At 59.9% G+C, this 227,657-nt stretch carries 208 protein-coding genes, 10 tRNA genes and 5 pseudogenes; 127 read left to right on the top strand and 96 right to left on the bottom strand.

The genetic code is table 11. From position 1 onward, the window contains the following. Positions 1-86 precede the first annotated feature (86 nt). Positions 87-1,460: a nucleotide 5'-monophosphate nucleosidase PpnN gene (gene ppnN / locus HBR93_RS10290; protein WP_169960249.1), complete on the bottom strand. Its 1,374-nt coding sequence runs from the start codon at positions 1,458-1,460 to the stop codon at positions 87-89. Between the two features lie 328 nt (positions 1,461-1,788). Between ppnN and fabV the strand changes: the two genes are divergently transcribed. Together fabV and HBR93_RS10280 are read left to right on the top strand one after the other, a co-directional pair. Continuing rightward, entirely contained in the window at positions 1,789-2,982 is a 1,194-nt protein-coding gene (gene fabV / locus HBR93_RS10285; RefSeq protein ID WP_169960248.1) for an enoyl-ACP reductase FabV, read from the top strand. 186 nt (positions 2,983-3,168) lie between these two features. Further along, entirely contained in the window at positions 3,169-3,792 is a 624-nt protein-coding gene (locus tag HBR93_RS10280; RefSeq protein ID WP_169960247.1) for an HAD family phosphatase, read from the top strand. Here HBR93_RS10280 and HBR93_RS10275 read toward each other — a convergent pair. Beyond that, a complete protein-coding gene (locus tag HBR93_RS10275) occupies positions 3,789-4,694 on the bottom strand; it encodes a LysR family transcriptional regulator (protein WP_057438556.1) in 906 nt (301 codons plus the stop codon). The genes HBR93_RS10280 and HBR93_RS10275 overlap by 4 nt on opposite strands. 98 nt (positions 4,695-4,792) lie before the next feature. On the opposite strand from HBR93_RS10275, the gene HBR93_RS10270 reads away from it, so the two are divergent. Beyond that, entirely contained in the window at positions 4,793-5,959 is a 1,167-nt protein-coding gene (locus HBR93_RS10270) for an aspartate aminotransferase family protein (protein ID WP_128592933.1), read from the top strand. Here the strand turns inward: HBR93_RS10270 and punR are convergent. Then, a complete protein-coding gene (gene punR, locus HBR93_RS10265; RefSeq protein WP_057438557.1) occupies positions 5,951-6,868 on the bottom strand; it encodes a DNA-binding transcriptional activator PunR in 918 nt (305 codons plus the stop codon). The two genes, HBR93_RS10270 and punR, sit on opposite strands and share 9 nt — an antisense overlap. A 122-nt stretch (positions 6,869-6,990) precedes the next feature. Between punR and punC the strand changes: the two genes are divergently transcribed. After that, entirely contained in the window at positions 6,991-8,175 is a 1,185-nt protein-coding gene (punC, locus tag HBR93_RS10260) for a purine nucleoside transporter PunC (protein ID WP_115128661.1), read from the top strand. A 1-nt stretch (position 8,176) separates the two neighbouring features. Here the strand turns inward: punC and HBR93_RS10255 are convergent, their stop codons facing one another. Beyond that, complete coding sequence (locus tag HBR93_RS10255; RefSeq protein ID WP_057438559.1) at positions 8,177-9,010, bottom strand: nucleoside-binding protein; 834 nt, start codon at positions 9,008-9,010, stop codon at positions 8,177-8,179. A 143-nt stretch (positions 9,011-9,153) separates the two neighbouring features. Further along, positions 9,154-10,104: a LysR family transcriptional regulator gene (locus HBR93_RS10250; protein WP_169960246.1), complete on the bottom strand. Its 951-nt coding sequence runs from the start codon at positions 10,102-10,104 to the stop codon at positions 9,154-9,156. Positions 10,105-10,276: 172 nt separating this feature from the next. Here HBR93_RS10250 and HBR93_RS10245 point away from each other — a divergent pair, with 172 nt between their 5' ends. Continuing rightward, positions 10,277-11,788: a nucleobase:cation symporter-2 family protein gene (locus HBR93_RS10245; protein WP_057438561.1), complete on the top strand. Its 1,512-nt coding sequence runs from the start codon at positions 10,277-10,279 to the stop codon at positions 11,786-11,788. Positions 11,789-11,922: 134 nt separating this feature from the next. Here the strand turns inward: HBR93_RS10245 and HBR93_RS10240 are convergent, their stop codons facing one another. The 6 genes and pseudogenes from HBR93_RS10240 to HBR93_RS26940 all read right to left on the bottom strand — a co-directional run. Beyond that, positions 11,923-12,675, bottom strand: a complete 753-nt coding sequence (locus HBR93_RS10240) for an alpha/beta fold hydrolase (RefSeq protein WP_169960245.1) — start codon at positions 12,673-12,675, stop codon at positions 11,923-11,925. A gap of 141 nt (positions 12,676-12,816) precedes the next feature. Then, positions 12,817-13,440: a hypothetical protein gene (locus tag HBR93_RS10235; protein ID WP_057438563.1), complete on the bottom strand. Its 624-nt coding sequence runs from the start codon at positions 13,438-13,440 to the stop codon at positions 12,817-12,819. A gap of 209 nt (positions 13,441-13,649) precedes the next feature. Next, the gene (locus HBR93_RS10230; RefSeq protein ID WP_262377279.1) at positions 13,650-15,986 is read right to left on the bottom strand and encodes a TonB-dependent receptor; all 2,337 of its coding nucleotides are present in this window, start codon (positions 15,984-15,986) and stop codon (positions 13,650-13,652) included. Between the two features lie 145 nt (positions 15,987-16,131). Then, on the bottom strand, positions 16,132-17,067 hold the full coding sequence (locus HBR93_RS10225; RefSeq protein ID WP_169960243.1) for a FecR family protein: 936 nt from the start codon (positions 17,065-17,067) through the stop codon (positions 16,132-16,134). 5 nt (positions 17,068-17,072) lie between these two features. Continuing rightward, the gene (locus HBR93_RS10220) at positions 17,073-17,570 is read right to left on the bottom strand and encodes an RNA polymerase sigma factor (RefSeq protein WP_225923810.1); all 498 of its coding nucleotides are present in this window, start codon (positions 17,568-17,570) and stop codon (positions 17,073-17,075) included. An 886-nt stretch (positions 17,571-18,456) separates the two neighbouring features. Continuing rightward, positions 18,457-18,830, bottom strand: a pseudogene (locus tag HBR93_RS26940) (IS5/IS1182 family transposase); the annotation flags it as partial. A gap of 280 nt (positions 18,831-19,110) precedes the next feature. Here HBR93_RS26940 and fimA point away from each other — a divergent pair. The 7 genes and pseudogenes from fimA to HBR93_RS10185 all read left to right on the top strand — a co-directional run bounded on the left by fimA (position 19,111) and on the right by HBR93_RS10185 (position 27,036). Continuing rightward, positions 19,111-19,671, top strand: a complete 561-nt coding sequence (gene fimA / locus HBR93_RS10215) for a type 1 fimbrial major subunit FimA (protein WP_169960242.1) — start codon at positions 19,111-19,113, stop codon at positions 19,669-19,671. Positions 19,672-20,095: 424 nt separating this feature from the next. Then, on the top strand, positions 20,096-20,872 hold the full coding sequence (locus HBR93_RS10210) for a fimbria/pilus periplasmic chaperone (RefSeq protein WP_262377278.1): 777 nt from the start codon (positions 20,096-20,098) through the stop codon (positions 20,870-20,872). A 123-nt stretch (positions 20,873-20,995) separates the two neighbouring features. Next, positions 20,996-23,626: a fimbrial biogenesis usher protein gene (locus HBR93_RS10205; protein ID WP_169960241.1), complete on the top strand. Its 2,631-nt coding sequence runs from the start codon at positions 20,996-20,998 to the stop codon at positions 23,624-23,626. Positions 23,627-23,649: 23 nt separating this feature from the next. Beyond that, complete coding sequence (locus tag HBR93_RS10200; RefSeq protein ID WP_169960240.1) at positions 23,650-24,624, top strand: fimbrial protein; 975 nt, start codon at positions 23,650-23,652, stop codon at positions 24,622-24,624. A 12-nt stretch (positions 24,625-24,636) separates the two neighbouring features. After that, on the top strand, positions 24,637-25,170 hold the full coding sequence (locus HBR93_RS10195) for a fimbrial protein (RefSeq protein ID WP_169960239.1): 534 nt from the start codon (positions 24,637-24,639) through the stop codon (positions 25,168-25,170). A 256-nt stretch (positions 25,171-25,426) separates the two neighbouring features. Continuing rightward, positions 25,427-25,629: pseudogene (locus HBR93_RS10190) on the top strand (IS630 family transposase); the annotation flags it as partial. 780 nt (positions 25,630-26,409) lie between these two features. After that, entirely contained in the window at positions 26,410-27,036 is a 627-nt protein-coding gene (locus tag HBR93_RS10185) for a response regulator transcription factor (protein WP_169960238.1), read from the top strand. Positions 27,037-27,207: 171 nt separating this feature from the next. Here the strand turns inward: HBR93_RS10185 and HBR93_RS10180 are convergent, their stop codons facing one another. Both HBR93_RS10180 and HBR93_RS10175 read right to left on the bottom strand, forming a co-directional pair. After that, positions 27,208-28,134: a carbohydrate kinase gene (locus tag HBR93_RS10180; protein WP_169960279.1), complete on the bottom strand. Its 927-nt coding sequence runs from the start codon at positions 28,132-28,134 to the stop codon at positions 27,208-27,210. Positions 28,135-28,190: 56 nt separating this feature from the next. Beyond that, positions 28,191-29,141 carry an AraC family transcriptional regulator gene (locus tag HBR93_RS10175; protein WP_169960237.1) on the bottom strand — a complete coding sequence of 317 codons (951 nt, stop codon included), beginning with the start codon at positions 29,139-29,141 and terminating at the stop codon, positions 28,191-28,193. 291 nt (positions 29,142-29,432) lie between these two features. On the opposite strand from HBR93_RS10175, the gene HBR93_RS10170 reads away from it, so the two are divergent. The 5 genes from HBR93_RS10170 to HBR93_RS10150 are packed head-to-tail and all read left to right on the top strand — an operon-like array spanning position 29,433 to position 34,558. Continuing rightward, positions 29,433-30,746, top strand: a complete 1,314-nt coding sequence (locus tag HBR93_RS10170) for a sugar ABC transporter substrate-binding protein (protein WP_169960236.1) — start codon at positions 29,433-29,435, stop codon at positions 30,744-30,746. A 55-nt stretch (positions 30,747-30,801) separates the two neighbouring features. After that, positions 30,802-31,728, top strand: a complete 927-nt coding sequence (locus tag HBR93_RS10165) for a sugar ABC transporter permease (RefSeq protein ID WP_169960235.1) — start codon at positions 30,802-30,804, stop codon at positions 31,726-31,728. 10 nt (positions 31,729-31,738) lie between these two features. Beyond that, complete coding sequence (locus HBR93_RS10160) at positions 31,739-32,572, top strand: carbohydrate ABC transporter permease (RefSeq protein ID WP_169960234.1); 834 nt, start codon at positions 31,739-31,741, stop codon at positions 32,570-32,572. A 57-nt stretch (positions 32,573-32,629) separates the two neighbouring features. After that, positions 32,630-33,727 carry a sn-glycerol-3-phosphate ABC transporter ATP-binding protein UgpC gene (gene ugpC, locus HBR93_RS10155; protein WP_169960233.1) on the top strand — a complete coding sequence of 366 codons (1,098 nt, stop codon included), beginning with the start codon at positions 32,630-32,632 and terminating at the stop codon, positions 33,725-33,727. A gap of 57 nt (positions 33,728-33,784) precedes the next feature. After that, positions 33,785-34,558 carry an L-iditol 2-dehydrogenase gene (locus HBR93_RS10150; protein ID WP_169960232.1) on the top strand — a complete coding sequence of 258 codons (774 nt, stop codon included), beginning with the start codon at positions 33,785-33,787 and terminating at the stop codon, positions 34,556-34,558. Positions 34,559-34,861: 303 nt separating this feature from the next. Here HBR93_RS10150 and HBR93_RS10145 read toward each other — a convergent pair whose 3' ends face one another. Further along, a complete protein-coding gene (locus HBR93_RS10145) occupies positions 34,862-35,773 on the bottom strand; it encodes a LysR family transcriptional regulator (protein ID WP_169960231.1) in 912 nt (303 codons plus the stop codon). Between the two features lie 127 nt (positions 35,774-35,900). Between HBR93_RS10145 and HBR93_RS10140 the strand changes: the two genes are divergently transcribed. The 3 genes and pseudogenes from HBR93_RS10140 to HBR93_RS10130 form a co-directional block, all read left to right on the top strand. Beyond that, on the top strand, positions 35,901-37,208 hold the full coding sequence (locus tag HBR93_RS10140; RefSeq protein ID WP_169960230.1) for an MFS transporter: 1,308 nt from the start codon (positions 35,901-35,903) through the stop codon (positions 37,206-37,208). 26 nt (positions 37,209-37,234) lie between these two features. After that, positions 37,235-38,740, top strand: coding sequence for a M81 family metallopeptidase (locus HBR93_RS10135; protein ID WP_169960229.1), 1,506 nt, complete (start codon positions 37,235-37,237; stop codon positions 38,738-38,740). A gap of 227 nt (positions 38,741-38,967) precedes the next feature. Beyond that, positions 38,968-39,299: pseudogene (locus HBR93_RS10130) on the top strand (OprD family outer membrane porin); the annotation flags it as partial. Positions 39,300-39,417: 118 nt separating this feature from the next. Here the strand turns inward: HBR93_RS10130 and HBR93_RS27140 are convergent. Both HBR93_RS27140 and HBR93_RS10120 read right to left on the bottom strand, forming a co-directional pair. Further along, positions 39,418-39,525, bottom strand: a pseudogene (locus HBR93_RS27140) (ParA family protein); the annotation flags it as partial. A gap of 87 nt (positions 39,526-39,612) precedes the next feature. Further along, positions 39,613-39,688, bottom strand: a tRNA-Asn gene (locus tag HBR93_RS10120). A gap of 133 nt (positions 39,689-39,821) precedes the next feature. Here HBR93_RS10120 and HBR93_RS10115 point away from each other — a divergent pair. Further along, positions 39,822-40,316: a hypothetical protein gene (locus tag HBR93_RS10115; RefSeq protein WP_169960227.1), complete on the top strand. Its 495-nt coding sequence runs from the start codon at positions 39,822-39,824 to the stop codon at positions 40,314-40,316. On the opposite strand, the gene mug is transcribed toward HBR93_RS10115, so the two are convergent. Both mug and HBR93_RS10105 read right to left on the bottom strand, forming a co-directional pair. Then, on the bottom strand, positions 40,232-40,804 hold the full coding sequence (mug, locus tag HBR93_RS10110; protein ID WP_169960226.1) for a G/U mismatch-specific DNA glycosylase: 573 nt from the start codon (positions 40,802-40,804) through the stop codon (positions 40,232-40,234). The two genes, HBR93_RS10115 and mug, sit on opposite strands and share 85 nt — an antisense overlap. Then, positions 40,797-41,669, bottom strand: coding sequence for a LysR substrate-binding domain-containing protein (locus HBR93_RS10105; RefSeq protein WP_057438570.1), 873 nt, complete (start codon positions 41,667-41,669; stop codon positions 40,797-40,799). The genes mug and HBR93_RS10105 overlap by 8 nt, the downstream gene beginning before the upstream one ends. Positions 41,670-41,804: 135 nt before the next feature. On the opposite strand from HBR93_RS10105, the gene HBR93_RS10100 reads away from it, so the two are divergent. From HBR93_RS10100 to HBR93_RS10085, 4 genes are read left to right on the top strand one after another with little or no spacing between them, the layout of a single operon-like run. Continuing rightward, the gene (locus HBR93_RS10100) at positions 41,805-42,857 is read left to right on the top strand and encodes an agmatine deiminase family protein (RefSeq protein ID WP_057438571.1); all 1,053 of its coding nucleotides are present in this window, start codon (positions 41,805-41,807) and stop codon (positions 42,855-42,857) included. A gap of 4 nt (positions 42,858-42,861) precedes the next feature. Then, entirely contained in the window at positions 42,862-43,770 is a 909-nt protein-coding gene (gene aguB / locus HBR93_RS10095; protein ID WP_057960256.1) for an N-carbamoylputrescine amidase, read from the top strand. 1 nt (position 43,771) lies between these two features. After that, positions 43,772-44,857, top strand: coding sequence for an extracellular solute-binding protein (locus HBR93_RS10090; RefSeq protein ID WP_169960225.1), 1,086 nt, complete (start codon positions 43,772-43,774; stop codon positions 44,855-44,857). Positions 44,858-44,877: 20 nt separating this feature from the next. After that, positions 44,878-45,984 carry an agmatine deiminase family protein gene (locus HBR93_RS10085; RefSeq protein ID WP_169960224.1) on the top strand — a complete coding sequence of 369 codons (1,107 nt, stop codon included), beginning with the start codon at positions 44,878-44,880 and terminating at the stop codon, positions 45,982-45,984. 9 nt (positions 45,985-45,993) lie between these two features. Here the strand turns inward: HBR93_RS10085 and HBR93_RS10080 are convergent, their stop codons facing one another. From HBR93_RS10080 to HBR93_RS10060, 5 genes are all read right to left on the bottom strand, one after another. After that, positions 45,994-47,853, bottom strand: coding sequence for a DUF3857 and transglutaminase domain-containing protein (locus tag HBR93_RS10080; protein WP_115128653.1), 1,860 nt, complete (start codon positions 47,851-47,853; stop codon positions 45,994-45,996). Between the two features lie 112 nt (positions 47,854-47,965). Next, entirely contained in the window at positions 47,966-48,859 is an 894-nt protein-coding gene (locus tag HBR93_RS10075; protein ID WP_057960253.1) for a bestrophin family ion channel, read from the bottom strand. A 74-nt stretch (positions 48,860-48,933) separates the two neighbouring features. Beyond that, complete coding sequence (locus HBR93_RS10070) at positions 48,934-50,232, bottom strand: MFS transporter (protein WP_169960223.1); 1,299 nt, start codon at positions 50,230-50,232, stop codon at positions 48,934-48,936. A gap of 760 nt (positions 50,233-50,992) precedes the next feature. Then, positions 50,993-51,487, bottom strand: coding sequence for a redox-sensitive transcriptional activator SoxR (soxR, locus tag HBR93_RS10065; protein ID WP_057438576.1), 495 nt, complete (start codon positions 51,485-51,487; stop codon positions 50,993-50,995). Positions 51,488-51,503: 16 nt separating this feature from the next. Beyond that, complete coding sequence (locus HBR93_RS10060) at positions 51,504-51,746, bottom strand: hypothetical protein (RefSeq protein ID WP_157717227.1); 243 nt, start codon at positions 51,744-51,746, stop codon at positions 51,504-51,506. Between HBR93_RS10060 and HBR93_RS10055 the strand changes: the two genes are divergently transcribed. Both HBR93_RS10055 and HBR93_RS10050 read left to right on the top strand, forming a co-directional pair. Beyond that, on the top strand, positions 51,738-52,448 hold the full coding sequence (locus HBR93_RS10055) for a tRNA (adenine(22)-N(1))-methyltransferase TrmK (protein WP_057438577.1): 711 nt from the start codon (positions 51,738-51,740) through the stop codon (positions 52,446-52,448). The genes HBR93_RS10060 and HBR93_RS10055 overlap by 9 nt on opposite strands. Positions 52,449-52,505: 57 nt before the next feature. Further along, positions 52,506-52,805 carry a DUF3144 domain-containing protein gene (locus tag HBR93_RS10050; protein WP_057438578.1) on the top strand — a complete coding sequence of 100 codons (300 nt, stop codon included), beginning with the start codon at positions 52,506-52,508 and terminating at the stop codon, positions 52,803-52,805. Positions 52,806-52,851: 46 nt separating this feature from the next. Here HBR93_RS10050 and HBR93_RS10045 read toward each other — a convergent pair whose 3' ends face one another. From HBR93_RS10045 to HBR93_RS09995, 11 genes are all read right to left on the bottom strand, one after another. Continuing rightward, on the bottom strand, positions 52,852-53,472 hold the full coding sequence (locus HBR93_RS10045; protein ID WP_169960222.1) for a LysE family translocator: 621 nt from the start codon (positions 53,470-53,472) through the stop codon (positions 52,852-52,854). Positions 53,473-53,509: 37 nt separating this feature from the next. Continuing rightward, a complete protein-coding gene (locus tag HBR93_RS10040) occupies positions 53,510-54,040 on the bottom strand; it encodes an AAA family ATPase (RefSeq protein WP_169960221.1) in 531 nt (176 codons plus the stop codon). A 65-nt stretch (positions 54,041-54,105) separates the two neighbouring features. Next, positions 54,106-54,732, bottom strand: coding sequence for a glutathione S-transferase (locus tag HBR93_RS10035; protein ID WP_057438581.1), 627 nt, complete (start codon positions 54,730-54,732; stop codon positions 54,106-54,108). 68 nt (positions 54,733-54,800) lie between these two features. Next, positions 54,801-54,968, bottom strand: a complete 168-nt coding sequence (locus HBR93_RS10030; RefSeq protein ID WP_169960220.1) for a DUF2986 domain-containing protein — start codon at positions 54,966-54,968, stop codon at positions 54,801-54,803. Between the two features lie 92 nt (positions 54,969-55,060). Continuing rightward, positions 55,061-56,428: an ATP-binding protein gene (locus tag HBR93_RS10025; RefSeq protein WP_169960219.1), complete on the bottom strand. Its 1,368-nt coding sequence runs from the start codon at positions 56,426-56,428 to the stop codon at positions 55,061-55,063. Further along, positions 56,425-57,087, bottom strand: coding sequence for a response regulator (locus HBR93_RS10020; protein ID WP_057438583.1), 663 nt, complete (start codon positions 57,085-57,087; stop codon positions 56,425-56,427). Before HBR93_RS10020 ends, HBR93_RS10025 begins: the two co-directional genes overlap by 4 nt. Before the next feature lie 11 nt (positions 57,088-57,098). After that, complete coding sequence (locus tag HBR93_RS10015; protein ID WP_169960218.1) at positions 57,099-57,743, bottom strand: tetratricopeptide repeat protein; 645 nt, start codon at positions 57,741-57,743, stop codon at positions 57,099-57,101. Beyond that, positions 57,740-58,549, bottom strand: coding sequence for an SDR family oxidoreductase (locus HBR93_RS10010; protein ID WP_169960217.1), 810 nt, complete (start codon positions 58,547-58,549; stop codon positions 57,740-57,742). Before HBR93_RS10010 ends, HBR93_RS10015 begins: the two co-directional genes overlap by 4 nt. Further along, positions 58,536-59,210 (bottom strand): iron-containing redox enzyme family protein, encoded by a 675-nt coding sequence (locus HBR93_RS10005; RefSeq protein WP_169960216.1) that lies wholly within the window; start codon positions 59,208-59,210, stop codon positions 58,536-58,538. Before HBR93_RS10005 ends, HBR93_RS10010 begins: the two co-directional genes overlap by 14 nt. Beyond that, positions 59,207-60,688, bottom strand: coding sequence for an AMP-binding protein (locus HBR93_RS10000; RefSeq protein WP_169960215.1), 1,482 nt, complete (start codon positions 60,686-60,688; stop codon positions 59,207-59,209). The genes HBR93_RS10005 and HBR93_RS10000 overlap by 4 nt, the downstream gene beginning before the upstream one ends. After that, on the bottom strand, positions 60,678-61,355 hold the full coding sequence (locus tag HBR93_RS09995) for a thermostable hemolysin (protein WP_169960214.1): 678 nt from the start codon (positions 61,353-61,355) through the stop codon (positions 60,678-60,680). Before HBR93_RS09995 ends, HBR93_RS10000 begins: the two co-directional genes overlap by 11 nt. 200 nt (positions 61,356-61,555) lie before the next feature. Here HBR93_RS09995 and HBR93_RS09990 point away from each other — a divergent pair, with 200 nt between their 5' ends. Beyond that, the gene (locus HBR93_RS09990; protein ID WP_057960193.1) at positions 61,556-62,101 is read left to right on the top strand and encodes a cytochrome b; all 546 of its coding nucleotides are present in this window, start codon (positions 61,556-61,558) and stop codon (positions 62,099-62,101) included. A 245-nt stretch (positions 62,102-62,346) separates the two neighbouring features. Further along, positions 62,347-62,580: a hypothetical protein gene (locus HBR93_RS09985; protein ID WP_057438590.1), complete on the top strand. Its 234-nt coding sequence runs from the start codon at positions 62,347-62,349 to the stop codon at positions 62,578-62,580. A gap of 46 nt (positions 62,581-62,626) precedes the next feature. Here HBR93_RS09985 and chrA read toward each other — a convergent pair whose 3' ends face one another. Then, positions 62,627-63,835 carry a chromate efflux transporter gene (gene chrA / locus HBR93_RS09980; protein WP_169960213.1) on the bottom strand — a complete coding sequence of 403 codons (1,209 nt, stop codon included), beginning with the start codon at positions 63,833-63,835 and terminating at the stop codon, positions 62,627-62,629. Between the two features lie 196 nt (positions 63,836-64,031). On the opposite strand from chrA, the gene HBR93_RS09975 reads away from it, so the two are divergent. Then, complete coding sequence (locus HBR93_RS09975; RefSeq protein WP_057438591.1) at positions 64,032-64,472, top strand: TspO/MBR family protein; 441 nt, start codon at positions 64,032-64,034, stop codon at positions 64,470-64,472. A gap of 54 nt (positions 64,473-64,526) precedes the next feature. Here HBR93_RS09975 and HBR93_RS27125 read toward each other — a convergent pair whose 3' ends face one another. Continuing rightward, a complete protein-coding gene (locus HBR93_RS27125) occupies positions 64,527-65,405 on the bottom strand; it encodes a sensor domain-containing diguanylate cyclase (RefSeq protein WP_115128644.1) in 879 nt (292 codons plus the stop codon). A gap of 82 nt (positions 65,406-65,487) precedes the next feature. After that, the gene (locus HBR93_RS09965) at positions 65,488-66,879 is read right to left on the bottom strand and encodes an aldehyde dehydrogenase family protein (RefSeq protein WP_169960212.1); all 1,392 of its coding nucleotides are present in this window, start codon (positions 66,877-66,879) and stop codon (positions 65,488-65,490) included. Between the two features lie 104 nt (positions 66,880-66,983). Here HBR93_RS09965 and HBR93_RS09960 point away from each other — a divergent pair, with 104 nt between their 5' ends. Beyond that, on the top strand, positions 66,984-67,850 hold the full coding sequence (locus tag HBR93_RS09960) for a LysR family transcriptional regulator (RefSeq protein WP_169960211.1): 867 nt from the start codon (positions 66,984-66,986) through the stop codon (positions 67,848-67,850). A gap of 11 nt (positions 67,851-67,861) precedes the next feature. Here HBR93_RS09960 and HBR93_RS09955 read toward each other — a convergent pair whose 3' ends face one another. Together HBR93_RS09955 and HBR93_RS09950 are read right to left on the bottom strand one after the other, a co-directional pair. Beyond that, entirely contained in the window at positions 67,862-68,071 is a 210-nt protein-coding gene (locus HBR93_RS09955; protein ID WP_057438594.1) for a hypothetical protein, read from the bottom strand. Positions 68,072-68,331: 260 nt separating this feature from the next. Next, positions 68,332-69,528, bottom strand: coding sequence for an amino acid aminotransferase (locus HBR93_RS09950; RefSeq protein ID WP_057960189.1), 1,197 nt, complete (start codon positions 69,526-69,528; stop codon positions 68,332-68,334). Between the two features lie 343 nt (positions 69,529-69,871). Between HBR93_RS09950 and uvrB the strand changes: the two genes are divergently transcribed. The 14 genes from uvrB (at position 69,872) to HBR93_RS09880 (ending at position 82,361) form a co-directional block, all read left to right on the top strand. Beyond that, positions 69,872-71,887, top strand: a complete 2,016-nt coding sequence (uvrB, locus tag HBR93_RS09945) for an excinuclease ABC subunit UvrB (protein WP_057960188.1) — start codon at positions 69,872-69,874, stop codon at positions 71,885-71,887. Between the two features lie 289 nt (positions 71,888-72,176). Beyond that, positions 72,177-73,658, top strand: a complete 1,482-nt coding sequence (gene gltX / locus HBR93_RS09940) for a glutamate--tRNA ligase (protein ID WP_169960210.1) — start codon at positions 72,177-72,179, stop codon at positions 73,656-73,658. Between the two features lie 147 nt (positions 73,659-73,805). Then, a tRNA-Ala gene (locus tag HBR93_RS09935) sits at positions 73,806-73,881 on the top strand. A 77-nt stretch (positions 73,882-73,958) separates the two neighbouring features. Next, positions 73,959-74,034 (top strand) — tRNA-Glu (locus tag HBR93_RS09930). Between the two features lie 50 nt (positions 74,035-74,084). After that, positions 74,085-74,160: transfer RNA gene (locus HBR93_RS09925), tRNA-Ala, on the top strand. 78 nt (positions 74,161-74,238) lie between these two features. Continuing rightward, positions 74,239-74,314, top strand: a tRNA-Glu gene (locus HBR93_RS09920). 181 nt (positions 74,315-74,495) lie between these two features. Continuing rightward, positions 74,496-75,035: a TetR/AcrR family transcriptional regulator gene (locus HBR93_RS09915; RefSeq protein ID WP_057438596.1), complete on the top strand. Its 540-nt coding sequence runs from the start codon at positions 74,496-74,498 to the stop codon at positions 75,033-75,035. Positions 75,036-75,065: 30 nt separating this feature from the next. Further along, positions 75,066-75,899 carry an alpha/beta fold hydrolase gene (locus tag HBR93_RS09910; protein WP_115128640.1) on the top strand — a complete coding sequence of 278 codons (834 nt, stop codon included), beginning with the start codon at positions 75,066-75,068 and terminating at the stop codon, positions 75,897-75,899. A 55-nt stretch (positions 75,900-75,954) separates the two neighbouring features. Next, positions 75,955-76,386, top strand: a complete 432-nt coding sequence (locus HBR93_RS09905) for a thioesterase family protein (RefSeq protein WP_057438598.1) — start codon at positions 75,955-75,957, stop codon at positions 76,384-76,386. Between the two features lie 67 nt (positions 76,387-76,453). Next, positions 76,454-77,413 carry a tRNA-dihydrouridine synthase gene (locus HBR93_RS09900; RefSeq protein WP_057438599.1) on the top strand — a complete coding sequence of 320 codons (960 nt, stop codon included), beginning with the start codon at positions 76,454-76,456 and terminating at the stop codon, positions 77,411-77,413. Between the two features lie 118 nt (positions 77,414-77,531). Beyond that, entirely contained in the window at positions 77,532-77,981 is a 450-nt protein-coding gene (locus HBR93_RS09895) for an Hsp20 family protein (RefSeq protein WP_057438600.1), read from the top strand. 570 nt (positions 77,982-78,551) lie between these two features. Next, the gene (locus HBR93_RS09890) at positions 78,552-79,826 is read left to right on the top strand and encodes a hypothetical protein (protein WP_169960209.1); all 1,275 of its coding nucleotides are present in this window, start codon (positions 78,552-78,554) and stop codon (positions 79,824-79,826) included. Between the two features lie 91 nt (positions 79,827-79,917). Further along, on the top strand, positions 79,918-80,871 hold the full coding sequence (locus tag HBR93_RS09885) for a hypothetical protein (RefSeq protein WP_233092153.1): 954 nt from the start codon (positions 79,918-79,920) through the stop codon (positions 80,869-80,871). A gap of 182 nt (positions 80,872-81,053) precedes the next feature. Next, positions 81,054-82,361 (top strand): hypothetical protein, encoded by a 1,308-nt coding sequence (locus HBR93_RS09880; protein WP_262377277.1) that lies wholly within the window; start codon positions 81,054-81,056, stop codon positions 82,359-82,361. Between the two features lie 41 nt (positions 82,362-82,402). Here the strand turns inward: HBR93_RS09880 and HBR93_RS09875 are convergent, their stop codons facing one another. Together HBR93_RS09875 and HBR93_RS09870 are read right to left on the bottom strand one after the other, a co-directional pair. After that, entirely contained in the window at positions 82,403-85,681 is a 3,279-nt protein-coding gene (locus HBR93_RS09875) for an EAL domain-containing protein (RefSeq protein ID WP_057960181.1), read from the bottom strand. 63 nt (positions 85,682-85,744) lie between these two features. Beyond that, the gene (locus tag HBR93_RS09870) at positions 85,745-86,635 is read right to left on the bottom strand and encodes a LysR family transcriptional regulator (protein WP_057438603.1); all 891 of its coding nucleotides are present in this window, start codon (positions 86,633-86,635) and stop codon (positions 85,745-85,747) included. 146 nt (positions 86,636-86,781) lie between these two features. On the opposite strand from HBR93_RS09870, the gene leuC reads away from it, so the two are divergent. From leuC to HBR93_RS09775, 19 genes are all read left to right on the top strand, one after another. Beyond that, on the top strand, positions 86,782-88,200 hold the full coding sequence (gene leuC / locus HBR93_RS09865; RefSeq protein WP_169960207.1) for a 3-isopropylmalate dehydratase large subunit: 1,419 nt from the start codon (positions 86,782-86,784) through the stop codon (positions 88,198-88,200). A 10-nt stretch (positions 88,201-88,210) separates the two neighbouring features. Beyond that, positions 88,211-88,855: a 3-isopropylmalate dehydratase small subunit gene (gene leuD / locus HBR93_RS09860; protein ID WP_057438605.1), complete on the top strand. Its 645-nt coding sequence runs from the start codon at positions 88,211-88,213 to the stop codon at positions 88,853-88,855. 146 nt (positions 88,856-89,001) lie between these two features. After that, positions 89,002-89,766, top strand: coding sequence for a class I SAM-dependent methyltransferase (locus HBR93_RS09855; protein WP_057960179.1), 765 nt, complete (start codon positions 89,002-89,004; stop codon positions 89,764-89,766). 53 nt (positions 89,767-89,819) lie between these two features. Further along, the gene (gene leuB / locus HBR93_RS09850) at positions 89,820-90,902 is read left to right on the top strand and encodes a 3-isopropylmalate dehydrogenase (RefSeq protein WP_057438607.1); all 1,083 of its coding nucleotides are present in this window, start codon (positions 89,820-89,822) and stop codon (positions 90,900-90,902) included. Between the two features lie 64 nt (positions 90,903-90,966). Continuing rightward, positions 90,967-92,079 carry an aspartate-semialdehyde dehydrogenase gene (gene asd / locus HBR93_RS09845; protein ID WP_057444111.1) on the top strand — a complete coding sequence of 371 codons (1,113 nt, stop codon included), beginning with the start codon at positions 90,967-90,969 and terminating at the stop codon, positions 92,077-92,079. 235 nt (positions 92,080-92,314) lie between these two features. Continuing rightward, entirely contained in the window at positions 92,315-93,325 is a 1,011-nt protein-coding gene (locus HBR93_RS09840; RefSeq protein WP_057960178.1) for an aspartate-semialdehyde dehydrogenase, read from the top strand. 162 nt (positions 93,326-93,487) lie between these two features. Beyond that, positions 93,488-96,040 (top strand): FimV family protein, encoded by a 2,553-nt coding sequence (locus HBR93_RS09835; protein WP_169960206.1) that lies wholly within the window; start codon positions 93,488-93,490, stop codon positions 96,038-96,040. Between the two features lie 238 nt (positions 96,041-96,278). Further along, a complete protein-coding gene (gene truA, locus HBR93_RS09830) occupies positions 96,279-97,103 on the top strand; it encodes a tRNA pseudouridine(38-40) synthase TruA (protein ID WP_057438609.1) in 825 nt (274 codons plus the stop codon). A gap of 64 nt (positions 97,104-97,167) precedes the next feature. Then, positions 97,168-97,800: a phosphoribosylanthranilate isomerase gene (locus tag HBR93_RS09825; protein WP_057438610.1), complete on the top strand. Its 633-nt coding sequence runs from the start codon at positions 97,168-97,170 to the stop codon at positions 97,798-97,800. Positions 97,801-98,044: 244 nt separating this feature from the next. Further along, complete coding sequence (accD, locus tag HBR93_RS09820) at positions 98,045-98,965, top strand: acetyl-CoA carboxylase, carboxyltransferase subunit beta (protein WP_038442050.1); 921 nt, start codon at positions 98,045-98,047, stop codon at positions 98,963-98,965. Then, on the top strand, positions 98,962-100,269 hold the full coding sequence (folC, locus tag HBR93_RS09815; protein WP_057438611.1) for a bifunctional tetrahydrofolate synthase/dihydrofolate synthase: 1,308 nt from the start codon (positions 98,962-98,964) through the stop codon (positions 100,267-100,269). The genes accD and folC overlap by 4 nt, the downstream gene beginning before the upstream one ends. Continuing rightward, positions 100,253-100,918, top strand: coding sequence for an SPOR domain-containing protein (locus HBR93_RS09810; protein WP_057438612.1), 666 nt, complete (start codon positions 100,253-100,255; stop codon positions 100,916-100,918). Before folC ends, HBR93_RS09810 begins: the two co-directional genes overlap by 17 nt. A gap of 249 nt (positions 100,919-101,167) precedes the next feature. Beyond that, positions 101,168-101,725, top strand: coding sequence for a CvpA family protein (locus tag HBR93_RS09805; RefSeq protein WP_057438613.1), 558 nt, complete (start codon positions 101,168-101,170; stop codon positions 101,723-101,725). Between the two features lie 41 nt (positions 101,726-101,766). Then, positions 101,767-103,272 (top strand): amidophosphoribosyltransferase, encoded by a 1,506-nt coding sequence (gene purF, locus HBR93_RS09800; RefSeq protein ID WP_057438614.1) that lies wholly within the window; start codon positions 101,767-101,769, stop codon positions 103,270-103,272. A gap of 67 nt (positions 103,273-103,339) precedes the next feature. Continuing rightward, complete coding sequence (locus tag HBR93_RS09795) at positions 103,340-104,551, top strand: O-succinylhomoserine sulfhydrylase (RefSeq protein ID WP_120733620.1); 1,212 nt, start codon at positions 103,340-103,342, stop codon at positions 104,549-104,551. An 11-nt stretch (positions 104,552-104,562) separates the two neighbouring features. Further along, positions 104,563-105,327: an SDR family oxidoreductase gene (locus HBR93_RS09790; protein WP_169960277.1), complete on the top strand. Its 765-nt coding sequence runs from the start codon at positions 104,563-104,565 to the stop codon at positions 105,325-105,327. Positions 105,328-105,434: 107 nt separating this feature from the next. Further along, a tRNA-Val gene (locus HBR93_RS09785) sits at positions 105,435-105,510 on the top strand. A gap of 55 nt (positions 105,511-105,565) precedes the next feature. Continuing rightward, positions 105,566-105,642: transfer RNA gene (locus tag HBR93_RS09780), tRNA-Asp, on the top strand. 105 nt (positions 105,643-105,747) lie between these two features. Beyond that, positions 105,748-105,824, top strand: a tRNA-Asp gene (locus HBR93_RS09775). A gap of 164 nt (positions 105,825-105,988) precedes the next feature. On the opposite strand, the gene HBR93_RS09770 is transcribed toward HBR93_RS09775, so the two are convergent. Then, positions 105,989-107,272 (bottom strand): FAD-binding oxidoreductase, encoded by a 1,284-nt coding sequence (locus HBR93_RS09770; RefSeq protein WP_057438616.1) that lies wholly within the window; start codon positions 107,270-107,272, stop codon positions 105,989-105,991. 183 nt (positions 107,273-107,455) lie between these two features. Between HBR93_RS09770 and HBR93_RS09765 the strand changes: the two genes are divergently transcribed. From HBR93_RS09765 to HBR93_RS09745, 5 genes are all read left to right on the top strand, one after another. Continuing rightward, positions 107,456-107,532: transfer RNA gene (locus HBR93_RS09765), tRNA-Val, on the top strand. Positions 107,533-108,059: 527 nt separating this feature from the next. Beyond that, positions 108,060-108,785: a DUF969 domain-containing protein gene (locus HBR93_RS09760; protein WP_169960205.1), complete on the top strand. Its 726-nt coding sequence runs from the start codon at positions 108,060-108,062 to the stop codon at positions 108,783-108,785. Then, positions 108,782-109,732 (top strand): DUF979 domain-containing protein, encoded by a 951-nt coding sequence (locus HBR93_RS09755; RefSeq protein WP_057438618.1) that lies wholly within the window; start codon positions 108,782-108,784, stop codon positions 109,730-109,732. The genes HBR93_RS09760 and HBR93_RS09755 overlap by 4 nt, the downstream gene beginning before the upstream one ends. A gap of 7 nt (positions 109,733-109,739) precedes the next feature. After that, positions 109,740-110,378, top strand: a complete 639-nt coding sequence (gene pcp, locus HBR93_RS09750) for a pyroglutamyl-peptidase I (protein ID WP_120733619.1) — start codon at positions 109,740-109,742, stop codon at positions 110,376-110,378. Positions 110,379-110,476: 98 nt separating this feature from the next. After that, positions 110,477-111,157 carry an HAD-IA family hydrolase gene (locus tag HBR93_RS09745; protein ID WP_057960172.1) on the top strand — a complete coding sequence of 227 codons (681 nt, stop codon included), beginning with the start codon at positions 110,477-110,479 and terminating at the stop codon, positions 111,155-111,157. Here HBR93_RS09745 and HBR93_RS09740 read toward each other — a convergent pair. From HBR93_RS09740 to csrA, 3 genes are all read right to left on the bottom strand, one after another. Beyond that, the gene (locus tag HBR93_RS09740) at positions 111,144-111,359 is read right to left on the bottom strand and encodes a hypothetical protein (protein ID WP_162947747.1); all 216 of its coding nucleotides are present in this window, start codon (positions 111,357-111,359) and stop codon (positions 111,144-111,146) included. The genes HBR93_RS09745 and HBR93_RS09740 overlap by 14 nt on opposite strands. A 126-nt stretch (positions 111,360-111,485) precedes the next feature. Next, on the bottom strand, positions 111,486-111,752 hold the full coding sequence (locus HBR93_RS09735; protein ID WP_057438621.1) for a hypothetical protein: 267 nt from the start codon (positions 111,750-111,752) through the stop codon (positions 111,486-111,488). 211 nt (positions 111,753-111,963) lie between these two features. Next, entirely contained in the window at positions 111,964-112,158 is a 195-nt protein-coding gene (gene csrA / locus HBR93_RS09730; protein WP_057960171.1) for a carbon storage regulator CsrA, read from the bottom strand. Positions 112,159-112,406: 248 nt separating this feature from the next. Between csrA and HBR93_RS09725 the strand changes: the two genes are divergently transcribed. Next, positions 112,407-112,781, top strand: coding sequence for an SPOR domain-containing protein (locus tag HBR93_RS09725; protein ID WP_115128626.1), 375 nt, complete (start codon positions 112,407-112,409; stop codon positions 112,779-112,781). 37 nt (positions 112,782-112,818) lie between these two features. On the opposite strand, the gene HBR93_RS09720 is transcribed toward HBR93_RS09725, so the two are convergent. The 3 genes from HBR93_RS09720 to HBR93_RS09710 form a co-directional block, all read right to left on the bottom strand. Further along, positions 112,819-113,508 carry an endonuclease I family protein gene (locus HBR93_RS09720; protein WP_057438623.1) on the bottom strand — a complete coding sequence of 230 codons (690 nt, stop codon included), beginning with the start codon at positions 113,506-113,508 and terminating at the stop codon, positions 112,819-112,821. 4 nt (positions 113,509-113,512) lie between these two features. Beyond that, on the bottom strand, positions 113,513-113,764 hold the full coding sequence (locus HBR93_RS09715; RefSeq protein ID WP_057438624.1) for a DUF1654 domain-containing protein: 252 nt from the start codon (positions 113,762-113,764) through the stop codon (positions 113,513-113,515). Between the two features lie 193 nt (positions 113,765-113,957). After that, on the bottom strand, positions 113,958-115,046 hold the full coding sequence (locus HBR93_RS09710) for an asparaginase (RefSeq protein WP_057438625.1): 1,089 nt from the start codon (positions 115,044-115,046) through the stop codon (positions 113,958-113,960). 517 nt (positions 115,047-115,563) lie between these two features. Here HBR93_RS09710 and HBR93_RS09705 point away from each other — a divergent pair. The 7 genes from HBR93_RS09705 to HBR93_RS09675 are packed head-to-tail and all read left to right on the top strand — an operon-like array spanning position 115,564 to position 122,530. After that, positions 115,564-116,523 carry a sugar ABC transporter substrate-binding protein gene (locus HBR93_RS09705; protein WP_169960204.1) on the top strand — a complete coding sequence of 320 codons (960 nt, stop codon included), beginning with the start codon at positions 115,564-115,566 and terminating at the stop codon, positions 116,521-116,523. Between the two features lie 58 nt (positions 116,524-116,581). Beyond that, positions 116,582-118,135 carry a sugar ABC transporter ATP-binding protein gene (locus HBR93_RS09700; RefSeq protein ID WP_169960203.1) on the top strand — a complete coding sequence of 518 codons (1,554 nt, stop codon included), beginning with the start codon at positions 116,582-116,584 and terminating at the stop codon, positions 118,133-118,135. After that, entirely contained in the window at positions 118,132-119,109 is a 978-nt protein-coding gene (locus tag HBR93_RS09695; protein WP_057960168.1) for an ABC transporter permease, read from the top strand. Before HBR93_RS09700 ends, HBR93_RS09695 begins: the two co-directional genes overlap by 4 nt. 3 nt (positions 119,110-119,112) lie before the next feature. Further along, positions 119,113-120,135 (top strand): LacI family DNA-binding transcriptional regulator, encoded by a 1,023-nt coding sequence (locus HBR93_RS09690; protein ID WP_057960167.1) that lies wholly within the window; start codon positions 119,113-119,115, stop codon positions 120,133-120,135. A 22-nt stretch (positions 120,136-120,157) separates the two neighbouring features. Next, positions 120,158-121,075, top strand: coding sequence for a ribokinase (gene rbsK, locus HBR93_RS09685; RefSeq protein ID WP_169960202.1), 918 nt, complete (start codon positions 120,158-120,160; stop codon positions 121,073-121,075). Then, the gene (gene rbsD, locus HBR93_RS09680; RefSeq protein ID WP_057438630.1) at positions 121,072-121,473 is read left to right on the top strand and encodes a D-ribose pyranase; all 402 of its coding nucleotides are present in this window, start codon (positions 121,072-121,074) and stop codon (positions 121,471-121,473) included. Before rbsK ends, rbsD begins: the two co-directional genes overlap by 4 nt. A 28-nt stretch (positions 121,474-121,501) precedes the next feature. Then, the gene (locus HBR93_RS09675; protein ID WP_057438631.1) at positions 121,502-122,530 is read left to right on the top strand and encodes a nucleoside hydrolase; all 1,029 of its coding nucleotides are present in this window, start codon (positions 121,502-121,504) and stop codon (positions 122,528-122,530) included. Positions 122,531-122,563: 33 nt separating this feature from the next. On the opposite strand, the gene HBR93_RS09670 is transcribed toward HBR93_RS09675, so the two are convergent. Further along, complete coding sequence (locus HBR93_RS09670) at positions 122,564-122,776, bottom strand: hypothetical protein (RefSeq protein ID WP_029294233.1); 213 nt, start codon at positions 122,774-122,776, stop codon at positions 122,564-122,566. 135 nt (positions 122,777-122,911) lie between these two features. Here HBR93_RS09670 and HBR93_RS09665 point away from each other — a divergent pair, with 135 nt between their 5' ends. Together HBR93_RS09665 and HBR93_RS09660 are read left to right on the top strand one after the other, a co-directional pair. Beyond that, complete coding sequence (locus HBR93_RS09665; protein ID WP_057438632.1) at positions 122,912-123,217, top strand: hypothetical protein; 306 nt, start codon at positions 122,912-122,914, stop codon at positions 123,215-123,217. Positions 123,218-123,364: 147 nt separating this feature from the next. Beyond that, positions 123,365-123,685, top strand: coding sequence for an I78 family peptidase inhibitor (locus tag HBR93_RS09660; RefSeq protein ID WP_057438633.1), 321 nt, complete (start codon positions 123,365-123,367; stop codon positions 123,683-123,685). Positions 123,686-123,757: 72 nt separating this feature from the next. Here HBR93_RS09660 and HBR93_RS09655 read toward each other — a convergent pair whose 3' ends face one another. Further along, entirely contained in the window at positions 123,758-123,970 is a 213-nt protein-coding gene (locus HBR93_RS09655; protein WP_007905882.1) for a cold-shock protein, read from the bottom strand. A 289-nt stretch (positions 123,971-124,259) separates the two neighbouring features. Then, entirely contained in the window at positions 124,260-124,571 is a 312-nt protein-coding gene (locus HBR93_RS09650) for a hypothetical protein (protein ID WP_029294244.1), read from the bottom strand. Positions 124,572-124,920: 349 nt separating this feature from the next. On the opposite strand from HBR93_RS09650, the gene thrS reads away from it, so the two are divergent. The 9 genes from thrS to HBR93_RS09605 all read left to right on the top strand — a co-directional run bounded on the left by thrS (position 124,921) and on the right by HBR93_RS09605 (position 132,375). After that, positions 124,921-126,843: a threonine--tRNA ligase gene (thrS, locus tag HBR93_RS09645; protein WP_057960165.1), complete on the top strand. Its 1,923-nt coding sequence runs from the start codon at positions 124,921-124,923 to the stop codon at positions 126,841-126,843. Next, positions 126,843-127,394: a translation initiation factor IF-3 gene (gene infC / locus HBR93_RS09640; RefSeq protein WP_169960276.1), complete on the top strand. Its 552-nt coding sequence runs from the start codon at positions 126,843-126,845 to the stop codon at positions 127,392-127,394. The genes thrS and infC overlap by 1 nt, the downstream gene beginning before the upstream one ends. Before the next feature lie 60 nt (positions 127,395-127,454). Continuing rightward, complete coding sequence (gene rpmI, locus HBR93_RS09635) at positions 127,455-127,649, top strand: 50S ribosomal protein L35 (protein WP_002553160.1); 195 nt, start codon at positions 127,455-127,457, stop codon at positions 127,647-127,649. Between the two features lie 29 nt (positions 127,650-127,678). Continuing rightward, on the top strand, positions 127,679-128,035 hold the full coding sequence (gene rplT / locus HBR93_RS09630; protein ID WP_003174975.1) for a 50S ribosomal protein L20: 357 nt from the start codon (positions 127,679-127,681) through the stop codon (positions 128,033-128,035). 108 nt (positions 128,036-128,143) lie between these two features. Next, positions 128,144-129,160, top strand: a complete 1,017-nt coding sequence (pheS, locus tag HBR93_RS09625) for a phenylalanine--tRNA ligase subunit alpha (protein WP_057438636.1) — start codon at positions 128,144-128,146, stop codon at positions 129,158-129,160. Positions 129,161-129,186: 26 nt separating this feature from the next. Further along, positions 129,187-131,565: a phenylalanine--tRNA ligase subunit beta gene (pheT, locus tag HBR93_RS09620; RefSeq protein WP_169960201.1), complete on the top strand. Its 2,379-nt coding sequence runs from the start codon at positions 129,187-129,189 to the stop codon at positions 131,563-131,565. A gap of 3 nt (positions 131,566-131,568) precedes the next feature. Beyond that, positions 131,569-131,871, top strand: coding sequence for an integration host factor subunit alpha (ihfA, locus tag HBR93_RS09615; protein ID WP_002553164.1), 303 nt, complete (start codon positions 131,569-131,571; stop codon positions 131,869-131,871). After that, on the top strand, positions 131,852-132,208 hold the full coding sequence (locus HBR93_RS09610; protein ID WP_003174972.1) for a MerR family transcriptional regulator: 357 nt from the start codon (positions 131,852-131,854) through the stop codon (positions 132,206-132,208). Before ihfA ends, HBR93_RS09610 begins: the two co-directional genes overlap by 20 nt. 90 nt (positions 132,209-132,298) lie before the next feature. Further along, a tRNA-Pro gene (locus tag HBR93_RS09605) sits at positions 132,299-132,375 on the top strand. A gap of 742 nt (positions 132,376-133,117) precedes the next feature. Here the strand turns inward: HBR93_RS09605 and HBR93_RS26920 are convergent. The 3 genes and pseudogenes from HBR93_RS26920 to HBR93_RS09595 form a co-directional block, all read right to left on the bottom strand. Further along, positions 133,118-133,201, bottom strand: a pseudogene (locus tag HBR93_RS26920) (phosphate ABC transporter ATP-binding protein); the annotation flags it as partial. A 71-nt stretch (positions 133,202-133,272) separates the two neighbouring features. Beyond that, positions 133,273-138,225, bottom strand: coding sequence for a hemagglutinin repeat-containing protein (locus HBR93_RS09600; RefSeq protein WP_169960200.1), 4,953 nt, complete (start codon positions 138,223-138,225; stop codon positions 133,273-133,275). A gap of 104 nt (positions 138,226-138,329) precedes the next feature. Next, positions 138,330-139,988, bottom strand: a complete 1,659-nt coding sequence (locus HBR93_RS09595; RefSeq protein WP_232545192.1) for a ShlB/FhaC/HecB family hemolysin secretion/activation protein — start codon at positions 139,986-139,988, stop codon at positions 138,330-138,332. A gap of 677 nt (positions 139,989-140,665) precedes the next feature. On the opposite strand from HBR93_RS09595, the gene HBR93_RS09590 reads away from it, so the two are divergent. Next, complete coding sequence (locus HBR93_RS09590; RefSeq protein ID WP_169960199.1) at positions 140,666-141,235, top strand: DJ-1/PfpI family protein; 570 nt, start codon at positions 140,666-140,668, stop codon at positions 141,233-141,235. A 157-nt stretch (positions 141,236-141,392) separates the two neighbouring features. On the opposite strand, the gene HBR93_RS09585 is transcribed toward HBR93_RS09590, so the two are convergent. From HBR93_RS09585 to HBR93_RS09570, 4 genes are all read right to left on the bottom strand, one after another. Continuing rightward, on the bottom strand, positions 141,393-142,148 hold the full coding sequence (locus HBR93_RS09585; protein WP_169960198.1) for a hypothetical protein: 756 nt from the start codon (positions 142,146-142,148) through the stop codon (positions 141,393-141,395). 325 nt (positions 142,149-142,473) lie between these two features. After that, the gene (locus tag HBR93_RS09580; RefSeq protein WP_057441715.1) at positions 142,474-143,133 is read right to left on the bottom strand and encodes a DUF1266 domain-containing protein; all 660 of its coding nucleotides are present in this window, start codon (positions 143,131-143,133) and stop codon (positions 142,474-142,476) included. Positions 143,134-143,143: 10 nt separating this feature from the next. Then, positions 143,144-144,355: a hypothetical protein gene (locus HBR93_RS09575; RefSeq protein ID WP_169960197.1), complete on the bottom strand. Its 1,212-nt coding sequence runs from the start codon at positions 144,353-144,355 to the stop codon at positions 143,144-143,146. Next, on the bottom strand, positions 144,346-146,670 hold the full coding sequence (locus HBR93_RS09570) for a hypothetical protein (protein ID WP_169960196.1): 2,325 nt from the start codon (positions 146,668-146,670) through the stop codon (positions 144,346-144,348). Before HBR93_RS09570 ends, HBR93_RS09575 begins: the two co-directional genes overlap by 10 nt. Before the next feature lie 586 nt (positions 146,671-147,256). Between HBR93_RS09570 and HBR93_RS09565 the strand changes: the two genes are divergently transcribed. The 3 genes from HBR93_RS09565 to HBR93_RS09555 all read left to right on the top strand — a co-directional run bounded on the left by HBR93_RS09565 (position 147,257) and on the right by HBR93_RS09555 (position 150,336). Continuing rightward, entirely contained in the window at positions 147,257-148,240 is a 984-nt protein-coding gene (locus HBR93_RS09565; RefSeq protein ID WP_262377275.1) for a DUF3644 domain-containing protein, read from the top strand. Positions 148,241-148,497: 257 nt separating this feature from the next. Beyond that, positions 148,498-149,268 (top strand): hypothetical protein, encoded by a 771-nt coding sequence (locus tag HBR93_RS09560; RefSeq protein WP_169960194.1) that lies wholly within the window; start codon positions 148,498-148,500, stop codon positions 149,266-149,268. 498 nt (positions 149,269-149,766) lie between these two features. Continuing rightward, positions 149,767-150,336 (top strand): MepB family protein, encoded by a 570-nt coding sequence (locus HBR93_RS09555; protein ID WP_169960193.1) that lies wholly within the window; start codon positions 149,767-149,769, stop codon positions 150,334-150,336. A 12-nt stretch (positions 150,337-150,348) separates the two neighbouring features. On the opposite strand, the gene HBR93_RS26915 is transcribed toward HBR93_RS09555, so the two are convergent. After that, positions 150,349-150,618 carry a hypothetical protein gene (locus HBR93_RS26915; protein ID WP_233096796.1) on the bottom strand — a complete coding sequence of 90 codons (270 nt, stop codon included), beginning with the start codon at positions 150,616-150,618 and terminating at the stop codon, positions 150,349-150,351. Positions 150,619-151,152: 534 nt separating this feature from the next. Between HBR93_RS26915 and HBR93_RS09545 the strand changes: the two genes are divergently transcribed. The 13 genes from HBR93_RS09545 (at position 151,153) to HBR93_RS09485 (ending at position 166,062) form a co-directional block, all read left to right on the top strand. Next, the gene (locus tag HBR93_RS09545; RefSeq protein WP_057441699.1) at positions 151,153-151,647 is read left to right on the top strand and encodes a DUF1543 domain-containing protein; all 495 of its coding nucleotides are present in this window, start codon (positions 151,153-151,155) and stop codon (positions 151,645-151,647) included. 402 nt (positions 151,648-152,049) lie between these two features. After that, positions 152,050-153,216 (top strand): efflux RND transporter periplasmic adaptor subunit, encoded by a 1,167-nt coding sequence (locus HBR93_RS09540; RefSeq protein WP_169960191.1) that lies wholly within the window; start codon positions 152,050-152,052, stop codon positions 153,214-153,216. Then, positions 153,213-156,389: an efflux RND transporter permease subunit gene (locus HBR93_RS09535; protein ID WP_169960190.1), complete on the top strand. Its 3,177-nt coding sequence runs from the start codon at positions 153,213-153,215 to the stop codon at positions 156,387-156,389. Before HBR93_RS09540 ends, HBR93_RS09535 begins: the two co-directional genes overlap by 4 nt. Beyond that, a complete protein-coding gene (locus HBR93_RS09530) occupies positions 156,386-157,837 on the top strand; it encodes an efflux transporter outer membrane subunit (protein WP_057444278.1) in 1,452 nt (483 codons plus the stop codon). The genes HBR93_RS09535 and HBR93_RS09530 overlap by 4 nt, the downstream gene beginning before the upstream one ends. 107 nt (positions 157,838-157,944) lie before the next feature. Further along, positions 157,945-158,784, top strand: a complete 840-nt coding sequence (locus HBR93_RS09525) for a hypothetical protein (RefSeq protein WP_169960189.1) — start codon at positions 157,945-157,947, stop codon at positions 158,782-158,784. A gap of 189 nt (positions 158,785-158,973) precedes the next feature. Then, a complete protein-coding gene (locus HBR93_RS09520; RefSeq protein ID WP_169960188.1) occupies positions 158,974-159,969 on the top strand; it encodes an HOASN domain-containing protein in 996 nt (331 codons plus the stop codon). Between the two features lie 39 nt (positions 159,970-160,008). Continuing rightward, on the top strand, positions 160,009-160,995 hold the full coding sequence (locus tag HBR93_RS09515) for an HOASN domain-containing protein (protein ID WP_169960187.1): 987 nt from the start codon (positions 160,009-160,011) through the stop codon (positions 160,993-160,995). Positions 160,996-161,024: 29 nt separating this feature from the next. Continuing rightward, a complete protein-coding gene (gene purB / locus HBR93_RS09510; protein ID WP_057441691.1) occupies positions 161,025-162,458 on the top strand; it encodes an adenylosuccinate lyase in 1,434 nt (477 codons plus the stop codon). Continuing rightward, positions 162,458-163,906, top strand: coding sequence for an adenylosuccinate lyase family protein (locus HBR93_RS09505; RefSeq protein ID WP_169960186.1), 1,449 nt, complete (start codon positions 162,458-162,460; stop codon positions 163,904-163,906). Before purB ends, HBR93_RS09505 begins: the two co-directional genes overlap by 1 nt. 45 nt (positions 163,907-163,951) lie before the next feature. After that, complete coding sequence (locus HBR93_RS09500) at positions 163,952-165,025, top strand: methyltransferase domain-containing protein (RefSeq protein WP_057444279.1); 1,074 nt, start codon at positions 163,952-163,954, stop codon at positions 165,023-165,025. Positions 165,026-165,143: 118 nt separating this feature from the next. Next, the gene (locus HBR93_RS09495) at positions 165,144-165,482 is read left to right on the top strand and encodes a DUF2388 domain-containing protein (protein WP_115128609.1); all 339 of its coding nucleotides are present in this window, start codon (positions 165,144-165,146) and stop codon (positions 165,480-165,482) included. Between the two features lie 95 nt (positions 165,483-165,577). Then, positions 165,578-165,739 carry a hypothetical protein gene (locus HBR93_RS09490; protein ID WP_162947739.1) on the top strand — a complete coding sequence of 54 codons (162 nt, stop codon included), beginning with the start codon at positions 165,578-165,580 and terminating at the stop codon, positions 165,737-165,739. A gap of 5 nt (positions 165,740-165,744) precedes the next feature. After that, entirely contained in the window at positions 165,745-166,062 is a 318-nt protein-coding gene (locus HBR93_RS09485) for a hypothetical protein (RefSeq protein ID WP_057441684.1), read from the top strand. Positions 166,063-166,242: 180 nt separating this feature from the next. On the opposite strand, the gene HBR93_RS09480 is transcribed toward HBR93_RS09485, so the two are convergent. Next, the gene (locus HBR93_RS09480; RefSeq protein ID WP_169960185.1) at positions 166,243-167,316 is read right to left on the bottom strand and encodes an L-dopachrome tautomerase-related protein; all 1,074 of its coding nucleotides are present in this window, start codon (positions 167,314-167,316) and stop codon (positions 166,243-166,245) included. 302 nt (positions 167,317-167,618) lie between these two features. On the opposite strand from HBR93_RS09480, the gene HBR93_RS09475 reads away from it, so the two are divergent. Further along, the gene (locus tag HBR93_RS09475; RefSeq protein ID WP_164844833.1) at positions 167,619-167,759 is read left to right on the top strand and encodes a hypothetical protein; all 141 of its coding nucleotides are present in this window, start codon (positions 167,619-167,621) and stop codon (positions 167,757-167,759) included. On the opposite strand, the gene HBR93_RS09470 is transcribed toward HBR93_RS09475, so the two are convergent. Then, a complete protein-coding gene (locus HBR93_RS09470; RefSeq protein WP_169960184.1) occupies positions 167,756-168,991 on the bottom strand; it encodes a DUF1835 domain-containing protein in 1,236 nt (411 codons plus the stop codon). The two genes, HBR93_RS09475 and HBR93_RS09470, sit on opposite strands and share 4 nt — an antisense overlap. Positions 168,992-169,235: 244 nt before the next feature. Here HBR93_RS09470 and HBR93_RS09465 point away from each other — a divergent pair, with 244 nt between their 5' ends. Further along, positions 169,236-169,637: a Rid family hydrolase gene (locus HBR93_RS09465; protein ID WP_057441680.1), complete on the top strand. Its 402-nt coding sequence runs from the start codon at positions 169,236-169,238 to the stop codon at positions 169,635-169,637. Here HBR93_RS09465 and HBR93_RS09460 read toward each other — a convergent pair whose 3' ends face one another. Beyond that, complete coding sequence (locus HBR93_RS09460) at positions 169,638-171,125, bottom strand: aldehyde dehydrogenase family protein (RefSeq protein WP_169960183.1); 1,488 nt, start codon at positions 171,123-171,125, stop codon at positions 169,638-169,640. Positions 171,126-171,351: 226 nt separating this feature from the next. Beyond that, positions 171,352-172,680 carry a hypothetical protein gene (locus tag HBR93_RS09455; protein WP_169960182.1) on the bottom strand — a complete coding sequence of 443 codons (1,329 nt, stop codon included), beginning with the start codon at positions 172,678-172,680 and terminating at the stop codon, positions 171,352-171,354. 216 nt (positions 172,681-172,896) lie between these two features. On the opposite strand from HBR93_RS09455, the gene HBR93_RS09450 reads away from it, so the two are divergent. From HBR93_RS09450 to feaR, 3 genes are all read left to right on the top strand, one after another. Next, the gene (locus HBR93_RS09450; protein ID WP_057441676.1) at positions 172,897-174,396 is read left to right on the top strand and encodes an APC family permease; all 1,500 of its coding nucleotides are present in this window, start codon (positions 172,897-172,899) and stop codon (positions 174,394-174,396) included. Then, on the top strand, positions 174,341-174,961 hold the full coding sequence (locus HBR93_RS09445) for a DUF3156 family protein (RefSeq protein WP_169960181.1): 621 nt from the start codon (positions 174,341-174,343) through the stop codon (positions 174,959-174,961). The genes HBR93_RS09450 and HBR93_RS09445 overlap by 56 nt, the downstream gene beginning before the upstream one ends. Positions 174,962-175,069: 108 nt before the next feature. After that, entirely contained in the window at positions 175,070-176,023 is a 954-nt protein-coding gene (feaR, locus tag HBR93_RS09440) for a transcriptional regulator FeaR (protein WP_120733582.1), read from the top strand. Between the two features lie 147 nt (positions 176,024-176,170). On the opposite strand, the gene HBR93_RS09435 is transcribed toward feaR, so the two are convergent. Next, on the bottom strand, positions 176,171-176,536 hold the full coding sequence (locus tag HBR93_RS09435; protein WP_057441665.1) for a cupin domain-containing protein: 366 nt from the start codon (positions 176,534-176,536) through the stop codon (positions 176,171-176,173). Positions 176,537-176,565: 29 nt separating this feature from the next. Next, complete coding sequence (locus tag HBR93_RS09430) at positions 176,566-177,864, bottom strand: FAD-binding oxidoreductase (protein ID WP_057441663.1); 1,299 nt, start codon at positions 177,862-177,864, stop codon at positions 176,566-176,568. Between the two features lie 206 nt (positions 177,865-178,070). Here HBR93_RS09430 and hpaR (HBR93_RS09425) point away from each other — a divergent pair, with 206 nt between their 5' ends. Then, complete coding sequence (gene hpaR, locus HBR93_RS09425) at positions 178,071-178,493, top strand: homoprotocatechuate degradation operon regulator HpaR (protein ID WP_057960125.1); 423 nt, start codon at positions 178,071-178,073, stop codon at positions 178,491-178,493. A 148-nt stretch (positions 178,494-178,641) separates the two neighbouring features. Here hpaR (HBR93_RS09425) and hpaI read toward each other — a convergent pair whose 3' ends face one another. From hpaI to HBR93_RS09385, 8 genes are all read right to left on the bottom strand, one after another. Continuing rightward, entirely contained in the window at positions 178,642-179,442 is an 801-nt protein-coding gene (gene hpaI / locus HBR93_RS09420) for a 4-hydroxy-2-oxoheptanedioate aldolase (RefSeq protein ID WP_057960124.1), read from the bottom strand. 18 nt (positions 179,443-179,460) lie between these two features. Further along, entirely contained in the window at positions 179,461-180,264 is an 804-nt protein-coding gene (hpaH, locus tag HBR93_RS09415) for a 2-oxo-hept-4-ene-1,7-dioate hydratase (RefSeq protein WP_057441657.1), read from the bottom strand. A gap of 12 nt (positions 180,265-180,276) precedes the next feature. After that, complete coding sequence (locus HBR93_RS09410; protein ID WP_057441655.1) at positions 180,277-181,581, bottom strand: MFS transporter; 1,305 nt, start codon at positions 181,579-181,581, stop codon at positions 180,277-180,279. Between the two features lie 45 nt (positions 181,582-181,626). Continuing rightward, entirely contained in the window at positions 181,627-182,019 is a 393-nt protein-coding gene (locus tag HBR93_RS09405) for a 5-carboxymethyl-2-hydroxymuconate Delta-isomerase (protein ID WP_057441653.1), read from the bottom strand. Positions 182,020-182,100: 81 nt separating this feature from the next. Beyond that, positions 182,101-182,958 carry a 3,4-dihydroxyphenylacetate 2,3-dioxygenase gene (gene hpaD, locus HBR93_RS09400; RefSeq protein ID WP_057441719.1) on the bottom strand — a complete coding sequence of 286 codons (858 nt, stop codon included), beginning with the start codon at positions 182,956-182,958 and terminating at the stop codon, positions 182,101-182,103. Positions 182,959-183,026: 68 nt separating this feature from the next. Then, complete coding sequence (hpaE, locus tag HBR93_RS09395; RefSeq protein WP_169960180.1) at positions 183,027-184,487, bottom strand: 5-carboxymethyl-2-hydroxymuconate semialdehyde dehydrogenase; 1,461 nt, start codon at positions 184,485-184,487, stop codon at positions 183,027-183,029. Positions 184,488-184,492: 5 nt separating this feature from the next. Further along, positions 184,493-185,263, bottom strand: coding sequence for a fumarylacetoacetate hydrolase family protein (locus HBR93_RS09390; RefSeq protein WP_057441649.1), 771 nt, complete (start codon positions 185,261-185,263; stop codon positions 184,493-184,495). Next, a complete protein-coding gene (locus HBR93_RS09385) occupies positions 185,260-185,925 on the bottom strand; it encodes a fumarylacetoacetate hydrolase family protein (RefSeq protein ID WP_169960179.1) in 666 nt (221 codons plus the stop codon). The genes HBR93_RS09390 and HBR93_RS09385 overlap by 4 nt, the downstream gene beginning before the upstream one ends. A 127-nt stretch (positions 185,926-186,052) precedes the next feature. On the opposite strand from HBR93_RS09385, the gene hpaA reads away from it, so the two are divergent. Beyond that, positions 186,053-186,946 carry a 4-hydroxyphenylacetate catabolism regulatory protein HpaA gene (gene hpaA, locus HBR93_RS09380; RefSeq protein ID WP_057441645.1) on the top strand — a complete coding sequence of 298 codons (894 nt, stop codon included), beginning with the start codon at positions 186,053-186,055 and terminating at the stop codon, positions 186,944-186,946. Here hpaA and HBR93_RS09375 read toward each other — a convergent pair whose 3' ends face one another. Further along, positions 186,947-188,203, bottom strand: coding sequence for an OprD family porin (locus HBR93_RS09375; RefSeq protein WP_120734452.1), 1,257 nt, complete (start codon positions 188,201-188,203; stop codon positions 186,947-186,949). A 213-nt stretch (positions 188,204-188,416) separates the two neighbouring features. On the opposite strand from HBR93_RS09375, the gene hpaR (HBR93_RS09370) reads away from it, so the two are divergent. Together hpaR (HBR93_RS09370) and HBR93_RS09365 are read left to right on the top strand one after the other, a co-directional pair. After that, a complete protein-coding gene (hpaR, locus tag HBR93_RS09370) occupies positions 188,417-188,839 on the top strand; it encodes a homoprotocatechuate degradation operon regulator HpaR (protein WP_057441641.1) in 423 nt (140 codons plus the stop codon). Positions 188,840-188,891: 52 nt separating this feature from the next. Further along, complete coding sequence (locus HBR93_RS09365) at positions 188,892-189,902, top strand: GlxA family transcriptional regulator (protein ID WP_169960178.1); 1,011 nt, start codon at positions 188,892-188,894, stop codon at positions 189,900-189,902. An 11-nt stretch (positions 189,903-189,913) separates the two neighbouring features. Here HBR93_RS09365 and HBR93_RS09360 read toward each other — a convergent pair whose 3' ends face one another. Beyond that, positions 189,914-191,152 carry a methionine gamma-lyase gene (locus HBR93_RS09360; protein ID WP_115128595.1) on the bottom strand — a complete coding sequence of 413 codons (1,239 nt, stop codon included), beginning with the start codon at positions 191,150-191,152 and terminating at the stop codon, positions 189,914-189,916. A gap of 123 nt (positions 191,153-191,275) precedes the next feature. Here HBR93_RS09360 and HBR93_RS09355 point away from each other — a divergent pair, with 123 nt between their 5' ends. Continuing rightward, on the top strand, positions 191,276-191,746 hold the full coding sequence (locus HBR93_RS09355; protein WP_032863716.1) for an Lrp/AsnC family transcriptional regulator: 471 nt from the start codon (positions 191,276-191,278) through the stop codon (positions 191,744-191,746). On the opposite strand, the gene HBR93_RS09350 is transcribed toward HBR93_RS09355, so the two are convergent. Next, positions 191,712-192,251: a hypothetical protein gene (locus HBR93_RS09350; protein ID WP_169960177.1), complete on the bottom strand. Its 540-nt coding sequence runs from the start codon at positions 192,249-192,251 to the stop codon at positions 191,712-191,714. The two genes, HBR93_RS09355 and HBR93_RS09350, sit on opposite strands and share 35 nt — an antisense overlap. Between HBR93_RS09350 and HBR93_RS09345 the strand changes: the two genes are divergently transcribed. After that, positions 192,231-192,749 (top strand): M10 family metallopeptidase C-terminal domain-containing protein, encoded by a 519-nt coding sequence (locus tag HBR93_RS09345; RefSeq protein WP_169960275.1) that lies wholly within the window; start codon positions 192,231-192,233, stop codon positions 192,747-192,749. The genes HBR93_RS09350 and HBR93_RS09345 overlap by 21 nt on opposite strands. 3 nt (positions 192,750-192,752) lie before the next feature. On the opposite strand, the gene HBR93_RS09340 is transcribed toward HBR93_RS09345, so the two are convergent. Next, positions 192,753-193,412, bottom strand: coding sequence for a histidine phosphatase family protein (locus HBR93_RS09340; protein WP_222932492.1), 660 nt, complete (start codon positions 193,410-193,412; stop codon positions 192,753-192,755). A gap of 283 nt (positions 193,413-193,695) precedes the next feature. Between HBR93_RS09340 and HBR93_RS09335 the strand changes: the two genes are divergently transcribed. Then, positions 193,696-195,159, top strand: coding sequence for a hypothetical protein (locus HBR93_RS09335; protein ID WP_169960175.1), 1,464 nt, complete (start codon positions 193,696-193,698; stop codon positions 195,157-195,159). A 39-nt stretch (positions 195,160-195,198) separates the two neighbouring features. Here HBR93_RS09335 and HBR93_RS09330 read toward each other — a convergent pair whose 3' ends face one another. Continuing rightward, entirely contained in the window at positions 195,199-196,281 is a 1,083-nt protein-coding gene (locus HBR93_RS09330) for an SMP-30/gluconolactonase/LRE family protein (RefSeq protein WP_115128593.1), read from the bottom strand. Continuing rightward, positions 196,278-196,964, bottom strand: coding sequence for a sterol desaturase family protein (locus HBR93_RS09325; protein ID WP_169960174.1), 687 nt, complete (start codon positions 196,962-196,964; stop codon positions 196,278-196,280). Before HBR93_RS09325 ends, HBR93_RS09330 begins: the two co-directional genes overlap by 4 nt. A gap of 286 nt (positions 196,965-197,250) precedes the next feature. Here HBR93_RS09325 and HBR93_RS09320 point away from each other — a divergent pair, with 286 nt between their 5' ends. The 6 genes from HBR93_RS09320 (at position 197,251) to HBR93_RS09295 (ending at position 204,185) form a co-directional block, all read left to right on the top strand. Further along, complete coding sequence (locus HBR93_RS09320) at positions 197,251-198,165, top strand: substrate-binding domain-containing protein (RefSeq protein WP_057444288.1); 915 nt, start codon at positions 197,251-197,253, stop codon at positions 198,163-198,165. A gap of 63 nt (positions 198,166-198,228) precedes the next feature. Then, positions 198,229-199,737, top strand: a complete 1,509-nt coding sequence (locus HBR93_RS09315) for a sugar ABC transporter ATP-binding protein (protein WP_057960112.1) — start codon at positions 198,229-198,231, stop codon at positions 199,735-199,737. After that, positions 199,703-200,695, top strand: a complete 993-nt coding sequence (locus tag HBR93_RS09310) for a ribose ABC transporter permease (RefSeq protein WP_169960173.1) — start codon at positions 199,703-199,705, stop codon at positions 200,693-200,695. Before HBR93_RS09315 ends, HBR93_RS09310 begins: the two co-directional genes overlap by 35 nt. A gap of 72 nt (positions 200,696-200,767) precedes the next feature. Next, complete coding sequence (locus HBR93_RS09305) at positions 200,768-201,847, top strand: alcohol dehydrogenase catalytic domain-containing protein (RefSeq protein ID WP_057441625.1); 1,080 nt, start codon at positions 200,768-200,770, stop codon at positions 201,845-201,847. Between the two features lie 2 nt (positions 201,848-201,849). Further along, positions 201,850-203,382: an FGGY-family carbohydrate kinase gene (locus HBR93_RS09300; RefSeq protein WP_169960172.1), complete on the top strand. Its 1,533-nt coding sequence runs from the start codon at positions 201,850-201,852 to the stop codon at positions 203,380-203,382. Between the two features lie 77 nt (positions 203,383-203,459). Further along, complete coding sequence (locus HBR93_RS09295) at positions 203,460-204,185, top strand: SDR family oxidoreductase (protein ID WP_169960171.1); 726 nt, start codon at positions 203,460-203,462, stop codon at positions 204,183-204,185. On the opposite strand, the gene HBR93_RS09290 is transcribed toward HBR93_RS09295, so the two are convergent. Beyond that, positions 204,182-205,186 carry a LacI family DNA-binding transcriptional regulator gene (locus HBR93_RS09290; protein WP_057441621.1) on the bottom strand — a complete coding sequence of 335 codons (1,005 nt, stop codon included), beginning with the start codon at positions 205,184-205,186 and terminating at the stop codon, positions 204,182-204,184. The two genes, HBR93_RS09295 and HBR93_RS09290, sit on opposite strands and share 4 nt — an antisense overlap. A 50-nt stretch (positions 205,187-205,236) precedes the next feature. Continuing rightward, entirely contained in the window at positions 205,237-206,100 is an 864-nt protein-coding gene (locus tag HBR93_RS09285; protein WP_057441615.1) for a LysR family transcriptional regulator, read from the bottom strand. Between the two features lie 232 nt (positions 206,101-206,332). Here HBR93_RS09285 and HBR93_RS09280 point away from each other — a divergent pair, with 232 nt between their 5' ends. Next, complete coding sequence (locus HBR93_RS09280) at positions 206,333-207,841, top strand: M10 family metallopeptidase C-terminal domain-containing protein (RefSeq protein WP_169960170.1); 1,509 nt, start codon at positions 206,333-206,335, stop codon at positions 207,839-207,841. Positions 207,842-207,897: 56 nt separating this feature from the next. Here HBR93_RS09280 and HBR93_RS09275 read toward each other — a convergent pair whose 3' ends face one another. From HBR93_RS09275 to HBR93_RS09240, 8 genes are all read right to left on the bottom strand, one after another. Further along, entirely contained in the window at positions 207,898-209,301 is a 1,404-nt protein-coding gene (locus HBR93_RS09275) for an amidase (RefSeq protein WP_169960169.1), read from the bottom strand. Beyond that, positions 209,298-210,572 carry a Zn-dependent hydrolase gene (locus HBR93_RS09270; protein WP_057960106.1) on the bottom strand — a complete coding sequence of 425 codons (1,275 nt, stop codon included), beginning with the start codon at positions 210,570-210,572 and terminating at the stop codon, positions 209,298-209,300. Before HBR93_RS09270 ends, HBR93_RS09275 begins: the two co-directional genes overlap by 4 nt. A gap of 13 nt (positions 210,573-210,585) precedes the next feature. Then, positions 210,586-211,281: an ABC transporter ATP-binding protein gene (locus HBR93_RS09265; RefSeq protein ID WP_120733574.1), complete on the bottom strand. Its 696-nt coding sequence runs from the start codon at positions 211,279-211,281 to the stop codon at positions 210,586-210,588. Beyond that, positions 211,281-212,030 (bottom strand): ABC transporter ATP-binding protein, encoded by a 750-nt coding sequence (locus tag HBR93_RS09260; protein WP_169960168.1) that lies wholly within the window; start codon positions 212,028-212,030, stop codon positions 211,281-211,283. The genes HBR93_RS09265 and HBR93_RS09260 overlap by 1 nt, the downstream gene beginning before the upstream one ends. Beyond that, positions 212,027-213,037 carry a branched-chain amino acid ABC transporter permease gene (locus HBR93_RS09255; protein WP_115128584.1) on the bottom strand — a complete coding sequence of 337 codons (1,011 nt, stop codon included), beginning with the start codon at positions 213,035-213,037 and terminating at the stop codon, positions 212,027-212,029. The genes HBR93_RS09260 and HBR93_RS09255 overlap by 4 nt, the downstream gene beginning before the upstream one ends. 1 nt (position 213,038) lies before the next feature. Further along, positions 213,039-213,899, bottom strand: coding sequence for a branched-chain amino acid ABC transporter permease (locus tag HBR93_RS09250; RefSeq protein ID WP_057960104.1), 861 nt, complete (start codon positions 213,897-213,899; stop codon positions 213,039-213,041). A gap of 68 nt (positions 213,900-213,967) precedes the next feature. Then, the gene (locus tag HBR93_RS09245) at positions 213,968-215,170 is read right to left on the bottom strand and encodes an ABC transporter substrate-binding protein (RefSeq protein ID WP_169960167.1); all 1,203 of its coding nucleotides are present in this window, start codon (positions 215,168-215,170) and stop codon (positions 213,968-213,970) included. Between the two features lie 149 nt (positions 215,171-215,319). Next, positions 215,320-216,087: an FCD domain-containing protein gene (locus HBR93_RS09240; RefSeq protein ID WP_057441603.1), complete on the bottom strand. Its 768-nt coding sequence runs from the start codon at positions 216,085-216,087 to the stop codon at positions 215,320-215,322. Between the two features lie 294 nt (positions 216,088-216,381). Between HBR93_RS09240 and HBR93_RS09235 the strand changes: the two genes are divergently transcribed. Beyond that, positions 216,382-217,287, top strand: a complete 906-nt coding sequence (locus HBR93_RS09235) for a LysR family transcriptional regulator (RefSeq protein WP_057960102.1) — start codon at positions 216,382-216,384, stop codon at positions 217,285-217,287. 4 nt (positions 217,288-217,291) lie between these two features. Here HBR93_RS09235 and HBR93_RS09230 read toward each other — a convergent pair whose 3' ends face one another. The 5 genes from HBR93_RS09230 to HBR93_RS09210 form a co-directional block, all read right to left on the bottom strand. Further along, positions 217,292-217,999: an alpha/beta hydrolase gene (locus tag HBR93_RS09230; RefSeq protein ID WP_262377274.1), complete on the bottom strand. Its 708-nt coding sequence runs from the start codon at positions 217,997-217,999 to the stop codon at positions 217,292-217,294. Positions 218,000-218,186: 187 nt separating this feature from the next. Continuing rightward, a complete protein-coding gene (locus HBR93_RS09225; protein WP_120733571.1) occupies positions 218,187-219,533 on the bottom strand; it encodes an OprD family outer membrane porin in 1,347 nt (448 codons plus the stop codon). 92 nt (positions 219,534-219,625) lie between these two features. Continuing rightward, positions 219,626-220,978, bottom strand: a complete 1,353-nt coding sequence (locus HBR93_RS09220; protein WP_057960099.1) for a citrate-proton symporter — start codon at positions 220,976-220,978, stop codon at positions 219,626-219,628. A 95-nt stretch (positions 220,979-221,073) separates the two neighbouring features. Next, positions 221,074-222,462 (bottom strand): amidase, encoded by a 1,389-nt coding sequence (locus HBR93_RS09215; RefSeq protein ID WP_169960165.1) that lies wholly within the window; start codon positions 222,460-222,462, stop codon positions 221,074-221,076. A gap of 281 nt (positions 222,463-222,743) precedes the next feature. Beyond that, on the bottom strand, positions 222,744-224,138 hold the full coding sequence (locus HBR93_RS09210; protein WP_169960274.1) for a PLP-dependent aminotransferase family protein: 1,395 nt from the start codon (positions 224,136-224,138) through the stop codon (positions 222,744-222,746). 131 nt (positions 224,139-224,269) lie between these two features. Between HBR93_RS09210 and HBR93_RS09205 the strand changes: the two genes are divergently transcribed. Together HBR93_RS09205 and HBR93_RS09200 are read left to right on the top strand one after the other, a co-directional pair. Continuing rightward, a complete protein-coding gene (locus HBR93_RS09205; RefSeq protein WP_057960097.1) occupies positions 224,270-224,905 on the top strand; it encodes a LysE family translocator in 636 nt (211 codons plus the stop codon). Positions 224,906-225,023: 118 nt separating this feature from the next. Beyond that, on the top strand, positions 225,024-226,082 hold the full coding sequence (locus HBR93_RS09200) for a diguanylate cyclase (protein ID WP_057441593.1): 1,059 nt from the start codon (positions 225,024-225,026) through the stop codon (positions 226,080-226,082). Positions 226,083-226,278: 196 nt separating this feature from the next. On the opposite strand, the gene HBR93_RS09195 is transcribed toward HBR93_RS09200, so the two are convergent. Both HBR93_RS09195 and HBR93_RS09190 read right to left on the bottom strand, forming a co-directional pair. Beyond that, positions 226,279-226,662: a hypothetical protein gene (locus tag HBR93_RS09195; RefSeq protein ID WP_128593325.1), complete on the bottom strand. Its 384-nt coding sequence runs from the start codon at positions 226,660-226,662 to the stop codon at positions 226,279-226,281. A gap of 3 nt (positions 226,663-226,665) precedes the next feature. After that, positions 226,666-227,657 (bottom strand): RHS repeat-associated core domain-containing protein (locus HBR93_RS09190; RefSeq protein ID WP_178112088.1); only part of this gene is annotated, 992 nt, incomplete at its 5' end.

Raw genomic sequence — 227,657 nt, 5'->3', positions numbered from 1 at the left:
ATAGATAAAACCCTAGTCCGCTTTCGCTCCCTCGACACCCCTCAGATGGCTCTAAAGCAATACAACCTATGACCTGGCAATCTGCCTTATTGCACCACGCGATAGCACGGCACATACGCCGCGCCGCCAGGCAGTTTCATCCGGTGCTGCTCCACAAACGCCTTCAACAGCTCATCCAGTGGTTTCATGATGGTCGGGTCGCCGTGGATCTCGTACGGGCCGTTCTGTTCGATCAGGCGGATACCCTTGTCCTTGACGTTACCCGCCACGATCCCCGAGAACGCCCGGCGCAGGTTGGCCGCCAGTTCATGGGGCGGCAGGGCATGGTTCAACTGCAGGCTGGCCATGTTGGCATGGGTCGGGTCGAACGGACGCTGGAAGCCTTCGTCGATCTTCAGCAGCCAGTTGAAGTGGAAGGCGTCGTTGCGCTCGCGGCGGAACTGTTTGACGTCCTTCAGGCCAGCGGTCATCTGCCGGGCGACTTCGGCGGGGTCATCAATGATGATCTGGTAGTGGGCCTGGGCCGCTTCACCCAGGGTCGCGCCGACAAACGCATGCAGCTGTTGCAGGTACGGCGCCGCCTGTTTGGGCCCGGTGAGGATGACCGGGAAGGGCACGTCACGGTTGTCCGGGTGCATCAGGATGCCCAGCAGGTACAGGAACTCTTCAGCCGTACCGGCGCCGCCGGGGAAGATGATGATGCCGTGCCCGACACGCACGAAGGCTTCCAGGCGTTTTTCGATATCCGGCAGGATCACCAGTTCGTTGACGATCGGGTTCGGCGCTTCGGCGGCGATGATGCCCGGCTCGGTGAGGCCCAGGTAGCGCCCGCCGGTGATGCGTTGCTTGGCGTGGGAAATGGTCGCGCCCTTCATCGGACCTTTCATCACGCCCGGGCCGCAACCGGTGCACACGTCGAGGCTGCGCAGACCCAGTTCGTGCCCGACTTTCTTGGTGTATTTGTATTCTTCGGTATTGATCGAGTGCCCGCCCCAGCACACCACGATCTTCGGCTCGACACCCGGGCGCAAGGTACGCGCGTTGCGCAACAGGTGGAACACGTAGTCGGTGATGCCCTGGGAGGTGCTCAGGTCGATGCGTTGGCTATCGAGTTCGTTTTCGGTGTAGACAATGTCGCGCAGGGCGCTGAACAGCATTTCCCGGGTGCTGGCGATCATTTCGCCATCTACGAACGCGTCGGCTGGCGCGTTCAACAGCTCCAGGCGCACGCCGCGATCCTGTTGATGGATGCGGACTTCGAAGTCCTTGTAGGCGTCGAGGATGGTCTTGGCGTTGTCGATATGGGCGCCGGTATTGAGGATGGCCAGGGCGCACTGGCGGAAAAGCGTATAGATGCTGCCGGAGCCGGCTTCGCTCAGTTGCTGGACTTCACGTTGTGACAGCGTTTCGAGACTGCCCTTGGGGCTGACGGAGGCATTGATGACTTGGCGTTGAGGCATTCTTATTCCCTGAAAGCGCAGCCACCGGGCGATGGACAGCCAGTGGCTTGAGGATGACGAGCGCCGAATACGGTCGCACAGGACGGGCATTTTCCCTGCCCTAAAGGCAGGACGCAAACTCTGTCCTGCCTCATCATGCCGCAGAACTTGCTGAATTCGCGCCCTTGTCGGAAAAATATAGTGCCTTTGGCCGGTGTGGATTGGATTTTGCGAACAGAAGAATTGCGACTATCGTGACGCTTCGGTTTTTCGGACGTCATAGACCAGTACGATTGACGCCGTAATGGCCACCATTGGCCATCGGCACCTTGGAAGAGGCAGAAATTTTATGATCATCAAACCGCGGGTTCGTGGCTTTATCTGTGTGACCGCCCACCCTGTTGGCTGCGAAGCGAACGTCAAAGAGCAGATCGACTATGTGACCGAACACGGTGCCATCGAAGGTGGCCCGAAGAAAGTCCTGGTGCTCGGTGCGTCCACCGGTTACGGCCTGGCTGCGCGTATCAGTGCCGCGTTTGGTTGTGGCGCCGACACCCTTGGCGTGTTTTTTGAAAAAGAAGGCGAAGAAGGCAAGCTCAGCTCTGCCGGCTGGTACAACAGCGCCGCTTTCCACAAGTTTGCCGCCGAAAAAGGCCTGTACGCCAAGAGCATCAATGGCGATGCGTTCTCTGACGAGATCAAGCGCCTGACCATCGAAACCATCAAGAAAGACCTGGGCAAGATCGACCTGGTGGTCTACAGCCTGGCCGCGCCGCGCCGTACTGACCCGCAGGGCGTGGTGCACAACTCCACCCTCAAGCCGATCGGCAAGGCTGTGACCCTGCGCGGGATCAACACCGACAAGGGCGTTGTGGTCGACACCACCCTGGAGCCGGCGACCCAGGAAGAAATCGACGGCACCGTCAAAGTGATGGGCGGCGAAGACTGGCAGCTGTGGATCGACGCCCTGCGTGACGCCGACGTGCTGGCCGAAGGCGCCAAGACCACCGCGTTCACCTACCTGGGCGAAAAACTGACCCAGGATATTTACTGGAACGGCTCCATCGGCGAGGCCAAGAAAGACCTCGACAAGAAAGTCCTGACCCTGCGCGACAACCTCGCCGCACTTAAGGGCGATGCCCGCGTCTCGGTGCTCAAGGCCGTGGTTACCCAGGCCAGTTCGGCGATCCCGATCATGCCGTTGTACCTGTCGCTGCTGTTCAAGGTGATGAAAGAGCAGGGCACCCACGAAGGCTGCATCGAGCAGGTCTACGGTCTGTTCAAGGACAGCCTGTACGGCAGCGAGCCGAAGCTTGACGCCGATGGCCGCCTGCGTGCCGACCTGGCGGAGCTGGAACCGAAAGTCCAGGACTCCGTGGCGGCGCTGTGGAACCAGGTGACCGATGACAACGTCAACGAAATCAGCGATTTTGCCGGCTACAAGGCAGAGTTCCTGCGCCTGTTCGGTTTCGAGATTGATGGCGTGGATTACGACGCGGACGTCAATCCGACCGTGAAGATTGAAGGTCTGGTTCAGGCTTAAGCTCTAACAAACGAAGCGAAACCCTTGTGGGAGCTGTCGAGCCCCGGCGAGGCTGCGATAGCGGTGGTTCAGGCAACATAATGTTGCAGTGCCGCCGCTATCGCAGCCTCGCCGGGGCTCGACAGCTCCCACATTTGCTTCATGCTGGGTGTTCCAGTGACCACACTCGGCTAACGGAGGATCTTCATGACGATTCGTGCAGTAGTTTTTGATTTCGGCGGTGTTCTGTTTGATTGGAGCCCGCAGCATCTGTACCGCAAACTGATTACCGGTGACGAGGAGCGCCAATGGTTCCTCGAGAACATCTGTACCCAGGCCTGGAACACCGAACAGGACGCTGGGCGCACCCTGGCTGAAGCCACCCACAGCCTGATCGCCGAACACCCGCAACATGAGGCCCTGATCCGGGCCTACTACGACCGCTGGCATGAAATGCTGCGCGGCCCGCTCGCCGACGGCGTAGCGATTCTTGAAGACCTGCATGAGGCTAAAGTGCCGCTGTTCGGCTTGACCAACTGGTCCGCTGAAACCTTCCCCTATGCTCGTGCCAACTACCCCTTCCTGAAGTACTTTCGCAATATCGTGGTGTCCGGCGAGGTAAAGCTGATCAAGCCCGACCCTGCGATCTACCGCGCCAGCCTTGACCAGGTGCGCGCCCATTTGCCGGATATCCGCCCCGAAGAACTGGTGTTTATCGACGATGTGGCTGAAAACGCCCACGCTGCCAGTGCTGTGGGCTGGCGGGGTATTCATCATGTATCACCCGAGCAGACCCGCGGTGAGCTGAAGGCCCTGGGGGTGAATTTCTAACGCGCCCATTGTTCGATCACGAAGTCGACGAAGGCCCGCAGCTTGGGCAGGCGGTAGCGGTCCTGTGCATATAGAAGGTGCATGGAGCGCGAAGGTGACTGATAACCTGGCAGTAGCGCCACCAGTCGGCCCGCCAGCAGGTCGGCGGCCACCAGGGCGTCGGGTAGCATCACGATGCCCATGCCTTCGACGGCCGCGCGCTGCAGGGCCTGGGAGCTGTTGATGGTCATGGGCCCGGACACGGCGACTTCGACTTCACCCTCGGCCCCCCGTAGGCGCCAGAGCTTGTCGGCGTTGCGCCAGTCATCGGTCGATGGGTAGGCGAACGCCAGGCAGTCGTGGTTCTGCAAGTCCATGGGTTGCTGGGGTGTACCCCGGCGCGCCAGATAATCCGGCGATGCGCACAGGGTCATGGTGTAGTCCTGCAAGGGCCGGGCGATCAGGCTCGAAGGTTGCAGCTCACCCAGGCGGATCGCGACGTCGAAGCCACTGTCGATCAGGTCCATCGTTTGATTGCTCAACACCACGTACAGCTGGATCAGCGGGTAGCGGCGGGAAAACTCACTGAGCGCCGGTGCCAGGCGCTCGGCCCCGAACGCGGGCGGTGCGGTGATGCGCAGCAACCCTTGGGGCGCTTCGCGGTGGACCTGTTCCGCCAATTGCTCGGAGTTGGCCACCAGCCCCAGGACTTCCAGGCAGCGCTGGTAATACAGGCCGCCGAACTCGGTCAGGCTTTGCTTGCGGGTCGTGCGCTTGAGCAGGCTGACGCCGAGGCGTTGTTCCAGGGCGCGCAGGTGGTTGCCGACCATGGTCGTAGACAGGCCGCAGACCTGGGCGGCTGCGGTCATGCTGCCGGTTTCTACCACTTTGACGTAGACGCTCATTGCCTGGAACAGGTCCATTATCAAGTCCTGATTTAAAGTCATTGCAGGTGTGCGCAGTTTATCCAGCTTGAGTGGCTAACGATACTAAGGCCATGACCTTGATGGAGCCCGATGCCATGACCGCCGCTTGCCTGATGACCACCTATCAACCTCTGGCCCTGAGCTTTGCCCGTGGCTTGGGCACCCGCCTGTGGGACCAGCAAGGCCGTGAATACCTTGACGCGGTGGCCGGGGTTGCCGTGACCAATGTCGGTCACTCCCACCCGCGGCTGGTGACGGCAATCAGCGAGCAAGCCGGGTTGCTGTTGCATACCTCCAACTTGTACGGCATCGACTGGCAGCAAAGGCTGGCCCAACGTTTGGCCCGGCTATCGGGCCTGGATCAGGCGTTTTTCAACAATTCTGGCGCCGAGGCCAATGAAACCGCGTTGAAACTGGCGCGCCTGCACGGTTGGAAAAAAGGCATCGAGCAGCCGCTGGTGGTGGTCATGGAGAACGCCTTCCACGGCCGCACCCTGGGCACCATGGCCGCCAGTGACGGGCCATCGGTGCGCCTGGGGTTCCAGCGTTTGCCGGGGGATTTCATCAAGGTCGGCTTTGGCGACCTGACGGCATTGGACGCAGTGACCCGTGAGTTTGGCGCCCGGATAGTCGCGGTATTGCTGGAGCCGATCCAGGGTGAAAGTGGCGTGCAACTGGCCCCGCCGGGCTATCTGAAAGCCTTGCGCGCCCACTGCAGCCAGCACGGTTGGTTATTGATGCTCGATGAGATCCAGACCGGCATTGGCCGTACCGGCACCTGGTTTGCCTTCCAGCAGGAGGGGATTGTCCCGGACGTCATGACCCTGGCCAAAGGCTTGGGCAACGGCATTCCGATTGGCGCCTGCCTGGCCCGTGCCTCGGTGGCCAAGCTCTTCACCCCAGGCAGCCATGGCAGCACCTTTGGCGGTAACCCGCTGGCGTGTCGCGTGGGCTGCACGGTGCTGGATATCATCGAGGAACAAGGCCTGCTGGAGAACGCCGCGCGCCAGGGCGAGCGGCTGCTGGCGCGGCTGCGAGTGGAGTTGAGTGAGCATCCGCAGGTGCTGGCGATCCGTGGTCGTGGCCTGATGATCGGCATTGAACTGGCCACGCCGCAGCGCGACCTGGCCGAACGGGCCGCACGGGAGCAGGGGTTGTTGCTCAACGTTACGCGGGGCAAGGTCATTCGCCTGCTGCCGCCCCTGACCCTGGACAGCAAGGAAGTGGAGATGATTGTGCGGGCCATCGCTCGGTTACTGTGAAGCGGGTCCGTTCAGCCACTCCTGGTTCAGCGTCTGGCTATCCCCCAGGTAGTCCAGGAGCCAGGCCATGGCGGGTGACAGTTTGTTCTGCGCCCAGGCCACGCAGGACGGGCTGGCCGGGAAGGGCCGGGACAGTTGCAGGGCCGCCAGCTCACCGCTGTCGATCAATGGCTGCACCAGGTGCGCCGGCACCATGCCGACGCACAACCCGTCCTGCAGGCAATCCATGGCCGATGCCCAGTTGGGGACCACCAGGCGCCGCTGGTTATCCAGGGTCCAGGTGTCGCGCTTGGGCAGGTTGCGCGAAGTGTCGGTCATGCACAGCGACGCAAAGGGTCGCAGTTGATCGTCACTGAGCAAACCGTCGAGCTGGGCCAACGGATGCCGGGCGCTGACCACGCACAGCCAGTTCAACAAGCCCATATCACGAAATGTGAAGTGGCTGGCCACCGGCACCGCGCTGGTGGCGCCGATCACGATATCGGTGCGCTCGTCCGCCAGGGCGTCCCACACCCCGTTGTACACCTCGTACTCCAGCAGCAACTCCACTTCCGGGAACTGGCGATAGAAGTCCAGCACCAGTTGCCGGCAACGCTGCTGTTTGACGATGGAGTCCACCGCCACCTTCAGCTGGCCGCTCCAGCCATTGGCCACCTGCTGGCACAGCCGGCGGGTGCCGAGCATGGTTTTCATCACGCCACGGGCTTCGTCGATAAACAGGCGGCCGGCGGGGGTCAGCTCTACATCGCGGTGGCGGCGGATAAACAGCGGCACTGCCAGCCATTCTTCGATTTGCCGCACGGTGTAGCTGATGGCCGAGGGTACGCGGTGCAGTTCCTGGGCAGCAGCGCTGAAGCTACCGTGACGGGCCACGGCATCCACCACATCCAGGGAGTATTCGGACCACATGAGGGGTGCCTTCAAAAATATTGATAAGAGCGTCCAATTATTATCGCTTCACAGAGCAACTGCCAGCTTCATAATAGGCGCCAGTCAGCAAATTGTTTGATGGCAGTACTTACAAGGCTTCAATGAAAAACTCTTTTGGTTTTACCTGGTACCTGGCGGGGCTGAGCATGCTCGGTTATTTGGCCATGGATATGTACTTGCCCGCGTTCGGCGCCATGGGCGAACACCTGCAGATTTCCCCCGGTGCGGTGGGGGCCAGTTTGAGTATCTTCCTCGCCGGTTTTGCCGTGGGGCAACTGCTCTGGGGGCCGCTGTCGGACCGCCTGGGGCGCAAGCCGATCCTGCTGGCCGGCCTGAGCCTGTTTGTGCTCGGCTGCCTGGGGATGTTCTGGGTCGAGACCGCGCCGCAACTGCTGGCGTTGCGTTTTGTACAGTCGATTGGGGTGTGCAGCGCCGCAGTCAGTTGGCAGGCGCTGGTGATTGACCGGTACCCGGCCGACAAGGCGCACCGAGTGTTTGCCAGTATCATGCCGCTGATGTCCCTGTCACCGGCGCTGGCACCGTTGTTGGGGGCGGTGGTGTTGAATCACTGGGGCTGGCAGGCGATCTTTGCCGTGTTGCTGGTCGTCTCGCTGTTACTGCTGTTGCCGACTCTGTTCCTCAAACCGATGCCCAAGCGCCTGGCCACTGATGGCGAACAGTCGCGGCTGGGTTACGGGCAATTGTTCAAGTCGCGGGTGTTTACCGGCAATGTGATGATCTTCGCCGCGTGCTCCGCCAGCTTCTTCGCCTGGCTCACCGCCTCGCCATTTATTCTCGGTGGCATGGGCTACAGCCCCAATGACATCGGCCTGAGTTATGTGCTGCCGACCCTGGCGTTTCTGGTGGGCGGCTACAGCTGCCGCAGTGCCCTGCAACGGTTCCAGGGCAAACTCCTGTTGCCGTGGTTGCTGGTGGCGTATTGCGTGAGCATGGTGGCGTTGTATCTGGTCGCGACCTTGACGGTGCCGACGTTGACCACCTTGCTGATTCCGTTCTGCCTGATGGCCCTGGTCAACGGCGCCAGCTATCCGATTGTGGTGGCGAATGCGCTGATGCCGTTTTCGGAAAACTCCGGCAAGGCCGCCGCCCTGCAAAACACCCTGCAACTGGGCTTGTGCTTTGTCGCCAGCCTGCTGGTGTCATCCTTGCTGGAGCAGCCGTTGCTGGTCACGGTGATCGTGATGCTGGCGACCGCGCCGCTGGCGGTGCTGGGTTACTGGCTGGCGCGGACCAAGGCGGATGAGTCGCAGATGGCGCCGGCCTAGCCTAGAAGGTCACTTCCATATTCAATGTCGGTGTCGAGGTGCGGCTGCCACGGCCGCCATCGACCCCGAACTTGTTATGCCAGTATTCGTAGCCTACCCCCAGGTACAGGTTGGGCTTGACGCTTTTGCCCGGCCGTACCGCGACCATCAGCGCGGTGCGCATCAGGGTTTCTGCGGCGGTGTCGCGACTGTTGTAGTCATGGCCTTTGTCACCGACATGGTTGATAAAGCCCTGGAACTTTGCGCCATGGTTGCCGAGTTCGAATGGGCGCATCCAGGTCAGGTTGAGCATGTAGGTGTCGTCGAAGGTGTGGTTCGGATCCTTCGCACCGGGGATGCCGGAATGGTTGTTTTCCTTGTAGTACATCAGGCTCAGGTCCAGCACCCCGACCGTATTGAACTTCACGGTCGGCCCGACCACCAGGGCGCGTTTTTTCGCGGATGCCAGGTTGTTGTTGCGGTTGGCATCGAACCCCAGGGTCAGCGCGTAATCCTTGATCAGCCCGGTGCCCAGCGGCCTGTCGAAGACCCGTGACGCATACAGCTGATGGCGGTAGACCGCATACACCTCGCTGCCGCCGTGATCGGTGCCCTTGCGCGGGTCACGGCTGTCGGACAGGAAGACGTCGAGGTTGAGGAAGTTGCTGCCGTACTGGTAACCACTGGCATGGGTGAAGCTGTAGATGCGCTTGCTGAATTCGTCGGGGTTGTTCGGATTGGTGAACTGTTGTCCGTAGCGAAATCCTACGCTGTTGTTCATCCATTCCACCGCGACAGCCTCCCCGCCGCCGAGGAGTGTGAGTAATACGGTTGCGCCGTGCAGTGCCTTTTTCATTGTTTTAGTTCCTTTGGCGTTTGGCTCGTGGCAGCCGTGCAGGGGCCGCCGGGCGCAGTATCGACACAACCGCCGTGATGCTCAAAGAACAGAATATCGACTGGGCTGCTGCCGAATCGGCAGCACTGAAGCTGGCCTGAAGGTCAGGAAATACGCGGTGTACAGGGCAATTCTTCGCGTTCACGCAAAGCAATTTCCTCGCTGATCAGGTGGGCCATCGACTCGACCGCCGTGGGCAAATCCCGGCCTTTGCGCGCATACAGCCCCAGGTCGCTGAACATCCCACCCTGGTCGCTCAAGGGAATGTGCAGCAACTCACCCCTGGCCAAATCGGCCTCGATCCCGATGCGCGTCTGGAACGCCACCCCCAACTGCTGGCGCGCCAACTGCCGCGCCAGTTCCATGGAATTGCTTTGCAGCAAGGGCTTGTGCGCGGCCGACGAGCGTTTGTGCAGCGGGGCGATCAGGTGATGGATCGACAGCTCGCTGTTGGCCTGGATCACCCCGTGCTCGGTGCACAGGGTGTAGCTGACGCTGGCATGGGAAGCCAGTGGATGCCCCGGCGCTACCAATGCCCCGAGGCGGAAATGGCCGACACACAGTTGCGTGGTTTCCGCGCTGCGCGGCAGGGCAAAGGCCAGCCCCAGGTCTGCCTGGCCATTGATCACCGCCGCCGGAATGGATTGTGAGCCCTGCACGGTCACACCGATGGTCACCGCCGGGTAGCGCTGGCGCATGCGTTTGAGCACGGCGGGCAGCAACTCCACTGTCGCGCCTTCCACCGTGGCGATCTCTACATGCCCGGTCTGTACCTGGTTCAGGCCTTCCAGTTCGCCGCGCACCCGCTCCACATCCTGCAGCACCAGGGTCACATGGCGGGTCAGGATTTCCCCGGCCGCAGTCAGGCGCAGCCCACCGGGCAGGCGCTCGAACAGGACCGCACCGACTTCGTCTTCGAGTTTGAGAATCTGCCGGTTCACTGCCGACGAGGCCACGTTTAGCCGGCGCGCGGCTTCGCGGATCGAATGGCAGCGGCGGACCATATCGAAGTAGCAAATGGCCGCAGAGTGGATGCGCAGCGTGCGGTTGAGCATTTTTTTCAGGTCCTTGTGGGCACGGCTTGAGGCCTTTGGGCAGGGTGGCTGAATGGATTTTTGTAACGTCGATAGCGGGCATCTTGTGGAAATGATTGTATACAACTCTATGGACATCCAATCTTTCTATTGCATACAGTGAGCGCACAACAAAAACAGAGAACCCCTCACCATGACTATCCCGAAGGCGTCACCGCAACGGCCAGAAGATGAGAATCTTGGCGTCGCTGCCAACATGGCTTACGGCCTGCAGCATGTACTGACCATGTATGGCGGCATCGTGGCCGTGCCGTTGATCGTCGGCCAGGCAGCCGGGTTATCCCCCGCCGATATTGGCCTGTTGATCGCCGCGTCGCTGTTTGCCGGTGGCCTGGCCACGCTGTTGCAAACCCTGGGCCTGCCGTTTTTTGGCTGTCAGTTGCCCTTGGTGCAAGGGGTGTCGTTTGCCGGTGTGGCGACCATGGTGGCGATTGTCGGCAGCGACGGCGCAGGCGGTGTGCCGGCGATCCTGGGCGCGGTGATGGCCGCGTCGCTGATCGGGTTGCTGATCACCCCGATATTCTCGCGAATTACCAAGTTCTTCCCGCCGTTGGTGACCGGAATCGTGATTACCACCATTGGCCTGACGCTGATGCCGGTCGCCGCCCGTTGGGCCATGGGCGGTAACAGTCGCGCCGCTGACTTTGGCAGCATGCCGAACATCGGCCTGGCGGCCATCACCCTGGTGCTGGTGCTGTTGCTGAGCAAGGTGGGCAGCGCCACCATCTCGCGCCTGTCGATCCTGCTGGCGATGGTGTTTGGCACATTGATCGCGGTGTTCCTCGGCATGGCGGACTTCTCCACCGTGACCCAGGGCCCGATGATCGGCTTCCCCACGCCGTTCCACTTCGGCATGCCGACCTTCCATGTAGCCGCGATCCTGTCCATGTGCATCGTGGTCATGGTGACCCTGGTGGAAACCTCGGCGGATATTCTGGCGGTGGGCGAGATCATCGACACCAAGGTTGACTCCAAGCGCCTGGGCAACGGCCTGCGTGCCGACATGCTGTCGAGCATGTTTGCGCCGATCTTCGGTTCGTTCACCCAAAGCGCCTTCGCACAGAACGTTGGCCTGGTGGCGGTGACCGGGGTCAAGAGCCGCTATGTGGTGGCCACGGGTGGTCTGTTCCTGGTGATCCTTGGCCTGCTGCCCTTTATGGGCCGGGTGATTGCGGCAGTGCCCACCTCGGTGCTGGGCGGCGCCGGGATCGTATTGTTCGGCACCGTGGCGGCCAGTGGGATCCGCACGCTGTCCAAGGTCGATTACCGTAACAACATGAACCTGATCATTGTTGCCACCTCCATCGGTTTCGGCATGATCCCCATCGCTGCGCCGAGCTTCTACGATCAGTTCCCCAGCTGGTTTGCGACCATCTTCCACTCGGGGATCAGCTCCTCGGCGATCATGGCGATCCTGTTGAACCTGGCGTTCAACCACTTCACAGCCGGCAACTCGGACCAGCAATCGGTGTTCGTCGCCGGCACCGAGCGCAGCCTGTGCTTCCAGGATGTGGCGGCACTGCGGGATGGGGACTACTTCAGCAAGGGCAAATTGTTTGATGCCGAGGGCAAGGAGATCCCGGTGGTGGATGCATCACCGCAGAAAGCGACGGTGGCGGGGCGGGCTGAAACCAGCGAGGTGTAACGCCACAAAAAACTGAATGTGGCGAGCTTGTGTGGGAGCGGGCTTGCCCGCGATAGCGGTGGGTCAGTTGATCACTATTTGACTGACACTCCGCCATCGTGGGCAAGCCCGCTCCCACATTGGATTTGTGGTGTTTAGAAGACCGTTGGCGAGCACACCTCATCCAAAAATTTCACCACTGTGCCCATGCACGGCTGGCGCTCCTCCACATGGGGCATATGGCTGGAGTCTTCAAACAGCGCTCCGCGCACATCGCCGATTTCATCGAGGAACGCTTTGAATTCCAAGGAAGCGGCCTGGTCGTGGCGCCCGGAAATCACCAGGGTCGGCACCTTGATCTGCGACAACCGGCCAATGTCGAGGGGGCCATGCAAGGCGTTGTACACCGTAGGGTCGGCCGCCATCTGCGCGAAGGTGCGTGCCACTTCTTCGGGCCACGGGTTGATCCGGCACAGGGGCTGGTCATCGAAGCCGGCCGCCAGGTTGGCAGCGATAAAGGCGCACAGGCCCAGGGGTTGGCGAATCGCGTGTTCACTGCCGAGTCTGCCGCCCCAGGCGTGCCCGAGAATCGCGTAATGGTTGTGGATGTGCAGATGGTCGAGCAGGTTGTCCAGCTCTTCGAGAAACAGCTCAAGCGTCCAGAAATCTGCGGGCTGGTGGGGCAGGTGGGTGGAGTGGCCATTGCCCAGTTGGTCATAGTGAATCACCGCATGCCCACTGGCTGCCACGTCCTTGAAGGCTTCCAGATAGTCATGGGTACCGCCGGGGCCTCCGTGGAGGATGACCAGTGGGGCCTTGCCGCTGTCGAGGTTGCCGGTCACGCGATACCACGTCTGGTAACCGCGAAAGGCTGCATAGCCTTGGCGGGTCTGTTCGATGAATTCCATTTCCGGCCCTGCCATCAAAAATTGGTCGGGTACACGATAGTTTGAACAAAACGTTTAAGTAACTGGCAAAACGGCTAGGTTTTCGTGGCGAGTCGGCAAGGCCCTGGCGGGTGTTCATGGACAGGCCCGCTAACAGAGCTGTCAGTCGGACAGCAGTTTGCTCAGGGCGCCTATATCCATCGCTTCATTGATCGTCACAGGGGCCGAAAAGGTAAAGCGCTCCTTATAGAGCGATTCATATTCCATATCGGCAAACACTTCATTCTCTTGCAGGAAAAGACTGAGTTGAAACAGGCAATAGCCCCCAAATAGTGTGCTCTTGGTCGGCGATAGGATGGCTATCTCATTGCCGGGCCTGACAGCCGCACCCTCGGTGGGCCAGCCTTTGGAGAAGCACTCGGGTTTTAGCCGGGCTTTTTTCAACACGGCTGGCCAACGGCTGTCACCCAGACCGTCGAATTGTTCGCCTCCCACCCGGATTTTGAATGAGGTGATGATGCCGGGCCCGATACCTTCGTTGGAAAGATACAGGCCTGCTTTTTCTGCGGTCAGGTGGGGGGTGACCATCAGATACGGCCTGACAGACAGCCGGTTGTGCTCACGCATCAAGTCCAACTGCCAGAAGGAAATCGACGCGGCGGCAATGGAAATCACCAAGGCCGCCAGCGAGAGGACTGTGCCGGAGGAGAACCGGGGCTTTTTTGGTGTCAGGGCAGTGGTGGGGCGACGGGGTTTGAAAAGGGGATGGTCATGCTTCTTTTTCACGGGGCGACGTCCTGTCGGGAGGGTTGCAAGATAAATCTCGGGCAAGAAAACCTACATGTCTGCAGGTTGCTGCTGGCGTGGGGCTCACGACCTGAACTCGAATATACAGACAGGGCATTGATGCCCCCCCGGAGGATGAGGTCACAAGCGTTTTTATACCGGCCGGGCCATGGCCGGATCCTTCCCTGGATCTGGCGACAAACGGCTGTTTAGAAGCTGTAGCGGGCGGTCAGTTTCACATTACGGGGGTCGCCGTAGATGTCGTACGGGGTATAGCCGCCATTGGCTACGCTGCTGTAGTAGGTGCGGTCAAACAGGTTGTTGAGGTTGAGTTGCAGGTCCAGTTGCTCGCTGGCCTTGTACCCTGCCACCAGGCCGACCACCGTGTACGAGCCCTGCTGGTTTTTCCAGGCAGCGGCGCCGGTACCGCCCGAGGTGCGGATGCGGCTCTGCTGGTAGACATCACCGCCAACGCGCCAGCGCTGCAGCTCACCGGGCAGGCTGTAGATCGTCGACAGCTTGAACAGTTGGCGCGGTTTAGCGCGGTCGAAGTCCTCGCCCTCGCGGGCGGCGTTGGCGTCGTTGACGTATTTCGTCTGGGTGTAGGTGTAACCGGCGGACAGTTGCAAGTCGTCGGTCAGGGCGCCCTGGATTTCCAGGTCAATGCCCTTGCTGCGCACCAGGCCGGCAGCCTCAGAGCATTCACTGGCGGGGCCCGAACCGCAGCCTTTGAAATCGGGCAGGTCCTGGGCGCGATTCTTCTGATCGACCTGGAAAACCGCCATGCTGGCGTTCAGCGCGCCATCAAAATATTCGCCCTTGATGCCCACTTCGTAGTTCTCGCCCACTATCGGCGCGATCACTTTTCGGTCGAGGCCTTTGTTGCTCTGGGGCTTGAAGATATCGGTGTAGCTGACATAGACCGAGTGATTGGCGTCCAGATCGTAGACCAGGCCGGCGTAGCGGGTCAGATTACGCGTAACCTTGTAATTGCCTTCACTGTTGGCGCTGTCTTCGAACGCGTACCAGTCCAGGCGGCTGCCGAGAATCAGCGACAGTGGCTCGGTCAAACGCAGGCGGGTGCTGGCATAGAAACTGTCTTGAGTGGTGGTCTCTGGCAGGCCGTTGTCGCCCCTGACGTAATCGGGTTTGGCGTGACCCCGAGGGTCCCACTCGAAGGGATTGCTGCCCTTGTCGATGAACGCGCTCCAGGCCTTACCGGAACGATAATCCAGCTCGCGCCGACTGAGGCCGACCGTCAGGTCATGCTCTTGGCCGAGCATCTGGAAGGGGCCGCTGAGTGCCAGGTCGTAGCCGGTCTCCTTCTGCTCCATGGCTTCTGTCCATAGATAGTGGCGATTGTAATCCCACACCGAAGAGGCCAGCACGTCAGTGTCGGTCTTGGACTGCATGGCTGCCAGGCGCAGCTTCCAATCGTTGGCCAAGCCTTGCTCCAGGGTCGCGAAATAGCCAGTGGTGCGATTGTCCGAGTATTCCCAGTCATGCCCCAGGAAGGTGTCGCGCGGCAGCCCCAGATGACCGCCACCACGTGCCATGGGCAATCCGCCCCAAATGTAGTTGGTGTGGTTCTTCTGCCGGTAGGCCCCGAGTGTCAGGGTGGAGTCATCGCTCAGGTCGGCGTCGACCACCCCATAGAACAGATCGGCATCACTCTCCACCGAGTCTCGGAAGCTTTTGGCGTCTTGCCGCGAGACCACGGTACGGGCGCGCAGTGTGCCGTTTTCATTGAGTGGGCCGCCGACATCCAGGGTGCCGGAGTAATCATCCCAACTGCCGGCACTGCCGGTGAGCGTGGCCTGGAATTTATGGGTCGGGCGCTTGCGCACCAGGTTGATGGCGCCAGCAGGGTTGCCCGCACCCTGGGCCAGTCCGCTGGCGCCACGAACGATCTCGACCCGGTCATACATGGCCAGGTTGGCTTCTCCGCTGGGCAGGTAGGTCAGGAAGCTGGTGGGAAAACCGTCGTACATGATGTTGTCGATGTCGAAGCCGCGCGCACTGAACGTCGGCCGACCAGCCCCGCCGGAGTTATTGAGAAAAATCCCCGGCGCACTTTTGGCGACATCGCTGATGCTGGTCATGGCCTTGTCGTCCATGCGCTTGCGCGTGACCACGCTGACCGACTGCGGTGTTTCGCGCAAGGTCAAGGGCAGCTTGGTGGCAGTCTGCATGGCCCCGGTGGTGTAGGAACCGGTGTTCTCGGTCATTTCGCCCAGTTCCTGACCGACGATTGCCGTTGCCCCCAATTGCAGGGGGCCGCTCGATTCAGAGGCTTTCTCCAGCATCACGCTATTCCCACCGGTAGCCCGCCAGGTCAAGCCGCTGCCTTGCAGCAGTTCAGCCAATGCGGCCTCCGGTTCTTTGGAACCGACGACCCCGGGGCTGTGCTTGCCCAATACCAACGTGCCATCGAATATCACCTGTAAACCGCTTTGAGCGGCCAGGCGGTTCAGTGCGCCTGCCAGGGGTTGCGGTGCGATATCGAATGAGTGGGGGTCGGCAACCGCCAGGCTGGATATCAGCATGCACAGCATTGTCAGTGGGGTTACGGGCAAAGATTTGACTCGCAAACCTTTAGGTAACGGATGGTGCATCGGAGCTCTCCCTAATACGAATCATTATCGCTATAGGGAGGGAAGACGGGCGACACGCCCATAACCGTAAAAATAGTTAAGTTTTGGGTGAAACCACCAGCAGGTAGTTCGTGTAGCGCTCGATTTTGAGTGGGAAGACCTTCTCCAACGTGGCCAAGCCCTCGTCCAAATGATCGAGTTGAAAGGTGCCGCTGACCTTGAGCGCGCCCAGACGCGGGTCTCGTATTATGAAAATTCCCGGCCGATAGCGTTCGACCTGCTCCAACACCTGCGCCAGTGGTGTCAGCTCAAATACCAAGCGACCCTGCTCCCACGCCAGACTCTTGTCGACATCCACACGCTGCTTGGCGCCCAGGCCGTCGGCACGTCCGGCAACGGTCTCGCCAACGCCCAGCGTCAGCGTGTCAGGTCCGTCGGTGACGGCCACACGGCCGCGGCGCACCGTGATATCAACGTGTTCGCCCTCACGGCGCACTGCGTAGATCGTACCCAGGGCCGTTGCGTTGAAGGCACCAGCCTGCACACTGAAGGGGCGCTGCGGGTCCGGCGTTACATTGAACAGGGCCTCGCCCTTGCGCAGGGTAATGCGCCGCCCATCGCCCGTGAGATTCACATCGACAGCGCTGTTGGCATTCAGGGTGATGTGCGAACCATCAGCAAGGACGACCTGTCGACGCTCACCGGTGCCGGTGTAATAGTCCGCATCCAATGCCATGCGTTGCATCCACGCCACGCCAAGACCGAGCACCAACGACGCCGCGATGCCCATCGCCCACATTCGCCGCGAAGACGGCCGTACTGCAGCAGGAGGCTCGGCCAGATACGCACTTAAACACCACACCCGCCGCGCCTCGACAAAAGCCCGCTGATGCTCCGGTGCCTGTTCGCACCACGCCCGTGCCTCTGCCCGATCAGAGGGCAGCGCCGAACCTGAGGTGAGGCGAATCACCCATGCATGGGCAGTGCGCTGAACCTCGGTAACGGACGGGGTGGTGTCGGGTAGATCGTGCATACCGGCTATCGTTGTAGGCATTGGCTGAGAAAGCCGAGCGCAATGGCTAATTGTTTTTCAACCGTACTGGTCGAGACTTGCAGTTGCAAAGCCACTTCTTTGTGGGGCAGGTTTTGTAGCCGACACAACGTAAATATTTGCTGGCACTGGGCAGGTAAACGGTGCAGGGCGTGGGCCATTGCCGCGAGATCTTGTTGTGCAACCACGACATCGAACAGCGCCGGGCTTTCACCTGTCACTTCGTAAAGATAGCCCATGCCTTCGTCGAGGTGCTCTCGGGTTTGCCTGCTGCGTGCATGATCAATGGCCAAGTTTCGAGCAATTTTAAAGATAAAACCGCGAAGATTGAGCACCGGCTTGCGCGGCGGCTGACGGAGCAGGCGGAGGTAGGTTTCCTGAGTCAGATCGGCCGCAGCCTCAGGATTTCGCAACTGGCGATGAAGAAACGAACGCAACTCGCTGGCATGGGCCCGGAAGGCCAGCTCAAGCTCGTCGGTGGTCATGCTCGACATTGGCAGGGGTCACGCAGCGGAAAGTCATGCACTTTAATGATAACGTTTCGTATTAACAATGTTTTTTTGGGGCTGCCATTTGAGTGGCCGGCTACTGAGAGTGGTGGCTTGGGGATGCAGGTGAGGCAGATGATCGGGCTGCGTTGGCGATCAGCTCGTAAGCGCCGCCAGATGCCTCATGCGTTATGGCATAAAACGACGACTGAATCGTGCGGCTCTTAATTTTAGTCCCACTCCTATTTGTTTCTTTTTTTACCCTGATAAGATTTTTCCTGAGAGGGCCTTCGCAAGTTTTCAGCATGATCTTGAATGCCGCCGCGTTCAACGAGCTCAGGGCGTTACGTTTAATTACGTTGGCGTCCGATGCTGCGTGCGCGCATCGGCTTGCTTCCAGGGGGGGCGTGCCTTGGAGTCCCGTACCCGGCTGGCATGGACGGCAGGAGGGTGGCCAGCCATTCGTGATTGAATGCGCGGCGCCAGGACAGTTAGTGTAAATACTTTATTTTGGGGGCGTCGGCTGGGAAAGTTTCTGTATATTTTTTGATGGTTTAGCGGCGGCTTGATCATGTTAAAGATTTTTGTGAGCATTTTAATTAGAGGCCATCACGGCTCTCGTGTTTTGTTTGGTGTCTTTGTCAAAGAGGAAATATCTTCAGGGTTACGACCACTATCGGTACCACGCATCCAATCAGGTGCTGCTTTCTTGAGCAAATTTAATTTTTCTTGAGTTGGATTGGATTCTTTAACTGCGAATTAAGGCTTTAGGTCACCACCTTCTTATGGTGGGTCTTTGGAGATTGGATTTTGTAGGTTTGGAAAGCCAGTGGAGGGGTTAGAGATTGCGCGCTTCTTCCTCGTTATTGGCCAAGCTTGAAACATGAATGATAGTGGAATCGACGAGGATGTCCTGGCGCAGCGACAAGTCTTTTATTGCAAGTAACCGTTGGTGGCTACAAGGGTTGCAGGGGCGAGCCTATACTGCTTCAGCAAGTGCAGGGCGCTTATGATCATCGGTTTCGTAAAGAGCTTCTTCCATGGTTGGATCGCTCAGGAATAACCAGTTCTGTGACGGATGAATAAGATGCATGGTCTCAATTTTATGCCGCCGCCGGCCTTGGGCTAGAAAGTCTCGATCAGCCCCAATAGGTCTGCCTAGGGCGTAACTATATCCATCTCGGCGAGGAAGCATTCGCGCCGTGTTTACTTGAATTTATCGGTGTGCTCACAATCATAAAATCTTATCTGGCTCATGGCTAACTCGGATCAGTTAGTTGTGCGTGTTTCGGCACGTCCTCGAACTTGATCGGGTTTTTTTTAGGGGGGGCTGTCACACTATTAGTTGCGGGATGAAGGGGGGGTGAGTGTTTGCACTAGAATGAAATTTCGCTGTAAAAAAGATGAATTTTCTACATTTCTTTTTCTTAGTTGTTAGGTAATATTTTTGAACTTGCTCGGTTTATCTCGCAAGTGCAGATTCATTTTGATTTTCCAAGTGTTTAAGCACTAATAACTATCCAGGAGCTAAAAAAGCATGCGTATTAATTCTTCTGTACAGACTCTTGTGGCGGCCTCTTTGCTGATGTCCAGCATTGGTGTTATGGCTGCACCGGTTCTGTCGAACGGTGGGACCGTGCATTTTAAAGGTGAAATTGTTAATGCTGCCTGCTCGGTCAGTGCCGACTCAGCGGACCAGACAGTAACATTGGGGCAGTACCGATCTGCGAAGTTCAAAGCGGTAGGCGACAAAACTGGATTGGTTCCTTTCACTATCAAGTTGCAGGATTGTGACAGTACAGTTTCTTCCAAGGCTTCTGTGGCCTTCACTGGTACCGTTGATGCTGCTGACCCTAGCGTGCTTGCTGTCAGCAATATCGGTGGCGGTTCGTCCGGTGCAGCCAGCGGTGTGGGTATTGAAATATCCGATAGTCAGGGGGCGGTGTTAGTGCCCAATGGCGGGATGTTCTCTGCGCCTCACAAGCTGAAAGATGGCGACAACGTGCTGGCTCTCAATGCGCGTTATAAGTCAACGCTTGCGGCAGTGACGCCGGGTGCGGCAGACGCAGACGCAACCTTTACCATGCAGTACGAGTAATGCTTCTGTAGCACACCGATACTAAGGACGACAGTGCTGCCAGGGAAGGTGGCAGGGCTAATCGCATCTGGGGGTTGTTTTTGAGTGCTAAACACCGCTATGCGCGGCTCTGTTCTGTCGTTCTTTGACTGCTGTTGCTAGCAACAAATACAACGTACTGATTAACGGTGGGGTTGTTCATATCTGTGGTGCAATTACGGCGCAAGCCTGCGATGTTTCGGCCGAGCGCGTCGTGCAAATTTCAGTATAGAGAGTGGTAAAAACTCTGCTGCCAGCGTCGGGCTGGCTAATTTTTGTAATGCCGGAAACGGCGTTGTGCCTAACGCTGCATCCGAGTCACTGGTTCTTCTGCGTGAGGGTGCGATGTTGTTTCGTTTTACTGCTCGTGAGATGAACGGCGGTAACGCGAATACCTGTACCTGGTTTGCTGTTTCGTACCAATGATCGCTACTGGGCAGGCGGTGTACTTGTTAATTTAAAAGGGGTTTTTGTGTTGATAAAGTACGCTTTACGCTTTCGCAATGTAACAGCTGGCTTAATTGTTGTATTCAGCTCCTTTTACACCTTAACGGCACAGGCTGGTGGTGTTGCGCTGGGTGCAACGCGAGTTGTTTATCCGGCCGGCGCCAAACAAGTATCGCTGGCGGTGAACAACAGCGACAAAAAAAATCGTTTCCTGGTTCAATCGTGGGTTGATGACGTTGCTGAGAAGAAATCGTCAGACTTTGTGGTGACGCCACCATTGTTTGTCAGTAAACCCAAAAGTGAGAATACCTTGCGCATCATGTATGTCGGCGCTGATTTGCCGAAAGACCGCGAAAGTGTATTTTGGCTAAACAGCAAGGCCATTCCTGCTGTTGAGCGTGACGATGTACAGGATAAGAACGTACTGCAGATTGCTATCTTGTCGCGGGTCAAGTTGTTTGTGCGGCCTGCCAATTTGCCTTCAACTGCTGCTGACGCACCTGGGCAATTGAAGTTCTCGCGTCAGGGCGAAGTGCTGAAGATTGAGAACCCATCGCCCTATTATGTTTCGCTCGTCAGTCTGGCGATCGGTACGCGTAACTTGCCAAATACTATGGTTCCGCCGATGAGCAACAGTAGTGTGTCGATTCCAGACAGTGCTTCAGGAGCTGTCAGTTACCAAACAGTAAATGATTACGGCGCCATCACGCCTGTCACAACGGTGCCATTGAAGTAATAAGTTTGAATTACATTGCCGCTTAATATTTTCACATGCTCAAGTAAATGATTTTCCATCGCTGCATGGAAACGTTTGAAAAGCGTCATGTTGCGCCGTGCTTTCAGGTGCTGGTAGGGGCTTATGCTAACGATTAATCTTAATAAATCTAAGTCTGCTGGCAGTGTTTTTTTTACGGTCAGCTTTTGCATGGCTTGCGTTGTCAGTACCGCCACGAAGGCAGAGGAGTTCTTTAACCCGGCCTTTCTGTCTGGTGACCCAAATGCGGTCGCCGACCTTTCGCGTTTCGAAAAAGGTGAAGGGCAGGCTCCGGGCAACTACCGCGTTGAAATCTATTTGAATGATGAATATATGTCCACCCAGAACCTGTCGTTTGGAGCGCGCCATCGTGCATCAGAAGGCGAAGCGCAGTTGGATGACTCTGGGTTGAGTGCCTGCATTACCCGTGAGCATTTAGAGCGTGTGGGTGTAAAAGTTGAATCATTGACCTTGTTGCAAGGCGCTCTGCCGGATAAGTGCATCGATCTGGCGGCAGCCATACCCCAGGCTGGGGCGCGGTTCGACTTTGAAGGTCAGCGTCTGTACATCAGCATCCCACAGGCTGCTCTGAAAAGTAATGCACGGGGCTACGTTTCACCCGATGAGTGGGATCATGGCATTAACGCATTGTTGCTGAACTACAACTTTACCGGCAGCAACACCCGTAACATTATGGGGGGGGGCAGCGCCAACTACGGTTTTCTGGGGCTGGACAGCGGTGTTAACTTGGGTGCCTGGCGTTTCCGTAACACGTCCAGCTTGATCTACAGCAACGGCTATGGACGCGGCACTAACGAATGGCAGAACATCAGTACCTATGCGCAACGCACGATTGCACCCCTGAAGTCAGAACTGACGTTAGGTGATAGCTCTACCCCGAGTGATGTTTTCAACAGCTTGGGGTTTCGCGGCGCTCAATTGGCTTCAGATGACAACATGCTGGCGGACAGTTTGCGCGGGTTTGCACCTACCGTGAGAGGGATTGCCAACAGTAATGCCAAAATCACCATCAAACAAAATGGCTATGTCATTTATCAAACCTACGTCGCGCCAGGACCTTTTGAAATTAGTGATCTTTACCCTACCTCTAGCAGCGGGGACTTGAAAGTTACGGTGACCGAAGCTGATAGCTCGGAAAATACTTTCACTGTGGCCTACTCGGGAGTGCCAGTGCTGCAACGTGAAGGGCGGGTAAAGTATGCGCTGACGGTGGGGCAGTATCGCAGTAACACGATAGAACAGGGTAAACCAGGTTTTGGCCAAGGTACTGTTATCTGGGGCGGCCCGCATGGCATCACGCTTTATGGTGGCTCGCAACTCGCCAACAATTACACTGCCTTCGCCGTTGGGTCGGGGGTTAACCTGGGGACATGGGGTGCAGTGTCGGCAGATTTGACCCAGGCGAATAGCGTGCTCGCCGATGACAGTCGGCATCAGGGGCAATCGTTGCGCTTCTTGTATGCCAAGTCGCTAAACCAGTTGGGCACAAACTTTCAATTGCTGGGCTATCGCTTTTCAACCCAAGGTTTTTATACGCTGGATGATACCAGTTACCGCCAAATGAGCGGGTACAAGTTGGATGCTCAAGATGGGCCGGTGGAGGTAAAACCGACCTACCAGGATTACTTCAACCTCAATTACACCCGCAAAGGCCATACGCAAGTGAGCGTCACCCAGCAATTGGGGAATAATGGCTCGTTATTCCTGAGCGGCAGCCGTCAGTCCTACTGGAACAGCAACAAAACCGATGATCTATGGCAGTTGGGATATAGCGGTTTTTGGCGCGATATCAATTACAACGTGACGTATAGCTACAATAAAAGCGCGAACATGGGCGGTTCGGATAACCAGTTATCGTTGAACTTGTCTTTTCCGTTGGGTGACTGGCTGTCCAAGGGCGGCAAGAGCACCGACATTACCAGCTCCCGAAACACGATGTACGGCACCTATTCGGCTAATACCGATACGCACGGTCAGATGACCCAGCGTGCAGGTGTAAGTGGTACCGCAACGGCGGATAACAACCTGAATTACAGCGTACAACAAGGTTACGGTGACCAGGGGGGCGCAAGCGGAAGTGCGAATCTGCGCTATCAGGGCGGCTATGGCAACGGTTCTGCCGGTTACAGCTACAACCGAAACTACCAGCAAGTCACCGTTGGGTTGAGCGGCGGTTTAGTAGGCCACGCCAACGGCGTGACCTTCAGCCAGCCATTGGGGGATACCAACGTGTTGATCAAGGCGCCAGGCGCCACTGGAGTCAAGATTGAAAACGCGACCGGCGTCAGGACCGACTGGCGTGGCTACGCGGTGATGCCTTATGCAACCACCTATCACACCAATCGAATCGCACTGGATACCACCTCGCTCAAAGACAATGCCGATCTGGACGAACCCGTCATGAACGTAGTGCCTACCCGCGGTGCACTGGTAAGGGCCGAGTTCATCACGCGCGTCGGTGTAAGAGCACTGGTGACTCTGGTGCAAACCAACGGCCAACCTGTGCCGTTCGGTTCTACCGTTGAACGGCAGGACGGCAAAGGCGGCAGCATCGTCGGTGAAAACGGTCAGGTTTATCTGGCGGGCTTGCCGCTCACGGGAGACTTGTCTGTGAGCTGGGGGCCGGGAACACGTCAGGCGTGTCACGCCCGCTATCAGTTACCCAAAAGCAGCGAAGGCAACGTCGTCAGTTACGCCAAAGTAGAGTGCCAGTGATGGTGGGGAGTAGGGTGATAATCATGTTAAGCAGAGCGATTGGACTGTTGCTAATACTCAGTAGCGTCCCGGCAATGGCCGATTGCACTGGCTGCAATCAAACAATCAATTTGACGCTGACTGAAACATTGGACAGCCATGCCAACAAGCCAGGGCAAACGAAGATCTCGTCAACATTTACCGTAAATGCTTTTGATCCTGAGATGCCGAGTGGTAGTACTTCATTCACAAAACTCGATAGTACTAGGCCGGCTTACGGCACCGCCCCTAATGAGTGGGTTTATCAGCCCGTGGATGATTATCTCTCTGTTGCTGTTCGCCTCCGCCAGACTTGCGGATATATTTATGCCCCATTCAATCGGAAAGTTTGGCAATCCTCAACCTGTCAGCCTGGTCCAACACTCAGTAGGTGGGATCCCACAACTTGGGAAAGCTCAGTTAAAATTACGAAAAAAATGATAGGGGGCGTTTATCGGAAAAACCTGTTGTTAGGTACTTGGGGGGCCTGTAGTGGTATTAATTGTGATGCTCAAACTTTAGTTTATGCGAAAGTATATTTGAACTATAGCATTACCGTCCCTGAAAATTGCGTGCTCGATACGACTGACCTCGTGACAGTGGATTTTCCCAACAGCATCTCCACTGGAGCGTTCACAACGGCCGGTGCCAAGGCAGAGGGGGTTCGTCCCGAGGTTCGATCCATTGCCCTGCAGTGCAGCAATATCAAGCAGCAGGCCAGCCTGACGATGCGTGTTCAAGCTGATGACGTCAGTGGCGATGCCATTGTCTCGACTAATCCGGACGTCGGCTTCGTGGTCACCGACAAGAGCGAAAAGCACCTGAGACCGAACTCGTTCAACAGCTTAATTCCATTTAATCTGGACAACAACGGTAGCGCTAACGTCACCATCAAAGTCTTTCCGGTCAGTGTTACCGGGAAACCACCTGCGGAGGGGCCTGTTACCTCGCGGGCGTATCTTCGGGTTGACTATCAATAACAGGAGGCTGCTATGCGAACATTAAATCGGCAGCTGGGTTTGTGGCTTCTATTGTTGTCCGGCTTTTCGAGCGTGACACAAGCAGAGTTGGCCAGGATTAACTTACTTATAACCGCAAAGTTAGTGGCCGCGAGCTGTGAGGTGAGTGTCGGTTCAGACAATCAGTATGTATATATGGGCACTTGGGCTGTGCGGCAATCCACCAGTACATTGCCAACAATGCCTGCGGCACGCTTTGTGATTAACCTGGAAAATTGCAACGGTCTGAAGAAGGGTATCTCAGTCACCTTTAGTGGCGCCGCAAACCCGACTGACCCGAGGCTGCTGGCTCTCAGCGGGAACGGCTCGGCGAAAAATGTCGCGATTGCCCTTTTGGATCAGAACCGCACTCTCCTGCCACTCGGGCAAACCATCTTAGCGGCGGCTGCGCCTGTAAAGGGGAGCCGCACTGCCGCGCTGGTATTCTTCAGTCAGTATCGCGCAACCGGCCCGGTGACGCCGGGGAAGGGAGATGCCGACGCAACCTTTAAGTTGACTTATGAGTAGTCGCGGGCGCGTACTGGGGGGGTTGCCTGCGTCGCACTTCTTTTCACGCCTGACGGAGTATGGAATGCTGGAAGACCTGCTGTTTCAGCCGTTTCATGAACGTGCGGCTCCTGTAGGATCAGGGGTATTGCTTCAATCTTTCACTCAACATTCTTCCCGAGTAACTAGGCCACGAACCGCATAGTAGGGCCATTACTGTCTACACCCTGGCTATATGACGTGCGCGCCAGATAGGTCGACACGGTCGTTGCGCATCCTGATCGTCGACAACTACGCCACGCACAAATATCCATAAGTGAAGGCCAGGCTTGAGAAGCAGAAACGCTTTCACACGGATCTCCAGTTCGTGGATGAGCATGGTTGAACGCTTCTTTCGCTCGATATGTCTGGAACTCCAAAGAGGAAGATGTTTTGTGCGAGATACTGCGGGTTCGTGAGGCAATAGGGTTCCAAACATAAACAATGTTGTTTGTGAGTTCATTTAATTACTGCAGGTGGGCGTAATTGTGCGCTTTTGCTTTAAGTAGGTTGTAAGTTATTTGCATGACTTTATAGTTGATATGCATTTAATTTGTGGTGCTAGACGTTAAAGATGTGTGAGTTTTACTTTTCCATTTGCTATGGCGCAAACAGCTGAGGCATCTCGGGTGATCACGGTGTTGGAGCAAGTCAACGAAAAAATGGGGCCGTGGCACGCTGTATTCAGTCGGTGGGTCGGTGGAACCTAAGCAGGGTATGCGCCGTGAGAGAGTGAGTCGGAGCATCGCAGTGCGATTCATTTTTTCAGAGTGTTCCTATATGAAAATCGCGGCAACGACCAGATAATTATTGCTGAAAAAGACAAGAGCCCTCTTATTCGGAGTATTAAAAACTTCACAATTGCAACTGTTCGATGCCACCAATGACAACGTCATCTCGTTGCAGATTACCCAAATGACCATGGGCCGGCTTAGCCTGAGCGCTCTTGAACTGGTCAAGATTAGTGATGTTGTTGGCAGCGATGTGACTTCGGATAATTCTTTCCCAGCCTACGAGTAATTTGTTGTTCAGGCTGGAGCCCGCTATCCCTATCTTCGATCAACTTTTAGCGGCAGCATCCGTGTGGTATCGCGCACCTGCCAAACTCCGAATGTCGAGTCGGTACGGATGAGCCACGCCAATGGAATATCCACGAATGATGGGTTCTTATCCGTTTAAATCTTTCATACCTATATCGAATAAAATGTCGTAGGAGTACGGATGTATACAGCCTTGGTGGTAGATGAACACCCGTTTATACGCACGGCCGTGGTGATGCTGTTGTCGCAAGAACGGTTTGAGACGGTAGCCGAAACGAATAATGGTGCAGATGCCGTGCAACTGGCTCGCCAGCATCAACCGGATTTAATCGTGCTGGACATTGGCCTTCCAAAACTCGACGGCCTGGAAGTTATCCGCCGCATCAAAGCGTTGAAATTGGCCAGCAAAATCCTGGTACTCACTTCCCAACTGCCGACGTTTTATGCGTCGCGCTGCCGAAGCATGGGGGCCGACGGTTACATCTGTAAAGTGGATGAGCCACAAAAGTTCCGTGAAGCACTGACGACCGTCATGTCCGGCTATACGGTATTCCCCAGCCTGGAAACGGATTCGGTTCGTCGCGGTGACCAGGACGCCTCCGACCAGCACCTGATCAGTGCATTGTCAAACCGTGAGTTGGTGGTCCTGCAGCAACTGGCCAGAGGCATGAGCAATCTGCAAATCGGCGAGCTCATGCTGTTGAGCAACAAGAATATCAGCGCCTACAAAAAACGTTTGTTAAGCAAGCTCAAACTAACCTCGCAAGTAGGCTTGGCTGACTTCGCCAAACGAAATGCCCTTATCTGAATGAACGCATCTGTTCGTATGGGCATCCGTTCGGCTGTTTACTGATGGCCTGCCTTTGCTGGAGAACCCAGACCTGCAATAGCCCCCGGCTGCTTTCTTGCCGGGCCCGTTCCGAGCTGCGAGGCTGCCCAGTGCTTCCTGACCCCGGCCTCCCTGACGGGATGGCGGTACTCAATGCGAACTTCGGCGCTGAGGTTGTAGGTGGTTTGATAGCAGATCCTCCACCTCCTCACGACTAGGCGCGTAAGCCCCGGCATGTGAGCAAGACACCGACGCACAAGCAGCGGAGAACTCCAATCGTGCATGGGGCTCTTGGATGCCTAACAACTTCGAGGCGAGCCATCCGGCCATACTCGAATCGCCGGCACCCACCGTATCAGAGACCTCAACGGTGATCGCGGGCTGTTCAAACTTCAGGTCGCCGGCATACAGCACCATGCCTTTCGCTCCACGGGTGAAGAGAATCTGCGCACTAGCATTCATTGTCCGCAACGCTTGAAGCGCCTGTTCTTCGTTCAGTCCAGGGTATATCTGGCGAAGATCCTCATCCGAGAGCTTGATGATGTCTGCAAGCTCCACCATAGTCGGGAACGTCAGCTCGCGGTAGCGGGTGTCCATCAGGTTGCGCCAGTTCGGGTCATAGCTAATCAGCTTGTCTTCTTCCTTCACCCTTCTGGCCACCTCAACAAGTCTGTCCCCCAATGGCTGACGGGCAAGGCTGATACAGCTGAAGTGACAGAGTCGAGCCGCATCTAACCAACCTGCCGGGAGTTGGTCCACATCAAAAAGTAGATCGGCCTCGCCCGCAAAGAAATACCGAGGAGGGTGGCTTGAGGGCACGATCGCTACCAGAGGGTCAGCGTCAACTCTCTGGAGGAATCTCATGTCCAGGCCGGCAGCCTTCGATTGCTGTGCGAGCTCATCGCCCAATGAGTCGGTACTGATCGAGCCGGCAAATGCAGTGGGCACGCCGAGGCGGCTCATTGCGCGGGCCACGTTCCAGGGCGCGCCACCTGGATAGCCCTGCCACTGTCCGGGCGAGTGTTGAACCACGTCGGTCAGTGCTTCACCAAACACAATAACGCTCGGCAATTGCATATTCATCCTCTCTTGTATCGGGGACACTATCGTGCGTCACATCGATAGGCGCGGTCTCACCGCGCCTGTGTGATCGGTAGCGATGGGTGAAGACTTTCTCGGTTGAAGAGCGTCACGGCAGTAAGACGCCGGTACTCACTCGGGGTCTGATGCATTTCACGACGGAAGTGCCGATTGAAATTGGAGACGTTTTCGTAGCCAACCTCAAAGCAGATTTCGGCGACCGAGAGCTGTGTCTGGACGAGTAGCCGACATGCACGCTGGATGCGCAGCTTGCGCATCAGGTCTATGAATCCGTGGCCGGTGATTCGTTTGAAGAAGCGCGAAAAGCCTGCCTCGCTCATCCCAACGCGCTCGGCGATGACAGATAGTCTGACCTCGGATGTGAGCTCGTTGATCAGGTAGTCGAATGCCTGATTAATTCGCTCCGAGCTGCGTTCGTTCAATGAAGGTGAGTAGCAGGCGCTGGCCAATACCCGAATTTCGCGCTTTGGCGCCCTTGCCAGGGTGCCTAGCAGTTGCAGGAACATGATCAGGCGCTGTAGCCCCGTTACCTCGCCGATTTCCTCAAGCAGCAAAGCGGCCTCGACGGCCGTACCCCCAGTAAACTCGATTCCACGTTGTGCCAGCTCAAACAGTGTTTTCAACTCTAATAGTTCAGGCAGTGAACCTCGGAGGTCGAGCAGGGCGGCACCATCAAACTGCAGAACCACGTCGCGGCCTACGAGTTGTTCTCCCGGCGCGATATCTCCCATCCAATCATGGGGAAGACCAGGGCCAATCAGTGCGACATGTCCTGCGGTGAAGGGCCCGATGTAATCCCCAGCCAAAAGTTTGCCGCTTCCTTGTCGAATCAGGTGGATTTCATATTCCGGATGGTGGTTCCAACGGGCGAGGGAGTATGGATAGTCGTGCTCGTACCATCGAAAACTCTGATCGGGTTCAGGAAGGATGACCTCAAGATCGGCTGGTCGGTGCTCGAACAAAGCAGCGCGGTTATCAGGCATCTCGTGCCCCTTTTATAGTTGTTCTACGGATCGAATGCGCTAACCATACGCCGATCTCGCCTGAGACTGGTAGTCCATCTATTGCGGCATATTGATACTTTTTTGATTTCTGCTGGCTTCAAGTTTCTCGATCATAAAAGTATCAATTCGGCGTCCGGGATTCGTTTGAGAGCGGGTCGGGTAGGTGATTTAATCAAATCACCCACAACTGCAATGCGGTCTTGATCTGCTCACCAGTGGTGAACAACAACAATAATAGCTCCGGTCATCTGGCTTGGAGTGGAGAGCCCCATGAAGATTACGAATGCGCTAATTCTTTCTACTGGTCTGTCATTCGCCCTTGCTAGCCATGCCGCTGAGACGCTGACCATCGCGACGGTCAACAACGGTGACATGATTCGAATGCAGCGGCTATCCAAGGTCTTCGAGCAGCAGCATCCCGACATCAAACTGAACTGGGTCGTACTCGAAGAGAACGTTCTGCGTCAGCGCCTGACCACTGACATTGCCACTCAAGGTGGTCAGTTCGACGTGTTGACCATCGGCACCTACGAGACCCCAATGTGGGGTGCAAAGAACTGGCTGGAGCCGATGAAGAATCTCCCGGCCGACTACGACGTCGAGGATATCTTTCCTGCCGTACGCCAGGGTCTTTCCGTTAACGATACGCTCTACGCATTGCCGTTCTACGGCGAAAGCACCATCACGTACTACCGCACCGATCTGTTCAAGGCAGCAGGATTGACGATGCCAGCACAGCCGACCTGGTCGCAACTGGGCGAGTTCGCTGCCAAGCTCAATGATCCCTCGAAGGATCAGTACGGCATGTGCTTGCGTGGCAAAGCTGGCTGGGGCGAAAACATGGCCTTGCTTACCACGATGGCCAACGCCTTCGGGGCTCGCTGGTTCGATGAGAATTGGCAGCCTGAGTTCGATGGTCCTGAGTGGAAGGCAGCTGCGACGTTTTATGTTGATACCCTGAAGAAATACGGCCCTCCTGGAGTATCCAGTAACGGGTTCAACGAAACGCTGGCCCTTTTCAACAGTGGAAAATGCGCGATTTGGGTTGATGCAAGCGTGGCTGGATCTTTCACCACCGATAAGGAGCAGAGCCGGGTGGTGGACAGCGTAGGTTTCGCGCCAGCGCCTACCGAGGTTACCGACAAGGGGGCATCGTGGTTGTACGCCTGGTCATTGGCAATTCCTGCCACTTCCAAACACAAAGAGGCCGCCAAATCGTTTGTCACTTGGGCCACCTCCAAAGAGTACATCCAGCTAGTTACCGATAAGGATGGCATCACGAACGTACCGCCCGGTACACGCATCTCAACCTACAGTGACGCTTACCTCAAGGCCGCGCCATTTGCTCAGGTAACGTTGCAAATGATGAAGCACGCTGACCCGTCGCAGCCTTCAGCCAAACCTGTTCCGTACGTGGGCATCCAATATGTGGTGATCCCCGAGTTTCAGTCGATCGGCACATCTGTAGGCAAGCTTTTCTCCGCAGCATTGACAGGACAAATGTCGGTTGAGCAAGCGCTGGTTTCTGCCCATTCCACAACCAAGCGCGAGATGAAGCGTGCGGGCTATCCAAAAAATAAATAGCTCCTTACCTCCGCCGGCTTAGCGCCGGCGGCCACAGCCGCACAGGTAAATAATCATGAACACGTCCATTATTCGAGCCCGGCTTGCGGTCTCGGCCCCCTCACGCGCGCGCCGTTTGATCAATCCAGGATGGTTTCTGGTGTCGCCATCGGTTGCTCTTTTGTTGCTCTGGATGATCGTGCCGCTGGCCATGACCGTTTATTTTTCGGTGATTCGGTACAGCCTGCTCAATCCAGGCGAAAACGAGTTCGTTGGCCTGGAAAACTTTGCCTATTTCGTGACGGATTCGGGTTTTCTTCCAGGAGCGCTTAACACGTTGATATTGGTGGGCAGCGTGCTGCTGATCAGCGTGATTTTGGGTGTCTTGATTGCAGCCTTGCTTGAGGCAAGCGAGTTCTTTGGACGCGGCATCGTCAGGGTGCTGCTCATCTCGCCGTTTTTCATCATGCCGACCGTGGGTTCGCTGATCTTCAAGAACCTGATCTTCCACCCTGTCTCCGGGATACTCGCGGCCGTATGGAAGTTCTGCGGGGCACAGCCTGTCGATTGGCTAGCTCATTACCCACTCTTCTCGATCATTGTCATCGTTTCCTGGCAGTGGCTGCCTTTTGCGATCTTGTTGCTGATGACAGCCATGCAGTCGCTCGATCAAGAGCAGAAAGAGGCCGCCCGATTGGATGGGGCAGGTGCGCTGGCCATCTTCTGGCATTTGACTCTGCCACATTTGGCCAGGCCCATCGCGGTGGTGGTGATGATCGAGACGATTTTCCTGCTGTCGGTATTTGCAGAAATCTTCACCACGACAAATGGCGGACCTGGGTTCGCTTCAACCAACCTCGCCTATCTGATCTACAACCAGGCACTGGTGCAGTTCGATGTGGGCATGGCCTCGGCCGGTGGCCTGATTGCGGTGGTGATCGCCAACATCGCGGCGATTGTGCTGGTGCGCATGATTGGCAAGAACCTGACCGACAAAGCCTGAGGACAACGCCATGATGACGCTCAAACAATCCCGGTCCCTGCAAAGTGCACTGCTCGGCACCTTGGCCTGGGTCACTGCTTTGCTGTTGTTCTTTCCGATCTTTTGGATGGTGCTTACCAGTTTCAAGACTGAGATCGACGCCTTCGCGACGCCGCCACAGTTCATCTTCATACCTACGCTAGAGAATTACTTGCACATCCGGGAGCGCAGTGACTACTTCCACTTCGCGTTGAACTCGGTGCTGATTTCCTTCTCCGCTACAGCGTTGTGCATGCTGATCGCGGTGCCGGCGGCCTACTCGATGGCGTTCTATGAGACCAAGCGCACCAAGCAGACGCTGCTTTGGATGCTGTCGACCAAGATGCTTCCCCCAGTAGGGGTGCTCATGCCTATTTACCTTCTGGCGAAGGGGGCGGGGCTACTGGACACCCGGATCGCGCTGATCGTGATCTACACCCTGATCAACCTGCCCATCGTGGTGTGGATGATTTACACGTACTTCAAAGACATCCCCCGGGAGATTCTGGAGGCGGCCAGGCTGGACGGGGCGACCCTGGGGCAGGAGATGCTGCGCGTGCTGCTGCCCATCAGCAAGGGGGGGCTGGCGTCGACCATGCTGCTCTCGATGATTCTGTGCTGGAACGAGGCCTTCTGGTCGCTCAACCTGACGAGCTCCAGCGCGGCACCTCTGACCGCGCTGATCGCTTCCTACTCAAGCCCCGAGGGCCTGTTCTGGGCGAAGCTTTCTGCGGTCTCAACATTGGCCTGCGCACCTATCTTGATTTTCGGCTGGATCAGTCAGAAGCAATTGGTTCGTGGGTTGTCCTTCGGCGCCGTCAAATGACGACGTCGAAAATTCACTGATTTCGCGAAGGCTCCAATTTCATACAGGACTTTACGCATGGCCACTTTGAAAATAGAAAATCTCAAGAAAGGTTTCGAGGGACTGTCCATCATCAAGGGCATTGATCTCGAGGTTAAAGACAAGGAGTTTGTGGTGTTCGTAGGGCCGTCGGGGTGTGGCAAGTCGACCCTGTTGCGCCTGATTGCAGGTTTGGAAGACGTCACGAGCGGCACGATCGAGCTCGACGGCCGAGACATCACTGAGGTGACTCCTGCCAAACGAGACCTGGCCATGGTATTCCAAACCTATGCCCTGTATCCGCACATGACGGTACGCAAGAATTTGTCATTTGCCTTGGATCTGGCCGGTGAGAAGAGGCCGGATGTGGAAAGGAAAGTCGCCGAGGCCGCTAGGATTCTCGAACTTGGTTCGCTGCTCGACCGCAAGCCTAAGCAGTTGTCAGGTGGCCAGCGCCAACGAGTCGCTATTGGGCGTGCGATTGTCCGAAACCCCAAGATTTTTCTGTTCGATGAGCCGCTGTCCAACCTTGATGCTGCGCTGCGTGTACAGACGCGCTTGGAGCTATCCCGACTGCATAAGGAGCTGCAGGCGACCATGATCTACGTGACCCATGACCAGGTCGAAGCCATGACGCTCGCCACCAAGGTTGTTGTGCTTAACGCAGGGCGGATCGAGCAGATTGGTTCGCCGCTCGAGCTCTATCATCACCCTGCCAACCTGTTCGTTGCCGGCTTCCTCGGGACACCAAAAATGGGATTCTTGCAGGCGACTGTGCATGCCGTGCATGCATCGGGGGTAGAGGTTAGATTCGCCGCTGGAACCACTTTGCTCATTCCACGCAACAGCAGTGCGTTGTTGGTCGGTCAATCCGTGACGATCGGGATACGGCCGGAGCATTTGACCCTGGGCGTCGAAGGCCAGGTGCCGGTCACGACGGATGTCACCGAGCGCCTGGGTAGCGATACCTTCTGCCACGTAAATGTCGATTCGGGAGAAAGCCTGACGGTACGTGTCCAGGGGGATTGCGAAGTGCCGTACGCCGCCCGGCGTTATCTCACCCTCAATGTCGCTCATTGCCATCTGTTTGATGAGAGCGGTCTTTCGATAAGCCCTGCGGCATCACGCGTGGCCTGACTTTCATCAGGCGCGCTCTTTCGATGAAGCGCGCTACGAACCAAAAAGGTAGATTCAATGAAACGTCTCGAAGGTAAAAGCGCTTTGATCACTGGTTCCGCGCGCGGTATTGGACGCTCGTTTGCCCAGGCTTACATCGGTGAAGGCGCTACGGTCGCTATCGCCGACATCGATTTGGAAAGAGCTCAAGCGACGGCCTCCGAGCTGGGGCCGCAAGCTTACGCGGTGAAGATGGACGTCACCCGCCAGGCGTCCATTGATGCAGCAATCGCCGAGGTCGTTGCCCGCGCCGGAAAGCTGGACATCCTTGTGAACAATGCGGCGTTGTTCGATCTTGCACCGATCACCGAGATCACTCGGGAAAGCTACGACAAGCTTTTTGCAATCAATGTCAGCGGGACGCTGTTCACGCTTCAGGCAGCGGCGAAGCAGATGATCAGTCAGGGGCATGGTGGGAAGATCATCAACATGGCCAGCCAGGCGGGTCGCCGCGGTGAGGCGCTGGTAGGCGTCTACTGCGCCACCAAGGCGGCCGTCATCAGCCTTACGCAGTCTGCTGGACTCAACCTCATCAAGCACAAGATCAATGTCAATGCGATTGCCCCGGGGGTTGTCGATGGCGAACACTGGGACGGCGTCGACGCGCTCTTCGCCAAACACGAGAACCGACCTCTAGGTGAGAAGAAGCGGCTCGTCGGCCTTGAAGTTCCGTATGGGAGAATGGGGACGGCAGAGGATCTGGTAGGAATGGCAATTTTCCTGGCGGGCGCGGAGAGCGATTACATCGTCGCACAAACGTACAACGTTGATGGGGGGAACTGGATGAGCTGAGTGCTGGAGGATGTTCGGGTGACAGGAGGGCGGCACATGTTCTGATCACCCGGCGGTTCGATTCAGCTTCCTCGCGATTACACTGCCCGACTCTTGAGAGCCTGGCAGTGTGATCCACCGTCCGATTGTTGTGAATCGCCCCGGTCCGCCTTTTGTTGAGAGTAGTGCAGCGATTTTCATGGCGATGGTCTCTAAAGTGAAGAGTGAGAGACGACGCGTAGATCATGCTATGCCTGGATCACCAGCTTGGGTGATCCGATAGAGATATGGCTCCGCGACCTGGACTCCCACCAGGGACCCAATTTATTTATTGAATATAAATATCCGTTCTTTGATCCATTTTATAAGCTCTTCTGCACCCACAGATTGGGGCTTTCTTTTTTTAACTAGAAGACGAGCATAAATATTTTGGAATAGTGGGTGATCGATTGATCGAGTCACAAGATCTCCGCTGATCATATCGTTAAAGGCGGAAAATTCGCTCATCATCGTTACCGCATCTCCGCTCATCACATAACGTCGGAGGGCGGTGAGAGAGTTCGTTACCATGGCCGGTCGAATGGATAGATTTTCTGTATGGGTTACGAGCTGAATAACCTGGCCTAATCCGTATTGAAGCGGCATCACCGCTAGCGGGTAATGCAGTATCTCTTCGAGTTTCAGAGGTTCACTGAGATGCGTAAGCGGATGATCTGATCGCATGAGCAATCGAACAGGTTGCAGTGATGATGCGCGGTAAATGACTTCAGGATGCGCAGGTGGATTGTATGCGAGGCCAATATGGGCAGCGCTCTGAACTACTTCTTCCAGAACGCTCTTGACCGGAAGCACATCTAGACTGATGCGAATGCCAGGATAGGTGGCGGTAAAATCCCTCAAAACATTGTCTATCAGCAAGTCGATGAATCCCTCGCTGGTAACGATACGGACTTCACCCTCCCTTAACCCCTTCAATCCTCGCAAGCGGTCTTCAAGATGCTCTTGTTGTGCCTGGCAGCCACGCCAGAACTCCAGGAGAAGGTGGGCTGCTTCGGTAGGAACCACGCCACGTGCTTGCCTTTCGAACAATACAGTTTCCACTTCCTCTTCCAGAAGTTTGATTTGACGGGTAATAACTGAAGGTGCCGTGTTCAGGTTTTCGGCTGCCCCACGAATTGAACCGCTGGACAGAACCTCATAGAAATAGCGCATTCGGCGTTGATTCAGATCTCTCACAAAAAATCCTCCCCCCGCATGACCGTTGCTCTCAGAGCAACGATACCATCAAAAAGTTGCTATTGCTTGCCTTGCCATTCCGCCTGAATATCAATCACACAATAAAAACGCCTATAGCGGAGGCAGTATGCAAAGGTGCATTAATCCATCGGCCGAGCTATCGACCATCTATCGAAAAATAGATTGGCGGTTATTACCCTTTTTGCTCCTATGTTATGTGGTGGCGTATCTGGATCGGGTAAATGTGGGATTTGCCAAGCTTCAGATGCAAAGCGATCTAAGTTTGTCTGACGCTGCTTATGGACTGGGTGCCGGATTATTTTTCGTAGGCTATGCACTGTTCGAAACGCCTAGCAATTTGCTATTGCCGAAGATCGGAGCACGCAGGACGCTCAGCCGGGTAATGATTTTGTGGGGTATTACATCTGCATGCATGGTGTTCGTCGAAAGCGAGAGATCATTTTACGTGCTGCGTTTTCTCCTCGGAGTCTTTGAGGCGGGTTTCGCCCCTGGAATGATTTTTTACCTTACCTATTGGTATGGGCGTGAGCGGTTAGGCAGAGTGATGGCAATCGTTATGCTGGCGGGGCCACTGGGCGGCATATTTGGGGCTCCTTTGTCCGCGTGGATAATGACCGCCTTCGCAGGTTTCCACGGCTTGGCTGGATGGCAGTGGATGTTTTTTCTGGAGGCATTACCGGCTGTAGTGTTGGGTCTCATAGCGTTGAAAGTTCTTAGCGATAAACCCTCGGTCGCGCCGTGGCTGAGCGTGCGTGAAAAACAAGTGCTGAATGCGCATATCGGTGAAGGGCAGGGAGCCCACCATTCGTTTGTACAAGTGCTAAAAGACCCCCGTGTGTATCTAATGGCGGCTGGTTATTTCTGCTTGATTTGCGGAATTTACACAATGAGCTTTTGGCTGCCATCCATTCTGAAGGACGCAGGCGTTCAAGGTGTCATGCAGATCGGCCTGTACTCAGCGATTCCATATGTGGGGGCGATGGCAGGGATGTTGGTCTTCGGTCGTACATCAGATTACTTTTTTGAGCGGCGTTGGCATACCGCTGTACCGGCGTTAATTGCAGCCATCTGTTTAATGGGGTCTGTGATTTACAAGAATGAGTTTGTTTTTGCACTCACTTTCTTGACGCTTGCTACGACCATGATGTGGGTTGCTTATACAGTGTTCTGGGCAATTCCTTCGCAATACTTCAAAGGTGACACTGCTGCGGGGGGTATCGCAGTTATTAATACCATTGGGTTAACGGGCGGGTTTCTCAGTCCCACGGTGATCGGTTATACCAAGTCCATCACTGGCAACTCTGATTCAGGTCTTCTGGTCATGGCTGCAATTCTAATACTGGGTTCATTGATACTTGCCGCCAACAAGCCGCAACGTGTTCAGCAAAAAGTTTGCATTACACAGCCTGTCTAAAAATTTCAACGAGGCGTTTAATAGCCATGACATATCGAATTCTGATCGCTGGTTTTCAACACGAAACAAATACGTTCGCGCCCTCTAAAGCTGAATATGAGAATTTTGTCAGGGGTGAAGGTTTTCCTCAGATGGTAAGAGGCGTTGAGATGTTGGAGCTTCGGAATGTTAATATTCCGGCAGGCGGGTTTCTGATTGAAGCAGAGCGCTTGGGCTATGAAGTAGTCCCGGTGATCTGGGCTGGAGCCAGTCCATCCGCGCATGTTACTCAAGAGACCTACGACCGCATTACCGATGAAATCATAAAGGCCGCTGCAAACGAAGCAATCGACGGTATATATCTAGACTTGCATGGCGCAATGGTTGCCGAACATACGGACGACGGAGAAGGAACGCTCCTAGCTCGGCTGCGAGCTGTTGTCGGCCAGGATATTCCGATAGTCATATCTTTGGATTTACACGCTAATGTTACTGAGTTGATGCTCAACCACGCAGATGCAATGGTTGCATTTCGTACTTATCCCCACGTGGATATGGCTGATACTGGCGCACGAGCCGCCAAATTACTTGAATTGCGGCTCCGCTCGGGAAAACTGCATTGCGAGAGCCTGCGACTCCCTTTCCTGATCCCGATAAACGGGATGTGCACGCTCATGGATCCAGCACGAAGCCTTTACGAGCAATTAGAACACCTTGAGTCCGAAGGTCTTTCATTGTCATTTACTCCAGGCTTTCCGGCTGCTGATTTCGAGGAGTGTGGGCCGGTTATCTGGGGTTATGGAACAGACAGGCAAGCGATCAAGGCTGCTGTTGCTGTCCTTTATAAAAAGGTAGTGGGGGAGGAGGATCAGTGGGAAGTACCTTTCCTGCTCCCGGACGAAGCCGTTCTCCGAGCAATGACATTAGCAGAAACCGCCCAGCGTCCAATCGTCATTGCTGATACCCAAGACAACCCGGGAGCAGGCGGGGATTCGAACACAACAGGAATGCTTAAAGCACTCATTAAACACGGTGCTACTAATGCCGCCGTAGGATTGCTTTATGACCCGGCAGCAGTTCAGTCCGCCATTGCAGCCGGGGTAGGCAGTTTCATTGAAATAACGCTGGGAGGACAGTCAGGTGCACTGGGCGATAGCCCTTTGCAGGGTCGCTTTGAGGTAATGCATCTATCCGATGGCCGCTGTCGTTTTGCAGGCCCCATGATGAATGGTATGGAGGTTGATGTGGGGCCTGTCGCATGCTTGAAAATCGGGGGAGTGAAGGTTGCTGTCAGCTCTGGTAAATGTCAGATGCTGGACAGGAATTTGTATCGGATAGCAGGTATAGAACCCGAGCAAATGAGTGTACTGGTTAACAAAAGCTCTGTTCATTTTCGGGCCGATTTCGCGCCGATTGCCGACCAAATACTCGTTGCTAAAGCGCCTGGGCCCATGACTGCAGATCCTGCGGACATTCCGTGGAAAAGACTTCGTGAGGGAATCCGGCTAAAACCAAACGGGCCTTCATTTCATAGCCCTGAATACCGCGCTTAATGACCATGATGCAATTTTAGGTGTTGAACGAAATTAACGTAAACGGCGTAAGGGGGCGTTCGCCAGGATTAAAAATACTTCCTGACTCATCTGGAGCCAGAAAGATGGATTACACCAGCAGATAAGATGAAAGGTATTCCAGTTGTGCATATTAATTTGATGCGTTCGCGTGGAAGATTTACTTGTTGCTTCTGTTACTTAAGAATTATAAAAATGGAGCGTTATAAGTGAGCGCAAATAAAATATCTGCAGCTTTAATGTTTGGCGGTATTGCCAAGAGTAGCCAGACGTTTGCTGACTTTCTAAGTGATAGCAAAGCTACTTTAGGAATGAGAGACTTCTACTTCAATAAAGAAAACCGTGATAGCACCGCTGCCCCTTCGAAAACCGAAGAGTGGCCGCAGGGTCCCTGCTGGACGTCAAGTCGGGATATACCGATGGTACCGTTGGTTTTGGTGTCGATGCCTCGGGGTTGCTGGGTGTTGCCCTGGACACAGGCAAGGGACGTCACGTCGGCAGCTCTATGATTCCCTCTGACAGTGATAATCGAGCCGTCGATGTTTGCTCATTTGCGGTTCAATACCTTGAGTTTGGCCACGTCGTTAAATGGCGGACAAGTCTTTGGCAAAACGCTCGACTTGGCTCGGGAGGACCAACAGAGAAGCATTTATTTGCCAAATGAGCAGGGTGCGAAGACCGGAGTCGGCGCAGAACGCGCCTAGACTGGCTGTGACCGTGGTTTTCCCCGGTCCGCCTTTTGTTGAGAGTACTGCAGCGATTTTCATGGCAATGGTCTCTAAAGTGAAGAATCAGAGACGACGCGTAGATTATGCTATGCCTGGATCACCAGCTTGGGTGATCCGATTGAGATATGGCTCCACGACCTGGACTCGAACCAGGGACCCAATGATTAACAGTCATTTGCTCTACCAACTGAGCTATCGCGGAATGCGGCGTATCTTACTGATTGAAAAGGATAAGTCAAACGTTTTGTATGATTTTCAGCCTGTGTGTGACAGGGTGTGGAAACGTTTTACTCTTCGCCGAAATGCTATGGATATTGGGCGTTTAAGGAAAAACCATGAATATCAGTTGGTTGGATTTAGCCTTCGGCGCGGTGGTGGTTATCGGTCAGGGGCTGTCGTTTTGGTTCATGTACTGGCTGTTCAAGAAGCTGCGCAAACCCAAGTCGGTAGCTCCTGCCTATGCCCCCGGTACTGGCATTGATGGCAAGGCGATTCCGGTATTGGCCAGTTTTGTCGGGTTGCGCAGGGTGCCTTGGGTGGCGTTGGCCACCAACAGCCTCAACCCGGTATTTCGTCTTGATGGCCAGCAGATGATTTACCGGGTTTTACGTCAGAAGCAACGGCCGTTGTGCGATGTGTCGCGGGTGGATGTGCGCAGTGCTTATGGCACCTTTAATCTGGTGTTTGAGTTCAGCGACTCGCCGTTCACATTGATCGTGAACCTGGGGAGTGCGTCGCGCATGGCTTATGTGCTGTCGTTGCTGCCACCCAGCATGCCGCTATCTGAACGGGCGCAAGCAGCGCGGCTTCCAGGGAATGCTGCCAAATAGAGCTGCCCATACGCCTGCACCAATTGCTCCAACGTAAATGCCAGATTCCGCCCGCTGGGATTGGGCAGTACCCACACGGCAGCATCCCCCAGTGTCTGCGGTTGCAGCCCCCACGTCACCTCGCGCAGCCCCGACAGCGCGCAATAACCCGCCTTGCCCAGGAACGCCACATGGCGCGGTGCATAACGGCGGATCTTGTGTTCAAACCCGTCGGCCGCCGCCTTGAATTCATCCCGCGACAAATGATCGGCCCGCGCCGTTGGCCGTTCCACGACGGTCGTCAGCCCGCAGTGGTACTGCAGCAGCGTCCGGTCATCCTCAGGTAGCACTTGATGCGCAGTGAACCCGGCCAGGTGCAAGGTGCGCCAGAAGCGGTTGCCACGCCCGGCAAAGTGATGGCCCTGAGCGGCCGCCAGCAGGCCCGGATTGATCCCGCAAAAAATCACCGCCAGGCGCTCGGCCAGGATGTCCTCCAGTCCTTCACTCATGTGCGGCACCCTGTGCCAGGTTGTCCAGTAACCACTGGCTGAAGCTGCGCGCCAGTGGGTCGCTTTCGCTGTCGCGGTGGGTCAGCAAGGCCCAGTTGGGGCCGCGAATGGTGGCGTCGACCAAGGGGTGCAGCAGGCCATTTTCGCGTGCGTGCTGGCTCAGTAACTGGCTGACCAGTGCGATCCCCAGGCCACCGCAGGCCGCGTCCAGTAGCAGGCCGGGGTCGGAAAAATTCAGCCCCTGGTCCTGCTGGCCGACATCAATCCCGGCTTCCACCGCCCAATGGCTCCAATCCATTTCCCGCTCGCCATGCAGGGTGGTGCGTTGCTCGCGGGGCAGGGCCAGTACGCTGGGGTGGGCGGCGGGATACAGGCGGTCGGTATGCAGCACTTTGAAGCTGCACTCGGCCTGGGCGCTGATGTCATCGCGCACGGCGAGGTCGATGGTCTGGGTGGCCATGTCGGGTACTTCGTCGGTGCTGAACAGCCACAAATCCACGTCCGGGTGGTGCCGGCGGAAGTCGGCCAGGCGCGGCAGCAGCCAGTGGCGAGCAAAGGCTGGGGTGGTGTTGAGCACCAGTTGATTGGCCTTGCGGTACTGCCCCAGTCGGCGCACACCCACGGACAACTGCTGCAACAGGGCCTGGGTGGTGCTGAGGAAATCATGGCCGGCATCGGTCAGGGCAACGCTGCGCCCGTTGCGAAAGAACAGCGGCTGTTCCAGGTACGCTTCCAGGCTACGGATCTGCTGGCTGATGGCCGATTGGGTCAGGTGCAGTTCGTTGGCAGCCTTGTGAAAACTGCCCAGCCGCGCCGCCGCTTCAAAGCCGCGTAGTGCCCCCAGGGGCGGCCAGTGTTTAAGCATGCTGATAAGTTTTTCTAATCATTTATCTGCAAAATCCATCGTTTGTTTGGCGGTTTGGCCAAACGTAGCATGGATCCCCATAGCGTGTACGCCGTTTTTGGTGAACACAAGGGCTTAACTCAGAAGGGGGTTGTCATGCTGCAGAACGAGATGCCACACAGCGGCTGGAGGATGCCGGCGGAATGGGCCAGGCATGCTGCGACCTGGATGGTCTGGCCCCATAACCAGGCGCTCTGGGAGTCGGGATGGCGCGTAACGCTGGCCCAGGTGCAGGCGGATTTTGCCCGGGTCGCCAATGCCATCGCGCGGTTCGAGCCGGTGAAGCTGGTGGTTGACCCTTCTGCACTCGACACGGCCAAAGCCCTGTGCGGCCCCAACATTGAACTGATCACGCTGGCGGTCAACGACAGTTGGTGCCGCGACTCCGGCCCCAGCTTTATTGGCCACCCGCAATTGGGCCTGGCCGGTGTGAGCTGGCGTTTTAACGCGTGGGGCGGCAAGTCAGCCTATGACCTGGATGAAAGCCTCGCTCGGCGCACCCTCAACCACTTGGGCCTGCCGTGCTTTGGCACGCCGTTGAGCAATGAAGGCGGGGCGATTCATGTGGACGGTGAGGGCACGTTGATCACCACCGAGTCGGTGTTGCTCAACCCCAATCGCAACCCGGGCATGAGCAAGGCCGAAATGGAGGCGATCTTTGCGCGCTGGCTTGGGGTGACAAAAACCATCTGGTTGCCAGGCGACCCGCAGCATGTCACCGGGGATGTGACCGATGGCCATGTCGATGGCGTGTGCGCCTTTGCCCGCCCCGGCGTGCTGCTGGTAGATGCCACGCACGACCAGGGTTCGGTGTACGCCGAGGTCGCACGGGAAAACCGCCGCGCCCTGGAATTGGCCACCGATGCCAAGGGCCGCCGGTTCGAGTTGATCGAACTCTTTGAGGCCAGCGAGGCGGTGGATGCCGACGCCGAGGTGTTTTGCGCCTCCTACACCAACTTCTATATTGCCAACGGCGCGATCATCATGCCCGCCTATGGCATCGCGGCGGACCAGGTGGCTGCCGATGTGCTGGCCCAGGTATTTCCGGATCGTGTGGTGGTGCCGGTGCGCATCAACCACCTGGCCCATGGCGGCGGCGGTGTGCATTGCATCACCCAGCAGCAGCCAGCCTGGCCGGTAAAGGAGTGATGCCATGCGCCAGCTGACCATTGCCACCACCCAGATGCCCTGCACCTGGAACCTGCAACACAACCTTGATCAGGCCGAACAACGGGTGCGTGAAGCGGCGGCCCAGGGCGCGCAGGTCATCCTGCTGCAAGAGCTGTTCGCCACGCCGTATTTTTGCATCGAACAACAACACAAGCACCTGGCCTTGGCTGAAGAGTACCGCCACAGCGCGGTGCTCAAGCGCTTCGCCGCGCTGGCCAGGGAGTTGGGAGTAGTGCTGCCGCTGAGCTGGTTCGAAAAGGCCGGCAACGCCTACTTCAATTCACTGAGTGTGGCCGATGCCGACGGGCAACTGCTGGGGGTATATCGCAAGACCCATATCCCCAACGCTATTGGCTATCAAGAGAAGGAATACTTCAGCCCCGGCGACACCGGCTTCAAGGTCTGGGACACCGCGTTCGGCCGCCTCGGCGTGGGCATCTGCTGGGACCAGTGGTTCCCCGAGACCGCGCGTTGCCTGGCGTTGCTGGGCGCCGAGGTGTTGCTGTTTCCCACTGCCATCGGCTCCGAACCGGGTTGTGCCAGCCTGGACTCCCGTGATCACTGGCAGATGACCATGCGCGGGCATGCCGCCGCCAATCTGCTGCCGGTGGTGGCGGCCAATCGTGTCGGTCGGGAAGTGGCGAGCAGCGACTCAACCTTGCAGATGGAGTTCTACGGCTCGTCATTTATCTGCAACCACAAAGGCGCGCTGCTGGCCGAGGCCGACCGCGCCGGCAGCGGTGTGCTGCTCCAGTGCCTGGACCTGGCGGCCATGGCCGAAGAACGCCTGACCTGGGGCATCTACCGCGACCGCCGCCCTGACATGTATGGCGGTTTACTGACCCAGGACGGTCGCCACCTGCATCCACGCTGGCAGACCCAAGGGGTATGACATGAAGCTGATCCACTGCACCCTGGCCCTGAGCATCGTCATCCCGACGGTACAGGCCGATGAAAAGATCCTGCGCCTGTACAACTGGGCCGACTATTTTGCCGAGGACACCCTGGCGCGCTTTACTGCCGAAACCGGGATCCAGGTGATCTATGACGTGATGGATGGCAGCGAAACGCTGGAGGCCAAGCTGATGGCCGGTGGCAGTGGTTATGACCTGATCTTCCCGGGCGATACGGTGGGCGAGCGCTTGATGCGCGCCGGCAGCCTGCAGCCACTGGATCCGGCAAAACTTGAGGCGCTGGAGGATATCGAGCCGGGCCTGCAACAACTGCGCAGCCATTACCGCGCGTCCAATCAGGCCACAGTGCCCTATACCTGGGGCACGATTGGCCTGACCTATAACGCAGAGCAAATCCTACAGCGCATGCCGAATGCGCCGGTCAATAGCCTGGACCTGTTATTCAAGCCGGAACTGGCTCGCCAATTTGCCGATTGCGGCATCTCGCTGATCGACTCGCCCGACGAAGTACTGGCCGTGGTGCTGATCTACCTGGGGCGCGAACCGCGCAGTGCCAAGCCCGAGGACCTGGCTGCGGCCAGCGCCCTGTTGCTCAAACTGCGGCCGTATATCCGCAAGTTTCAGTCGCAACCGGTGACTGACCTGGTCAATGGCAACCTGTGCCTGTCCCTGGGCTACAGCGGCGACATGACCCAGGCGCAGCGGGCGGCGGATGCGGCGGGTAAAAAGGCGCGCTTCCAATACCACATCCCCCGCGAGGGCACGACGGTGTGGATGGACACCATGGCCATCCCCGTGGATGCACGGCATCCGGAATACGCCTACGCGTTTATCAACTTTGTCATGCGCCCAGAGAACATGGCGGCCATCAGCAATTTCACCGGCTACCCCACGGCCAATGCCAAGGCCCGCGCCAGCGTCGATCCGGCCATGGGCAACAACCCGGACATTTACCCGGACGACGCCACCTTCAAACGACTGGTGGCCGGGCAGGATATTCCCCAGGCCGATATGCGCGCACGCATGCGGGTTTGGACTAAGTTCAAGACGGCCATCGGTCAATGACGGTCAACCCAGAGGTGCACATGAGCACACGTCGCCAATTCATCCAACAGGCCGCGGTGGTGGCCGGCCTGGGCGCCGCCGCGTCCATGGGGCTGCCCGTCTACGCTGCGGTCCAAGGCCGCTGGTTCATGCCCGATGAGGGCGAGAAACACCAGCGCGCCTTTATCGCCTTTGGCGCCCAGGAGGCGATTCACCAGGACTTCACCCCCGCTGTGCAGGACGCCCTGGGCCGTATCGCCCGTACGATTGCCGAGTACGAACCGGTCACGGTGTTCTGCCGCGAAGATGAGCGTGAGCTGGCCGAAGAAAAATGCGGCACCCGTAACATCACCTTCGTACACGCCGAGCTGGATGACATCTGGATGCGTGACACCAGCGCCAACTTTGTCGTGGATGACAATGGCCAGTTGGGCGCAGTGGACTTCAACTTCAACGGCTGGGGTAACAAGCAGCAGCACGCCGACGATGCCGAGCTGGCGGCTCACGTTGCCGAGCTGGCAGGCGCAACTTACATCCGCAGCGAACTGGTGGGCGAGGGCGGTGCCATCGAAGTGGATGGCCATGGCACCGGGATCATGACCGAAAGTAGCTGGATCAATGCCAACCGCAACCCCGGCTGGAGCAAGGCCGACGTCGAGGCTGAGCTGAAGAGTCGACTGGGCTTGCGCAAGATCATCTGGTTGCCGGGTATCAAGGGCAAGGACATTACCGACGCCCATGTCGACTTTTACGCACGCTTTGTCTCGCCGGGCGTGGTCATCGCCAACCTGGACACTGACCCTGAATCCTACGACCTCCAGGTGACCTTGGCCCACTTGGACGTGCTCAAGCAGGCTAGCGATGCCGATGGCCGGCCGTTGCAAATACACACCGTCTCGCCACCGCTGAACCCGCGTCGCAACCGGTTCAGCCGGGACAATCCGGACTATGCCGCCGGCTACATCAACTACTTCGTGATCAACGGCGCGGTGATTGCGCCGCAGTTTGGCGACGAGGCCGCTGACCGCAAGGCCTTTGACTTACTGTCCCGGCTCTATCCGGGGCGCAAGGTGGTGCAACTGGATATCGACGCGATTGCAGCCGGCGGTGGTGGTATTCACTGCGTGACCAGTCACCAGCCGGCATGACCTGGGGAGTTACAGCGTCTGCACGATGATCTGGCTCTTCAGGTCGTTGACCATGCTTTCGATCACCGGCTTCATCGCCTTGAAGTCCTCGGGGCTGCACACGGTATTGGCATGGGCGAACTTGAAGTGGCGGGTGATCAGCACCGTGTTGCCTTCCTTGGCGTAGGTGGCCTGGTAGTCAAAGCCGGCCTGTTGTAGGGACTGTGGCTTGGGCACGGCGAGGACGGTGACTTCCTTGGGGAACTCGAAACGGGCCTGCTCCTGGGTTTCTCCCGAGAGGCAACCGAACTCTTGGGTGCGGTCTTTTTCCGAGGCGAAGGCAAACACGTTCTGCGCAATGCCGCCGACCAGGCTGCTGAGCGCCGGCACGCCGGTCGGGCCTGGCAGGTTGACCAGGTTGTCGGTGCGCCCTTCAAGGGTGTTCTTGAACGGGTTGACTTCATCCTGCAAGGAGTCGCTTTTGAACGTGCCCTGGCCCGTTTGCCCGTACCAGCCGAGGACGTTGCGGATCATCGAGTCGCGGTCAGCCGGTTTCATTGCATTGAGCAGGTAGCGATTGAACTCTGAGCCCCAGCCTTCCACGGTGGTGGCATGCACAAAGTCCGCCGCGCCGTTGCTGTCGACCTTGAACAGCAGGTCGTTGGTGACCTTGCCGGTTTGCGCGGCCGGGGTCTTGGCCATTTCGCCGGACTGCGTCAACAGTACTGGCTTGCCCAGCACCGGGATCGGCAGGTAGCCCGCGGCGATGGCTGTGGCGGTGGAGTCCAGATACAGATCCAGGGCCGGCACATAAGTGATCGCGTGGTTGAGCACACCCAGGGTGGGCACTTTGGCCAGGGTGTAGCTGTTACCCAGGTTGACCAGCACCGGCGAGCTCTCGATCGCTACCGCGCGCAGCATGGCTTCCAGCAGGGCCACATGGTCCTTGCAGTCGCCATAGCGGTTGTCCAGCACGGCCTGGGCCGGGTGCGGTACTACGCCGCCTGCGCCGACATACACCGCTACATAACGAATGTTCTTACGCACCCAGTCGCTCAGGGCCAGGGCTTTGCTGCGCGGGGTGCTCAGGTTGGCCGTAAGTTGCTTGGCCAAGGCGGCAATGGCCGGCGTCACTTCGACCTGGGCTCTGGCCTCATAGGCCTGGGCAAAGTCCTTGTAGCTGGCGAACGTCGAGACCGCGAGGAATTGGCCGTAATCGACGTAGGACACGGCGCCGGTTTCCATGCGCGCCTTTTCCTGTGGTACGTAGTCCCAACGGTACACCTTGCGCCCGGCAGCCGCGGCCGGGGTGCTGGCCTTGAAGCCCCGGGCATCGACGAACAGCGGCTTGTCGGCTGGCAAGTCGTAGCTCAGGCTCAACTGCTCGGCATCGTAGAAGTCCGGCACGTAGAAGTCTTCGAACTGCTGCGGGAACAGGGCAGTGGTGCGCTGGCGCTGGTAGCGCAGGACCAGCCGGTCACCGACCGCTACCTCTGGAAATATCACCACTTTGACCCGCGAGTCCTGGAACATCGGCGCCTCGGAAGAGGCGGTCTCCTGTTGTTCCTTGATCTGCTCGGCGCCCACCTTCACCTTGCGGCCGTCGGGCTTTTGGGTGAAGGCTTCAAGCACCTCGAGGTTTTCCAGGGAGCGGTTGTAGCTCAGCGAACGCTGTGCGTTGTCTTTGATCGCTCGCTCTTCATTGATCCGCGTGACCAACTCAACCATCTGGACAAAGCTGCCATCGGCATTGATCACGTACGACTGGTGGTTTTTTTCGAAGGTGGCCGAATGGTCGGTTTCATCGGTGGCGGCTTGGGCACTTAGCGTACAGGCAAGCAAAAAAAGTGCGCCCAGCAGGCGCATCGAGTGCAGGTAAAAGCTTTGCATAGAGATCCTTCTGATTAATGCGACGCTCACTCTGCGGGGAAGAGCGCACTGTGATAAACGAAATGTTTAATGCGACTCATTATTATCTATGCGCTCGAAAAATGCAGGCTTTTTAATGGCCCCTGCGAACATCCCCCAACGAATCCCGCTGCATCGACTGCAGGTTTTTCTCGATGGTTTCGCAGATGGCCTCTGTCTGGATCTGGTGCTCGCTGGAGCGAAACGGGCTTTGCAGGTCGGTGCCGATGCGTTCGATGGCCAGCAGCATAAAACCCACCACCGTCGATGCCAGTGGGGTGAACCAGCCCAGGGACTCCACCAGCCCCACTGGCACGATCAGGCAGAACAGCGAAATAAACAGCCGGGGGAAATACACATAGGGGTAGGGCAGTGGTGTGTTGGCGATGCGCTCCATGCCGCCCTGGCTGTTGGACAGATCGACCATGGTTGATTCCAGCCGCGCCAGGCGAATGCTGTCCAGGCGCCCGGCCTTGTATTCGCGGGCCAGCAGGGCCGCGGAGCCGGTGAGGATATCGTTGGCAAAGTTGTTGGTAGCGCCGTTGCGCGCGAACTCATCCCCAGGAATAAATGCCCGCACTTCCTCCGGGCACGGCTCGCCCCGCAGGTGCGACGCCAGGCAATTCACATAGGCCACGTGGCGGCGCAGCAAGGTCGACTTAATCGGATTGACCTCGTTGTCGGGGTCATCCAGCAACGTCAGCACCTGCCGCGCAAAGCTGCGTGAGTTATTGACCATCGCGCCCCACAGCGTGCGTGCCTCCCACCAGCGGTTATAGGCGCTGGTATTACGAAAGCTGATCAGCACCACCAGCGCCGAGCCGAGCAGCGTCAGGGGCATCAGCGGCAGGTTGATCTTGGCGTTGAGGAACAGCATGAAGTCCACGGTGACCGCAATATCCCACAGCAGCAGCCAGAACAGTGCCCAGCCGACATAGCCCATGGTCTTGATAATCAGGCGGTACTTTTTGACGATGGCAGCTTTCAAACACAAACCTCCGAGCGGGCGAAAAGCATCGATGCCCTAGCTCGGACGGTGTTTGCGCGAGAAAGGTTCGCGCCTTATGCGTCGTGCAGGGAAATGCGCGAGGTCTCCGGCAAGGCCAGGCCGCCGGCCAGCGCGAGCAAGGCCACGGCAATCAGGTAAAACGCCGGTGACAGGTTGCTACCGGTGGTGCTGATCAACCAGGTCGCCACCAGCGGCGCGGTGCCGCCGAAGATCGTGTAGGCCATGTTGTAGGTGATCGCCGAGGCGGTGTAGCGCGTGCGGGTCGGGAAGGTCTCCGAGAGCAGGGCGGCCGTGACCACGCCGCACAATACCGCGCCCACCGCCAGCAGCATCACGCCGATGATGGACGCGGCGAACGAGCCGGAACTGGCCATCAGGAACGAGGGGTATACCACCCCCATCAACAGCCCGCAGGCGGTCATTACTGTGACGCGCCGCCCGACCCGGTCGGAATACCAGCCGGCCAGCGGGCATATCGCCGCAGCGAAGATCAGCGCAATCAGCGACACCAGCAACGCCGTCGCCCGGCTCAAACCACCGGCCACCTGCAGGTACGTGGCAAAGTAGGTGGTGAACATATAAAACGACAGCGCCGTCAGCGACACAAAAGCGCCCAGGCAGCAGATTGCCGCGCCATGGTTGCGCAGGGTTTCCTTGAGCGGCGAGTGGGCCACCGCGTGTTCCTGCTTGACCGCCTGGAACGCCGGGGTTTCATCCAGCCGCCAGCGCAGGTACAGGCCCACCAGGCCCAGCGGTGCAGCGATCAGGAATGGCAGGCGCCAGCCCCAGCTGCCCATGGCTTCGGCCGACAGCGAAGCCTCCAATGCATAGGCCACCACCGCCGCTGAGGCAAAGGCGGCAAAGGTCGATACCGGGATAAAGCTGCCATACCACGCCCGTTTATCGCTGGGCGCGTGCTCCATCAGGTAGGCGCAGGCGCCGGCGTATTCACCGCCGGCGGAGAAGCCCTGGGCGCAACGGATCAGCGACAACAGGATCGGCGCCGTGACGCCAATCGCGGCATACGTGGGCAGCAGGCCGATCAGGGTCGTGGCCCCGGCCATCAGCAAAATCGTCATCGCCAGGGTGCGCTTGCGGCCGATGCGATCACCCAGCATGCCAAAGAAAATTCCGCCCAGAGGCCGAAAGGCAAAGGCCACGGCAAACACCGCGAAGGTCTTGAGCAACGCCGCACTGGCATCGCCACTGGGGAAAAACTGCTGGGCGATGGTGGTGGCGAGAAAGCCATACACGGCGAAGTCGAACCACTCGACAAAGTTGCCGATACCGGCGGCGACGATGACTTTTCTCAGGGTTTGCGGCGGGACCTGTTCGGTGGATGCACGCGTCATGGCGGGGCCTCGGCATTTCGTCAGTAATCGTTCGATTATCAGGAAAGTGCCCAGGGCGGCTTACTTCAAAAGTGTCATCGGCGTAGTCAGCACCGACCTGCCAAGGCAATGAAGATCCAATGTGGGGGGCTTGCCAGCGATAGCGGCGGGTCAGCCGACATCAATCCCAGCAATGCCGCCGCCATCGCAGCCTCGCTGGGGCTCGACAGCTCCCACCTCGATCTTCAGGGGGTGGAGGATTGCATTTCACTACCACCGCAGGATGCATCCGGTACTCAATGTACTGAGGAACCAAGGTGGGAGCTGGCTTGCCTGCGATAGCGGTGGGTCAGCCAACATCAATCCCAGCAATACCGTCGCCATCGCAGCCTCGCTGGGGCTCGACAGCTCCCACCTCGATCTTCAGGGGGTGGAGGATTGCATTTCAGCTGCCACCGCAGGATGCATACGATGCTCAATGTGCTGAAGATCCAAGATGGGAGCTGGCTTGCCTGCGATAGCGGTGGGTCAGCCAACATCAATCCCAGCAATACCGCCGCCATCGCAGCCTCGCCGGGGCTCGACAGCTCCCACCTCGATCTTCAGCGGGTGGAGGATTGCATTTCAGCTGTCATCGCAGGATGCATACGGTACTCAATGTGCTGAAGATCCAAGGTGGGAGCTGGCTTGCCTGCGATAGCGGTAGTTCAGCCAACATCAACCCCAGCAATACCGCCGCCATCGCAGCCTCGCCAAGGCTCGACAGTTTCCACCTTGATCTTCAGGGTTTGGAGGATTGCGTTTCAGATGCGGTAGCGGCGCGTTCGAGGATTCTCGGCCCCGGTCCTTCCTGGCTCAAGGTATCGCCGGGGTTGCGCAACGGGCAGTCGTTGAGCGACAGGCAGCCGCAGCCAATGCAGTTGTCCAGGCTGTCGCGCAGGGCTTCCAGGGTTCGGATGCGTTCGTTGAGGTTGTCGCGCCAGGCCGAGGACATTTCTCCCCATTGCGCGGCCGTCAATTTGCTGTTCGGCGGATAGCGGCCCATGGCGCGTTTGATCTCTTCCAGCGGAATGCCGGTGCGTTGCGCCACTTTGATAATCGCAATGCTGCGCAGCACCAGCGACGGGAAGCGCCGCTGGTTGCCGGCGTTGCGGGTGCTGGCGATCAAGCCCTTGGACTCGTAGAAGTGCAGGGTGGAGATGGGTACGCCACTGCGCCTGGCCACCTCGCCGATGGTGAGGGAGCGCACACCGTCCGGGTTCTTTTCTGCTGCCATGGGGGTTGCCCTCAAGTTAAGTTGAGGTTTTATAGTCCTGCCCGATCTTTGCTGCAACCGCTTTCTGCGCGAGCTGCTCAGCCTGCGCCAGGCCATTGCCCAGGCGCAGGCCGTGTCCTATGGCAATGCCGTGGGCCTGTACAAGGCGCTCGCCTGGCGGGCGCCGACGGCGGCGCTTTACCCTGCGGCGCGCACCGCGCATCATGCGCGCCCGCACTGAGGGCAAAAGTGCCGCGAAAAGGAACAGCAGTTGAACCACAACACATTGTCCAAGCGCCTGGAGCGCGTGGCGGCCCAGGTACCGGCCGGCGCGCGCCTGGCTGATATCGGCTCGGATCACGCCTACCTGCCGGTGGCGTTGATGAACCGTGGCGCGATTGTCGCGGCAGTGGCCGGCGAGGTGGCGTTGACGCCGTTCCGCGCCGCCCAGCGCACGGTGTGCGACAACAGCCACGAACTGCACATCCACGTGCGCCTGGCCGATGGCCTGGCGGCTATCGAACCGGCCGACCTGCTCGACGCGGTCAGTATCTGCGGCATGGGCGGCGAGACCATCCGCGATATCCTCGAGCGCGGCAAGGCGCATCTCAGTGGCCGGGAACGCCTGATCCTGCAACCCAACGGCGGCGAACAACCGCTGCGCCTGTGGCTGATGGACAACGGCTATCGCATCCTCTGCGAGGAACTGCTACGGGAAAACCGCTTCGACTACGAAATCATCGTCGCCGAGCGCAGCGGGCCGGTGAGCTACAGCGCCGAGCAGCTGTACTTCGGCCCCCTGCAGATGCAGGCCCGCAGCCCGGCGTTCCTGGCCAAATGGCAACGCCTGCTGCGCTACAAGCAACGCACCCTGGATCAGTTGGCCCAGGCCCGACAAGCGTTGCCCGAACAGAAAGTGCAGGAACTGGCGCAAGAGGTGCGCTGGATCACGCAGTTGCTGGAGGCGACGAACCCGGTCTAGGGTCTTGCCTGCCGCAAATGTTTCAATGACTCATTTATCCAACCCAGGTGTTCCACCATGCCAGACGCTACCGACCAAGCCTTCTACGACCGCGCCGACGCGCATATCGAATTGTCGAACGAGCAACTGAAAACCCTCGAGAACCTGGGCCAGGTCAGTGCCTCGATGATGTTCGGCACCACCCGTTTCAACGCCTGGGCCAGTGCGCGCAACTTCAAGTCCGGCGCGGAAATGGCCGAGGCGCGGGAAGCGATGTTGAAGTACTTCTGTGAGCAGTACCGGATGATGCTGGAAGACAATCTGGATGATCACATCAACAACTTCAGCCAGTACATGACGGCCCCGAAGCCGCAGTGATCCAGGGGCTCGACAGCGCCCACCTTGATCTTCGTCGAAGCCCTGACTAGCGTTTGCTCAATGCCAGGTGGGTCGCGAACAGCACAAAAAGCAGGCCGGTGCTGCGGTCCATCCAGGTGATCACCTTGCTCCGGCGCAGCACTGCGGCCAGTGGCTGGGTGGCGCCGATCAGGGTCAACGACCACGCCATGCCGAGCACCACATGGATGCTCACCAGGCCGAATGTCCAGGCGATCAACGAATGGCCCTGGGGAATGAACTGCGGCAGGAACGACACATAGAAAATCCCGATCTTGGGGTTGAGCACATTGCCCAGCATGCCTTTCAAGAACCAGCGGGTGCCGGGTTGGGCGTGAGCCTCACCGACCGTCAGGGAGGTGCGTGGGCGCAGCAGCATATTCAGGCCCAGCCAGGCCAGATAAGCGGCGCCGCAGTACTTCAAGAGGTTGAAGGCCACCTCCGACACCGCGATCAACGCACCCAAACCAAAGGCCACCGCCGCGCCCCATAAGAAACAGCCCGCATTGATACCCAATGCCGCGCGCAATGCCTGCTGCTTGCCTTCCACCGTCGCGGTACGCAACACCAGCGCGGTGTCGAGCCCGGGAGTGAGGGTCAGGAGGGCGGCGGCGAGGGTAAAGGCGAGCAGATTATCGGCGATGGACATGGGCAAGTGCCTGCACGGTGGGCCTGGGCGCACGTTATCACACGCCGATGGCAAGGCCGGGCAAGCGGTCGAGAAAATCTGCCACTTGCCGGTTACCGCGCAAATGCACTGTCGGAACATCCGGCCCCACTGCCAGGCGCATCGCCTCGATACCCGGCCGATAGCCGCGATCAAAATTCCATACAAAACTCAAAAAGGTCAGAAACTCCCGGTCGAGCTTGTCGGTACACCCCACGGGCCGATCCGCGCGAGGGCGTTTCATGGCGCTGCGTATCAGTACCCGGGTGAAACAGGTGAGTCGCGGTGTATCCAGCCAGATGATCAGGTCGGCACGGGGCAGGCGCAGGTCGAAGGTGCGCCGGGCGTAGTTGCCTTCACACACCCAGGTGTCCGACGCGACGGCTTCGCGTACTCGCGTGCGGAATTGTTCGGCGTCGGTCTCGACCCAGTTGGGTTCCCAGAACAGGGTGTCCAGGTGCACCACGGGCAGGCCGAGGCGCTGGCCAAGGGCGCGGGCGAGGGTGGATTTGCCGCTGCTGGCGTTGCCCAGAATTACAATCCGTTGCATGAAGACATCCCGAAAAAAGCCGGCAATTATGCCGGCTTTGGAAGGGCAGTCAAATGCCCGGTGATTTACTGGGCAAACGCGTATTCCCCACCCTGTTCCAGCGCCTTGCGATAGGCCGGCCGGGCCTGGAACCGCTGGACCCACGCCGCGAGGTTCGGGTACGCCGGCAGCTTGCCCTGGGCCTTGGCGATTTCGCCAATGAAGCTCATCTGGATATCCGCACCGCTCAGTTCCTCACCCAGCAGGTACGGTGACTGCGCCAGGGCGTCGTTCAGGTAACCCAGGTAGTTGGCCAGTTCCGACTCGATCCGCGGATGCAACGGCGCACCGGCATCACCCAGGCGGCCGACGTACAGGTTGAGCATCAGCGGCAGCATGGCCGAGCCTTCGGCAAAGTGCAGCCATTGCACGTAGGTGTCGTAGGCGGCCGTGGCCGGGTCGGGTTGCAGGCGACCCTGGCCATGGCGGCGGATCAGGTAGTCAACAATGGCGCCGGACTCGATCACCACGCGGCTGCCATCTTCAAGCACCGGCGATTTGCCCAGCGCGTTGATCGCCTTGAGCTCTGGTGGTGCGAGGTTGGTTTTTGGGTCGCGCTGGTAGCGCTTGAGCGCGTAGGGCAGGCCGAGTTCTTCGAGCAGCCAGAGAATGCGCTGCGAGCGTGAGTTGTTGAGGTGGTGAACAATCATCATGGGAAGCTCCGCCGGGCGAGTGTGGGTGTCTGATAGCAGACTGTTGCGCCGGCGTAGAGTGCCCTGAATCAGTTGGGCGTGTCAGGGGAAATGGTCGGGTCCTGAGGTGGCTGCGCTTCCAGCTTCAAGCGGTCGGCCTTGCTGATGTACTTGTCTTTGCTTTTGGGGGCCAGTTTGGCACTGGCCTTTTTGGCGTTGGCTTTTAATAACTGATTGATCTTTTTACGACGGTTCATGCGGTTTACTCGGCGCGTTGATCTTTCGATGATATCAGCTCAGCAGTCGGGCGAGTGGGCTTGGCCAAATGCTTTTACGGGCATGCACCGACCTAAAGCCGGGCAAACTCAAAGGTTGCCCGTAAACCACCCGATGGCCGGTTTTCCAAGCGGACCTGTCCACCCAGGCGATTTGCGATGGATTGCACGATGGTCAGGCCCAGGCCTGCGCCGTGGTCATTGCCACGGCTGTAGAAGCGCTCAAACAGTCGATCACGTTCTGCTTCATCAATGCCCGGCCCCTGGTCTTCGACACTCAACTCGTAGTGATCGTTGTGTTTGGCCAGCCCGACGGTGATGAGCCCTCCAGGCGGGGAAAAGTTTGCCGCATTGCTCACCAAATTGTTCAAGGCAATCTGGATGATCCCGGTGTCGACTTTGACCAGGCCGACTTCGTCGACAGGGTCGAACACCAGCTCAAGTTCCTTGCTCAAGAGCCAGGGTGTCATCTGCACCAGACTGTCCCGGACTGTCGCCACCAGATCTGTTTTTGGCGCCTCAAGGGCGGAGGTGCGGGGTTCAATACGGGCCATGGTCAGCAGTTGATTGACCAGTCGGGTGGTACGGTCGACACCTGCCATGAGGTGCTCAAGGGACGCGCGTCGATCATCCTCGCTAGCGGCGTCCTTCAGGTTTTCTGCGTGAACTTTAAGCACCGCCAACGGTGTGCGCATCTCATGGGCGGCGTCGGCGATAAAACGCCGCTCGCGCCCCATGACCTCCTGGATTTGTGCGAGCACGCGGTTAAGGGCGGCCTGCATGGGCTCCAGTTCAGTGGGCAATGGATTCAAGTGCAAGGGCTCAAGCGAGCCTGGATGCCGCGCACGCAGGGTTTGCGCCATGTTGACCAGAGGTTTCAAGCCCCAGCCAATCGCCAGCCAGATCACTGCGGCAAGCAGCACGCAGCCAATCAGATTGGGCAACACCGTATGGCGGACAATCCGATTCACCAGATCGTCACGCACGTCGTCACGCTCGCCCACCCAAATCTTCAAATTATATTGCGCATCCTCCAAGACAAACGCGCGCCATGCTCGGTTGTTGACGTCCGTGATGGCGCTGAAACCGGCCTTGCTCGGTGGTGAGGTAAACGCGGGTGCGCTGGCGGTGTGAACCAGCAACGTGCCGTCCGAGTTCCAGACCTGGAACGCGATCTTGCTTTCATACGGATGGCCATCGACCTTAGGCACGGCAAGCCCCAGCGCTTGATTGAACGCCTGGTACAGCTCTGCTTGCTCCTTACTGGCCATTGGCATGCGCATCACGCCTTGCAACAGACGCGCGTTTTGCGCCAGTTGGGCGTCGTAGACCTCATCAATTTCATGATTGCTGTCATGCAGGTTGACGGCGGTCATGATCAGTAGACCGAGGAACAGCAGGCCAAGAATCAAGGTGAGCGTGCGCTGGCGAATGGAGGTCATGGGCGTTCGTCCACCAGATAGCCGACACCACGGATGGTTCGGATCAACTGGCTGGAAAACTTCTTGCGCAGATGATGGATATGCACTTCCAGCGTGTTGCTTTCCGCCTCCTCGCTCCAGCCGTAGAGTATCTGCATCAGTTGATCGCGGGTCATGACCCGGCCAGGAGGGGAAAGCAGTTCATGGAGTAACTGATACTCCTTGGGGGTCAAGGCCACGGGCTCGCCCAGATAGCTGACTTGCTGGGTACCGGGGTTCAGGCTGATGCCCGCGTGTTCAATCACCATCTGGGCCCGGCCAGCGCTGCGTCGCAACAAGGCCCGTATCCGGGCTTTGAGTTCTGCGAGGGCGAACGGTTTTATCAGGTAGTCATCCGCTCCGGCATCCAGACCCGCGATACGGTCCTCGGTGGCGTCCCGGGCCGTGAGGATCAGGACCGGCAGGTTGGAGCCACTGTCACGCAGGCGACGCAGGACGTCGAGCCCGTCCATTCGTGGCAGACCGAGGTCGAGCACGGCCAGATCAAACGTTTCGCTGAGCAGTGCGTGCAAGCCGCTGCTGCCGTCCTGCAACCAGTCGACGGTGTAGCCCTCGCGCGTGAGGGCCTGATGAATACCTTCGCCCAGGCCCATGTCATCCTCGATCAGTAGTAAGCGCACACGGACTCCTGTCAGTCGAGTTTCTGGTTCACTTGCTGCAGTAACGCTTCGATTTCCGTGCGGCGCCCGGCGTCAGCGGTTTCACGGCCTGGCCTCGGGGCTGCCTGCAGGGCTTTTTGTAGCGCCTGTCTGGCTTGGGGGTAGCGTTTTTGACGGTAAAGGTGATCGCCCCAGAAGTACAGACTATCAATGCCGTCTGGGTTCAGTTGCAATGCTTGCTCGAGCAATTGTTGTGCTTTGTCCGAATCGCCGAAACCAATAGGCCAGCCCGGTACCCGATCATACAGCGCGGCGAGGCTGGTGTAGGCCGAGCCTTGCAAGGCTTTGGGGTCCAGGGAGAGGGCTTTTTCCAGGTCGATCTTCGCCTCCTTGACCTTGCTCAACGCGCCGAGCCCACCCTGGGCGCCAGCCCAACTGCTGGTGACGATACCGGACCAGATCCAGGCCTCGGCGACGGATTGGCGATCCTGGGTAAACGCGCTGGCTTGGGTGGCGAGTTGCTCGAACTTCGCCGCGCGCTGGTCGGCGGGTAATTCGTATTGAATATGCGCCCAGCGCTGCTGGATGTCGTTGAGGCGTTGCTGGTCAGCGGCGTCCAGGGCCCAGACGGTCGTGCTCAACGCGCCGAGTAATAGCAAGCAGAGGGTGTTTTTCATGGATTGAGGTCCTCGTTGTCAGTCTTTTGGCTCAGGCGACGGATCAGGGGTAGGTGCTTGCGCAAGCTTCGGTCAATCAGGTTGGGCAGCAGGCTGTTGAGGCGTACAAAAAACCGTTCCGGCCAGCCCAGGTACAACTCGCGATGGTCACCGGCAATGGCGCGGATCACGGCCGAGGCCACGGTTTGAGGGTCGTCGACATTCGCGTTGAGGGCGTCGTTGAGCGCCTGCGCGGCCGGACTGTTCATGGGGGTGCTGGTGGCGCGTGGCGCGACATACAACACACCCACGCGGGTGTCTGACAGCTCACGGCGCAAGGCTTCGGAAAATCCACGCAAGGCAAATTTGCTTGCGCAGTAGCTGGCGTAGCCGGGGTAGCCAATCGAACCATAGGTGGAGCCAACGTTGACGACCATCGCGCTGCTGGCTTGCTTGAGCAGTGGCAGGAGGATTTTCGTCAGGCAGATAGGCGCGCTGATGTTGACTGCCAGCATGGCGTTGATATCGCTGTCCTCGAGCTGCTCCAGCATGGCGAAGTGATTGACCCCGGCGGCGTTGATCAGCAGGTTGATACCGCCCATTGCCTGCGCAACGGTCAGCACCTTGCGACGGTCTGCCAGGAACGTCAGGTCGGCGCCAATCCAGAACACCTGCTGTGGATAGCGCTCGAGCAGCGGCGCCAACGACTCGCGGTGGCGGGCGACGGCCAGCACCTGGGCGCCGTTGGCGCACAGTGCGTCAGCAATCGCCGCGCCAATGCCGCCGCTGGCGCCGGTCAAGACCACGCGAGCCTCAGACAGGCGCATGCAGGCTCTCCCCGTCACGCGGCAAGCCACGGAACATGTCGGTGTAGAGTTTGTAGACCACTTTGGAGGCATGAATGACCGCCGCCTGATCACTCGGGTCCTGCAGTTTGTCCATCAGTCGGCGGTAAGTCTGCATGTGCCCGATATCCAGGGAACCGTGGGAGCTGAGGTAGCTGAAGGCGGTTTCCGGCAGCTCAAGGCGATCGCGAATGGTCCCGGCGGCGTGGGTGGCAAGGGCGATGCTGGTGCCTTCGAGGACGTTGACCATGCCAAACAGACCTACCGGGTTATCCCGGGCGATCAGGTCGTAGAGGAAACTGGTCATCAACTCGATGGGCAGGGACGGATGACCGTCGCGTACCGCCTCTTTGTCGCCGCCACAGGCCTGGATGTCGTTGAGCACCCATTTTTCATGGCCGTATTCTTCTTCGATGTACTCACAGACTGCTTCACGCAGCCATTCCAGGCGCGTCGGCAGGCGCGCGCCACAGGCCATCATCAACGGCACAGTGTGGCGTACGTGGTAGTACGCCTGGGTCAGAAACGCCCGATAGCTCTCCAGGCTGACCTTGCCCTCAAGGGCATCGCGGATGACCGGTAGGGTGAACAGCTCGTTGCGTTCTGCTTGAGTGGCGATTTGCAGGGTGTCGAAAAAACTCATGATGCGGATACCTCGGAAGGGGTCGATACAGTCAATTGCGCCTGGTAACGCTCAACAATGGCGTCGCGGCGCGGCCTGCCATTGGCGGTCAGCAGACCATTCGCGGGCGTGAACGGTTGAGGCAGCCGGGTCCAGTGATGGACCTGGGCGTATTGGGGCAGGGCCTCGTTGGCCTGGGCCACCGCGGCCGCCAGTTCGTCATCGGTGCAATCGGGGCGATGGGGCCACAGCAGCGCATGGTTGCTTGGCATGGCTTCGCCGTAGACGAAGGCCTGGGCGATATGCCGGCGTTGGGTCAGTTCGGCCTCGACCCATTCCGGATTCACGTTGCGCCCGAAGCTGGTGACAAATTGATGTTTTTTGCGCCCCTTGAGATAGAGGAAACCGTCGGCGTCAAATTCGCCCAGATCGCCGCTGGACCACCATTGGTCGACGCCAGCGGGCTCGCCCAAATAACCGAGCAAGGTAGAACCCTTGATCAGCACTTCGCCATCTTCAGCCAGACGTACCTCTACGTGAGGCAGGGGTTTGCCGACACTGCCGGGACGATGGGCCTCGGGGTGGTTGAGGCACACCACCGACGCACACTCCGACAGGCCGTAGCCTTCGTAGACACGCATGCCGAGGGTGTGCGCACGGTGCAGCAGTTCTTCTGAAACCCGCGCACCGCCCACGGCGGCAAAACGCAGGGTTTGAGGATTGAAGGCTTTTTGTTCGCCAGCGTTGACCAGCAGCAGGAGAAGCTGCGGCACCAGAATCAGGCTTTCGGGGGCGCGGGCGGCCAGGCAGCCGAGCAATTGCGGGACGTCGACGCCGCTGGCCCCTTGAATACCCAACACGCTCTGGCTTGGCAGGCTCAGGGTGACGCCGGCATAAAGGGCGGCATAACAACCGATATTTTCCAACAGGATTGCCAGGGGCAGCACCGCGAGGTGGTGCCGTGGATCGTTGGGTTGGCTGGCCTGATACAGCTCGCGGGCAACCCTCAAAATACTCTCGGCGCTCAGGCACACGCCTTTGGGGGTACCGGTGGTTCCCGAGGTAAACGTCAGTTTGGCGGTGTGTTCGGGTAAGCCGGACGCACCGTTGAGGTTTTTGCGCCAGAACTCGCCGGTTTTCTCGAAACCGGCGGTTTGCAGTTCTGCCTCCAGTTGCGGTTCGGCAATCACCAGCTCTGCCTGGCTTTGTTCCAGGCAATGCTTGCGTTGAGCCGGGGTGAAAAACGGCGGCAGCGTCAGGCACGTCAACCCTTCGAACAGCGTGGCCAGATCCCAGAGCATCGCTTCGACGCCATTGTCCAGCGCCAGCGCGACCACCTTGATGCCCTCATCGCGCAGTCGCTGCTGGCGATAGTTAAGCTCGGCGTACAGGGTGGCGTAGTCCAGCTTCAACTGATCGCCCCACAGGGCGGTGGTGTGTGGCGTGCATTCAGCGTGGCTGCGCAGGATCTCCTTGAAACGCTCCATTTCAGGCGACATAAGTGGCCTCCTCAAGCGATGTGGGCAACCCCAGGCGGTTGAACACGCCGATATTGCGCAGATGGACAAAGCCTGCGCGGATGTTGCCTACATGCACCCAGGGCTTGCTGTCGTAATAGCTGCCCCAACTGTGGCGGTCAGCGCCCAGCCGCTCGGGGTCGGCGGCGCAGAGCGTCAGCGGTTTTAATCCCAGGCGATGGAAGCTGTTGACCAGCCCGATATTGCCGGTAAAGGCCACCCATTCCAGGCCGCCCATGGCCAGCAGATAAGTGAGGGTAATGATGCTCAGACGTGCGCTGCCGTTGTCACTGGCCGCCAGATTGCCCACCTCGACGATGCCGGTACGCTCGACGGGGCGCTCGGCTGCCGTGCCGATCAGCGCTTCAATCGACGCGTCCAGATACCGCTCCAGAAACAAGGGTTCAGTCTTGGCCAGACGCACACCGGCGACGGCGCAAAGTTCGCCAGACGCGCTGCTTACGCCAAACAGTTCCGGCATGAAATAACGAATGTCAGCACCATGTGCCTGGCGAAAACGTTGTTGGACAAAGGTTTCGAACAACGCGCGCAGCGTGTCGCCGGGCAAGGCCCTGAGCAGATTCATCTGCGAGGACTCGGCTTGCCCGAAGTGAAGCGGTAAAGAGAGGTGCCAGTCGAAATGGGCCATTGGATAACGTCTCCCCAGTAGGTTTGGGCAGAGTATCGAGGGCATTTCTTAACGGAGTCTGAAGGTCGTAACAGACGGGCTGGCGCTTCTTCAGATTGTATTAAGGCTGGGCGGGCAGGGTGGCGTGGTTCGATCAGGCGTTAAACCGGATCGAGGTCGGGCGAATGACTCGCTCGCCAGAATGACTGCAGAGGCCCAGCATGACCCGAGACTCATCCACCCAACGTTATGGAAAACTGTCGATTGCATTGCACTGGCTGATGCTGGGGCTGTTTGTCGGTGTCTATGCCAGCATCGAAATCAAAGGCCTGCTACCCCGTGGGGGCACCATGAGAAGCCTATTCCTGGGACTGCACGGGCTTTTGGGGGCAAGCATTTTTCTTCTGGTCTGGGTGCGTCTGCTTGGGCGCCTGACCCCCCGGCCACCCATAACGCCTGCCTTGCCTGCGTGGCAGACCGGCGCTTCGCACCTGATGCATCTGGCATTGTATGGGCTGATGATTGCGACCCCGCTGCTGGCCTGGCTGATGTTGTCGGCGGCAGGCAAACCGATGCCTTACTTCGGGTTTTTTCTGCCGTCACTTGTGTCGGTCGATCCGGACTTGGCAAAGCAGTTCAAGCATTGGCACGAGTTGCTTGGCAGTAGCGGTTACTGGCTGATCGGTTTGCATGCGGCGGCAGGTTTGTTCCATCACTACTGGGTTCGGGACAACACCCTGGCGCGGATCCTGCCTAAACGCTTCTGAATGGAGTTTGAGAGTCGAACGAGCCGTCGAGCCCGGGTTCGGCGGCGCTCCCTCTTGTTCTCAGAGGTTGGGATGGCAAGTGCTGCAACGATGTGGTCGCGAAATCAGCCCTTTTTTGCCCATCCCGGTCTACCATGCCTCTCCGGCAGTGGTTCCTCGCGCTATCGGCCCCCAGCCATCAAGGTATCGCACATGACCTCGTTCACCCGCAACACACCGTCCCCAGCCTCATTCGAGGTGCCGCAATGAGCATTGACCAGATCAGCCTGCCCAAGGGCGTAGGCCCACATGCCATCAAGTTGCTGGAGGCGATCACCGGCGCCAGCACGCCTGAAGACCTGAATCGCGCAGGCGGCAAAGCCGAAGGTTTTGTCCTGGGCCTGGAGTCCACCAAAGCCATCAAAAGCCAAATCGCCGAGTCGTTGTATGTGGCTTACGACGACGCTGCCAGCCATCGTGCGGCTGAGTTGAAGGGCTAGTAGCTGCACGCCCCGGCTGTCGAGCAGGGCGTGGTGGCTGGGTTGTCTACACGATCAGACTCAATAACCAGCCCGCTGCGCCGCTGCCTGCAACCACGAGCCATGGCGGCAGTTTGCAGAACATCAGCGCCACCAGGGCGATCAGTGCCAGGCCGAAGTCTTGTGCGGTGAATATCGCGTTGGTCCACACCGGTTGGTACAGCGCTGCCAGTAATAAACCCACCACCGCGGCATTCACGCCGGCCAGTGCGGCCTGTGCGCGTGTGTTTTGGCGCAGGCTTTGCCAAAAGGGCAGGGCGGCGAAGATCAAGAGAAACGACGGCGTGAAGATAGCCAGCAGGCAGATCACGCCGCCGAGCCAGCCGGTGGGGGCTGGGTTCATTGCGGCGCCGAGGAACGCGGCGAAGGTAAACAAGGGCCCGGGCACGGCTTGGGCCGCGCCGTAGCCGGCGAGGAACACGTCGTTGCTCACCCATTGCGGCGGCACTACTTCGGCTTGCAGCAGGGGCAGTACCACGTGGCCGCCGCCGAACACCAGCGAGCCGCTGCGGTAGAACGCGTCTAGCAGCGCCAGGCTCTGGTTGGGCAGCGTCTGGGCGAGGAGCGGCAGGCCCACCAGCAGGATCAAGAACAGCGCCAACCACATCACTCCCGCGCGGCGGCGGATGGGGATGGCGAGTGCTTCGTGGGTGGCGTTGGGGACGGGGCTGAACAGCAGCAGGCCGACGACGCCTGCGCCGGCAATCACCGCGACCTGGCCCCAGGCCGACGGTATCAACAGGGTAATGACGGCGGCCATCAGCATCAGGAGCATGCGCCCCCCGCTATGGCACAGGTTGCGCGCCATGCCCCACACGGCTTGGGCGACGACCGCCACGGCGACGACTTTGAGGCCATGCAGTGCGCCGTTCGGTATGGCCGAGCTATGCTGGGTCAGGCCCAGGGCGAACAGGATCAAGAGCACGGCGGACGGCAAGGTAAACCCGGCCCAGGCCGCCAGTGCGCCGCTGTAGCCTGCCCGTGACAAACCCAGGGCGATGCCCACCTGGCTGCTGGCCGGGCCGGGGAGAAACTGGCAGAGCGCGACCAGGTCTGCATAGCTGCGCTCGCTCAGCCAGCGCCGCCGCGTGACGAATTCATCGCGAAAGTAGCCGAGGTGGGCGACAGGTCCGCCGAAGGAGGTCAGACCCAGGCGCAGGAAAATCAGGAAAACCGACCAGGGACTGCTGCGGTGATCAGCGGGGACGTTGGCCAAGCGCTCGATTCTCTAAGGAATGGGAAGAATCAACGCACCCTAAACCTTTTATATGACGTGAAAAAGGTGCGGGCTACGCGAAAATCGGTCAATCAAGCGGATTCGTTTCGGGGCCGATTGAATTTATGGCCGCAAGGTTGGGTCATTTGAGAAGTTACGGTGCCAACTGCGTGCGCCATCCATATAGGGACCGACCATGACGTTCTTCATCTTCCTGCTCGCCTGCGCCACCGCTGCCAGCACCGGCATCATGTTCAAGCCCGGCGCCTGGTATCAATCCCTGGTCAAACCGCGCTTCACCCCACCCAATTGGTTGTTTCCGGTGGCCTGGACGATCATCTATTTGCTACTCGCCTGGGCCGGTTACCGCCTGAGCCTGATCCCCGGCAGTCAGACGGTGCTGGCCCTGTGGGCGGCGCAGATTGCCTTGAATACGCTGTGGACCCCGGTGTTCTTCGGCGCGCATCGGATTCTTGCGGGGATGCTGATCATCACGCTGCTCTGGCTCACCGTGGCGGCGATGGTGGTGCTGGCGGTGCGCCTGGACCTGATCACCGGGTTGATCCTGTTCCCCTACCTGGCGTGGCTGAGTGTCGCGGCGGCGTTGAATTTCTCGATCCTGCGCAATAACCGTTGATGGCCTACACGCGTTGGCCTGCCAGTGAGCCCGAACCGGCACAACTGCGCCGCTTCAACAAATAGCTCGCTTGGCGGCCGCGCGGTGGATTTTCTTCAGCCGGTACATGTCACCATCGGCATGGCTGAGCAGCGTATCGGCATTGTCCCCGTCAGCCGGGTAACGGGCTACGCCGATGCTGCACGATGGCATTGTCACCGGGCCAAACTCAGGGCCCAGCGGTTCGGCCATGATGGCAAGGATCTGCTGTACCTTCTCGGCCACCGCCTCTTCTGAATGAAGATCGGTCAACAGCACGGTGAATTCATCCCCACCCATCCGCGCTACTGTGTCGGTGTCCCGCACACAGCCTTCCAGGCGTCGTGCAATGGCACATAGCACGCGGTCGCCGGCGGCATGTCCATGCACATCATTGATGCCCTTGAAATCATTGATATCCAGGAACAGCAGCGCCAGTGTGCTGTTCTGGCGGCGCGCGTTGCGCAACGCGGAGTCCAGCCGATCATTGAACAACGAGCGATTGGTCAGGGCGGTCAGTGGGTCGTGGTGGGCGAGAAAGCGCAGTTCCTCCTCGGCCTGGGTGAGGGCGGTGATGTCCCGCGCCACGCCGATCCGGGCGCCCACATCCTCGGACCAGAATGCCGCCCACAGGATATGCACGACACTGCCATCCTTGCGCAGATAGCGGTTGCGGAAATCGACGTGGGGCTGGCCGTTCATCACTCGGATGATCGAGGCTCGGGTGGTTGCCAGGTCTTCAGGGTGCATATAGTCGGTGATCAAGTTGCCGGTCAACTCGTCGGCACGGTAGCCGAGCAGCGTCTCGCAGGCATCGCTGACAAATGCGATCTGATTGTCCCTGTCGACCACGAAAACCGTATCCAGCATCAGATGGATCAGTTTGGGGTAGAGCGCTTGCAGGTCAACGGGCATAGGTCAGTGCAGTCCGGTTCAAATATCGGCCTGATCATATCCCGAACCTGCAGGCTGGCAATGAGCAATCTTGACTATCGGCCTACCGCCGATCTATCCATACCGTCTGCGCATTGCAGAATTCCCGCACGCCGAAATGTGACAGTTCGCGGCCAAACCCACTCTTTTTCACCCCGCCAAACGCCACCCGAGGATCGGACACGCTGTAGGCGTTGATAAAGACCCCGCCGGTTTCCAGCTGGTTGGCGATCTCGCGTGCCTTGGCTGGGTCGCGGGTGAAGAGGCTGGCAGTGAGGCCGAACTCGCTGTCGTTGGCCAGGGCCACGGCATGCTCGGCGTCGCGGGCGCTGATGATCGAGGCGACGGGGCCGAACAGTTCCTGTCTGAACGAGGTCATCTGGTCGGTGACGTTGGCCAGGACGGTGGGGGCGTAATAGTTGCCCGCGCCTTCAATAGGATGGCCGCCCAGCAGCAGGGTGGCGCCTTCGGCCAGGGTCGCCTGGACTTGTGCGTGCAGCTCGTCACGCAGGTCGAAGCGGGCCATGGGGCCAATGTAGGTGTCGCTCGACGTCGGGTCGCCCATCACCAGTTGGCGGCTGGCTTCAAGGAATCTGGCGGTGAACGCCTCGACCACGCCTTGCTCGATGATCAGGCGCTTGGCGGCGGCGCAGACCTGGCCGGAGTTCTGGAAGCGGCCGATCACCGCCGCTTGCACGGCGGCGTCGAGGTCGGCGTCGTTGAGCACGATAAAGGGGTCGGAGCCGCCCAGTTCCAGTACGCACTTTTTCAGCGCGGCGCCGGCTTGCGAGCCGATGGCGATGCCGGCGCGCACGCTGCCGGTCAGGGTCACGGCGGCGATGCGTGGGTCGGCGATGGCCTTGGACACGCCGTCGGGGGTGACGTTGATCACTTCGAACAGGCCATCGGCGAAGCCGGCTTTGTGGAAGGCCTGTTGCATCAGGTAGGCGCTGCCCATCACGTTGGGCGCGTGCTTGAGCACGTAGGTATTGCCGCTGAGCATGGTCGGCACGGCGCCGCGCAGCACTTGCCACACCGGGAAATTCCACGGCATTACCGCGAGGATCGGGCCCAAGGGGCGGTATTCGATCTGGGCGCTGCCGTTGTCCACCAGGGTCGGTTCCGGGGCGAGCATGGCCGGGCCATGGGCGGCGTACCACTCGGCCAGCAAGGCGCATTTCTCGATTTCGCCACGGGCCTGGGCGATGGGCTTGCCCATTTCCAGGGTGATCATTTGCGCCATTTCTTCGGCTTGTTCACGCAGGGCGCCGGCCAGGGCCAGGAGCATTTCGGCGCGCTGTGCCACTGGCGTATGGCGCCCCTTGCGAAAGGCGGTGCTGGCACGAGTGAGGGCGGCATCCAGTTGCGCGGCGGATTCATACGGGTAGCTGCCGACGGTTTCGCCATTGGCGGGGTTGATCGACAAGGCATGGGTCTGGTGAGTGATAGCGTTCATGGCACCGTCCTGCGCAGTGTTGGAGAAGGTGCCCAGCGTACGGGGCTGTATCTTTTCCGGGAACTGAATAATATTAAGCAATACGTTCACGATTGGAGAATGACTTGGATCTGGTGCAGTTGGAGATTTTCAAGGCCGTGGCTGAGCAAGGCAGCATCAGCGCCGCCGCACAGCTGATTCATCGGGTGCCATCGAACCTGACCACGCGTATCAAGCAATTGGAGCAGGACCTGGGTGTCGAGCTGTTTATCCGTGAGAAAAGTCGACTGCGCCTGTCGCCTGCCGGCTGGAATTTCCTCGGTTATGCACGGCGCATCCTTGATCTGGTGCAAGAGGCCCGCGCCACCGTGGCGGGTGAGGAGCCCCAGGGCCCCTTCGCCCTGGGCTCGCTGGAAAGCACCGCCGCCGTGCGAATCCCGGCATTGCTGGCGGCCTACAACCAGAAACACGCCAAGGTCGAACTGGACCTGACCACCGGGCCCTCGGGCACGATGATCGAAGGCGTGTTATCGGGGCGACTGGCGGCGGCGTTTGTCGATGGCCCGGTGTTGCACCCGACCCTGGAGGGAGTGGAGGTGTTTGAGGAGGAGATGGTGGTGATTGCGCCCTTGCATCACGCGCCGATCAGCCGCGGGCAGGATGTGAACGGTGAGAACATCTATACCTTTCGCTCCAACTGCTCATACCGGCACCACTTTGAGCGCTGGTTTTCCCAGGACGGCGCGATGCCGGGGAAGATTTTCGAGATGGAGTCGTACCACGGCATGCTCGCCTGTGTCAGCGCCGGCGCCGGGCTGGCGCTGATGCCGCGCAGCATGTTGGAGAGCATGCCGGGGTTTACCACGGTCAGTGTATGGCCGTTGGCCGACGAGTTCCGCCTGCTCAACACTTGGTTGATCTGGCGTCGGGGCACGGTGTCGCAGAGTTTGGACAGCTTTGTGCAACTGCTACAGGAACGCATTCCCCTGTAGGCGTCGGCAAGCTAGCCACCAAACTGCAGGGTGCCCATCGCCAGTTTCGCCATCAGCGCCGTGGCCCCCAGTTGCACCAGCCACAAGGCCAGGCCGCCGAGGAAGACGCCCAGGGCGACTTGCAGCACCAGGCTTTTTTGCCGCTTGGCTGGGGGCGTGCGCGGGGTGAAGTGATCCAGTTCGTCGCGGTCGGCACGCAGGTCCAGGTCGTCGTTTCTCATAAGGCTCTCGCAGCAAAGGGGCAGTCGGTGTTCAGTCTAGGGGTTGGGCGCCGCAAGTGGTGAACTTGTTGTGGCGAGCGAGCTTGCTCGCGTTGGGGCGCATAGCGGCCCCTTGTTCAGGCACCGTGGTGGTCCAGTAAGTTCAGGGTGGCAGGTATTGGGGCTGCTGCGCAGCCCAACGCGAGCAAGCTCGCTCGCCACGGGGGGCACAAATGGAAAGGGGAAGCCACTGGCTTCCCCTTCGTACCCCGCGATCAGGCTTACAGCACCTGCACAATCGCCTTGGTCACGGCAGCGATATTCGCCTGGTTCAACGCCGCCACGCAGATGCGACCGGTGTCGAGGGCGTAGATACCGAACTCGCTGCGCAGGCGGGTGACTTGCTCTACGGTCAGGCCGGAGTAGGAGAACATCCCGCGCTGGCGACCGACGAAGCTGAAGTCGTGGCCCGGAGCAGCCTTGGCCAGGTCGCTGACCATCTGCTCGCGCATGCCGCGGATGCGCAGACGCATTTCGGCCAGTTCTGCTTCCCACTGGGCGCGCAGCTCTGGGTTGTTGAGCACTGCCGCCACAATCGCCGCGCCGTGGGTCGGCGGGTTGGAGTAGTTGGTGCGGATCACGCGCTTGACCTGGGACAGGATGCGCGCGCTTTCTTCTTTCGATTCGCTGACGATGGACAGTGCGCCCACGCGCTCGCCGTACAGCGAGAACGATTTGGAGAACGAACTGGACACAAAGAAGGTCAGGCCCGACTCGGCGAACAGGCGCACGGCGGCGGCATCTTCGTCGATACCGTCGCCAAAGCCCTGGTAGGCCATGTCGAGGAACGGCACCAGGTTTTTGGCCTTGACCACTTCCAGCACGTCTTTCCAGTCGGCCGGGCTCAGGTCGACGCCGGTCGGGTTGTGGCAGCAGGCGTGCAGCACGACGATGGACTGGGCGGGCAGGGCGTTGAGGTCTTCCAGCAGGCCGGCGCGGTTCACATCGTGGGTGGCCGCGTCGTAATAACGATAGGTCTGTACCGGGAAGCCGGCTTTTTCGAACAGCGCCTGGTGGTTTTCCCAGCTTGGGTCGCTGATGGCAACCACGGCATTGGGCAGCAGTTGCTTGAGGAAGTCAGCGCCGATTTTCAGTGCGCCGGTGCCGCCAACGGCCTGGGCAGTGATCACCCGGCCAGCGCTCAACAGCGGTGACTCAGTGCCGAACAGCAGCTTTTGCACGGCCAGGTCGTAGGCGGCAATGCCATCAATCGGCAAGTAGCCACGGGCGGCGTGTTGCGCCACGCGAATGGCTTCCGCTTCGGCAACGGCACGCAGGAGTGGAATCTTCCCCTCCTCGTTGCAGTAAACGCCCACGCCAAGGTTGACCTTGTCAGTACGGGTATCGGCGTTGAATGCTTCGTTGAGGCCCAGGATAGGATCGCGTGGTGCCATTTCGACAGCGGAGAACAGGCTCATTTTTGCGGCAGCTCTATGGGGGAATGGAGGGACGTGTCGCGCTCCAGCCGAATGCACTAGAGCGGTGCACAAACGGGGAGCTAGTATAGAGGCCAACACCGCTCGCGGCGACAGCCGAAATGGCTTTTCGGCCAAGTTTTTCGGTTTATTTATCGACCGTTAGTCTTATTGCAACATTGATGGCCGCAGGCATGCAGGACGATTGCCTTGAAACCCGTCACATTCGCCTCCACTTCTACAGCTATCATGGTTTTTTCCTACGGCTCGCTCTGATATTTAGCAGGCTGTGGTCTTTTTCGTCCCCGACGGGTTTACAGTCTGGGGTGACTTCAAGAGGTACGTTATGTCGGATTTCCAACTAGTCACCCGCTTTGAACCTGCTGGCGACCAGCCCGAGGCCATCCGCCTGATGGTCGAAGGCATCGAGGCTGGCCTGTCCCACCAGACCTTGCTTGGGGTGACCGGCTCCGGCAAGACCTTCAGCATTGCCAACGTGATCGCGCAGATCAACCGCCCGACCCTGGTGCTGGCACCGAACAAGACCCTCGCCGCGCAGTTGTACGGTGAATTCAAGGCGTTCTTCCCGAACAACGCAGTGGAGTACTTCGTCTCCTACTACGACTACTACCAGCCCGAAGCCTATGTGCCGTCCTCCGATACCTTTATCGAGAAGGATGCGTCGATCAACGACCATATCGAGCAGATGCGGCTGTCGGCGACCAAGGCGCTGCTGGAACGCAAGGACGCGATCATCGTCACCACCGTTTCTTGCATCTACGGCCTGGGCAGCCCGGAAACCTATTTGAAGATGGTGCTGCACGTCGATCGCGGCGACAAACTCGACCAGCGCGCCTTGCTGCGGCGCCTGGCGGATTTGCAATACACCCGCAACGATATGGACTTTGCCCGCGCGACCTTCCGCGTGCGTGGCGACGTGATCGACATCTACCCGGCAGAGTCGGACCTGGAAGCGATCCGGATCGAGCTGTTCGACGATGAAGTCGAGAGTTTGTCGGCCTTCGATCCATTGACTGGCGAAGTGATCCGCAAACTGCCGCGTTTCACGTTCTATCCAAAAAGCCACTATGTGACACCCCGTGAAACCCTTTTGGATGCCATGGAGGGGATCAAGGCCGAGCTGGCCGAGCGCCTCGAATACCTGCGCGCCAACAATAAGCTGGTGGAAGCCCAGCGCCTGGAGCAGCGCACGCGTTTTGACCTGGAGATGATCCTCGAGCTGGGCTACTGCAACGGCATCGAAAACTACTCGCGCTACCTGTCGGGGCGCGAATCCGGCGCGCCACCACCGACCCTCTACGACTACCTGCCGGCAGACGCCTTGCTGGTGATCGACGAATCCCACGTCAGCGTGCCGCAAGTCGGTGCCATGTATAAAGGCGACCGTTCGCGCAAGGAAACCCTGGTGGAGTACGGCTTCCGCCTGCCTTCGGCGCTGGATAACCGGCCGATGCGTTTTGACGAGTGGGAAAGCATCAGCCCGCAGACCATCTTTGTGTCCGCCACGCCGGGCAACTACGAGGCCGAGCATGCTGGCCGGGTGATCGAGCAACTGGTGCGTCCCACCGGCCTGGTCGACCCGCAAATCGAGATACGCCCGGCCCTGACCCAGGTCGATGATTTGCTGTCGGAGATCACCAAGCGCGTGGCCCTGGAAGAGCGGGTGCTGGTTACCACGCTGACCAAGCGCATGTCCGAAGACCTTACCGATTACCTCGCCGACCACGGCGTGCGCGTGCGTTACCTGCACTCGGACATCGACACGGTGGAGCGCGTGGAGATCATCCGCGACCTGCGCCTGGGCACGTTCGATGTGCTGGTGGGCATCAACCTGCTGCGTGAAGGCCTGGACATGCCCGAGGTGTCGCTGGTGGCGATCCTGGACGCGGACAAGGAGGGTTTCCTGCGCTCCGAGCGCTCGCTGATCCAGACCATTGGCCGTGCGGCGCGTAACCTCAATGGCCGGGCGATTTTGTATGCCGACCGCATCACCGGCTCCATGGAGCGGGCCATCGGCGAAACCGAGCGCCGCCGCGACAAGCAAATTGCGTTCAACCTGGCCAATGGCATCACCCCCAAGGGCGTGTTCAAGGACGTGGCCGACATTATGGAAGGCGCCACCGTACCGGGCTCGCGCAGCAAGAAGCGCAAAGGCATGGCCAAGGCTGCCGAGGAAAACGCCAAGTACGAAAACGAACTGCGCTCGCCGAGCGAAATCACCAAGCGTATCCGCCAACTGGAAGAGAAGATGTACCAGCTGGCGCGGGACCTGGAGTTTGAAGCGGCGGCGCAGATGCGCGATGAGATTGGCAAGTTGCGCGAGCGGTTGCTGACGGTCTGAAGTTGCGTTGATGGGGCAGGCCTCATCGCAGGCAAGCCAGCTCCCACATGTGCAATGCATTTCAACATGTGGGAGCTGGCTTGCCTGCGATGGCGGCGCAGTGTCGGTTACGAAAGGCAATGGAATATAGCCAGCTAACGATCTGCCAAATAGCTATCTCGCGGTTGCAGCCCCAACCTTGGTTTATATGCCCTTTGTTGATCGGCCCACGCTGGAGCCGGGGGGCTTGGGGCTGTTACCATTCGCCCCTTGTTTTATTTTCAGCTTTATTGCCCATTCGAGACCCGCCATGACCACCGTCCGCACGCGCATCGCGCCATCGCCTACTGGGGATCCCCACGTCGGTACTGCCTACATCGCCTTGTTCAACTACTGCTTTGCCAAGCAGCACGGCGGTGAATTCATCCTGCGGATCGAAGACACGGACCAAGTGCGTTCGACCCGTGAGTCGGAACAGCAGATTTTCGATGCCCTGCGCTGGTTGGGCATTACCTGGGCTGAAGGCCCGGATGTCGGCGGTCCACATGGCCCGTATCGCCAGAGCGAGCGCAGCGACATCTATAAAAAGTACACCCAGCAACTGGTCGACATGGGCCATGCCTTCCCGTGCTTCTGCACCGCCGAAGAGCTGGACCAGATGCGCTCCGAGCAACAGGCCCGTGGCGAAACCCCGCGCTACGATGGCCGCGCACTGCTGCTGTCGAAAGACGAAGTGGCCCAGCGCCTGGCTGCCGGTGAACCTCACGTCATTCGTATGAAAGTGCCGAGCGAAGGCGTGTGCGTGGTGCCGGACATGTTGCGCGGCGATGTGGAGATCCCGTGGGACCGCATGGACATGCAAGTGCTGATGAAGACCGACGGCCTGCCGACGTACTTCCTGGCCAACGTGGTCGATGACCACCTGATGGGCATCACCCACGTACTGCGTGGCGAAGAGTGGCTGCCATCGGCGCCCAAGCTGATCCTGCTTTACGAATACTTCGGCTGGGAACAGCCACAGCTGTGCTACATGCCGCTGCTGCGTAACCCGGACAAGAGCAAGCTGTCCAAGCGCAAGAACCCGACCTCGGTGACCTTCTACGAGCGCATGGGCTTCATGCCTGAAGCGATGCTCAACTACCTGGGCCGCATGGGCTGGTCGATGCCGGACGAGCGCGAGAAGTTCTCGCTGCAGGAAATGGTCGATAACTTCGACCTGTCCCGCGTCTCCCTGGGCGGGCCGATCTTCGATATCGAGAAGCTGTCGTGGCTCAACGGCCAATGGCTACGTGACCTGCCGGTGGAAGAGTTCGCCAGCCGTGTGCAGCAGTGGGCGTTGAACCCCGAGTACATGATGAAGATCGCCCCGCTGGTGCAGGGCAGGGTGGAGACGTTCAGCCAGGTCGCCCCACTGGCCAGTTTCTTCTTTGCCGGGGGCGTGAACCCGGATGCCAAGCTGTTCGAGTCGAAGAAACTCTCGGCCGACCAGGTTCGCCAGTTGATGCAGTTGATCCTGTGGAAGCTTGAAAGCCTGCGCCAGTGGGAGAAGGACGCCATTACCGCAACCATCCAGGCGGTGGTCGAGTCCCTGGAGTTGAAACTGCGCGATGCCATGCCGCTGATGTTTGCCGCGATTACCGGGCAGGCCAGTTCGGTGTCGGTACTTGATGCGATGGAAATCCTCGGCCCTGACCTGACCCGTTTCCGTCTGCGCCAAGCCCTTGATTTGCTGGGCGGTGTGTCGAAGAAAGAAAACAAGGAATGGGAAAAGCTGCTGGGTGCTATCGCCTAGTTAAGCGCTGGTAAGGTCAAAACCCCGGCTTTCCGGGGTTTTGACGGTAAGTGATTGTTATCCCGGCAAAAAACTTTGAAAATTGTTGAAAATAAATTTGACAGCCTTTCAAAGCGCCATTAAGATTCGCCCCGTCCTCACCGATGAGGGGCTATAGCTCAGCTGGGAGAGCGCTTGCATGGCATGCAAGAGGTCAACGGTTCGATCCCGTTTAGCTCCACCAATTTACAGGTTCAAGGTCTGGCCACACCGTCCTTGAATTGATCAGGCCCAGCTTGATCAGGTTGTACAGAAGGTTTTGTCCCCTTCGTCTAGTGGCCTAGGACACCGCCCTTTCACGGCGGTAACAGGGGTTCGAGTCCCCTAGGGGACGCCAGTTTCAACAAGCAGCTCGCAAGGTCTGCTGCGCCGCGAGGCGAAAAATCCGGGGCTATAGCTCAGCTGGGAGAGCGCTTGCATGGCATGCAAGAGGTCAACGGTTCGATCCCGTTTAGCTCCACCAATTTACAGGTTCAAGGTCTGGCCACACCGTCCTTGAACTGATCAGTCTCAGCCTGATCATGTTGTATAGAAGGTTTGTGTCCCCTTCGTCTAGTGGCCTAGGACACCGCCCTTTCACGGCGGTAACAGGGGTTCGAGTCCCCTAGGGGACGCCACGATTACCCGCTCTGCGGGATTTATAAGGGTCATTCGATTATTGAATGACCCTTTTGTTTGTCTGGCGTTTGGGTTTTCTCCCTCCCTCTACAAAAATCTCTTCTGACCAGCGGTCGAATTCAGCGCTTGCTAAAAAGTATTATGAAGATAATATTTTAACCGTAATATTCGGAGGCCGTCATGAGCGATAAAAAAGCGCAAACCCGTGAACGTATTCTGCAAGCCGCCAGCTCCGCGCTGATTCAGCGTGGCCCGGCCGAACCGAGTGTGGGTGAGGTCATGGGGGCCGCGGGCCTGACCGTTGGCGGCTTCTACGCCCACTTTGAAAGCAAGGACGCCTTGATGTTGGAAGCGTTCGAGCAACTGCTGGCGCGGCGCCGGGCGTCTATCGAAGACATGGACCCCAGCCTGACAGGCGAAGAGCGCCGCGCCCTGGTGGCGGCGTTCTACCTGTCGCGCAAGCACCGCGATTCTACCGCCCAGGCCTGCCCGATCCCGGCCACGGTGGGCGAGATGAGCCGCTTGCCGGATGAGTTTCGCGATGTGCTGAGCCAGCACGTCGAGCTGATGGCTGCGCAACTGGCCGCCAGCCCGGAAGACACCGACAAAGCCCTGGCCGACATGGCCTTGATGATTGGCGGCCTGGCATTGGCCCGGGCCCTGGGGCCGGGCGAATTGTCGGATCGTGTATTGCGCGCCTCCAAGTCGGCAGTGCGCTGAACAAGGCTGGTGAGCCTGGGGAGTGAAGGGATGAGCACCTTGAACTGGATTCGCCGTGTCAACGGCACCGTGGGCAGGCTGGCGCCGCAAACCATCGCCAACCAGATGCGTCGCGCCTTCATGACGCCTCGGGATCTGCCGCCCCGTGCGTGGGAATTGCCGCTGCTGGCGCAGGCCGAGCGCATCACCTTGCGTTTTGGCCTGTCGGCGCTGCGTTGGGGCCAGGGCCCGGCAGTGCTGATGATGCATGGTTGGGAAGGGCGACCAACCCAGTTCGCCAGCTTGATCGACGCATTGGTGGGCGCCGGTTATTCGGTGATTGCCCTCGACGGCCCGGCCCATGGTCGCTCGCCGGGCCGTGAGGCCCACGTGGTGCTGTTTGCCCGGGCGATGCTGGAAGCGGCCGCTGAGTTGCCGCCGCTGCACGCGGTGGTCGGTCACTCCATGGGCGGCGCCAGTGCGATGCTGGCCATCCAATTGGGCCTGCGCACCAATGCGTTGGTGAGCATTGCGGCCCCTTCCCGTTTGCTCGATGTATTGCGCGGCTTTGCCTCGGTGGTCGGCATGCCGGAGCGGGCGCGTGCAGCGTTTATCCAGGAGGTCGAGTACGCCCTGGGCATCCCGCTCAAGCACCTGGATGTGGCCCACTATCAAATGAATATCCCAGGGCTGATCGTGCATGCCGAAGACGACACCTTCGTCCCGGTCAAGGCCTCACAGATGATCCACGAGGCCTGGTTCGACAGCCGCCTGTTGCGCCTGGAGCAAGGCGGGCATCAGAAGGTCCTGGCCGACCCTCGAGTGGTCGAAGGCGTGCTGGCGCTGCTGGCCGGCTGCCGTGAACCGGCGCGGCAAACCGCTTGAGCCAAGCGATGGGTTACACTGCTGCCCGCCGACATTAATCGACCGGGAGCTGGGCATGGGCTGGGACTTGGCAAAGCCGTTTATCATTGATCTGCAGGTGGCCGCTGAGGACATCGACGGCCTGGGGCATGCCAATAATGCCGTTTACGTCTCCTGGTTGGAGCGTTGCGCCTGGCGCCACTCCCAGCGTCTGGGCCTGGACCTTGCCGAGTACCGGCGCCTGGATCGGGCCATGGCGGTGGTGCGCCATGAAATCGACTATCTGGCAGCCGGCTACGAAGGCGATGAGTTGCAACTGGCGACCTGGATCGTCGATTGGGACCAGCGCCTGAAGATGACCCGGCGCTTCCAACTGATGCGCCCCAGTGATGGCGCCACCTTGTTGCGTGCGCAAACCACCTTTGTCTGTATCGAACTCTCCAGCGGCAAGCCCAAGCGCATGCCGGCGGAGTTTATCGAAGGCTATGGCGTGGCGATCCACATCTGACAAGGGGGTTAACGGTTGCTGTGGGAAACCCAGTAAACTGCGCCACGTTTTTCGTTGAGTGTTTTCCATGCAAATTGCCTTGGCGCCCATGGAGGGGTTGGTCGACAACATCCTGCGGGACGTGCTGACCCAGGTGGGCGGTATTGATTGGTGCGTGACCGAATTTATCCGGGTCAACGACCGCCTGCTGACTCCGGCCTATTTCCACAAGCTTGCTCCTGAACTGCTGCACGGTGCCAAAACCGCTGCGGGCGTGCCTTTGCGTGTGCAGTTGCTGGGCTCTGATCCCGTGTGCCTGGCGGAAAACGCCGCGCTGGCCTGTGAGTTGGGGTCTGAGGTGATCGACCTGAACTTTGGCTGCCCGGCCAAGACGGTCAACAAGTCCCGCGGCGGCGCGGTGCTGCTCAAGGAACCGGAACTGCTCAACCAGATCGTCGAGCACGTACGTCGTGCGGTGCCGGCGCATATCCCGGTGACCGCCAAGATGCGCCTGGGCTTCGACAGTCCGGACGGCGCGCTGGTGTGTGCCACTGCTCTGGCGGAAGGTGGTGCGGCACATATCGTGGTGCATGCGCGGACCAAGGCCGATGGCTACAAGCCGCCAGCCCATTGGGAGTGGATCCCGCGTGTGCAGGACGTGGTCAAGGTACCGGTGTTCGCCAACGGTGATATCTGGAGTGTTGAAGACTGGCGACGCTGCCGCGAGATCAGCGGTGTCGAGGACATCATGCTCGGTCGCGGCCTGGTGGCGCGTCCCGACCTGGCCCGGCAAATCGCCGCCGCACGTGCCGGTGAAGACGTGGTGGAGATGAGTTGGGAGGAGATGCAGCCCATGCTTCGGGAGTTCTGGACGCAGTCTGTAGCGCAACTGACTGAGCGCCAGGCACCAGGTCGTCTGAAGCAGTGGCTGGCGATGCTGACGCGCAACTACCCGCAAGCTGTAGAGCTGTTTACCGCGCTGCGCCGGGAAACCGACCTTCAGCAGGTCAGCCGTTTGCTCGGAATGCCTCACCCCCAAGGGGTCTGAAAATTTTCTTACGGCCTCTCTTGAAATGTACTTGGCGGTCCTTATCTAGGGATTACACGATGCCGAATTCGGGTCGTGGAGATAAAGAACCTTGCTGATTATTTCAGGAGATTTGACCATGAGTACCGCATTTTCCCTGGCACCGCTGTTCCGCTCTTCCGTGGGTTTCGACCGTTTCAACGACCTGTTCGAAACCGCGCTGCGCAACGAGCCGGGCAGCAGCTACCCACCCTATAACGTCGAGAAACACGCTGAAGACCAATACCGCATCGTGATCGCGGCGGCCGGTTTCCAGGAAGACGATTTGGAGTTGCAGGTAGAGAAAGGCGTCTTGACCGTCAGTGGTGGCAAGCGTGACACCAAGGCCGAGAACGTCACCTATCTACATCAAGGCATTGCCCAGCGCGCCTTCAAGTTGTCGTTCCGCTTGGCGGACCATATTGAGATCAAGGCCGCAGACCTGAGCAATGGATTGTTGAGCATTGACCTGCTGCGAGTAGTGCCGGAAGAGGCAAAGGCCAAACGCATCCCGATCAATGGGGGGCAGAAGCCGGCCCTGCAACACTGAGTCTATATTTTTAAGTTTTTCATCTCTTCAAGAAAGGGCGCCTCTGGCGCCCTTTTTTTGTTTAAGGCGCTAAGGCGGGAGTAAGTGATTTAACCAGTAGCGCTACGGTTGTTGTTTAGTTGAAAAGTGCCGATTGGTTTTTTGTACTAGTGAGTGTGTGTAACTTGTTTTTAGTTTTGCCCAGGTTTGGAAGGTGTGAAGCGGATTGTGTTTTTTGGTTTTACTGTGCGTGACCACTGTATTTTTCGCGCGGGAAATATCACGGGCCGTTCTGTGAAAGATTGAGGAATCATGACGTTTTTTTTCATCGAGGCAGTTTATTAACGGGTATGACGTTGTTTTCCCCAGGAAAAGCGCTGGGAAGCTGATTTTCTGCAGAAGTCCATAGGTAAAAGTCTGAAGTTCTCTATTAGTGTCCTTATGTTTTCAGGGATTTCTGGAACCCGAACGCTTTTTGCTCCACGAAATCATGGACTTTGATTCGGTTGCTACCGTTTCAAGTCATCAGTAAATCGTGTTCGTTATGGGTATTTGAATGCCCTGGTGCTTTTATGAAAAGAGGGATGACTAATGTCTTATCTATCTGTTAATAATCCTCCGAGCGTTAATGTCGGTAATCATCAGCTTGATCGGGCCGCGCCGGTAGTTGCTCAGGTTGGAAGTGTTGACGCAAGTAAGCCGCTGGGGGCTAAGCCGAGTGTTTTGCCAGATTATAACCGTACCGTTGCGAATGGGCGGGAAAGTACAGTCGTCAGTACCGACGCACTTTCAAAACTGCTTGATATGTTTGAACTTCTTTTTAAGGCGATGCGAGATGTGCTGTCTGGCAAAAAACACTCTCCTGATGTTTTGCCGACAATGGACAAGCCGACTGAAGTGAAATCCCAGCCTGGGGATAAACCGGCCCTCCCAGGCAAGGAATTGAAAGCACCGATTGACGCGGGTAAGCCGGTAATTTCAGGCAAAGACTTAAAAAACCAGCTCGATAGGGACAAACCGGCCGAGAAGAAGCCGCAAGCCGAGAGCCAGCCGGCGGTTCCGGGCAAGGACACCAAAGTGCTGCTCGAGACGGACAAACAGGCCGAGAAGAAGCCGCAAGCCGAGAGCCAGCCGGCGGTTCCGGGCAAGGACACCAAAGTGCTGCTCGAGACGGACAAACAGGCCGAGAAGAAGCCGCAAGCCGAAAGCCAGCCGGCGGTTCCGGGCAAGGACACCAAAGTGCCGCTCGAGACGGACAAGCAGGCCGAGAAGAAGCCGCAAGCCGAGAGCCAGCCGGCGGTTCCGGGCAAGGACGCCAAAGTGCTGGTCGAGGCGGACAAGCAGGCCGAGAGCAAACCCGTAATCCCGGGCAAGCAACCCGCAGTGTCGCCGGATATCAAGGTCTTGCCCCGGGTTCCAGATACAGACTCCAAAGTGTCCTCCGACTCAGTGGTGCGGGTGAACGTCAATATCAACAACTGCCATTGCCCGGCGGACGCTCATTCGGCGATTGACGTTCGTACGAAGTCTGGTTCGGTACCTGCGTCGCTGGTACCCGTGATCACGACGAATGTGACACCCGAGTTGGAGCCCCAGCGGCCCGTGCCCATGATCAGCAGTCGTGTGAAACCCGGCGTGGTCCCCCAACCGGCGCCGCCAGTGGTCGATAGTCGCGTGAAGTCTGGCCCGGAACCCAGGGTGGTAGTACCCCAGACCGACGCCCGTGTAGAACCTGATGCCTTGCCACTGCCAACCCCAGCAGTACAGCCGGACAAGCCGTTGCCAGGGACTGACCTGACCTCCCCGGGCCCAGACTGCGGTCCGGATGAAATGGGTTGGGCTACGGCCCTCTCTCGTCGGCCCTAGTACCTCTTCAGAGCCTGTAAACCTTTAAATTCAACCAGTTGCTTCTCCGGTCAGTGACCGGCCGGAGGGGCACTTAGTGGGGGTCAGAATCATGTCCGTGTTAAACGTTAACAGCGCTGTACACCTCATGTGTGATTGTTCGGGACGGCAGGGGGAGGCGTTTCATGGCGCCACCCAGAGGCCCTCGATACAGCGTTTGGGGGGCAGCACGGCTTCCCGTCAGCACTCGGTAAATAACTACTTCAAGCGGGCGACGGGTGAGTTGAAGAAGCCTGCGGTGGACTTGCAGGCCATTATTTCGATGTTCAGCGCTTTCTTGAGCCAGCTTTCAGCATTGCTGTCAGGCCGTAACGAACAAGACACCGTAAAGGTTGTTCCCGAGCCGGTCAGACCAGAGGTCAAGCCAACACCGGTAGTGCCAGAACCGGAGACGGCACCTACACCTCTTCCTGACCTATCGAGTAAGCGCAATGGGGCCAAGTGTGACGATATCTGGGGCGGTTTCCGCCAAGGGCCAGATGGCAATTGCGTGACTGTTTCGGCGATCAAGGCAGCCATGCATAAGTTTGGGCAAAGCCCTACCGATGTTTATAAACGCGTTCGTAAAACCGCCCAGGGCTATGAGGTCACAATGCGAGATGGCTATTACTTGACCGTGAGCCACCAAGAGTTGAAGCAGGCGGCTGCAGGGGCACGGTTTTTTGGACGAGACAAAGGCGCACTCAAGGATGCTGAGTTCATGTTTGCTTGCAGTGTCAAGCGTGCGCATTTGGATAATAACGATGGCAGGGCTGCGAGAAGTTTTAGCGCGGCGATACGCAGTCTCAATAATGGCGAAGATGAAAATGGTCCCGGTGAAGGTTTTCAGCGGCTGGGCTTAATACATTATATGAAACGTGTCCCTGTAAGCGCCCTGGCCCGGGGGCAGGTAGGGATGGTCAATCGGGCCATGCATTCGGTTGCAGTGATTGATGGTCGGGAGGAGTTGTGGGGCCGAAAAGGCAGGGCGCCAACGTACGGGGATGCAGTGGCGCTGATCGGTTGAGTGAAGTTGTAGAGGGGGCTGTCGAGTAAGCTTTAAAAATAAGAGTCGTTGTAGTTATCCTGCGCAGGTTTTTGTTATTCGTTTTTCTGGCTTTTCAATATCTGGCATTTGTTGTTTTTTAACAATGCGTTTTTGTCGTGTCTTTAATATTGTTGTGGGTAGGGGGTGTCATGAATATAAGTATGTTTAATCCGTTATTTACTGATGGTTATAGGGCAGCTCTTGAGCCGGCCAATAGTTTTTCCTCAGGTGAGTTGTCGACGAAACGGGGCAAGAAACCCGATGATATCTTGAATGCTTTTACCGCCACCCCGCGTGGTTTTGGTGAGTGCTTTGATAGCAGCACCCATGCGGCGGTTATTAAAATGATGATGATGACATTTGGTCAAAACCCACGGGATATGTTTGAGGAAGTGAAAGTCGCGGGGGATGGTTATGACATCACGATGAAAGATGAGTTTAAGGTGCATATTTCCAAAGAGGAACTAAAACTGACGGCGAAGGCATCGCGATTTGCTGGCAATGACAGTTCGGCCATTGCCGATGCCAATGTTGTGCTGGCGGCGTTTGCCAAGCGTAAACAACAAACTGGGGAATATGGCAGTTTCGAGCAGACCTTACGCAAGAGCCTTGAAGGCGAAACCACGCAGAACTGCCTGCGGGGCATGGGAATGATTGGTTTTGCCCAGTTTGTGCCCACTACTGATATGGCCGCCAGCGGCGCGTTGGGTGTGGTGGAGACACATAATTTTGGCTCGGCCTTTGTCATGGATAACACCCAGCATAACTACGGACACAAGCAAAGAGTTGATCGAAGTTACGGGTATATGTTGTTCAATGACACGCAGGCGCCGGAGGCATCGCCCGCAAGTCTCGAGACAGGTGCGCTGAAGTTATCCCGTGCGCCCGTGGGTGTCCCCCCCGCTGATATCTGGAGTGGCTTTTATCAAGGGGTAGAAGGCAACTGTGTCACCGTATCAGCGATCAAGGCGGCGATGATGAGGTTTGGGCAACGCCCGCAAGACATCTTTAAAAAGGTCACGGTCACCGCTGAAGGCTATGAAGTGGTCATGAGAGATTCTTATAAGTTGACCCTGACCCATGATGAGCTGAGAAAGGCCCAGGCAGCCTCCAACTTGAAGGGCACCAATCCGTCATTGCTGGCCGATGCCAATTTCTTGTACGCCGCGAGTGCCAAACGGGCGCAGTGGGAGAACAACGACGGCCGTGCTCGTCAGAGTTTTGAGATGGCCATGGAAACCCTGAACGACGGTGAGTATCCGGGAGCGGCGCTGCGCAGGCTTGGGCTGTCGGCCTATGTCCGTGAAAGCACGGTAAAAGAACTGATAAATGGGGCGATTGGCACCCTGGCCAACTCCCACCACTCGGTGGTGGTCATTGGCGGAATGCTGGATATGTATGGGCAAAAGTGCAATTTGGTCCAATCGCAATGGCAGGACTACTTCCTGCGTGCGTTGAAGTTGGTGTAAGGCAAATGCAGGGCTGAGGGTATTTGGCACTCTCCCTGCGCTTACCTCAATAGCAGAGTAAATGCCTCCAGGGGCAATGGCCGGCTGTGCAAATAGCCTTGATACAAATGGCAGCCCAGGCCTTGCAGGAACGCCAGTTGCTCAGGGGTTTCCACACCTTCGGCAATCACCTCCAGGTTCAGGCTGCGCGCCATGGCCACGATCGCGCGGATGATCTCGGCGTCGTTGGGGTCGTGGGTGGCGTCGCGCACAAATGACTGATCGATTTTCAACGCATCGACCGGCAGGCGCTTGAGGTAGGTCAAGGATGAATAACCGGTGCCGAAATCGTCCATGGCAAAGCTGACCCCGAGCTTTTTCAGGCGGCGCATTTTGCTGATGGTGTCGTCCAGATTCTGAATCACAATGCCTTCGGTGATTTCCAGTTTCAGCAAGCTGAACGGCAAGTGATGCTGCGTCAGGCTGCGCTCCACCCGTTCGACAAAGTCGTTCTGGCGAAACTGCCGGGGGCTGATATTCACGCACAGGCTGAAGCCTTCCGGCTCCACCAGGCCTTCGGCGATCAGGCGGGCAAACGCGGCGCAGGCTTCGTCGAGGATCCAGGTGCCGACCTCAAGGATCAGTCCGCTGTCCTCCAGAACCTTGATGAACTCTGTGGGTGACTGTGCGCCCAGTTGCGGATGCTGCCAGCGCACCAGGGCCTCGGCGCCGACAATGCGATTGTCCCGGGCATCCACCTGGGGCTGGTAATGCACACTGAACTCGCCCCGTGATAACGCCAGGCGCAGATCCGTCTCCATGCGCAGGCGCTCGCTGGCAGTGCGTTGCATGCTGTTATGGAACATCTGCGTGGTGTTGCGCCCCGAGTCCTTGGCCCGATACAGGGCGATATCCGCGCGCTTGAGGAGGTCCGCCGGCGTCGAGCCGTGATCGGGGATCAGCGCCACGCCGATACTGGGGGTGACCTGCAAGCGCTGACCATCGAGAAACATCGGCTCGGACAGCAACTCGCGCAGGGTGTTGGACAGCAATTGCACCTGTTTACTGACCTCAGTTCGCGAACCCTCCAGGCCGCTGAGCAGCACCACGAATTCATCGCCGCCCAGGCGCGCCACCGTGTCCTCCATGCGCACGCTGGCTTCCAGGCGCGCGGTGACGATTTTCAGCACGGTGTCGCCCACCGGGTGGCCGAGGGAATCGTTGATGTGCTTGAAGTGATCCAGGTCCAGAAACAGCAGCGCGCCCCGCAGGTTGTGGCGTTTGAGCAAGGCGATCTGCTGGCTCAGGCGGTCCATCAGCAGGGCGCGGTTGGGCAGGTTGGTCAGGGGGTCGTGATAAGCCAGGTGACGGATCTGCGCCTGCGCACTTTTCAGCAGGCTCACATCCCGTGCGGTCAGCAGCAGGCACGGCGTTTCATTGAGGGTAATCGGCTCGACCGACACCTCCACCGCCAGCAACTCGCCGCGTTTGTTGTGCCAGAGCATGTCCATGTGATGGATGCGGCCTTTGACCTGTAATTCGGCCAATAGCGTGGTGCGCTGGTTTTCGTCGGCCCAGATACCGATCTGGTAGAGGGTCAGGCCGATCGCTTCCTCGGCGCGGTAGCCGGTCAGGCGGCAGAAACCATCATTGACCTCCACGTAGCGCCCAGTGTCGCGCTCGGTAATGGACACGGCGTCGGGGCTGGAATGGAAGGCCTTGGCGAACTTTTCTTCGCTGGCCTTGAGCGCCGCCTCCGAGCGCTGTTGCTGGGTGATATCGCGCAGGGTGGTGACCACGCAGCGCTGGTGGCCGACCTTGATCAACCGGCTGGAAATCATGCAGGTCAGGCGCTGGCCATTTTTGTGATGGACGATGATGGCCACATTGTTCAGCGCCTGTTCGCGAATCACTTGCTCGATGCGCTGCAGGCGTTGGGTCGGCTCATCCCACAAGCCGATCTGCTCGGCGGTGTGGTTGATGACTTCGGCGGCGCTCCAGCCAAAGGTCTGGGTAAAGCTGGGGTTGATCTCAACGAATTCGCCGCTGGCCAGAGTGGTCACGCAAATCGGGTCGGGGCTGGCGAGGAACAGGCTGGCGAACTTTTCTTCGGAGGCGCTCAGGCGCTGTTCACGTTCGACCTGGTCGGTGATATCCAGCAAGGTGCCCGCCATGCGCAGCGGCGCGCCCTGGGCGTCGCGATACAGGCGGGCGCGGCTTTCCAGGTAGCGCGAGCTGCCGTCTCCCAGTTGCACGCGGTAGGTCAACTGGTAGTTGCCGGCTGGCCCTTCACGCAGGGTGCGATAGGCATCGCGCATGCTGGCGCGCTCTTCATCGGGCATGCCTTCAAAAAAAGCATCGAAGGACTCATGGAACGGGTGCGGATCCAGGCCGTGCAACTGTGCGGCCCGCGCCGAGCCATAAAGCATGCCGCTGGGGATATGCCAGTCCCAGGTGCCCAGTTGGGCCGAGTCCAGGGCCAGGTCCAGGCGCTCCTGACTGTCCTTGAGGGCCTGCTCGGCGTTCTTGCGCTCGGTGGTGTCGAGGAAGGTGCTGATGAGGTAGGCCTGGCCGTCGAGTTCGACCTTTTGCGCACTGAGGGTGCCGTCATGGATTTGCCCATTGCTGGCGCGAAATTGCACCTCCATGGTGATCGGTTCGCCTTTGCGCTGGGTCGCCCTGACCAACAGGGCCCGTTGCTCGGGGTGGACCCACAGCCCCAGGTCGAGGGTGGTGCGACCAATGGCATCGTTGACCGGCCAGCCGAACAGGCTTTCGAAATACTGGTTGGCCTCGCTGATCAGGCCGTCTTCCTGGCGGGTCAGCAGGACCATGTTCGGGCACAGGTGGAACAGCGTGGCGAAGCGTTTTTCCGAGTGGCCCAGGGCATGTTCGCGCTCGCGCTGCTGGGTGGTTTCACGGATCACCCCGATCATCCGGCGGCGCCCCGAGGCATCCGGCTGCAGGCTGCCGTTGATTTCCAGCCAGTGCAGGCTGCCGTCCGGCCACTGGATGCGGTGATGCATGGCTTGCTCGAAGGGCGCGCCGGCCAGGACCGCGTGAAACGCGCGGATCACGCGGCCGCGGTCTTCGGCGGCCAGCAAGTCGAGGTAGTCCAGGTCCTTGGGCAACGGCTGCCGGGGGTCGAAACCGAACAGCGCCTGGGTGCCGCGCGACCAACTGATGCGCCCGCAGTCGATATCCCAGCTCCAGGCACCGAGCCGTGCGGCATTGAGCGCCGCCAACAGCTGCGGGGCATTTTCCCAGCTTTGTTCCGCCTGCTGGGGGTCCAGGGCGTGGATGCGGGGCAGCGGCGGCACGGGATCGACGGGGTTGGGCATTATCAAGGGGCCTTGGCTCGATGGGCATTCGGCGCGGGAACAGGGTCTACAGGCCGCACGGCCTCATGCCGGCGTCGCGGCCGGATCAACCTGTGCATCCAATAGGCTCATGAAAGCCCGCGCAGCGTTCGACAGCGTCCTTTCGGTGTGCACGATATAGCCTAGCTGGCGACTGAGCTGTATGCCCGGTAAAGCGATACTGGCCACTTGATCATCAAGCATGGTGCGCGGCAACACACTCCAGGCCAGGCCGATGGAGACCATCATCTTGATGGTTTCCAGGTAGTTAGTGCTCATGGCGATGTTCGGCGTCAGGCCCTGGGCCTCGAACAGGCGGTGCACGATATGGTGGGTAAAGGTGTTGCCGCCGGGGAATACCGCTGGGTGCCGGGCAATGTCGGTCAGGCTGATGGTGCCGTTACTGGCCAGGCTGTGTTCGGGCGCCACCACGAAATCCAGGGGGTCGTCCCACACCGGGGTGGCCCGCACCAGGCTGTGGGGCTCCGGGGCCAGGGTGATGACCGCCACTTCGGCGCGGCCGTGAAGGATTTCCTCGTAGGCCACTTCCGAGTCCAGGAACTGAATATCCAGGGCCACATTCGGGTATTCCCGGGTAAAGGTGCGCAATACCGGGGGCAGGCGATGCAGGCCGATGTGATGGCTGGTCGCCAGAGTCAGGCGCCCGCTGACTTCGCCGGTCAGGTTGGTCAGGGCGCGGCGAGTGTCGTCCAGCACATTGAGGATCTGATAGGCACGGGGCAGCAGGGCGCGTCCGGCCTCTGTCAGGCCGACCTCACGGCCCAGCCGATCGAACAAGCGCACCTTCAATTGCTGCTCAAGGCCGGCAATGCGCTTGCTGATCGCCGGTTGCGTCAGGTGCAGGCGCTCTCCGGCCCCGGAGAAGCTGCCGGTTTCGGCGATGGCAATAAAGGCATTGAGGTTGGCCAGGTCCATAGTGGTATTCCAGTTGGTTATCCAAAGCATAAAAAATATGAATTTGAGTTATTTAATGTAACGCCATAGCATCAGCCTCACAAGCCAAAGGGTTATTGAATCGTTCAACGCCCAGGGCATAGAAAGACGCTGATGAGGACCGACTGATGGCCGGCAAAACGCTTTACGACAAACTCTGGGATTCCCATGAAGTGAAACGGCGCGATGATGGGTCGTCGCTGATCTACATCGACCGTCACATCATCCACGAAGTGACCTCGCCCCAAGCGTTCGAAGGCCTGCGACTGGCCGGGCGCAAGCCTTGGCGCGTCGACTCGATCATCGCCACCCCGGACCACAACGTGCCAACCACCCCGGAGCGCAAGGGCGGCATCGAAGCCATTGCCGACCAGGTCTCGCGCTTGCAGGTCCAGACTCTCGACGACTATTGCGACGAGTACGGCATCACCGAATTCAAGATGAACGACGTGCGCCAGGGCATCGTCCACGTGATCGGCCCGGAGCAGGGCGCGACCTTGCCGGGCATGACCGTGGTCTGCGGCGACTCCCACACCTCGACCCACGGTGCATTCGGTGCCCTGGCCCACGGCATTGGCACCTCCGAGGTAGAACATGTGTTCGCCACCCAGTGCCTGGTCGCCAAAAAAATGAAGAACATGCTGGTGCGCGTCGAAGGCAAGTTGCCGTTCGGTGTGACCGCCAAGGACATCGTGCTGGCCGTGATCGGCAAGATCGGTACCGCTGGCGGTAACGGGCATGCCATCGAGTTTGCCGGCAGCGCGATTCGCGACCTGTCCATCGAAGGCCGCATGACCATCTGCAACATGTCCATCGAAGCCGGTGCCCGGGTGGGCATGGTCGCGGCGGATGAAAAAACCGTGGAATACGTCAAAGGCCGACCTTTCGCACCGGCTGGCGCCGAGTGGGAGGCTGCCATCGAGGCCTGGAAAGACCTGGTGTCCGACGCCGATGCGGTGTTCGATACCGTGGTCGAGCTCGACGCGGCCCAGATCAAGCCACAGGTCAGCTGGGGCACCTCGCCGGAAATGGTCCTGGCCGTTGATCAGAACGTGCCGGACCCGGCCCAGGAAGCCGATCTGGTCAAGCGCGGCTCCATCGAGCGCGCCTTGAAGTACATGGGCTTGAAAGCCAACCAGGCGATCACCGACATCCAGTTGGACCGCGTGTTTATCGGTTCCTGCACCAACTCGCGGATCGAAGACTTGCGCGCCGCGGCGGTGATCGCCAAGGGCCGCAAAGTGGCCTCGACCATCAAGCAAGCCATTGTGGTGCCAGGTTCGGGCCTGGTGAAGGCCCAGGCTGAGGCCGAAGGGCTGGACAAGATCTTCCTCGAAGCCGGTTTTGAATGGCGTGAGCCGGGCTGCTCGATGTGCCTGGCGATGAACCCGGACCGTTTGGAGTCGGGGGAGCATTGCGCGTCCACCTCCAACCGTAACTTCGAAGGGCGTCAGGGCGCCGGTGGCCGTACCCACCTGGTCAGCCCGGCCATGGCCGCCGCCGCTGCCGTCAACGGTCGTTTCATCGACGTTCGCGAATTGATCTGAGGAATACCCGATGAGAGCTTTTACCCAACACACCGGTCTTGTCGCGCCGTTGGACCGTGCCAACGTGGACACCGACCAGATCATCCCCAAGCAGTTCTTGAAGTCGATCAAGCGCACCGGTTTCGGCCCGAACCTGTTCGATGAGTGGCGCTACCTGGACGTGGGCTACGCCTACCAGGACAACTCCAAGCGCCCGTTGAACAAGGATTTTGTGCTCAACGCCGAGCGCTATCAGGGCGCCAGCGTGTTGTTGGCCCGGGAAAACTTCGGTTGCGGCTCCAGCCGTGAACACGCGCCGTGGGCCCTGGAAGAATATGGCTTTCGCAGCATTATTGCGCCGAGCTACGCCGACATCTTCTTCAACAACAGCTTCAAGAACGGCTTGCTGCCGATCATCTTGAGCGATGCCGAAGTGGACGAGTTGTTCCAGCAAGTGGAAGCCAATGTCGGCTACCAGTTGACCGTCGACCTCGCCGCGCAGACCGTGACCCGTCCGGATGGCAAGGTGTACCACTTTGAAGTGGATGCCTTCCGCAAACACTGCCTGATCAATGGCCTGGACGATATCGGCCTGACCTTGCAGGACGGCGAGGCGATTGCCGCGTTTGAAGCCAAGCACCGGGCCAGCCAGCCTTGGTTGTTTCGTGATGCGTAATTCTATGTAGGTTGGACTGGCCCCTTCGCGAGCAAGCCCGCTCTCGCATTCGACCGAGTTCCTTCAGTTGAAATGCGCTCAAATGTGGGAGCGGGCTTGCTCGCGAAAGGGCCTGTATGAACACCACAAAAGCCAGGAACATCACCATGACCAGCACCGCCCACACCCAAGTCGTGCAAAAACAATTCGGCGAACAGGCCTCGGCCTACCTGAGCAGTGCCGTGCACGCCCAGGGCACCGAGTTCGCACTGCTGCAGGCCGAACTGGCCGGGCAGGGCGCGGCACGCCTGCTGGACCTGGGCTGTGGCGCCGGTCACGTGAGTTTCCATGTAGCACCGCTGGTCAAGGAAGTGGTGGCCTACGACCTGTCCCAGCAGATGCTCGACGTGGTCGCCGCGGCGGCCGTGGAGCGCGGCCTGGACAACATCCGCACCCTGCACGGCGCCGCCGAGCGCCTGCCATTCGCCGATGGCGAGTTCGACTTCGTGTTCAGCCGCTACTCGGCCCATCACTGGAGCGACCTCGGCCTGGCCCTGCGCGAAGTGCGCCGGGTGCTCAAGCCGGGCGGCGTGGCGGCGTTTGTCGATGTCTTGTCACCGGGCAGCCCGCTGTTGGACACTTACCTGCAAACCGTCGAAGTGCTGCGCGACACTAGCCATGTACGCGATTATTGCGCCGGCGAGTGGATGCGCCAGCTCAACGAAGCCGGCCTGCATGTGCGCAACAGCAGTCGCCAGCGCCTGCGCCTGGAATACACCTCGTGGGTCGAACGCATGCGCACCCCGCCCGTGTTGCGCGCAGCAATCCTGGCGTTGCAGCAGGCGATGGGCCAGGAAGTGCGCGATTACTATGAAATTCAAGCCGACGGCACCTTCAGCACCGACGTGCTGGTGGTGTTCGCTGAGCGCTGATTAATTTTTCCCGACCTGCCCACGGGCGGGTCGCTTGATGAAATGAGGAACTCATGAGCAAGCAGATTCTGATTCTCCCTGGCGACGGTATTGGCCCGGAAATCATGGCCGAAGCGGTCAAGGTCCTGGAATTGGCCAACAGCAAGTACAGCCTGGGCTTTGAATTGAGCCACGACGTGATCGGCGGCGCCGCCATCGACAAGCACGGCGTGCCCCTGGCCGATGAAACCCTCGACCGCGCCCGAGCTGCCGACGCTGTGCTACTCGGCGCCGTGGGCGGGCCGAAATGGGACAAGATCGAACGCGACATCCGCCCAGAACGCGGCCTGCTGAAGATCCGTGCGCAACTGGGCCTGTTCGGTAACCTGCGCCCGGCGATCCTCTATCCGCAACTGGCCGACGCGTCGAGCCTCAAGCCGGAAGTGGTGGCAGGCCTGGATATCCTGATCGTGCGTGAGCTGACCGGTGGCATCTACTTCGGCTCGCCACGGGGCGTGCGTGAGCTGGAGAATGGCGAGCGCCAGGCCTACGACACCCTGCCGTACAGCGAGAGCGAAATCCGCCGCATCGCCCGTGTCGGTTTCGACATGGCCCGTGTGCGTGGCAAGAAGGTCTGCTCGGTGGACAAGGCCAACGTCCTGGCGTCCAGCCAACTGTGGCGCGAAATCGTCGAAGAAGTGGCCAAGGATTACCCGGACGTCGAGCTGAGCCACATGTATGTGGATAACGCCGCCATGCAACTGGTGCGTGCGCCCAAGCAGTTCGACGTGATCGTCACCGACAACCTGTTTGGCGACATCCTGTCTGACCAGGCTTCGATGCTCACCGGTTCCATCGGCATGCTGCCGTCGGCGTCCCTGGACACCAACAACAAGGGCATGTACGAGCCGTGCCACGGTTCGGCGCCGGACATCGCGGGCCAGGGCATTGCCAACCCGTTGGCGACCATTTTGTCGGTGTCGATGATGTTGCGCTACAGCTTCAACCTGAGCGCAGCGGCGGATGCCATCGAGCAGGCGGTGAGCCTGGTGCTGGACCAGGGCCTGCGTACCGGCGACATCTGGTCACAGGGTTGCACCAAGGTCGGGACGCAGGAAATGGGCGATGCAGTAGTCGCCGCGCTGCGGAATCTGTAATCTCTCTGGCCCGCTTGCAGTTGTTGCTGCAAGGCGGCCCACTTTTTAACAAGGTGTAGTTGCGATGAAACGTGTAGGTCTGATCGGTTGGCGCGGTATGGTCGGTTCCGTGCTCATGCAGCGGATGCTGGAAGAGCAGGATTTCGATCTTATTGAGCCGGTGTTTTTCACCACTTCGAATGTCGGTGGCCAAGGGCCGTCCGTGGGCAAGGATATCGCCCCGCTCAAGGACGCCTACAACATTGAAGAGCTGAAGACCCTCGACGTCATTCTGACCTGCCAGGGTGGCGACTACACCAGTGAAGTCTTCCCCAAGCTGCGCGAAGCCGGCTGGCAGGGCTACTGGATCGACGCCGCGTCCAGCCTGCGTATGCAGGACGACGCGGTGATCATCCTCGACCCGGTCAACCGCAAGGTCATCGACCAGCAGCTCGACGCCGGCACCAAGAACTATGTCGGCGGCAACTGCACCGTCAGCCTGATGCTGATGGGCCTGGGTGGCCTGTTCGAAGCCGGGCTGGTGGAGTGGATGAGCGCCATGACCTATCAGGCGGCCTCCGGTGCCGGCGCGCAGAACATGCGTGAGCTGATCAAGCAGATGGGCGCGACCCACGCGGCCGTCGCCGATCAACTGGCCGACCCGGCCAGCGCGATCCTCGACATCGACCGCCGTGTGGCCGAGGCCATGCGCAGCGACGCCTACCCGACCGAGAACTTCGGCGTGCCCTTGGCCGGCAGCCTGATCCCGTGGATCGACAAGGAACTGCCGAACGGCCAGAGCCGCGAAGAGTGGAAGGCCCAGGCCGAGACCAACAAGATCCTCGGGCGCTTCAAGAACCCGATCCCGGTGGACGGTATCTGTGTGCGGATCGGCGCCATGCGCTGCCACAGCCAGGCGCTGACCATCAAGCTCAACAAAGATGTGCCGATCGCCGATATCGAAGGGCTGATCAGCCAGCACAACCCGTGGGTCAAGCTGGTGCCGAACAGCCGCGAAATCAGCATGCAGGAGCTGAGCCCGACCAAGGTCACCGGCACCCTGAATGTACCGGTGGGCCGTCTGCGCAAGCTGAACATGGGCACCCAGTACCTGGGCGCCTTCACTGTAGGTGACCAGCTGCTGTGGGGCGCGGCCGAGCCGCTGCGCCGGATGTTGCGGATCCTGCTGGAGCGTTGATCGTTTTGTGGTGTTGAAGAAACCCGCGTTCTGGTGACAGGCGCGGGTTTTTTATGCCTGATCGTTCCCACGCTCCGCGTGGGAATGCCTCCCCTGACGCTCCGCGTCACAGCCTCAGGAATGGACGCGGAGCGTCCACGGCAGCGTTCCCACGCAGAGCATGGGAACGATCATTGCCTCACTCCCCACCACCCGGTAAAGTGCCGCTCCCCCCGCAATGCCCGAGGCAGCCTCCATGACCCAGACCTTTGATATCGCCGTGATCGGCGCCACCGGTACGGTTGGCGAAACCCTGGTGCAGATCCTCGAAGAGCTGGACTTCCCGGTAGGCACCTTGCACCTGCTGGCCAGTAGCGAGTCGGCCGGCGCGTCGGTGCCGTTTCGCGGCAAAAATGTGCGGGTGCGGGAAGTCGATGAATTTGATTTCAGCAAGGTGCAACTGGCTTTCTTCGCCGCAGGCCCGGCGGTCACCTTGAGTTTCGCCCCCCGCGCCACTGCGGCGGGTTGCTCGTTGATCGATCTGTCCGGCGCCTTGCCGGCCGAACAGGCGCCCCAGGTGGTGCCGGAAGCCAATGCCCAGATGCTGGACGGTTTGAAAAAACCATTCCAGCTCGGTAGCCCAAGCCCTTGCGCCACCCATCTGGCAGTGGTCCTCGCGCCGCTGCGGGGGCTGTTGGATATCCAGCGCGTCAGCGTCACCGCTAACCTGGCGGTGTCCGCCCAGGGCCGTGAAGCCGTCAGCGAACTGGCCCGGCAAACCGCCGAGCTGCTGAATGTACGGCCCCTGGAACCCAAATTCTTTGACCGGCAGATGGCTTTCAACCTGTTGGCCCAGGTCGGCACGCCGGATGCGCAGGGCCATACTGCCCTGGAAAAGCGCCTGGTCCACGAACTGCGCGCCCTGCTTGAACTACCGTTACTGAAAATTTCCGCGACCTGCGTTCAAGCTCCGGTGTTTTTTGGCGATAGCCTGAGCGTGTCCCTGCAACTGGCGGGCGCTGTGGACCTGGGCGCAGTGAATCGCGCGTTGGAAGCGGCGCCGGGCATCGAACTGGTGGAAGAGGGCGATTACCCTACAGCCGTTGGGGATGCGGTCGGTCAGGACGTGGTCTACGTGGGGCGGGTGCGTGCCGGCATCGACGACCCGGCGGAACTAAACTTGTGGCTGACGTCAGATAACGTACGCAAAGGCGCGGCGCTTAACGCCGTGCAACTGGCACAGTTGTTGATAAAACACCTTGTGTAAAAGATACTTGGCGGCAATTTGTAGATTGATTCTAGCCAAGCGCTATGCTTGGCCCCATGCAGGAAAAGTTGCGCGTCGGTGAACTATCGGCTCGCCATGCCGAATGGCAGCGGTACCCAACCTTCTCGCCGGCCGAGGAGTGTTCAAACAAAGGATGAGGCTATGGTTCAAGTTCGCAAACTGGTGTTAGCAATAGCGGCCGCCTCGGCGCTGTCCTCCGGTATGGCGCAAGCGCTGCAACTTGGGGAGATGACCCTCAAGTCGAAGTTGAACCAGCCTCTGTCGGTGGAGATCGAGCTGCTCGACGTGGGCGGGCTGACAGCCTCCGATATCGTGCCCAGCCTCGCGTCTTCCCAGGCCTTTGTGGATGCGGGGGTCGATCGCCAGGCGTTCCTCGATGAGCTGACCTTCACCCCGGTGCTCAACCCCAGCGGTCGCAGCGTGGTTCGTGTCACCTCGAGCAAGCCATTGCCCGATTCCTATGTACGCTTCCTGTTGCAGGTGCAATGGCCGAATGGTCGGTTGATGCGTGACTACAGCGTCTTGCTGGACCCGGCCAAGTTCGAGCAAAAAGCCCCTGAGGCCAGCGCCCCGGCACCCCGTCTTGCGCCGCCTGCTGCTGCCAGTGTGACCAAGGCGGCGGAATACACCACGACTTCCCGCGACACCCTGTGGGAAATCGCCGCAAAAAATCGCAATGGCGGCTCGATCCAACAGACCATGCTGGCGATCCAGGCGTTGAACCCGGGAGCCTTTGTCGACGGCAACATCAACCGCATGAAGACCGGCCAGGTATTGCGCATGCCGGACCCGGTACAAAGCACCAGTCTGCCGCAGCCCGAGGCGATCGCCGAAGTGACCGCGCAGAATGCGGCCTGGCGCCAGGGGCGCCGTGGCGCTAACAATCAGGCAGCGGGGCGCCAGCAACTGGATGCGACCAAACGCACCCAGGCCGGCGCAGCGCCGTCGCAGACGGCAGCGAAGGACAACCTGAGCCTGGTCTCGGCCGAAGCCGCCAAGGCGGGCGTCAAGGGCGCGGCGGGTGATAGCAAGGCTTTGAACAACAAGCTGGCGGTGACCCAGGAAAGCCTGGATTCGACCCGCCGCGAAAATGAAGAACTGAAAAGCCGCATGACTGACCTGCAAAGTCAGTTGGACAAACTGCAGCGGCTGATTGAGTTGAAAAACAACCAACTGGCCAAGTTGCAGGCTGAAGGCGGCGCCCCGGCGCAGCCGGCTGTAATCCCTGCCGAACTGGCTGCGGCGCCGACCGCGCCTGCTGCCCCTGCTCCGGCTGCCGAAGCGCCGGTGGTCGCGCCAGTGGAAACCCCGGCTGAGCCTGCGCCAGTGGCCAGCACCGAAGGCAAGTTCAATGACCTGCTGACCAACCCTATCGTCCTCGGGGTGATCGGTGGTGCCGCCGGCCTCCTGGTGTTGTTGCTCCTGCTGCTATGGGCGCGCCATCGCAATGCGCGCCTGGAAGAGGAAAAACACCTGCGCATGGCGCGGGCGCTGGCCGAAGAGCCGGAATTTTCCTCGAATATTGAGCAGGACCTGTCTCTGGACAGTTTCGAGGGCCTTGAAGTCCCGGCGGCAAGCGTCAAGCTGGCTCCAGCTCCAGCTCCAGCTCCAGCTCCGGTTGCCGTGGCGCCGGTGCCTGCCCCGGCGACCAGCATGGCGCCGCCAAGCAAACTGATCATCGAACCCGGTTCCTCCGATGCCCTGGCCCAGGCCCAGTCCCATCTGGACCGTGGTCACTTGAACCAGGCGGCGGCCGTGCTGGAAGAGGCGATCAAGCTGGAGCCCGCGCGCAGTGACCTGCGCCTCAAGATCCTGGAAGTCTACGGCCAGCAGGGCGACAAGGACGGTTTCGTGACCCAGGAGCGCCAGTTGGTCGCCAATGGCGAGAACCACGCCCAGGTCGAGCTGTTGAAAAATCGCTACCCGGCCATGGCCGTGCTCGCGGCGGGCGTCAGTGCTGCGGTCGCCGCCGCCGCGCTTGATGCGCAGTACGTCAAGGATCTGCTCCAGGAAGAACCGGCGCCTGCTCCCGCGCCTGAAACCGATGCTTTCGACAATGATTTCGACCTGAGCCTGGATGACCTGGAAGCCGCGTCGCCGGCAGTGGTCGCGCCGGAGCCCGAGGTCGATGACCTGAGCTTTGAGTCGGTGCTGCAGCAGCAAACCGAGGCCAAGGCCAGCCCGGACGATCTGTCCGACTTTGACCTCGACTTGCAGCTGGATGCGCCAGCCTCCCAGTCCGACGATGACTTCCTCTCGGGCCTGGAAGAAGAGATGAAGGACCTGCCGCCGGTCGAGCCGCCCACCCTGACGCCAGCTGCGCTGGATGACTTTGACCTGCCGGAAGACTTCGACCTGTCCCTGGCCGACGAGCCTGCATCATCGAGCAAGCCGGACGCATTCGCCTCGGAGCTTGACGACGTCAACGCCGAGCTGGAACGTCTGTCGCAGAGCCTGGAAAGCCCGTCGATCGAACCGAGCTTCACCGCTGAAGATGCGGCAAAGGGCGACGATGAGCCGGAATTCGACTTCCTGTCGGGTACCGACGAAGTTGCCACCAAACTCGACCTGGCCCAGGCCTACATCGACATGGGCGATGAGGGCGGTGCGCGTGACATCCTGGCCGAAGTCCTCACTGAGGGTGACGACGGCCAGCGTAGCGAAGCCAAGGAAATGCTCAGCCGCCTGGTGTGATTACCGGCAATTAACGCAGCGGCGGCCTTCGGGTCGCCGTTTTGCATTTAAATGGGGGAGTCGGGCTTGCCCGCGATAGAGGCGACTCGGTCCGTCAGTAAAAACGAGGCGCGGCTATCGCAGGCAAGCCAGCGCCCACAAAATGCCCCAGGCCCAGGCCTGGCACTTTATAATGGCCGCCTTTGCGCAACTATCAGGCTCTCAGCTCTTGGCAAATATAGATAACGCGGCCGCCGAAATGGCGGCCGCCGGCTTTTTCAGAATCGCCCTGGGCGTGGAATACAAAGGCTCGCGCTATCGCGGCTGGCAGCGCCAGGCCTCTGGCGTGCCGACCGTGCAGGAAACCCTGGAGAAGGCCCTGTCGAAGGTCGCCGACTCGCCGGTTTCATTGATGTGCGCCGGGCGCACCGACGCGGGCGTACATGCCTGCGGGCAAGTGGTGCATTTTGACACCCAGGCCGAGCGCTCGATGAAGGCGTGGGTCATGGGCGCCAATATCAATCTGCCCCACGATGTCAGCGTCAGTTGGGCCAAGGTTATGCCGGCGCACTTCCATGCGCGGTTCAAGGCGATTGCCCGGCGTTACCGCTATGTGATCTACAACGATCAGATCCGTCCGGCGCACTTGAACGAAGAGATCACCTGGAACCACCGTCCGCTGGACGCCGAGCGCATGGCTGAAGCGGCCCAGCATTTGGTGGGGATCCACGATTTCAGCGCCTTTCGCGCCGGCCAGTGCCAGGCCAAGTCGCCGATCAAGGAAGTCCACCACCTGCGGGTGACCCGTCACGGCAAGATGATTGTCCTGGATATCCGCGCCGGGGCGTTCCTGCACCATATGGTGCGCAATATCGCCGGGGTGCTGATGACCATCGGCACCGGCGAGCGCCCGGTGGAGTGGGCCAGGGAGGTGCTGGAGAGCCGGGTGCGGCGTACCGGCGGGGTCACGGCGCACCCGTTCGGCCTGTACCTGGTGGAGGTGGAGTACCGCGACGAGTTCGAGCTGCCGCAGCGTTTCATCGGGCCACACTTCCTCACTGGTTTCACTGAACTTGGCGGCTGACGCCCGGAAAAGCATTTGTTACCATCCGGGACTTTCCTGGACAGCCCCCTGAGGTTCCGACGATATGTCAGGCGTTCGCAGCAAGATTTGCGGGATTACCCGCATGGAAGACGCGCTGGCGGCAGTCGAGGCGGGGGCTGACGCCATTGGCTTTGTGTTTTATGCCAAGAGCCCGCGGGCGGTAACGGTGCAGCAGGCCCGGGCGATCATTGCCGGCTTGCCGCCGTTCGTGACCACTGTGGGGCTGTTCGTCAACGCCAGCGCCTGCGAGCTCAATGAAACCCTGGATGCGGTGCCCCTGGACCTGTTGCAGTTCCATGGCGACGAAACCCCGGAGGAGTGCGCCGGCTACCATCGCCCGTATATCAAGGCGCTGCGGGTCAAGGCCGGGGACGATATCGCCGCCAGTTGTGCCGCCTACGCCGGGGCCAGCGGGATTTTGCTCGATGCCTATGTCGAGGGCATTCCTGGCGGTACCGGCGAGGCCTTCGATTGGTCGCTGATCCCACAGGGCTTGAGCAAGCCGATCATCCTGGCGGGTGGCTTGTGCGCTGACAATGTGGCGCAGGCCATTGCTCAGGTTCGCCCGTATGCCGTCGACGTCAGTGGCGGGGTGGAGCAGGCCAAGGGCATCAAGGACTCTGGCAAGATTCACGCATTCATGCAGGCAGTGCGCAGCAGCAGTGGCGCGATGTGACGGCTGGCAGTCTGCCGCCGTCAGTAACTACCACTGTGTAAAACAGGCCGGCGTTGCCCTCGGGCGGCGCCAATGAAGTGGCAACCACGCACTGGCGGGTTGTCTGGAAGGCTGAGGGCAGGTGCAGGAAATGGCTGGTCGAACGTCTGACCCCGTCCTGCAGTTGTTATCGCCACATCAATGAATTTAGCTCAAGGGCATACGCGGGGCTGTGTTCAAGCCACCGGTACTGGAGAAAGAAAGCATGAGCAACTGGTTAGTAGACAAACTGATCCCCTCGATCATGCGTTCCGAGGTGAAGAAAAGCTCGGTCCCTGAAGGTCTGTGGCACAAGTGCCCCTCCTGCGACGCGGTGTTGTACCGCCCGGAGCTGGAAAAGACCCTGGACGTTTGCCCCAAGTGCAATCACCACATGCGTATCGGCGCCCGCGCCCGTATCGACATTTTCCTCGACGCCGATGGCCGTGCCGAGCTGGGCGCTGACCTGGAGCCGGTGGACCGCCTCAAGTTCCGCGACGGCAAGAAGTACAAGGACCGCCTGACCGCTGCGCAAAAGCAGACGGGCGAGAAAGACGCGCTGATCTCCGTCAGCGGCAAGCTGCTGGGTATGCCAGTGGTGGTGTCGGCGTTTGAGTTCTCCTTCATGGGTGGCTCGATGGGCGCCATTGTCGGTGAGCGTTTTGTACGCGCCGCCAACTACGCCCTGGAAAACCGTTGCCCGATGATCTGCTTCGCCGCCTCCGGTGGTGCGCGGATGCAGGAAGCGCTGATTTCGCTGATGCAAATGGCCAAGACCTCTGCGGTACTGGCGCGTCTGCGTGAAGAAGGCATCCCGTTCATCTCGGTCCTGACCGACCCGGTCTACGGCGGCGTTTCCGCCAGCCTGGCGATGCTGGGCGACGTGATTGTCGGCGAGCCCAAGGCGCTGATCGGCTTTGCCGGCCCACGCGTGATCGAGCAGACCGTACGTGAAAAACTGCCGGAAGGCTTCCAGCGCAGCGAGTTCCTGCTGGAGCACGGCGCCATCGACATGATCATTGCCCGTTCCGAGCTGCGTCCACGCCTGGGCAACCTGCTGGCACAGATGATGGGTTTGCCGACCCCGGTGTACGTCGCGCCTAAGGTCGAGCCCATCGTTGTGCCGCCGGTGCCTGCAAACTTATGACCCAACGAACCCTGGGCGAATGGCTCGCCTACCTCGAGCAGTTGCATCCGTCAGCCATCGACATGGGGCTGGAGCGCTCGCAACAGGTAGCGGCCCGCCTTGGGTTGGGGCGGCCGGCGCCACGGGTGATCACGGTCACTGGCACCAATGGCAAGGGGTCTACCTGCGCTTTCGTCGCCGCGTTGCTGCAGGCCCAGGGCTTGAAGGTGGGCGTCTACAGCTCGCCGCACTTGCTGCGTTACAACGAGCGTGTGCAGCTCAATGGCGTCGAAGCCACTGACGAGCAGTTATGCGAAGCCTTTGCGGCGCTGGATGCCGGACGTGGCGAAACCTCCCTGACCTATTTCGAGATGGGCACCCTGGCCGCGTTCTGGCTGTTCGAGCGTGAACAACTGGATGCGGTGGTGCTGGAAGTCGGTCTGGGCGGTCGTCTGGATACCGTCAATGTGGTGGATGCCGACCTCGCATTGGTGACCAGCATTGGCGTGGATCATGCTGACTACCTGGGCGATACCCGCGAATCCGTGGCCTATGAAAAGGCCGGGATCTTCCGCCAGGGCAAGCCGGCGCTGTGCGGTGATGTGGACCCGCCCCATACCTTGCTGGATAAGGTGCGCGAGCTGGATTGCCCGTTTTTCCTGCGGGGCCGGGACTTCGGCCTGGAAGTGGCAGGCGATCGCTGGTCGTGGCACGGGGTCGATGCGCGGGGCCAGGGTGTCGAGCTGCACGACCTGCCGCTGCTGAACCTGCCCATGGAAAACGCCGCGCTCGCCCTGCAGGCCTACCTGTTGCTGGATCTGCCGTGGAATGCCGGGCAGATTGCCGATACCTTGCAGCGTACGCAGGTGGTCGGGCGCCTGGATCGTCGCTCGTTCGAGTGGCAAGGCAAGCGCTTGAACCTGTTGCTGGATGTTGGGCATAACCCCCATGCTGCGCAGTACCTGGCGCGTCGTTTGTCGCTCCAGGCGCCGGCGGGTCGGCGTCTGGCGGTGTTCGGCCTGCTGGCGGACAAGGATCTGGACGGTGTGGTCGCGCCTTTGCTGGGCAGTGTGCAGTCCTGGGCCGTCGCCCCGCTGGATACGCCGCGCACCCGTACCGCGGATGATGTGCAGGCGGTGTTGCAGAACCTTGGCGCGACGGTGACGTCCCATGCAAGCGTAACCGCTGCATTGGAGGCTCAATGCGCGGTGGCAACGGCCGAGGACGAGATTCTGTTGTTCGGATCATTTTATTGTGTTGCCGAGGCGCTTGAGTGGTTGGCCCGGCGCTCCACGGAGGAAGCTGCACATGGCATTACTGGATAGCGCATACAAGCAGCGAATGGTCGGAGCCCTGGTGCTGGTGGCATTAGCGGTGATTTTCCTGCCGATGCTGTTTTCTCGCCAGGATGAGCAGCGTCAGGTTACGGTCGAAGCACCGGCGGCGCCCCAGGCGCCGGTGATGCCGCAGGTCCAGGTCGAGCCGGTAGTGGTGCCTGAGCCGCAGGCGCTGCCCGAGGAAGAACCGGTGCCGACCGATGCGGAAATTGCCGAACAGCAAGCACCTTCGGCGCCGATCCAGCCGAGTGTGCCGGTGGTAAAACCTGCTCCTGCGCCTGCGCCTGTGGTCGCCGCCAAGCCGGCTGCACCTGCTCCTGCGCCGAAACCGGTCGCACCGCAGCCCGCAGCCCCGGGCAAGCCTGATGTGGGGCAAAGCCGTATTGATCCGAATGGCCTGCCGATCAGTTGGTCGGTGCAACTCGCCAGCCTGTCCAATCGCGAAAGCGCCGAAGCCTTGCAGAAAACCCTGCGCAGCCAGGGTTATAACGCGTATATCCGAACTGCCAATGGCAAGAATCGGGTATTTGTCGGTCCGCTGATCGAGCGTGCCGAGGCTGACCGCCTGCGGGACTTGCTGGGTCGCCAGCAGAACCTGAAGGGCTTTGTGGTGCGCTTCCAGCCAGAGCGCGGCTGAAACATCCAAATGTGTATGCAGGCTTGCGTGGGAGCGGGCTTGCCCGCGATGACGGTGGGCCAGTCGATTGTTTAGTTGACTGGCACGCCGCTATCGCGGGCAAGCCCGCTCCCACATTCGTTTTTGCCTGACTTGAGATGGCCATGGCTTGCCACAACCCATTGATTTGCAATGGACTGCCAAACACCGCTTACCGATAGCCCAGCGCTCTGCTAAAATGCGCCGCCTTATCCGTCTGTAGGCTGCACTGTGCCATTTACCTGGGTTGATTGGGCGATCGTAGCCATCATCGCCATCTCCGCATTGATCAGTCTAAGCCGCGGCTTCGTCAAAGAAGCATTGTCGCTGCTGACCTGGATCGTTGCAGGAGTCGTCGCCTGGATGTTCGGCGGATCCCTGGCCGTTTATCTGGCCGGTTATATCGAAACACCTTCGGCTCGCGTCATCGCGGGCTGCGCCATCATGTTCATCGCCACGCTGCTGGTGGGAGCAATGGTCAATTATCTTATCGGCGAATTGATACGTGTCACCGGCCTCTCCGGGACCGATCGATTTCTCGGCATGGCCTTCGGTGCCGCGCGTGGCGCGTTGCTGGTGGTCGTTGCGGTCGGGCTGTTGAGCCTGGGTCCGGTACAGCAGGATGCATGGTGGCAGGAGTCGAGTCTCGTGCCAAAATTTCTATTGGTTGCAGATTGGTCCAAGAACCTCATATTGGGGTGGAGCAGTCAGTGGCTGGCCAGCGGTATCAGCGTACCCGCTGATCTTCCGTTCAAGGAACATCTCTTGCCCGGCAACGCGCCGCAGTAAGTAGTGTTCAGTCAAGATTCATTAAGTAGGGGTTGCGTCGCATGTGTGGCATCGTCGGTATCGTCGGTAAGTCGAACGTCAATCAGGCGCTGTATGACGCGCTAACCGTCCTCCAGCACCGCGGCCAGGACGCTGCCGGTATTGTGACCAGCCATGACGGCCGGTTATTCCTGCGCAAGGACAATGGCCTGGTACGTGACGTGTTCCATCAGCGTCACATGCAGCGCCTGGTCGGGCATATGGGCATTGGCCATGTGCGTTATCCGACTGCCGGTAGCTCGACTTCGGCCGAAGCTCAACCGTTTTACGTCAACTCGCCGTACGGCATTACCTTGGCGCACAACGGCAACCTGACCAACGTTGAGCAACTGGCCAAGGAGATTTACGAATCTGACCTGCGCCATGTCAACACCAACTCCGACTCGGAAGTGCTGCTCAACGTGTTCGCCCACGAACTGGCCCAGCGCGGCAAGTTGCAGCCGACCGAAGAAGATGTGTTCGCTGCCGTGACTGACGTGCATAACCGATGCGTTGGCGGCTACGCGGTCGTGGCAATGATCACCGGCTACGGTATTGTCGGTTTCCGCGACCCGCACGGCATTCGTCCTATCGTGTTCGGCCAGCGTCACACCGACGAAGGCGTCGAGTACATGATCGCCTCCGAAAGCGTATCCCTGGATGTACTGGGCTTCACCCTGGTGCGCGACCTGGCGCCGGGCGAAGCGGTGTACATCACCGAAGACGGCAAGCTGCATACCCGTCAGTGCGCGATCAACCCGAAACTCACCCCATGCATCTTCGAACACGTCTACCTGGCGCGTCCGGATTCGATCATTGACGGTGTTTCGGTGTACAAGGCGCGTCTGCGCATGGGTGAGAAGCTCGCCGAGAAGATCCTGCGCGAACGCCCTGAGCATGACATCGACGTGGTGATCCCGATCCCGGACACCAGCCGCACCGCCGCGCTGGAGCTGGCTACCCGCCTGGGCGTCAAGTTCCGCGAAGGTTTCGTCAAGAACCGCTACATCGGCCGCACCTTCATCATGCCGGGCCAGGCGGCTCGCAAGAAGTCGGTACGCCAGAAGCTCAATGCCATCGAGCTGGAATTCCGCGGCAAGAACGTGATGCTGGTGGATGACTCCATCGTGCGTGGCACCACGTGCAAGCAGATCATCCAGATGGCCCGCGAAGCCGGGGCGAAGAACGTGTACTTCTGTTCTGCCGCGCCTGCCGTGCGGTACCCGAACGTGTACGGTATCGACATGCCGAGCGCCCATGAACTGATTGCGCACAATCGTTCGACCCAGGATGTAGCCGACCTGATCGGTGCCGATTGGCTGATTTACCAGGACCTTCCTGACCTGATCGAAGCGGTTGGCGGCGGCAAGATCAAGATCGAGCAGTTCGATTGCGCGGTCTTCGATGGCAAGTACGTGACAGGTGATGTCGACGAGGCGTACCTGAACAAGATTGAGCAGGCGCGTAACGACTCATCGAAGATCAAGACCCAGGCGGTCAGCGCGATCATCGATCTGTACAACAACTGAGTAACTACCGGCCCTGAGGGGCCGGTTTTGTATGTTAAATAAAGAATTTGAGTGAAGGAGTGGCAGCATGAGTCAGGAATGGGATGCCGGTCGGTTGGACAGCGACCTCGATGGTGTGGCTTTCGATACCCTGGCTGTGCGCGCCGGCCAGCACCGCACGCCGGAAGGTGAGCACGGTGACCCGATGTTCTTCACCTCCAGCTACGTGTTCCGCACCGCAGCGGACGCGGCGGCGCGCTTTGCTGGCGAAGTGCCGGGTAACGTTTACTCCCGCTATACCAACCCGACGGTGCGCGCCTTCGAAGAGCGTATCGCGGCGCTTGAAGGGGCAGAGCAGGCCGTCGCCACAGCTACCGGCATGGCGGCGATCCTCGCCGTGGTGATGAGTCTGTGCAGCGCCGGTGATCACGTATTGGTGTCGCGCAGTGTGTTTGGTTCGACCATCAGCCTGTTCGAAAAGTACTTCAAGCGCTTTGGCATTGAAGTCGACTACGTGCCGCTGGCGGACCTTTCTGGCTGGAATGCGGCCATCAAGGCCAATACCAAATTGCTATTTGTCGAGTCGCCGTCCAACCCGCTGGCAGAGCTGGTGGACATCGCCGCTCTCGCCGAAGTGGCGCATGCCAAGGGCGCGATGCTGGTAGTGGATAACTGCTTCTGCACGCCAGCCCTGCAGCAGCCACTGAAGCTCGGCGCAGATATCGTGGTGCATTCGGCCACCAAGTTCATCGATGGCCAGGGTCGTTGCATGGGCGGCGTGGTAGCCGGCCGCGGCGAGCAGATGAAGGAAGTGGTGGGCTTCTTGCGCACCGCTGGCCCGACCCTGAGCCCGTTCAATGCGTGGATTTTCCTCAAGGGCCTGGAAACCCTCAGCCTGCGGATGAAGGCCCATTGCGCCAATGCCCAGGCCCTGGCCGAGTGGCTGGAGCAGCAGGACGGCATCGAGAAAGTCCACTACGCCGGCTTGAAGAGCCACCCGCAACACGACCTGGCCCAGCGTCAGCAGCGTGGCTTCGGGGCTGTGGTCAGTTTCGAGGTCAAGGGCGGCAAAGAGGGCGCATGGCGCTTTATCGACGCGACACGCCTGATCTCCATCACTGCCAACCTGGGTGATAGCAAAACCACCATTACCCATCCAAGCACCACTTCCCATGGTCGCCTGGCACCGCAGGAGCGTGAAGCCGCGGGTATCCGCGACAGCCTGATCCGCGTTGCCGTTGGCCTGGAAGACGTGACTGACTTGCAGGCCGACCTGGCTCGCGGGCTGGCTGCCTTGTGATCGAGTGGTCCCTGGAGGCGGCTAGCGTCAGTAATGGCCGGGTCGCGTTGGTGACGGGTGCGGCACGCGGTATCGGCCTGGGGATCGCGGCCTGGCTGGTCAGCGAAGGCTGGCAGGTGGTGTTGGCTGATCTGGACCGCGAGCGGGGCGCCAAGGTGTCCAGGGTGCTGGGCGATAACGCCTGGTTTATCACCATGGACGTGGCCGATGAGCAGCAGGTGGCCCTTGGGGTGGCTGAAGTGCTGGGTCAGTTCGGGCGCCTGGATGCCCTGGTGTGTAATGCCGCTGTGGCCGATCCGCGCAATATCACATTGGATAGCCTGGACCTGGCTTACTGGAATCGGGTGCTGGCGGTGAACCTCAGTGGGCCGATGCTGCTGGCCAAGCACTGTGCGCCCTATCTGCGTGCCCATGGTGGTTCGATCGTCAACCTCGCCTCGACCCGGGCGCGGCAGTCGGAAGCGGATACCGAGGCTTACGCGGCGAGCAAGGGCGGCCTGTTGGCCCTGACTCACGCGCTGGCTATCAGCCTGGGGCCGGAGGTGCGGGTCAACGCTGTCAGCCCGGGCTGGATCGACGCCCGTGATCCCGCGGCGCGCCGTGCAGAGCCGTTGAGTGACGCCGATCATGCGCAGCATCCTGCGGGCCGGGTAGGCACGGTTGAGGACGTGGCAGCCATGGTGGCGTGGCTGCTGTCGCGCAGCGCCGGGTTCGTCACTGGGCAAGAGTTCGTGGTGGACGGTGGGATGAGCAAGAAGATGATTTACAGCGAGTAGGGCGGGTCCTGCGCTTGACGTTATTTTGTCTTTTTCAGAAAAACTTCAAGCAGGCTCTTGACTTAGGTCCGCCATCTGCGTAAATTTCGCGGCCTCAACGAAGCAAAGGGTGATTAGCTCAGCTGGGAGAGCATCTGCCTTACAAGCAGAGGGTCGGCGGTTCGATCCCGTCATCACCCACCACTTCTTGAGAGTTTTGCCTTCGGGCAAGACGCAACGTTAAAGGTTGCACCGACGCGCAGCGGTAGTTCAGTCGGTTAGAATACCGGCCTGTCACGCCGGGGGTCGCGGGTTCGAGTCCCGTCCGCTGCGCCATATTTTCCAGGTCCGATGTTTCGGATTTGAGATTGAACAGCCAAGGCTGCTCAGTCAGATGTTTGAAGGCGGTTGAAGGTGACACTTCGGCAGTCTGAGCGATACGCAGCGGTAGTTCAGTCGGTTAGAATACCGGCCTGTCACGCCGGGGGTCGCGGGTTCGAGTCCCGTCCGCTGCGCCATATCTGTTCCAGGGTCCACTGAACACCCTGAGAGCGCCAAGAAAAGCTTTATGCTTGATTGGATCGATAGCAAAGACCCTGGTCGAAAGACCGGGGTTTTTTGTGTCTGCGATTTGATGATTGGATCTGTAGGAGCCAGCAAGCCGGCTCCTACAGGCTGTTGATCAGAAACCCAGCTTGTCCCGCAGCCCGTAGTACCACGCGCCCAGTGCCGCAAATGGCGTGCGCAGCAGTTGGCCGCCCGGGAACGGATAGTGCGGCAGGTCGGCAAACGCATCAAAACGCTCTGCCTGGCCTCTGAGGGCTTCAGCCAGTACCTTGCCTGCCAGGTGGGTGTACGTCACGCCATGGCCGCTACAGCCCTGGGAATAGTAGATGTTGTCACCGATGCGACCGACCTGGGGCAGGCGCGAAAGGGTCAGTAGGAAGTTGCCGGTCCAGGCGTAGTCGATTTTTACATCCTTCAATTGCGGAAAAGCCTTGAGCATCTTCGGCCGGATGATCGCTTCGATGTTCGCTGGATCCCGTGCGCCATACACCACGCCACCGCCGAAGATCAGGCGCTTGTCGCTGGTCAGTCGGTAGTAGTCGAGCAGGTAGTTGCAATCTTCGACGCAGAAGTCCTGGGGGAGCAGGCGGTTGGCCAGTTCATCGCCCAGTGGCGCCGTGGTAATCACTTGGGTGCCACAAGGCATCGATTTGGCTGCCAACTCGGGCACCAGGTTGCCCAGGTAGGCGTTGCCGGCGACGATGATGAATTTAGCCTTCACCTTGCCTTGCGCCGTGTGGACGACAGGGTTGGCGCCACGTTCGATACGCACGGCGGCGGACTGTTCGTAGATGGTGCCGCCCAGGGACTCCACTGCCGCCGCTTCACCCAATGCCAGGTTGAGCGGATGGATATGCCCGCCACTCATGTCCAGCAGGCCGCCCACGTAGTTCTCGCAGGCCACCACCTCGCGGATGCGCCGCTCGTCGAGCAGCTCCAGCTGGGTATGGCCATAGCGTTCCCACAAGCGCTTCTGCGACTCCAGATGACCCATGTGCTTGCTATTGAGCGCTGCGAATACACCGCCGTCCTTCAAGTCGCACTGGATCTGGTACTTGGCAACCCGCTCACGGATGATCCTGCCGCCCTCGAACGCCATTTGTCCCAGCAGTTGCGCCTGCTGGGGGCCGACGCTGCGTTCGATCACGTCGATATCACGGCTATAGCTGTTGACGATCTGGCCACCATTGCGCCCGGACGCACCGAAACCCACCTTGGCGGCTTCCAGTACCGTTACGCGAAAGCCGTTTTCCAGCAGAAACAGCGCGCTCGACAACCCGGTATAGCCAGCACCGATCACGCACACATCGGTTTCAACCTCACCTTGCAGCACTGGCCGCGGAGGAGCCGCATTGGCGGACGCGGCGTAATACGACTGGGGATAGGGGGTGTTCGCCATACTGGAACCTCTGTTTTATATTTTTTACGAGTGCGCCGATCCTACCTGAGTTGAAAATGCCCTGCCAGCCACTCGAAAAAGCAGCGCTGCTGATAAAAAATAAAAAATTCGCATATTCATAGGCTTAGCTGCAAAAAAGGTGTTGACACCCCTCGGGAATTCCGTAGAATGCCGCCTCACAGCAGGCACGTAGCTCAGTTGGTTAGAGCACCACCTTGACATGGTGGGGGTCGTTGGTTCGAGTCCAATCGCGCCTACCAAACAAAATCCGCTCTGCTGGGCGGTCTAGAAGGGCTCACCGAAAGGTGGGCCCTTTTTTGTTGCGATTTGCAAAGGCCTCACTCAAAACGCCAGTTCCGTACCCGTCTCCAGATACTCTGATTTTCTTTTCGTCGCGCCTTAAGTGTCTTCCTTCGGGAGCCTCTATTGCTCGTACTGTATTTTCGGCGACTTCGAGCCCCCGGCCCCCCCTAAACACAGCGCCCAATTCAAGGCCGCAGCCAACTCCAAGGCTTGGCAGCCCTGATCTAGCAGGTTTACCCAAAAGGCCACGTCAGGATTTGAGCCCGCAAATCCTGACGTGACCCTGGTTGGCTTACATCCCCTCACAAACTTTATTGATTTGCAGCAACAATTTTTCTTGTTGGACACTCTCTGCCCCAAGCAGCAAAGATGCCCGCCAGTGACCCTCGACCTACTCGGTCAATAATAAAAATCCGCGTCGGGCTGCCCGTTATCGCTTATCAGCGATGCAGGCGTCGTAGCACGCAATCAAGGACTCAACGTCATGCAAACTGTTGTGAACCTTTGGCCGCTGATTGGCGTGCTCGTCATCGTGGTCGGCTTTGTGTTGCGCTTCAATCCATTACTGGTGGTGACGGCGGCGGCGATTGCCACCGGGTTTGCCGCGCATTTCCCCCTGGAAAAAATCCTCGCCACCATGGGCGATGGCTTCCTGCAGACTCGCGCCTTGCAATTGATCCTGCTGCTGCCCCTGGCCGTTATCGGCCTGCTGGAGCGCCATGGCTTGCGTCTGCACGCACAGAACTGGATTGCACGTTTCGAGCGGGCCACCGTCGGGCGTCTGTTGATCATTTATCTGTTTGTTCGCGAGTCCACGGCGGCGATGGGCCTGACCAGTCTTGGCGGGCACCCGCAGATGGTGCGCCCGTTGCTGGCGCCGATGGCGGAAGGGGCTGCCGAGAAGCGTTTCGGCAAGCTGCCGGACAAGGTGCGGCACAAGGTCCTGGCGATGTGTGCCGCCACGGACAACGTGGGGCTGTTTTTTGGTGAAGATATCTTCGTGGCCTTTGGTGCGATTGCCCTGATGCACACCTTCCTGCTGGGCTCTGGTATTGATGTCGAGCCGCTGCACATCGCGGTCTGGGGCATCCCCACGGCGATTTGTGCGTTCATTGTGCACGCCATCCGTTTACACCGGTTTGACCGAAGACTGACGCGTGAACTGACGGCCACTGCGCCCGCCAACGCTCAGTCGGAGGCCGCGCAATGATCATTTCCATTCAATACTTGTACTGGCTTGCCGGCGTTTTGTTGCTGATTACTGCAGGCATGATCCTGGCTGACCGCACCCACCCCAAGCGTTGGTCAACAGCGTTTTTCTGGTTACTGTTCGCCATTCCGTTCCTGGTGGGTGAGCACCTGCCGTCGGTGGTGGTGGGTGTTGGCGTGGTGCTGATGGCGCTGATCGCCGGGCTCGGCGGGGTAGGGCGTGGTACCCATGTCGAGTTGCATGACAAGGAGTCTCGCGCCAGTGCTGGTCGGTTGGGTCATAAACTGTTTATTCCGGCCCTGGCCATTCCGTTGACCACGGTGATCGGCTCGGTGCTGCTCAAGCACACCGAGATTGGCGGCGTGCCGCTGCTGGACCCGAAAAACACCACGTTCGTGTCCCTTGGTCTCGGCTGCCTGATTGCCCTGGGCTTGGCCTGCTGGCTGACCCGCGATACCCCGGTGCAGGCCCTGCGTGAATCGCGACGCCTGACCGAAGCCCTGGGCTGGGCCATGGTGCTGCCGCAGATGCTGGCAATGCTTGGTCTGTTGTTCAACGAAGCCGGCGTTGGCACGGCCGTGGCTCACGTCACCACCACCTACATCAACCTGGATTACAAGCTGGTCGCGGTGATGGTCTATGTGTTGGGCATGGCGCTGTTTACGGTGATCATGGGTAACGGTTTTGCCGCCTTCCCGGTGATGACCGGTGGTGTGGGCGTGCCGGTGTTGGTGGGGATCTATGGCGGCAACCCGGCGGTGATGGCGGCCATCGGCATGTTCTCCGGCTACTGCGGTACGCTGATGACCCCGATGGCGGCAAACTTCAATATTGTGCCTGCAGCGCTCCTGGAATTACCGGACAAAAACGCGGTGATCAAGGCGCAGATACCCACGGCATTGATGATGTTGCTGGTCAATATCGTCCTGCTTTATCTGTTGATGTGAGGTCGAGATGGAAACTGTGTTGCTGTTGGGGTTCGAGCCATTCGATCGAGACCTGATCAACCCGTCCTGGGAGGCGGTGCGCCTGCTGGATGGGGTGCAATTGCAAGAAGGCGTGACCATCGTCGCCCGTCAATTGCCCTGTGCCTTCGCCACTGCCGGCAGCTGTTTGAACCAGTTGCTGGCCGAGCATCAGCCACAACTGGTGATTGCCACGGGGCTGGGGCCTGGGCGCAGTGATATTTCCATCGAGCGGGTTGCGATCAATCTGATTGATGCACGGATCCCGGACAACCTCGGTGCCCAGCCCGTGGATACGGCGGTGACCCCCGAGGGGCCTGCTGCCTACTTCAGCACCCTGCCGGTCAAGGCCATGGTCAGGGCGGTGCGCGAGGCCGGAATCGCAGCCTCGGTTTCGCAAACGGCGGGCACCTTTGTATGTAACCAGGTGTTCTACCGCTTGCAGCATGCCTTGGTAGGATCGGGTGTGCGCAGTGGGTTTATCCATGTTCCGTATCTGCCAGGGCAGGCGGCTGAGCCTCAGCCTTCGATGGCGTTGGCGACAACGGTTGAAGGGCTGAGAGTTGCGGTCCTGGCGGCCTGGAGTACGCCGCGTGATATTGCCGAGAGCGGCGGCCAGGTGTGCTGATGCGCTGATGCGTCATCGTTCGTTTACAAGCTCGGGGCCGATCCGTAGATTGCATCAGGGCCCGACAACGGGCGACGAGTGCAAGAGGAAACCCTGCAGTGTCCGCCAAAGAATCGGCCGTATTTGATCGTCAGTACCGTGCATTCCTGTTTGATATGGACGGCACTCTCCTTAACTCCATCGCCGCCGCAGAGCGGGTCTGGGCCGCCTGGGCGCAGCGCCATGGCCTGGACGTCGAGGCGTTCTTGACCACCATCCATGGCGTGCGCGCCATCGACACCATCACTCGTCAGGCTTTGCCAGGGGTAGATGCGCAGGCCGAGGCGCGGGGTATTACCGAGGCAGAAATCGAGGACGTGGCGGGCGTGGTGGCGATCCCCGGAGCCGTGACGTTTCTACAGAGCTTGCCCACGCATTGCTGGGCGGTGGTCACGTCCGCGCCCAAGGCGCTGGCGCTGCGCCGTATGCAGGCGGCAGGGCTGGTGCCGCCGGCCGTCATGGTAACGGCTGAGGATGTAACCAATGGCAAGCCGGATCCGGCCGGTTACCTGCTGGGGGCCAAGCGTTTGGGGGTGCCAATAGGCGAGTGCCTGGTGTTTGAGGACGCGTCGGTGGGGATCCGTGCCGGGGAGGCGGCGGGCGCGGACGTCGTAGTGGTGACATCGACGCATTGGGAGCCGATGGCAACGGAACATCCGACGATTGCCAGTTATGACGGCGTGCGGGTGCAGTGTGATGCGGCCGGCCTGTTGCGTCTGCGGCCTTCTACACCGGCTTGAATGCCGCGCCGCGCCGGGTCAGCAGGATGTTCTCGGCGCCAATCCATTGGTAGCCCAGTGGATCCCTAATGTGTCCATGGATGACAGTACCCGTGATCAGTTTCAACAGGTAAAGCTCGCGCAGGCCGGCGAGGATTTCCTCGGGCTTGCCCAGCAGTTCGCTGGAAGATTTCGGCTTATCTATTGAAAGTTGTTCGATCAAGGACTGTAGGTTTTTAGCGTTATGTTCTATGTCCATATCGATAACGTTTTTTATGAAGTGTAAGGGTATGGGTGCTACCGGGGCGGATAGTTCCTCATATTTCAAGTAGAGGATCCAATCGGTGCGTCAGGAGGGGGATTTCTGACGAGCGTGACGAAACGCACGGCGGTTGAGTTTTCGCTGGATCGCAGACTGAATGGGCTTGAGGCAGAAGCAGAACAGATAACCACCGAGAAATAGCGCCAGGTCGGGCCATGTATCGGCATCCTGCGCGGTGGTGCTGCCTTCCATGTACAGCCTGAGGCCGTATCCGATTGTCACAAAACCCAGGGCAATCAGTAGGGCGATCATCCAGGATTTGCAGGTGTAGGGCTCTTTGCGGGATCGCCTCATCAACGCGCTCCGAAGGCACTGTAAGGTTTTGTTACGTTCCTGGAGGGGTTTGTCTGCGATACGGTCAGCAAGTTCCGTGGCTGAACCTGCATGCTGACAACCGGTGGCAGGGCCTGGCGCGAGCTGCGCTGATCACGGGATACCGTAGACAGGCCAAGGGGGCTTTCGCCAGCCGTTACAGGGGACGAGCGGGCTGGCTACTGGGGAGGCTTCAAGGTATTTCGCGTTTGTCCGGTGCAGTCAGGCCTGCCTGGATGCGCTGGTAAATCTCTTCGCGATGCACGGCAACATCCTTGGGAGCATTGATGCCGATTCTTACTTGCTGGCCGCTAACGCCCAGAATGGTGATCGTAATGTCATCACCGATATTTATGCTTTCACCGACTTTGCGGGTGAGTATCAGCATGGACTTCTCCTTGATTGCTTTGAAGGACGCATGTTTCTAACAGGGCGGATGTCGGTTATGTGTAGCTTACTGTGAAGCGCTTCCCTGTGGCTGCCTCTTTTAGGACGCATGGAGGCGGCATTAATTCCCATGGCGCCATCATACAGGTCTGGGAAACATCCTTCGCAATGTTTAAGCCAACGTTTATGACGGCCAGAATAGACAGTGAATGATAAAGTTGCCTCTTTGAACCTTAAAGGGGCAGGGCAGTGCGTAAAGTAGCGATGGCAATTGTGGTATTGGCGTTGGCCGGATGTGGTGACGGGCCCAATCTCGACACCCCCCGAGACAAGGCTGAAGCCGCCAAGGCCCAGGCTCCTGCGGTTGCCGCTGTGCAGTGGGATATTCTGGTACGCTCGCCCGACAATAAATTACAGGCGCTGACCGACCTGACCGCCTGGTTGCTGGAAAACGGCTTCACATTCTATCTGGCCAAGGAAGACGGCAAGGATCTGGTGCTGCTGGGGCCGTTCGCCAGCAAGGCCGAGGCTGAGGCTCGCCAGGTCCAGTTGCAGGAAAGACTGGTGAAAAAGAAGAAGACCGACGCCGAGTCGCTGGTGATCGAGCACAAGGCCCGCCCGTAATACGGTGGTTGGCGGGATCCGTGGATCCCGCTCATGTTTATCCGCAGGCTTTCAGATTCACCGGGCCGACGAACTCATTACCACGCCCCATCACGCAGGCTACGGTTTGATTGCGCTGGCGCTCCCAGGGCTGCACGGGATAGGTACGGTTCCAGGCTTCATACAGTTGGCGGTCCTGTTTCGACAGGCGCAAGCCGTATTGTTTACTCATGTAGAAATAAGTACGGGCGATCATGCCGCGGATGGATGGCCTGGGCATGACTTTCTTGGCCTTGAAGTCCACCTGGGTCAGGCATGAACCATATTGCCCGCTCTGCACCGGCAACCAGCCAAAACTGAAGTTGTTGCGATCGCCATTGACCTCGCCGATGCTCGGTACCAGGTTGTGCAGGTCAGCTTCAGCGCGTTTGAAGACGGTGTCGGTGCGCGTGCAGTTCTTGCGTCCGCCGTCTTGCCAGCACTGGCGTTGATGGCCGATCTGCCAGGCCGGGACAATGTGCTCCCACTCGATGCGCGCCGCCCGGTTGGCGTTTTTACGCGGAACGTAGCCGCAGGCTTTCAGGTCGACCCGGTTACCCGTGTACTTGCAGCCGCAATAGAACTCAGTGGATTGCGGGGCGTAGAGTTTCCAGGCGATTTTCTTGGCTTCACTGAAGGTACGTGGGGCTTGGGCGTGGGCGGCAGTAGCAAAAAAAACACAGAACAGGGCGATAAAACGGACACTCATTGACTCAATCTTCCTTCGGTACGACCCAGAAAATCTGCACGCCGCCATCATCGCGATAAGCGAGGGTGACGTTGTCGTTTTCTGCGATTTCCTCCAGTAGTCGTGCCCACTCGTCCTCGGGTTCCTCCGGCAAACGGAAAATCAACGCGGCCTTGTTTTTTTGGGCGTTGGTGGAATTGATGATTTTTTGCACACGGATCGCCAGGCGTTGATAGGCGTCGGGCGGTGTCGGTGCTGCAGAGGAGGGCTTGGCCACGGAGGAGTCCTTAATTAGCTGTACGAACATACAGTATTTAACTGTGAGTAAATTCGCAACTGCTTAAAATTCAAGAAGTCCGTGTGACAACGGTTTACGCGGATTGGTGTACAGCGAGGATTTTTTGCAGGAGCCGACAACGACCTGTTGTCCCTGTCGGCGCCTACAAGGGTGTTAGCGGTGTGTCAGTAACTTAGTATTCCCAGAACATCCGCTGCAGTTCCTTGCTGTCCTGGGTCTTGGTCAGGGCGACCATGGCCAGGATGCGGGCTTTCTGCGGGTTCAGGTCATGGGCCACAACCCAGTCGTATTTGTCGTCAGGCTGCTCGGCATTGCGCAGAACGAAACCGCCGGCATTGACGTGGGAAGAACGAATGATTTGCACGCCTTCCTTACGCAGTTCCTGCAGGGCAGGTACTACCTTGGCCGGTACCGAGCCATTGCCGGTGCCGGCATGGATGATGGCTTTGGCGCCAGCCTGGGCCAGGGCTTTGTAGGCGGTGTCGCTGACGTTGCCATAACCGTAGGCAATTTCAACGTCGGGCAGGCTCTTGATGTTCTTGATATCGAACTCCGAGTTCATGGTGTGACGCTTGGCCGGCTGGCGGAACCAGTAGGATTTGCCCTCTACGACCATGCCCAGTGGGCCCCAGGCGCTTTTGAAGGCCTCGGTCTTGATGTTGATCATCTTGCTGACATCGCGACCCGATTGGATCTCGTCGTTCATGGTCACCAGGACGCCTTTGCCGCGTGCGTCTTTGCTACCGGCAACAGCCACGGCGTTGTACAGGTTGAGCATGCCGTCGGCCGACATGGCAGTGCCTGGACGCATGGAGCCCACGACCACGATTGGCTTGTCGGTTTTTTCCACCAGGTTGAGGAAGTAGGCGGTTTCTTCGAGGGTGTCGGTGCCGTGGGTGATCACGATGCCGTCCACGTCTTTGCTGTCGGCAAGTTCTGCGACACGACGACCCAGTTGCAGCAGGTTTTCGTTGGTGATGCTTTCGGAAGCAATTTGCATCACTTGCTCGCCGCGCACGTTGGCGATCTGGCTGAGCTCCGGAATGCCGGCAATCAGTTGTTCGATACCCACCTTGGCCGCCTGGTAGGTGGCGCTGTTGGCCGCGCTGGCGCCAGCGCCGGCAATGGTGCCGCCAGTGGCCAGCACGACTACGTTGGACAGTTTGGTCTTGGATTCAACTTCCTTGGCCTGGGCGGCCACGGGGAAGAGCAGCAGCAGGGCTAAAGCGCCCGGAACAAAGTTCTTGAGTGCAGATTTCATTATTTTTCTCTCTAGTTTTGATGAGTGCTTGTGCAGGTTCATCCAGAACACCCCGGGCTGCGCTGAGCGCCACAAGGTGCTGATTAAGAGCAGGATTTGTACCAGCGGGATTTTGTTTGGGGTTTGATTTTAACTTATTGATTTAAATCATATTTTTTGATATTGCGTGATCTCTTGGCTTCAGCTCGTGTCCGAATATCCGAACGCAGGGGGCTGTGGTGTTCGGTTGTCCGAAAATCGCCCTGGGAAAATCAGCAGCATCCTTCTGAGGTGTTCCTGCCGATCTGTCGTTTTTAGAGAACGATCACCCAGCCCGGATGTTTAGCCAGGAGCTGGTCGAGCTGTAGGGCAGGAGGTAGAGCCAACGAAGAAAAAGCCCTTTTCTTTCGTTGACAAAATTCGGCAGCCTTCGCATAGTTTGTTTAGCGCAAACGTTTGCGAGGTGTTTCACGGCACTCGGTGAGTGAAGTGAAGGTGCAGGCGTTGCTCACAATAATCATAAGATCGGAGTGAACCCATGAAGCTTCCATTCGCTGGACGTTTGCTTGCTGTCGCCGTGCTGGCTGCCGCATCCGCTGCCCTGCCTCTCTCCTCTGCATTCGCTGATGACACCGCCGCCAAACCCAAGGTCGGCCTGGTGATGAAATCCCTGGCCAATGAGTTTTTCGTCACCATGCAAGACGGTGCCAAGGACTATCAGAAAGCCCATGCCGCCGATTTCGACATGATCACCAACGGGATCAAGAACGAAACCGATACCTCGGCACAGATTGATATCGTCAATCAGATGATCCTCGCCAAAGTCAACGCGATCGTCATCGCGCCCGCCGACTCCAAGGCGTTGGTCAACGTGCTGAAGAAAGCCTCCGATGCCGGGATCAAGGTGGTCAACATTGATAACCGCCTGGACCCTGAAGTGTTGAAAAGCAAAAACCTCGAGGTTCCCTTTGTAGGCCCGGATAACCGCAAGGGTTCGCGTCTGGTCGGCGAGTACCTGGCCAAACAGCTGGCGAGTGGCGATAAAGTCGGCATTATCGAAGGCGTCCCGACCACCACCAATGCCCAGCAACGCACCGCCGGGTTCAAGGACGCCATGGGTGCGGCCGGTATGAAGATTGTGTCCGTGCAGTCCGGTAACTGGGAAATCGACCAGGGCAACAAGGTGGCGGCGGCCATGTTGAGCGAATACCCGGACCTCAAGGCGCTGCTGGCCGGTAACGACAACATGGCCCTGGGCGCCGTTTCAGCGGTGCGCGCAGCGGGCATGGCGGGCAAGGTCCAAGTGGTTGGCTACGACAACATCGCTGCGATCAAGCCGATGCTCAACGACGGTCGCGTCCTGGCCACCGCCGACCAGGCGGCTGCCCAGCAAGCCGTATTTGGTATCCAGAATGCGCTGAAGCTGGTCAAGGGCGAAAAAGTCGAGTCCGTGGACGGCGTGATCGAAACGCCGGTAGAGCTCGTCCTCAAGCAATAACCCCTGGCCGCGCACTACAGCGCCCGCTCACATGGAGCGGGCGCCTGGAGATTTTCTTATGTCATCTTCCGCACCGACCCCTGTCCTCTCGGTCAGTGGTATCGGTAAGACCTATGCCCAGCCTGTCCTGTCCGACATCACCCTGACGCTTAATCGCGGCGAGGTGCTGGCGTTGACGGGTGAGAATGGCGCGGGCAAAAGCACCTTGTCGAAGATCATCGGCGGTCTGGTCACGCCAACCACTGGCCAGATGCAGTTCAATGGTCAGGCATACACCCCCGCCAGCCGGACCCAGGCGGAAAAGCAGGGGATCCGCATGGTGATGCAGGAGCTCAACCTGCTGCCGACCCTGACCGTGGCCGAAAACCTGTTCCTCGATAACCTGCCCAGCCGCGGTGGCTGGATCAGCCGCAAGCAGTTGCGCCAGGCCGCGATCGAGGCCATGGCACACGTGGGCCTGGATGCCATTGACCCGGACACCCTGGTCGGCAGCCTGGGCATTGGCCATCAGCAGATGGTCGAGATCGCCCGCAACCTGATCGGCGATTGCCATGTGCTGATCCTCGACGAACCGACGGCGATGCTCACCGCCCGTGAAGTCGAGATGCTGTTCGAGCAAATTACCCGCCTGCAGGCCCGGGGCGTGGCAATTATCTATATTTCCCATCGACTGGAAGAGCTGGCACGGGTAGCCCAACGCATTGCAGTGCTGCGTGACGGCCAGTTGGTGTGTGTCGAACCGATGGCCAATTACAACAGCGAACAACTGGTCACGTTGATGGTCGGTCGTGAGCTGGGTGAGCACATCGACCTCGGCCCGCGCACCATCGGCGCGCCGGCCTTGACGGTCAAGGGCCTGACCCGAGCGGACAAGGTTCACGACGTGTCCTTTGAAGTGCGAGCCGGTGAAATCTACGGTATCTCGGGTTTGATCGGTGCCGGCCGTACGGAGTTGCTGCGCCTGATCTTTGGTGCCGACCTGGCCGACAGTGGCACGGTAGCCATCGGCTCGCCGGCCCGGGTGGTGAGCATTCGTTCGCCGGTGGATGCTGTAGGCCATGGCATTGCCTTGATTACCGAGGATCGCAAGGGCGAGGGCCTGTTGTTGAGCCAGTCCATCAGCGCCAACACGGCCTTGGGCAATATGGCCAAGGTGTCCAGCGCCGGCCTGGTCAATGGGCGCGACGAAACGGCCCTGGCCAAGCGGCAGATTGACGCCATGCGTATCCGCAGCTCCAGCCCGGCGCAATTGGTGTCCGAGTTGTCGGGCGGCAATCAGCAGAAAGTGGTGATCGGCCGCTGGCTGGAGCGTGATTGCGCAGTGATGCTGTTTGATGAACCCACCCGTGGCATCGACGTGGGTGCCAAGTTTGATATCTATGCGCTGCTGGGTGACTTGACTCGCCAGGGCAAGGCGCTGGTGGTGGTGTCCAGCGACCTGCGGGAGCTGATGCTGATCTGTGACCGCATCGGTGTGCTGTCTGCCGGGCGCTTGATCGAGACCTTCGAGCGTGCCAGCTGGACCCAGGATGAATTGCTTGCTGCCGCATTTGCCGGCTATCAGAAACGTGATGCGTTGCTCAACGAAGCCGCGCCCAGGACAAACCCATGAAAACAGCAACTCCAACCGCAAAAGCCGGCGGTAATTTCTACGGCCTGGGCACCTATCTGGGTCTGGCTGGTGCATTGCTGGCGATGATTGCGCTGTTCTCGGCGCTGAGCAGCCACTTTTGGTCCTATGGCACCTTCAGCACCATTGCCAACCAGATTCCCGACCTGATGGTATTGGCGGTGGGCATGACGTTCATCCTGATCATCGGCGGCATTGACCTGTCGGTGGGCTCGGTATTGGCCCTGGCCGCGTCTGCGGTCAGCGTGGCGATCCTCGGCTGGGGCTGGAGCGTGATACCCGCAGCCTTGCTCGGCATGGGCTGCGCGGCACTGGCCGGCACCATCACCGGCTCGATCACCGTGGCCTGGCGGATTCCGTCGTTCATTGTGTCCCTGGGGGTGCTGGAAATGGCCCGTGGCGCGGCCTACCAGATGACCGGGTCGCGCACTGCCTATATCGGTGACTCCTTTGCCTGGCTGTCCAACCCGGTGGCCTTTGGTATCTCGCCGTCGTTCATCATTGCGTTGCTGGTGATTATCGTGGCCCACGCGGTACTGACGCGTACCGTGTTTGGTCGCTACCTGATCGGCATCGGCACCAATGAAGAGGCGGTGCGCCTGGCGGGGATCAATCCAAAACCCTACAAGATCCTGGTGTTCAGCCTGATGGGACTGTTGGCTGGGGTGGCGGCGCTGTTCCAGATTTCGCGCCTGGAAGCGGCCGACCCGAACGCTGGCTCCGGCCTGGAGCTGCAGGTGATTGCCGCGGTGGTGATCGGCGGCACCAGCCTGATGGGTGGGCGTGGCTCGGTGATCAGTACATTCTTTGGGGTGCTGATTATTTCTGTATTGGCGGCCGGTCTGGCGCAGATCGGTGCGACCGAGCCGACCAAACGCATCATTACCGGCGCCGTTATCGTGATTGCCGTGGTGCTCGACACCTACCGCAGTCAACGCGCCAGTCGGCGGGGCTAAGCCATGGCAACCATCAAGGATGTGGCGGCGCTTGCGGGGATTTCCTACACCACAGTGTCCCATGTGGTGAACAGGACACGCCCGGTCAGCGAGCCCGTGCGACTCAAGGTCGAAGCCGCGATCAAGCAGTTGGACTATGTGCCCAGCGCGGTCGCCCGTTCGCTGAAGGCCAAGACCACGGCGACCATCGGCCTGCTGGTGCCCAACAGCCTCAACCCGTATTTCGCGGAGCTGGCCAGGGGCATCGAGGATTACTGCGAGCGCAATGGCTACTGCGTGATCCTGTGCAATTCCGACGATAACGCCGAGAAACAGCGCAACTATTTGCGGGTGTTGCTGGAGAAGCGTGTCGACGGCTTGATCGTCACCTCCGTCGGTGGTGATGACGATGGCCTGGCCGCTGGCTTGAAAGGCGTGCGCACGCCCATGGTCATTGTCGACCGGGGTCTGGAAGGCGTTGATGTGGATCTGGTACGCATTGACCACGAGCAGGGCGCGTACCTGGCGACCCGGCATTTAGTGGCGCTGGGGCACCGGGATATCGCCTGTATCGGCGGGCCCGCCCATACCCGTGTGGCGCAGATGCGCCTGGCCGGCTACCAGCGTGCGTTGCAGGAGGCCGGGATCGCGGTGCCCGCCAGTCGCGTATTGGAAAGCGATTTCACCAGCACCGGTGGCTATGGGGCGGCGGTGCAGTTGCTGGCAGACAACCCGCCCAGCGCGATATTTGCCGGCAACGACATGATTGGTTTCGGTGTATTGCGGGCGGCCGCCGAGCGCAACCTGCGGGTACCCGCCGAGCTGTCGGTGATTGGTTTTGATGACATTCAAATGAGCCGCTATGTGTACCCCGCGTTGACCACTGTGGGTCAGTCGATCCTGCAGTTGGGGGAGACGGCGGCGGAGTTATTACTGCGACGGATTGCGACACCGCAATTGCCGGTTGACCAGCGCATTGTCACGCCGAGCATTGTCTTGCGTGAGTCAACGGCGCCGTTGGCTGCTGTGTTTGCCTCAAACCGCTGAACGAATTGATGAGTATTGACGTATGCCAGCAACAGTAGTGGTAGTGGGCAGTTTGAACATGGACCTGGTGACCCGGGCCAGCCGGCTGCCTCGCGGCGGTGAGACCCTGGTTGGCCAGTCGTTTGCCACTGTCCCGGGCGGCAAGGGCGCCAATCAGGCGGTCGCTGCGGCGCGCCTGGGGGCTGAGGTTGCGATGATCGGCTGCATAGGCAGCGATGCCTACGGCGCTCAATTGCGCGATGCATTGCTGGTGGAAGGGATCGACTGTCAGGCCGTCAGTGAGGTGCCGGGTTCCAGTGGTGTCGCGCTGATTGTGGTGGATGACAGCAGTCAGAATGCGATCGTGATTGTGGCCGGCAGCAACGGCCAACTGACCCCCGCGTCGCTGTTGGCGTTCGACGCCGTGCTGCAGGCGGCCGAGGTGATTGTCTGCCAGCTCGAAGTGCCCATGGACACCGTGGGGTATGCCCTCAAGCGTGGCCGTGAGTTGGGTAAGACGGTGATCCTCAACCCGGCGCCCGCCAGCGGCCCGCTGCCGGCAGACTGGTACGCCTGCATTGACTACTTGATCCCCAACGAAAGTGAAGCATCGGCCTTGAGCGGGGTGCCGGTCGATTCCCTGGACTCCGCCAAGGTTGCGGCGACCCATCTGCTCAAAGCCGGGGCGGGCAAGGTCATCGTGACCCTGGGTTCGCAGGGGGCGCTGTTCGCCGACGGTCAAGGGTTCGAGCACCTGTTGGCGCCCAAAGTGCAGGCCGTGGATACCACGGCGGCAGGCGACACCTTTGTCGGTGGCTTTGCGGCAGCGCTGGCCAGCGGCCAGAGCGAGGCCGAGGCCATCCGGTTTGGCCAGGTCGCGGCGGCCCTGTCGGTCACCCGCGCCGGCGCCCAACCCTCTATTCCTACGCTGCATGACGTCGAAGGCTTTGTTCGCCCATGAAAAAGACCCCATTGCTCAATATTGCCCTGTCGCGGCTGATCGCCTCCCTTGGTCATGGCGACATCCTGGTGATCGGCGATGCCGGCCTGCCAGTGCCGCCGGGTGTGGAGTTGATCGACCTGGCGCTGACCCAGGGTATTCCTGACTTCATCAGCACCTTGCGCGTGGTGCTCAGCGAGATGCAGGTGGAAAGCCACGTACTGGCCGAGGAACTCTTGCACAAGCAGCCACCGGCGCTGGCTGACCTCAATGCCCTGGACCAGGGCGAACTGGGCGAGCGTCGCTTGCTGAGTCATGACGCGTTCAAGCTGCTCAGCCACAAGGCGCGCGCGGTGGTGCGCACAGGCGAGTGCCAGCCCTACTGTAATATCGCGCTGGTGTCTGGCGTGACTTTCTAGCGTTTCCCACAATGACAAGGAGTGCGTCATGCAACGTAGAACCCCAACCCTGCGACACCTGTTTCGGAGTGTGCTGCTTTTGTCCGTGCTAACTGCTGCAAGCGCCCAGGCGGCGGAAAAAATCGACCTGATCATTGATACCGACCCGGGCGCAGACGACGTGGTCGCGCTGCTGTTTGCGATGGCGTCCCCGCAGGAGCTGAATATCCGGGCGTTGACCACCGTGGCCGGCAACGTGCGGCTGGACAAGACCTCGCGCAACGCACGGTTGGCCCGTGAGTGGGCAGGGCGTGAAGAGATTCCGGTGTATGCCGGCGCGCCACAGCCGCTGCTGCGCACGCCGATTTATGCCGAGAATATCCATGGCAAGGAAGGTATTTCCGGTGTCACCGTGCACGAGCCGAAAAAAGGCCTGGCCGAAGGCAATGCGGTCGACTACCTGATCAAGACCCTGAGCACCGCCAAGCCCCATAGCATCACCATTGCCATGCTAGGCCCACAAACCAACCTGGCCCTGGCGTTGACCCAGGCACCGGAAATCACCCAGGGCATCAAGGAAGTGGTGGTCATGGGCGGCGCGCACTTCAACGGCGGCAACATTACGCCGGTGGCCGAGTTCAACCTGTTTGCCGATCCGGTGGCTGCTGAAATCGTCCTCAAAAGTGGCGTCAAGCTGACTTACCTGCCGCTGGACGTGACCCACAAGATCCTCACCAGCGAAGCGCGTCTGAAGCAGATCGCCGACTTGAACAACAACGCCAGCAAGATAGTGGGCAGTATTCTCAACGAATACGTCAAAGGGGATATGGAGCACTACGGTATGACAGGTGGCCCGGTGCATGACGCCACCGTGATCGGCTATCTGCTCAAGCCCGAGCTGTTCACCGGACGCCAGGCCAACATGGTGGTCGATAGCCGCGAAGGCCCGACGTTCGGCCAGACCATCGTCGATTGGTACGATGGCCTCAAGCACGATAAAAACGTGTTTTGGGTGGAAAACGGCGACGCCCAGGGGTTTTTCGACTTGCTCACCGAGCGCCTTGCGCGCCTGAAGTAAGCTGCCTGCCGGTCGGCGCTCGTCGACCGGTAACTATTCGCGCAGAGGGTCTTCGACCCCCATATGGTCGGCCGGGTATTTCTCGAATATCTGGCCGATAAAGGCCTGCGCTGCCTGGGTACCCAGCTCCTTGACCAGCAGGTCGATGCCGATGATCGCCAACTCTTCCGGGCTGCCCGGGCTGTAGGAGCTTTGCCCTTGGGGCCACTTGGCTTTGATGTCGGCATTGATGGTAACGATGGTCATCGGGTTCTCGCGGCTCGCAAAGGCTGGACAGGCCTGCAGAGTTAACCATTTTGCGCTGCGTTTGGCACTGCTACTTAGGCATGAGGGGGACGCTGTGCGACACTGGCCCCCTGTTTAATTACCAGGACACGCCACGTGCACATCGACTTGACCAACCCCAAGAGCCTCACATTGGAGGCTGTTCGCCAAATGATTGCCAGTGCCAGCGACGATCAGCACACCCAGCTACGGGTTACCAAGGCCGGTATCGCCTATATCTCTTCCTGTGTGGTGGGAGGGATGCAGATTGATGGGTTGTTGTTTCGCCTGGAGACCTGGGCAGCTGGGTCTGGCTATGTCGGCAAGGTGGCGGCCAGTGATGAGGTGTGGGTGATGCAGATTTTCAATGCGCTGAAGCAGAACTGGCCAAAGCCGCCGTTTGACTACATCGACATCTACTGAGATTTATTCATATCTGGTGACGATTGATTCATCAAGCCATGGCGTAGAGTCAGGCAGACTCGCCTACAGCCAATTGTGACAATTCTGAAACCAATTGGCCAAATCACGGTCGCACGATCTCTGTCCATTTTTCTCAAAGGAGGCTTCATGCCTTGGAAGCTCGCATCATTCGGTACCTTGTTGGCGGCAGCCGTCCTCGCGGGTTGCAGTACTTCGGGTACCTCCGAGCCGGCCAAAGACACGGCCGCGGCTGAGCCTGTTCACACGCGCTGTGAATCGCAGGCTGCGCAGTTCGCCATCGGCCAGAAGGCCTCGCCGCAATTGCTGGAGCAGGCCCGTACCCGTGCCGGTGCGCAGAATGCCCGTATTCTCAAGCCCAACGACATGATCACCCTCGAATACCGTTCCGATCGCCTGAACCTCAACACCGATGACAATCTAGTGATCACCCGCGTCAACTGCGGCTGATAACACAACGCTTTTGTGTCACCCATAAAAAACCCCGTCACATGGACGGGGTTTTTTAGATCGGCGTAGAGATTACTCTGCGCGAACCTGTGCAGCTTGCATACCCTTTTGGCCTTTCTCAGCCACGAAGGAAACGGTTTGGCCTTCTTTCAGGCTTTTGAAACCGTCGCTTTCGATAGCTTTGAAGTGTACGAACAGGTCGTCACCGCCACCTTGAGGAGTGATGAAGCCGAAGCCTTTTTCATCGTTGAACCATTTAACGGTGCCGGTTTGGCGATTAGACATGGTGTATCTCCAAGAAACATATATTTTCAGTAGTACTGTGCTGCTCAGGCCAACTGGGCACACTGGGCTATCATAGTCGAAATGTCCGGCTTGGGAGCCCCCCCAAGGCACTGTTTGCCAATCAAACGCGTTATCTTCAGTGCCCTGGATGGCTGTAAGCCCCGGTTTACGGGGCTTTAGCGAGAAATATCAGCTAGTAAAAAAAGCCGTAAAAGCAATGTAAATTGTGAGAAATAGCAGTTTTCAGCGGGTTTTCAGGCCATTTTTTCGGTCTGATTTCTCGCCACGCTTACTTTTTCTTCACGACCTTGCAGGACGAAATAGCTGCGACGGCTTTGTTTTTCAGCTCCGCGCTGGCGTTCTGGTTGGTCATCAGTTCCTTGATTTCCGCAGTGCTCAATTCAGCGTTGATTTTATCCGCGCCACATTCGCAATGGGCTTTGGCGGTTTTGGCATCAACGTTCTGGCTGGCGGCGGCGCTGCAGTCCTGGACAAAGCTATCCCGGGCGCCTGCAGGCCAGTTGGACGGGGCGGCGGCTTGAGCGCCAATGGAGAACAGGGCCAGGGAAGCGGCAAGGGCGAAGATCGAGGTGCTGCGCATGGTTAGATGCTCCTTGAGTCGAGATGACGGACGGCGATTTTCAGTGTGTTTGAGGCCTGACGTACAGCCCAAGTTCACTTTTGCCTGTAAAAGCCTGGAGTTTGCCTTTGCGCGGCGGTGGGGCGGCGCTATGACCGTTCATCTGTGCTAGCATCAGCGACCTGGCTTTTTTCGTGCCGGTTTTTTTTGTTTAACTCCAGTCACTCTGGTTCGATTATCGGTTGGCCGAAAGGCTCCTGCCGCTGTAAGGCAGGCGTTCAGCAATGAACGGCCTGGTGTTGGATCTTGTACTGGCTCATCCCAACCCACGTGACCTTTGGTAGGGGTCACCACTAGGAGAGGAGGCGCCATGCCAACTATTACTCTTCCCGACGGCAGTCAACGTTCATTCGATCATCCGGTTTCCGTAGCCGAGGTCGCCGCATCCATTGGTGCAGGCCTGGCCAAGGCCACCGTGGCCGGCAAGGTCGACGGCAAGCTGGTTGACGCCAGCGACCTGATCACCAGCGACGTCAGCCTGCAAATCATCACGCCCAAGGATCAAGAGGGGCTGGAGATCATTCGCCACTCTTGCGCGCACCTGATTGGCCATGCGGTCAAACAGCTGTACCCCACCGCGAAGATGGTGATCGGCCCGGTCATCGACGAAGGCTTCTATTACGATATCGCCTACGAGCGTCCTTTCACGCCGGACGATATGGCCGCCATCGAAGCGCGCATGCACGCGCTGATCGAGAAAGATTACGACGTCATCAAGAAAGTCACGCCACGCGCCGAAGTGATCGACGTGTTCACTGCCCGTGGTGAGGATTACAAGCTGCGTCTGGTGGAAGACATGCCGGACGAACAGGCCATGGGCCTGTATTACCACGAAGAATATGTCGACATGTGCCGTGGCCCGCACGTGCCGAATACGCGCTTCCTCAAATCGTTCAAGCTGACCAAGCTGTCCGGTGCCTACTGGCGCGGCGATGCGAAAAACGAGCAACTGCAGCGGGTCTATGGCACCGCCTGGGCTGACAAGAAGCAGCTGGCGGCCTACATCCAGCGCATCGAAGAAGCCGAGAAGCGCGATCACCGTAAAATCGGTAAGCGCCTGAACCTGTTCCACCTCCAGGAAGAAGCGCCGGGCATGGTGTTCTGGCACCCGAACGGCTGGACCCTGTACCAGGTGCTTGAGCAGTACATGCGCAAGGTGCAGCGTGAAAACGGCTATCTGGAGATCAAGACGCCGCAAGTGGTTGACCGTAGCCTGTGGGAGAAATCCGGGCACTGGGCCAACTACGCCGACAACATGTTCACCACCGAGTCGGAAAGCCGCGACTACGCCATCAAGCCGATGAACTGCCCTTGCCACGTGCAAGTGTTCAATCAGGGCTTGAAGAGCTACCGCGAGCTGCCGATGCGCCTGGCCGAGTTCGGTGCCTGCCACCGTAACGAGCCATCGGGTGCACTGCACGGCATCATGCGTGTGCGCGGTTTCACTCAGGACGACGCCCACATCTTCTGCACCGAAGAGCAGATGCAGGCCGAATCCGCCGCGTTCATCAAGCTGACCATGGACGTTTATCGCGATTTCGGCTTTACCGACGTCGAAATGAAGCTGTCCACTCGTCCGGAAAAACGCGTCGGTTCCGACGAGTTGTGGGATCGCGCCGAAGCTGCACTGGCCGCTGCGCTAGATAGTGCGGGCCTTGCGTACGATCTGCAGCCGGGTGAGGGCGCCTTCTACGGTCCTAAAATCGAGTTCTCGCTGAAAGATTGCCTTGGCCGTGTCTGGCAATGTGGTACCTTGCAGCTCGATTTTAACCTGCCGATCCGTCTGGGAGCCGAATACGTCTCCGAAGACAACAGCCGTAAACACCCGGTTATGCTGCACCGGGCGATCCTCGGCTCATTCGAACGGTTCGTCGGGATCCTGATCGAGCACTACGAGGGCGCGTTCCCTGCGTGGCTGGCTCCGACTCAGGCAGTGATCATGAATATCACTGATAAACAGGCCGATTTTGCTGCTGAAGTTGAAAAAACACTCAACGAAAGCGGATTTCGTGCCAAGTCCGACTTGAGAAATGAAAAGATCGGCTTTAAAATCCGCGAGCATACTTTGCTCAAGGTTCCCTATCTTTTGGTTATCGGAGATCGGGAAGTCGAGATGCAGACTGTCGCTGTGCGTACTCGTGAAGGTGCTGACCTGGGCTCGATGCCCGTCGCCCAGTTCGCTGAGTTCCTCGCGCAAGCGGTTTCCCGGCGTGGTCGCCCAGATTCGGAGTAATTACTATTAAGCGTGAAATGAGACAAGATAAACGAGCTGCACCGAAAGCCCCGATCAACGAGAATATCTCGGCACGCGAGGTTCGGTTAATTGGGGCTGAGGGTGAGCAGCTTGGGATTGTGTCAATTGAAGACGCGCTTCTTAAGGCTGAAGAAGCCAAGCTCGATTTGGTGGAAATTTCCGCCGATGCTGTACCTCCTGTCTGCAAGCTGATGGATTACGGCAAGTCGATCTTCGAAAAGAAGAAGCAGATTGCCGCAGCCAAGAAAAACCAGAAGCAGATCCAGGTTAAAGAAATCAAGTTTCGTCCAGGGACGGAGGAAGGGGATTACCAGGTAAAACTGCGCAACCTGGTACGTTTCCTGAGTGATGGGGACAGGGCCAAGGTATCCTTGCGATTCCGCGGCCGTGAGATGGCCCACCAGGAGCTGGGTATGGAACTCCTCAAGCGGGTTGAAGCTGACCTGCTGGAGTACGGTTCCGTCGAACAGCATCCTAAGATGGAAGGACGCCAGCTGATCATGGTCATCGCCCCGAAAAAGAAGAAGTAATCAATAGGGCACGGCAGGCCTTCTGATTATGTTTATCAACTGAATGCGGAGTATCCGAACATGCCAAAGATGAAGACTAAAAGTGGTGCTGCTAAGCGGTTTCTGAAAACTGCTAACGGTATCAAGCACAAGCACGCTTTCAAGAGCCACATCCTGACCAAAATGTCGACCAAGCGTAAGCGTCAACTGCGCGGTAGCAGCTTGCTGCATCCGTCTGACGTGGCAAAAGTCGAGCGCATGCTGCGCCTTCGTTAATTTTGGATCAAGAATAGAGGAAGTAACTCATGGCTCGTGTAAAGCGTGGCGTCATTGCCCGTAAGCGTCACAAAAAAATTCTGAAACTCGCTAAAGGCTACTACGGCGCGCGTTCACGCGTATTCCGTGTTGCCAAGCAAGCGGTAATCAAGGCAGGCCAATACGCCTACCGTGACCGTCGTCAGAAAAAACGTCAGTTCCGCGCTCTGTGGATCGCTCGTATCAATGCTGGTGCTCGTGTTAACGGTCTGTCCTACAGCCGTTTCATCGCTGGCCTGAAAAAAGCGTCCATCGAAATCGACCGTAAGGTTCTGGCTGAACTGGCCGTGAACGAAAAAGCGGTGTTTGCTGCGATTGTCGAGAAAGCTAAAGCCACCTTGGCTTAAGTACCCCCGACAGTCACCCTGGGCTACTCCGTAGTCCAAGGTGGTAAACGTCATAAATAGGGGAAGAGCCTTCAAGCTCTTCCCCTATTTTGTATCTGGAGTCTGTACATGGAAAACCTGGACGCGCTGGTCGCTCAAGCTCTTGAGGCTGTGCAAAGCGCTGAAGATATCAATGCCCTGGAGCAAATCCGGGTTCAATACCTTGGCAAGAAAGGTGAGTTGACTCAGGTGATGAAGACCCTGGGCAATCTGCCGGCCGAAGAGCGCCCGCAAGTCGGTGCGCTGATCAACGTTGCCAAGGAGCGTGTCACAGAGGTTCTCAATGCACGCAAGGCGTTGTTCGAGGAGGCCGATCTTGCGGCCAAGCTCGCCGCCGAGTCCATTGACGTGACCCTGCCGGGCCGCGGCCAGACCTCTGGCGGTCTGCATCCGGTGACCCGGACTCTGGAACGTATCGAGCAGTTCTTTACCCACATCGGCTACGGCATTGCCGAAGGCCCTGAGGTCGAAGACGACTATCACAACTTCGAGGCGCTCAACATCCCAGGCCATCACCCGGCCCGGTCGATGCACGACACCTTCTATTTCAATGCGAACATGCTGTTGCGCACCCATACCTCGCCGGTACAGGTCCGCACCATGGAATCGCAGCAGCCGCCGATCCGCATCGTCTGCCCAGGCCGTGTGTACCGTAGCGACTCCGATATCACCCACTCGCCGATGTTCCACCAGGTCGAAGGCCTGCTGGTTGATCGCGACATCAATTTCGCCGACCTCAAAGGCACCATCGAAGAATTCCTGCGGGTGTTCTTCGAAAAAGAGCTGGCGGTACGTTTCCGCCCGTCCTACTTCCCGTTCACCGAGCCATCCGCCGAAGTCGATATGGAGTGCGTGATGTGCAGCGGTAAAGGCTGCCGTGTCTGCAAACAGACCGGCTGGCTGGAAGTCATGGGGTGCGGGATGGTTCACCCCAACGTGCTGCGCATGTCCGGGATCGACCCGGAAGAGTTCTCGGGCTTTGCCTTCGGCATGGGCGTCGAGCGTCTGGCCATGCTGCGTTACGGCGTGAACGACTTGCGCCTGTTCTTCGACAACGACTTGCGGTTCCTCGCGCAATTTCGCTAGTCGTAACGAACCTTTAGGAGAGCAGGATGAAATTCAGTGAACAATGGCTGCGTGGCTGGGTAAGCCCGCAGGTAAATCGCGATGAGCTGGTTGCTCGTCTGTCGATGGCCGGTCTTGAGGTCGATAGCGTTACGCCGGCCGCCGGTGTTTTCAGCGGTGTAGTGGTGGGCGAGGTGCTCAGCACCGAGCAGCACCCGGACGCCGACAAGTTGCGTGTGTGCCAGGTCAGCAACGGCGCTGAAACCTTCCAGGTTGTGTGCGGTGCGCCAAACGTGCGCCCGGGCCTGAAAATCCCGTTCGCGATGATCGGTGCCGAACTGCCTGGTGACTTCAAGATCAAGAAAGCCAAGCTGCGTGGCGTCGAGTCCAGCGGCATGTTGTGCTCCCAGGCGGAGTTGCAGGTGGGCGAAGGCAATGATGGCTTGATGGAGCTGCCGGCCGATGCGCCCGTGGGCCAGGACATCCGTGCCTACCTCGACCTGGAAGACGCCAGCATCGAAGTCGACCTGACTCCGAACCGTGGCGACTGCCTGTCCCTGGCCGGTCTGGCCCGTGAAGTCGGTGCGCTGTACGGCGTGCCTGTCACACGTCCAGCAGTGACCGCGGTCCCGGCAGTCCACGACGAAGTGCGTTCCATCGAAGTGCTGGCGCCAAGCGCGTGCCCGCGCTACCTGGGCCGTGTCATTCGCAATGTCGACCTGTCCCGGCCGACCCCGCTGTGGATGGTTGAGCGCCTGCGTCGCGCAGACGTGCGCAGCATCGATGCTGCCGTCGACATCACCAACTACGTGATGCTGGAGCTGGGTCAACCGCTGCACGCCTTCGATCTGGCCGAGATCAACGGCGGGATTCGCGTGCGCATGGCCGAGGAAGGCGAAAAGCTGGTCTTGCTCGATGGCCAGGAAGTCACCCTGCGCAGCGATACCTTGGTGATTGCTGACCACTCCCGCGCCCTGGCCATTGCCGGTGTGATGGGGGGTGAGCACAGTGGCGTGTCGGCGACGACCCGTGACGTGTTCCTTGAAAGCGCGTTCTTCGACCAGATCGCTGTGGCAGGCAAGGCCCGTTCCTACGGCCTGCACACCGATGCCTCGCACCGCTACGAGCGTGGTGTGGACTGGCAGCTGGCCCGTGAAGCCATGGAGCGTGCCACCGGCCTGCTGCTGGAAATCACCGGCGGTGAAGCTGGCCCGATTACCGAGACTGTCAACGAGCAGTACTTGCCGTCGATCGCACCGGTGACGCTGCGCGCCCAACGCGTCGAGCAGATGCTCGGCCTGGTGATCGAGGAAGCGCAAATCGTCAGTCTGCTGACCGGCCTCGGCCTGGGCATCAGCGCTGATGGGGCAGGGCAGTGGCGCGTAGAAGTGCCGAGCCATCGCTTCGATATCAGCCTTGAAGTCGACCTGATCGAAGAACTGGCCCGCCTGTACGGCTACAACCGCCTGCCGGTTCGTTACCCGCAAGCGCGCCTGGCCCCACAGCCCAAGACCGAGGCCCGTGCGCACCTGCCGGAGCTGCGTCGTCTGCTGGTCGCCCGCGGTTATCAGGAAGCGGTGACCTACAGCTTCATTGATCCCAAGCAGTTCGAACTGTTCAGCCCGGGTGTCGAGCCGCTGTTGCTGGCCAACCCGATCTCCAACGACATGGCGGCTATGCGTTCGTCCCTGTGGCCAGGCCTGGTGAAAGCACTTTCCCATAACCTGAACCGTCAGCAGGATCGCGTGCGCATGTTCGAAAGCGGCCTGCGCTTTGTCGGCCAATTGGACGGCTTGAAGCAGGAGCCGATGCTGGCCGGTGTGGTCTGCGGCAGCCGTCTGCCTGAGGGTTGGGCCCAGGGGCGCGATCCGGTGGACTTCTTCGACGTCAAGGCTGACGTGGAAGCGGTGCTGGGCTTTGCCGGCGCGCTGGATGCCTTCGCATTTGTCCCGGGCAGCCACCCGGCATTGCATCCAGGCCAGACTGCGCGCATCGAGCGTGAAGGCCGCCTGGTCGGTTTCGTTGGCGCTATCCACCCTGAACTGTCGAAAACCCTCGGTCTTGACCGTCCGGTGTTCGTCTTCGAGTTGGTGTTGGCTGAAGTCGCTGCGGGCAAGATGCCTAAATTCAGCGAGCTGTCGCGTTTCCCGGAAGTGCGTCGTGACCTCGCCCTGGTGGCGGATCGTGATGTGGCGGCCAGTGCCGTGCTGGAAGTAATCCGAGAAAATGCAGGCGAATGGCTGACGGACCTCAGGCTATTTGACGTCTATCAGGGTAAAGGCATTGATCCGCATAGAAAAAGCCTTGCAGTTGGCTTGACCTGGCAGCATCCATCGCGCACTCTTAATGACGATGAGGTGAATACCACGACGCAAAATATCCTCACCTCGCTCGAACAAAGGTTGAACGCCACGTTAAGGAAGTGACGTATGGGGGCTTTGACGAAAGCTGAGATGGCGGAACGTCTGTACGAAGAGTTGGGTCTGAACAAGCGCGAGGCCAAGGAATTGGTCGAGCTGTTTTTTGAAGAAATCAGGCACGCTCTGGAAGACAACGAACAGGTCAAATTGTCCGGTTTCGGCAATTTTGACCTGCGGGACAAACGCCAGCGGCCTGGCCGCAATCCAAAAACGGGAGAAGAAATCCCGATCACGGCTCGCCGTGTGGTCACCTTTCGTCCAGGGCAGAAGTTGAAGGCCCGAGTTGAGGCTTATGCTGGAACCAAGTCATAACGACGAGCTACCCGTCATCCCAGGCAAACGCTACTTCACCATTGGTGAAGTCAGCGAGCTATGTGCGGTAAAACCGCACGTGCTGCGCTATTGGGAGCAGGAGTTTCCTCAACTCAACCCCGTCAAACGCACCGGGAACCGTCGGTATTATCAGCGCCAGGATGTGCTGATGATCCGACAGATCCGCGCGTTACTGTACGACCAGGGGTTCACCATCAGCGGCGCACGCCAGCGTATGTCCGGTGATGAAGCCAAAGACGACACCACCCAATACAAGCAATTGATCCGCCAGATGATCTCCGAACTGGAAGATGTACTGGTGGTTTTGAAAAAGTGAAACAAGCCTTTAAAATACTTCCACATTTCAAATGCTTGCGGTATATTCCTGATCGCTTCGTTACGAAGCGAACCCAGTTTCACGCCTAGTCGGGGCGTAGCGCAGTCCGGTAGCGCACTAGCATGGGGTGCTAGGGGTCGAGTGTTCGAATCACTCCGTCCCGACCATATTTTTTTAAAAAAATCCAATCACTTAGCGGTGGTTGGATTTTTTTATGTCTGCTGATTTTGTGCGAAAGAAAAATTTGCCCCCACTTTTGGCCCTACTCAGAATCCTACATTTCCGTCGTGTGAGAATTTGAGGAAGTGGTGATGATTAGGATGGGGAGTGCTGAACATCCGGAGCGATGTGACATTCAATCATCGACCTCCCTGATATCCAATGAGATGACTCCTTCGACTTGAGGCGTAGAACCAGGTTGCGGAAGCAGCTTCAGCACAGCGCGGGGAGGGTGCTTGCGCTTTTGGAGCCTCGCCCCAGCAACGGAGTTTATCTGGCGCCGAAGCTCGGGCAGGTCAGTCGCCTCAGGTTCTCCGGGAAGCTCTATCGCATCGCCTGGGCTCGATGTGTCAGGAGGGTAACCCTGATCAAGCTCAATGGAGCGTTCCTCTTCTAATTGGGCTTCTGGTCGTACTGGGGTAGGGGTCATGGCCCTGTGAGCCTCCACTTCCTGGGCGGCTAGCTCTAGAGAGTTGGAAGGTCCGATTTCTGGCGCGGAAGGTTGTGCCGGTTCTCCCTCCAAGATATTGGCCACACTGATTGCGATCTGCTCGTTGCTTGGTCGCGTAATGATTGCAGCCAGCTGCTTTTGCGATAGGTGCGTTAGTTTTGCAGTCCGTGCTAAAGCACTCTTGCGCACTGTTTTGTATGCTTTTTCGATTTCACGTTCTTTGGGTTCCGCGGGTGCCTGATAATGGCGGAGATGTGCTTTTCGTGGAAGTCGATGGATTTCAGCGAGCGTTGGTTAACATAGAAAAACTCTAATTCACGCATACGGACTTTGGTGTTTACGCGATCAGTAGTGGAAGCAGGATAGCCTCCTGCTTCCACGAGTGGATTGCTAGTTAATGGGTTTGCTGATCAATCCCGGCCTGTAACGCCTGGCTATCACTGTGCCCGCCGACCCTCAGCGGTCCAAGGTTGAAGGCTTGATCCTTACGTATGGCGTCGTCCTGTTTCTGGGTCAATTCGTCCTTGGCGCCCAGCACCAGGTTGACCGGTGACTTCGACAGGTTCAGCCCGACATCCGCTCGGTAATCGCTGCCGGCCAACGTCGTTGCCGTGACCTTGGAACCACCCAGGTCGACCTTGCCCTGGTCCGCGCTGATCCGGGCGCCAGTCAGGTGGGTTTCGCCACTCACCTGCAGGTTGACGCCTTGCGTGCGGATGCCCGACGCTTGAGTGACGCTGTCTTTCACCACATGGCTGACGTCCAGGTTCAACGTCGGGGTGTAGGACGTGTTGCCGCTCTTGTCGCCGAACAGCACGTTTTCGGTGGTATTGGCCACCGAACTGCCGGTGGTGTTTTTGCCGTTGACGGCGTAGCTGTCAGTGGTTTTTGGCCAGGCCTTTTCCTTGAGGTCGGACAGGCGAGTGCCCACGGCATCCTTCTTGTCCGCCAGGTAAGCCTTGGCTTTGTCCACGCTCGTACCGAAGGCGCCGCGGGGCTCGGGGTTCACGTTGTAGCTACCGCTGCGGGTGAGTTTTTCGCCCAGGCGTTCCTTGGCGTTGCCAACGCTGTTGACCACGCTGTCCTTGGCCGAGGCCAGGTGCTCGGTGCCCTTGTCCACGGCGTTCTCGAGCTTTTCGCGGTGCTTGTCAAACGCGCCCTCGGCCTTGGCTTGCACCTTGTCCTTGAGCGGGCCGCTGGCCTTGGCCAGTTTGTTGACCACGCCGGGTTGGTTTTTCTCGACATCAAGCTTGGCGTCGACGTTGACCTGGGTGCTGCTGACTTGATCCTTGCGGCTCTCGACGACGAGGTCGCCGCCCACTTTGCCGTTGACCTGATCGGCTTCAATTCGCGCGCCGGCCAGATGGGTGTCACCGGCACTGTTGATCACCACCTTATTCGCCTTGATCAGGCTGTCGTGCTGGGTGGTGCCTTGCAGGTGATCCACGTCGACCTTGGCCCGCGCATTGATGCCGTGCTGGGTCTTGGGGGTGTCATGTTCACCGGCGTCGGCCAGGGTGGTTTTGCCGCCGCTGCCGCCTGCGCCCAGGGTCACGCCCCAGCTCTTATGCGCCTGGGTCGATTGCGCCGACTCTTGCAGGATGCCGCCGTTTTGCGCATCCAGATTGACGCTGTCAGCCACTACCTGAGTGCCTTGCAGGTGGATCGCATCCGCCGCGTTGGCGCCGCTGGTGAGGCTCACCTTGCCGTTGCTGTGCAACTGCCCGCCGCTAACGCCTTGGTCGTTTTCGGCGACTTTGCCGATGTTGAAGTTGGCGCTCAGGCTGCCGGTGGTGCCGCTGCTTTCAGCGCTGCTGGTCTTGCTGGCCCCGACCGTCAGGCCGCCGCCCAGGTTGCTGCCGCTGCTCACGTGCGTAGCGGTGGCCGCTTGCAGATTCAGCTTGCCGCCAGCGTTGAGGCTGATGTCACCGGTCTTCGCGGTGCTGCTGCCGACCTGAGTACCCTGCAGGGTCATGTCGCCACCGCTGCTGAGCTGGATCGGGCCGTTGCCCTGCAGCGTCGCGACACGCGCCTGGCTGTCCTGGGTGTTCAGGCGCTTGTCGTCCAGTTGCACGCCGGCACCGAGGCTGGCGTTCGTACCGTTGCTGCCCGGGGCCGTGCCCACGGTCATAGAACCGCTGCCGCGCAGGCTGTTATTGGTGTTGCTTTGGGTATCGTTGGCCTGGTTCAGCGCCAATTCGCCACCGGCTTTGAGGTTGACGCCCGCCTGGCCGCCGTTGAACTGGCTGCCTTCATAACGCGCGTCGCCTTGGGTCTCGATGTTCACACCCTGGGCCCCGGCGTAGCTGCCGACCACCGCCGTGCTGCTGGATTCGCGCCCATCGCTGCTGCCGCCTGCGCCATTGCCGCGCACGTTCAAGTCTTCACCGGTGGTGGTGTAGACGCGCACGCCCACTTTGGCGTCAACGCCTTGCTCGCTGCTGGTGTGGGTGTTGGCGGCCGCCGTGGCGAGGTGCTCGCCGGCATTGATTTTCAGCCCGCCCTCACTGGCGCGGTACTGGGTGCCTTCATCTTTCACGGTGTTGGCGACATTGACCTGCACCGTGCCACCGCTGAACTGGCTGACCACGGCGGTACTGTCCTGCTGTGTGCGGGTCTTGTTGGTATGGCCGACTTCCACATCGAGCCCGACATTCGGTTGCTCGAAGGCATCCAGCAGGCCGGGCTGATGGAATTTGGCCTGGGCCACGCCGTCGACGGCTTTTTCGATCGGCCGGGTGATGCCTTTGTATTCAACATTGGCGCCGACGTCAGCGGTCCAACCGTTCTCTTTGTGGGTGCCGGTCTCGGTGTTATGCGCCGCCTGGTTATCGACCTGCGCCGCGTTGACCTGCAACTCAGAACCGGCCTTCACCTGCGCGCCCTGGCTGGTCAGGGTGTTGCCGGCGTTGATCGTCAGCGTGCCGGCCGACGCCACGCTGCTGGTTTGCGCGGTGGTTTTGTGGCTGGTGTCAGTGCTGCTCTGGTGGCTGAACTGCGCACCATTGCCGGCTCGGTCCAGGCCGCCGGTGTAATACACGCCGCCAGCGGTGGTGGTGGTGTCGGTTTGGCTACGGGTGCTGTCATCGGTCGCCAACAGTTCGACGTTTTTGCCGCTCACGGTCGCATCGCCCTGGGTCGCCTTCAGCTCGGAACCCTTGATGCTCACGTCGCCACCGGCCGTGACGGCCAGGCTGCCGCCGCTGAGGCTGGAAGCTTGCTGCTGGGTGGTGTCGGTCTTGCTGGCGTGCTGCTGATCTGCATAGTTCACACCCGCGCGGTACTGACGCGTGCCGTCGGCGGTTTCCTTGGCGTAGCCATCGAAACCCCGCGTGTGAGTGCTGGTAGTGGTGTGAGAGGTGTTTTGAGCCGACGCGACTTTGATGTCACCCTTGGCATTCGCTTGCAGTTCGCCTGCCGCAGAGACCTTGGAGCCGCTGACGCTGATGTCCTTGGCGCTTTGCAGTTTGAGGTTGCTGTCCGAGCGCAGGTTGCTGGCGACGACGGTGCTGTCCTTGAGGTTCTTGCGGCTTTCATCCTTGGAGATACCAAAGAACTTGCTGTCGTTGCTGTAGCTATTGTCGTGGGAGGTGTCTTGCACGCCGTCGATCACCAGCGAGCCTTTGTCGCTGATGACGCTGGCCTGTTGGCCACCACGCGCCTGGCTGCCGCTGATGCGCACGTCGTCCGCCTTGACGATCAGCTTGCCATCGGCATTGACCTTGCTGCCGGTGTTCAGGGTCTTGCCCTTATCGCCATCGCCGTTCTTGCCGAAGAAACTGCCGCCAGTCAGGTCGCCGGAGTAAGCGTTGTCGCTGCTGCTCTGGGTACGGCTGGCGCTGGTGATGTCGACTTGCCGAGCGGCCAATTGAATATCGCCCGCAGATTTCAGTTCGGCGCCTTGCAGTTGCAGTTTTTGCTGGCTGGTCAGCTCCAGGGCTTTGCCGGCCTTGAGGCTGCTGGTGACGCTGCGCTGTTCGCTGCTGGACTTGTCCCAGTTGGCTTTCCACAGGTGCTTGCGGTGGTTGCCCTGGTCGCGGGTTTCGTGGGTCTCGGTGGCGGCGCTCAGTTGCAGGTCGGCGCCGCTGTTGACGCGCAATGCGTCGCCTGCTTCGACCTTGCTGGCCTTGATCTCGGTGTTGGCGCCGGACGACAGCGTGGCATTTTGTTGTGCGACGACGTTGTTGGCGTGCTGACGCGAGTCCTTGTCGGTGGTGGTGCGGTCATAGGTTTCGTAGGTGAACAGGAAGTTGCTGTTGTTCCACTGCTCACGTTTTTCCTGAAGTTTTTGGCTTTCCAGGCTGCTGAGGGTGAGGTTGCGGCCGGCGTCGAGCTTGACGTTGCGTCCGCCGACGTCGGTGGCGGCGAGGCTCAAGTCTTTGGCACTGTGCAAGTCGACATCGCCCTGGCGGCTCTGCACACCGGCGCGGGTGGCGTCGAGGCTGTTGGCGTGGACCTGGCCGCTGATATCGAGGTCGCCGGCCGAGCTGACCTTCACCCCATCACGGCCCTCGACTTGCACCGCGCCCACGCGCACCCCGGCACCTTCGGCGGTGCTGATGATATTGATACGGCCGGCCTGCATTGCCCCGAACAGGCGGGCATCGATACGCTGGTCCTGGGTTTTGCTCGCCGGGTCGACCTGGCGCACCTGGGCGCTGGCGTAGTCGATCTGATTGCGGCCGACCGTGAGGTTCAATTGGTCACGCGCACTGAGGCGCCCCTCGCTGTCGATACGCGGCGCGATCAGGTTGATCGAACCCGCGCCGTTTTGCAGGCCCTGGCCCTGCACCGTCAGGTGGCCGCTTGCATCGCGAGTATTCAAGCCTTGCAGCTTGCCGTCGTTGAGCTCAGGGCGGCCCACTACGAGGTTGGCATTTGGGGTGTTGATGAAACTGCCGCCGTTGACGGAAATGCCATTGGGGTTGGCCAGCACATAATCGGCAGCCCGGCCAAAAACCTCCTGAGCGCCGTTGATGGCTGAGGCGTTGCGGCTCACCACTTCGTTGAGGATCACGCTCGCCGCCTGGCCCTGGAACTGCGGGTTGGCCGCCAGCTGCCCGGCGAGTTGCGATTGACCAGCCTGCAAGGCGTTGTTCAACACCACGCCCTGGCGGTCGACGTTGTAGTCCAGAAACTGGTTATGGGACAGGCCGCCGGCATTCGGCGCGACGATGTTGACGATGGGCACGCCGCCCTGGTTTTGCAGCTGCGGCGTACCGCCAGGCCCTTCGACGACGGTTAAGCCACCGGCCAGGACCAGCTGCGGCAGCAGGAACAGGCTGGCGATGGCCCAGCGCAGTTTGCCCTGGGGTGAAAGGTGAAATGTATGGGTGTCAGTCGGCATAAATAAATTCGCTCTGTGTTGGCTGATCCGCGACGTGCGTTGTTCGTTGCAACGCTGCTGTGGTGGTCAGGTACGGCGGTTAACTCAGGCTAAACAGGTGTTGCTCAAATCTGTACGCTAAGGCGCGTCAGCCAGACCTCCGGCTCCTGGCCAAACCCTGCGGGCGTGTTGAGGTTGCGCTGGTAATCGAGGTCCAGTTGCACGTTTTTCCAGCTGAGGTTGAGCCCGGCACTGGCACCGCTCAGGCGCTGGCTTTGAGCGCCGTGTTCGCGCTTGATCCAGCCGTTGTCCAGGCCCAGGCGCGGGGTGATTTTTACCGGCAGGTCGCTGGTGAGCGGCAGGCGCAAGGTGTTGCGCCATACCGCGCCGATGGCCCCGGACGTGATGTTTTCGCGGTAGCCACGCACCGCCGAATCGTCGGTGCCCAGCAGTTGTTCGATGGCAGGCAACGCATCCGGGCTGTATTGCGCCGACAGCTGGCTCTGCCACTGCCACGGTTGCCCCAGCCATTGGCCGTTGCGCCATTGGGTGAGGTTGGCGCGGTACTTATGGAATTGCGCCTGGGGCAGGTTTTTTTGCGTTTGGTCAGCATCACGGTCGGCGCCGAACCATGTCAGGCCTTGGGCGTAATTGACGTCGAGGTTCCACACTGCGCTGTTGAGCCAGAACAGATTCAGGCCAGCCTCGGCCACTGTCAGCGTCGGGCTCTGGATGCCTAAGCGAACCTTTTGCAGGTAGCTGTCGACGTCCTTGTAGGCCAGTTGCAGGTTGGCGCTGAGTTGATGGCCCTGGTCGCGCCACAGCACGCGGTCGGTGCGCAAACTGACCTGGTCAGTACGGCCGCTGTTGTAAAACGTGGCGCGGCTGAGCTTGAACGGCGAGCGGTATTCGTTGTGGCTGGCGAACAGGCTGTAGGTCCAGTACCCGTAAGGGATGGAATAAAACAGGCTGTTGCTGCGGCTGTAGCGCGGCCCATGGTTGAGCGTGTCGCTGAAGCTCAGGTTGAGCGAATCGTTGAGCTTGAGCGGGCTGTCCAGGCTCAGGTTGATGGCATTGCGATCACGCCCCGTGCCAGCACTGCCGAGGTTATCCACTCCAAGCCCCAGCCCCCAGCGTGACGCCGTGCTGCGCGAGCGCAGGATGATGCGCGAGGCGCCAGCTTCATTGCCAGGGGCAATGTCGGCGGTGAGGTCCACCGAACGCAGGCGGTTGAGCTGGTCCAGGCCTTGTTCCAAATCGCGCAGGTTCAGCGGCTTGCCGAGCATCCCGGGGAACGCGCCGCCTAATGACACCGGCAGGCTCTGGTCGGCCAGTTCGATGGCTTCGAGGTAGCCCTCTTCGACGTGAATATCCAGCGACTGTCCGGCCGCCGGCGGGCTGATCAGGTACGGGCGGCTGGCGATATAGCCGGCTTGCACATACAGCTGGGTGATCTCGGCCAGCAGGCGGTTGATCTGGGTGACACCCATGCACGGCGCCACGTAGGGTTCGATGCGTTTGTTCAGCTCAGCCTTGCTGAACAGCGTGATTCCGGCCAGGCGCGTGCCACTTAGCGGCCAGCAGCGTTCATCTTTGGCGATGTCTGTTGGCAAGGCCGGCGTGGCCGCTTGCGTACCGAAACTACCGCGTTGCAGTTGCCGTTGGCGCTGCTCCAGGTGTAATTGCTGCAAGTCGCGCTGCTGTTGCTGCTGCAAGCGCAGCGCTTCCTGGCCCGCTTGCGGCCCATCGGCGGCGGCGGCCGGCAGCGCGCACAGGCAGAGCAGGGCGACGCCCAGGCTCTGGATACAATACTGGCGTTGGGTTGAGGGCTGATTCGGCACTCGACATCCTTAACGTAGAAATACGTACAATCCATACCCATTAGCCAAACGGTGAACTCAGGGATTTTGCACAGTTGAGCCATCATTAAACTGTTTGTTACATCAAGTGGCAGGACTTTTTACGTAAAACGTGGGGAATGCCGCGTTATTCACAAAATAAATGCATAGAGGTGGTGCGGGAGGGCCAGGCGACAACTCGTTTGGGCGTTTCATGAGGCGATTTCTGCCCTCATTCTGCTGACTCACCGATCAACCCTGCCTTTCAGACGTATTTACCCCTTCGCCTTTTACAAAAGCCGCTGGGCCTAGCGTCAGGTTGTTCAATACAAACAGCTGAACATCGGCATTCTATTCTCTACTCTCCTCCAGGCACCGGCAGCGAATCTTGCGCTTGCCCCGTTACTGCACGCGGCCTTCGCCGTGATGCTTGTAACTGGTTGGCCGCGCACCATTTGCCAAGACAACGTCCTGTTCAGCCTGCTCCGCTTGCTTGGCAACATCGAGCGCATATGCCCGATGGAGTGCGCGAGGTTAAGGGTGTCCCCTTTCGACCCATAGCTGCCCTTGATGTATGTGTGTTGTCGCCATATGTTATTGGCATTCATGGAGGATTCTGACTGATGGCACGTGTGGGATTGATACTGACACCCGGTTTTGCGGACTGGGAATACGCTTTCATTGCTGGAACTGCGTCTCCGTTTTACGGGATCGATGTCAGGTTTTTCGCTTCTGCTACGGGGCAGTTTCGCTCGCAGGGTGGATTGGCGGTAACGGTCGAGAGCAGTTTGCAACAATGTCTGGACTGGAAACCGGACGTTGTAGTCGTGATTGGAGGAGTGGTCTGGGAACGTGCAGAAGCACCTGATATTCGGGAGTTTCTTCATGCTAGTCGTGCAAGTGGAGCGACAATTGCCGGTATCTGTGGGGGAACGCTGGCACTTGCCAGGGCCAGCCTTCTCGACACCGTTCCTCATACATCGAACAGCGCTGACTTCCTGCAGCAGAATGCCATGGGTTATGAGGGGGGCACGCTTTATCGAAGCAGCCCAGTAGCTGTGGTTGCAGACCGCATCATAACTGCTCCAGGCCCTGCACCCGTTAGCTTCACCTGCGCAGTGTTCGAAGCTGCCGGGCTATCTTCCGAGACCACTTCTCAATTCAGATCAATGTTGGCAGCGGAACATCGGTGACTGCGTCATCCTACAAAACAGCCGGTTAGGTGATGTGTTCGGATGGCCGCTCATGGGCGATTTCTGCCTGTCATGAGGGGCAGCATTCGGCCCGAAGCGGACTTAGGCTTGGTCCGCCTCGAGGCCATGACTCAGAACGCCAGAGCTTTTCGCGCCCCTAAAGTTGCATTACTGCGAGCGCCCTGCGCAGGGGCTCGTCGGATATCTGGATAGGACCATGAAATGGCACGTCCATGTCCAAAACAAGGTAAACGGAAGCCGCAATGAGCAATGACGAGATAATGAACATTCCTATCACCATCGAATTACGGGGAGCGCGGTATCCAAAACTGGCGAAAATGAGTGTCAACCAGGCAACAAGCATCCCAATCAGCGGGCCAGGAATCGCTCCCTCTGACTGCTCTACGATCCTCCAGCGTTGCTCGATGAGCGAATGATATTGCTGACGAATATCTTGAAGCATCGTTTCATGGTAGCGGTCCGGGGGCATTATAAGAGCCAAAGACTTGCCGATATCATCCAGGTATTTAGCCGCCTCGCTGTTACGATGCTGCAGCGCCTCGTCTCCCCGATACGGGGTCTCGATAGCACGCTCAAGATAGAGGATCAGACGGTTTCGCGTGTCTTGTGCCGCATCGCCATAGCCCCGCAGTGTCCGATCAAAAATGATCATGCTGGTTGCATATCCATGGAAGTTTGCATCAATGGACTCAAAAGTGTTTTTGGCAGAATTGATCATCAAACCAAAGACCAGCGATGTCATAACCACAAAAATGTTGGCTACTAGACGAATTACGGAGTTAGTGTCGTCATCCCTGTGGCGGGATGCCAGCTTTGGGTACCAGTGCACCATGAGAAGCGAGGCAGCAACGAGGCACCCAAAAATGGCCAGTGCTATCCAGAGAGAGTTCATTTATCAGCGCCCTGATCAATTGGAGTCAAGTCTTGAAGGATAGACCGTTGGCGGTTCTCTCCGAATTCTGCTCGGCAGATACCGCGTTTGCACTCCGGGAATGCCCCCCATATTGGTATGAACGCCAGCGCTGATCATCGGTAGATATTGGTCGAGCTCTGCCAATCGTTAGAGGCAACAGATCAGGACCGTCTGGTTATGGCCGAGAAAAGCCATTCATGAACAGCGACTCCAGGCCTCGGCTGATCTAGCAATGAAAGAGCTTTTCAACCAAGCTCGCCTCCAGCGGTGAGAGCTCCAGCGATTCAGACGCTTGAACCAATAGCTACGCAGCTCCCGCCAGAGTCGGGGTCAGCGCCGCAGGCGTATTCCAGGGGGCATCGGCCCACGCTCCGCTGCCGGGCGTCAGCAACTGGCGCAGATGCTGCTCATGGAATGCTTCGCCCAGCGAGTCGACGCGAAACGCCGCCACCCACTGCTCGCGCCCTAGCTGATAGGCCTTGCCGAATTCTTCCCAACTGTCGAAACAGTCCTGCGCCCGCTGTGCATTGAGCAGCAGCACACGCCAGGCGAGGTCGGGCTCGAGCCAACGCATCAGCAGCGCACAACGGACCAGAAACGCCACTCGAACGCAGGCAAAGGCCATGGCCGCACGCGGCTCATCACCGGTCATCAGCGCCTGCAGGTCGAGGTTGTACCACTGCTGTTCGAGGGTCGCACTGAAGTGCGACCGCACGGCTTCGTCATTGCAATTGCTGCGTATCCCGGCCTGGTGTAACAACGCTGCCCGTACAATCGTCTGTGCTTGCTCGGTGAAGTGATCGCACGCCGACGAGTAGAAACCCTCGACTTCCATCGCATCAGCCATGGGCCTGGCCAGCAGCAGCGACCAGTGCCTGCGTTGGCTGAACAACTGGGCGCCACGCGGTCTGAATGCTCGCCACAACATCCAGGCTGAAACCACAACTGCGATAAGCAAAAACATCCCGCTCTCCTTACCTTGCCCGGGCCTGCCAGGCCAGGATTTCCTCGGCCATTGGCGAGGTCATTTCAGGCCACGGCACACCTTCGGTGAGGTACAACGGGTCTTTGGGCTGACGCTCAATGTATTTGCTGAAAATGTGCCGGATGGCGTACTTGACCGACACCGCCTTCGGGGCAGCCTGCAGGAATTGCTGCGGCTGACGCCCGGCGACCAGCCATTCGACCATGGCGGATGGCGCATCGAGGCGCTCATAAAGTTGCGGATATCGGGCTACCAGGCGAGTCTGGGCGGTCGGGTCGTTGACCTCCTCGATACGCAGCCAGCCGGCTTCGGTACGCACGATGCCGATGGCGATACAGTCGGCGGGTGTCTGCTGGTCGGTGTCCAGAGCATTCAGGCACTGCAGCAGGTCCTGGTAATAGCGCTCCACCGGAGGCCGGTTTTGCTTACCCTTTACCTGCTCGACCGTCAAGGTGCCGTCGGCCTGGACGATCAGGCTGATGGTGATGTGTGGCTGGCCCTGACTGTCACGCAAACTGAACACACGCATGCGCTGCTGTTCGACCGCTTCGGCATAGCGCTCGCCGTAGCCGCCAGTCAAGGCGCGGCGATCGGCGAACTGGCCCAGACAGTGGCGCATCACGTAGCTTTCAAAGGCCATTTCCGCGCGCAGCAAGGAGCTTTCGGGACGCAGTTCCTGCAATACGTGCTCAGCGGTGTTCACCCGCGCAAGCAAGGCCTCGGGCTGGCTCTGGCGCCAGCCTTGTTCGACACGCGCCGCCATCTGCGCGTGTTCCTTTTGCCACAGCATCAACGCCTGGGGGCAGTTGATGCGTTCGAGCTTGCCCGCCAGTGCTGTGCCCTGACGCGAGGTCAGGAACTCCACCAGCAAGGCTTCCAGCGCCAGCAATGGCGCCTGCTGCGGATCGACCCAGACCAGCGGTGCAAGTGAATCTTTTTTTGCATCGCTCAAATGCCCAACCACCCAGGACGGCGGCTCGGCTCCGAATGCCTCGATAGCCTGCCCCATGCTCAGGATTCGCCGCGCAGGCTCGAAATTGCCGACCAGATGACGGTAAAAATGGTTGAGCAACCATTTGCCCACCTCTGGCGCATCACCTCGGGCCTTGCTGCGCTCGGCAATGCCACGCTTGAGTTGATCGGCATTGAGTGCGTTGCGCGGGGCATAACCGGACGTTCGCAGCTCCGGTGTCACTTCCATATCTGCCACCAGGCTTTGCCGGCCGGTTTTGCCGACGCCTGCAGTTCGGCGATGCACTGGCGGATCATTTCATTGTTTCCCCGATCAACTTCGTTGTTCGGATCACTGCGCAGAATGGAGCGCTGATAATAGGCCACGGCCTCTGCCTTGCGCTCGAGCCCCTTGAGCACATCGCCGGCACAAGCCAGCAGAGAGGATTCAGAGAGTTCATCGATGACCGGCGCGTAACGTAACCACAGGTTAGTGGCCGCCTCCGGCAGGCTGTATGACAGGTACATGGCAATTTTCATCCGTGCGAACAGCGGCGAGTACTCCAGGTCCTTGTCGCTGATTTCGCGCTCTTCCTGCCATTTGAGAATGCGCTCCAGCCAGATCAGAATCTCGCGCTCGCGGTCCAGTCGAAACAGGGCGCGGGTGACGTCCTGTATGTAATCTTCCGGGTTGTGGCGGCCGTAGCCATAGTCGGCTGCGTAGTGCCATAGCTGCTCGGCGGCTTCGGCGATGCCTGGGTTATCGTTCAGCAGAATACGATTTTCGAGGATGCCCTGATAATGTTCGGCGAACGGGCTGGCGGCGATGCCACGGGTATGCAACTCAAGTGCTTGACCCATGAGTTTGTCGTTGTAGCAGCGGTAATTGATCGCCAGGTTGTTGCACAGCATTGAGTACAGGTGTGCGCAGGCATCGTAGCGGTGTCCGCGGCCGCTGGCGAAGCACTGCTCCATACGGGCCTGGCCATGTTCGTAGGCAACCTTTTGCACTTCCCGCAGCCGCCACCAGACCGAATCTGCCTCCTCGCTGGAAAGCTTCTCGACATGCGTTTCGACCAAGCTTTCAAGGGAAGTCGCAAAATTGTAGTAGTACATGCCGCTGGCCAATAGCGGCAAGGGTTGGCGCAAGGCATCGAATATGCCGAATGCACTGGCGTGGGCGCTGAACAGACTGTAGACGCTGCGGTGGTCCTGCAGATCGCCGGCCGAAACCGCCTCGCGTAGCATCGTCAGTTCGGTGTTGGCGTCGATGCGCCCGGCCTGACGTTCACGTACCGCCACCAGACGAGTGATCCACGGGTGATTCGGCGCGCGTCGCCGGGCTTCTGCAAGGGCCAGGGTGAAGACGTTGTCAATTTGCTCAAGGTCATCGTGCGCGTCATGCAGTGCATCGAGCAACGGGCCCATGGACGGGGTCGACTCGTCCCGCCATGGCAGGCCGGAAGTGAAGCGCTCCAGCACCCTCTGATCATCACAGGCACGTATCACGCACAACGGCCACCACGCTGACTGGTCCTCGGCATCGAGCAGGCGATCGTGGACCCAGTAGGCCGTGCCCGGCCACATTTCGCCGCGCATTTCATAGATTTCCATGAATGCACGTTGCCCGGCGTCGTCGATTTGGCCGTTTTCAAGCAGCCATGGCAAATGGAAGTCAACGAAGTTGTCACCGCCGCCGGACTCCAGACTCAGGGTCGCCACTTCACAGATTTTCAAAGCACCGGCGAGGTCGCCCTGGGCCTGCAATGAACGGGCGGCCAGACGTGCCAGGCGCACTTCCCATTCTCGACGCTGGGGCAGCGACAATTCGGCGATCAATCGCACAACCGGCTGTTCGAACATCGCCAGGCGCAATGGAACGATTTCGATCAGCGCATCGCCCAGCCACAGCCAGTCGTTACCGTCGACATCCTGATCTTCGCCAGCGGTGCGTAACGCGGCAATTGCCGCCAGCGCGGCTTCACGAGCCTCTTCGTCGCGTTCATGGGCGGCCAGCGCCTGGGCCCGTCGCTGGTGTTGATCGGCATCGTCCCAGGCTCGCAGTGCATGACGGTCGGGGTTGATCAGGGCAAGGGTGTGACGCACTTCGATGGTCTTCAGGGCGACGTCGAGGGTGGCGTGTTGGAGATCTTCGAAAATGCGGTAGCGCCGGTACTGCTCAATGTCGAACGGCAGCGGCTCGTTGGTCAATTGCTGAAGGTGGTCGAGCGCCTTCAGCAGGCCCTGCTCGTCTTTGAAGTAGTTGCCCAGACGCAGTTGGTAGATCAGCAGGTTGACCTTGAGTTCGTTGCGCTCATCATCAGGCGTAGCCTCGATCAGTGCCTGGCCGTCGTCAGCCAGTACCGCCCTGGCCGCGTCTGCATCACCCGCGTTGACCCACAGCACGTGCAGCCGTCCGATCGACTCCAGCGAGGTTGCCTTGAGCGGTTGGCCGCGCAGCTGGCCCAACAGGTAGTCGACACCATGTTCCTGATGCTCGACCTCAAGACGGTCCATGAATTGATCCAGCTGGATGCCCGACAGCACGGTGCTGTTTTGCGTCATTGTGAACTCCATTTGCGAATGACTGTGCATCGCCCGATGCGTCCTGCGTCGGTGCCCTCGAGTGGGGCAACGGTTCTCGTGCACGTCTGCCTTTTACAGGTCACGAATGAAGAAAGGGATCGGGCAATACAGCGAGGTGCCGAACGCTACCAGTTGGCGTTTAAAAAACCAAGAGTGCGCGGGGGGGCAAAGTCAGTGATTAACGTGCATGCAGCGGGTCGAAACTGCGAATCGCCCGCAGATTGGTCGGCACTTCAGAAGGCTGATTCTGGTCAATTGCTGCCGTTCGCGACCGTCGGCTTTCGGCCAAAAGCGGTCGCTCCCGCAGAGCGGTTTTATAGCTGCGAGAACAGCGATATCTAAATGCGACTGATAGGATAGGATCTAGCTTGTGCATCGGTATTTGGCCGAGCGTCGTAGCGGTACGACGGCTGAACACTGCGAGCCGTAAGCTCAGACTGGATTTCCCGCCAAGTATCGCTATGGTATCCAGTAAGAGAAGGGGCATTCCAAGTGCGCGGAGTGGTCACTTTCTTGTAATCGCATATAAAATCTATAAATATGACTCACTGCAAGGATGATCAGTATGGCTGTAGAGAAAAGAGTGCGATCAGTGGGATCTGTAGCAGGAGAACTTATAAAAAAATCTAGAGAATCCGCCCTTGCGTCAGTACAGATATTCAACAACCCTGCGCTCACCTTCAAGTCTGAAATATTTATTGTTTTAATGATGATATCTTGGACTTATCTCCTCCATGCATATTATCGTAAGAATGGAATTGAGTATCGTTACTTCAAAATGGAAGGTGCGCGAAAGAGATTTCAAAAAACTGCTAAAGGTGCTGTAAAGCATTGGGAGCTAGAGAAATGTCTGAATCAGCCTGAGTCACCGGTCGATTTGAGTGCCGCAAATAATCTTAGATTCCTACTCGGTTTGAGGCATGAAATCGAACACCAAATGACGACCAGGATAGATCAGTTTTTAAGTGCTAGATTTCAAGCTTGTTGCCTAAATTATAATGAACTTATAAAGTCGCTATTTGGCGCTAGCTTCGGTATAGACAAGCACTTATCCTTTAGCCTCCAATTCTCATCTTTGAACAAGGAGCAGGTGGAAAGATTATCCCAGGCTGACGGTCTCCCTGAAAATATCCGGGCGTATATAACTGCATTTGATCTAGCTCTAACCGATGAAGAGTTTAATGATCCAAAATTTTCTTATCGTGTTTTCTTCGTTCCCAAAACAGCGAACCATAAAGGTCAGGCAGATCAAGTTATTGAGTTTATCAAACCTGGCTCTGAAATGGCCCAAGGAATAAATACCAAATATATTCAAATCAAGGAAATTGAACGCCCTAAATATTTACCTTCGAAAATTATCGAAAAAGTACAGAGGTCTGGCTATCCACGATTCAATATGAGGCATCACACGCAAATGTGGCAGCTCAACGATGCAAAAAAACAAGGCAAAGGTTTTGGCGTCACCATAATGAATACATGGTACTGGTATGAGACATGGTTGGAAAATGTTCTAGCTGAGTGCGAAAAACGTAAAAAAGAATTTGTTTAAGATGTGCGCAACTTGCACTGTTCGAGTTATAGAAACCGCTAGCACAGCGCGGGAATGCTCATGCTCTATAAAATTATCTAGTTTTTATCGAGTAATCACTAACCGAATGAACAACAAAACAGCTAAGGCCGATGGCTAAATTTGAGTATTTATTCAGCTTCGCACTCATCCAGCGAATGCCAGCAGACCAATTAATTGCGCACGCACCGGATTAAAAAATGTTAAAACTACATACTCAGTTGATTTGCGTTTATCACATGAGCAACCCAGACGACCCTTCTGAAGGCATCCCGGCCCCGGATAGACGCGCAAACAAACCTATCGGCATTCACGAAACCTCCACAAATAAGACAGCTTTTTTTCAGAAAATAATAAAGCCAAAAATTGGTTCAAACACCATTACAATAGTGGTCCCCAATGAAATCACTCTGGCAATAAATGTAGCAACCAAGTCGTTACAGCAAGCTAAAAAAATTAAAGTAAAACTCGAACGGCTATCGGAGTCTACTCAATCGATATATGATCACAATGTGGGGCTGGCATATGACTATCTTGAGAGCATACAGACGGCAATAATTTTCGCATATAAGGCAGTGGAATCATTTTGCAATGCGGCAATCCCTGACTCACACGTATACATAAAGTCCACCAACAAATCTACAGAGCATTATAGCAAGGAGCAAATCGAACGATGGATTTCTACTTCTGAGAAAGTTTCATCAATATTGCCACCAATATTAAAATGCCCTCCACCTCAATCCGAGGATTTCTGGTCCGATTTCAAGAGCCTTGAAAGACTAAGGAATGAGATAATACACAGCAAGTCCAGTAATACAGATGCAATATTGGAAGAGCTATTCGCAGAGTGTGTATACAAGCACATACACTCAGCACTGGTTTTACTGGAGTTTTTTATTGCGATCGACCCGTCAAACCCAATCTTTCCGTTAGGCTTTGGAAAATCTATGGTACGGGTTATGAATGTAGCAAAAGCGGAAGATATATTAGGTAAGGTTGACGAAAGTTAACTCTGCCAATCCGGTTACGTATATAGAATAATTTCTACGATGCGTTAAATTTTTAAGAACACAACGCTCGCTCACGACCGGAATTTACCACTTCACCAAAGGCTGCTTTTGACCGATTCTGTTGAAAAAGTCGGTTCTTCCAGCCTGCCGTAATATAGACCGCTGAAAACGCCTTTCTTGCGCGCTGCTACGCGAAATCCGAGCCCGAGATCCCTCTACTCAAAGTAAAGATTTCAATCTCAAGCGCGTACTTTTCTGCCGTGGAAACCATAGCCGACTTTTTCAACAGAATCGGCCGATTTCTGCCTGTCGTAGCGGGCAGCAATCGGCCAGAAGCTTCCTATCACGAAGGACCTATCCAAAGCGTAAGCGGCTGGCTATCCCACCTTGCGTAATCACACGATGTAATCGCCCGCAGTCCGCTCGGTATGTCGAAGGGCGTAGCATATGTTCTGGATTGGATCGTATGGCCAATGAGTGGTTTAGGAGTTGTTCCCTTTGAAATTCGATTTAACTGAACAAGGCACAAAATATGCGTGCGCGGCAGACCCTGGCCTCGGCTATATTCCAAACGATCTGATAGCGGCTATCCAGGATGTGTACACGCCGGCGGGAATGCAATTGACGGATCTGGCTATACGCGAGGCTGAGAGTGCCGAGTATGGTGCCTCCCGCTTTGGCCTCGACGGACACACCATTGTCTTCCGTGTGGCTAAAACAACGCCGACGAAGATTGGACAGTTCGTCACAATATGGAAGCGCCCGACGTCAGGCGGCATCATTGCACCTCTCGATATCGATGATGGCGTAGCCTTTGTTGTGGTGAGTGTGTTCGATGCAACGCATCGCGGACAGTTTGTTTTCGACCAGAAGATACTGGCATCAAAGGGCATCATGGCGATTAACGGTAAAGGTGGTAAGCGCGCTATCCGCGTTTATCCACCTTGGGTCAAACCAGTCGCCAAACAGGCCGTTAGGACACAGCAATGGCAACTGCGTTACTTTCTTCCTCTTGAACAAAGCGGAAACGCCGATTCCGTGCAGGTGCGTCGGCTCTTTGAAGTTTAAGATCCTTATTCGTCATTCTTGAGCGTTCTGGGTAATGGCAGCTAAAGCACTGTGATCGAGCCGCCCGCGCCTACCCGCTGCCAAGGCAAGCCCAGTATCAAGGCCTGAAGTTGCTCGTTGTCGAGTTCGACGTCCGATCCGTGCCGGATACCTGGCCAGTGAAACTTGTCTTGGTTCAATCGTCGCACCGAACACCGCGATAACTCTAGCCAACGCGGTCTCGGTACCGGCACGCATGTCCATCGGCTCGGTGGCGATCCAGATGGAATCGATGCGGATCATTGAGCGAGTCCACGGATGAATCGTGGTGCTGTACTGCCAGTGTTTTGGGGACTACGGGCTTAGATGTTCCAACCCATCACCGATAACGCGTTGAGTTTACGCCTGACTGGCGGCAAACGACGCTAACCTGCCCTTCACGAAGGGCTGCAGCACCTTCAGTGAGGGTGTGAATATTTACCAGGAGGGCTGGTCCTGTGAGTCCTCGTCTCCGGACTTTACTACTTTCTGAATCGACCACAGGTCTTTGCGCACGCATTCGGGAGGCGGTGAAGCCCCCGAAAATGTTCCCCCCGAACGCCTACTCGATGCCTATAGGGGCCTGACTGACACCTGTATAATTACATTCTTTGATCCTTCATCACCATTTACGCATGGCTTTGTAGGAGGTGTGTTTATATGAATTTTATTAGGTTGTTGCTTTAATTTTTTGACTTGCGTGCAATTGTCGGTGCGATGTTAATGGTGTTTAAAACATGATAATATGGTCCGCAATTATTTGAGCTGTTCCACTTTTAATTTATAGCAGGGCGAATAATGCTTTTTATTGTAATGTTAGGCGGAAAACATCCTAGAGCGAAAATTGAAGTCCATGATATAGCCTTCGTATTAGCTGATAGCTTAGAGGATGCATATCCTCAGCTTAGACAGAGTTGGTTTGGATCTCCTGTAGGCCTTCATATTGATGCATGGATGGCAGTTGATGGAGTTGCAGGCTGGAAGTTAGAACTAAGTGAATTAGCTCCCCGCCCTGGATCAATGCGTTTGTACTTTATCAATTTAGGCGGGTATGAAGTTAAATCCTTTGGTGAAGCGCATCACTATTCCCTGATAGTTGCGAAAGATAAGCGGGAGGCGATGAGCCTCGGTAAACGCGAGATTTTAAAGCACTGGGTCCAGGCCCATACTGATGGTGTGCTGGATGTGGACGACTGTTTGCCGATTGATGCGATAGAAGGACGATACGTTCATTTGGTCGAGGGACCACACGACGGCATCATTCAGCGCAATGACTACATCGTTTTGTCGTAACGTTTGATTAGCTCAACACGTCATCTGCTGAATCGCCCGAATTTCCTACGTAATGAGCGGCCACTTTTGGCCGAACGCAGCCATACGACAAGTGCCCCGAATCGTGGGCAATTTGGTAGTTCGTGTTCGGCCGGCAGGTACCCCCCGGAAAGTCTAAGAAGTCACTAGATGAGGGGTCACATAGACCCACGCGGCATATGTGAAGAAACACATGCCAGTGCAGAAGCAAACAAATCCAATCAGGCTTGCCCCCCACATCAAACATCTCGCTTCACGCTGCGTCCCGCCCTGACTACTGCCAGCCTCTCCTTACCATTTTCATAACACTTGACCTTCCCCTCATGGCAAGCCGGATAAGACCTCCAGTGTTGGTTTGTCCTGAAAATTACAAGGAGGTACACGATGTACGGCAAGCGCATAACCCTGGTCGCCGTGGCGATAGCTGTCGTGTTCACGTTGGGTGGCTGTAAAGAGAGCGCGCCCGCGGCCGATGCCGCCAAGCCGCCTGGTGTGCCGGTGGCCGAGGTGGTTGCGCAGTCGGTGACTCCGTTTGTTGAATACACCGGCTCCTTGACCGCGATTGAGCAGGTTGAGTTGCGCCCGCGTGTCAGTGGTTATCTGCAAAGTGTCAGCGTGCCTGAAGGGCAATCCGTGGCCAAGGGCAGCCTTTTGTTTATGATCGACCCACGGGAGTTCCAGGCGGCGCTGAACGCTGCCAAGGGCCGTTTGCGTGAGGCTGAGGCCAATGCATTGCTGGCCCAGGCCGAGCATGGTCGGGCTGAGCAACTGTTCGCCAAAAAGGTGGTGGCGCGGGATCGTCTCGACAGCGCCATCGCCTCGTTGAATGCCGGCAGGGCTCAGGTCGACGCCGCCAAGGCCGCGCTGGATGCCGCACAACTGGACTTGAGCTACACCCGCGTCACTGCGCCCATCAGCGGGCGTGTCGACCGTGCCCTTGTCACCGAGGGCAACTACGTCACCCGTGGGGTGACGCCGCTGACGACGATCGTTTCCATCGACCCGCTGCATGTGTATTTCGATGTCGACGAGCGCACCTATCTGCGCTCGCTTGCCGCGACTCGGGAGGTTGCCGCGTCGAAAGGGGAAAAGGCCGCCAAGGTGATGGTGGCGATGCTTAACGATGCAAGCTACGCACGCGCCGGGCGGGTGGACTTCCTGGCCAATGCGGCCGACCGCAAGACCGGCACAGTGCGTGCGCGTGCCGTGGTCGACAACCCGGATGGGCGCCTGACGCCGGGGCTGTTCGCCAAGGTCAAGCTGGACACCGGCGCGCCGCAACCCCGGGTGCTGGTGGCCGACCACTCGATTGGCACTGACCAGGGCCGCCGCTATGTGCTGGTGGTCGGCGCAGACGACAAGACCGAATACCGTCCCGTCGAACTGGGGCCGATGGCCAACGGCTTGCGCGTGATTGAGCAGGGCCTGCAACCGGGTGAACGCATTGTCGTCAAGGGGCTGGTGCGCCCCGGCATGCAGGTGACGCCATTGGCCGCCAGGATTGATGGGGCGCCGTTGGATGCGCCGTTGGTGTTGGGGGGCGTGCAATGAGCTTCCCACGCTTTTTCATTGACCGGCCGATCTTCGCCATCGTGCTGTCGGTGTTAATGATGATCGCCGGCATCGTGGCCTTCTTTCATTTGCCCCTCAGCGAATACCCCGCCGTGACACCGCCCACGGTGCAAGTGACGGCTTCTTATCCGGGCGCCAACCCTCAGGTGATCGCCGAGACGGTGGCGGCGCCCCTTGAGCAGGTGATCACGGGCGTCGAGGGCATGCTGTATATGACGTCGCAATCGGCGACCGATGGCCGCATGATCCTCACCGCGACCTTCGCCCAGGGCACCAACGCGGACATGGCGCAGATCCAGGTGCAGAACCGCGTCTCGCGGGCCCTGCCGCGTTTGCCCGAAGAGGTGCAGCGCCAGGGCGTGGTTACGCAGAAGACCTCCCCGGACATCCTCATGGTGGTCCACCTGCTGTCGCCCGACCAACGTTACGACCCGCTCTACATCTCCAACTATGCCTACCTCCAGGTGCGCGACGAGCTGTCACGGATTCCGGGGATCAACGACGTGCTGGTGTGGGGGGCGGGCGAGTACAGCATGCGTCTGTGGCTCGACCCGGACCTGATCGCCGCCCGTGGCTTGACCGCAGGCGATGTAATTACCGCAGTGCGTGAGCAAAACGTGCAAGTGGCGGCCGGCTCGGTCGGCCAGGCGCCTGACTCCAGCGCGGCGTTCCAGGTCACGGTCAATACCCTCGGACGCCTGACGGACGAGGAGCAGTTTGGCGACATCATCATCCGCACCGGTGATAACGGCCAGGTGACGCGTCTGCGCGATGTGGCCCGTGTCGAAATGGGCGCCGATGCCTACGCGCTGCGCAGCCTGTTGGACGGCGAGCCGGCCGTTGCCCTGCAGATCATCCAGAGCCCGGGCGCCAACGCGCTGGATGTGGCGCAAGCGGTGCGCGATACCATGCAGCGCCTGGAGGCCAATTTCCCCGAGGGCATGGTGTCGCGGATTGCCTATGACCCGACAGTGTTCGTGCGTGCATCGCTGGAGTCAGTGGCCATCACCCTGATGGAAGCGATCCTGCTGGTGGTCCTCGTGGTGGTGGTGTTCCTGCGTAACTGGCGTGCGTCGCTGATCCCGTTGATGGCCGTGCCGGTGTCGATCATCGGCACCTTTGCGGTCATGCATCTGATGGGCTTCTCCCTCAATACCCTGTCGTTGTTCGGCCTGGTCCTGTCCATCGGGATTGTGGTCGACGATGCAATCGTGGTGGTCGAGAACGTCGAGCGGCATATCGAGAACGGCGAGGGGCCGACGCAGGCTGCGCGGCGAGCGATGGGCGAGGTCACCGGGCCGATCATTGCGATCACCTCGGTACTCGCTGCGGTGTTCATCCCCACCGCCTTCCTCAGTGGCTTGCAAGGTGAGTTCTATCGGCAGTTCGCGCTGACCATCGCGATTTCCACGATCCTGTCGGCGGTCAACTCCTTGACCCTCAGCCCGGCACTCGCCGGCCTGTTGCTGCGCCCGCGCGACGCTGCGGTGGTGCATGACCCGCGCAGCCTGCGCGGTCGCGCCGCGCATCTGGTGCAAGTGCTGAGCCGGCCGTTCCAGCGGGCACCGCAGGCGTATGGCAACACGGTGCGCAAGGTCGCGGGTCGTCGCGGCGCGGCGTTGTTGGTGTATGGCGGCTTGCTGGCGCTGACCTGGTTTGGTTTCAACGCTGTACCGGCGGGCTTCGTGCCGATGCAAGACAAGTACTACCTGGTCGGTATCGCCCAGTTGCCCAATGCGGCCTCCCTCGATCGTACCGATGCGGTGGTGCGGCAGATGTCGAAAATCGCCCTGGATGAGCCGGGCGTCGAAAGCGTGGTGGCGTTCCCTGGGCTGTCGGTCAACGGCTTCGTTAACGTACCGAATGCTGCCGTAATGTTCGTTATGCTCGATCCGTTCAAGGAGCGTACTTCTCCCGACATGGCTGCGGTCGCCATCGCCGGGCGCCTGCAAGCCAAGTTCGCGAGCATTCCCGACGGTTTCCTCGGTGTATTCCCACCGCCGCCAGTGCCCGGTCTTGGAGTGACCGGAGGCTTCAAGCTGCAGGTTGAGGACCGGGGTGGGGTCGGGCTCCAGGCTCTGGTGCAGCAGACCCAGGTGCTGATGACAAAAGCCACCGAGTCGGGCCAGGTCGCCGGGTTGATGACCAGCCTGGACGTCAACGCGCCCCAACTGAATGTCGATATCGACCGCACCCAGGTCAAGAGCCAGGGGGTGCGACTGGCGGATGTGTTCGAGTCTTTGCAGGTCTACCTCGGTTCGCTGTACGTCAACGACTTCAACCGGTTCGGCCGCACCTACAAGGTGACTGCCCAGGCCGATGCGGACCACCGTATGCAGGCCGAAGCCATCGGCCGCCTGCAGGTGCGCAACGCGGCCGGGGACATGCTGCCGTTATCGGCGTTTGTCACCGTTACACCGAGTTCCGGGCCCGATCGGGTGATTCATTACAACGGCTATCCTTCGGCCGATATCTCCGGCGGAGCGATGCCCGGGGTCAGTTCCGGGCAGGCCGTGGCACTCATGGAGCGCCTGGCACAGGAGGTACTGCCCGAGGGCGTGACCTATGAATGGACGGACTTGACCTACCAGCAAAAGCTCGCAGGGTCATCGGCGTTGTTCATTTTCCCGCTGTGTGTGTTGCTGGCCTATCTGATCCTGGCCGCGCAATACAACAGTTGGTTGTTGCCCCTGGCGGTCTTGCTGATTGTGCCCATGTGTCTGCTCAGCGCGATCATCGGCGTTTGGTTGGTGGACGGCGATAACAACGTGTTTGTACAGATCGGGCTGGTGGTACTGGTCGGCCTGGCTGCGAAAAACGCCATCCTGATTGTCGAGTTCGCTCGCAGCCTTGAAGCCGAAGGCGCCAACCCGCTGGAAGCGGTTATCCACGCGTGCCAGTTGCGCTTGCGACCGATTCTGATGACCTCGCTGGCGTTCATCGCCGGTGTGGTGCCGCTGGTATTTGCCAGCGGCGCCGGGGCCGAGATGCGCCATGCCATGGGGGTTGCGGTGTTTGCCGGGATGTTGGGGGTGACCCTGTTCGGTCTGTTCCTGACGCCGGTGTTCTACGTGGTGATGCGCAGCCTTGCGCTGCGCTTGCAGCGCAAGGGCCCGAGTCCGAAGCTGCAGTTGGAGGAGCGCGTGTCATGAAATTGGCCTATCAAGCGTTTCTGTTGTCGTCGCTCCTGCTGGCCGGCTGCACCGCAGTCGGGCCCGATTATTCCGCGCCGGTGCTGCCCGCTGCGCAACGGCCAGCAAGCTTCGGCGCGCCCATTGCCGGTCTTGGTACGGGCGATGTCGAGGTGCAGTGGTGGCGTGTGTTCGATGAGCCGGCCCTCAGCCAATTGATCCAGCAGGCGCTGGCGGCCAACCACGATATCGGCATCGCGGCCGCGCGGCTCGACGAAGCCAAGGCGATGTTGCGCGAGAGCCGCCAGGGCTTCTTGCCCAGCGGCGGTGCCGCGTTGGGGTATGAGCACCGACAGCGCAGCGAAGTCGAGACCCCCCTCGGCCAGCAGCGCTCCCTTGAAACCACGCGCGCGGCGCTGGATGCCGCCTGGGAAATCGACTTGTTTGGCCGCGTCCGGCGCTCGGTGGAGGCGGCGCAGGCTCAGGCGGGATCGCGCCAGGCGTTGCTGCGCAGTGTGCAGGCGAGCGTCGCCGCTACCGTCGCGGCAACCTGGTTCGAGCTGCAGGGGGTCGAAGCCGAGCAGGCGGTGGTGGCGGACATCAGTCAAAGCCAGCGCGACAGCCTGGGCCTGGTGGAGCACTTGGTCAGCGTAGGCGCCGCCACCGAATTCGATCGGCTGCGTGCCGAGGCCTTGCTGCGCAATGTCGAGGCGGTAGCGCCTGGCCTGGAGCGGCGTCGGGCAACCACCACCAACGCGTTGGCGGTATTACTGGGGCAGGCGCCACAAGGGTTCAAGCCACCGCAGGCCCGGCCCGGCCGTGAGACCTTGAACCTGCGCACCCTGCAGGTGGGCGACCCGGCCGGCTTGCTGGCCCGGCGCGCCGATATCGCCGCAGCCGAACGGGTGCTGGCAGCCGAGACCGCGCAGATCGGCGTGGCAACAGCCGGTTTGTATCCGGATATCCAGGTGCAGGGTTCCATCGGTCTGCTGGCCGGAAGCCTCGGCGCCTTGGGCGACTCGGGCATGCAGTCGAACTTTATCGCACCGGTCATTCGCTGGTCGCTGCTGGACACTGGGCGCGTACGCGCGCGGATCGCCGCCAGCGAGGCGCGCACCCAGGCGGCATTGATCAGCTACGACCAGACCGTATTGCGCGCCCTGCAAGAAACCGATGACGCGTTCCAGGCCAACAGTGCCGCAGGCAGCACCCTGGGCTTGCGGCTGCTGGAAGCGGCGGCCAATCGTGAGGCGGCGAGGTTGGCCCGCACGCGCTTCACGGAAGGTGAGGGGGTGTATCTGGACGTCCTGGAGGCCGAGCGCGCGGACTTCAGCAGCCGCCGCGCACTGACCGTGGCGCGCACCGAGCAGCGCTTGGCGGTGGTCGGCATCTACAAGGCATTGGGCGGTGGCTGGCAGATCTGCGAGCAGGCGGGGCAGGTGTGCAGCGGTGCTGCGGCACTGCGTTAGACACCGTTGTTGTACGCAAGCGCGCTGCTTGCAGTGTTCGGCGAAGAACGGCCAGGTGGCAGATTTCCTGTCGCAAGCCACCATTTATCGAATGAGGAGTCACCCAGATGGATACCAAGCAGGTTCTAACCGTTGGCCTGGCAGTGCTAGGCGCGGCGACAATGTCGTCGATGGCAGCCCAGGAAAGCATCAAAGGCACGTTCGCGCTGCCCGGCGAGAGCGAAAAGGCTGTTGGCGCGCTGATCGTCAAAGAAACCGGCCCACTGACACGTGAGTTGTCGATTGCCTTTACCGACAAGGCCACCGGGCAACCGATCGTGCAGTTTGACGAAGAACTGACCCAGCGCCTTCATGTGCTGGCGACCGACAGCCATTTCACCAGCTTTATCCATGAGCACGCGGCCAAGCTGGGCGCTGATGGTCGCTTCAAGGTCGCGATGAAGTTTCCCCGGCCGGGCACCTATTATGTCTATGCCGATGCCGTGCCGAGCGGGCTTGGCCAGCAGGTGGTGCGCTTCGAGGTGCCAGTACAGGGCGGCAGCGATGCGGTGGCCCATGCGCCGTCTAAACCGGAGCAAGGTAGCGATGGCCCGTACACGGTCAAGTTGGACACGTCGGCCCTGCGTGCCGGCAGCGAAAGCATGATGTCGCTGACCGTGCTCAAGGATGGCAAGCCGGCCCAGGATCTGGACACCTACCTGGGGGTGGCGGCCCATGCGGTTTTCGTCAGTACCGATGAGCTGGACTATGTGCATGCGCACGCCATGGCGGCGCAGGCCGCCCACGGTGGTCATGGTGACCATGGCGACCCAGGCGCAGTCTCGGCGCAGTTGATGCTGCATGCCAAGCCCGCGCATGCGGGGCCTTATGCCTTGTGGATTCAATTCAAGGGAGGCGACAAAATTCGTACCGTGCCTTTCCTCGTGACAGTTCCCGCCGCGTCCTGAAGCCTCCCCCCTCGGCATCCTCGCCTCGCCGTTGGTCAGCCATCGGCGGGGCGAACAGCCCTGGTTACGGGCTGTTTCAACTCAATGAAAAGAATTTTCCTACAGGTGTTGACCTTGCCACTGGAGGAACCTTTAGGATTTTTTTCGAGTACGCAAACATCATAAAAATAAGGATCAAAGGGGTTATCAATGGATACTGCTGCCCTGCAACAACGCCCGGATGCCCATCAGTGCACCATCGCTTCGGCGCTGATGGCTGATGCTTTGAAGCCCGGCGCGCCATACACCCAGGTCACCAGCGCGCTGGAAGCGCTGCTCGCGCTGACCCGGCAAGGCCTGTCGGGAGACGCCGGCGCCTACGCCCACTACCAGTCAGCACTGCTGCAACTGCACATTCCCGGCGAGCCGCACACCGAGCCGACCCGTCGCTGGATGGCCAGTGAGGTTTACCGCGTCGAAGATGAATTCGCCGCCGACCTGCCGAGTTTCACCGCACTGCCGGCGGATGAGTTCCGCAAGCAAGTCGATGCTGAAATCGCCGCACGCAGCCGGGTCAATCATCCCATGTCGGTGCACCTGTTCCAGGGCACGCCGCCGGTGCAAGACGTGCGCTTCTTCCTGGAACACCACTGGACCCGCTCTTACAACTTCTACAGCCTGCTGGCCGAACTGGCCTTTCGCTTCGAAGCCATTGAGGACGCGTCGGTGTTCTACCGCAACCTTTACGGCGAGGCAGGGGCGGAGACACCGGAGCGTTCCCACCCGGCGATGCTGGCCCACCTCATGGAGTATTTCGATATTCCGCTGGCGATTGACTTCCCGGCACTGCACCCCCTGGAAAAGGCCTACCTGAACAATCGCATTCGTTGTGTGCGGCACACCGATGTGGCGTGGGGCCTGGCGTTGCTGTACGCCGTCGAGTCGGTCAGTTGCGTCAACCATCGGCGCATCTACGAGTTGTTGCAGCGCCTTGAGGTGCCAGAGGGGCCCAGTGAGTTCCACCGCCTGCATGGCACCCAGGATGAGATCGACACCGAGGAAATGTGGGCACTGATCGCCAAGTTCGCCAGTGATGAAGGCTTCCAGCGCATGTTCATGCGGGCGCTCAAGCGTCACTTCGAAATCAACAAGGCCTACTTCGACAGCCTGTGGCAGCAGATGCAGGAACAACGCCTGCCCGCCTGATCCTCCCAGCGACCCTAGAACAAAAAAATGGAGCACATGATGAGCCCACGTAATTTCTCGCTGCCGCAATTACAGAGCATTCACACCGCTGAAGCCCGCCTGCTGGCTGAGGCGCTCAAACCTGACACGACATTCAACCGTATCGAAATTGCCGCCAATATGCTGCGCGCCTTGTGCGAATCGGGCCACCGGGGCGATGCCGCGAACGCGGCGCAGTGTCAGCAATTGTTGTACATCCTGTCGCTGAGCGATGACGTCGCCACTGCCTCGACCCGGCGCTGGCTGGCCAATGCCATCTATGGCGTGCAAGAGCGTTTCATGCCGTCTGCGGACCTGGCATCGCCCTTGTCCGAAGCTGCCTTCCAACAGCGCCTGGAAGAGGAAATCGCCGCGCAGTCGCGGGAAAACCATCCGATGTCGCAGTACATATTTGAAGGCAAGGCCTCCCGTGAGCAACTGCAGGTGTTCCTGCATCACCAGTGGTTCCGCACCTTCCGCCTGTACCGCGACGCCGCTGACCTGCTGGTCAACCTCACCGACGTGGACGAGGCAGCCGCGCTTGGCCGTTACCTCTACGGCGAGCTGGGCGAAGAGGACGAGCAGCGCTCCCACCCACGGCTGTTGGCCAAGCTCCTCGGCGCCGTGGGCCTGCCTGCTGATTTCGACGCCATCTCGACCATGCCCGAAGAGATCGCCTACCTGAACAACCGGGCCCGGTGCTTTCGCAACCCGGATGTCGGCTGGGGCCTGGCGGTGTTCTACATCACCGAACTGGTGGTTCCCGGCAACCACGGCAAGTTGTACAACGCCTTGCGCAACGCTGGCCTGAGCCAGGACGACGCGGAGTACTACGAAGTGCATATCAGCCTTGTCCCGCCGCGGGCCAAGCGTGAATGGGCGCTGATCTCACGGCGTATTCCGGACCTCGCGTTCCAGAATTCATTCCTGACGTCCCTGGCCCAGCACTTCCGGCTGGAGAGGGCTTATTACGACGCTGTCTGGGAAGAAGTGCAGCGCGTGAAGTAACCCTCCCTGGACAACGCGAGTAACCCGACATGCCGAGTCATATATCAGAATCCCGTATCCACGGGGGCGCTTACTCGTCCCCGGAATTTGCCGCGATCTTCTCTGATGCCAATCAGGTGCAGAAGTGGCTCGATGTTGAAACAGCGCTGGCGGCGACCCAGGCGCAGATGGGCATCATCCCCCATGAAGCTGCGCGGGAAATCGCCCGGGTGGCCAGTGTGGAGCTGCTCGACCTCGACGCACTGGGGCGCGAGAGCATGGAAACCGGGCACATCCTGGTGCCGACCATTCGCGCACTGGAGGCTTTGTGCGCCGATGGGTTGGGTGAATACGTGCATTACGGCGTGACCACCCAGGACATCCTCGACACCGGGCTCATCTTGCAGGTTCGCGATGCCTGGGGCCTGGTCTTGCAGCGTTTGCGGGGGATTCGTGGGCATTTGCTCACGCTCGCCCTGCAGCATAAGCACACGCCGATGGTCGCCAGGACCCACGGGCAGCAAGCGCTGCCCACCACGTTTGGCTACAAGGTCGCGGTGTGGGTCGATGAAATTGATCGACACCTTGAGCGCTTTGATGAGGCGTATGCCCGGGTAATGGTGGGCAACCTGACCGGCGCCGTGGGCACCTTGGCGGCCTTGGGCACACAGGGCCTGGAGGTGCAGCGCCGGACCCTGGAAAGCCTTGGCCTGGCGGCACCGTTGAGCAGTTGGCACAGCGCCCGCGACCGGGTGCTGGAGGCGGCCTGGCTGCTGGTCCAGGCCTCGGCGACCTTGGGCCGGGTCGCCAATGAGATCTACCACCTGCAACGCACCGAGATAGATGAAGTGCGTGAAGGCCGCCGGGCAGGGCAGGTGGGGAGCAGCACCATGCCCCACAAGCAAAACCCGTCGACGGTGGATCTGATCAGCGCGCTTTCGCGGCTGGTACGCGCACAAATGCTCGCGCTGACCGATGCGGCGTTCCAGTTGCACGAGCGTGACGGCACCACCTGGCGCATCGAATGGGCGGCCTTGCCGGAGCTGTTCATCTACGCCGGTGCCTTGCTTGCACGGATGGAGGGTGTGCTGCTGGCCGGGTTGGACGTGCGCGAAGCGCGCATGCGCAGCAACCTGGATTTGCTGGACGGGCTGATCCTGTCGGAGCGGGTCATGCTCGCGCTGGCGCCTCGCCTGGGCAAGCAGACGGCCCATCAGTTGGTTCACGAAATAGCTCTGCAAGCCCAAGGCGCGGGTGTTTCTTTTCGCGAAGCCCTGCTCAACGATCAGCGTTTGCACGGCTGTTTCACCCGCCAAGCGCTCGACGACCTGCTTGACCCGACCACCTACACGGGGCTTGCGGCACAGATGGTCGAATTGGTGGCGAACAAAGCGATACCCCGGTCTTCAAGCGATGGCCTTGAAGCGGTGATGGCAACCCCAGGAAATGTCGGTCAGTCCCAGTACGCGATGGAGGGTATGTGATGGATTCGCAAACGTTGGAAAAGGTAGCCCGTGCATCTTGCACCGCTCGTTCGGAACACCTCGGCCTGGGTCATGACGGCGAGCAGTGCCGGCACGAACACAGCCACATCCTCGACTCGAAAACCCACGGTTCAGGCTATGCCGGCCCGCAGAGCCGCAAGATCTTCTGCAGTCACTGCCGCCTGCAGCGCTGGCTGGATGTGGAAGCTGCGCTGGCCATGGCCCAGGCTGATGTCAATATCATCCCGCTCGAGGCCGCCCAGGAGATCGAAAAAGCCGCCTTGCTGTCGGGCATCAATGTGCGCCAGTTGGCCGAAGGCGTGGCTGCCACCGGTCATTCGCTGATGCCCTTGCTGAGCGCCCTGCAAAAAAACTGCAGCCCGAGTGCCCGTGAATTCGTGCACTACGGCGCCACCACCCAGGACATACAGGACACCGCCCAGTCCATGGAAATGCGCGACGTCCTCGACGCGATGGACCTGGCCCTGGAGACCTTGCTGGGCAAACTGTCGACGCTGGCCGATGCGCACCGTGATTCGCTGATGGTCGCCAGGACCCATTCGATCCCTGCCTTGCCAACCACCTTTGGGCTGAAGGTCGCCGGCTGGATTGATGAACTGCTGCGCCACCGCCAGCGCCTGGCTGAGGCCCGCCAGCGAGTGCTGGTGGTGCAGCTGTTTGGCGGGGTCGGCACGATGGCGGCGTTCGGTCCGGACGCGATGCCCATGCTGGAGCGTTTTGCGCAGCGCTTGTCGCTGCAAGTACCCCTGACCGGATGGCACGTATCCCGTGACCGTGTCGCAGAGTTCGTCAGTACCTTGGCCATGGTCACGGCATCGCTGGCCCGTGTGGCCGACGAAATCCGCACGCTCAATCGCTGGGAAATCGGCGAGGTGGAAGTGGGCTGGAGCGATCAGCAGATCGGCAGCAGCACCATGCCCCACAAGCGCAACCCCGAGGGCTGCGAGCAGGTCGTGGTCCTGGCGCGGTTGGCCAAGGCTCAGGTCGTGCTCGCGCTGGACGCGATGATCCTCGAGCACGAGCGCGATTACCGTGGCACGCGCCTGGAGTGGTGTGCGGTGGCGGACGTTTCGCACTATGCGCTGATGGCGCTCTCGATCCTGACCGAGACCATCGACGGGCTGACCGTTAACGTCAAGAAGATGGAATGCACCGCCCAGGGCTATGGCGATGCGATCTGCACCGAAGCCGTGGTGTTCGAAATGGCACGCAAGCTCGGCAAGAGCAGCGCCTACCAAATCATCTTCGAAGTGTCCCAGGCGAGCCAGCGCGATCACGTGTCGATCCGCACGGCGATCGAGGCCGATACCCGGGTGGTCGCTGTCATGGATGCAGGCGTCCTGGCGCGGCTGTTCGAGCCCAGAAGCCATTTGGGCATGTCCGAACGCATTGTCGATAACGTGCTGTCCAAACTGACGGACCGCTGACCCTTGCTCAATGAGCAGGCTTGCAAACTTATCAAGGAGAGACAGATGTCTAAGGTTATGGAAGTTGATAAAACCAAGGTCCAGCAGTTTTCCGCGCGGATCATGGAGGATTACGGCAACACACTGCGCGGTGCGATGCTCTACATCGGTGACCAGCTTGGCCTGTTCAAGGCACTGGCCGACGGTGAGGCCGTGACCCTGGAACAGCTGGCGCAGAAGACCGGCTACAACGCACGCTATTTGCGCGAATGGCTGGGCAGCATGGTCACCGGCAGCTATGTGACCTATGACGCGCAAACCCGTAGCTACCAGATGCCCGCTGAATTTGTGCCGGTTCTCGCCGATGAAGACTCGCCCTATTTTGCCGGTGGGATCATCCAGCTGAGTGTGCCGTTCGTGAGCATGGCGCCCAAGGTCATCGAAGCTTTTCGCCACGGTGGTGGTTGCGCCGAAGAGGCGTTTCCGCTGGAAACCTGGAAAGGCATGGAGCGCATGACCATGCCTTGGTACAAGCACTACTTGGTCCAGCACTGGATTCCTTCCCTGGACGGCGTCGAAGAGAAGCTCAAGACCGGCGGCAGTGTCCTGGATTTCGGTTGCGGCGCCGGCCTTGCGGCGATCACCATGGCCAAGGCGTACCCTGAGGCCCGGATTGTCGGCTGCGACTTTCACCTGCCTTCCATCGAACTGGCGCGGGCCAATGCCGAGGCCGCCGGGGTCGGTGACCGGGTGCAATTCGAGGTGAACGATTCGGATGCCTTGCGAGGCCAGCAATTCGACTTCGTGACCACCTTTGTGGTGATCCACGATGCCACCGATCCTCAGCAGATGCTCAAGGACCTGCGCGCCGCGACGGCCGAAGACGGCACCTACCTGATGGTCGAGCTCAACCTGTCCGAAGAGCTTCACGAGAACATGAACCTGTTCGGTCGAGTGATGTATCCGCAGAGCACCCTGTATTGCATGACCTGCTCGCTGTCCCACGGTGGGGCAGGGCTGGGGGCGTTCATGGGCGAGAAGCGCGCACGGCAGATGGCGCAAGCCGCCGGGTTCAGCCACTTCCGCAAGGTGCCTTCCGAATGGCCGCCAATGCCGGCGTTGTTTGAACTCAAGCCGTGACCTAGCGTGCCCGGGGCGTGTGGTACACGTTCCCGGGCATGCTCCTGCGACACCTGCGTGATGGACCGCCCAACTCTGTTATCGTGGCGCCCCTCTGAACGCACGGAAGCAATCACCCATGGATTTCTGCAAACCCCTGGCAATCGTCCTCCTGGTGTCGATTGGCAACCCCGCTGTGGCCGCCGAAAACAATAACCCGTTCCAGGGGGCGCTTATGCTCACCTCGGTAGCGCCCTTTGTGATTACCTCGGGAGCCACCGCCGGCACTTCCTACATTCCAGAGCTTTTCAAATCCTCCAAAAGTGACGCGCTGGCGTTCATTGGCTCCGATGGCGAGATCCGGGGTGCACAGTTCGAGCAGGCATGCAGGTTTTACCGCTCGACCTACAAGCCGCCGCTGATGTCTGACGCACAGCTGGCCCTGGCGATCGCGGCCTCATCTATACCGGCACTCTAGTGTTGGTTGTTCACGCCGCTCAACGGAACGTATGATCTGAGCCAGCCCTCCTTAGTTGGGGCTGCGCCGACTCACACCCGTTGAAGGACATGAGCATGCAAAAGCACTTCGGTAATTCAGGCCTGTTCAAGGCTGCTTCGTATCACTGCAACAACTCCCTGGTGAGCGGCATCGCGCGCTGGGAGCTGAAAAACATTGCGCTGAATACGAAGGAGTTTTTGATATGTCCAAAGAACTACTCGGAGTTTTTGCTCTAGGGTTGATGGTGATCGGTGAGTTTTGTGCAATCTACAGCGAGGTAGTCACCGCCAGGCTGGCCCATGCCGGCGACGGTTCATGGCAGGCATTCATCATGCCTGTAGTGCTGATGTGCTTTGCCGGGCTTTGCCTGTTGGGCGCCTATTGGCTGGGGTATGTGGCGGTCGGTGATATCTGGATCGTCACCGTGGTCTCGGTCACGTCCTTGCTGCTACTGGAGCCTGTGGTGGTCTGGGCGCTGTTCCATGAGGCACCTGGGCGCGGCGCATTGATCGGCTTTTGCCTGGGGGCGCTGGGGATGCTGGCTACGGTATTGCTGTAGTTGCACTTTTCTGGCCCGGCATGCAGATGCCGGGCACCCAGCTTTCAGCCAAATCCCAGACAAAGAAAAGCCCGCGATGGGGAGTGCGGGCTTAAAGGTTTTCACTAGGAGCTGGGATCACCTTAGGCGCCCGACTGTGAAAGGGATGTGAAAGCGTTAAGCAATCTGCAGTCGCGCTGATCAGCGCTGTGTCGATAAGCGATAAACCCCCACCGGCCACTGCATCAGGGATTTACCCTTGTTGAACAGGGCTACGCGGTCCATTTGTGGAGTGGGCAGCCACAACGTCCCGTCCTTGTCCAGGAAGGGCGCGTCAACCCAATGCAGGCGCTTGTCCACGATCAGGGTTTCGATCTGTCCGTCAGGGCGGCGCACGCGCATGGCGTCGTGGGCCAGATCGGAAAAGTACAGGTTGCCCTGTGCATCCATGACCGAACCTCCCGTTGCCGGTATATCGGCAAAGAATTCTACCCGCGTGGCCAGTTGTTCCGGGGGCAGGGTCGGGTTCGCAAGGTCCTGGATCCGCACCTTGAACCACGGGCCTTGCAGCGCGCCATAGTACAGCCAGACGCCGTCAATGCTGACTTCCAGCGGGTCGGCGTTGACGCGCAGGGGTTGGCCGTTGGGGGCCTTGACCACCTGGTTGCTGAGGATCAAGTCCCGGTCGGGCCGGGCGACCACTGAGGCATGCTGGTTCAGCACGCGCCGGGCTTCGCCGGTCTCCAGGTCGACGACAATAATGCCGGCATTTCCCGCATCGGTGAGGAAGGCCTTGCCGGCGCTGAAGCGGACGTCGTCCACGTAGCTGCCGGCCATGGCGATATCCGGCCCGAAGAAGTAGGTGCGAACCACCTGGTTTGTAGGCAGGTCGATACACACCAGCTTTGCGCCTTGGCTGACAGGGTTGCCGCCGAATTCGGGCGATCCGGTATCCACCACCCACAGTTTGTCGCCCTCCAGGCGCAGGGCATTGATGTTCACGAAGACGTTGGCAGCATCCCGCCCTGGTGCCCAGCTGTTCCAGGCACCGCTTGGATAGGCAGCGCGCTGGCCATTTTGGTCGATCGCCGTCAGTTGTGGCCCCTGGGTCCCGGTCCAGCGTGGCCCCGAGAGAAACGTGCGGCCGCTGTAGTGCGCTACGGCGTTCCAGATCTGCCCGGAGCTTTGGACCGCGACGTCCAACTCGGGCTGTTTGACGGTGGCGCACCCGGCAAGCAGTGCCAGCATGGCGGCGCCCAGCAGCAAGCGGGTCATGAGCGTGCTCCCCCAGCGCGGGCACAGGTATCCCACAACTCGGTGAGGCGTTGATGGAGGGTGTGCATGAACTGGCTGACGGTGGCTTTCGACATGATGATTCTCCTGCATCTGGTGACGTGACCTAACGAGGAGATAGCTTGATTGCTGGCGTTTAACTGAAAAAGCCCAGGTTCGATGCAATCAGTTTCTTCAAAATATTGATAATCCGCGTTCACACAGCCCAATACGCCACGTTCGTTGCGCAATGTTTCCCCGGGTGAGAAGTTGGCCTAATTGTGACCGGTTATCATCTGCTGCCTATGTCATCTCCTTCCGCACGCATCCTGGTCATCGAGGATGACCTCGAGCTGTGCACCTTGCATAAACACGCCGGCAAGCCCTTGTCCAAGCGGCGCAAGCTCGTGGCGATGAACCTGCAGATGCTCAGCCAGGGGCGTTAGGTCCGCCAGGCTGGCACGCCCTTGTCGTCGATCGTCCAGTGCGGCTGCCCCGCTACGATCTGCACGCCACCGACCCAGCGCTCGTGGCTTGCATGATTGGGCCAGTACTCGCTGCCACTCAACACCTGGTGGCCCAGGGGCGTCAGCGCCAGTGTGCGGCCAGGCCAGGGTAGGTGGCTGTCGGACTCAGTCAGCAAAGGAGAGGCCCCGTCGATCAGCGGCCGCATCAGGGCATGGAACATCATGTCGCCGAGGTAGGGCAGGGGTTCACGCTTGGCCATCAGCTCGGCGAACACTCGGGCAAACGGCGTGGGGCCGACTTCGGCCAGATATTGCAGGGCCAGGCGCTCGGTCAGCGACAAGCCATCGCGAGCGCCGGGCAACTCCTGCAACTGCCGGCGCAGTGCCGGGGCCAGCAAGGGCAAGGCGGGGAGGGGGTTGCGGGCCAACTGTGCCAGGGCCACGGGCGAGCTGTCGCAATAGGCCGCCCAAGCCTGCCGCGCCAATTGGCGCATGGGCTCGTCAACTGGCCGGCGCTGGGGCCACAGCCAGGCCAACACCTGCGGGGCCAATTGCCCGATGCCGATAAAGCGCTGCACGCCGGGAATGCGGTCGACCGCGATCAACTCCAGCCTGGCCGGCGTGTGCTGAAGACCTGCCAGGGCACGGATCAGGAACAGTTGGTCATAGGCATCCGCTTCGCACCACAACACGCTGTGGTCGGCGCTGCCCAGCTCTTCAAGATGGCTGTACTCATCGTCCAGGCGGCGTGCGGCATCTGCCACATCCAGGGTAAACGCCTGGCCGATGAAGCGCGCCCGCATCGCCCGGTAGGCCTCGCCAGGCAAGGCCTGGACCGGGCCCATGCACAGCGGGTCGCTGAGCATCCGAAACCGCCCCTTGAACCCCGCCACGCCGAGGCTGTGGGCAATATCATTGCCGCAGCGCCAATGGGTGGTGCGCGCTTCATCGCTGGCTTCGAAACCGGGGTGGTTGGCGGCAAAATCCACTGCATCCACATGGGCCTTGAGCTTGGGCCAACTGCTGAAACCCAGTTGCCGGGCAATCAGCCATTGGGCATCGGAAAGCGTCGGGTGCGGGTTGGCAAGCAGCGCCAGTTCGGTTGGCGCGGTGCCATGTTTCAGGCGCTGCAACAGTTCCTTGGCGCGCTTGCGCTGCTGCTCAAGGTTGATACGGCCGTCAGTGGCCGATGAGGCGGGGCGTTGCGACATACGATCTCCTTGCACAAACCTTGTCCGCTTTAAGGTTGGGAGTCGTAGTGATGAGGTATGCAGTCATGTCCTGGGCGCAGCCCTTTCCGCGGAAGGTGGCGTAGATGGCGCCTGGCGCGAATATAGGTAGGGGGAGGGTGGATTGCAAGGTGTTCTGTTTCTGGATGTTGAAATCGGCAACTTCTCCAAGAGCCGAAAAAACACTTGAGGTAGCCTTATTTCCTACAGACAACAAGGAGTCGTCATGCAACGAAAAACCATCAATCCCCCGACAGTCTTCAACTCCCTGCAATACGGTTTCAGCCAGGCCATGGAAGTGCGCGAGGGCCGGCGCATTCTCTTGTCCGGCCAGGTGGGGGTGGATGCTGACGAGCGCACCGTCGGCCCCGGCATCGCCGAGCAGACCGCCACCGCCCTGGACAATATTGAAAAGGTCCTGGCCGCGGCCGAGGGCGATCTGTCCCATGTGATCATGCTGCGCCTGTATATCGTCGAGTCCGCCCGCGATCAGCAGGAGCCTATCGCTGCCGCGCTGCGCGAGCGTTTCCCCGACAATCCGCCGCCGTCGTCATGGATCATCGTCAGCGGCCTGTCGCTGCCCGAGTGGTTGATCGAGATCGAGGCGGAGGCGCTGATCCCGGGGTGATCAATAACGCATCATCACCGACTTGAGTTCGGTGTAGTCCTCGATAAACGCGCTGCCAAACTCCCGGCCAATTCCCGAGGATTTGTTGCCACCGAACGGCACGGCCGGGTCGAGCAGGGTGTGCATATTCACCCATACCGTGCCGGCGTTGATCGCCGGGACCATGCGCAGCGCCTTGCCCAGGTCGTTGGTCCACAGGCTGGCGCTGAGGCCGCCAGCGGTGTGGTTTATCAACGCCAGCAACTCATCCTCGTCGTCGTAGGGCAGGAACGTGGCGATGGGGCCGAAGGTCTCTTCGGTGAGCAGCGTGTCGTTGATGCTGTTGGCGAGAATGATCGTGGGCTCGACATAGCAACCCGGCCGATCCATTGGCTGGCCGCCATGGATGATTGTGTTGTTTTCGGCGCGGGCGGTGGCAAAAAAACCTTCCAGCTTCAGTTGGTGCTGACGATGGGTGACCGGGCCGAACTCGGTGCGCTCATCCAGTGGCGAGCCGATATTCAGTCGGCTCAAACGCTGGGCCAGGGCTTGCATGACCGGGTTGATCTGCGAGCGGTGGACGAAGAACCGCTCGGCCGCCGCGCAGATTTGCCCGGAGTGCAGGAACCCGGCTTCGATAATGCCGTTGACGGCGGTTTCCAGCTTCACATCGGGCAGGAACGCCGCGGCGTTTTTGCCACCCAGTTCCAGGGTCGCGCGGGTCAGGCCGGCACCCATGGCCGCGCTGCCCACCGCAAGGCCGGTGGGCACCGAACCGGTGAATGACACCTTGTCGGTGCCGGGGTGTTCGATCAGCCCCTTACCCACCTGGCCGCCGCCGGTCAGCACATTCAGCACGCCAGCGGGCAGGCCGGCTTCCACCGCCAGTTCGGCAATGCGCAGCAGGGTCAGCGGCGTGAACTCGCTGGGCTTGATGATGATGCTGCACCCGGTCACCAGGGCCGAGGCGAGTTTCCAGATGGCGATCATGGTCGAGAAATTCCACGGCACGATGCCTACCACCACGCCCACCGGTTCGCGCAGGGTGAAGGCGGTGTAGCGCTCGCCGGCAAACGAAGGCAGTGACGGGGTGAGGGTCTGGCCGCTGATCTTGGTCGCCCAGCCTGCGTAATAACGCAGGAAATGCGCGGCCTGGTCCACCTCGAACGCCCGGGAAATCTGGATGATCTTGCCCGACTGACAGGTCTCGATCTGTGCCAGCTCCTCACGGTGGCGTTCCAGCAGGTCGGCGAGTTTGAGCAGCACGTTACCGCGCACTGCGGGGGCGGTCTGCGACCATTGTTTAAAGCCGTGCCTGGCGGAGGCCACGGCCAGCTCGATATCACTGGCTTGCGCGTCGGCGACCGTGGCGATGACCTGGCCGGTGGCGGGGTTGATCACCGCCAGGGTCTGGCTGGACTGGCTGGCGACGTAGCCGCCGTCGATAAACAGGCCGTGGTCTCGACGCAAGAAGGCTTCGACGGTGGGCAGCAGCGCGATATCGCTCATGGGGAGGTTCCTGATCAAAAGGGAAACCCCGAGGCTAACCAACGCTGCAGGCGACAGCTTGACTGTGCCTGCCGGGGCGTATGTCTGTGGCTGCCATGCCCCTGTGGGAGCGGGCTTGCCCGCGATGGCTGAGTGTCAGTCGATACATTCGGCGGATGAACTACCGCTATCGCGGGCAAGCCCGCTCCTACAGGGGAAGTGCGGTGGCTCAGGCGCAACCCACGGCTTAGAACGGTACCGCCACCACCAACTGGCTATACACGTTGGTGCCGTTGCCACCGACCTGGTTGCCGCCCGTCTCCTGGTCCTTGTCCGGTTGGTACAGGCCAATCAACGGCGTGATGATCAGGTGTTCGTTCACCGCCCATTCGACATACAGGTCCAGCTCGCGGCCATCCAGGTCGAGCATGTTGCGCTTGCTGACAGTCTGGTAGTCGAAGAACAGTGCGCCGAGGGTCAGGTTGTCCAGCGGCTTGACCTTGAGTGCCACGTGCTGCACCGAGGTGTTGCTGTTGTAGGGCCCGGAGTAGTTGCCCGCCACTTCGCCCTGGACCCAGGTACCCAACCCTCGATTGAAGCCAGCGAATAGCGCATCCCAGTTTTTCGAGTAGCGCGCATAGCGGTAGGTCAGGTCCGGTGACCAGGGCAGGTCGGCGAGGGTGTAGCCGGCCTCGGCGTACCAGGCTTTTTCCGGGCCGGGGTCTTTGTCCTGCCAGGCGTATTCAAACGAGAAGTGCGCGTTGTCGATCCCGGCATTCCCGGTGCCGCGCAGGCTGTAGAGGTTCATGCCCTTGCGTTGGCGTTGCAGGTCGTTGGCAAACCGCTCGTCCACGTCGATGCCATGCAGGTAGGTCAGACCCAGGGTGCCTGGCGCTGCGCTGTATTCCAGGGTGCCGATGGCCATTTCGGTCAGGGCCTGGGCGCGGTTGTCGGACTCGATCCACATCAGGCTGCCATGCAAGCCGTCCTTGCCGCCCAGGCGCATCACTGCCGCCTTGTCGAACGCATGCCGCGCCGCGATGTAATAGGCGCCGCCGCGGTCGAACTCACCGTCGGCCACGCCATTGCCCAGGTTCGGGCCATCGTCGTTGATGATAAAACCGTCGCCCACGGTGATGATCTGGCGCCCGTACGACAGGTCCAGGCCATCCTTGCCCAGGGCCGGCAACAGGTCCCCCGAGCGCCAGCCGGCAAAGGCTTCGTCGAACTTGGTGGTGCGCTCGCTGCCGTCGGTCACACGGGAGGCATCGCCATCGCCCCAGGTGCCGGAACTCACCAGGTTGGCGGTGCCATACACACTGGCGTTGCTGCCCAGGGTCTGCTCGACGCTCAAGCCATACTTGATAAAGCCTTCACGCCAGGTCGAACCACCCTGGCTGCCCTCGTAGTTCTTGCGACTGTTGAACATGCCGTACACGGCCAGGAAGTTGCCGGTGGCGGTGGTGTCGTCGTCGGCATACAGTTCGATTGCCTGGGCTGAAGGTTGGCCAATCAACAGCGCCAGACCCAGGCCGACAGCCGGGCGCAGGTGGCGGGTTTTGCGTGTGTGCTCCATTGTTATAGTCCCCCAAGGGTTAAGTTGAGGGCGCATTAGGGCGAGCGTCGGCGGCGCAAGTCTTTCACCTGCGTGCCAGGTAATTGATCCTGGCCGCCAGGCTGCAAGCCCTGGCAGGGAGCAACAAAACCGGCGGCAGCCAGGGGCAAGACGATCAGGTGGGGCGGGGCGCACAGTGCAAACACTTCTAAAAAATCCCTTTCGAGGATCTGCACCATGTCGAGCAATGACAGACTTACTGCGCACCTGAACCGGGGCACGGTGGGTTTCCCCACCGCGTTGGCCAGCACCATTGGCCTGATCATGGCCAGCCCGGTGATTCTCACCGCGACCATGGGCTTTGGCATCGGTGGCAGCGCGTTTGCGCTGGCCATGCTGCTGGCCGTGGTGATGATGCTGGCCCAGGCCACGACCTTCGCCGAGGCCGCCTCGATACTGCCCACCACCGGCTCGGTGTACGACTACATCAATTGCGGCATGGGCCGTTTCTTTGCGATCACCGGCACCTTGTCGGCGTATTTGATCGTGCATGTGTTTGCCGGCACCGCCGAGACCATCCTCGCCGGGGTCATGGCCCTGGTGAACTTCGAACACCTCAACACCCTGGCCGAATCCGCCGGTGGCTCGTGGCTGCTGGGTGTCGGTTTTGTGCTGGTGTTCGGCGTGCTCAATGTGTTTGGCGTCAGTGCCTTTGGCCGCGCCGAGATCATCCTCACCTTCGGCATGTGGACCACCTTGATGGTGTTTGGCGTGCTGGGCCTGATCGCCGCGCCGGCAGTGCAACTGGACGGCTGGTTTGGTGAGTCCCTGGTGGGCACCGACCTGGTGACAGTGCTGTCGTTGGTGGGCATGGCGATGTTTATGTTTGTCGGCTGTGAATTCGTCACCCCGCTGGCGCCGGACTTGCGCCAGTCGGCCAAGGTCATGCCCCGGGCAATGATGCTCGGCCTGATGGGCGTGGCAACGTGCATGTTCATCTATGGCGCAGCGATGAAGCGCCAGGTGGAAAACGTGGTGCTGGACGCGACCAGCGGCGTGCATCTGCTGGACACACCCATGGCCATTCCGCGCTTTGCCGAACAGGTAATGGGGCAGATCGGGCCGCTGTGGCTGGGCATTGGCTTTCTGTTTGCCGGCGCCGCCACCATCAACACCCTGATGGCCGGTGTGCCACGCATTCTGTATGGCATGGCGGTGGATGGCGCGTTGCCCAAGGTCTTCACTTACCTGCACCCACGCTTCAAGACTCCGGTGCTGTGCATCCTGGTGGCGATGCTGATTCCGTGCCTGCATGCGCTGTACCTGGGCGGCAACACCGACAACATCATGCACCTGGTGCTGGCGGCGGTGTGTGCGTGGAGTTTCGCTTACCTGTTGGTCACGGTGTCGGTGGTGATCCTGCGCATTCGTCGCCCCGATTTGCCGCGGGCTTATCGCTCGCCGTGGTTCCCGCTGCCGCAGTTGCTGTCCAGCGCCGGCATTCTGTTGGGCATGTGGTTTATCACGCCGCCGGGGATGAACCCGGCGGATATCTATGTCCCGTTCGGCGTGATGCTGGGCGGTACTGCGGTGTATGCGCTGTTCTGGACCCTGGTGGTGCAGAAGGTCAATCCATTCACGCCGGCGTCGGTGGAAGACGTGCTGGCCAAGGAGTTTGCCAATGAACCGGGTCACGCTCATCACGGCTATGTCAGCACTGCGGCAAAAGCTGTCTGAACTGTTCAGTGCTCAACGGGCGCCCGCCGGCTATCAGCCTGGGCGCACCCTGGGGCAGTTGCAGCGCAACCTCGGGCTGGCGCGTTTCGAGCAGGTATCGCCGACTTTGGCGCACGCCGTCCTGGACGACGACAGCCTGCACCTGGAAATCCGCGAGCGCACCGAATCGCAGTTGTTGATGCACCTGGTCATTACCGAATTCAGCCTGCGCCTACCCGCCTCGGCAGAGGGCGCGGCACGCTTTGAATTGCACCATGGCGGGGCCATTCGACGAACTGGAATCTGCTGCCGGCAGCGCGCGGGCGAGGGGGCATTGCTGGGGCAATTGCAGGCGCGCTTGCAACAGGACAGCGCCCTGCACGAGGCATTGATGCCCCTGGATTTCAAGCGCCTGCACATCGAGCTGCATGCCCAGCAATGGCACGTACGCCTGGAGCACATGGGCGGCAGCGAGGTGGTCAACCGCATGCCGGCCTTCCGACGCTACATTGCCCTGAGCCGTGAACAGCGGGATGTACTGCTGGCTGCGCTGCTCGGCTTGCAGCGCGTATTGCGCACGCTCTGATTGGCATCATTAGTGCTAACACAATGGTGGACAGGTACTTGTTGCGCGCATATAGATAACATGTTAACTATTGCCCGACAAAAACAATAAGCCATTGTGGAGACACCCATGGGTATCCAACAGAGTGCACAACAGGGGCTCGACACCTGGAACCGCGACTTGCGTGCCATGTGCGGCCACTTCGACACCGAACTGGCCTTCAACCGCTCGCTGTTTATCGGCGAGTTCTCCATGCTCGCCAGCGGCGGCCTGTCGTTGGCCAGCCTGCGTACCAATGCCGGGTTGATCAAGCGCCAGGCGACCAACCCCGACCGCGACAACGATCAGGATTGCTTTTTGGTCAGCCAGCGCAGCGGCTATTCGCAGATCGTGCAGAACGGCCAGCGAGTGCAACTGGCCCCTGGCGAACTGCTGCTGATGGACTCGGTGGGCTCCATTGAAATCACCCCATTCGGTTTGATCGAGCATGTCTCGCTGTCATTGCCGCGCACCCAGGTGTGCAAGCAGATGGGCAGCCAATCAAAGACCTTTGGCAAAATCTCCTCCAGCAAAGCCTGCGGGCGCATGTTGCATGTGTTGATGGATCAGTTGTGCAAGGGCAGCGAGGGTGCCGAGGACGAGGTTGAGGCGCTGCAGTGTGCCTTTGTGTCACTGCTGGGCTCGGCCCTGGAGCAGGACGATGACCCACGCGAGGACGTGGCCGCGTTGCAGGGCAACAACCTGCGCAGCTACGTGCAGAAAATCATTGATGAGTCTCTGAGCCAGCCTGGCTTGAGCCCGGTGGGCCTGGCCAGCCGCTTGAACATCTCGGTGCGCCATTTGTACCGGCTGTTCGAAGAACAGGACGACAGCGTCTGCCGCTACATCCAGCGCGCGCGGCTCAAGCGCAGCGCCGATGACTTGATCAACCCGTTCCTGCGCAGCGAGTCGATCACCTCGATTGCCTACAAATGGGGCTTCACCGATTCCGCGCATTTCAGCCGTTCGTTCAAGAAGCAGTTTGAGCAGTCGCCCAAGGCGTTTCGCAGTAGCCGGTTGCAGCAGGTGGTAGGAATGGCCTGATCGCGATTTATCAATCCGCCCACCCCCAATGTGGGAGTGGGCTTGTGTGGGAGCGGGCTTGCCCGCGATTGCGGTCTGTCAGATTAGAAGTACTTAACTGATCCACCGCCATCGCGGGCAAGCCCGCTCCCACACCAAGCAACGCAGTTATGCGACCGCGAAGTAGTGCTTGACGAAACTCTCGCTGACCACTTCCCACAGCACGGGTGTGCCCTGGGTCACGAACCAGCTGTCACCGGCCTGGTAGCGGGTGGTTTGGCCGGTGTTTTCGTCGGTCAGGCGCACCTCGCCGGTGACCACTGTGGCTTGTTCATGAAACGGGTAGACCATGCGGAATTTGCCCTGGGTGGTGCCGAAGTAGGCGCTGCTGACTTTGTCGGTGGGCGCACCAAAAGTCATTTTGCCGAAAGCCTTGAGCTCGCCGGCGAGGATCTCGGAGCCGAGATCGGCAACGGTGCCCCAGGCGTCGAGTTCAGACAGCTGGATATCTTTCTTGAGGGTAACGAGGGCCATACAGTTGCTCCTGAGGGATAAAAATGGAGTTAGCGGCGACCATTCCAGTAACCGGACAGTTGGTGCCAGGATTTGCCGGCGGTCAGCAGCAAGGGGCGGATTGCGTCCTTGCCGATAATCGTCGGGCGGTGGATTGAGCTGACCAGGTCATAGCGCGCCGAGCCTTCGCTCATGCCTTCGGCCAGGACCTTGCAGATGATGTGGCTGGGGGTGACGCCAAAGCCCGAATAACCCTGGACGAAGAACGCATTGCTGCGCCCCGGCAGGGTGCCGATCTGGGGGAACAGGTTGGGGCTGCAGGCCATCGGGCCGCCCCAGGCCAGGTCGATTTTCACGTCCTTGAGGTAGGGGAAGATCTTCAGCATCAACTTGCGGTTCCAGGCTTTCAAATCGCCGGGAATGTGCTCTACCAGCGGCGTGGCGGCGCCGAACAGCAGGCGGTTTTCGTTGGTCACGCGGTAGTAGTCGATCACCGGGCGGATGTCGCTGTAGGCCCCGCGAATCGGGCTTATCCGCTGGATCAGTTCTTCGCTCAACGGCTCGGTCATCATCTGGAATGCGTAGGTGTTGATGGTCGAGCGATGCAGCTCCGGCTCCAGCTTGTTGAGAAAACTGTCGCAGGCCCACAACAGCTTGCTGGCCTTGACCGAGCCGCGCCCGGTGCGCACGGTGATGCGCTCGCCATAGCTGACTTCCAGGGCCGGGCTGTTCTCGAAGATCCGCACGCCAAGGCCGGCCAGGGCGGTGGCTTCGCCCAGCAGCAGGTTCAGCGAATGCACATGCCCGCCGCCCATATGCAACAGGGCGCTGCTGTAGGCGTCGGAGCCGATGATCTGCTGGACATCGGAGCCGCCGAGAAAGCGGATTTCATGCTTGCTGTTGATCGACTTGAAGTCTTTTTCCCAGGCCCGCAGGGTCTTTTCCTGACGGGCGTTGAAGCCCATATAGCCGTAGCCATGGCAGAAATCGGCGTCGATGTTGTACTTGGCGATCCGGTCTTTGATGATGTCGGCGCCCAGGTCACTGATCTCGAACACTTGGCGCAGGCCGTCTTCGCCGACGTCTTGCTTGATTTTCTCCAGGTCGTGGCCGATGCCGGCCATGATCTGCCCGCCATTGCGCCCGGTGCCGCCAAAGCCCAGGTAGCGCGCCTCCAGCACGACAATATTGGTGATGCCCTTTTCTGCCAGTTCCAGCGCCGTGTTGATCCCGGAAAAGCCGCCGCCGATCACGACGACGTCGGCCTCGATGTCCTGCTCCAGGGTGGGAAAGCTCAGGTTGTACTTCTTGGTCGCGGTGTAATACGTGGGGGTTTCAATAGTGATCATGGCGCAGCCTGAAAAGTGAAGGAAGGCTCTAAAGCAGATGTCTTCATTAGGGGCTTTGGCGGCAGCAATGTCTTGATCCTGCGTGCCGGGGCTTTTGATTCAGCGCGCCATGGACGTGCGCGATCATTAAGTTATAGCGCTTGCGCGGGGTGGGGATGTTAGAGTTTCGTTAAAACATTAACTAAATATCACGTGACCCTGACTCTATGCTCAAACCCCGGCAGTCCCTGACCCTCACTTTGCTACAGGCCCGCGAAGCGGCCATGAGTTTTTTCCGCCCCTCGCTGAACGAGCACGGCCTCACCGAGCAGCAATGGCGGGTGATCCGCATCCTCAATCAACACGATGAACTGGAGATTTACCAACTGGCGGAACTGGCCTGCATCCTCAAACCGAGCATGACCGGCGTGCTGGTGCGCATGGAAGCGGCGGGGATGATCCATCGGCGCAAGGCCGAGCAGGATCAGCGGCGGGTACTGGTGACCCTGGCGGACAAGGGGCGGGCGAGTTTTGCCTCCATGAGCCAGTGCATGGAGGCCAACTACCAGCGCTTGCAGGAGCAACTGGGGGAGGAGAAGTTGCAGACTTTGCTGGGGCTGTTGGATGAGCTGAAAAACATCAAGCGCTGAAACACGATCTCTCAAACACCACGCATCCAAAATGTGGGAGCAGGCTTGCTCGCGAAAGCAGTGGTTCAGTCACCGAATATATTGACTGACACACCGCTTTCGCGAGCAAGCCTGCTCCCACATCGGGTCCTGCGGCGTTTGAAGGTAATTAGTAGACGCCGCCAGTGCTCGCTGGCGCGGGTTTGTCTTTGAACTTGCCCACCAACCCCTGCAACCCACGCATCAGCACCGTGGTATCCACCCCCACCGCGACAAACCCCGCGCCCAGTTCGATGTAACGCCGGGCCAGTTTCTCATCGGCACTGAGAATCCCCGCCGCCTTGCCCGCCTGGCGGATCCGCGCAATGGCATCTTCGATTGCCGCTTGCACGTCTGGGTGCCCCGGATTGCCTCGGTGGCCCATGGAGGCACTCAAGTCCGCCGGGCCGATAAACACGCCGTCAACCCCCTCGACGGCGGCAATCGCGTCGAGGTTGGCCAGGCCTTGCAGGCTTTCGATCTGCACCAGCAGGCACATCTGTGCATCGGCCTGGTCCAGGTAGCCGTCGATGCTGTTCCAGCGCGAAGCCCGCGCCAGCGCACTGCCCACACCGCGTATGCCCTGGGGCGGATAGCGCATGGCGCGCACCAGCTCCCGGGCCTGGGCGGCGCTTTCGACCATCGGCACCAACAGGGTCTGCGCGCCGATATCCAGCACCTGCTTGATCAGCGCGGTATCGCCGATCACCGGGCGAATCACCGCCGCGCTGGGGTAGGGCGCCACGGCCTGCAATTGGCCGAGCATGCCGCGCACGTCGTTGGGGGCGTGTTCGCCGTCGATCAGCAGCCAGTCGAAACCGGCATTGGCCGCCAGTTCCGCGCAGTACGCGTCCGCCAGGCCCAGCCACAGGCCGATCTGCGCTTCACCGCTGGCGAGCCGCTGTTTGAAACGGTTGACAGGCATGTCCATGAATCAGTCCTCCAGGGGTCAGACGAAGCGGCAGGAAATCGAACCGAGCATGTCGTAGTCGACATGGAAGGTATCGCCCGGGCTCGCCGCCACCGGCCGGGTAAACGAGCCGCCGAGGATGATTTGCCCCGGCAGCAAGGTGACGTCGTAGGGCGCCAGCTTGTTTGCCAGCCAGGCCACACCCTTGGCCGGGTGGTTGAGCACGGCGGCCGAGACCCCGGACTCTTCGATCACGCCGTTGCGGTACAGCACCGCCGGCACTTTGCGCAGGTCGATTTCGGTTGGCCGCACCGCGCGGCCGCCCATGACAACGCCGGCATTTGCGGCGTTGTCGGAGATGGTGTCGAACACTTTGCGCGTGGCCTTGGTGTGCGGGTCGATCTGCTGGATACGCGCGTCGATGATTTCCAGGGCCGGGATCACCCACTCGGTGGCGTCGAGCACATCGAAAATCGTGCAGTTGGGGCCCTTGAGCGGTTTGCCGAGGATGAAGGCCAGTTCGACCTCGACCCGCGGCACGATAAAGCGTTCGAACGGAATGTCGGTGCCTTCCTCAAACAGCATGTCATCGAGCAGCGCACCGTAGTCCGGTTCGGTGATGTTCGACGACACCTGCATCGCTCGCGAGGTCAGGCCGATCTTGTGCCCGACCAGCTTGCGGCCGCCCTTGATCTTCTGGGCGACCCAGGCGCGCTGGATGGCGTAGGCGTCCTCGATCGTGATCGCCGGATGCTCAAGGGAAAACTGGCGTACCTGTTCGCGGCTGCGTTCGGCATGGTCCAGCTGGGCGGCGGCTTGCAGGATGAGCTGTGGATCAAGCATGACAAGGGTCTCTTACTGAGGGTTGACGATGGCAGCGTTGGTGCGCAGCACCAGCAGGCCGCCAAGGGCGATAAACAGCGCCAGCACGTACAGGGCGAGGCTGGCGCTCTGGGTGGTGTCGCGCATCCAGCCGATCAGGTAGGGCGCGAGGAACGAGGCAATGCTGCCAAACGAGCTGATCATGGCGATCCCGGCCGCCTGGGTGCAGTTGGACAGGAAGGCTGGCGGCAGTTGCCAGAACATCGGCAGCGCGGCGCTGGCGCCCATGCCGGCGACAATCAGGCCGCCCATCACCACCAGCGAGTTGCCCGGTGCCAGGCCGGCCACCGCGATCCCCGCCGCCGCCATCAGCAATGGCACACACAAGTGCCAGCGGCGTTCGCGGTTGCGGTCCGAGGAGCGTCCGCAGCCGATCATGAAGAAGCAGCCGGCCAGGTACGGCACGGCGCTCAGCAGGCCGACCTGGCTGTCGCGGCCGATGCCGGCGCCATGGATCAGGGTGGGCATCCAGAACGCCAGGGTGTTGACCGCCAGCATCACCGCAAAATAGATCGCTACCAGCAGCCACACTTGCGGGTCGCGCAGGATGCCGCCGAAGGAGGTGATGGATTTGCGCTTTTCCTCGGTGCTCAACTGTTCGCGCAATTGTTGTTTCTGCGCAGGCTCCAACCATTTCACTGTTTCAAAACTGTCCGGCAGGTACTTGAGCACCACCAGGCCCAGCAGCACCACGGGTGCGCCTTCGATCAGGAACATCCACTGCCAGCCGCGCATCCCGCCGAAGTCGTGGAAGTTTTCCAGGATCGCCCCTGAGAGCGGCCCGCCAATCACCCCGGCCATGGGCACGGCGATGGCGAACAGGGCGGTGATCTGCGCACGTCGGCGCGCCGGGTACCAGCGATTGAGAAACACCAGGATCCCGGGGAAGAAACCCGCTTCGGCCACGCCCAGCAAAAAACGCAGGACGTAGAAGCCTGTGGAGCTTTCGATCCACAGCATGCTGGTCGACAGGATGCCCCACACCACCATCAGGCAGGCGATCCAGCGCCGTGGCCCAACGCGGTCCAGGGCAATGTTGCTGGGCACGCCGAACAGCGCGTAGGCGATAAAAAACAGACCGGCACCGAAGCCATACACCGTGTCGCTGAAATGCAGGTCGTTGCTCATCTGCATCTTGGCGAACCCGATGTTGATCCGGTCCAGGTGGGCAAACAGGTAACAGATCAGCAACAACGGCATCAGGCGCCAGGTGACAGTGCTGTGGGTGCGATCATGCTCGGCAAGGGTGACGCTGTGGGCGGTATTGGCTGTGCTCATGATGTTGTACTTTTTGTCTGAGAGGCCGTTGGGGGAGGCGGGGGGTCAACCCGCCTGGTTGCTTAAAAACGCGTGGACGTTGTTCTGTTTGAAATTCAACTGCGGGTGCAGCTCGACCATCTCGAAGGACAGCGCCAGCAGCCGTTGTGCCTGCAGGGCGGCGAAGTGCTCGGTGATCACCATGAACAGGGTTTCAGCCACCGCCTGACGGGTAGGCAGGTCGCGACCGTGGCCGACCTTGAGGGTCATATGGACGAAGGCGTAGTCGTGCTTGCCATCGGCCATGCGCCAGGTGTCCAGGCGCACCGCGCGGCTGCGGATGCCGCCGAGGGGGAACACGCCACTGTCTCCCAGCACCTGGTGGACCTTTTCAAACAGCCCTGGCAGATCGGCCTGGGGTTCGAGGTTGTCGGTGTATTCGGCGATGAAATGCGGCATGCAAAGCCTCCTTCTGTAGGCGATTTAATGTGGGCGCTGTGTCGCCGGGCGAGGCTGCGCCCACATCTGCGGGTGTTGAATTCAGAGCGGGAAAATGGCGTTGATCTGGCCGGTGCCGGAGCTGCCGAACGGCTCGGTGATGATCTCGGCCGGGCGGTTGTACTCAGGCCCGCCGAGCAAGCCCAGGAGCATCGCGGTGTCGTGCATCTTGCCCTCGCCAAAGCAGTGTTCGGCGTAGTCCGGGAGCATCGCGCAGAACTCCTTGAAGCGGCCTTCGCGCCACATCTGCACCACGTGCATATCCACTTGCTTGTCGAACTCGCGGGTCCAGTTGTGGATGTTGGCTTCGGCTTCGCGGTCGTCGGAGAAGCGGTGCGACAGTGACCCGGAAGCCAGCACCAGCACCTTGCGATCACTCTTCTCGATGGCCCGGCGCACGGCGGCACCGAAGGCGAAGCTGTCTGCCAGGCGATGCCAGGCGCACCAGGCGGCGATGGAGATCACCTTGAATTTCTGCTCTTGGGGCACGTCCATGTGCATGTAGCGCATGGGCACCAGGGTGCCGTATTCCAGCTCCAGGCTCGGGATGTTGTGGTTCATGGTGCGCACCCCGGCCAGGTTGGCTTCGGCGGCAATCAGTTCACCCAGTTCCGGGCAGCCGGGGTAGGCGTACTCCATGTTCTTGATGAAGTGCGGCAGCTCATTGCTGGTGTAGGTGCCCTGGAAGCGCTCGCCACCGTTGACGTGGTAACCGCTGTTGACCAGCCAGTGCACATCGAATACCACAGCGGTGTCGGCCCCCAGTTCACGGGCGCGGCGCCCGATCTCCTTGTGCCCGGCAATCGCCGCCTCGCGGCAACCGTGGTGCTTGCCCGGCAGTTCCGACAGGTACATGGAAGGCACGTGGCAGATTTTCGCCGCCAGGACTACTTCACCCATGATCATTCTCCTGATTTCATTATTCTTGTTGGTGCGCTACGGACACTGTAGGAGCCAGCCCCGGCGGGTTACACGCCCCAGCGCGGGATGTGGTGGCTGCCCATGGAAATGCACACGTTCTTGATCTCGGCGAACACTTCGAAGCTGTACTGGCCGCCTTCACGACCGGTCCCCGAGCCCTTGACCCCGCCGAACGGCTGACGCAGGTCGCGCACGTTCTGGCTGTTGATAAACACCATGCCGGCCTCGATGCCACGGGCCAGGCGATGGGCCTTGCCGATGTCCTGGGTCCAGATATAGGACGCCAGGCCATACTCGGTCTCGTTGGCCAGTTGCAGGGCCTCGGCTTCGTCCTTGAAGGGAATCAGGCACACCACCGGGCCGAAGATTTCTTCCTGGGCGATGCGCATGTTGTTGTTGACATCGGCGAACACGGTTGGCTGGATAAACTGCCCGCGTGCCAGGTGCGCCGGCAGGCTGGCCGGCCGCTCCAGGCCGCCTGCAACCAGGTTGGCGCCTTCTTCGAGGCCAATCTTGATGTAGCCGGTGACTTTGTCATAGTGGGCTTGCGTGATCATCGAGCCCACCTGGGTGTTCGGGTCTTGCGGGTCACCGACAATCAGGCGTTTGGCGCGGGCGGCGAACTCGGCGACGAACTGCGGGTACACGCTCTCCTGGATAAACACCCGGCTGCCGGCGGTGCAGCGCTCGCCGTTGAGCGAGAAGATGGTGAACAGCGCGGCATCCAGGGCCCGTTCGAGGTCGGCGTCTTCAAAAATCAGCACCGGCGACTTGCCACCCAGCTCCATGGAGTACTTTTTCAGGCCGGCGGTCTGCATGATCTTCTTGCCGGTGGCGGTGCCGCCGGTAAAGGAAATTGCCCGCACATCCGGGTGACGCACTAGGGCATCACCGGCGGTGGCGCCGTAGCCCTGGATCACGTTGAGCACGCCCTTGGGGATTCCTGCTTCCAACGCCAGGCGTCCCAGTTCGTTGGCGGTCAGCGGCGACAGCTCGGACATCTTCAGTACCGCCGTGTTGCCCAGGGCCAGGCACGGGGCGGTCTTCCAGGTGGCGGTCATGAACGGTACGTTCCATGGCGACACCAGCGCGCACACACCCACCGGTTGGTACAGGGTGTAGTTGAGCATCTGGTCGTCCACCGGGTAGCTGTGGCCGTCCATGCGCGTGCAGACTTCGGCGAAGAAATCAAAGTTGTGCGAGGCCCGAGGGATCAGCACGTTCTTGGTCTGGTGGATCGGCAGGCCGGTGTCCAGGGTTTCCAGTTCGGCCAGGTGCGGTACGTTCTGCTCGATCAGTTCGCCGAGCTTGCGCATCAGGCGCGCGCGCTCCTTGGCCGGGGTGTTGGCCCACTTCGGGAAGGCTTCCTTGGCCGCGGCCACGGCCTGGGCGACTTCTTCAGCGCCACCGCTGGCCACTTCACCAATCGCCTCGCCGGTGGCGGGGTTGTAGTTGATGAAGGTGTCTTTGCTTTCGACCTCGCGGCCGTTGATCCAGTGTTTGATCATGGGGTTCAAGCCTCTTTCCGGGCGGCGAAAAAGTCCGCCTCGCTGACAATTCGGTTGACCAGGCGGCCGACGCCTTGCACTTCCACCACCACTTCATCCCCTGGCACCACATCGGCCAGGCCTTCGGGGGTGCCGGTGGCGATCATGTCGCCGGGTTGCAGGGTCATGAAGCTGGACAGGTATTCGATCAGGTAGGGAATATCGAAAATCATGTCGCGGGTGCTGCCTTCCTGGCGCAACTCACCGTTGATCCAGGTGCGCAGGGTCAGGTTGCCTGGGTCCGGCACATCGGCCACGTCGACCATCCATGGGCCGACCGGGGTGGTGGCGTCGCGGTTTTTCACACGCAGGTTGGGGCGGTAGTAGTTTTCCAGGTAGTCGCGGATCGCGTAGTCGTTGCACACGGTGTAGCCGGCCAGGTACTCCAGGGCGTCCTCGCGCTTGACGTTGCGCGCCGGCTTGCCGATCACCGCCACCAGCTCGCACTCGTAGTGCATATAGGCGATGTTGTCCGGGCGCCAGGTGATCTGGTTGTGCCCGGTGTAGGTGCCTGGCGACTTGATAAAGGCCAGCGGCTCGGTCGGCGGGGCGAAGGCCAGCTCGGCGGCATGGTCGGCGTAGTTCAGGCCCAGGGCGAACATATTGCCGGTGGCCGGTGGCAGCCACTCGACCTGGTCTTCGGCCAGCAGCCGGCCATCGGCCAGGCGCACAGCGTTATCGGCTTCGACGTGGACCTGATGGACCTGGCCTGCATAGCGGATACGGGCGTGTTTCATGGGTGCTCCTCGGCCTGGATGTGGTTGACCAGGCGGCCCAGGCCGCTGATCTCGACTTCGACGGTGTCGCCGGGCTGCACATCCACCCGGCCTTCAGGCGTGCCGGTGATCAGCACATCGCCCGCATGCAGGGTCATGAACTCGCTGATTTCGGCGATCAAGCGGGGAATGTCGCGCACAAAATTGGCCGTGGTGTTCTGCTGGCGCAACTCGCCGTTGACGAACAGCTTGAGGCTCAACTGATGGGGGTTGGCGATCTGCTCGCGGGCCACCAGCTCAGGGCCCAGGGCGCAGAACCCGTCGCGGCACTTGGCTTTGACGGCGGGGCGGTAGTAGCTGTCTTCCGGCAGGCTGAACTCATTGACGATGACGTAGCCCGCCACGTGCTCCAGGGCATTTTCCACGCTGACGCGGCTGGCGCTTTTGCCAATCACCACGCCCAGGGCAGGGCCCGGTTGCAGGCGTTCGCCGTGGAGCTGGAGCACGATGCCGTCATGGCTGTTGCGGGTGTTGGGGGTCTTGATAAACAGCACCGGCTTGACCGGCGGCTTCTGGTACGGCGGCTGCTCGAATTCGGCGAGACGCTGGTTCAGCAAGCCCTGGTAGTTCAGCGCGACGCCGAACAGGGTGCCGCTGGCAACATCATGCAGGGTACGGCTCATGGATTTCTCCTGGCGATGGCGACTGCTCTGGAGGCAGTTCGTTAATGTGTTAACGTTATAATTAATATGTTAACTACCGTCAAGCGTGGCAAAATCATCGGGTGCAAAAAACAATAAAGAGGCGCCTGTGAAACCGATCCCCAACATCAACATCGGCCAGGTCTACGACCAGCGCTACAGCGATGCCGACGTGCATTACGACCGGCTCGGCAACCTGGCGGGGTTTTTCGGGCGCAACATGCCCGTGCATCGTCATGACCGGTTTTTCCAGGTGCATTACGTCAAGAGCGGCGCCGTGCGGGTCTACCTCGACGATCAGCAGTACCTGGAATCCGGGCCGATGTTTTTTCTCACGCCGCCCACGGTAGCCCATGCCTTTGTCACCGAAGCCGATGCCGACGGCCATGTCCTGACCGTGCGCCAGCAACTGGTACGGGCGCTGATTGATGCCGACCCGAGCCTTGCGCCCGGCCCGCAGATACCGCCCGCCTGCGTCGCGCTGGCACGCCTGGCACCCACGTTTGAGCCCGAGATCAAGCGGCTGGAGTGGCTGTTCGACGAGCTGTGCAACGAGGTCAACAGTACGGGCGCCGGGCGGGCGACAGCCCTGGAAAGCCTGACCCGCCTGATCATGATCAGCCTGCTGCGCCTGTGCGCCAATTCCCTGGAAGCACGCCCGGCGCGCCACGAAGACTTGCGCATCTTCCATCGCTTCAATGAACTGATCGAAGACCACTATTTGCTGCATTGGCCGCTGTCGGCGTACGCCGAGCACATTGGCGTGACCGAGGCGCGGCTCAACGACGTATGCCGGCGTATTGCCGACCTGCCGTCCAAGCGCCTGGTGCTGGAACGGCTGATGCAGGAAGCCCGGCGCCTGCTGCTGTTTACCGGCAGTTCCGCGAATGAAATCTGCTACCAGTTGGGGTTCAAGGACCCGGCCTATTTCAGCCGGTTCTTCCAGCGTTATGCACAGATGACGCCGGGGGAGTACCGCCTGCGTCAATCGGGCCTGCGTTGATCACCACAGCGCCAGGCTGTAGCCGACGATGATGCGGTTTTCGTCGATATCACTGGTCAGGCCGTTGCTCGACCGCAGGGTCGCGTTACGCAGCCTGACGTTGACGTTTTTCAGCGGCCCGCTCTGCACGGTGTAGGTCAGGTCGGTATCGCGCTCCCATTCGCGGCCATTGCGCACGCTGGCGGTCTGCACATGGCTGCCGTCCACATAGCGCGTCATAAAGGTCAGCCCCGGCAGGCCGAGGGCGGCGAAGTTGTAGTCATAGCGCGCTTGCCAGGCATCGGTCTCGGCCTTGGTGAACACATTGATGGTTACCAGGTTGACCGAGTAGGGGTCCATGCCGGGGTAGGCGAAATCGCCATGGCCTGACAGGTTCTGGTAGCCCAGGCCGAACTTGTGCGCCCCTGTCGACAGGCTCAGCATGCCGTTGAAGAACCGGTTGTCGATGCGCCCGCCGTCCACCCGCGAAGCGCCGCGCAATTCATGGCTGCCCTGTTCGCGGGTATCGAAGTAGCGCAGGTCGCTGCGCAGGCTCATGCCGTTGCTCAGCGGCAGGTCGTGCACCAGGCCGATGAAGTGCTGGCGGTAGATATCCTGCATCTGTGCGTAGTAGTAAGTCGTCGCCAGCTGTGGGGTGATTGCATAGGTGCCGCCGGCCAGGTCCAGGTGGTTGCTGTCGACGCCGGCGTAGCTCATCGCGTCGTTGCTGGAAGAGTCGCGCAGGTTTTGTTTTTCCAGGCGGCCCAGGTTCAGGGTCAGGCCGGCGATGTCCTGGGAGGTGAGCAACTCGCCGCTATAGGTCGAAGGCAGGAGCCGGGTGTCGTTGTAGGCGGCCACCGGCAACTGCGGCTGCAGGGTGCCGGCCTTGAGCACGGTTTTCGAGACCCGCACCTTGGCCGTCAGGCCCAGCTCACTGTAATTGTCGACGGGCTGCTGGCTGGCGCCATACGGCAGCAGCCCGGTGCCACGGCGGTCGCGGCTGGAGTCGAGCTTGACCCCCAGCTCACCCAGGGCATCCACGCCAAAGCCCACCCGGCCTTCGGTGTAGCCCGACTCCAGGCGCAGCACAAAGCCCTGGGCCCACTCATCGGCCTTGTTCTGCGGCGCGTTGGTTTGGCGAAAGTCGCGGTTCATATAGAAGTTGCGCAGGTCGAGGCTGGCCTTGCTGTCCTGGATAAACTCGGCGTAGGCGCTCAAAGGGCTGAACGTAGCGCACAGGCCAGCGCTGGCCGCCAGGGGAAGGAGGCGCAAATGCATGACAGATTCCTTTTGTTGTTTTTGTAGGTATCGCCCTTCGGATCGCTGAAGGGAGTGGCATATTGTTAACATGTTATATTTATTATGGGTAGACAATTTGCGCTGCTTTAAAATAATTCGTGTCGAGGTTAACGAGTTTGTGTGGCGGCCGGCTTGCATGCCCGTGGAGCCGACCCTAAGCTTCGACGCTTCGATCTCTTTTGTGCGTGAGCCATGTCCACTCCCAGACCTTCCCTGACGCTGACCCTGCTGCAGGCCCGCGAAGCCGCCATGGCGTTTTTCCGGCCGTTGCTCAATGAACATCAATTGACCGAGCAGCAGTGGCGGGTGATTCGGATCCTGCGCCAGCAGGGCGAACTGGAGAGTCATCAGTTGGCGCACCTGGCCTGCATCCTCAAACCGAGCATGACCGGCGTGTTGGCGCGCCTGGAACGCGACGGCATCGTGCGTCGGCGCAAGTCCAGCGAAGACCAGCGCCGGGTGTTCGTGACCCTCACCGAGCAGGGGCAACAGTGCTTCGTCGAGATGAGCGCGGGGATGGAAAGCAACTACCAGAAGATCCAGGAACAGTTCGGCGAAGAGCAATTGCAGCAACTGCTCGACTTGCTCAACCAGTTGAAAAACATCAAGCCCTAAGCTGTTGCCGGCGATGGCGCCTCATACCGCGCCGCACACAGGTTGAACACTCATGGAAAGACGGCAATTCAGCGGCGGGATGAAAGGCAAGAACCTGCGCTACCTGAACGAAACCCCGGGCCAGGCCCAACGCCAGGTGCGTGCAGGGTTTGTGTTGCTGGAACACTTTTCCCTGCCGGCCTTCACCCAGGCGCTGGACACCCTGATCACCGCCAACCTGCAGCGCCCGGGGTTGTTCACTTCACGCACTTTTGGCCTGGACGAGCAGGAGGTGATCAGCGACCTGGGCCTGGTGATTCGCCCGGACGCGCGCCTCGACCACAACGCCCTGGGCGACCTTGATCTGTTGGTGATTTGCGGCGGCTATCGCACCCAGCTCAAGGCCGGTGAAAGCTTTATCGAACTGCTCAAGGCTGCAGCGCAACAGGGTGTGATCCTCGCCGGCCTATGGAACGGCGCGTGGTTTCTGGGCAAGGCCGGGGTGTTGGACGGCTATCGCTGCGCCATTCACCCGGAACATCGCCCGGCCCTGACGGAAATCGCCAAGGCCACCCAGGTCAGCAGCGAGCCCTATGTGATTGATCGCGACCGACTGAGCGCGTCCAGCCCTTCGGGCGCGTTCCATATGGCCCTGGACTGGATCAAGAGCCTGCACGACAAGGCGCTGGTGGAGGGCATTGAAGATATCCTGGCGTTTGAGGAGTCGCGTTACCGGCGGATCAAGCCCGCCGAAAATATCTGCGTGAGTGCGCCGCTGCGCGAGGTGGTGCGCCTGATGGATGCCAACCTCGAAGAACCCCTGGCCCTGGAGCAACTGGCGGTGTATGCCGGGCGCTCGCGGCGCCAACTGGAGCGCTTGTTCCGCGAGCAGTTGGGCACCACACCGCAGCGCTACTACATGGAGCTGCGCATCACCGAGGCCCGGCGCCTGCTGCAGCACACCGAACTGTCCCAGGTCGAAGTGCTGGTAGCCTGCGGGTTTGTGTCGCCCAGCCACTTCAGCAAATGCTACAGCGCCTACTTCGGCTACCGGCCTTCAAAGGAAACCCGGCTGGTGAAGTAACCCCCCCATTTCTACGCGGAATGCGTCGCCGGTTTGCTCGCCGGTGCGCGTTTGACGCAATGCGCCAGCGCCTGCTCGATATCCGCCAGCAGGTCTGCGATATCCTCCAGCCCCACCGATAAGCGCACCAGTCCCTCGGCAATCCCGTGCTGGGCACGTTCCTCCGGGGTGTAGGTGGAGTGGGTCATGCTGGCCGGGTGCTGGGCCAGGGATTCGGCGTCGCCCAGGCTCACTGCGCGGCTGAACAGCTTGAGCGCGTTCATGAAGCGTTTGCCGGTGGCGATGCCGCCCTTGAGTTCAAAGGCAATCATGCCGCCCGACAGTTTCATCTGACGTGCTGCCAACTCGTATTGCGGGAAGGAGCGCAGGCCGGGGTAGGTCACCGACTCGACTGCCGGGTGGGCCTGCAAGGCCTCGGCCACGGCCTGGGCATTGCTGCAATGGCGATCCATGCGCAGGGCCAGGGTCTTGAGGCCGCGCATCAATAGAAAGGCGTCCTGGGGCGACAGTACGGCCCCGGTCAGGTCCTTCAAGCCCTGCAGGCGAATGCGCTGCGCCAGGTCATGGCGGCTGACGGCGATCCCGGCAGTGATATCGCCATGCCCGCTGAGGTACTTGGTGGCCGAATGCACCACCACATCCGCGCCCAGTTCCAGCGGGCGTTGCAGGTACGGGGTGCAGTAGGTGTTATCAACCACCATGGTCACGTTGGCTTGCTGGTGAGCGATCTTGGCCACGGCGGCAATGTCGATCAATTGCAGGTTGGGGTTGGCCGGGGTTTCGCAGTAGATCATGCGGGTCGCGGGGGAGAGTGCGGCGCGCAGGGCGTCGAGGTCTGCCAGGTCGACATGGCGCACCTTGATGCCGAACTCACCAATGCCATGGTGCAGCAGGGCGAAAGTACAGCCGTACAGGGTCTGGCTGACGATCACCTCATCGCCGGGGCGTAATAGGGTCCAGAAGGTCGCCGCAATCGCGCCCATGCCGGAACTGAATGCCACTGCGGCCTCGCCGCCCTCCAGGGTGGCCATGCGTGATTCCAGCAGCGCCAGGGTCGGGTTGGAAATGCGTGTGTAGAAGTGCCCGCTTTCTTCACCGGCAAAACACCCTGCGCCGTATTCGGCGGTCGGGAAGGCAAAGGTCGCCGACAGATAGATCGGCGGCACCAGGGCACCGTGATGGTCTTGCGCATCGTAGCCGTAGTGAATGGCACGGGTAGAAAAGCCGAATGTGTTGTGTTTATTGTGCATGTCGGACACTCCTTATTTCCTACAATGCTATGCTCATAACCGAGGCAGAACGTTGCCTACTTTGCCGAGAAAAGCCTGTGGCGAAGGATGAAATCCCATAAAAATAACAACTTGAGGCAAGACATGCCCAGCAGCCTGGACCGTACCGACAAAGCCCTGCTCAACGCCCTGCAAGGCAACGCTCGCCTGACCGTCGCCGAACTGGCCGAGCGCGTGTCCCTGACCACCTCGCCCTGCTGGCGAAGGGTCAAGAACCTGGAAGACAGCGGCGTGATCAGCGGCTACCAGGCGATCCTTTCGCCCAAAGCCCTGGGCTACGGGGTTACGGCCTTTGTCAGCATCATGATGGATACCCATTCCAAGGAAATCGCCCGGGCGTTTGAACAGCGGTTGCTGGACATCCCGGAAATCGTCGCCTGCCATAACGTGTCCGGCCGCTATGATTTTTTACTGGAAGTGGTGGCCAGGGACCTGGAGTCCTTCGGCGAATTTGCCCGTGAGGTGTTGCAGACATTGCCGTGTGTGAAGGAAATCTACTCGAGCTTTTCCTACAAGTCGGTCAGGCCGTTGCGGGTGATTCCGTTGCCGGGGTGATGAGGCGCTCATGGGCATTGCGCAAGGCCGTGGTGCTTTCCTGCCGGCTTAAGAGATAAATAGTATTTCTTGCTCCGCTGTGACCCTTCAAGCCCATACGGTACTGCCGGATGCTAAAGGGCAGGGGGGCGATGTCTGGTTTGTAAGCAATGATAAAGATATGTCCTTGCCCAAAGCCCAGCTTGGTGATGCCGGTCGCCATACGATCATCCATGAACTGGGCCACGCAATGGGGCTTACGCACCCCGGCAACTACAACGGCATTCTCGATCGTTCGAAGATCGACTCCCATGAAGACTCTCAAAGCCATAGCGTCATGAGCTATAGGGGCGAACGCACGACCTATGCCAATCATGGGGGCTTTCGGGCGTCGGCTCCCCAGCTCGACGATATTTACGCTTACCAATCCAAATATGGCGTCAATCACCAGACCCGCTAAGACGACACCACGTATGGCTTCAATTCCAATACCGGTCGTGACTTCCTGAGCGTCAATACCAAGCACGACAAAATGGTCGCCGCCATTTGGGACGGTGGCGGCAATGACACGCTTGACTTCTCGGGCTACAGCCAAGACCAGAAAATCAGTCTTGAAGAGGGTACGTTTTCCGATGTGGATGGCCTAAAAGGCAACGTTTCCATTGCTTATGGCGCCACTATCGAGAATGCCAAGGGTGGGACAGGCAACGATTGGCTGGTGGGCAACGCCGCGAATAACGAACTGCGCGGTGGCGATGACAACGACTCCAGCGCCACGGCACCGGACCGGATCCAGGACTTTGTCAGCGGCGAGGACAAGGTTGACGTGTCAGGTATCAGGGCGCAGCTGGGTGATAAACCGTTGCAGTTTGTCAGCCGTTTTACCGGGGTGAGCGGTGAAGCCATCGTCGCCTATGACCGACAGTCGAACATGAGCACGTTGCAGATTTCGGGAAAACCCAACCAGCCGGCCTTTGTCCTGGAGGTGCAGGGAGAACTGCAGCGCAGCGATATCGTGAGCTGATCGCTAAAGGTGTCCAAGGGCGGTGGGCCAGTCCTGGCTGTTCAGTACACCCAGCACCTTGAGCTTGCCATGCGCATTGATTTGAACGAACAGTGAGCTGCCATATTCGGCGCCATCGGCGTGGGGGTAACCCAGCACCCGCTCCAGGTCACCGATGCATTCGCTGTGGGTGACCAGCAACAGGTTGCGCCCAGGGCGTTTGCGTACCGGCAGATCGTGGGCGAGGGCCGTGCCACATAAGGTCAAGCGGTCGGGCAATATCTGGGCATCGCCGAACATGAGTCGTGAGGTTTGCACGGTACGCGTGGTGGGGCTGCTCACCACATCGCTGTGGGACATGCCCAGGGCGTGGAACGCGCTACCCACGGCGACGGCCGAGACACCGCCGGGGCGGCTCAAGCCATCCGCAGGGCCCAGGCAGGGGTTGCCAGAGCGGTCGCAGCGTTCTTCATGGCGCACCAGTACGATCAGGTCGCCACTGCGCCAGGCCGCCAAGGCCCCCGAAGTGACCAGGCGATTGTCGATTCCCAGGTTCGGTGGCGTGGTTGGCCAGAGCATTGCGCCCATCACCACCAGGCACAGGGCGATGAGCGCAACGAAACGCAGCCATAACTGCTTGAAGGTTTTCGCCCGGCCCTCATCCGGGCAATTTATGTCAACCACACTCTTCACCCTGACACCTGAGATACAGCCGTTTGTGTTGCTGGGCAATTTAGGGGGCGGGGCGTGGTCGGCCAGTGAAAGCGATGTGAAAAAATTGCCTGGGTGGCTAGGGATAAGTCCCTCGCAACAAGGTCAGTTTCTCCTACAGCACTGATCACATCCTCCTTACATCTATTTGAAAAAATACTGTACATGCATACAGCATTATCCTACAGTCCATCCCAGGTGAACGGATTTCACCGCGCACCGACGCCACAATTTTTTAACTATGGATGGATAAAAAATGAAATCGAAAAAAGCCTTTATGCTGGGCGCGGCCATGGCGGCCTCCTGCTTCGTTTCGGCCTTTGCCCTGGCCGAACAATACCCTTCGCAAGCCCCAGCCAAACTGTCCGCCCAGGCAGTCAAGCAAGCGGTCGACCAGGTGCTTAAAGTGGGGGGCAAGGTCCAGTCGTCGAAATTGTCGGTCGAACTCAAGCAAAAACTCAAGGCGGCCAAGGCAGCCAAACCCAAGGCCCCGGCGAGCAAAGCCGCAGCCAGCGCTGCGCCCTTTGAGGCGGTGATCGGCGAGTTGCAAAAGCCGCAGCGGGATCAACTGCAAGGCGCGGCGATCGCGGCTTTTACCCCACAGTTCCCGACCCTGGATATCAACACCCTGTACACCCTCACCGGGGTAGAGACCGGGGCCGAAATAGCCTATCACTTCAACCTGCCGAAAAACGCTCGCATCCAGGTCCAACTGCTGAACCAGAGCGCCGGTACCGATATGTCGTTGAGCCTGTTCCATGACGATGGTCAGGGCAACCTGACGCTGCTGGGCACCTCTGATAACGCAGATAGCGCTGATGAATACCTCAACGGCGTGATGCCTGCCGGCGATTACTACTGGTACATGGTGGCCAAAGCCGCGAGCAATTCGCAGTTCAGTTTTGGCGTGGCGGTGGACAGCAATATCGACGCCTTCGAGCCCAACGACACCGCGCAAACCGCGTTCGCCCTGCCGGATGCCCTGAACCAGGTGACCGGCAACCTCGACAGCGTCAACGATGTCGATTACTTCGACTTCACCGCGCTGCGCGGCCAGGGTGTGGGCATGTTCCTTGGCGATGACGGCGAGGGCACCCGCGACCAGTGGATCTTCGAGCGCTTCGATGGCAACAATTGGGTGGTGATCCAGCCAAACAACACCTCCACCTACCCCAACCTCACGCCTGGCTACACCGTAAAGGTTCGGGTGCGGGCCAACCCGGCAGTGGCGCTCAACCCGCAGGCGCGATACCTCTTGTCTTTTGGCTCGGCGCCGCGACTGAACCAGAGCAATGTGAATGGCGATAACGTGGTGCGCATTCCCAGTTCGATCATGCAACTGGCTACTCAGGCTGCCCGTAGCCTGAGCTGGAGCACCCAATGGTCGGACAGCACCGGTGAGCCGTTGCGGGGTGTGACCCCGGTGCTGCGGGTCGACAAGCGCTTCGATAACACCATCAACTACCACTGGGTCAACTACGAGGCCAAGACCGGTATCACTGGCGCGGCCTCCGGCAATGTCGACCTGGGCACCTGCTCCGGCGATCTCAATGCGGTCTACCCGGACAGCTCGTCCGGCCAGACCTACAACTGGCGGACCTGGTTCAACATGGGCGGCTGGCGCATCGAGCTCAAAGAGTTCCCCGGTGTTGGCGTGGGCGGCAACATCACGCAGTACGTAAGCCTGGGGCATATCTGCAGCCAGACCATCGTGCGCTAACCGAAAACGGCTTGCCGGCGATCGCCGGCAAGTCGGCTTCTACAGCGCCAGTTTCAGTGGCAAGCGGGCCATGCTGGTGTTCTTCAGCGAGCCCAGGTACAGCCAGTCGCCATGTTCGCGCGCCGTGGTCACCGGCGAATAGTTGCCGGCACTGCCATCCTGCAAATTAGCGATCACCTGGCCATGCACGTCCAACCCCAGCACAAAGGCTTTGCGCTCCACGGGCTTGGGCAGTACCAGCAGCGCACGTACCACCATCTTGCGGACCGCCGGGTAACCGGCCAAGCCATCAAGCAGCGGGTTACGCGGTGAATACAGGGCTACCCAGAACCGATCCCGGCCGTTGAAAGTGAGGTTGTCCGGCAACCCTGGCAGGTTGTCGATAAACAGGTCATGGGTGCCCGCCTTGTCGCCCTTGAGCCAATAGCGACTGATGCGATAGGCCCCGGTCTCATTGACCAGCACATAGGCCTCATCCGGCCCCAGCGCCACGCCGTTGGCAAATTGCAGTTGATCGAGCAACACCTCGGTCTGGCCGTTGCTGAAGTCATAGCGCAACAAGCGGCCATCGCCACCATGCTCGATCACCGCCTCACCATCCTGGCCATAGCCCCAGCGGCTCGACGCGTCGCTGAAGTAGGCGTAGCGCCCGGCCGCATCCACCGTCACATCATCGGTAAAGCCGAAGGGCAGGCCATTGGCGCTGGTCGTCAGGCTGGCCAGTTTGCGCTGGCCGTCCAGTGCCAGCAGGCCCTTGACCCCGTCGGCAATGATCAGCCGCCCGTCCGGGTGTTGCGCCAGGCCCAGCGGCCGCCCCCCGGTATGGGCCAGCACCTCCAGGGTCTGGCTGTCGGGTGCGGTGCGGATGATCCGCCCGTCATGCAGGCCGGTGATCAGAAACCCCTCGGCATCCACCAGCAACGCTTCAGGCCCGTCGATGCCCAGGGCACCGATACGCTGGACGTCCTTCAGGCGCTGGTTTTCGCTGTAGGGCCCATCCTTCAGCGAGGGTGCCTTGGGTGGTGTCCAGTTGACCGGTTGCACCTGGGTGGGCATCAGCAGCAGGAAGGCCACGACGACGATCAATACCAGGAGCAGCAAGTGACGGATTTTTTGATTCATGGTGTGTCCCGAGGGGCTTTGGAGGGGGGCGTGACGGGCTCCCAGTGTAACGTGCCGAACAGATAGTCCATCAGCGGCAGCACAATGTTGAAGTTGCGCCCTTGCATCAACTCACGGCGGTGGTGCAACGCGTGGAGCTGGTGCATGTGCCGGATCCACGGCAGGCGTGCCAGGGGATGCTCGGGGGGCAGGTGTTCACAGGCATGGAAGGTTTCGTAGAGCAGGTAACCGAGGATCATACACCCGGCGAACAACCCCGCCACGTTGGGGTTTAACTGCTTGAGCAGCCACCAGGCGGGGAGGGTGATGGCCAGGCTGTGGACAACGATCAGCCAGGCGGGAAACAGGATCACCCGCCAGTCCCTGGGGCTGTCGTAGGTCATATGGCCAGGGGTGAAAAAACTGTGGTGATCGCCGGTGTGGCGTGCATAGAACAGCTTGGCGACAGCGTGTTTGTGATGGCCCAGGTGGCGGTGGACGAGGTAGATGCACAGGTTGAAGAACACCAGGGTCAGGGGGATGGTCAGCCATTCCCAGGCCTGAATGTGCTGGGTGCTGCCCCAGGCCAGGAGGATGCAGGACAAACCGTAGAGCAGTACAAAACCGGCATGCAGCCACGGGTTATAGCGTGGGTGGACAGCGGCACGGTAGCGTTCGCGAAAGGCCTCGGTGGGATGGGTCATGGCGTCGCTCGTTGTATTTTTTGTTGGTGAGTGAGCTTAGTCCGGCCTGAGGATTTTGCGAGCTGAGCTTGCCCCTGTGGGCGCTGGTTTGTCGGGTCGCCACATCGCTGCGATCGCGTTAGTAAGAACACCTCGGGTGCGCGCCTTAACGACCCACGCGAGCATGCCCGCCCCCACAAGGGATATCGCAAGGGGCTTGCACCCACCGCATTTCCTTGCTAGCTTCTGGCAAAATGTTAACGATAACATTTGCTCTAAAAATAAAAACAAAACAGAGAACCACGCCATGAAAATGCTTCGCAAAACCCTGTGTTTGTTGGCTTTAAGCATCTCCACCGTCGCCCTGGCCGACACCAAGCCTGCCCCCATGCGCATCGGCGCTTCCTTCCAGGAAATCAACAACCCGTACTTCGTCACCATGAAAGACGCCCTGCAAGAAGCGGCGGCGACCATCGGTGCGCAATTGATCATCACCGATGCCCGCCACGACGTGTCCAAGCAGGTCAGTGACGTGGAAGACATGCTGCAAAAGGGCATCGACATCCTGCTGATCAACCCCACGGATTCGGTCGGCGTGCAGTCCGCCGTCAAATCGGCCCACGCCGCGGGTGTGGTGGTGGTTGCAGTGGATGCCCAGGCCGAGGGGCCGCTGGATTCCTTCGTCGGCTCGAAAAACTTCGACGCCGGCTTCCAGGCCTGTGAATACCTGGCCAAGAGCATCGGCGACCAAGGCAATATCGCGATCCTCGACGGCATCGCCGTGGTACCGATCCTCGAGCGCGTGCGCGGTTGCAAGGAAGCCGTGGCCAAGCACCCGCAGATCAAGATCGTCAGCATCCAGAACGGCAAGCAGGAACGTGACCAGGCGCTGAGCGTGACCGAAAACATGCTCCAGGCCCAACCCACCCTCAAGGGCATTTTCAGCGTCAATGACAACGGCTCCCTCGGCGCACTGTCGGCCATCGAGGCCAGCGGCATGGACGTCAAGCTGGTCAGCGTCGATGGCGCACCGGAAGCGATCAAGGCCATCCTCAAGCCAGGCAGCAAGTTTATCGCCACCTCGGCGCAGTACCCCCGCGACCAGATCCGCCTGGCCCTGGGCATCGCCCTGGCGAAGAAGTGGGGCTCCCATGTCCCCGCCAGTATCCCGGTGGACATCGCCCTGATCGACCAGGCCAAGGCCAAGGATTTCAGCTGGTAAACCGTCCATGCCCCACGTCAATCGTGGGGCACAGGGCATCCTTCTGAACGAGAGGTCGGCGGTATGAGCAGTCTTTTGCAACTGGAAAATATCTGTAAGCGCTACCCCGGGGTGCAAGCCCTCAAGTCCATCAACCTGCAGGTGGAACGCGGCGAAATTCATGCCTTGCTCGGGGAAAATGGCGCGGGCAAATCGACCCTGATGAAAATCCTCGGCGGCGTCGAGCACCAGGATGAAGGGCGCATTCTGATTGACGGGCAGGCCCGGCACTTTGCGACGTATCGCGATGCGATTGCCGCCGGTATCGGCATTGTCTTCCAGGAGTTCAGCCTGATTCCCGACCTCACGGCCGTGGAGAACATTTTCCTCGGCCATGAGCTGAACAACCGCTTCGGCCTGCTGCGCAAGCGCGATATGCATGAGGCGTCCCAGGCATTGTTTCAGCGCCTGGGGGTGAGCATCGACCTGCAATGCCCGGTGCGGCGCCTGAGCGTGGCCGAGCAGCAGTTTGTCGAAATCGCCAAGGCCCTGGCCCTGGAGGCGCGGCTGCTGGTGCTCGATGAGCCCACCGCGACCCTGACGCCGAGCGAGGCCGAACTGCTGTTCGAGATCATGCGCGAACTCAAGCGCCAGGGCGTGGCGGTGATTTTTATCTCCCACCATCTGGAGGAGATCTTCCAGGTGTGCGACCGCATCAGCGTGTTGCGCGACGGCGGCAATGCCGGCGTCACCGACGTGGCCGACAGCGATATTGACCGCCTGGTGGAGATGATGGTGGGCCGCAAGCTGGAATGCAGTTTTCCCGCCAAACCCACCGCCGCGCGCGGGCCGCTGCTGCTGGAGGTCAGGGATATCCAGTTGCAACGCAATGGCCCCCACAACCAGTTCCACCTGCACCAGGGCGAAATCCTCGGCTTTGCCGGGCTGGTCGGTTCGGGCCGTACCGAGCTGGCACTGGGGATGATGGGCGCACTGCCGTCGGTGACCAAGGATGTGTGGTTGCGCGGCGCCAAAATCAGCCTCGACGACCCGGCCCAGGCGTTGGCCCACGGCATCGGTCTGTTGCCGGAAAGTCGCAAGAGCGAAGGCCTGATCACCGATTTCAGCATTCGCGAAAACATCTCCATCAACAACCTGCACAAGTACCAGGGCGCCAGCGGCCTGATCGACAAGGGCAAGGAGTGCGCCAGTGTCGAAGCGTTGATGCAGCAACTGTCGATCAAGGCGCCGAGCGGCGAAAGCCGGGTGTTCAACCTGAGCGGCGGCAACCAGCAGAAAGTGGTGATTGCTCGTTGGATCAACCATCACTGCGATGTGCTGGTGTTCGATGAACCAACCCGTGGCATCGACGTCGGCGCCAAGGCACAGATCTACGCGCTGATGCGCAAGCTCACCGAGCAAGGCTACGCAATCATCATGATTTCCTCCGAACTGCCGGAAATCATCGGCATGTGCGACCGCGTCGCCGTGTTCCACAAGGGCGCCATCGTCAAGGTACTGGAAGCGTCCGCCGTCAACCCACAAGAGGTCATGCGCCATGCAACAGGGGGCTCAAGTGAATACGTCCATTAACCGCGCAGGTACCCAGGGGTTACGGCTGAACCTGGCACGACTGGTGCGCTCGCCGGCGTTCTATCCGTTTATCGGGCTGCTGGTGGTCACGGCGGTGATGATCGTGGCCAGCGACAACTTCCTCACCGCCAGCAACCTGTCCAATATCGGCCGCCAGGTGTCGATCAACGCGATCATCGCGGTGGGCATGACCTGCGTGATCCTCACCGGTGGTATCGACTTGTCGGTGGGGCCGGTGATGGCCTTGTCCGGCACCCTGACCGCCGGGCTGATGGTCGCGGGCCTGCCGCCGGGCCTGGCGATTGGCGCGGGCCTGTTGATCGGCGTGGCCTTTGGTATCGGTAACGGGCTGTTCGTGGCGTACCTGCATATGCCGCCGATCATCGTCACCCTGGCGACCATGGGCATCGCCCGGGGTTTCGGCCTGATGTACACCGATGGCTATCCGATTTCCGGGCTGCCGGAGTGGTTTGGTTTCTTTGGCCGCCAAAGCCTGCTGGGCATCCAGGTGCCGATCCTGATCATGCTGTTCACCTACCTGATGGCCTACGTGCTACTGCAACACACACGCATCGGTCGCTACATCTACGCCATCGGTGGCAACGAAGAGGCGGTGCGCCTGTCCGGGGTGCGCGCGGCGCGCTTCAAGTTGCTGGTGTATGGCATCAGCGGCCTGACCGCAGCGATTGCCGGGCTGGTGTTGACCTCGCGCCTGATGAGTGGCCAACCCAACGCCGGCATCGGTTTCGAGCTGGATGCGATTGCCGCGGTGGTCCTGGGCGGCGCCTCGATTGCCGGTGGGCGCGGGGTGATTGTCGGCACCTTGCTCGGCGCCATGCTGTTGGGCGTGTTGAACAACGGCCTGAACATGCTCGGGGTCTCGCCCTATGTGCAGAGCGTGATCAAGGGCGCAATTATTCTGCTGGCGATCTTTATCAGCCGTCAGCGCCACAAGTAAAAAAACCAGCACCTCGACGCGGCCGCCGTGGCCGCGACGGGCTCTCTCATCTTCAATAAAGGTCAGTACATCATGGAAAAGCACAGCCAAATGCAAGCCGTCGTCTGCCACGGCCCGAAAGACTACCGCCTGGAGCGCATCAGCAAACCCCTGGCGCGGCCCAATGAACTGGTGATCCGCATTGCCGCCTGCGGGATCTGCGCCAGTGACTGCAAATGCCACTCGGGCGCGGCGATGTTCTGGGGTGGCGACAACCCGTGGGTCAAGGCGCCGGTGGTGCCGGGGCACGAGTTTTTCGGTTACGTGGAGCAAGTGGGCGAGGGCGCCGAGGAGCACTTTGAGGTCAAGGTCGGCGACAAGGTCATCGCCGAGCAGATCGTGCCCTGTGGCAAGTGCCGCTTCTGCAAGTCCGGCAAGTACTGGATGTGCGAAGTGCACAACATTTTCGGCTTCCAGCGCGAAGTGGCCGAAGGCGGCATGGCCCAGTACATGCGCATCCCCAAGACCGCCATCGTGCACAAGATTCCCGAGTCGGTGTCCCTGGAGGATTCGGCGTTGATCGAGCCCATGGCCTGCGCGATCCATACGGTCAACCGTGGCGACCTGCAACTCGATGACGTGGTGGTGATTGCCGGTGCCGGCACCCTGGGCCTGTGCATGGTCCAGGTGGCTGCGCTGAAGACCCCGAAAAAGCTGGTGGTGATCGACATGGTCGACGAGCGCCTGGAGCTGGCGAAAAAATACGGCGCCGATGTGGTGATCAACCCGGCCCGTGACAACGCCCGCGCGATCATCAATGGCCTGACCGACAACTACGGCTGCGACGTGTATATCGAGACCACTGGCGTGCCGGCCGGCGTGACCCAGGGCCTGGATTTAATCCGCAAGCTGGGGCGGTTTGTCGAGTTCAGCGTGTTCGGCGCCGAGACCAGTGCCGACTGGTCAATCATCGGTGACCGCAAGGAACTGGACGTACGCGGCGCACACCTGGGGCCGTATTGCTACCCGGTGGCCATCGACCTGTTCGAGCGCGGCCTGGTGACGTCCAAGGGCATCGTCACCCACGACTTCCCCCTGGATAACTGGGCCGAAGCGTTCGACCTGGCCAACTCGGTGAAGTCGATCAAGGTGCTGCTCAAGCCGGGGCAATAAGTATGAAATACGTGATTGGCGTGGACATTGGCACCCAAAGCACCAAGGCGCTGTTGGTGGATGGTGAGGGTCGGATCATTGCCCAGCACAGCCAGGGCTATCGCGTGGACACGCCAAAAGTGCGCTGGGCCGAGCAGTGGCCGCAGGTCTGGCTGGACGCGGTGGAGGCCTGTGTGGCCGGGTGCATGGGCAAGGCCGGGGTCGTCAAAGAGCAGGTCAAGGCGCTGTGCATCAGCAGCCTGTACGGCGGCTCGGGGATAGCCGTGGATGCGCAGATCAAGCCGCTGCACCCATGCCTGATCTGGATGGACCGCCGCGCCGGCGAGCAGGTGGCCTGGGTCCGCGAGCAGGTTGACCTGGAGCGCCTGTTCGCGGTCACCGGCAACTCCCTGGACAGCTACTACGGCTTCACCAAGATGCTCTGGCTCAAGCAGCACCAGCCCGACGTCTGGGCCAACACCCGCTACCTGCTGCCGCCCAACAGCTATATCAATTACTGCCTGACCGGTGAGGTGGCGGTGGATCACAGCAGCGCCGGCAATATCGGCGGGGTCTATGATGTGGCCGCGCGCGGCTGGTCCGTCGAGATGCTGGCGGCGCTGGATATCCCGTTGGCAATGATGCCCGAGCGCTTGCTGTATTCGGGCGAAGTGGTGGGCGGTTTGCTGCCGGAATGGGCTAGGCGCCTGGGCCTGGCGCCGGGCATGCCGGTGCTGGCCGGTGGCGTCGATGCGGCGATGGCGACCCTGGCGGCCGGCGTCACCCGGCCGGGCAACCACGTGGCGATGATCGGCACCAGCATGTGCTGGGGCTACCTCAACCAGCAGGTGGATGCCCGCCATGGTCTGGTGAGCATGCCTCATGTCTATAACGGCCAGCAGGACCTGTACATCTTTGGCGGCGCGATTACTGCCGGTGCCTCGGTAAGCTGGTTTCGCGAGCAGTTCTGCCAGGCCGAGGAGCAACAGGCCCAGGCCACCGGCCAAGACAGCCTGTGGCTGCTGGAGCAGCGCGCGCGCGCGATCCCGGCGGGCAGTGAAGGGCTGTTGTTTTTGCCCTACCTGATGGGCGAGCGCAGCCCAGTGTGGGATGACCAGGCCAGCGGCAGCTTTGTCGGCCTGAACCTGTATCACAGCCGCATCCACCTGTACCGCGCGGTGCTCGAAGGCGTGAGTTTTGCCCTGCGGCACAATATCGAGGCGGGCATGCGCGGTGCCCATTCCCTGGACCCACGGTTGATCGTGGTGGGCGGCGCGAGCCATTCGGATTTGTGGATGCAGATTATCGCGGATGTCACCCGCTACCCGGTGTACACCATCGTCCAGGAAGTGGAGGCGGCGCTGGGCGCAGCGTTGTTGGCGGCGCACACGGTGGGGCTGGTGGATAAGGCGCAAATGGACAAAGGCTGGGTGCAGTTGCAGCTGCGGGCCGAGCCGGGGGCTGAAAATGTGCAGGCATACGACCGCGCTTTTGCCGACTACCTGAGGCTGTATCCGGCACTCAAACCGATCATGCACAGCCTGCAAATGAGTTAAGTGAACACAGACCAAGATTTGGGAGCAGGCAAGCCAGCTCCCACAGGGGTTCTCCATTGCATTCGAGACCGTAATCCATGACCACCACCTTCGACTTTAGCCACCAGCGCATCCTTGTTACCGGCGCCACCAGCGGTATTGGCCGGGAAATCGCCCTGCAACTGATCGCCAGCGGCGCCCAGGTCTTTGCCATTGGCCGCGACGCCCACGCTCTGTCCCAATTGGGTTGTGCAACCCTGTGCCTGGACATCGCCGACAGCGCCGCCCTGGACCTGGCCCTCAAGGGCTTGCCGCCCATGCACGGCCTGGTCAATTGCGCCGGGATCTCGCGCCTGGAACCGGCAGCGGCGATCAGCAGCGCCGCCTTCGACCACGTGATGAACGTCAACGCCCGCGCCGCCGCGCAAGTCGCCAGCCGGGTAGCGGCGGCGATGATCGCGGCAGGTATCGCCGGCAGTATCGTCAACGTTTCCAGCCAGGCCTCGTTGGTGGCGCTGGAGGATCACCTCGGTTATTGCGCGTCCAAGGCTGCCCTGGATGCGATCACCCGTGTGCAATGTGCCGAATGGGGACGTTTCGGGATCCGCGTCAACAGCGTCAACCCTACCGTGACCCTCACGCCGATGGCGCAACAGGCCTGGTCCGACCCGGCCAAACGCGACCCGGCCCTGGCGGCGATTCCCCTGGGGCGTTTTGCGCAGCCCCGGGAAGTGGCGTTGCCGGTGCTGTTCCTGTTGAGTGAGGCCGCGAGCATGATCAGTGGGGTCAGCCTGCCGATTGATGGCGGCTACACCAGCCGCTAGCCGTTCTCCAGCTTGCCGGCGATCACCACCTTGTCCCGGGGTTTGTGCGGGTCTTGCAGGCGGTCGAGCAACAGGCGCACTGCACTGCTGCCGGCCAGCGACGCATCGTGGGCCACGCAGGCAATCGGCACGCCGAAGATATCGGCAAACGGCAGGCGGTCGATGCCGCAGATGGTCAGGCTGTCGTGGGGGATATTGTGCATGCGCAAGGCGCGCAGGGCGCCGAGGGTGATCAACTGGTTGAAACCCATGATCGCCTCCGGCGCGGGGTGCGCGGCCAGGTAGTCGAGGGTGTGCAGGTAGGAGGGCATCAAGGTGTAGTCGCCGGCGCACACTTCGACCTGCACCTGGGGGTGCTCGGCGAGCACTTCGCGCAGGCCCTTGAGGCGCTCCACGGTGATGCGTGAATGCTGCGGCCCGGTCAGTACCAGCAGGCGCTTGAGCGCCGGGTTCTGGCGCAACAGGTACTGCGCGGCCTCGATCCCGCTGTGGTAGTTGTCCAGCACCACGCGGCTGAACGGGCTGTCGTGGATCGTGCGGTCGAGCAGCACCACCGGGGTCTTGCCGTTGCCCAGGCGCTCCAGGTAATCGGGCTGGTAGTCGGGCTCGTCGGAGACCGGCGACAGGATAATCCCCGCCACGCGATAACCCAGCAGGGTATCCACGGCCTTGCTTTCCAATTCTTCCAGCTCGTCGGTGTCCACCAGCATGATGGTGTAGCCGTGCTTTTTCGCCTCGCGGGAAATCGCCTTGATCATTTCGCTGTAGAACGGGTTGTCCACCGACGCGGTGATCACCCCGATGATCAGGCTTTCGCTGCGCTTGAGCCCGCGAGCAAAGGCGTTGGGCACATAGTCCAGCTCGCGCGCCACCTCAAGGATCCGCGCCAGGGTGGCGGGCTTGACCAGGTCAGGTTTGCTCAACGCCCGCGACACCGTGATGGTGGTCATATTGACGCGTTTGGCGATGTCGCTGATGGTGACGGATTTTTTCTTGTTCATCGGCAGGTGGGACCAGGAGAAAACATCAGGAGGCTACCATGGGCATCGGTTCAAAGCACCGGATCCCAACGCTGTGACCAATCGCTCTCGGCCTTGACCACCCCGCGCAGCAGCACCAGGGCCTGCTGCAGGATCGCCGAATCACGCTCACGCGAGTACACCAGGTAGGTCGGGAAACTGAACTCCGGGGCCTTGGGCACGCGCTCCATCACGCCGCTTTCGAGATAGCTCTGCACCACCCGCGTGCGGAAATAGCCGCTGCCACCGTTCTCCAGGATGTACTGCAAGGCCAACGGCCCCAGGTTGAAACTCACAGCCGCGCGGGCCTTGTCCGGCAGGGCGGCGTCGTGTTGCTGGCGAAAGCCCGCGCCCCAGTCGATATACACATAGGGATCGGGGCGGGTGGCCAGGCGCACCAGGATCAGTTTTTCCTCCAGTACCTGCTCCACTTGCAACCCCGGCCAGTACTGCGGCTGGAACACCAGCGCCGCATCCAGCACCCCCAGTTCCAGCTGGCGCAACAGGTACTCCCCGTCACGCACTTCGGTGCGCAGCGCATGGCTGGGGATGTGTTCGCGCAGGGCCTTGGCCCAACCGAGGATCAGCGGGTTGCACAGGCTGACTTCGCCGCCGATATGCAACACATTGCGATAGCCCTCGGGTAACGGCAGGTCGCGGCGTGCGGCTTCCCAGGTTTGCACCAGTTGATTGGCATACACCACGAATGCCTCGCCATCGGCCGTCAACCGCGCCCCGGCGCGGTTGCGCACAAACAGGGTGCTGTCGAGCTGGCTTTCGAGTTTTTGCACCCGGGCGGTGATGGCGGTCTGGGTAACGTGCAGTTTCTCGGCGGCAGCGGCCAGGCTGCCGCAACGGGTGATTTCCAGGAAAGTGCGTGCCAGTTCGATGTCCATGTCGGCTCCGAGGCAGGAGCGAGCGTGCTCGCGAAAAGTGTCAACGATACCACGCACCTCTTCGATGAGTGCGTTGCTCCAGGGCTCAGCGCGTGCGCGTGGGCTCACGCTTTCCTTAAGGAAAGGCCTATGTCTGCTCGCTGTGTGCAGGGCTAGTTTGGGATGTGCCCAGGCGGGCTCGTCCCCCGGCATTTCTCACCACTTCACTGCACCAGTGAAAAGGAGACGCAACATGTCGACTTCAACAACGTTTAACCTTTCTCCCTTTGCCAGCAATACCGTGACTCACTTGGATCGTGTCCTTCACCACGATCAACGCGGTGGCGAACGCACAATCAACGGCAAACCTTCATATACCGTCGAGCAGGCCGCCGATGAGATAACCCGTGACAATTCTCGTTGGCACGATACCAATGGTGATGGAAAAACTGATGTCACCTACCAGTTTCGAACGACGGCCGGGCCGTTTTTTCGGGCATTGGGCCTGAGTGGGTTCAGTGAATTCAATCAGGCCCAGAAGGATTCAGCGCGGCAGGCCATGGACCAATGGTCGGATGTGGCGAATGTGCGCTTCACCGAACAGGGTCAGGGAGCGGTGAGTGAGGGCAATATCAACTTTGGAAACTTCAATGAAAGCGCTGACGGCAAAAACGCTTTCGCGACGACGCTGCCTTCTGAAACGACACAGCGATATCTGGCGGCAAACCCGCGTATTCCACGGTTCGGTGCAGCCTCTGAAATATGGCTGGCCGGATCGGATGAGGTCCATACAGCCCCCAGCCATTCCAACGACGGGCACAGAACCACCGCCCACGAACTGGGGCATGCCCTGGGGTTGTCGCACCCGTTCAGAAGCCTTCCTACAGGTTCGAGTTACGCGACGGCTACCTACGCGGAGGACTCCAGCGGGCATAGCATCATGAGCTACTGGAGTGAGCAGCATACTGGCCAGTCCTTCGTAAAAAACGGCATCAACTACCAGCCCTCTACACCGATGGTGGATGACATGGCCGCCATCCAGAAACTCTACGGGGCGAACCACGAAACCCGGACGGGCGATACCACCTATGGCTTCAACCCCAATGCCGACCGTGAGGCTTATCGTTTGAGTTCATCCAGAGACGCTCCGGTGTTTACAGTCTGGGACGGTGGTGGTGTAGACACGCTGGATTTTTCTGGGTTTAGCGATAATCAGGTGATCAATCTCAACGAGGGCGCACCGTCGGATGTCGGCGGGATGAAAAAAAATGTATTCATTGCCAAGGGCACGACCATCGAAAACGCCAAGGGTGGGGCGGGAAACGATATTTTTATCAGCAACCTTACCCAGAACATATTGACTGGCGGCGGTGGCAGGAACTCCTACCTGTTCTTGAATGCGCAGCAATCGACACCGCAGAGTCCTGATCGAATCACCGACTTCGTGTCGGGCAAGGACAAGATCGACGTGTCCAACCTGCGGGCGACGGGGCCAGAGGCTACTTATGTGGATGAGCGTGACGTTTCAGTGGTTGATGAAGCGCTGCATGGAGTTGAATCAGCGCCGAGGCGTGACATTGCGGAAAAACCCATGAGGTTCGTCAGCCGGTTTACCGGTGAAGGTCGACAGGCCATTTTGGAGTACGACGCTCAAGCCCATCAGTCCACGCTGCAGATTGACCTGAACGGTGATCGTCGCGCCGACTTCCTGCTCAAGATTGATAGTGAGCAGCCTTTGAAGGGCTCCGATATCAAAGCCTAATCCCGCAGCAACCTGTAGTCGGAGCCGGTCAGCCGGCTCCTGCAGGTGATCGCGTTTCAGGTGGGCGTATGCGGTACTTGCAAATGCTGGGTCGGGAACGCCCTGGCATACGCCTGGCACACCCGCAGCACCTGCTCATCGGCAAACCGCGCACCCACCACATGCAAGCCCACCGGCAAACCATTGGCCGCCAGCCCGCACGGCACCGAGGCCGCCGGTTGCTGGGTGAGGTTGAACGGATAGCTGAAAGGCGTCCACTCCATCCACTCGCACAGCCCGGAGCCCGGTGGCACGTTATGCCCGGCGTCAAAGGCGGTGATTGGCAGCATCGGCGAGACCAGTAGGTCGTAGTGCTCATGGAACGCCGCCATGCGCGCCACCAATGCCGCCCGGGCCTCCAGGGCGGCGCTGAAGTCGGCCAGGCCGAGGCGTTCGCCCTGTTGCGCAATGCGCAGCAGGCCGGGGTCGAGCAGCTCGCACTGGGCGTCGGTCAACTGCCCGGTCAGGCGCGCCGCGCCGGCACACCACAGGGTACTGAACACCTCCAGCGGATCGCTGAAGCCCGGGTCGATCTGTTCGACATGCGCTCCCAGTTGCACCAGGCCCGCGACCGCTTGGGCGACCACCTCGGCCACCTGCGGATCGACGTCCACGTAACCAAAATCCGGGCTGTAGGCGATGCGCAGGCCCTTGAGGTCCGTGCCCGGCTTGAGCCATGGCGTGTTGCGCGGCGCGCCGATCAGGCCGTCCCGGGCATCCGGTTGGGCCACGGTTTGCAGCATCAGCACTGCATCTTCCACGGTGCGGGTCATCGGCCCCAGGTGCGAGAGGATCGTCATCGAGCTGGCCGGCCATTGCGGTACGTAGCCAAAGGTCGGCTTGATCCCGAAGGTGCCGGTAAAGGCGCAGGGAATGCGGATCGAGCCGCCAGCATCGCTGCCCTGGTGCAACACGCCAAGGTTCAGCGCCGCCGCTGCACCCGCGCCGCCGGACGAACCACCGGCTGTGGTGCGCGTGTCCCAGGGGTTGCGGGTGATGCCGTACAGCGGGTTGTCGGTGACGCCTTTCCAGCCGAATTCCGGGGTGGTGGTCTTGCCCAGCAACACGGCGCCGGCCTTGCGCATAAACGCCGAAAACGGCGCGTCAACGTCCCACGGCCCGGTGGCGGAGGAGGTGCGTGAGCCCTTGCGTGTGGGCATGCCTACCGTCAGGGTCAAGTCCTTGATCGACGCCGGCACCCCGTCCAATGCCCCGCAGGGCGCGCCCTTGAACCAGCGCTGCTCCGAAGCCCGTGCGGCGTTCAAGGCGCCCTCGGGGTCGACATGGCAGTACGCGTTGACCACCGGGTTGTAGCGCTCGATGCGCAGCAGAGTGTCTTCGGTCACTTCCACCGGCGACAGGCTCTTATCCCGGTAGCGTGCCAGCAGTTCTACAGCCGTCAGGTTGGCGATCTGCGTCATGCTGCTTCACCTCCCTGTTGCGCGGCATTGACCATGGCCCGCAGCAGCACCGCGCAGCCGGCGGCCAAATCATCCGGCGCGGCGTTTTCGATTTCGTTGTGGCTGATACCGCCTTCGCACGGCACAAAAATCATCCCGGCCGGGCCCAGTTCAGCGACAAAAATTGCGTCGTGCCCGGCGCCGCTGACAATGTCCATGTGGCTCAGGCCCAGCACCTGGGCAGCATCGCGCACGGCGTTGACGCAGGTCGGGTGAAAGTCCAGCGGCGGGAAGTCGGCGGTGGGCGTCAACTCATAGCTCAAGCCATGCTGCTTGGCTGTGGCTTCGATCACTTCACGCACTTCATCGACCATGGCCTGCAGCTTGTCGGCATGCAGGTGGCGCAGGTCGATGGTCATCTGCACTTGGCCGGGAATCACGTTGCGCGAGCCCGGATGCAGGGTCAGGCAGCCGACCGTGCCACAGGCGTGGGGTTGCTGTTGATGGGCAATGCGGTTGACCGCACTGACCACCTGCGCGGCACCCACCAGGGCGTCCTTGCGCAGGCGCATGGGCGTGGGGCCGGCGTGGGCCTCGACGCCGGTGAAGGTCAGGTCGAACCACTTCTGGCCCAGGCAGCCCATGACCACGCCGAGGGTGATGGCCTGATCTTCGAGGACCGGGCCCTGTTCGATATGCGCCTCGAAGTAGGCGCCCACCGGGTGCCCGAGCACCGCACGCGGGCCGGCGTAGCCGATGCGCTGCAGCTCGGCGCCCACCGACAGACCTTGCTCATCCTGCTTGTCGAGGGTTTCCTGCAGGTCGAATTTGCCGGCAAACACTCCCGAACCCATCATGCACGGCGGAAAGCGTGAGCCTTCCTCGTTGGTCCACACCACCACTTCAATCGGCGCTTCGGTTTCCACGCCCAAGTCATTCAAGGTGCGGATCACTTCCAGGCCGGCCATCACCCCATAGCATCCATCGAACTTGCCGCCGGTGGGCTGGGTGTCGATGTGGCTGCCGGTCATCACCGGTGGCAGGTTGGGGTTACGCCCGGCGCGGCGGGCAAAGATATTACCGATCGCATCCACGCTGACGCTGCACCCGGCCGCTGTGCACCACTGCACAAACAGGTCGCGGGCCTGGCGGTCGAGGTCGGTCAGGGCCAGGCGGCATACGCCGCCCTTGGCCGTGGCGCCGAGTTGGGCCAGGTCCATCAAGGATTGCCACAGGCGGTCGCGGTTGATCAGCGGGGCGTTGCTCTGGAGCGGTTGCGCAAAACTATTCATCAGCAGTCTCCGGTCAGGCACTCAGGGCCAGGTAGCGGTTCTTGATCGTCGGGTCGGCGCGAAACGCCTCGGCGCTGCCTTCGTAGACCACGCGGCCCTGTTCGAGTACGTAGTGGCGGTCGGCGAGCTTGTCGCAGACCAACAGGTTCTGCTCCACCAGCAGCACTGGCAGGCCGTCGTCCTTGATCTTGCGCAGGATCTTCACCAGTTCGTCGACGATCACCGGGGCCAGGCCCTCGGTGGGTTCGTCGAGGATCAGCAGCTTGGGATCGTTGAGCAGGGCGCGGGCGATGGCGAGCATCTGCTGCTCGCCACCGGACAACGCATGCCCGGCGTTTTTGCGCCGCTCCTTGAGGCGCGGGAACATCGTGTACACGTCCTCCATCTGCCAACGGCTGGTTTTGCGCACGGCGATGCGCAGGTTTTCCTCGACCGTAAGCAGGCGGAAAATCCCGCGGTTCTCCGGCACCAGCGCTAATCCCTGTCGGGCAATTTCAAAGATTTTCTGCCCCACCAGCGGTTTGCCGTTGAAGTGAATCTGCCCCTGGCGCGGGCAGATAATCCCCAGGATGCTGCGCAGGGTGGTGGTCTTGCCGGCGCCGTTACGGCCGAGCAGGGTCACCAGTTCGCCGGGATTGACAGTCAGGGACACGCCCTCGAGGACGTGGCTCTTGTCGTAGTAGGAATGGATATTGTCGACGGTCAGCATCAGGCGGCCTCCCCCAGGTAAGCACTGCGCACGCGTTCGTCGGCGCGCACGAATTCCGGTGTGCCCTCGACCAGGATCTGCCCGTGGCTCATCACAGTGATGCGTTGGCTGATGGACATGACGATGCTCATGTTGTGCTCGATCAGCAGCACCGTATGGTCGCGGCCCAGGTCGCTGATCAGTTGGGTCATGATTGGGATGTCGTCGATGCCCATGCCCGACGTGGGCTCGTCGAGCATCAACAGCCTGGGCTTGGAGCAGATCGACATGCCCACCTCCAGCACACGCTGCTGGCCGTGGGACAGCTCGCCGGCCAGGGTCTCGGCGCGGGCGGTAAGTTGCAGACGCTCCAGGACCTGGTCGGCCATCTCCAGGTGTTCACGCTTACTGTCCACGCGGCGCCAGAAGTTCAGGGCGCGTGCGCCGTCACGGCCCTGGGCGGCCAGGCGCAGGTTTTCGCGCACGCTGAGGTTCTGGAACAGGCTGGTGAGCTGGAACGAACGCGCCATGCCCAGGCCGACACGGCTGTGGGCCGGCTTGCGCATCAGGTTCTGGCCGTCGAAATGAATCGCCCCGGCGGTGGCCTGGCGTTCGCCGGTCAGGCAGTGAAACAGGCTGGTCTTGCCGGCGCCGTTGGGGCCGATAATGGTGTGGATGGTGCCGGCTTCGACCTTGAGGTTGACGCCGTTGACGGCATGGAAGGCGCCGTAGGCCAGTTCCAGGTCTTTGGTTTCCAACAGGATGCTCATAGCAGCTCCTCCTTGGTCACGGCGGCGGCCTTGCGGCTGCCACGCACACGTTCGAACAGCGCCGACAGGCCGCCCCACAAGCCTCCGCGCATAAAGATCACCACCAGGATCAGGATCACCCCCAGCAGCATCAGCCAGCGCGGCCACAGATCGGAGAGAAAGTCCCCCAGCAGCACGATGGAACCGGCCCCCAGCAGCGAGCCGAACAGCGAGCCGGTGCCGCCGACGATGGTCATGATCAGGATGTTTTCCGACATCACCAGGTCGATGTTGGACAGCGGCACAAAGTGCAGGAGCATGGCGTACAGCGCCCCGGCGATCCCGGTGACCGCGCCAGACAGCACAAACACCAGGATCTTGAAGTGGCGCGTGTCGTAGCCGATGGCCGAGGCGCGGGTTTCGTTTTCGCGGATCGCCATCAGCGTGCTGCCGAACGGCGAGGCGATCACCCGGCGCGCGCCGATAAAGATCAGTAGGAACAGCACCGCGACAAAGCCATAGAACACCCGGGCGTCGGCCAGGGACAGCAGCACTGTGTCACCGATACGGATTTCCGGGCGCGGCACACTGAGCAGGCCGTTGTCGCCACCGGTCCAGTCGCTCAGGGTGTAGGCCAGGAAGTAGGCCATCTGGCTGAAAGCCAAGGTCAGCATCACGAAATAGATGCCGGTGCGGCGGATCGCCAGGGCGCCCACCAGGAAGGCCAGGAACCCGCCGACCAGGGCTGCGCCGAGTAGCGCGCTGAACAGGCCCAGTTGCAGGTGGATCATCAGCAAGGCGGCGCAATAGGCACCGGCGCCGAAGAAGATGCCTTGGCCGAACGACAGCAGCCCGGTGTAGCCCAGCAACAGGTTGCAGGCCAGGGCGGCGAGGGCAAAGATCAGGATCTCGGTGGCCAGGGTTGCCGAGGGCAGGATCAACGGCAGGCCGATCAGTACCGCCAGCACCCACAGCAACATGGCCTTGGATTGAGTTTTAGCAAACGGCAGGGGATTTTTCTCGCTCATGTCAGGCTCTCCCGAACAGGCCGTAAGGGCGTACCAGAATCACCACGGCCATGGCGCCGTAGATCATCAGGCTCGCGCCTTGGGGCCACAGGGTGGTCATCAGGCTCTGCACCACGCCCACCAGCAGGCCGCCCACCAGGGCGCCGCCGAACGAGCCCATGCCACCGATCACCACCACCACAAAGGCGATGCCGAGGATCTCCGGGCCGACAAAGGGCTGGGCGCCACGCAACGGGGCAAACAGCACCCCGGCGATCCCGGCCAGGGCCACGCCGAGAGCGAAGGTCATGGAGAACAGGCGGAAAATATTGGTGCCCAGCAGCGACACGGTCTCGGTACTTTCACTGCCGGCCCGCACCAGGGCGCCAAAGCGCGTGCGCTCCAGCAGCAGCCACAGGCCCAGGCCCACCAGCCCCGAGAACACAATCAAAAACAGGCGGTAGTAGGGATACACGAAGTCGCCGACCACCAGCACCCCGCGCAGCAGTTCCGGCACGGCGACGCTTTTGCCCACCGGGCCCCAGATCATCACGCTGGCTTCCTGGATGATCAGCGCGATACCCAGGGTCACGAGGATCTGGAACATGTGCGGCAGGTGGTAGATCCGCTGGATCAATAATCGCTCGATCAGCCACGCCAGCGCGGCCACCACCAGCGGCGCGATCAGCAGGGCCAGCCAGAAGCTTTCGGTGAGGCTGACGGCGGTGTAGCAGATGTACGCCCCCAGCAAAAAAAACGCGCCGTGGGCGAAGTTGACGAAGTTCAGCAGGCCGAAAATGATCGTCAGCCCGACCGCAATCAGGAAGTAGATCATCCCCAGGCCCAGGCCATTGAGAATCTGGAACAGGTAAAGATTGAGCATGCAGGAATCCTCCAACAGGCGGCCGCGGTCAACGGCCCTGTCGTGTGTTACCGGTGAAAGTGGGCGGATCAGCCGAGCTTGCAGCCCGTGGCTTCTACCGGTGGGAACGACTGGCCGGAGCTGAGGACTTTGGCCAGGTCATCCTTGTCGGCCATGTCGCCCGTGGCCTTGCCCACCAGCAGGTAGTAATCCTTGATCACCTGGTGGTCGCCGGCGCGGATCGTTTCCTTGCCGGTCGGGCCGTCGTAGCTCAGGCCCTGCATGGCCTTGGCCACGGTGGGGCCGTCGAAGCTGCCGGAGGCCTTGATGGTGTCGAGCATGACTTTGGTGCTGATGTAGTCAGCGGCCAGCGGGTAGGTGGGGTTGATCCCGTATTTGGCCTGGGTCAGCTTGACCAGCTCACGGTTGAGCGGGGTATCGACCTGGTGCCAATACTGCGCGCCGAGGTACACGCCTTCGAGTACATCACTGCCCAGTTCCTGGAACTGGTCGAGGCCGGCGGACCACACCAGCAGCACTTTCATGCGCTCCTTGATACCGAAGTTGACGGCCTGGCGCAGGGTGTTGGAGGACTGGCTGCCGAAATTCAGCAACACCAGCACGTCGGGCCGGGCGGCGATGGCGTTGGTCAGGTAGCCGGAGAATTCCTGCTCCTGCAATGAGTGATAGCTGTTGCCCACATGTTCCAGGCCGTTTTCGGCCAGCACGCTTTTGGCGCCTTCGAGCAAGGCTTCGCCGAACACGTATTGCGGGGTGATGGTGTACCAGCGCTTGGCCTCGGGCAGCAGCTTGATCAGCGGCACCAGGGTTTCGCGGATCGCGCCATAGGTGGGCACCGACCAGCGGAAGGTCGCACTGTTGCAGTCCTTGCCGGTGACTTCGTCAGCGCCCACCGGGGTCATGAACACACCGCCAACCTTGTCCACTTCCTTGGCCACTGCCAGTGCCGAGGACGACAGGGTGCAGCCCTGGAAGAACCGCGCGCCGTCCTGGCCGATCGCCTCCTGGACCTTGCGCACCGCCTTGCCGGCGTTGCCTTCGGTGTCGATCACCTTGTAGTTCAGTGGGCGCCCGAGGAGTTCGGGGTACTGGGCCACCGCCAGGCGTGAACCCATGTCGGCAAACTTGCCATAGCTGGCAAAGGCGCCAGACATGGACTTGAGGCCGTAAAAGGTAAACGGTTCGGCGGCGAATGCACTGCGCACGCCCAGCGGAAGGCTGAGCGCGGCGGCGGCGGTGAGGCTGGCTTTCAACAACGTACGACGCTGCATGGGGTGACTCCCTGGTTTAGTTATTGGCAGGAGTGGCAATGGCGATACGGTGGAGCACGGCCTGTGGGCAGGCCTTTTTTATTGAGGTGAAACACGGTCAAAACTGTAGGCGCAGGCAAGCCAGCTCCTACAGGGGATTTGGGGTGTTTTCAGGAGTGGTCGAACTCCAGCAAAAAGTGTGGGCTGACCTGGCCTTCCAGCGCGGTCATGTGGTGTTCGGCGTCGCACATGTGTTCATGCATCAGGCTGCGCACGGCGGCTTCATCGTTGGCGCGAAACGCGCTCAGCAGTTGCTTGTGATAGTCCAGGTTGGCCGCGTCGAATTGCTTGCGCTTGGGCTTGTAGGCTTTTTTCAGCACCACCAGGTCGCGCAGCAGGTCGTTGAGGAACTGCGCCATAAAACTCAGCAGCGGATTGGGGCAGGCCCTGGCCAGCAGGTTGTGGAACTCCAGCTCCGCCAGGCGCTGCTCGCGCTGGCCGGCCTCGCTGTCTTCCGGCGCGCTGCAAAAGTCCACGTTGTCTTGCAGGGCGCGATAGTCGTCTTCGCTCAAGCGGCCCAGCACTGACACTGCCAGTTCCACCTCGATTACCTTGCGCAGTTGATACACCTGCTCGCCATCCAGGTGCTGGAAGTGCAGGTAGTTGCGCAAGGCGCGGCTGGCCGGCTCCGTGCCGGCCTGGTTCAGGTACGCGCCACCGGTAGGGCCGGTGCGGGTGCTGACCAGGCCTTCGACCTCCAGGGCCTTGAGCGCTTCGCGGGCCGAGCCCTTGGAGCATTGGAAGCTCTCCATCAATTCGCGCTCGGTGGGCAAGCGGTCGCCGGGCTTCAAGGCATCGGTGACGATCGAGCGCTTGACCGACTCGACAATCACATCGGAAAGCTTCTGGCGTTTGCGTCGCAGGGGGCGGCTGAGCATGGTTTTCTATTTATCGTATTAATGCGGATAAATAGCACTTAATAGGGGTTGGGGCGGGGCGTCAACGGCAGGGGTCGTTTTCAGTTAAAACAGGTCGTAAACCACGTCCATGGGCCCCATGTGGGAGCGGGCTTGCTCGCGAATGCGCTGTATCAGCCGACATATCCATCACTGGCCCACTGCATTCGCGAGCAAGCCCCCTCCCACAGTTGATGTGTCGTGCTCATAAAATCTGAGCCTGGCGCAGTAATTGCCTGCCATAGCGCTCCAGTCTTTGTGCAGGAGCACCCGAGCATGCAATTACGAGCCTTGCGGTATTTTCACGAGGTGGCGCGCTGCGCCTCGTTGCGTAAGGCGGCCGAGCGTTTGTACGTCACGCCCACTGCCGTCAGCCGGCAGATTGAACACCTCGAACACTTCTTTGGCGCCGCCCTGATTGAGCGCGGCCCGCGCGGTATCCGCCTGACGGTGGAGGGTGAGTGCCTGGCCGAGCAGGTCACCAGCACCCTGCGCGGCCTCGATCAGGTGCGCGATGTGATCGCCAGCCGGCAGAGTCAGGTGGCGGGTAACATCAGCATCCATGTGTCAGAAAGTATCGTTTCCACGGTGCTGGCACCGGTGCTTGCGGCGTTCTACCGGGCGCACCCCAAGGTCACCTTCAATATCGTGATCGCCAGCGCCTCGGCCACCCTCGACGCCCTGTGCAGTGGCGAGGCCGACCTGGGCCTGGCGTTCTATCTGCAGGAACGGGCCGACGTGGAAGTCACCGCACAATGCGAGTTGTGGCACCGGGTGCTGGTCAGTGCCGAGCACCCCTTTGCCCAGCGCGACAGCATCGAACTGCGCGAACTAGAGGGCCAGCCCCTGGCCATTCCTGACTCGGCGTACGGCGTGCGCCAGGCCCTGGAGATGGCAGCAAAAAAACGAGGGGTGACGATCCAGCCGGTGTTTACCACCAGCTCCCTGGAAGTGCAGAAAAGCCTGGCCCGGCAACGGGCGGCGGTGTTGATCCTGCCCCAGGTGGATGCCGACGCCCGCGACCTGGGCGATGGCCTGGTGGCGGTGCCGATTGCCGATGAGCACCTGGGGCGAATCCGCATCGACCTGTGCGGGTACCGCAACCGGCCGCGCTCGGTGGCGGTGCTCAAGTGCCAGGAAATGCTGGCCAGCGCGATGCAGCGTTGTGCGCTGGTGGACTGAAGCCTCAGTTGCCCAGGCAGTCGCTTGCCGGCGGTGGCTGCCTGCCGTGTGCCAGGTAGACACCCGCCCAACGATTTACGCAGCGGCTGGCATCGACGACGGAACTGCCCTGTAGATAAGGCCCCTTGAGCCGCAATGTGGCGGGCAGGGATTCGAACGCCGGGGTGGCAGCCTCATCGGGCTCTACCAGCACCATGCGTTCGATGCGATCGGCAAACAGCCCGGCGTAGCCGGCACCGAGCACGTTGCCTTGGGCGATGCCCAGGAAGCTGATCCGTTGCTCACCCAGTTGCTGGCGTACAAACTCCATGTCCCAGGCCGATTGCTCGTTGTCGGCTGCTGTGCGGGCGTTGCGCGGGCTCAACTCGATGACATCGTAGAACTGGGTCAGCGTGCGGTACGCCTCGGTGTTGTAGTACTTCCAGACTGTGGCCAGGTGCACCGCGAACACCCCGCGCAAATCCGCTTGTGCGGTAGCCGGGCGGGTGAAGATCACACCCCGACGCTCCAGAGGCTGACGGGCACCGACCCGGGTGAGGGTCAGGCGCAACGTGCGTGTGTCCGCGGCCTGATGGTTTTGCGGCACGGTGACGATGCCGCACTGGGTGCGTGCCATCACCTCCTGGTCAAGGGCCCGTCCGGGCAGGCGCGGGCAATCCACCAGCCACTCGATACCCGGCGGTGCGGCATGGCCGGGGGAACTCAAGAGCATTAACCATCCACTGATGACGCAAAGCGCTGCTGCTTTCAAAGGTTTCATCCGCGTTCCTGGGTAACCGTCCGTAGGGGACAGGCTTTTTACCAAGCGCGGCGGCGAGCCAATGCCGGAGCAGTCTCATGCAGGGTGTAAGAATTCTGAATATTACCCGTCGGCATTGACTGGTGCCGACGGGCGGGTGTCAGAACAGGTTGATGGGGAAGTTGCCGACGATCCGGAACTCGTCGTAGCTGCCGTCAATTTGACCGCCGCTGGCGCGGTGGTTGTAGACGATGGTGCGCAGTACGGTGTTCTTCAATTTCCCCGATTGCACCACGTAGGCCAGCATCAAGCCGTTTTCATTGTGCTTGGCGTTATCCAGGCCGCGCACGTTGTAGCCGGTGTTGTGGCCGTTGCGATCCCCCTCGTAGTGTGTGCCGTCGATGCCCCAACCCTTGGCGTGCCACAGGCTGGCGGTCAGGCCGGGCACGCCGTAGGCGGCCAGGTCGAGGTCGTAGCGCAGTTGCCAGGATTTTTCGTTGGGGCCGTTGTAGTCCGAGTACAGCGAGTTGGCCATGTAGTTGCCGGTGGACTCCCACACATAGTCGAAGTACTCGTTGCCGAACACCTGTTGCCAGGCCAGGGTCAGGCTGTGGGCCTGGTGGTTGGCGGTCACGGCCAGGCTGGCGGCGTCGTTGTCGATATAACCCAGGCGCTGCTGGCCGGAATCCTGGGTGTGGTAGTAGTGCAGGGCGGTCTTGAGCGCCACCGCGTTTTTGTCGCCGATACGGTGGGTCAGCCCCAGGTAGTACTGGTCCCACATGTCCTCGAAGCGCGAGCCGTAGAGGCTGGCTTCCAGGCCGTAGCCCGGCTTGAGCGTGGCCCCCAGGTAGCTGATGCGCGCGCCGCTGTAGGCGCGGTTGCCAAAGGTGGTGGTCAGGCGTTCGGCGCCGGTGCCGGTGCGCGGGATGGCCCGGTCGAAGCTGCCGCCCTGCACCGACAGCCAGTCCCGTTCGTTGCTGTACAGGCCCACGCCCTGGAAGCTGGAGGGCAGGGCGCGGTTGTCCTTGTAGCGCAGGATCGGGTTATCGGTCATCAAGCGCCCGGCCTTGAGCTCGGTGTTGGACAGGCGAAACCGCACATCGCCCACCCCCAGCCGGCTCCAGGTCGGGATCGCATCGCCGTCGCTGTCCACCAGCACGCGGTCACCGCCATTGGCCACCTTGCCATGCCCGCGCTGCAGGTTGACCGCGCTGAATACGCCGACATCGACCCCCACGCCAATCACGCCCTGGGTGTAGCCGGAGCTGTACTTGAGCATGGCGGTCTGCACCCAGGTTTCGCGCACGCGGGTGCGTTCGATGCCGGCGGGTTTCTGGATGCTCAGGTAGGTGCTGCGCTGGGTGTGCTGGTTGGAGTAGTAGTGACGCAGGTTCAGGTCCAGGCTGCTGCCGTCGATAAAGCCGGGGGCGCTGGCCTGGGCGTTTTCTTGAGCAAAAGCCTGGGTACCGGACGCCAGGGCGGCGGCCAGGAAAAGACGTGGATACATGGTGAATCCCCACACAAAGAAGAGTAAGGCGACCGCTGAGGCCGGGCACAGTACCTGTGGCAAGCGGTCTTGCCACAGTAGGGATAAAGCGATCAGCGAACCGGGGCTTCTCTGAGCCGGGTTTCGCGGGCCGGGGTGCCGGGCAGCACTGGCCGGGTTTCCTTGGCGAACCAGGCGGCGGTGAGGCACACCAGGTTGGCGATCAGTAGGTACCACACCGGTGACATCGGGTCGCCCGTGGTGCCGATCAGCCAGGTGATGATGATCTGTGCGGTGCCGCCAAACGCCGCCACACCGAAGGCGTAGACGATGGAGAAACCGGTGGAGCGCACGGATTTGGGGAAGCTTTCCACCAGCAATACGATCAACGCCGCGCCGCTCATGCCATGCAGGCCGGACAGCAGCGCCAGGGTCAGGAGGAAGGTCGACGGGCTGGGGTGTTCGGTCATCAATTGCAAGGCCGGGAACAGGATCAGCAACAGCACCACCCGGGGCGTCATCAGGATCACCCGGCGCCCGAAACGGTCGCACAACATGCCGCCAGCCACTGCGCACACCGCCATGGCCGCACCGGCCACCAGGGTCGAGAGCATGGAAATACTGGTGGGCAGCTTCAGCTCAGTCAGGGCAAAGGTGGTCATGTAGTTGAGGAAGTACTGGGTGATGGTGCTGCCCGAGAGGATCAGCAGGCCCAGGACCAGCGCGCGCCGATGCTTGCCGCAGACTTCGCGCACCAAGTCGCCGGTGCTGGTGGTTTCGCCCTGGCCGTGGAAGGTCTCGGCCAGGTTGCGGCGGATATAGATACCAATCGGCAACACCAGCAGGCCAAACACGAACGGCACGCGCCAGCCCCAGCTGTTGAGGTCTTCGGGGGACATGACTTTGGTCAGGGTGTAACCCACCAGCCCGGCGGCCATGGCGGCGACGCCCTGGGCGACCACTTGCCAGCAGGCATAGGTGCCGCGTTTGTGCGGCGGCGCGGCTTCCAGGATATAGGTGGTGGCGGGGCCGGCTTCACCGCCCCAGGCCAGGCCCTGAATCATGCGGGTGACCACCAGCAGGATCGGCGCGGCAATCCCGATGGTCTCGTAGCCGGGCAATATCGCAATACTGCCGGTGCCCACCGCCATCATCACCAGGGTCAACAACATCGCCGGCTTGCGCCCCACGCGGTCGGCGTAGGCGCCAATCAGCACCGCGCCCAGGGGCCGTACGATAAAGCCGATGCCAAAGGCCGTGACCGAGAGCATCAAGCTGACGAAGGCGCTGTCGGACGGGAAAAACGTATGGCCGATCATCACCGCGAAGGTCGCGTAGACCCCAAAGTCGAAAAACTCCACGGCATTACCCAACACCACAGCGAAGATGCTCTTGCGACCGGCGTCCGGCGATGGCGTTTCGGGTGTGTGCTCGGGACCCTCGCGAGTCAATTGTTCAGTGTGCATACCAGCCCCTCGATTTTAGTTATAGGTCGTCCAGACCCCGGCCTTGTGGCCAGGGAACAGGCGTGTGGGTGGGCAGTTCAGTTACAGCGTCAAGGTCAGTTCGGGTTCGGCCATTGGTGGATTGCGCCACGCCAGCTCTCATAGGTTTTTGCGATTTGCAGCAGCCAGATATCGGCAAAACGCGGTGCGATCATCTGCAGGCCGATGGGCATGCCATCGGCGGCGAAACCACAGTTGATCGACAGCGCCGGTTGCTCGCCCATGTTCCAGGGCACGGTGAACACGATGTGTTCGAACGGTAATTGCGGGTCATTGCTCGGTGACGGCCATTCGGCGGGGAACGCGTTGACCTGGTTGGTGGGCGACAGGATCAGGTCCAGGTCGCTGAAGGCCTGTGCGGCGCGGCGGCGCATCTCGAAGGTCTGGTTGAACCCCTGCACCGCCTGCACGCCGTTGATGTCGGCACCGGGCGCGGCCCAGTCGCGGATGTACGGCAAGACCTTATCGAATTGCTCGCTGCTCAACGCCGACAGGTCGCCCCATTGCCGGGCGCGCCAGAATTGGTCGAGGCCGTCGAGCTGGGCACGGTCCATGATCGGCGGGATCAGCGTGACCTTGGCGCCATGGGCTTCGAACAGGCGCGCGGCGTGTTCCACCGCCTCACACACGAAACCTTCCGGTTGCAGGCCGGCGCCGGGTTCCAGCATCAGGCCGACGCGCAGGCCCTTGACCGACAGCGGCTGGTTGCTCCACTCGCTGGTGAGCGGCGGCAGGCTGGTGGCGTCGCGGGCATCGGGGCGGGCCAGGTGCTGCATCATCAGCACGCAGTCGTCCACCGTACGGGTCATGGGCCCGGCGGTGCGTCCGGTGTAGTACGGGTCAATCGGGATACGCCCCAGGGTTGGCTTGAACCCCACCAGGCCGCACCAGGCGGCGGGCAAACGCACCGAGCCGCCGATGTCGGTGCCGATATGCAGTGGCCCGTAACCGGCGGCGGCCGCAGCGGCAGCCCCCGAGCTGGAACCGCCGGTGTTGTTGGCAGTGTTCCACGGGTTGCGGGTGATGCCATGGAAGCTCGACAGGCCGGAGGAGAGCATGCCGAAATCCGGGACAGTGGTCTTGGCCAGCACAATCGCCCCGGCTTCCCGCATCCGCGCGGCGGGCGGGGCGTCCCTGAGGGCCGGGGTCAGGCGGGTGGCGGCACTGCCGAGGGGAATCGGCGTGCCTTCGGTAGCCACCAGTTCCTTGATGGTCACGGGCACGCCATCGAGCACCCCATTGGGCTGGCCTTTGTTCCAGCGCTCGGTGGAGGCCTGGGCTTCCCGGCGCACCTGCTCGGGATCGAAGGCATACAGGGCGCGGATCTGCGGCTCCCAGCGGTCGATATGGCCCAGCAGGTGATCGTAGTAGTCGATGGGGGAGAGCTGGCGACTGGCGAAATGCGCCAGCAATTGCGCGGCCGTGAGGTCGTGAAGGTCGGTCATTGAGCGCTTCCTGGTGATGGGCCCTGGGGCTCATGGCGGGTGGCTGTTGGACCCGACTATATAAACCCTGGGGGGCAGCGACCATCACATTCGAAGCGGTGCAGTGTTGCGTTTTTGTGTGCACTCAATTGTCACGACTGTGGGAGCCGGCAAGCCCTAATGCCCGTCAGTTAAGCGCAGATCCCCTGTGGGAGCGGGCTTGCTCGCGAAAGCAGTAGGTCAGTCAACATCAATGTTTGCTGGGCCGACGTCTTCGCGAGCAAGCCCGCTCCCACACTGGATCAGCGCAACAATGGCTCGATGGCTTGCCGGACCCGTGGATCGTCACAGTGCGCCACATTGAAACGCATAAACTCGCCCATCCCCGACTCATACCCAAACAACGCCCCCGGCGCCAACACCATGCCGCGCTTGAGCCCGGCCTCGGCCAATTGTTCAGCGTTAACCCCGGCCGGCAGGCGCGCCCAGAGAAACATCCCGGCCTCATACCCCATGGGCAGCTCACAGCCACAGCGGCGCAACCACTGTTCCACCCGCGCACCGGCTTCCAGCAGGCGCTGGACCATGCGCTTGCGGTGCCGCGCATAGCTGCCCTCGCTGAGCAGGCGGTAGACCAGTTGCTCGAACAGCTCCGAGGTCACGCCGCCGCTCATCAACTTCATATTGGTCAGGTTGGCCGCCAGTTGCGGTGCGGCCACCACATAGCTCATCCGGGTATTGGCGCTGAGGGTTTTCGAGAAGCCCGACAGGTACGTCACCTGCTCCAACCCGGCAAGTGCCGCCAGGCGGGGCGGCGGGTTGGGGTGCAGGTCGCCGTAGAGGTCGTCCTCGATGATATGGCAGTGATACTGACGCATCAGTTGCAGCAAGCCAAAGGCCTGGGCTGCACTGAAGGAATGGCCGGTGGGGTTGTGCAGGATGCTGGTGGTCACATACAGGCTGGGCCGGGCCTCGGCGAGCAACTGCTCCAGGGCCGTCAGGTCGAGCCCGTCCGGGCCACGCGGCAGTGTCAGCACCTTGACCCCGTGCAGTGCCAGGTTGGCGTGGAAGTTGAAATAGCACGGTGCATCCAGCAGCACCGTGTCACCGGGGCGCGCCAGCAGGCGCATCAACATGTCCAGGCCTTGCAGGGTGCTGGGCGTGGTGATGATCTGTTCCACCGGCACTGCCAGGCCATCGCCCTGCAGTTTTTGTTGCAGGGCCTGGCGCAGGGGCAGGAAACCCGCTGGCGTGCCCATGCCGGCAACCCGCAGGGAAGGGGCCCGCACCACACTGCGCAGGGCCTGGCGCATGGCTTCGGAATCGAGCCAGTCTTCGGGCAGATGCCCGCCACCGGGGCGTAGCTCGCCCTGGCCGGTCAGCATCGGGCGGCGCAGCACACTGAGCAAATCCTGGGGCAGCAGGTCCACCCAGTTGCTCGACGACGGCTGCGTCTGGCGCTGGGCCACAAAGTGCCCACGGCCTTGGCGCGAGGTCAGCAGATGTTGGCCGCGCAGACGGTCCAGGGCTTCATTGATGGTGAATTTTCCGACACCCAACTGCGCTCCCAGCTCACGCACCGACGGCAGTTTGCTGCCAGCGGCCAATTCGCCTTGTTCGATAGCACGGGCGAACGCCTCGACGATCTGCTGGACCTTGGGGGCGTGCTCATGAAAGTGGATCTGCGGAAGGGCCATCGCGACGTCCTGAAGTTTGCCGGTCACTTTACCGGTAAAGCCTGCGTGAATAACCGCCGAGTTTACCTGCCCGACACGGAATTCGCGCCCTAGACTGCGCAACATTCCTCCCCGCCGCGAAATTACCCACCATGGTCACCGCCCTTACGCTGTCTTCCTTTCTGTATTTCCTGGTGCTGTGCAGCACCCTGGCCTTCAGCCCCGGCCCGATGACCTTGCTGCTGCTGAGCCTGGGTCTCAAGGACGGCCTGCGGCACTCCTTGCCGGCCCAGTTCGGCGCCAGCGTGTCGTACCTGATTTCGATCCTGATCTTTGCCGTGGGCTTTTCCGAGCTGATCAAGGGCTACCCGCTGATTACCCAGGGCATCCAACTGGTGGGTGTGGCCTATATTTTGTACCTGGCCTACAAGCAGTGGACCAGCAGCGGCGTGCAGATCACCGCCGCCGGGCACGGGCCCGAGACGCCCCGCGGCCTGTTCGGCAAGGGCTTGCTGACCGGCCTGTCCAACCCCAAGGCAATCATCCTGTTCAGCGCCGTGTTCCCGCAGTTTGCCGCCGTCGGGCAGGACAGCGCCGCCGGTGACATCGCCATCCTCGGCCTGACATTCCTGATCCTGCAATTCGCCAGCGGCTGCCTGTATTGCTACTTCGGCCAACGTATCAAGCATGTGCTCGAGTCGCCGCGCAAACGCATGCTGTTGCAGAAGGTCACGGCGGTGTTGCTGCTGGCGGTGGCGATGTTGTTGGCCCGCGGTTTCTCCAGCTAGGCCGCTGGCGTCAAGGGTTTGGCAAAGCGATTGGCGTCTGCAGTAACTGTCTGAGCGGTACTGGCTATTTGCCTTTGCCCTGATAGACTTTCAGCATTCATCCAGGATCAGCCAGATCATGTCAGCCGCAGGAGGAAAAGGACTTCCGCTCGCCAAACGTCTGTACAAATCTCGGACCCTGGGGCTGACGCTCGGCTTTGTCTGTGTATCGGCCGGCATGTACCCACTGGACCCGCCTGGCTGGGTCTGGGCCTGGATGCTGATCAACGCCTTCGCCTGGCCGCACCTGGCCTACCAAATGGCGCGCCGCGCCGAAAACTCCCTGCGCGCCGAGCGCCGCCACCTGTTGGTGGACTCGTTTTGTGGCGGCTTCTGGGTCGCTGCCATGCACTTCAACCCGCTGCCCAGCGTCACTACCCTGTCGATGATGACTATGAACAACGTCGCCATCGGTGGCCTCCGATTTATGCTGATGGGGTGGGTGGCCCAGGCACTGGGCATCGGGGTGGCGCTGCTGCTGTTCGCCCCGGCCTATATCGCCCTGACCACGCCCGCCCAACTCTACGCCTGCTTGCCGATCCTGATGCTCTATCCGCTGGTCCTGGGCTGGATCTGTTATCGCCAGGCCATCACCCTGGCCCGGCATAAACGCGAACTCCTGGCCCTGAGCCGCACCGACAGCCTGTCCGGGTTGCTTAACCACGGCGCGTGGAAAGACCAGCTGGAAATCGAATTCGCCCGCTGCCGGGGCGGCCAGCAGGGGGCCGCCATTGCGTTGATTGATATCGACCATTTCAAGACCATCAACGACACCTACGGCCACGTAACCGGCGATATCGTGCTACGCCAGTTGAGCAAGATCCTGCGTCAGAACCTGCGCGCCACCGACCTGGCCGGGCGTTACGGCGGCGATGAATTTTGCGTGATCCTGCCGGACATGCCCCTGGGCCACGCCACCGAAGTAATGGACGCCCTGCGCGACCGCTTCAGCTCCCTGGGCTACGCCCAGGACCCCACCCTGCGCGCCAGCCTGAGCATCGGCCTGGCACCGTACCAAGCCTCCCACGACGACGCGACCAGTTGGCTGAATGACGCCGACCAGGCGTTGTATGAGGCCAAAAGCGGCGGGCGCAATCGGGTGCGGTCGATGCAGGGAGGGTGGGTGCGGTCGGTTTGAAGGGCCTTGGGGAATCTTGGTACTGCTTTTTTGTGGGAAGTCCGCTCGCCACAGGGATCGTGTTTGCCTCAGTTGCTGCGGTGTTAAATCCATCACCCTCCCCGGTAAGGGCATATCGACTTTATCAATGAGCATCAATAGTGGTTATTAGTTGGTTTTTTGTAGTATTTTGGACTCCTAAATAGATCTGTTCTGATTATCTTAGCGAGTCTCCCCAACGCACGCGAAATTCAATTTGTTCCTCGATATCGTTAGTCAGGTCATGTTCTTCGTAATCGAATATACGCACCATCTCTGGGTCAGGCTCACCTAACTTCATTTCATAGGCTACGAGGCCACTAGACATCGAAGATGACATAGCAGAAGGGAAAACATTGATTTTTGAGCCTTTGCACAAAAATTTTACTTCGCTAAATTCCTTTCGCAACAAACCAAATGAGCGAAAAACATCCAGTCCGGAGTACGTTTTTTTTGTTTGGTCGGAAAAGGTTATAAAAAGCGCACATGTGTTTCGATCGTATTCTATTTTTGCTTTTTCAATGTTGCCTCGATTGAGTATGCTTATTTCTATATTTTTCATGATTTACTTTCTATAAGGGTTTATTAGGCTGTAGTTTGCGGATGTGCCATCTTCGTTTATTGGGGTTGCACCTAATATGTCTTTTCGATGAATACGGTCGGGGATGGCTATTTCTTTTTCCCTTTTGTAGTCGGATAGTATTCCTAGTTCTTTGTTGACGTCTCGGCCGGGTATCTTTTTTAAAGTGTACAAAAAGCCATCTTCTAATCCGTAACGTGTTGCAAATATTATACCTACGTCCCTTGAAGTCGAGGTGGGTACAAAATTGCTTGGTGGATCCATATTGTCTCTCGAGTGCAAGAGTAGGTCCGTGCTTTTTCCTCTGCTCTTAAACCCCTCTTTGAAGATTTTACGTGGATGCCTGGAGTCTCCCCGGTAAAGATATTGCTTTTTCGTTGCGGGGGCTGGAAGGGAAGGAGCGCTCTCGTCGGTCTTCGTATCGGCGGACGGGTTTTGGACTTCAGATCCGGGCTCACATTTTTTTTCGCCCGGACACGCATTCAACCCCAACGGATCCACCCACCCCGTAGGATTGGGCACATACAAATACCCGTTAACCCCACCCGCCAACTTCATCGGGTCGGGCGTCAGGTAGCGTCCGTTATCCGGATTGTAGTAGCGATGCCGGTTGTAATGCAGCCCGCTTTCCCGGTCGAAATACTGCCCCTGAAAACGCAGCGGGTTATCGACGGTGCTCACGTCCAGCCGGGTGACTTTTCCGTAAGCCTGGTAGTGGGCTGACCAGACGATTTTGCCGTCCGTGTTCGTCAGTTCCTGGGGCGTACCCAGGTGGTCCAGCTGGTAGTGGAACGCCTGGGTATTGGCCGGACCAAACCCTTCCAGCAAGGCCAGCGGCCTGAAGCTATCAGGCTCGTAGAGATAGCTGCGATGCTGCCCCGCCGTGTGCTCGGCGATGACTTTGTCGCCTTGCCAGAAAAACTCGGTGGTCTTGCCATTGATCACTTTAGCGATGCGCCGCCCAAACGGGTCATAGC

The sequence above is a fragment of the Pseudomonas sp. WS 5411 genome, assembly GCF_012985595.1.
Classification (GTDB): domain Bacteria; phylum Pseudomonadota; class Gammaproteobacteria; order Pseudomonadales; family Pseudomonadaceae; genus Aquipseudomonas; species Aquipseudomonas shahriarae.
Note: the sequence above shows the minus strand (reverse complement) of the source record. Positions and strands in the feature narration are given on the sequence as shown.

Bases quoted from the DNA above. Each gene is read 5' to 3' on its own strand.
- HBR93_RS09755 (WP_057438618.1), top strand. From the start codon at position 108,782: ATGATCATTTCCATTCAATACTTGTACTGGCTTGCCGGCGTTTTGTTG.
- truA (WP_057438609.1), top strand. From the start codon at position 96,279: ATGGCGGCCGCCGGCTTTTTCAGAATCGCCCTGGGCGTGGAATACAAA.
- HBR93_RS09445 (WP_169960181.1), top strand. From the start codon at position 174,341: ATGAACCGGGTCACGCTCATCACGGCTATGTCAGCACTGCGGCAAAAG.
- ihfA (WP_002553164.1), top strand. From the start codon at position 131,569: ATGGGGGCTTTGACGAAAGCTGAGATGGCGGAACGTCTGTACGAAGAG.
- HBR93_RS09210 (WP_169960274.1), bottom strand. From the start codon at position 224,138: ATGGCCCTTCCGCAGATCCACTTTCATGAGCACGCCCCCAAGGTCCAG.
- HBR93_RS09430 (WP_057441663.1), bottom strand. From the start codon at position 177,864: ATGATCACTATTGAAACCCCCACGTATTACACCGCGACCAAGAAGTAC.
- HBR93_RS09325 (WP_169960174.1), bottom strand. From the start codon at position 196,964: ATGACCCATCCCACCGAGGCCTTTCGCGAACGCTACCGTGCCGCTGTC.
- HBR93_RS09895 (WP_057438600.1), top strand. From the start codon at position 77,532: ATGAGTACCGCATTTTCCCTGGCACCGCTGTTCCGCTCTTCCGTGGGT.
- aguB (WP_057960256.1), top strand. From the start codon at position 42,862: ATGCGCCAGCTGACCATTGCCACCACCCAGATGCCCTGCACCTGGAAC.
- HBR93_RS09240 (WP_057441603.1), bottom strand. From the start codon at position 216,087: ATGCTCAGCCGCCCCCTGCGACGCAAACGCCAGAAGCTTTCCGATGTG.
- HBR93_RS09910 (WP_115128640.1), top strand. From the start codon at position 75,066: ATGAGCACCTTGAACTGGATTCGCCGTGTCAACGGCACCGTGGGCAGG.
- hpaI (WP_057960124.1), bottom strand. From the start codon at position 179,442: ATGGACATGCCTGTCAACCGTTTCAAACAGCGGCTCGCCAGCGGTGAA.
- HBR93_RS09610 (WP_003174972.1), top strand. From the start codon at position 131,852: ATGCTGGAACCAAGTCATAACGACGAGCTACCCGTCATCCCAGGCAAA.
- punR (WP_057438557.1), bottom strand. From the start codon at position 6,868: ATGTGGTCCGAATACTCCCTGGATGTGGTGGATGCCGTGGCCCGTCAC.
- HBR93_RS09265 (WP_120733574.1), bottom strand. From the start codon at position 211,281: ATGCTGACCGTCGACAATATCCATTCCTACTACGACAAGAGCCACGTC.
- HBR93_RS10025 (WP_169960219.1), bottom strand. From the start codon at position 56,428: ATGACCTCCATTCGCCAGCGCACGCTCACCTTGATTCTTGGCCTGCTG.
- HBR93_RS10000 (WP_169960215.1), bottom strand. From the start codon at position 60,688: ATGTCGCCTGAAATGGAGCGTTTCAAGGAGATCCTGCGCAGCCACGCT.
- HBR93_RS09435 (WP_057441665.1), bottom strand. From the start codon at position 176,536: ATGGCCCTCGTTACCCTCAAGAAAGATATCCAGCTGTCTGAACTCGAC.
- HBR93_RS09405 (WP_057441653.1), bottom strand. From the start codon at position 182,019: ATGCCGCATTTCATCGCCGAATACACCGACAACCTCGAACCCCAGGCC.
- pcp (WP_120733619.1), top strand. From the start codon at position 109,740: ATGGAAACTGTGTTGCTGTTGGGGTTCGAGCCATTCGATCGAGACCTG.
- HBR93_RS09490 (WP_162947739.1), top strand. From the start codon at position 165,578: ATGCAAAAGCACTTCGGTAATTCAGGCCTGTTCAAGGCTGCTTCGTAT.
- HBR93_RS09735 (WP_057438621.1), bottom strand. From the start codon at position 111,752: ATGAGGCGATCCCGCAAAGAGCCCTACACCTGCAAATCCTGGATGATC.
- HBR93_RS10230 (WP_262377279.1), bottom strand. From the start codon at position 15,986: ATGCTGATATCCAGCCTGGCGGTTGCCGACCCCCACTCATTCGATATC.
- folC (WP_057438611.1), top strand. From the start codon at position 98,962: ATGACCCAACGAACCCTGGGCGAATGGCTCGCCTACCTCGAGCAGTTG.
- HBR93_RS09270 (WP_057960106.1), bottom strand. From the start codon at position 210,572: ATGAATAGTTTTGCGCAACCGCTCCAGAGCAACGCCCCGCTGATCAAC.
- HBR93_RS09870 (WP_057438603.1), bottom strand. From the start codon at position 86,635: ATGGACCTGGCCAACCTCAATGCCTTTATTGCCATCGCCGAAACCGGC.
- HBR93_RS09810 (WP_057438612.1), top strand. From the start codon at position 100,253: ATGGCATTACTGGATAGCGCATACAAGCAGCGAATGGTCGGAGCCCTG.
- HBR93_RS09705 (WP_169960204.1), top strand. From the start codon at position 115,564: ATGAAGCTTCCATTCGCTGGACGTTTGCTTGCTGTCGCCGTGCTGGCT.
- HBR93_RS09520 (WP_169960188.1), top strand. From the start codon at position 158,974: ATGGATACTGCTGCCCTGCAACAACGCCCGGATGCCCATCAGTGCACC.
- HBR93_RS09220 (WP_057960099.1), bottom strand. From the start codon at position 220,978: ATGCACACTGAACAATTGACTCGCGAGGGTCCCGAGCACACACCCGAA.
- uvrB (WP_057960188.1), top strand. From the start codon at position 69,872: ATGTCGGATTTCCAACTAGTCACCCGCTTTGAACCTGCTGGCGACCAG.
- HBR93_RS09515 (WP_169960187.1), top strand. From the start codon at position 160,009: ATGAGCCCACGTAATTTCTCGCTGCCGCAATTACAGAGCATTCACACC.
- HBR93_RS09825 (WP_057438610.1), top strand. From the start codon at position 97,168: ATGTCAGGCGTTCGCAGCAAGATTTGCGGGATTACCCGCATGGAAGAC.
- hpaR (WP_057441641.1), top strand. From the start codon at position 188,417: ATGTCCACTCCCAGACCTTCCCTGACGCTGACCCTGCTGCAGGCCCGC.
- HBR93_RS10040 (WP_169960221.1), bottom strand. From the start codon at position 54,040: ATGCAACGGATTGTAATTCTGGGCAACGCCAGCAGCGGCAAATCCACC.
- HBR93_RS09355 (WP_032863716.1), top strand. From the start codon at position 191,276: ATGCCCAGCAGCCTGGACCGTACCGACAAAGCCCTGCTCAACGCCCTG.
- HBR93_RS09500 (WP_057444279.1), top strand. From the start codon at position 163,952: ATGTCTAAGGTTATGGAAGTTGATAAAACCAAGGTCCAGCAGTTTTCC.
- ugpC (WP_169960233.1), top strand. From the start codon at position 32,630: ATGGCCACTTTGAAAATAGAAAATCTCAAGAAAGGTTTCGAGGGACTG.
- HBR93_RS10255 (WP_057438559.1), bottom strand. From the start codon at position 9,010: ATGAAAAAGGCACTGCACGGCGCAACCGTATTACTCACACTCCTCGGC.
- HBR93_RS09450 (WP_057441676.1), top strand. From the start codon at position 172,897: ATGTCGAGCAATGACAGACTTACTGCGCACCTGAACCGGGGCACGGTG.
- HBR93_RS09195 (WP_128593325.1), bottom strand. From the start codon at position 226,662: ATGAAAAATATAGAAATAAGCATACTCAATCGAGGCAACATTGAAAAA.
- HBR93_RS09760 (WP_169960205.1), top strand. From the start codon at position 108,060: ATGCAAACTGTTGTGAACCTTTGGCCGCTGATTGGCGTGCTCGTCATC.
- hpaE (WP_169960180.1), bottom strand. From the start codon at position 184,487: ATGATCAAACACTGGATCAACGGCCGCGAGGTCGAAAGCAAAGACACC.
- gltX (WP_169960210.1), top strand. From the start codon at position 72,177: ATGACCACCGTCCGCACGCGCATCGCGCCATCGCCTACTGGGGATCCC.
- HBR93_RS09900 (WP_057438599.1), top strand. From the start codon at position 76,454: ATGCAAATTGCCTTGGCGCCCATGGAGGGGTTGGTCGACAACATCCTG.
- HBR93_RS09465 (WP_057441680.1), top strand. From the start codon at position 169,236: ATGCAACGAAAAACCATCAATCCCCCGACAGTCTTCAACTCCCTGCAA.
- HBR93_RS10135 (WP_169960229.1), top strand. From the start codon at position 37,235: ATGACATATCGAATTCTGATCGCTGGTTTTCAACACGAAACAAATACG.
- HBR93_RS09995 (WP_169960214.1), bottom strand. From the start codon at position 61,355: ATGGCCCATTTCGACTGGCACCTCTCTTTACCGCTTCACTTCGGGCAA.
- HBR93_RS09365 (WP_169960178.1), top strand. From the start codon at position 188,892: ATGGAAAGACGGCAATTCAGCGGCGGGATGAAAGGCAAGAACCTGCGC.
- HBR93_RS10090 (WP_169960225.1), top strand. From the start codon at position 43,772: ATGAAGCTGATCCACTGCACCCTGGCCCTGAGCATCGTCATCCCGACG.
- purB (WP_057441691.1), top strand. From the start codon at position 161,025: ATGCCGAGTCATATATCAGAATCCCGTATCCACGGGGGCGCTTACTCG.
- HBR93_RS09460 (WP_169960183.1), bottom strand. From the start codon at position 171,125: ATGAGCGATATCGCGCTGCTGCCCACCGTCGAAGCCTTCTTGCGTCGA.
- HBR93_RS09575 (WP_169960197.1), bottom strand. From the start codon at position 144,355: ATGGAAGTGACACCGGAGCTGCGAACGTCCGGTTATGCCCCGCGCAAC.
- punC (WP_115128661.1), top strand. From the start codon at position 6,991: ATGAAAAACTCTTTTGGTTTTACCTGGTACCTGGCGGGGCTGAGCATG.
- HBR93_RS09225 (WP_120733571.1), bottom strand. From the start codon at position 219,533: ATGTATCCACGTCTTTTCCTGGCCGCCGCCCTGGCGTCCGGTACCCAG.
- HBR93_RS09650 (WP_029294244.1), bottom strand. From the start codon at position 124,571: ATGCGCAGCACCTCGATCTTCGCCCTTGCCGCTTCCCTGGCCCTGTTC.
- HBR93_RS10115 (WP_169960227.1), top strand. From the start codon at position 39,822: ATGAATATCAGTTGGTTGGATTTAGCCTTCGGCGCGGTGGTGGTTATC.
- HBR93_RS26915 (WP_233096796.1), bottom strand. From the start codon at position 150,618: ATGATCCGCATCGATTCCATCTGGATCGCCACCGAGCCGATGGACATG.
- HBR93_RS09200 (WP_057441593.1), top strand. From the start codon at position 225,024: ATGTCAGCCGCAGGAGGAAAAGGACTTCCGCTCGCCAAACGTCTGTAC.
- HBR93_RS10250 (WP_169960246.1), bottom strand. From the start codon at position 10,104: ATGCTCAACCGCACGCTGCGCATCCACTCTGCGGCCATTTGCTACTTC.
- purF (WP_057438614.1), top strand. From the start codon at position 101,767: ATGTGTGGCATCGTCGGTATCGTCGGTAAGTCGAACGTCAATCAGGCG.
- HBR93_RS09475 (WP_164844833.1), top strand. From the start codon at position 167,619: ATGTCATCTCCTTCCGCACGCATCCTGGTCATCGAGGATGACCTCGAG.
- HBR93_RS10105 (WP_057438570.1), bottom strand. From the start codon at position 41,669: ATGCTTAAACACTGGCCGCCCCTGGGGGCACTACGCGGCTTTGAAGCG.
- HBR93_RS10220 (WP_225923810.1), bottom strand. From the start codon at position 17,570: ATGACCACCGACGAGCTTGAGCTGGCCTTCCGGGCCCATGCCAGCGAG.
- HBR93_RS10015 (WP_169960218.1), bottom strand. From the start codon at position 57,743: ATGAAAAACACCCTCTGCTTGCTATTACTCGGCGCGTTGAGCACGACC.
- HBR93_RS09885 (WP_233092153.1), top strand. From the start codon at position 79,918: ATGTCCGTGTTAAACGTTAACAGCGCTGTACACCTCATGTGTGATTGT.
- HBR93_RS09590 (WP_169960199.1), top strand. From the start codon at position 140,666: ATGGCACGTGTGGGATTGATACTGACACCCGGTTTTGCGGACTGGGAA.
- HBR93_RS09375 (WP_120734452.1), bottom strand. From the start codon at position 188,203: ATGCATTTGCGCCTCCTTCCCCTGGCGGCCAGCGCTGGCCTGTGCGCT.
- HBR93_RS09330 (WP_115128593.1), bottom strand. From the start codon at position 196,281: ATGAATCAAAAAATCCGTCACTTGCTGCTCCTGGTATTGATCGTCGTC.
- leuB (WP_057438607.1), top strand. From the start codon at position 89,820: ATGAGCAAGCAGATTCTGATTCTCCCTGGCGACGGTATTGGCCCGGAA.
- HBR93_RS09795 (WP_120733620.1), top strand. From the start codon at position 103,340: ATGAGTCAGGAATGGGATGCCGGTCGGTTGGACAGCGACCTCGATGGT.
- HBR93_RS09915 (WP_057438596.1), top strand. From the start codon at position 74,496: ATGAGCGATAAAAAAGCGCAAACCCGTGAACGTATTCTGCAAGCCGCC.
- HBR93_RS09660 (WP_057438633.1), top strand. From the start codon at position 123,365: ATGCCTTGGAAGCTCGCATCATTCGGTACCTTGTTGGCGGCAGCCGTC.
- HBR93_RS09530 (WP_057444278.1), top strand. From the start codon at position 156,386: ATGAAATTGGCCTATCAAGCGTTTCTGTTGTCGTCGCTCCTGCTGGCC.
- HBR93_RS10140 (WP_169960230.1), top strand. From the start codon at position 35,901: ATGCAAAGGTGCATTAATCCATCGGCCGAGCTATCGACCATCTATCGA.
- HBR93_RS10080 (WP_115128653.1), bottom strand. From the start codon at position 47,853: ATGCAAAGCTTTTACCTGCACTCGATGCGCCTGCTGGGCGCACTTTTT.
- HBR93_RS09245 (WP_169960167.1), bottom strand. From the start codon at position 215,170: ATGCAGCGTCGTACGTTGTTGAAAGCCAGCCTCACCGCCGCCGCCGCG.
- HBR93_RS09905 (WP_057438598.1), top strand. From the start codon at position 75,955: ATGGGCTGGGACTTGGCAAAGCCGTTTATCATTGATCTGCAGGTGGCC.
- HBR93_RS09360 (WP_115128595.1), bottom strand. From the start codon at position 191,152: ATGCACAATAAACACAACACATTCGGCTTTTCTACCCGTGCCATTCAC.
- leuC (WP_169960207.1), top strand. From the start codon at position 86,782: ATGGCCGGCAAAACGCTTTACGACAAACTCTGGGATTCCCATGAAGTG.
- HBR93_RS09720 (WP_057438623.1), bottom strand. From the start codon at position 113,508: ATGAGTGTCCGTTTTATCGCCCTGTTCTGTGTTTTTTTTGCTACTGCC.
- HBR93_RS09675 (WP_057438631.1), top strand. From the start codon at position 121,502: ATGCAACGTAGAACCCCAACCCTGCGACACCTGTTTCGGAGTGTGCTG.
- HBR93_RS09875 (WP_057960181.1), bottom strand. From the start codon at position 85,681: ATGCCCAACCCCGTCGATCCCGTGCCGCCGCTGCCCCGCATCCACGCC.
- HBR93_RS09955 (WP_057438594.1), bottom strand. From the start codon at position 68,071: ATGAGAAACGACGACCTGGACCTGCGTGCCGACCGCGACGAACTGGAT.
- HBR93_RS09835 (WP_169960206.1), top strand. From the start codon at position 93,488: ATGGTTCAAGTTCGCAAACTGGTGTTAGCAATAGCGGCCGCCTCGGCG.
- rpmI (WP_002553160.1), top strand. From the start codon at position 127,455: ATGCCAAAGATGAAGACTAAAAGTGGTGCTGCTAAGCGGTTTCTGAAA.
- HBR93_RS09480 (WP_169960185.1), bottom strand. From the start codon at position 167,316: ATGACCCGCTTGCTGCTGGGCGCCGCCATGCTGGCACTGCTTGCCGGG.
- HBR93_RS09295 (WP_169960171.1), top strand. From the start codon at position 203,460: ATGACCACCACCTTCGACTTTAGCCACCAGCGCATCCTTGTTACCGGC.
- HBR93_RS09585 (WP_169960198.1), bottom strand. From the start codon at position 142,148: ATGAACTCTCTCTGGATAGCACTGGCCATTTTTGGGTGCCTCGTTGCT.
- HBR93_RS09600 (WP_169960200.1), bottom strand. From the start codon at position 138,225: ATGCCGACTGACACCCATACATTTCACCTTTCACCCCAGGGCAAACTG.
- feaR (WP_120733582.1), top strand. From the start codon at position 175,070: ATGGGTATCCAACAGAGTGCACAACAGGGGCTCGACACCTGGAACCGC.
- HBR93_RS09280 (WP_169960170.1), top strand. From the start codon at position 206,333: ATGTCGACTTCAACAACGTTTAACCTTTCTCCCTTTGCCAGCAATACC.
- HBR93_RS09525 (WP_169960189.1), top strand. From the start codon at position 157,945: ATGGATACCAAGCAGGTTCTAACCGTTGGCCTGGCAGTGCTAGGCGCG.
- HBR93_RS09235 (WP_057960102.1), top strand. From the start codon at position 216,382: ATGCAATTACGAGCCTTGCGGTATTTTCACGAGGTGGCGCGCTGCGCC.
- HBR93_RS09855 (WP_057960179.1), top strand. From the start codon at position 89,002: ATGACCAGCACCGCCCACACCCAAGTCGTGCAAAAACAATTCGGCGAA.
- HBR93_RS09690 (WP_057960167.1), top strand. From the start codon at position 119,113: ATGGCAACCATCAAGGATGTGGCGGCGCTTGCGGGGATTTCCTACACC.
- HBR93_RS10240 (WP_169960245.1), bottom strand. From the start codon at position 12,675: ATGGAATTCATCGAACAGACCCGCCAAGGCTATGCAGCCTTTCGCGGT.
- soxR (WP_057438576.1), bottom strand. From the start codon at position 51,487: ATGGCAGCAGAAAAGAACCCGGACGGTGTGCGCTCCCTCACCATCGGC.
- fimA (WP_169960242.1), top strand. From the start codon at position 19,111: ATGCGTATTAATTCTTCTGTACAGACTCTTGTGGCGGCCTCTTTGCTG.
- HBR93_RS09580 (WP_057441715.1), bottom strand. From the start codon at position 143,133: ATGTTTTTGCTTATCGCAGTTGTGGTTTCAGCCTGGATGTTGTGGCGA.
- ppnN (WP_169960249.1), bottom strand. From the start codon at position 1,460: ATGCCTCAACGCCAAGTCATCAATGCCTCCGTCAGCCCCAAGGGCAGT.
- HBR93_RS09250 (WP_057960104.1), bottom strand. From the start codon at position 213,899: ATGCTCAATCTTTACCTGTTCCAGATTCTCAATGGCCTGGGCCTGGGG.
- HBR93_RS10225 (WP_169960243.1), bottom strand. From the start codon at position 17,067: ATGCACGATCTACCCGACACCACCCCGTCCGTTACCGAGGTTCAGCGC.
- HBR93_RS09455 (WP_169960182.1), bottom strand. From the start codon at position 172,680: ATGGAGCACACACGCAAAACCCGCCACCTGCGCCCGGCTGTCGGCCTG.
- HBR93_RS10030 (WP_169960220.1), bottom strand. From the start codon at position 54,968: ATGAACCGTCGTAAAAAGATCAATCAGTTATTAAAAGCCAACGCCAAA.
- leuD (WP_057438605.1), top strand. From the start codon at position 88,211: ATGAGAGCTTTTACCCAACACACCGGTCTTGTCGCGCCGTTGGACCGT.
- HBR93_RS10005 (WP_169960216.1), bottom strand. From the start codon at position 59,210: ATGAGTTTTTTCGACACCCTGCAAATCGCCACTCAAGCAGAACGCAAC.
- HBR93_RS09560 (WP_169960194.1), top strand. From the start codon at position 148,498: ATGAGCAACCCAGACGACCCTTCTGAAGGCATCCCGGCCCCGGATAGA.
- HBR93_RS09310 (WP_169960173.1), top strand. From the start codon at position 199,703: ATGCAACAGGGGGCTCAAGTGAATACGTCCATTAACCGCGCAGGTACC.
- HBR93_RS10245 (WP_057438561.1), top strand. From the start codon at position 10,277: ATGACTATCCCGAAGGCGTCACCGCAACGGCCAGAAGATGAGAATCTT.
- HBR93_RS10180 (WP_169960279.1), bottom strand. From the start codon at position 28,134: ATGCAATTGCCGAGCGTTATTGTGTTTGGTGAAGCACTGACCGACGTG.
- mug (WP_169960226.1), bottom strand. From the start codon at position 40,804: ATGAGTGAAGGACTGGAGGACATCCTGGCCGAGCGCCTGGCGGTGATT.
- thrS (WP_057960165.1), top strand. From the start codon at position 124,921: ATGCCAACTATTACTCTTCCCGACGGCAGTCAACGTTCATTCGATCAT.
- HBR93_RS09320 (WP_057444288.1), top strand. From the start codon at position 197,251: ATGAAAATGCTTCGCAAAACCCTGTGTTTGTTGGCTTTAAGCATCTCC.
- HBR93_RS09540 (WP_169960191.1), top strand. From the start codon at position 152,050: ATGTACGGCAAGCGCATAACCCTGGTCGCCGTGGCGATAGCTGTCGTG.
- HBR93_RS09840 (WP_057960178.1), top strand. From the start codon at position 92,315: ATGACCCAGACCTTTGATATCGCCGTGATCGGCGCCACCGGTACGGTT.
- rplT (WP_003174975.1), top strand. From the start codon at position 127,679: ATGGCTCGTGTAAAGCGTGGCGTCATTGCCCGTAAGCGTCACAAAAAA.
- HBR93_RS10150 (WP_169960232.1), top strand. From the start codon at position 33,785: ATGAAACGTCTCGAAGGTAAAAGCGCTTTGATCACTGGTTCCGCGCGC.
- HBR93_RS09770 (WP_057438616.1), bottom strand. From the start codon at position 107,272: ATGGCGAACACCCCCTATCCCCAGTCGTATTACGCCGCGTCCGCCAAT.
- HBR93_RS09390 (WP_057441649.1), bottom strand. From the start codon at position 185,263: ATGAAACACGCCCGTATCCGCTATGCAGGCCAGGTCCATCAGGTCCAC.
- HBR93_RS09315 (WP_057960112.1), top strand. From the start codon at position 198,229: ATGAGCAGTCTTTTGCAACTGGAAAATATCTGTAAGCGCTACCCCGGG.
- accD (WP_038442050.1), top strand. From the start codon at position 98,045: ATGAGCAACTGGTTAGTAGACAAACTGATCCCCTCGATCATGCGTTCC.
- HBR93_RS09485 (WP_057441684.1), top strand. From the start codon at position 165,745: ATGGTGATCGGTGAGTTTTGTGCAATCTACAGCGAGGTAGTCACCGCC.
- HBR93_RS09305 (WP_057441625.1), top strand. From the start codon at position 200,768: ATGGAAAAGCACAGCCAAATGCAAGCCGTCGTCTGCCACGGCCCGAAA.
- csrA (WP_057960171.1), bottom strand. From the start codon at position 112,158: ATGCTGATACTCACCCGCAAAGTCGGTGAAAGCATAAATATCGGTGAT.
- HBR93_RS09535 (WP_169960190.1), top strand. From the start codon at position 153,213: ATGAGCTTCCCACGCTTTTTCATTGACCGGCCGATCTTCGCCATCGTG.
- HBR93_RS10160 (WP_169960234.1), top strand. From the start codon at position 31,739: ATGATGACGCTCAAACAATCCCGGTCCCTGCAAAGTGCACTGCTCGGC.
- HBR93_RS09505 (WP_169960186.1), top strand. From the start codon at position 162,458: ATGGATTCGCAAACGTTGGAAAAGGTAGCCCGTGCATCTTGCACCGCT.
- hpaH (WP_057441657.1), bottom strand. From the start codon at position 180,264: ATGCTTGATCCACAGCTCATCCTGCAAGCCGCCGCCCAGCTGGACCAT.
- fabV (WP_169960248.1), top strand. From the start codon at position 1,789: ATGATCATCAAACCGCGGGTTCGTGGCTTTATCTGTGTGACCGCCCAC.
- HBR93_RS10050 (WP_057438578.1), top strand. From the start codon at position 52,506: ATGCCAGACGCTACCGACCAAGCCTTCTACGACCGCGCCGACGCGCAT.
- HBR93_RS09290 (WP_057441621.1), bottom strand. From the start codon at position 205,186: ATGAACAAGAAAAAATCCGTCACCATCAGCGACATCGCCAAACGCGTC.
- HBR93_RS09260 (WP_169960168.1), bottom strand. From the start codon at position 212,030: ATGAGCATCCTGTTGGAAACCAAAGACCTGGAACTGGCCTACGGCGCC.
- HBR93_RS10035 (WP_057438581.1), bottom strand. From the start codon at position 54,732: ATGATGATTGTTCACCACCTCAACAACTCACGCTCGCAGCGCATTCTC.
- HBR93_RS27125 (WP_115128644.1), bottom strand. From the start codon at position 65,405: ATGCCCGTTGACCTGCAAGCGCTCTACCCCAAACTGATCCATCTGATG.
- HBR93_RS09670 (WP_029294233.1), bottom strand. From the start codon at position 122,776: ATGACCATCGTTACCATCAATGCCGACATCAAAGCCAAGTGGCCCCAA.
- HBR93_RS10195 (WP_169960239.1), top strand. From the start codon at position 24,637: ATGCGAACATTAAATCGGCAGCTGGGTTTGTGGCTTCTATTGTTGTCC.
- HBR93_RS09695 (WP_057960168.1), top strand. From the start codon at position 118,132: ATGAAAACAGCAACTCCAACCGCAAAAGCCGGCGGTAATTTCTACGGC.
- rbsK (WP_169960202.1), top strand. From the start codon at position 120,158: ATGCCAGCAACAGTAGTGGTAGTGGGCAGTTTGAACATGGACCTGGTG.
- HBR93_RS10275 (WP_057438556.1), bottom strand. From the start codon at position 4,694: ATGGACCTGTTCCAGGCAATGAGCGTCTACGTCAAAGTGGTAGAAACC.
- HBR93_RS09570 (WP_169960196.1), bottom strand. From the start codon at position 146,670: ATGACGCAAAACAGCACCGTGCTGTCGGGCATCCAGCTGGATCAATTC.
- HBR93_RS09215 (WP_169960165.1), bottom strand. From the start codon at position 222,462: ATGACCGACCTTCACGACCTCACGGCCGCGCAATTGCTGGCGCATTTC.
- HBR93_RS09545 (WP_057441699.1), top strand. From the start codon at position 151,153: ATGCTTTTTATTGTAATGTTAGGCGGAAAACATCCTAGAGCGAAAATT.
- HBR93_RS09700 (WP_169960203.1), top strand. From the start codon at position 116,582: ATGTCATCTTCCGCACCGACCCCTGTCCTCTCGGTCAGTGGTATCGGT.
- hpaR (WP_057960125.1), top strand. From the start codon at position 178,071: ATGCTCAAACCCCGGCAGTCCCTGACCCTCACTTTGCTACAGGCCCGC.
- HBR93_RS09655 (WP_007905882.1), bottom strand. From the start codon at position 123,970: ATGTCTAATCGCCAAACCGGCACCGTTAAATGGTTCAACGATGAAAAA.
- HBR93_RS10185 (WP_169960238.1), top strand. From the start codon at position 26,410: ATGTATACAGCCTTGGTGGTAGATGAACACCCGTTTATACGCACGGCC.
- HBR93_RS09565 (WP_262377275.1), top strand. From the start codon at position 147,257: ATGGCTGTAGAGAAAAGAGTGCGATCAGTGGGATCTGTAGCAGGAGAA.
- HBR93_RS09410 (WP_057441655.1), bottom strand. From the start codon at position 181,581: ATGAGCACAGCCAATACCGCCCACAGCGTCACCCTTGCCGAGCATGAT.
- HBR93_RS09205 (WP_057960097.1), top strand. From the start codon at position 224,270: ATGGTCACCGCCCTTACGCTGTCTTCCTTTCTGTATTTCCTGGTGCTG.
- HBR93_RS09300 (WP_169960172.1), top strand. From the start codon at position 201,850: ATGAAATACGTGATTGGCGTGGACATTGGCACCCAAAGCACCAAGGCG.
- pheT (WP_169960201.1), top strand. From the start codon at position 129,187: ATGAAATTCAGTGAACAATGGCTGCGTGGCTGGGTAAGCCCGCAGGTA.
- HBR93_RS09335 (WP_169960175.1), top strand. From the start codon at position 193,696: ATGAAATCGAAAAAAGCCTTTATGCTGGGCGCGGCCATGGCGGCCTCC.
- HBR93_RS09880 (WP_262377277.1), top strand. From the start codon at position 81,054: ATGTTTAATCCGTTATTTACTGATGGTTATAGGGCAGCTCTTGAGCCG.
- HBR93_RS09255 (WP_115128584.1), bottom strand. From the start codon at position 213,037: ATGAGCGAGAAAAATCCCCTGCCGTTTGCTAAAACTCAATCCAAGGCC.
- HBR93_RS10205 (WP_169960241.1), top strand. From the start codon at position 20,996: ATGCTAACGATTAATCTTAATAAATCTAAGTCTGCTGGCAGTGTTTTT.
- hpaD (WP_057441719.1), bottom strand. From the start codon at position 182,958: ATGGGTGAAGTAGTCCTGGCGGCGAAAATCTGCCACGTGCCTTCCATG.
- HBR93_RS09985 (WP_057438590.1), top strand. From the start codon at position 62,347: ATGAGCATTGACCAGATCAGCCTGCCCAAGGGCGTAGGCCCACATGCC.
- HBR93_RS10200 (WP_169960240.1), top strand. From the start codon at position 23,650: ATGTTAAGCAGAGCGATTGGACTGTTGCTAATACTCAGTAGCGTCCCG.
- HBR93_RS10280 (WP_169960247.1), top strand. From the start codon at position 3,169: ATGACGATTCGTGCAGTAGTTTTTGATTTCGGCGGTGTTCTGTTTGAT.
- pheS (WP_057438636.1), top strand. From the start codon at position 128,144: ATGGAAAACCTGGACGCGCTGGTCGCTCAAGCTCTTGAGGCTGTGCAA.
- HBR93_RS09495 (WP_115128609.1), top strand. From the start codon at position 165,144: ATGGATTTCTGCAAACCCCTGGCAATCGTCCTCCTGGTGTCGATTGGC.
- rbsD (WP_057438630.1), top strand. From the start codon at position 121,072: ATGAAAAAGACCCCATTGCTCAATATTGCCCTGTCGCGGCTGATCGCC.
- HBR93_RS10100 (WP_057438571.1), top strand. From the start codon at position 41,805: ATGCTGCAGAACGAGATGCCACACAGCGGCTGGAGGATGCCGGCGGAA.
- HBR93_RS09710 (WP_057438625.1), bottom strand. From the start codon at position 115,046: ATGAAATCTGCACTCAAGAACTTTGTTCCGGGCGCTTTAGCCCTGCTG.
- HBR93_RS10070 (WP_169960223.1), bottom strand. From the start codon at position 50,232: ATGACGCGTGCATCCACCGAACAGGTCCCGCCGCAAACCCTGAGAAAA.
- HBR93_RS09975 (WP_057438591.1), top strand. From the start codon at position 64,032: ATGACGTTCTTCATCTTCCTGCTCGCCTGCGCCACCGCTGCCAGCACC.
- HBR93_RS09950 (WP_057960189.1), bottom strand. From the start codon at position 69,528: ATGAGCCTGTTCTCCGCTGTCGAAATGGCACCACGCGATCCTATCCTG.
- asd (WP_057444111.1), top strand. From the start codon at position 90,967: ATGAAACGTGTAGGTCTGATCGGTTGGCGCGGTATGGTCGGTTCCGTG.
- HBR93_RS10045 (WP_169960222.1), bottom strand. From the start codon at position 53,472: ATGTCCATCGCCGATAATCTGCTCGCCTTTACCCTCGCCGCCGCCCTC.
- HBR93_RS10270 (WP_128592933.1), top strand. From the start codon at position 4,793: ATGACCGCCGCTTGCCTGATGACCACCTATCAACCTCTGGCCCTGAGC.
- HBR93_RS10085 (WP_169960224.1), top strand. From the start codon at position 44,878: ATGAGCACACGTCGCCAATTCATCCAACAGGCCGCGGTGGTGGCCGGC.
- HBR93_RS09990 (WP_057960193.1), top strand. From the start codon at position 61,556: ATGACCCGAGACTCATCCACCCAACGTTATGGAAAACTGTCGATTGCA.
- HBR93_RS09230 (WP_262377274.1), bottom strand. From the start codon at position 217,999: ATGCTCTTGAGTTCCCCCGGCCATGCCGCACCGCCGGGTATCGAGTGG.
- HBR93_RS09385 (WP_169960179.1), bottom strand. From the start codon at position 185,925: ATGAGCCGTACCCTGCATGATGTTGCCAGCGGCACCCTGTTCGGCGTC.
- HBR93_RS10165 (WP_169960235.1), top strand. From the start codon at position 30,802: ATGAACACGTCCATTATTCGAGCCCGGCTTGCGGTCTCGGCCCCCTCA.
- HBR93_RS09965 (WP_169960212.1), bottom strand. From the start codon at position 66,879: ATGAACGCTATCACTCACCAGACCCATGCCTTGTCGATCAACCCCGCC.
- HBR93_RS09285 (WP_057441615.1), bottom strand. From the start codon at position 206,100: ATGGACATCGAACTGGCACGCACTTTCCTGGAAATCACCCGTTGCGGC.
- HBR93_RS10010 (WP_169960217.1), bottom strand. From the start codon at position 58,549: ATGCGCCTGTCTGAGGCTCGCGTGGTCTTGACCGGCGCCAGCGGCGGC.
- HBR93_RS09890 (WP_169960209.1), top strand. From the start codon at position 78,552: ATGTCTTATCTATCTGTTAATAATCCTCCGAGCGTTAATGTCGGTAAT.
- HBR93_RS09470 (WP_169960184.1), bottom strand. From the start codon at position 168,991: ATGTCGCAACGCCCCGCCTCATCGGCCACTGACGGCCGTATCAACCTT.
- HBR93_RS10175 (WP_169960237.1), bottom strand. From the start codon at position 29,141: ATGCCTGATAACCGCGCTGCTTTGTTCGAGCACCGACCAGCCGATCTT.
- HBR93_RS09275 (WP_169960169.1), bottom strand. From the start codon at position 209,301: ATGACGCAGATCGCCAACCTGACGGCTGTAGAACTGCTGGCACGCTAC.
- HBR93_RS10170 (WP_169960236.1), top strand. From the start codon at position 29,433: ATGAAGATTACGAATGCGCTAATTCTTTCTACTGGTCTGTCATTCGCC.